We start from the raw sequence: 172772 nt of genomic DNA, 5'->3' as shown, positions 1-172772 counted from the left end.
CGCGGAGCGGTAGTTCAGCTGGTTAGAATGCTGGCCTGTCACGCCGGAGGTCGCGGGTTCGAGTCCCGTCCGCTCCGCCAACTTTAAAAGCCCTCGGCGCAAGCCGGGGGCTTTTTCTTTGTGCCCTGCGGCAGGCCTGCCGAGGTGCTGACGGCACAGGTCCGCGGAGATCGGCGCAGGCCGCGCCGGCGCTGCTTTTGGTCCCTGCGACGAAGCGGGTTACACTGCCGGGCTCGCCAATCAGGCCTTGTGATTCCTCACCATGCTGCAGAAACTCCGCGACAAGACCTCAGGCTGGATCGTCACCGTGATCCTGGGGCTGCTGATGATTCCGTTCCTGTTCGTGATCGACAACAGCTACCTGGGTGGCGTTGGCGCACAGAACGTGGCCAAGGTTTCCGCGCCTCCGACCTGGTGGCGTTCGGCACCGTCGTGGTGGCCGGTGCGCATGCTGTGGCAGCACCACGAGATCAGCGCGCAGGATTTCCGCACCCGCTTCGAGCAGGAGCGCATGCGTGAGCGCCAGCAGCAGGGCGAGAACTTCGACCCGCGCGCGTTCGAAAGCACTGAAAACAAGATGGCCGTGCTCGATCAGCTGATCGACGAGCAGGTCGTGCGCCTGGTGGGCGAGCAGGCCGGTGTTGTGATCGGCGATGGCGCGGTGCGCGAGTACATCGCCACCATCCCGGCCTTCCTCGATTCGAACGGCAAGTTCAACGAGAACAACTACCGCCTGGCTCTGGCCGGTGGCAATCCGCCGCGTACCCCCACGCAGTTCCAGGAGCTGGTGCGCGAGAGCCTGCAGCAGTCGGTGATCCCGTCGGGCCTGCAGAATTCGGGCTTCGTCACCCAGGCCGAGACCGAGCGCCTGCTGAAGCTGCTGGGTGAGACCCGCGACGTCGAACTGGCCGCGCTGCCGGAGGTTCCGGCCGATACCGCGCCGGTCACCGATGAGCAGATCAAGCAGTGGTACGACAGCCACGGCAAGGATTTCCGCCAGGCCGAAAGCGTGTCGCTGGAATACGTCGAGATCAATGGCGCCAACCTGCCGGCACCGACCGCGGCCGACGAAGCGACCCTGCGCAAGCGCTATGAGGACGAGAAGGCGAAGTTCACTTCGCCGGAACAGCGCCAGGCCGCGCACATCCTGATCACCGGTGACGGTGCCGAAGCCAAGGCGAACAAGATCGCCACCGAAGCCAAGGCGGCGGGTGCCGACTTCGCTGCACTGGCCAAGGCCAATTCGGAAGACCCGGGTTCGAAGGACCAGGGCGGTGATCTGGGCTGGGTCGAGCGTGGCGCGATGGTCAAGCCGTTCGAAGACGCCCTGTTCGCCGCCAAGGCGGGTGACGTGATCGGCCCGGTCAAGACCGACTTCGGCTACCACGTCATCAAGGTCGCCGCGGTGCGTGGCGGCGAAGGCAAGTCGTTCGAGGAAGTGCGTGACACGCTGGCCGCCGAGCAGCTGAAGGCCGACGGCGAGCGCGGCTTCAACGAGCTGGCCGGCCACCTGGTCGATGCCATCAACAAGAGCCCGAGTGATCTGGCTGCTGCGGCCAAGGAAGTGAACCTGCCGCTGCAGACCCTGGGCCCGATCACCCGTGCCACCGCCAGCGGTATTGCCACTGATCCGGCCGTGCTGCGCGCCGCCTTCTCCGAAGTGCTGGTGCAGGATGGTACTGCCAGCGACCCGATCGCCCTGGGCGGTGCCACCAACCACAGCGTGGTCATCCGCGTTGCCGCGCATACCCCGGAACAGGCAACGCCGCTGGACAAGGCGCGTGAACAGGTGATCGCCGCGATCCGCGCCGACCGCCAGCGCCAGGCCAGCGACAAGGCCGCCGACGCCGTGCTGGCCAAGCTGAAGGCGGGCGCCACCCTGCAGTCGCTGGCCGCCAGCGAGAAGCTGCAGCTGAGCCCGATGCCGGGCCTGCCGCGCAGCCAGCCGGTGCCGACCCCGGAAATCAACCGCGCGATCTTCAGTGCGCCGGTGCCGGCGGAAGGCAAGCCGAGCTACGGCAAGGTCGACGTCAACGGCCACGCGCTGCTGTTCGCCGTGAACAAGGTCAACCCGGGCGACATCAAGGAAGTGACCGCCGAGCAGCAGAAGCAGCTCAAGGATCAGCTGAGCCAGATCGACGGCATGGCCGCAGCCAAGGCCTACGTCGAGGCGATGCGCAGGAAGTTCGTGATCCAGACCACCGAAGAGAACCTGTAAGCCTCGCGGCGGGGCAGGATCGAAGAAGGCCCGGCAATGCCGGGCCTTTTTTTATGCCTTCGCGTCGTCTGTGGCGCGCTTGAGCTTTGGTAGTGGTCGAGCTTGCTCGACCGCCTTTTGTAGAGTCGTGCAGATGCAGTCGAGCATCGCTCGACTCTACAAAGAGCAGATACAGCGGGGTTGGAGCGCGTCAGTCCTCGACGCGCAGCACTGCGCCGGGCTTCAGCACGCTGCTGCCACTCAGGCCGTTCAGCGACAGCAGGGCCTTTACCGGCATGCCGTAGCGGCGGGCGATGGTCCAGGCCGACTCGCCATCACGCACGGTGTGGCGGCGGCTGCGCGGGCGGTCGGCGATCGCGGCCACGGTCTTGGCCACCTGCGGCGTCGGCGTGGTCGTGGCAACCGGTGCGGTGCTGGCCACCAGCGTGGTCGCGGCTTCCGTCACCGTCGCATTGGCGGCCGAGACCGGGGCCAGGACCCGAGTGGTTCCGGAGGCGCGGTTGCCGGCGGCCAGGGCCGGGTTGAGGCGGGCGATCCTGGCGGGGTCCAGGGCGCGCTGTGCGGCCCACTGCTGGACGCTGGTGCCGGCCGGCAGGGTGTGGTCCTTCAACACCGGCACGGTGCGGTCCAGCGAGGCCATCACGCGAGGCTGGTCCTCCACGTCTTCCAGCACGCAGGCCAGGGCATGCAGCTTCTCGACATAGGCATGGGTAACCGGCGACAGCCCCGGCAGGGCTGCCGGCTTGGCATTCTGCGCGTTCATGCCGGCCTTGCGCATGGACTGCAGCACCCGGTACTCGCCGGCGTTGTAGGCCATGGTGGCCAGTCGCCAGTCGCCGCCGAACATGCCGTGCAGGGTTTTCAGGTAGCGCACCGCGGCCTGGGTGGAATCAACCGCCGACAGGCGGCCGTCGTAGCCGTTGGCCATGGGTACGCGGTGGTTGCGCGCCGTGGTGGCGATGAACTGCCACAGGCCGGTCGGGCCGCTGCCGTTGCGGGCATTGGGCCGATAGCCGCTTTCCACGAATGGGATCAGCGCGAATTCGGTGGGCAGGTTCGCCTTGCGCAGCTCTTCGACCACATAGCCGAACAGCACCAGCGCATCGTCATCCTGGTTGGCCAGGCGCGAGGGGGCGTGGGCGAACTGCTTCTGCCAGCGCGGGCTGGTAGCCTCGGCATCGCAGCTGGGCTCGGCCAGGCCGTCGCGGAAGCTGGTGAAGATCTCCTGGCCATTGCGCACCGAGGGCGCAGGCAGCGCGGACGGATCCAGCGGCAGCGCCGCAGCGGCGGTCAGGTTCTGGCTGATGCCGGCGCCCAGCGACTGTGCGCCCGCGGTTCCGGCCAGCCCCAGGGCAAGGCCCAGGGCCAGCGGCAGACTTCGGCGCATCATGCGCGGAAGCCGTCTTTCCAGTGCCGGAGACCGGCCATCACGTCGACGTCGTCCACGACGTCACGGCCCAGGTGTGCCGACACCGACGCACGGATCGGTGCAGCGTGCACACGCAGGAAGGGATTGCAGTCGAATTCGTTGGCCAGGGTTACCGGCAGGGTGGAACGGTCATCGCGGCGCATGGCCAAAGCCTCCTCTTGGCGCTGCCACAAGGCAGCGTTGGCGGGGTCGACATGCCGCGCGAAGACGGCATTTGACACGGTGTACTCATGAGCGCAACAAAGCAGCAGTTGCGCGGGCAGGGCACCCAGCTTGCGCATCGACGCCAGCAGCTGGGACGGCGTACCTTCGAACAGGCGTCCACAGCCCAGGCTGAACAACGAATCTCCGCTGAAAAGATGTTCAGCAGTGTGAAACGCGATGTGGCTGCGGGTATGCCCGGGCACGGATAGTACGTGGAACGTCCGGCCCAGTGCCTGAACGCGTTCACCTTCGCCGACCCGCTCGGTGGCCGTGGGAATGCGTTCCTCGACCGGCGCGATGACCCGTACGCCGGGGAAACGCGCCTGCAATGCCGGCACGCCACCGATGTGGTCGTCGTGGTGATGGGTGAGCAGGATCGTGTCCACGCGCAGGCCCTGATCGGCCAGCGCGAGCACTGGCGCGGCATCGCCGGGGTCAACGACCACGGCAGCGCCCTCGTTGTCGATCAGCGTCCAGATGTAGTTATCCGCAAATGCGGGCAGGGCAGTCAGTCGCATAGAATTGGACCATGCCCGCGCTGCAGAGCACCCGTCAAGCGAGCCAGACCCCGTGGTTCAACAGCGAACCGGCGGAGGCCTTGCGTGTGCTGGAGCGGCAATTGCTGCTGCCGCAGCTGTCGGTGCTGCCGGCGCAGCCCTGGCTGTGGATCGCACCAAGTGCGGCCTGGCTGGACGATGCACAGCTGGGCGGACGCGGTCTGCGCCTGTTCCGGCAGGGGCAGGGCTATGCCGGCGACACCCGTTGTGCGCTGCCGCTGCCGCTGGCCAATGAAAGCGTCAATGCGATCGTGCTGCAGCATGTCACCGCGGCCGACGCTGATCGGCTGCTCGACGAGTGCGAGCGCGTACTGATGCCGGGCGGCCATCTGTGGCTGAGCAGCCTCAATCCGTTCAGTCCGTATCGCACGCGATGGCGCCAGCATGGACTGGTGGTGCGCACGCCGCAGCGGATCCGCCTGCTGCTCGGCCGTCATGGGCTGGAATGCGACGATATGCGTTACCTGGGCCCGCTCTGGCGCGGTGCGGGCAGCCGTCGTCCCGGAGGTTGGGCACCGCTGCGCGCGGCCTGCCTGTTCCATGCGGAAAAACGTACGCTGGCCCTGCCTGGGCCGAAACCGCTGCCGGTGCGCTGGCACGGCACCGTAGCTACCTGATTCTGGAGTTGTATTGAAAACCATCGAAATCCACACCGACGGTTCCTGCCTTGGCAATCCCGGCCCCGGCGGCTGGGCTGCGCTGCTGCGCTACAAGGGCCACGAGCGCGAACTGAGCGGTGGCGAGGCGCACACCACCAACAACCGGATGGAGCTGATGGCGGCCATTTCCGGGCTGGAGTCGCTGACCGAGCCGTGCAACATCGTGCTCTATACCGATTCGCAGTATGTGCGGCAGGGTCTGACCCAGTGGATGCCGGGCTGGATCCGCAAGAACTGGAAGACGGCTGGCGGCGATCCGGTAAAGAACCGCGAGCTGTGGGAGCGCCTGCAGGCGGCCACGCTGCGGCATCAGATCGACTGGCGCTGGGTGAAGGGTCACTCCGGCGACCCGGACAATGAGCGGGTGGATACGCTGGCCCGCAACGCGGCGATCCAGATCCGCGACGCCAGCCCGGTAAACTGAGCCCATGCGTCAGATCATCCTCGATACCGAAACCACCGGCCTGGAGTGGAAGAAGGGCAACCGCATCGTCGAAATCGGCTGCGTGGAGCTGTTCAAGCGCCGCCCGACCGGCAACAACTATCACCAGTACATCAAGCCGGACTGCGAGTTCGAACAGGGCGCGCAGGAAGTCACCGGCCTGACCCTGGAGTTCCTCGATGACAAGCCGGACTTCGCGCAGATCGCCGACGAGTTCCTGGCCTTCATCGATGGCGCCGAGCTGATCATCCACAACGCGGCGTTCGACCTCGGCTTCCTCGACAACGAGTTGTCGCTGCTGGGGCCGCAGTACGGGAAGATCACCGACCGCTGCACCGTGATCGATACCCTGGTGATGGCGCGCGAGCGCTTCCCGGGCCAGCGCAATTCGCTGGATGCGCTGTGCAAGCGGCTGGGCGTGGACAACTCGCACCGTGCGCTGCATGGCGGCCTGCTCGATGCGCAGATCCTGGGCGACGTCTATATAGCGCTGACCTCGGGCCAGGAAGAAATCGGCTTCGGTCTGGGCGATGACGATGGCGGTGGTGCCGGTGCGGCGCTGCAGGCCTTCGATACCAGCAAGCTGCTGCCGCGCCCGCGCGTGGTGGCCACGCCGTCGGAGCTGGAAGCGCATGCGGCGCGACTGGAGCGGCTGCGCAAGAAGGCTGGCCACGCGCTGTGGGATGGCCCGAAGGTGGAAGAGCCCGCCAGCGCGTAATGCCTGGTGGGGTAGTGCCGGCCGCTGGCCGGCAGCGCCGCATCCACGCATGGCGTGGATCTACCGGTTAGTGGCAGCGCACCAGGATCACGCTGATGTTGTCGCGGCCGCCGCCATCGAGCGCGGCGGCGACCAGCGTGTCCACGCATTCCTGTGCGCTGGCATCCTCGAAGGCGAGGGTGCGCGCGATGCTGCGGTCGTCCACTTCCTCGGTCAGGCCGTCACTGCACAGCAACAGCTGCATGCCCGGGCGCAGTTCGCCGCTGGTGGTGGCCACGTTCAGATGCGCCGGATCGGTCACGCCCAGCGCCTGGGTGACCACGTTGCGGTGCGGATGCGCACGCGCCTGTTCGGCGGTCAGGTTGCCCTGCGCGACCAGCTCCTGCACCACGCTGTGGTCCTGGCTGAGCTGGGCCAGCTGTCCGTCGCGCCACAGGTAGGCACGGCTGTCGCCGACCCACGCCACTTCATAGCGGTTGCCCTGTACCCGTGCGGCGACCACGGTAGTGCCCATCGGCAACGTGTCGTTGCGCCGGCGCGAGGCGCGGATGATCTCTTCGTCGGCTGTGCGGATGGCCTGCGCCAGCGGTGCGCCGCGGCGGATCTCGCGCACGATGGTCTCGCGCGCCAGCGCGCTGGCCACTTCACCGCAGGCGTGCCCGCCCATGCCATCGGCCACCAGCCACAGGGCCAGCTCACTGTCACCGTAGTAGGTGTCCTCGTTGAGCTCGCGGCGCATGCCGGGGTGGGTGAGGTGTCCGAATTCGATCATGGGCGCTGGGGCGGGGTGTTGCTGGGGAGACAGGCATCATCGGGTGGCTGCGCGCATCCGGCAAGGCATGCGCTCAGGAAATTTTCACTTCGTTGGCCGGAATGACTTGTCGTCGGCCTCACTTCCTCGTATGATGCGCGTCCCCGGTCCGCCGGGGACCACCCGGAGAGGTGGCAGAGTGGTTGAATGTACCTGACTCGAAATCAGGCAGGCGTTTATAGCGCCTCGGGGGTTCGAATCCCCCCCTCTCCGCCAGATTAAAGAAAAAGGGCTGCCTTTCGGCAGCCCTTTTTCTTTAATCTGGCGCGGGACGCGCCGCGCTCAGCGCGTCGCCCCACATGTTGCTGCGCAACCTGTGGGCCCCTCCCTTTGCCTGCCTCTCCCCGCCCCTGTCGGGGCAGGTGCATCAGTAGATCCACGCCATGCGTGGATGCTGTTCCTGCTGGCAGGCTCATCCACGCATGGCGTGGATCTGCCCATTCCATCGCGAGCTGCGGGTTAAACTGCCTGCATCACCTGTTGGAGCTTTCCCCATGACCGCTGAAATCCTCGTCCCCGTTTCTTTCGGCGAGCTGCTGGACAAGATCTCGATCCTGCAGATCAAGTCCGAGCGCATCAGTGACGAGGGCAAGCTGGCCAATGTGCGCAAAGAACTGTCGGCGCTGGAGCAGACCTGGATGGCACACCCGGCGGCGGTGAAGGACATCGCCAAGCTGCGTGCCGAGCTGAAGGCGGTCAACGAGCAGCTGTGGGACATCGAGGACGACATCCGCCTGAAAGAGAAGGCGCAGGCGTTCGACCAGGGTTTCATCGACCTGGCGCGCAGCGTCTACCTGCGCAATGACGAACGCGCGCGCATCAAGAAGGCGATCAACCTGGCGCTGGGTTCGGCGTACGTGGAAGAGAAGTCCTACCAGGATTACGCGCAGCGCGCGTAATCCGGGGCAGCCTGCTGCTCACCCCAGGTGGTCGGCGACGTAGCGTTCGAACGCAGCGATACCGTCTTCCACGGTGATCAGTTCCATCACATCGTCGAACTCGATCTTGGTGCCCCACTTCAGATCCGAGGCCTGCTTGGCCAGGTACTTGCGCGCGGCATCGTCGTAGCGGTCCACGCAGTAGCGGCGGTCGGAATAGGGACCGCTGCGGTTCGGGTTGCTGGCTGCATGCAGGCCCAGTACCTTGGCGCCCATCGCGTTGGCGATGTGCATCGGGCCCGAGTCCGGGGTCATCACCAGATTGGCGCGGGCAAGCAGCGCCGGCAGCTGCTTCAAGGTGTCCTTGCCGACCAGGTCAAGCGCCGGTGTGTGCAGCTGCGCCTGGATGGCATCGGCCATGCTGCGCTCCAGTTCGCTGCGGCCTCCGCACAGCACCACCTGCCAACCGCGCTGTGCGGCGTGGTTGGCCACGGCGGCGTAGCGGTCTGCATACCAGTTGCGGCGCACGTGGCTGGAACAGGGCGAGATCATCAACACCGGGCGGCCATCGTCCTGCCATTGCGCGGCAGCCCACTCATACGCGGACTGTGGCACCGCCAGGTCCCAGCTGACCTCGGTCTGGCGCAGGCCAAGGGGTTCACAGAAACTGCCGATGGCATCCAGCACATGGATGCCGGGGCGGTCGGGGATGCGTTCGTTGATGAAGAGACCATGCAGGTCCTTCGAGCGGCTGCGGTCATAGCCGATGCGACGCTCTGCGGGAATGAAGGCCGACAGCAGGTTGGCGCGGAACGCCACCTGCATCTGCAACAGCGCTTCGAAGCGCCCCGGCGGCAGCTGCCTGCGCAGTTCCTTGACCCCGGCCATGCCGCTCTTCTTGTCGTAGGCGTGGAAGGTGACACCGGGCAGGCCGTCGAGCAACTTGTGGCCGGCCTTGTCGATGATCCAGTGGATCGGCGTATCCGGGCGCGCAGCCTGCAGGGTGCGCACCAGGGGCACCACGTGGGTGACATCGCCAAGTGCGGACAGGCGCAGGAGGCACAAGGAGGAGGACGCTGATGCCATGTGTTGTTAGACTCAATGAAATGGTCGCATTCGACGCCAATGAAGCGCTGACGCCATGCCGCGAGGGTCGCGGCATCGGGGCCATTCTGTTCGACCGCGAGCGGCTGCGGCAAGCCGAGATCGGCCTGTTCTCGCCCCAGCACTGGGGCAGCAGGGCTCGGCCGGTGGGCGAGGGCGGTCGTGGCAGCGCCTGGTTCGTCGATGCGCCGTTCGGCGCCAGCGTGCTGCGCCACTACCTGCGCGGTGGCCTGGCGGCGAAGATCAGCCATGACCAGTACCTCTGGCGCGGCGCGGACCGGACGCGCAGCTTCGCCGAATTCCGGCTGATGCGCGCGCTGCGCGAGAAAAAGCTGCCGGTGCCCCGGCCACTGGCGGCGTTCTACATGCGCGAGGGCCTGCGCTACCGGGCTGCGATCCTGATGGAGCGGATCGAGGGTGTCCGTTCGCTGGCCGACCGCGCGCTGGTCGCGGGGCGGGGCGCACCGTGGGAGGAGACCGGGCGGCTGATCGCCCGCTTCCATCGTGCCGGCCTGGACCATGCCGACCTCAATGCGCACAACATCCTGTTCGACGGCAACGGCCACGGCTGGTTGATCGACTTCGACCGCGGGGTGATCCGCATCCCGGCGACCGCCTGGCGCGAACGCAATCTCAAGCGCCTGCTGCGCTCGCTGATCAAGCTGCGCGGCGAGCGCAGCATGGAAGACGTGCAGAAGGATTACGCGCGGCTGCGCCGCGCCTATGACATGGCCTGGAACCGGGGCACCTGATGGACTGGTCGTTGCGTTTCCTCGGCGTCGGCAATGCGTCGGCGGTCGAGCTGGGGTCGCCGATGTCGGTGATCGAACGGGACGGTCGGCCGTGGCTGACCATCGACTGTGGCGGCGAAGGCCTGACCGCGTTCAAGGCGCACTACGGCCACATGCCGCAGGCGCTGTTCGTCACCCATGTGCACCTGGACCACGTGGCCGGCTTCGAGCGCCTGTTCGTGGACACCTTCTTCAATGCGCACCGGCGCGGCAAGGTGCGCCTGTACGTGCCCGCCACGGTGGTGCCGCTGCTGCACAAGCGCATCGGTGATTATCCGAACGTGCTGGCCGAGGGCGGTGCCAACTTCTGGGATGCGTTCCAGCTGATCGTGGTGGGCGATGCGTTCTGGCACGAGGGCGTGCGCCTGGAAGTGTTCCCGGTGCGCCACCACTGGCCGGAGACGGCCTATGGCCTGCGCCTGCAGGGCGCGCTGACCTGGAGCGGCGATACCCGGCCGATTCCGGAGATGCTGGCCCGCTTCGCCAACGACAATGAACTGATCGCGCACGACTGCGGCCTGCACGGCAACCCGTCGCATACTGGCGTGGACGACCTGGAGCGCGAGTACAGCGCCGAACTGCAGGCGCGGATGATGCTCTACCACTATGCGAGCGCGGCCGACGGCCAAGCGCTGGCCGCGCGGGGGCACCGTGTGGCGCAGCCGGGGCAGTGCGTGCCGCTGGCCAACCCCACTGCAGCGCACGTGCTGGTGCAGGATCCGCCGTGAGCGGTGCTGGCCAGCCCGCCGACGCGGCGCTGGCTGCCGAGCTGGAGGCGCTGGAACGCGCGCTGCATGCGCCGCAGGTGCGGGCCGATCGCGAGCAACTGGCGGCACTTCTGGACGAGGATTTCAGCGAGATCGGCAGTTCCGGGCAATGCTACGGCCGTGTTGCGGCGTTGCAGGAGATCCCGCTGGAGCACGCGCAGGTGCTGATCGAATCGGAACAGTACGCGGTGTGGCTGTTGGCCGAGGATCTGGCCCAGGTGCGCTACCGCAGCCGCTATCACGTTGATGGCCAGGCCCAGGGCTGGGTGTTGCGCAGTTCGCTGTGGCGACGGCATGCGCAGGAATGGAGGGTGGTGTTTCACCAGGGCACGCCCGCGGCGGGGTAGTGGTGGGCGATGCCCGGTGAAGGGCGCCAGCCAAGGCTGGCAGCTACCAGAAGTGGGGCCACGCCCGAAAAGGCGATGGCCCCGCCGGCTGACCTCGGCGCCCGCGTCGATCGATACCGTTGCTGCCTTCCGGCCCTGGCGGGATTTTCGACCTAGCGTCGCGAGGGGCCGACGGGGCCACCATAGAGACGTTGGCCGCCCAGTGGGCGGCCGGTTCACGGATCAGGGGAAGCAGCGCGCGATGCGCCGGAGACCACAGCCGGACTGCACATCGGCTGGCCGATGGCAGACGGCAACTATAGCGCAGGCAGGTACATCGACGCCAGCTTCGTGCACTGAATCGGCTGTAACCCGCGTCTGCCGGCAACGCCCCGCGCCGACCGGCGTTGCTAGAATGCCGGCCAGGAGGAACGACCTCCCCCACATCGGGAATCAATGACCAGGACGGCCTGGCCCTACCAAGAGGAGGGCTGTCATGGCCTGGATCTATCTGTTGTTCGCCGGCCTGCTGGAAATCGTCTGGGCCGTGTCCATGAAGCAGTCCGAAGGCTTCACCAAGCTCACCCCAACCGTGGTCACCATCATCGGCATGATCGCCAGCTTCTGGCTGCTGGCGGTGGCCATGCGCAGCCTGCCGCTGGGCACCGCCTACACGATCTGGACCGGCATCGGCGCGGTCGGTGCGTTCGTGGTCGGCATCGTCTTCCTCGGTGAGCAGGTCAGCCCGATGCGGATCGGTGCGGCGGTGCTGATCGTTTCCGGCCTGGTGCTGATGAAACTCTCGAGCAGCTGAATGCATTTAGTTGGGCGGAGAAAGGAATCTCCGCCTGCTGCAGGTATATGCATTTTCGGCAAAACCATTTTGTCCGCCCGTTTTATTTGACGTGCGTCATGAAAATAACGAGCGTGATTCACATGCCGCTGGCGCCATCGGCCGCACAGTGCCGCCATTCGTCATGCGAAATCGGGGAGTTTTCGCCTTGACGGACACGTTGACCTGCCTTTTTCAGGTGCGGTCGCGTGAAGATGTGAAGATTTTCAGAAGTTAATGAAGCCAGGCCTTGTTCCCGTGTCGGGAGCCGGGGTGGGCCGCATTGTCTTCAAAAAACCTGCCTGCAGTGCCATCCGGTCTTTTCATGGAGATTTACCGATGAACCGCATTTACCGTCTGGTTTTCAATCGTGCCCTCGGCGTAATGCAGGTTGCTTCGGAGGTCGCCCAGAATCCCGGCGGAAGCGCGGTCTGCGCAGGGCGGGTGCCGCGATTGAGGGCGCACCAGTTGGCGGTGGCATTGGCTGCCACGCTGGCCAGTGGTTCGGTATTCGCGGCGTGCACTGGCACCACGACCGTCAACTGCGACAGCTCCACCAACATCAACAACTACGTCAACCCGACCAGCGGCCTGACGTTGAACATCGCCAATGGCGCGGTGTTCAGCGTGCCTCTGCTGTTGGGCGGCAATGCGGTGACGTTGAGCGGCAGCAACACCACGGTCAACAACGCCGGCACGATCGATCCGTTCCTGACCGGTGGTCTCAGCCTGGCCGCGGCCGGCCTGGTGGTCGGCAACAACACCGCCGGTGGCAGCGCGATCACGGTCAACAACCAGACTGGCGGCCAGATCAAGGGCATCTTCAACATCGGCACTTTGCTGGGTTTCGGCGGCCAGGCGGTCACCGCGCAGAATGCCGCAGGTGGGACCACCACGCTGGTCAATGATGGTTCGATTGGAATGTCGCTGCTGGGGATAGGGCAGCTTGCGGATGCGACGTCGGTGGTGACCTATGGCGGAGCACAGGCCAACGTGACCAACCGTGGCAGCATCACCGGTCGTGTCGGCCTGGGTGCTTCGACAGGCAATACGTTCACCAATTCGGGCACGATCTCGGGCAGTGTGCATCTGGGTGATTCCACCGGCGGCAATACTTTCACTGCCGTGGCAGGGTCCACCGTGGTTACCGGTGGCGGTAGCGCACCTGCAGGCCTGCTCGCCGGCGTAACCGGGGTCAAGGTCGCAGCGGCGGGCTCGGTTGATGCAGGCATCGGCACCGGTGCCGCCAACAACACCCTGGTGCTGCAGGACAACGCGGGTAACAACGGGCCTGCGTCGAGCATCGGCTGGACCAACTACATCGGCTTCCAGAAGCTCACCGTCAACAGCGGCACCTGGAACCTGCAGGGGCCGTGGTCGGGCACGGGCGCGATCACCCTCGGTGGCGGCGTGGTGAACTTCAACAACAACGCCGCATTCGGTTCCGGCCTGTTTACCGTCACTGGCGGCTCGATCGCGGCCAGTGGTGCAGGCCTGTCGCTGGGCAACAATTTCACCCTCAATGGCGGGTTGAACCTGGGCGGTGCCCAAGGCTTCGGTTTGAGTGGCGTGCTATCCGGTACCGGTGGGCTGACGGTCAACAACACCGGCATCGTCACCCTGGGCGGTGCGAACCTGTTCAGCGGTGGCGTCAACCTCAATGCTGGCGGCCTGGTGCTCGGCAATGCCGGTGCGCTCGGCAGCGGCAGTCTGACCGTCGGTGGCAACGCTTCGCTGGATACCTCGGCCAACTTCAATCTGGGCAACAACCTCGTCATCAACGGTGGCGGCACGCTCAACCTGCTGGGCAGCAACGCGCTGGGCCTGAATGGTTCGATCTCCGGCGCTGGCAACCTGATCAAGGCGGGTCCGGGTACCCTCACCTTGAATGGTGCCAACCTGCTTACGGGCTCCTTCGCGGTCACCGGTGGTGCGCTGGCATTGGGCGCCGGTGGCAGCCTGTCGCCGACAAGTGCGATGTCGCTGAGCGCAGGTACCAACCTCGATCTCTCGGTTGCGGCCAGCCAGACCATCGGCTCACTCGCCGGATCCGGTGCGCTCAACCTTGGCGCGCGCAGCCTCACGTTGGGTGGCCTGAACACCAGCACGAGCTTCTCCGGCGTCATCGGCGGTGTCGGCGGCGCGCTGGTCAAGGTCGGTACGGGTACCCAGACCCTGTCGGGCGCCAATACCTTCACAGGTGGCGTCACGCTCAACGGCGGTGGCCTGCTGCTGGGCAATGCAGGCGCGCTGGGTACTGGAACACTTAGTGTTGGCGGCAACGTGTCTCTCGATGGCACCGGGGCGCTCGCTCTCGCCAACGCGGTCAATCTGGGCGCGGGCAGCATTCTCAATCTGTCCGGCAACCAGGCATTGACCTTCAATGGCGTGATCGGTGGCTCCGGCAGCCTGGTCAAGAACGGCGCGGCCACCCTGACCCTCAACAACGCCAACACGTTTGGTGGAGGGCTGTCGCTCATGGCTGGAGGACTGGTGCTCGGCAACGGCGGTGCGCTGGGAACTGGCGCATTGAATGTCGGTGGCGCGGTGACGCTTGATGCCAGCTCGGCACTGACCGTGGGCAACGGCATCAACCTGGGGGTGGGTGGTTCGCTCAACGTGCTGGGCTCCAACGCGCTGACGCTGGGCGGCGTGATCGGTGGTACCGGCAGCCTGGTCAAGAACGGCGCCTCCACGCTCACGCTGGGTGGGGCCAACGCATTCACCGGCGGTCTGAACGTAAACGCAGGAAAGGTGGCACTGGCCAGTGGCGGCAGTCTGGCGGCCACCGGGGCGGTGAGCCTGGCGGGGGCCGGCGCCGAACTGGACATCTCGCTCGGCGGCAACCAGACCATCGGTGCGCTGTCCGGTGCGGCAGGCAGCATCCTCTCGCTGGGCGGCAGCACGCTCACCTTCGGTGATGCCACCAACCAGGCATTCGGCGGCGTGATCGGCGGTACCGGTGGCCTGGTCAAGCAGGGAACGGGCACGCAGACGTTCAGCGGCGCCAATACCTTCAGTGGTGGCCTGAACCTGGCGGCCGGTGGCCTGTTGCTGGGCAACGGCAGTGCACTCGGTACCGGCGCGTTGACGGTCAGCGGCAATGGCTCGCTCGACGCAACCGCAGCACTGAATCTGGGCAATGCCATCAACCTTGGCGCGGTGCTGACGCTGCCGGGCAGCCAGAACCTCACCCTGGGCGGCAACATCACCGGCACCGGCAGCCTGACCAAGAACGGTGCCTCGCTGCTGACCTTGAACGGCACCAATGCATTCAGCGGCGGCCTGAACCTCAATGCCGGCAGCCTGCTGCTGGGCAACAGCGGTGCACTCGGGACGGGCGCATTGAGCGTGGGTGGCAATGCATCGCTCGATGGCAGCACGGCGTTGAACCTGGTCAACAATGTCACTCTGGGCAGTGGGGCCGTGTTGTCGCTGCCGGGTTCGCAGGCGATCACGCTTGGCGGGGTGGTTTCCGGAGCCGGTGGCCTGGTCAAGAACGGCGCCAGCACGCTCACGCTCAACGGCGCCAACAACTTCGCCGGTGGGCTGACGCTCAACGGCGGTGGCCTGATGCTGGGCAACGCTGGCGCACTGGGAACCGGGCTGCTTGCCGTGGGCGCGAACGCGACCCTGGGCAGTACGGTGGCATTGAACCTGGGCAATGCCATCGATCTCGATGCCGGTGCGCAGCTGAGCCTGACCAGCAATGAGAATGTTGCTCTGGGCGGACTGATCACCGGCACCGGTGGCCTGATCAAGACCGGCACTGGCGTGCTGTCGTTGAACAACAGCAACACCTTCAGTGGTGGTCTGACGCTGAATGCGGGCGGTCTGTCGGTCGGCGCCAACGGTGCGTTGGGTACCGGTGCACTGAACATCGGCGGCAATGTTTCTCTGGATGCGAGTGCCCCGGTTTCGCTGGTCAATGCAGTGAACCTGGGCGCCAATACGCTGACCCTGCCGGGCAGCAGCAATCTCACTCTGAGCGGTGTGGTGAGTGGTACCGGTGGCCTGATCAAGGACGGCGCCTCGACGCTGACCTTGTCCGGTGCCAATACCTTCCTCGGTGGCGCCACGGTCAACGCAGGTACGCTGGCACTCGGCGCGGGTGGCAGTCTTGCCGCCATCGGTGCGGTGGACCTCGCCGGTGCCGGCGCGACGCTGGACATCTCCGCAGCGGGTGCCGGGCAGACCATTGGCGCGTTGAACGGCGTGGCAGGCGGCCATGTGGCATTGGGCACGCAGACCCTTACTTTCGGTGGCGCCAGCAATGGCAGCTTTGCCGGCGTCATCGATGGCAGCGGTGGGCTGATCAAGGTCGGTGCTGGCGTGCAGACGCTGTCCGGTGCCAATACCTTCAGTGGCGGTGTCGCGCTTGATGCCGGTGGCCTGATCCTCGGGAATTCGGGGGCGCTGGGCACGGGCACGCTGGGCATCGGCGGCAACGTCAGCCTGGACGGAACGACGGCACTGAACCTGGCCAACGCCGTGAACTTCGGTGGGGGTACGCAGCTGACGCTGGGCGGCAGCAGCGATCTCACCCTTGCAGGCGTGGTGGCCGGCAGCGGCAGCCTGATCAAGAACGGTGCAGGCCTGCTGACGCTCAACAACACCAATACCTTCGGTGGCGGCCTGACCTTGAACGGTGGTGGCCTGGTGGTCGGCGCGAACGGCGCACTCGGTTCCGGCACGCTGGCGGTGAATGCCAGCACCACGCTGGATGCGGGTGCTGCAGCGACGCTCGGCAATGCGGTCACGCTGGGCTCGGGTGTCGCACTGACATTGCCGGGTAGCAATGCGCTGACGCTGTCGGGTGTGATCGATGGCAACGGCAGCCTGATCAAGAACGGTGCCACCACGCTGACGCTGTCCGGTGCCAACACCTATACCGGCGGTACCACCATCAACGCCGGTACGCTGGCACTGGGAACCGGTGGCAGCCTTGCCGCGGCGGGTGATGTCATGCTGGGCGCAGGCGCTGGCTTCGATATCTCCGGTGCCGGCAGCAGCCAGACCATCGGCGCGCTCAACGGTGCGGGCGGAAGCACGCTGGCGCTGGGCGGAAACTCATTGACGTTCGGAACCGCCAGCAACGCTGCGTTCGATGGCGTGATCAGTGGCGGCGGCGGCCTGGTGAAAGTGGGTGCAGGCGTGCAGACGTTGTCCGGTGCCAACACGTTTGGCGGCGGCGTGACGCTCAACGCAGGCGGGCTGGTGCTCGGCAATGACGTGGCGCTGGGCTCTGGCGCGCTCACCGTCGGCGGGGCCGCCACGCTGGACACCACCGGCCTGGCAGCACTGACCAACAACATCGCGCTTAACGCAGGCCTGACCGTACTGGGCACCAATGCGCTGACGCTCAACGGGGTGATTTCCGGTACCGGCAGCCTGACCAAGGATGGTGGCGCAACGCTGACCTTGAACGGTATCAACTCCTATACCGGTGGTACCAACATCAACGCCGGCACACTGGCGCTGGGTGCCGGTGCCAGCCTGGCGGCGAGCGGTACCGTGAACCTCGCCACCGGCGCGACGCTGGATCTGTCGGCCGGCAGTGGCACGCAGGTGTTCGGCACCCTGGTCGGCAACGGTACGGTCAACCTGGGCGCCAATTCGATCGAAGTCGGCGGGGCGACCAATGGCACCTTCAGTGGCTCGATCGCAGGTACGGGTAGCCTGACCAAGGTCGGTGCGGGCATCGAGACGTTGACCGGTGCCAACACCTACACCGGCGGCACCTTCATCAATGCCGGCACACTGGCGATCGGTCCGGGCGGCAGCCTGGCGGCCACCGGTGCAGTGACACTTACCGCAGCGGGAACCGGCTTCGACATCTCGACGTCCGGTGCCAGCCAGACCATTGGTTCGTTGGCCGGGGTGACCGGCTCCACGGTCACTCTGGGCGCGCAGTCGCTGATCCTCGGCGGCAACGGCAACAGCGTGTTCGACGGCGCGATTTCCGGCACCGGTGGCCTGGTCAAGAACGGCACCGGCATCCTCACGCTGGGCGGCGCCAACCTGTTCAACGGCGGCCTGGCGCTCAACGGCGGTGGCCTGGTGGTCGGCAACAGCGCCGCGCTTGGCAGCGGTGCGCTGACGGTGGGGGCCAGCGCTACGCTGGATGCTTCGACCGCGGCCAACCTGGCCAACAACATCACGCTGGCATCAGGTGCCAACCTCAACCTGCTGGGCAGCAATGCACTGACCCTGGGCGGCATGGTTTCCGGTACCGGTGGGCTGATCAAGAATGGTGCGGCCACCGTGACCCTGACCGGTGCGAACACCTACACCGGAGGCACCACCATCAACAGCGGCACGCTGGCGATCGGCGCCGGCGGCAGCCTGGCGTCGACCGGCGCGGTGAACCTGGCAGGTACCGGTACCCTCGATATCTCTGCGGGCAACCAGAGCATCGGTTCGCTGGCCGGCGTGGCCGGCAGCACGGTGGCACTCGGTGGCAGCGCGCTGACCCTGGGTGGCACGGTAGACAGCACGTTCAACGGTGCGATCACCGGCAATGGTGGCCTCGTCAAGAACGGCGCAGGCGTGCAGACCCTCAACGGCGCCAGCACCTTCAGTGGCGGTGTAACGCTCAATGCCGGTGGCCTGGTGGTCGGCAACAATGCTGCGCTGGGCACCGGGGCGGTAACGGTGGGTGGCAACGGTACGCTCGATTCGAACACTGCGGTGACGTTGGCCAACAATTTCGTCCTCAACGCCGGGCTGACCGTGCTCGGCAGCAACAACCTCACCCTCAACGGCAGCCTGAGTGGCACCGGCTCGCTGACCAAGGAGGGCGCCGCAACGCTGACCTTGAACGGTGCCAATACCTATACCGGTGGCACCTTCATCAATGCCGGTACGTTGGCCTTGGGTGCCGGCGCGAGCCTGCATGCCAGTGGCATCGTCAACCTGGCCAGTGGTGCGACCTTCGATCTGTCGGCGGGCAGCGGCACGCAGCAGTTCGGTACCCTGATCGGCAACGGCACGGTGAACCTGGGCGGCAACACCTTGACCATTGGTGGTCCCGTCAATGGCACGTTCAGTGGTTCGGTGGGGGGTACCGGTGGGCTGATCAAGGAAGGCACCGGCACCCAGACCCTGACCGGTGCCAATACCTTCACTGGTGGCACCACCATCAATGCGGGCACGCTGGCGATTGGCGCCGGAGGAAGTCTGGCAGCGAATGGCGCGGTGACACTGGCCAACGCCGGAACAGCGTTCGATATTTCTGCCGGTGGTGCGCAGAGCATCGGATCACTGGCGGGTGTTACCGGCAGTACGGTTGCGCTCGGCGGCAGCACACTGACCCTCAATGGCGTAGGAAACACGACCTTCGCTGGTGACATTACCGGTACCGGTGGCCTGGTGAAGAATGGTGCAGGCATCCAGGGCCTGACCGGCAGCAATACCTTCAGCGGTGGCGTGGCACTCAACGCCGGTGGCCTTGCCTTGGGTAACAACAATGCACTGGGAACCGGCACGCTGACCGTGGGCGGCAATGCCAGCCTGGACGGCACCAGCGCGCTGACGCTGGCCAATACCGTGCAGCTGGCCAGCGGCACGCTGACCCTTGCCGGCAGCAACGCGCTGACCTTGAACGGCCCGATCAGCGGCGCTGGCGGCCTGCTCAAGGATGGCGCAGCAACGGTCACCCTGGGCGGTGCCAGCACCTACACCGGTAACACCACCATCAACAGCGGCACGCTGGCGGTGGCGGCCGGTGGCAGCCTGTCGGGTGCGAGCACGGTGAACCTGGCCGGTGCCGGTACGCTGGACATCAGTGCCGGTGGCAACCAGAGCATCGGAGGCCTGGCCGGCGTAACCGGATCCAGCGTGGTGCTGGGCGGTGCGACCCTGACCACCGGCGGCAACAACGGCAGCACCACCTTCGGCGGTGTGCTCAGTGGCACCGGTGGCCTGGTGCAGAGCGGCACCGGCACGCTGACCCTGAGCGGCGACAACGTCTATACCGGTGGCACCACCATCAACGGTGGCAGCACGCTGCAGCTCGGCAACGGTGGCAGCTCCGGTTCGGTGCTGGGCGACATCACCAACAACGGCAGCCTGGTCTACAACCTGGGCAGCACCGCAACCGTGGGCGGTGTGGTCAGCGGTAGCGGTGGCCTGACCCAGGCTGGCAGCGGAACGCTGGTGCTGACCGGCAACAACACCTATACCGGCGGTACCACCATCAATGCCGGCGGCACGTTGCAGGTGGGCAACGGTGGTGCGACCGGCGCGATCGTCGGCGACATCACCAACAACGGCGCGCTGGTGTCCAACGTGGCGGGCAACACCACGCTGGGCGGCACCATCAGCGGCAGCGGTGGCCTGACCCAGGCCGGCGCTGGCACGCTGACTCTGACCGGCAACAACACCTATACCGGCGGCACCACCATCAATGCCGGTGGCACGCTGCAGGTCGGCAATGGCGGTGCGACCGGTGCGATCACCGGTAATGTCGCCAACAACGGCAGCCTGGTGTTCGACGTGGCGGGCAACACCACGGTCGGCGGCGCGATCAGTGGCAGTGGTGGCCTGACCCAGGCCGGTGCCGGCGTGCTGACGCTGGTCGGCAACAACACCTACACCGGCGGCACCATCATCACTGCCGGTGGCACGCTGCAGGTGGGCAATGGTGGAGCGACCGGTTCGATCGCTGGCGACATCACCAACAATGGTTCGCTGATCTCCAACGTCGCGGGCAACACCCTGCTGGGCGGCACCATCAGTGGTACGGGTGGCCTGACCCAGGCGGGCAGTGGCTCGCTGGTGCTGACCGGCACCAACACCTACACCGGCGGTACCACCATCAATGCCGGCGGCACGCTGCAGCTGGGCAATGGTGGTGCGACCGGCTCGATCGTCGGCGACATCACCAACAACGGCACGCTTGTGTCCAACGTCGCGGGCAACACCACGCTGGGCGGCACCATCAGCGGCAGCGGTGGCCTGACCCAGGCCGGCAGTGGCACGCTGACCGTGACCGGCAACAACACCTACACCGGCCCGACCACCATCACTGCCGGTGGCACCCTGCAGGTGGGCAATGGCGGCGCGACCGGTGCGATTGGCGGCAGCGTCACCAACAACGGCAGCCTGATCTTCAACGTGGGTGGCAACACCACCGTCGGCGGCGCCATCAGCGGCAGCGGTGGCCTGACCCAGGCCGGCAGCGGCACGCTGATCCTGGGCGGCAACAACACCTACACCGGCGGCACCACCATCAACACCGGCGGCACGCTGCAGGTCGGCAACGGCGGCGCGAGCGGATCGATTGCCGGCAACGTCAGCAACAACGGCAGCCTGGTGTTCAACGTCGGTGGCAATACCACCGTTGGCGGCACCATCAGCGGCAGCGGTGGCCTGACCCAGGCCGGCGCTGGCACCATCACCCTGACCGGCAACAACACCTACACCGGCGGCACCACCATCAACGCCGGTGGCACGGTGCAGGTTGGCAATGGCGGCGCCAGTGGCTCGATCACCGGCAACATCACCAACAACGGTGGGCTGATCATCAACACCGGTGGCAGCACCACGCTGGGCGGCAGCATCAGCGGTGACGGCAGCATCGTGCAGGCCGGTCCGGGGGGCCTGAACCTTGGCGGCAACAGCGGTGGTTTCAGCGGCACCGGCCAGGTCACCGGCGGTGGCCTGAATGTCACCGGCAACATCGGCGGCCAGTGGACCATCGGCAGCGGTACCACGCTGTCCGGCACCGGCACCATCGGGGGTACCGGTGGTGGCGTGACGGTATCCAGTGGCGGCGTGCTGTCGCCGGGTAATGGCCCAGGCAATGGCAGCGGTGCGGGCAATGGCACCGGCACGATCACGGTGGGTGGCAACCTGACCTTGTCGCCGGGCAGCACGCTGGGCATCGATCTGGGTGCCACCGGCAGCGACACGGTGCAGGTGGGTGGCAGTGCCAACGTGGGTGGCAGCAGCGTGCAGGTGAATACCATCTCGCCGAGCACCAGCTACCAGCAGGGCCAGCAGTACACCGTGGTCAATGCGGGCGGTGGCGTGAGCGGGCAGTTCGCTTCGGCGAAGACGCCGTCGGCCTTCCTGACCATCACCCCGGTCTACACGGCGAACACGGCCAATCTGCAGATCGATGTGGCGCAGACCGCAGCCTTCACCACGGCGGCGAAGACGCGCAACCAGTACAACACCGCCGCAGCGCTGGACAGCCTGCCGCAGAGTGGTCCGGCGCTGGGCCTGTACAACACGCTGCTGATGTATGACGCGGGTACCGCGCGCGCGGCCTTCGACCAGCTGTCCGGTGAAGTGCATGCGGCCAGCCGTGCGGTGCTGTTGTACGACAATTACCTGGAAGAGGGTATCCGCCAGCGTCTGGGCAGTGAGCTGCCGACCGTGCGCGGTGAGCGTGCCTCGGCCTGGCTGGCCGGCAGCGGCAAGGTGTTCAGGCAGGATGGTGATGGCAACGGCGACGACATCCGCTCCAACCGCAATGCGCTGATGGCCGGCGTGGACTGGCAGCTGGGCGAGCACGTGGTGCTGGGTGCAGCGGCCGGCAACGAACGGCTGGATACGCGCCTGTACGATCGCAGCTCGCGCGCCCGCCTGCGTGGCAACACCTTCGGCCTGTATGCGCAGGGTCAATGGAACAACGGCTTTGCGGTCGGTGGCAGCGTGTCGCGCGGCGACTACCGCACGCGCACCACGCGTGAGGTGCCGCTGCTGGGCCAGACCCTGTACAGCCGCCAGGACTCGGATGTGACCATCGCCCAGGTGGAAGGCAGCTGGACCTGGACCCACGGCAGGACCCAGCTGCAGCCGTATGTGCAGTTCACCAAGCACTGGGTCGACAGTGATCGCGCGGTGGAGCAGGGCGGCACTGCTGCGCTGGAGCTGGAAGGCGGCAAGGACACGCTCAATGTCAGCACCGTGGGTGTGCGGGGCCGCTGGGACGTGGGCAGCGGCGAGCGCTTCCCGGCACAGCTGACGGTCGGCCTCGGCTGGCAGCATGCTTCGGGTGACACCGACGTGGCCAGCCGCAACCGCTTCGCGGTCGGCGGCAATGCGTTCGATGTGTACAGCGCGGTGATGGCACGCAACGCGCTGGTCAGCCAGCTGGGCGTGGCGGTTGGGCTCGGCCGCAACAGCCAGCTGTCGATGTTCGTGCAGGGCCAGCACGGCGACGGTCGCCGCGACGTCGGCGGGCAGATCAACCTGCGAGTGGGCTTCTGAGGGGAGCGGGCCAGCGGTAGAACCACGGCGGGCGTGGATGGGACCGGGGCGGGAGCGCTAGAGCTCCCGCTCCATTTCCACGGCGTCGATCCCGGCACCGTGGCCATCGCGCACCACACGTGTCACCTGGAAGCCGAGACCGGAATAGAAGCCTTGGGTGTGTTGGCTGGTACTGAGCGTGACGCGATTGATCGAGGGATCCACTTCGGCCTGGCGCAGGCGCGCCAGCGCCAGTTCGCGGCCCAGTCCATGCCGGTGCAGCGCGCGCTGCACCATGCCCCAGCAGAAACCGGCACTACCATCGCCGCGTCGCGACAGGCCGCCACAGGCCACGATGCGGTGGTCGCGCTCGATCACCTGGAAGGCGCAGTCCATGGCCTGCTCACGCAGGAAGCGTTCAAAGTCGCTGCGCTCTTCGGGCGCGAAGTAGGTTGGCACGTTGCTGTCGAAAATCGACAGGCAGGCGCTGGCATCTGCGGGTCGGTAGAGGCGGAGGTTCATGGGCCCACGATAGACGATCGTCAGTAGATCCACGCTACACGTGGATTCATGGGCCGGATGCCGTGCGTGTATCCCTCAGGCCGAGATTCCCGCCAGCACCGCATACATCACCACGAAGCTCACCAGGAACAGGTAGACGCCGCCGATGGCAAGGTAGCGCAACACGGTCAGCGCCTTGTTGCCGCCATACACGCGTTGCTGCATCCACAGCAGATAGACCGGGACCGCCAGCCACAGCAGGGCATACAGCCATTGGCTGGCGGCGGCGAAGGCGGGGGATGCGAGCGCGCTGCTGATGCCGGCGATGAGGAAGGTTGCCAGCAGCACCATCATCAGCCAGCAGTGGCTGTACAGCGCCACCACCAGATGTTCCAGATACCCCATCTGCCGTGGCACGTAGGCGATGCGCAGTACCAGCGCGAACACCGGCATCAGGAAGAACAGGGCACCGGGCAATGCGGTCAGGATCGCCTGCATGTACAGATCGGTCTTGCCCCCCATGCGCTGGATGTTGGCGTTGCCGTTGTGCAGGCGCTTGTTGAGCCAGTTGTTGGCGAACCGGGGCCAGCCGGCCACCACGATGGGGTTGGTGTCAGCGTCCCACGGTTTGCCGTTGACGGTGTGGTTGAAGAAGGTGCCGGGCTCGGTCGTGGCGACCTCCTTGCTGGTGCCGGTGAGCTCGGCTTTGCGCTGTGCGGCTGCCGCATTCACCGCCGCTCTGGCCATGGCGAAGCCGGCGTTGCCGGTAGCGGGTGAGTTGGCCTGCTGGCGATCGATCGTCGCGAGCTGTTTCGCGCGTGCGGCCTCGACCTGTTCAACGGTGTTGGACTTGGCATACAGCGAATCGCCTCCGCCCATGCGGATGTCGTCGACGTGCACGAACAGTTTGCCGATGAAGAACGTAAACAGGGTGAGGATGACGAACAGCCGCAAAGGCTGCACGTATCCGACCCGGCGGCCCTTGAGGTAGTTCTGCGTGATGCGGCCGGGAACCCAAAGATCGCGCAGCGTGCGGAAGATGCGCCCGTCCAGGTGCCAGAAGGATTCGAACACTTCTTCGATGGCATGGCCCACGTGCTTGAGCGGGTTGTGCGCCGATTGCCCGCAGCGATGGCAGTAGTGGCCCTGCAGGGCGGTGTTGCAGTTCTCGCAGTCGGCGTGAGCGCTGTCGGTCGAACTCATGGGCAATGGGCCAAGCGTCGGATGAAGGCGCCTACGATAGCGAATTTTCAGGTTTCGTTCAGCTTTGTTTTGGAGTGCCAACGAGCGTGCGTAAGGCGATCAAAAGCATCCACGCGTGGCGTGGATCTACTGATGGATCTGGAGGAACACGCCCCTCTGTTGAGGGGCTGCCCCGACAGGAGTGGGGAGAGGCAGGCAAAGGGGAGGGGCCCAAAGGTTGCGCAGCAACGTTTGGGGCGAAGCGCGCGCAGCGCACTTCGCGTCCCGCGCCAGATAACTGAAAAAGGCCGCCCCTGGGGGCAGCCTTTTTCAGTTATCTGGCGGAGAGAGGGGGATTGTCGTGTGCATCCATGCACCCGATCCCGATGCGCGTTGCGCCTCGGGACCCGCCTGCGGCGGTCCGGTTCTGCTCCTGCAGAACCGTCGAACCCCGGCGTGGCTTCTCACCACCCATCCCATCCGCCAGACAAACGCAAAAGGGCCACCCTGTGGGCGGCCCTTTTGCGTTTGTCTGGCGGAGAGAGGGGGAAACAGTACCTTGACCGTTCCGCCTAGCTCCGGAGGCGTCCACAAACCGGATTTGTGTCCTGTGGTGTGTCCCGGATGCTAGCCGACTCGTGCTTTCAGCACCACAGTGACGGGGCTCAGGTGTCCATGGCGGCGGCACTCCAGCTTGCCAGCTAGGGGCGGCTAGCAAAAAGCTAGCCAATTGTCCACAATGTCTCATCGTACGAGACCGGAATTTGATATGAGTAGCTCATGGAAGAGGGACCCCAATCTCCGACTCAAGGGCTTGGGCCTCATTTCATTGATAGTCGTGTGTTTCCTCCTCTTCTTCGCCCAGGTCTGGAGGGTTCATGCATTCGATCTCCAAAAGCAATTCGAGTCGCAGATCCCAGTCGCAGAAAAGATAAAAAAGCCGGTGCGAGTCATCGACAAGGCGCCTGAGAGTTCCTCGGCAGCTTCCATTCCGGAAAGGAAGCCGGACCGATGGAGTGACGGCGAAGTTGTTTCTGCACTTAGCAGCTTCTATCAGACGATTATTACGATGATGGGGTTATTGCTGGGCGTCATAGGAATACTGGCAGTAGTGACCTTGAGGTTCTTGTCGAAGTTGGCAGCTGAAGATATGGCTCACGGCGCTGCGAAAGAGGCAGTGGCTCATTACATCGAGACGCGCCAGTTTGGCGATAGCGTAAAATATGCAATCGAGGAAACCGGCTTGGCGTATCAGTTGGAAAGATTGGAAAAAGATCTCGATAGCATCAAAGAGAGCTTGAAGAAGCGACGCAAGAGTAGACTCCTGAGTAGTGATGACGAAGATCTTGATGGGGATGTGGTTTCAGACTGGACTGAGGATAGGTGATGGCGGTCGTAAGAAAAAAAGTTTCCTCTGTGAGCACCTCTGCAATGAGTGCTCAACGCGAGGTTGACCTGCGCCAACGCCTATCCGATGCGGGTCTTTTGCGCGTGCCCGTAAACGTCGTGGCAATAGCGGAATTCCTGGGCTTGGAGGTGGTTGAGGAGCCAATGGCAGATGATCTCTCCGGCTATCTCGAAGTGCGCTCTGGCTCTTGGGTTGTTGGCGTGAATTCGCTCCATCACCGCAATCGGAAGAGATTTACAATTGCTCACGAGATTGCGCATTTCGTGCTCCATTCTGGGCAAAAAAAGAGCTTCCATGATCAAACGTTTGCCCGCAGGAACGATGATCCAAATCCTATGGAGCGCGAAGCGGATCGTTTCGCTGCTGAGCTACTGATGCCTGAGGCTGATGTCAGGCAGATGATTTCTTCGGGAAATACGACCCTTTCAGGGCTCGCCGCAGAGTTCGGTGTGTCTGCTCTGGCAATGAAATATAGGGTTCAGAATTTGGGCTACAGGGTTAACCAATGACAAGATACTTGCCTATTGTCCGATCCCGTGCGGCCGAATTGCGCGGCCTAAAGGAACTGTCGCAGGATGCGAGGCTTAAGTTGCTGCCTATCATCGAATTGACGAAATCACGTAGAACGTCAAAGAATCCAGCGGGCAATGTCGCGAAAAGCGTTGAAGCTGTCCTCGAAATATTGGGCGAGCAGCCTTTTATCGTAGATCTCACATCCCTTGAAAGTCAGCAAAATACAGAATTCGATAATTTGCTTGATGACGAGAATGCGTTCTCAAACTGGACTGAATTTGCGGTAGAGAATCTTCCCGCACACTGCGTTCCTGTAGTCCATCTTTTGGAGCCATTTGATGCTGTTTCTTTTCAGCGTCAAGTAGCTTCATTGAGGGAAAAGTTCACGAAATTCGCCGTCCGGGTCCCGACTAACTATTCTGATTTTGATGAGTTGGTCGGAAATCTCCCGAATATGTTTGGGCGAACCGAGGATGTTGTCTTAATTTTGGATGCGGCTTACGTCTCCCTAAGGGGGCTTTCGGGGGCTAACGCCCGCCTTGCTGAGATGCTTGGCGCAGTTGAAGGTATCGATTTTTTCGCTAAATCAATTGCTGCCAGCTCCTTCCCTATCAGCGTCGTCTCTGCCGGAGGCGGGGATGAAGAGGGGGAATTCAATCTCACTGAAGTTGAACTTTGGAGTGATCTCTCCAAGAGGTTTTCAGGATTGGACTACAGCGACTACGCTGGAATCCATCCAATGGACTTCTCGGGTACGGTCACGAACTGGGTTCCCAGAATCGATGTCATGCTGGACAGGTCTTTCTTCTATCACCGCTATCGTAGAACCGAGGGTGGCTACGTGAAGTGCGCGCAGCGCGCAATCAAGGATCCGCGATTTGTGCCTCTCGGCTGTTGGGCGGTCGACAACATTCGCAAAACTGCCGATGGTGAAGCTATCGGACGAAGCCCGTCATTCTGGATCTCTAACCGGGTCAATTTCCATATCTCCAGGCAAGTGGTTAGAGTTTCCCGATAATTCTCTCACTTAGTGTCAGCATCCGCACGTCGTCCAGAGTGACTGTGCTACCTAGTTCTGATCTAAACGATTCGAACCTGGTCGCCAGTCGCTCGTGTATCGCTGCCAATGTGAACTCGGAAAGCGAATTTCTGGATAGCTTTAGGGCCTTTTCAGCTAACGCTTCATGTAGTCCCGTTTGGGGAAGATCGTGTATAAGCATTAACCGTTTGAGGTCATTAGAGCGCAGCCATTTGAGTGAGGCGTCAGTTGAAAGCGTGTTTCGCTGCTGGGGCTTGCGCACATACTGGGTGCCATCTTCGTCAAGGGTGATCAACCCTGTTGAGCGGGGTAAGCGCGACCGCAACAGTGGCAGCCAATTGGCGGTGGTGGCCACAGAAAAGTCGAGAAACATGGAGCCGTAACCCCGCGCTTGTTCATCAAGCTTGTCGAAGTTGTCACGTGGTCCTTTAATTTCGATTGCGCTCAGCCGAGTAGGCGAGGAAACAACCAAATCCGCCCTGTATTTCCCATCGCCGAATCGCACCTCAGATCCCAAGACTTCGTCGAAGTCGAGCGTAGGCAATAGCGCCGATACAATCATTACTTTTATGTCGTCGGCATACATTTATGTTTTTTTTCTTCGAAAAAGCTCATTTCATTGTGCCATTTTTTTGGCGCGATTCATAGCTGACTGCCTGCAATGAGCATATACACGGGCTTGTATGAGCTCCCGTAGTAGTAGGGACGGACTGCCTCTCGATTCAGTACCGAGCGTAGGCGGTCCATTGTGTCTATTGCTGCGCCGAAGGACATCGGTTCGCATCGCGGCAGTATTGCCTCTGGTAGCTCTCCAGTATTGATTGAGGCGACCTTTGAGTCATAGGTTGAAAGAGAGCCTCCTGGTGAGTCGGATTCATTCCAGCGAAGCAGATTCATTGACTCATCTGATTTCAACAACGGTATCCAGATGGAGTGAGCGGAAGTGATCTCCCCGAGGTTTCGCGCTGCACAGAAGCCGCCAAGTGTAGGTACCCCCATGTTTATAGCGTGCTCAGCAAAGATGAGTAGCTCATCGTTGATCGTGGCATACAGCGCATTGCTCTTGTCGTGGACCTTTGGCCTTCTTGCGAACATGGCAATGACTTTGAATGACTCTCCAGGAAAAGACGCTCTTGAACGAATGCCGCCTTCCCTGGTTTTCCAGAAGAACATTGGCATCGCTGCGTCGCAGTGGGGTTCCAGCGCTTTTTGGAGGTCTGGAACCAGCTTGTACTCAAGGGTCCTTTCATTGATGTAGCTCGTGATGTTCTTCTCAACCATGAGGAACTCCTAGCGTCAGGATCTGAGGTGGGACATTTTGGAGGCCACTGGTGTTCTCCGGCTTGGCTTGACTAATTAATTCCCTGGGCTAGTTTGTTTGAACTATTGGAAATTTAGAATAATCCTGTGTTTAAGCCAACAAGTTTTATATGTTATCTCGATGAGAATATTCCTGATAGTGAGCGAAAGGTCCTGGCACGGTTTGCGCTACATTTGCTGTACGATGCGGAAGCCTATCCATTCGATATCTCAGAAATGCTATCGCTCTCTGAGGATAGTCATCTCTATGCGCGAGGGCTGCTCAATTACTGCTTGGTCGATCCTGTTTGTTTTGTTTCCGAAAGCGAGCTTATTTTAAGAAAAGCGGTCGAGTATGCAGCTATGACATCTGATTCGAGGGTGGCATAAATTGAACGCGCTTACATTCTTCCACTTCGTGTCAAATCAGCCACGCAACAGAAAGCTTCTTGCACGTATAGCTCTCAATGCCTGTGGATATGCCTCTGAATTTCCAGTCGGCGTCATAGAGTTGCGTCACCTAAGTCCAATCCAATGCGGGGTTGTTAACGCCTTCCTGGATTGGTCGAAATTAGAGAAAAATTACGTGGTTACGGGAGTTCACAGAACTCAGCTGACTAGGTTCGCAGGAGGCGACTATGTTTCAATCATTCGAGCTTCCTATTCTTCTCCAAGCGACGTGCATTCCAGGCCTCTGCTTGCGTAATGTTCTTGACTCTTCCGCTTAGAAATTCTGAAAAAAGCAAGAAAACCTCGGACTCGCCTAGTCGTAGCTTCTGAAGAGCTTGCTCTAGAAGTGTCTGCCATGCTTCTTCGCTGTATGCGTAACTCAGCGCAATCGAACGAAATGACGACACTACGTCTGGGTTTGGACTGCTGCTTCTCAGTTCGTCCGCGATTGCATCGTGTAGAGCCTCTACGTCATGTGCCCTAAATCTGAAGTACTGGCGCAAAAGGAAATTTACTATATCAAGCTCGGAGACTCCGAGTTTACATAGACGTTCGATCTCTTGCTTTATGTGATTTGGTAAAGGGGAGGGAAAGTAAGATGCAACTAATTCGCAGCATTGAGTGACAGCCGGGATGGCGTTCAATTTCACTATCCTCATGGTTTTACTCACTTTGCCAGAATCACCGGCGGGGTCGCAAGGGATGGAAACCAGGTAGGCCTGGGCGAGGGGATAGCTGCTTCCCCCTGCCTCTGACTTCGGAGGCGATGTTTGGAGGTTTATGGTTAGGCTTGTCTCTTGTCCCTTAAGTGCAGCTTGAGCTGCCCTTTGACGTAGGCCGAAAGCAGCGTCGCAGGCTTGTGTTGTTTCAAGGTTTCCATCAGATTTATGCGCATGGCGGCGAGTTTCTTGTTTGAAGGATGCAGGGGTGGGGGGGTACGGGATAAACAAAGCCCGCGCATTTGGCTCAGGGAGCGAGAACCAATACGGGGAAACACCACTCGTCGGAATGTCTGCTTGGGATGCACTCTTCGCGGACCTAAGAGTGCGACAATCGTCACATATCTTGACTCTCCCGATTCAGGCCTCTTCGCCGAGCGGGGATGGCAGGGGGGGCTGCAGCCTATGTAGGGGGCACGAGGCTGTGGGGACTGATGCCCCATCCAAGGAGAAGGAAATGAAGAAGCTGTTGCTCACCCTAACCGCTGGTGTCGCTCTGGCGGCCTCTTTTGCCGTTTCGGCACAGAGCCATTCGGTGAAGGGTCACTATCGCTCGGACGGTACCTACGTCCAGCCTCACTACCGTAGCAATGCGAACTCCACCAAGCTGGACAACTACAGCACCCGAGGAAACTACAATCCTTACAACGGGAAGTCCGGGACTGTGGATCCTTACAAGCCGACGCAGAGCAATCCATACGGTAGCCCCTACAACCAGCCGAAGACGCAGCAGCGTCGATCCGGTTACGGCTACTGAATTTTAGGGCCCCGCAGATGCGGGGCTTTTTTCTGGCAATGTGCCAAACGGTAATGGTGGCTCGCGTCAGGCTGTCTCTGGCTTAGGCACCAGGCTTACAGACCACTGCCCATTGTCTTCCTGCTTGAGTGACAGGAGATCGTAGGTCTTCACCATGTTGAGAAGACCGGAATGCCCATAGATGCCAGGGGAGAACCCGGAATCCGCTCGCTTCAGATACGAGCCTAAGGAGTTGAGACTAACCTTGCCCTCTGGGGTGCTACCGGCAAGCAGTGAGACAGCCTCGATGACGAACCGAGGGCGACGCTTCGGGAGCGGGGCGCTTCCTGTGGTCTTGGCTTCATTAGTGTGGTCAGCAGGGTGCGGCGGGTCCTGAAGATCTGGCGGCTCTGGCGATGAGGCTTCTTGGGCGGACCACTCGAAGAACTGATCACAGGCATTGCGCAAAGCATCGGGGGTCTTTGCTTCGCCTACGATCAGAACCGTGGCGCCGCGCTCACGGAGCTTTCGGCAGAGGTAGGCAAAGTCCGAGTCGCTGGTGACTAAGCAGAAGATGTCTGCCCGCTGATCGAATAGCACTTCCAGGGCATCCAAGGCCAGGGCGATATCGGAGGTGTTCTTCTTCGCTGCGTATTGGAACTGAAGGCATGGAGTGAAGGCCTGGCGAACCAGGGCCTCTTGCCAAGAGTTGCCCAAGGTAGTGCGATTGCCGTATCCGCGCCGAAGCGTTACGCGCCCGGCCTGTGCAGCCATGAGGAGCGCGAAGTCCACGATTTCGGGAGCAACGTTGTCGCAGTCGATCATTACTGCGACGGTCGATTCTTGCGGTTGAGCCATGTTGATTTCCTTATCGCGCAGGGCATATGTGGTGCGACAGCTTGCTGCTGACTACGTCTTCCGCCGAATGATATGGTGCCCGGCTGCATCATGTTTCTTGTAGCTAACCCAAGCTTGCCCATTGCTACCTTTGACAATCTTGAGCTTCTTGGGGTCTGCGGTGTTTTCAAAGGCATAGCCAGTCATATGGATCTCGACTGGGAAGTGACCGAGCGCCTTCCCAGCCACATCCAGTTGCCAATGTGTCTGAATGAGAAATTCGCCAGGAACAGTTATGAACTTGCGCGCCTCGGGGCCCACTGAATCGACTTCCATAGTATTAAGGGTAACGGATCTCTGTACGCCCCTCAGAAGATCGAAGCCAAAGTCGATATCCTGGAAGTCCTCTTCGGAGAACACGTCTGAATTTTCGAGTATGACGGGGGAGTTGAGGGCGCGACAAATCATATGGAGTCTGCTCAGGCTTCTGATGCGCTGGAACACAGGAAGCATCTGACCGATGGGTGACACAGCAGGGTGCAGTGGCTGGCGGATCCCATTGAAGTCCAAAGTCAGCATCATTGCGTCTTCGGCAGCAATCTGGTCAGCCCACGTTGCTAGAGGGGCGAGCGTATCAATCTCCTTTAGCGCGACGCCGTATATTGCGGAGCCCCTGATGCTAAGGTTGATTTCTGCCTTCAATGATGTCTCTACAACCGTGCACCGAATGATGATCGTCAATGGTGATGGGAGAGACTCATTCGTAATGCCTGCTCCTGCGGTGCCGTTGAATAGCTCAGCAGCTAAGCTCACTTCCTGCGCCAAGACGGAATATTCCTGGCCTGGACATACGAGAACATGGCCTTGGGTGGCTGCTTTCGTCTTCATGGTGAGCTTGCCATGAGCAAGTAGCGGCTTCATTTGATCCTGGAAGCCGGGGAGAGGCGCAAGCTTGAAGTCTTTTACATCAAATGTGCGTGGGAGGCCATACAGATATGCGTCTCGGACCAGGGCTATGTTCTCGGCCGTTCCGACTGGTGTGAAGGATAGATCCAACCGAGAAAGCCCCTTCGAGAGCTCCTGCACTTTCTGAGTCTTGCTTTCGTCCGAACCCGGGGGCGCTCTTCGGGCGCTGCGCTTTGCTAGATCAATAGATGGCTGATTTCCGATGGATAGCGGATCTCGGGTTTGAAGAATAGGCTCTACGATGTCCCACAGATAGCGTTCAAAGCCTTCACGGTCACTGAGGACCTTTGAATGGTCGAACGTGACCACGCCTTTGCCATCGCCGATCAGCTTTTCTTGATTGCCCTTCGCCCACTCTTGAGCGTGAATCCAATAAATGGAACGGTCGGGGGTCACCCTCAAAATGAAGACCGGGAGCACATTGTTCGCATACTGCCGCAATCGGTTCTTGGAAACTTGAGCAGTGATTCGGCTTCCTCTGGACTCGACAGAGGTCGCTTTCACTTGTGCTAGAAAGTGAATGCCGTGGTAGACAGTGTGATCGGGGGTGATGCACAGGTCGTAACCAATGTCTATCTGATCGTGTCCAACATTCCAATCCCACTCTAAAAAGGCTTGTTCTACTGCAAGCTCTGCTTGTCGACCAGTCTTCTGAGATTTAGGGAAGTTCATCGGCTAGAACGAAAGGGGGTTACAAGGATGACAGCCTACCACTGACTTTCGGACACATCAGGGATAGAACCTCTTTTTGTCCTTCAAGCATCGCTTGAATTGCCCCTTGGCATAGACTGGAAGCACGGCCGCAGGCCGGTATTTCTCCAAGGTCTCTATCTGCTTCTTCCGCATTACGGCTGGCTTTTTGTGAAAGTAGGCCTCGTGAAGCACCGGCACGCGCTTGCTGACGGAGTGTCCAGTGATCAAAGCAATGTCTTCGTCAGCCACGTTCTGATGGTGGAGCTCTGTCGCGATGGTGTGGCGGAAGGCGTGGAACCCGACCCCTCTAGGGAAGCCGAGGTCCTTCATGTAGCGGCTGAACTGGCTAAGCGCTGCCAGACTGTAGCGAGCATTGGTCTCGCCGGTCTTACGGTTCACACCAGCGGATAGGTGTGGGAAGAGGCGAGGGTGGCCGCACTCTCTGATGTCATCCATGAAGTCCAGGAAGCCTGCGTCTAGTAGCGGCTTCGGGATAGGGATGGTCCGGATAGATGCCTTGCCTTTTAGGCTTTGCCGACTCCTGAGCCGGTTCCGGTGCGCTAGGTCAGGATCTACGGTCTTCTGGATGCGGATACACCAGACATCGCTCTCCTGGACGATGTCGGCGACCTTCAGCTGAGCGACCTCGTTGATGCGTGCGCCCGTATACAGGCCAATCATGGGAAGCCACCATCGGTGGGGGTATTTGCTCGCCCATGGAATGAAGGTCTTGGGATCGAAGATGCGCTTGAGATCGTCTTCATCAAAGAGGCGCTCAGGCTTGTTGGGATCCGTGACCAGGTCCTTCTTGATCTCTGCGAACGCAACCATGGGGGACGCATCAATGGCTTTGGTCTTGACCAGCTGATTGAAGAAGGAGACCAGGAAGCGCCGATGACGTTCAAGCGTTGCAGGGGCAAGCTGAGGAACATCTAGCTCCTTGCCGCAGGCAATGGCTTCGTCATAGCTGATTCCTCGATAGGCGGGGTCAGAGAAGAGGCCCGGGGGTGACCAGCGCATGAGGTCCCAGAGGCGATAGATGTGCGGGTGGTCAATGCGCGAGACGGGGATGTCGCCGCAGGTCATCTGGAGAAGCCGCAGGGTTCGGGCTGTGGAGTCGATGGTCTCTTGGGCGAGGCAGCGGCGTTCCCGGTCCCCCAAGTAGTCCTTGATCTCTACGGACAGAAGTCGGGCAGGGTGGCCTGCGGAGAGTGGCTCAAGGTAGCGCGTTCCTGCGGCATTGATGCGAGAGCGTCGGGAGCGCTCTATCGCAGCGTTGAGGATCTCTTGCGCATGGATGGCCGCTTCGCGTCCGGTGATGACCAGCTCATCAATCCGGAAGCGTCCGATCCTGATGCCCTTAAGGTGCAGCGTGTCATCGGCGTCGGGATTGAAAGGGAAGTCTTGAAGGAAGTTCTTTACTGTTTTTGGCATTGCGCTGTCTCCGTAGATGATGGGAGCAGTGCTAAGGCCTAGCGATGATTCGTCAAACGAGATCTAGAGGGGTGCCGCGTTGCTTAGGCATTCGCCGGAACGTTGGAATTAGCGCGAATACTTTTAGAGGAAATTAGTGGTGTGTGCGTTGCCAGGCGCTGTGGCGCAAGGGTTTTCCTTGGGTGACCGCTTCTATCTTGCAGTCATTTTTGTACTGTACGATTTTGAGTGTGCTTACGCCTAAGCGTGCTTTCTTACAGAATAGGCATGCAGGATCTTTTCGAGTTTGCGACGGGCATCACCATCCTCCATTCTCTTTGTTGGATCGCCTCGTCTAGGTTCTATGGCAAGTGGCAACCCCGGTTAGGTTGAGTGGAGGGGACTGCGCCCCTTTCGGGCCCGGACCGGTTGTCTAGGGGGAAAAGACCGTATAGCTTGTTTCCGGTGGAAGGGTGGTCGCGCTTAGCGTCCAGAGCTTCCTGGCTACCTTCTCTCCTTTTGCCATCAATTTCAGGTTCTTTAAGAATGACCAAGCCGTCACTCGATTCCATTGCCTCCGCCAAAGCCAAGCTTGCTGAAGAGCTGCGCAAGCTTGAGGAACAGGAAGTTCATCTTCTCCAGGAACAAGCCGCTGATGCCTTCGCAGAAATCGCCAACCTCGTGTCTCAATACGGCAAGAGCTTCTCTGCGAAGCAGCGCGCCGAGATCGTCAGCATGCTGGCGACGGATGTCCCTAAGAAGGCGGGAAGTGTGAAGAAGGAAGTCGCGCCCAAGTATTGGCTCCCACACACGGGCGAAACCTGGAGCGGCCGAGGCAGAACTCCTCGTGCGTTCGCTGCCTGGGAAGGGACTTCCGCTTACACAACTTGGAAGGCTTCCCATCCCAACGAAAAGTTCCCGGCGTTTCCGGGTTGAGAAGACAGAAGCCCCGCATAGCGGGGCTTCTGAGTTTGTTGCTAACTCACTTCGGCTTCTTAGTGCCGTAGGGAGCTTGGTTGGTAGGCTTCAGCGAGATCCCTGCCTTGCTCGCCTGGCCGTAGATTGCTTCGGGCGAGCGCCCCATTTTCAGGCCAATGACCCGGGTAGGGGTGTTCCCTGACGCAAGCTCTTTGAGTTGCTTGATCTGCGTAGGGGTCCAGGGCTGCCCGGAGTTGGAAGGCTTCTTGGTCATTGCTTTTTCCTCAGCCGATGTCGGCTAGTTGGCTGCTGCCCCAGTCATGTGTAAGGGGCGCGGCCGCGTTACAATTGAGCCCTGGGCAAGGGAAACCCTGCTCAGGGCACTTGAGGGTGCCCGCCATGACCTCCGATCAGTCTGGCCTGAGAAACGAGGCTGATCGGGGGTCTTCTCTTTCACGACATCCGCCGGGCGAGCTGGCGACGAATGCCGATCACTGTTGTCTTAAGCATGGTTCCTCCCTAGCGTGTGCTTGAGCATCATTTTTCTCCGCTTTTGGGTTTGCTCTTCCGTGCCTTCACCTTCGTAAGGGCTGATTCGTTGGGAGCATCCGTAGAGGGTGGCGGAGGCGGGAGAAGGGGAGGGGGCGGTGGCTCTTCCGCTTTTGCCTTAGCTTCTGCCCAGTGAGCGCGAATTGCATCGATTTCGCCGATTCCGCCAACCTCGGAAAGCCGATCCCAGAAGCGGCCGTAAAGTACGTCCTGAATCTTTCCCTCTGTCCTCAGGAATTCCACTGCTGCATTTGGATTTGTGAGCAGGACGTAGTGGAAGTCACCTGCGGGCCCCGGCTTTGCGACGATTAGGTGGAGTTCCTGCAGGCGTTTCATGCGACGGCGCCAAGTGTCTACCGCCCTCGGTCCGGTGAATCCCGCCTCTGCAGCGAACGTGACCGGATTATCGATGACCAAAACCGGGTGATCCGGCGCTCGCGCCCAGAGGCAAAAAAGGACGTGACCGGGTGGCTGGCCCTTAGACTGTTCGTCTGCCACCTGCATGACAATCGGAAGGGTTCTCGGCACAGTGGAGAAACCGTGGTTCTTCTTGCGATTCCAAATCCAAGCGTCATCCACTCCGGAGAAGTGAATTAACCGTTGATGCTCGGCGCGCTCCGACATCTTTGCGCGCCGTGCCACTGCTTGTTTCATCGTGGACATCGAGCGATTCCCTATCAACTGGTTGCTAATTTGCGGCTTTAGGCCCGGTAGAGCAAGGGAACTAGACGCGCGCAATGGAGCGTTTCAGATGGCTCAAATGCTACGTCATAGCTGCTGTATCCGCGAAAACTAGCGGTTCGCAATGGGTTGAGATGCGCGTTTACGCGCATAAATTTAAAAAAAAATACTTTAATATCAATGGCTTTTGATGTCGGGGTGTGCTCGCCGTCCTCGCGTACTTCCGTGCTCGCCGTGCTCGTCGTTCTCCCGGGGTTCTCCAAGGGGGAGCCCTGTCGTCAGTCCTCTCTCTTTTTCTCGGTTCGGACACGGTTCGCACCTGGCTCTTAAGTCGCCGCCGCCTGCTCTAGATGCGAGTGATAGACGGGTCTTCTGTTGGCATTGGCGGCCGGAGTCGCTGCGATATGAACATGGGGCGCCTCGTATGGCCTTGGCCAGGCTTCCTCTCACCTGAGATGGCCCGACAGGGTGCGGGCTACGGACTATCGCGGACATCGAGGTCAGCTTGACGGAGGCGTTAAGGAAATGCTGAAGGATGGGACCCTCCAGCTCTCCGGCTGGTCTGGCGACAACGCTTCTGATGCGTTCCTTGAGGGGCCAAACCTGCAACGCAAGCAAGAACTCGGTTTGCGCTTGAGTGGCGCCTACCTTAAACTTGACTATCTTGTCAATGGTGTGGTAACGTTAATCGTCCCTAGGAGGCTCTATGAGCAACCGTAACCGTCCCTTTGGCTTCATGATCAACTCGCCCGCCACGCGGATTGCTAACATCCGTGATACGGCTGCGCCTGCGCAGCCGATGGCGCCGACCTACGACCCCCTTAATGGGCCTCGTCGCTTTACTCCGTCCGATCTGACCTTTGGGCCCGACCTTCAGACCCTCGAAGAACTTCGGGGTGAGCTGGAAAGGAAGTTTCGATAAATGGTTCGGACAAGGACGTCTACGAGACCTTCTAATCCCACCGCAAATGTTCCACTTCTCAGATTTCTCAAGTCCAATCTATTCATTAAGCATTGTGAGCTCGCCTACTCATCCGGCCGCCATGCTGCAGCGCTGGCGGAGATGTGGACGCTTCTGGAAATTCTGAGGAAGCGCGAACAGATTCCTGCGCAGTATCGAAACCACGCCCTCAAAGGGGAATGGGTGGGCTGGAATGATTGCCATACCGAGGGCGATTTCGTCGTCGTTTGGAAGTATGGGGTGGTAGACGGCGTCGATGCAGTGATCCTGGCTGCGTGTGGTACGCACGCGCATCTGTTTGGCTAAACGTTTAGGCATAAAGGCAATCTGGTATCCTCCGCCAGGACGGATAGCGTGGCTGGGGGCGTTGTGGGGTGCCCTCTGCCTCGGGCGGAATCCTTGAGTCAACCGACACTTGGGAGCGTTGAGCGTAGCGGCGGTAGCATCTCGAACCAAGCCCACACGCTCGCGGTCCTGCAAGTAGTTACAGTCGCTTGGCTTTTTTACATCTTCTCGCGATGATCTGACTATCTATCGAGCGGCATGCGCAGATGATGTCGTTCTACAGCCCTTTTGCAGCGCCATTCGGATTTTAACGTTTGCCTGGTGAAATTCATTAGAGTAGCGGCCCGTTCCCTCGCTTCGGCGGGGACGGGTCTTTTTTCTTGCGAATGCTTGCCAGCCAAATAGCTAGGCTAATACGAGTTTTGGAAATGAAGCTTCGCAAGCGTTCCCGTTTCGTTCCCTGATGTAGCACCATAAACTCCTCTACTCTAAGGTTTCTCGCGGCTTACTTATTCGCTAGAGCCTTCAACAGTTGCAAGGCCTTTGCTTGTTTGGGACCGTCTAGTTGCGATAGCACTAGGATTGCCTCAGCCACAACATCCGATGCCGCCACGAAGTAGGCTGCAGGAAGGTCCAGAAGCTCCGCGAGCTTCTCGATGGTCTCCAAGTCGGGCTTGTGCATCCCGCGTTCATATCTACTGATACGAGGGGCCGTCGTGTTCGAGTCATCGACTCCCATCAACATCTCCCCTAGCTGTGCCTGCGTCCAGCCTTTGGCGACGCGTGCTGCGCGCAGGCGATGGCCAAGGGCTGTGGGCGTGGGCTGAGGGGCTGGCATCCGGTAGAAACAAACACGTTGACTCTCCAGAGTTTGACCGCATAAGCTTAGTCGGTCATTTGCGTTCAGCGCAAAATTGAACCTGGAGGCCGTCGTATGGATATGAGGTGCTGGGCAGTGGTGGGTCTACTGGCGTTCGCTGCTTCTGCCGGGGCAGCGCCCAGCCTGTCGTGCCAACTGCAGAGCGGCCAGTTTCGGTGGGATGGGGGAGGGAGTCCCAAGATCTCGGAGTTCATCTGGGCAACGGGTCATGGCTCAGCGATCCCCAGCGGTCCCGTGCGAACAAGCATTGGTCGGATCGACCCCGCCGAGGGTCGGGACTACAAGCGCGCTATCAAGCTCGATGGCAAGCCGGTGCTGCTGCCTGCCGAAGCGCATAGCGTCATTGGCTTCGGCAAGGTCTACGACTTCGGAAGCGCTGTTGCCTTGGCTTACCTCGGCGAGCGTGAGGAGGACCCCTCTGCGCGGCCCAGTCAGATCGTGATTGTCATCAATAAGGCCGGGTCAGTGATCGCAAGCGAAGTCCTGCCGGGCATTGCAACGAATCAGGGCAGTCACTGCCTACTTATCGACTGATCAAGGAACTGAGATGAAGAGGATCTGGATGCTTTCGGTTGCTGCGCTGTTGGCGGCTTGTTCTGGTGGGCCCGGCAATGGCGATGTTGAGAAGGCCTTGACCGTGTATTTCAAGGAAGCGACGGGAACGACAATGAGGTTTGAAGGCCTCAAGGTGGGAGAGTGCGTGCGTGGGGACAGTCCGGGCTATGCATGCAGTGTCACTGGAACTGCGCGGTACCAGCTCGGCACTCGCACTGAGCAACAGCAGCTCGTGGGCACGTTTGTGATCGATAAGGTTGGCGGCACTTGGACTGTCGTAGACCGTCGCTGAATTCAAGCCTGCCGCCAACCCTAGCTAGGAAGCTCGTATGTGGACCTTGTTCAAGGTAATCCGCTGGATCATCACCGGTCTCGCGCTTTGGTGGCTATGCGGTGTGGTGTTCGAGGAGGGCACGACGGCTGACGGGGCAGTCTTCGGGCTGATGCTGTTCGGGCAGCTGGTCTTCTGGCCCCTTGCGGTGTTGTGGGGTTTGCCGTGGCTGTTCCGTCGCCGAACGCCCAAACTGAAGAAGCATAGGCCTGAAGAGTTCGAACCCACGGTATCCCATGATCACATTGCCTTGGACCTGAGCAGGGACACCATCTGGGTTCGGGACCCTGGGAAGGGGGAGCGCTATCTGCGGCGATCTGAAGTGCTCGCAATCCGCACCGGGGAATACAACTACAAGGGGGTGGTCACGCATCGCCTGGAAGTCCAAGTCCGGGACGTTGTTCATCCGCTCTGGCTGGTTCCTTTCGTGCGTCACTCTGACCGCTGGCTCAGGAGCACAGCGATCAATGAGGCCGAGCGAGATGAGTGGTTTTCCCGCTTAGTGTTTTGGATAAAGAGTTCACCGCAGTGAGGCGGGGCTATCTGGATTTTTGATGGATCCGCTATCTGAACGGCTAGTTGTAGAAATCCGTGACAGCCTCGGGTGCATAATTATCGACGCACCAGATGCCATGATCGTACGATGAATTGAAGTGGTTGATAAATTCTGACCGTAGGCTATCAATGTTAAGGATCCGGACTCCACCGTAGACTGAATAGCCGCCGTGTCTGTTAAGCGGCCCCGAGTGCCATAGAGGACCACATATATGGTGAGCATAGCTAATCTGCCATGCAAGTGGTTGATATGGTCTATGTACAACCGTGCTACACCATTCATAAATCGTCTTTAATGAAGTGAAGTTAGTATTGTTGAACTCGTAGAGATGGATGTTCGATTTTACGAAGTCGTAGTGGAAATTGTGCTTAAGTCTCGGTGTATTACCTTTTCTATCCTGTAGGCTTACTGCGACAATTCTTTCAAACTTGGCTTCTAGGGCTTGTCGAAGTAGAAACACCGAAGCTATTTGAGATGTTTTGTGGTCAAGTCGAGGGTGATTTTCACTTAACTTGGAATTGGCAGATAAATCCACGCTTAGATTGAAGATCTGGAAGGATTCCACGCCATAAAACTTGCCCCCTCTAAGAAATTCATAATTCGGATCTTTTTTTTGCTCCAAATAGGTTGCAATGGGCATAAGGTCGAAAATGAAATCAGTTATGAGTTCGGAGTATTTCTTTAGATTGTTCGCTACTGGTTTGTTCTTATTTGAATTTATCTCATCATACATCGCCTGAAAGAAATCGACCGCCAGTTTGAGGTGAACCCGGCAGTAAGCCATCTCCTCGGCTGCGCTTTCCAACTTTCTTGATTTTCGGAAGGCTACTGAGATTATGTATTCATCGGACCACGATTTTTTCAGGTGTCGATCTCTAAGCCATTTCAAGTGTTCGTTGAAGGCTGTGAGGCAGTCAATGGCTGATCTTCTTATTGGTCGCTGACCATGGTGGGGCCTAATTTTCTGCAAGAGTTGTTGCGCGGGAGTCTTTTTTTTCATTGATTCTTCCTTGATTTGTTGGTTTGGGATTGTATCTATTGATTCTACGGCACTTTAGTTGTGATCTTTTGCGTAGAGGCTAATTTTCTGTTGAGTCCAGCTGTGTCCCTCGTCAAAGGCAAGAGCGCACTTAGGCATTGCCCTTCGGGCAATGCGTGCGCAAGAGGCTGTGCCCCTTGACCCCCTAAAAAGCGCTTGCCAAAGCCTAAATCGTAGGCATAAAGGCAAGTGCGGGGGCCGGAACAAGGAGCATCAATGGCCATCTATCACACAAGAGTAAAGACCTTCAGTCGTGCCCAGGGGCACGCATCTACCGCCGCCGCTGCCTACAGGGCGGGGCTGCTCATCATCGATGACCGCACCGGTCTCCGGCACGATTATCGGAGGCGCGGCGGGGTCGTTGAGACCCGTTGCCTCGCTCCCGACGACGCTCCCGATTGGGCTTTCGATCCTCGGCAGCTTTGGCCCGCAGCCGAGGCTTCAGAGCGGCGCAAAGACGCTACCGTTGCCCGTGAGTTCGAAGTGGCGCTGCCCCACGAACTGAGCAACGAGCAGCGTTCCGATCTGGCAGCCGAGATATCGCGCTGTCTGGTCCAGCGGTACAGGTTCGCTGTCCAATCCAGCATCCATGAGCCACAGACCGCTGACGGGCTCAACTACCACGTCCATATCTTGGCGACTACAAGGCGGGTGGATGCAGAGGGGCTGAAGGACAAGACCAGGGAGCTGGATGGTGGCCCCTCAGGTCGAGGGGAAGTGGAATGGATTCGCCAGATGGTAGGAGAGGCTATCAATGCTCATCTGGCCGCAGCCGGTGTCTCGGCCCGTGTCGATCACCGAAGTCTGAAAGAGCAGGCGGCTGAGGCTGCAGAGCAAGGAGATGAGCTTACAGCGGCGGAGCTTTCCCGTGCTCCAGGACTTCATATGGGCAAAGACGCGACGGCGCTGCATCGCCGAGGCGCCGATACAGTCCTTAAGCAGGGCAATGACGGGATCCACTTGGCCAACAGCGCCGCTTGGGATCGCGCCGTCGCTGACCTGGCAGAGCAGGGCAGGTTGATGGAACCCGCATCTGATCAAGCAATGCCGGTTGGCCCACGCGAGGTTCCTTCGCATGCTGCCATCCAATCAATGCTGTCTCCTCGTGGAGTGACTCCTCTGGGTAACGTGGCCAGGGAAGTCATGCCGGTTGAGGCGATTGCCGATGAAGGGGCGCGGCAACCGCAGGCCACAGCATCCAAGCAGGCGTTGAAGGCTGTGTTAGAAATTTGGGCCGAGGCGTGGATAGAGGCGCTGCGAGATAGGCTTAAATTCACGCGCAGATTGCTGCGCAACAGCACTGCTCTGATATGGGCTCATGGAACATTGCCCAGACTACGCGTTGATCTAGAGGAGCTGCTCGTAAGACTGAAGAAGCTGAAACGGGACGCTCTACGCTTCAAGCGTAGGCTGAAAGCTGAAGATCGTGCCCAGCACGTATTGGCTCAAGCAGAATTTGCCTTGGAGAACTTCGAAAGCCAGAACCCAAGGCCGGGCCTCTTGAATCGGTCGGATTGGTCGCGTCGCCGAGCGCGCCGTGTCAGAGCTTTCGAGTTGGGACGCGAGGAGTATCAACGCGCTCACGAAGCCACCGGACCTAAGGCCCAGGAAGACTACAATCGTCAGACAGATGAGTCCCTCTCGCATTTGGAGAATTGGAGTGAAGTGTTGCTGCGTAGATATCCGGTGGAGGATGCGCCTATTGACGCTCCTGAAGCCCCTGTTCCAGCGGAACCCTTGCTCGTAATAAATCCTGTCAGAAATCCTGGAGCACGGTTGCACTGATAGACAAGCGAATGCCCCGGCGAACCGGGGCTTTAGCCAACCTCGTTTCGAAAACTCAGTGGTAGGTAGGTCCGCGAGTGGGCTTTGACACCGCGCCACGGCGCTCTGAAATCATGTCGCTGAGCTGCACCTGATCGCGTTCTACCACGGCTTCTCTAACCCTAACGGCAGGTTTCAGAGTGTGGTCGTCAGCCGGGGGCTTTGGAGCCATGCATCGGTTGATCAATTCGTCCGCGATTTCGAGCGCGTGGATGATGTCTTCGATTCGCTCTTGAGTGTCCCGAGTTCGGTCTTGTGCGATCAATGGGCACAGCACTCGGCTAGCGATAGCCAGCTTTCTTTCTAACGGCATATGGAGCTCCTAACGTTTGGGAGCTCTCATAAAAACATTATTTGCGTTGATCGCAATAGTTGTGGCGTTTGTCAGTGCCAATGTTGGCCCGTTAGAGATACTCCTAGACGTTCCATGTAATTTTCCTGGCGCGGAGATCCGCTACCCCAGCAACTTCTTCAGTGCAGCGAGCTCAAGATTGAAGCTCAAGGATGACAGGCCCGCCGTTTTGAATTCAGGAGTGATCAGCCCATTGAGCTTTTCGGCAGGGGTGAATTCCCTGCTGTAGACGGGATGGTGCTCATCATCAAGCTCGTGGCCGACGATCTGGGCGCGCATTTCTGAGGCGACACCGAATCCCTGCATTTGCTGAATGACCGTCTTGCGGAGGGAATGGAAACCGCGCTTGGCCTTGGGCCAGGTCTTCCCATGCTCAGCAAGGTGGCGACTGAACGCTTTGCTGATCCAGTTGCCAGCACCATTGACGGCATTGGCTTTCGCTTGGGGGAAGAGACGGCTTGAAGTGGGCAGGCTTGCAACATAGTCGCCGAAGCCCAGGGCAATCAGGTCGGCGTGGATCGGGACAGTCCGGATGCTGGCCTCGCTCTTGAGGCGCTGGTGCTCGCCGTCGTCATTAATATGGATGTAAGCCCCCCCTCCCTCCGTTTGCACATCGCTCACCAGTAGCTGCCCAACTTCGGAGGCCCGGGCACCCGTATACAGGCCCAGCAAGGCTGCCCAACGGGCGGCAGGTGACAAGGTGGCAAAGGCCGAGGGAGCAAAGAGGAGGCTGATCTGCTTTAGGTCGAAGGCCTTGAAGCCCAGCTTGCGCCGCTTACGCTTGGCGCTATTGCCGTATGAGACATGGCTTCGGGCCGGATTGCTGTCTGTATAGTAGCCAGCGGCAATCAACCAGTCGAAGAATCCACCCAAATAGGACTGTTTGTTCACTCGGGTCGGGGTTGAGATGCCAGCATCGGCGAGCGACTGATAGAAGTTCGACAGGTCGATCCGGTTGATGCTCGGCAAGGGATAGTCAGGGCCGGTGACGCGCACGAACCCGTCAATGGCCGACTTCTTGATGCTGTAGGTCTTGGGGATGGTGTCTGGGGCAATGGCTTTGAGCCAAAGATCGCGCGCTTCCATCAGCGACAGGACCTTGCTGGGCTGCGGCTTGGAGGGAACTGTCGGGGCGGCTGCCGCGCCGAAGAACGCAGGATTGACCCGGCCGATACTCTCGATGGCGCGAGTCAGCGCCTCGGTGTCTTCGCCTGGTTCTGCCTGGATACGCAGGGTGCCATTGGCGTCTCGTTCCAGGGTGTAGTCCTGGAGCCGTTTTCCCCGAAGCTCCTGGAGCCATTGCTCTGCCGTTTTCTCGCCCATGCCGTTGTTCCTGATGGCGCTGAAGACCTCAGCATAGCGGGCGGCCAGGACCAGGGCGCAAGCCTGGGCGCTGCGCATTTCGCGCGTTCGAAGGCTTCGCTTGAGAATTCGGCAGCCCAGGAGGGGCTGGAGATCGACAGGCACGCGCTGACGGAACGAAAACCCCGCTGGCGTCTTGATCAAGTGATGGGGAACTCTCATCGGGATGTGTCCCGATTTGTGTCCTGCCCCTTGCTAGGCCCAGAAAAGCAAAACCCCTGATTTCTCAGGGGTTTGCAGAGTCTGGCGGAGAGAGGGGGATTCGAACCCCCGAAGCGCGGTTTAGACGCTTACACACTTTCCAGGCGTGCTCCTTCAACCACTCGGACACCTCTCCGGATCCCTGCCATCGGCAAACGCCTCAGCAGGGGCGCAGATTCTAGCGGGCTGCGCGGCACTTCACAAGCACCCCGGTCAGGAACCTGCGAAGGACGTGCCGGAGGCGAGGGGGCTGGACAGGCATGGCACAATGGAACATCCGATGGAAAACGGTGGCCTGATGTCCTATCTCGTCCTTGCCCGCAAGTGGCGTCCGAAGCGTTTTGCCGAGCTGGTGGGCCAGGAACACGTGGTCCGTGCGCTCAGCAACGCGCTGGACAGCGGCCGGGTCCACCATGCGTTCCTGTTCACCGGTACCCGCGGCGTGGGCAAGACCACCATCGCGCGCATCTTCGCCAAGTCGCTGAACTGCGAGCAGGGCACCAGCGCAGACCCATGCGGCCAGTGCGCGGCCTGCCTGGACATCGACGCTGGCCGCTACATCGACCTGCTGGAAATCGACGCCGCGTCCAACACCGGTGTGGATGACGTGCGCGAGGTGATCGAGAACGCGCAGTACATGCCCTCGCGTGGCAAGTACAAGGTCTACCTGATCGACGAAGTGCACATGCTGTCCAAGGCGGCGTTCAACGCGCTGCTGAAGACGCTGGAAGAGCCGCCGGAGCACGTGAAGTTCCTGCTGGCCACCACCGACCCGCAGAAGCTGCCGGTCACCGTGCTCAGCCGCTGCCTGCAGTTCAACCTCAAGCGCCTGGACGAGGATCAGATCCAGGGCCAGATGACCCGCATCCTGGCGGCTGAGGAAATCGAGGCCGACGGCAGCGCCATCGTGCAGCTGGCCAAGGCCGCCGACGGCAGCCTGCGTGACGGCCTGTCGCTGCTGGACCAGGCGATCGCCTACGCCGGCGGCGCGCTGCGCGAGGACGTGGTGCGCACCATGCTGGGCACGGTCGACCGCACCCAGGTGGCAGCGATGCTCGATGCGCTGGCCGAAGGCGATGGTCCGCGCCTATTGCAGGTGGTGGCTGCGCTGGCGGAGTTCTCGCCGGACTGGAGCGGCGTACTGGAAGCGCTGGCCGAAGGCCTGCATCGCATCCAGGTGCAGCAGCTGGTACCGGGTGCCGCAGCGGCTGCCGAAGGCCTGGATGCGACGGTGTTCGCCGAACGCCTGCGTCCGGAAGTGGTGCAGCTCTGGTATCAGATGGCCTTGAACGGCCGTCGCGACCTGCCGCTGGCACCTAGCCCGCGCGCGGGCTTTGAAATGGCTGTGCTGCGCATGCTGGCGTTCCGCCCGGCCGCGGCGGTCCCGCCGGTGCCGAAGTCGGTGGATGGTGCAGGCAATGCGCCGGGTGGCAATACTGCCGGTGGTGGCAGCGGTACGGGTACCCACGAAGCGACGCCGGCGACTGCCGCCGCTTCGGCAAGCCCGGCCGTGGTGGCGCAGGTGGCCGCTCCGGTGCAGGCCGCGCCGCGCGAACCTGAACCCGAACCTGAGCCGGCCCCACGACCCGAACCGGACCCGACCCCGGAGCCCGAGCCGGTTCCGGTGGAAGAGCCGGTGTCACCGCCGCCGGTGAAGGCCGAAGCAGCGGCACCGGCATCCGTTGAAGCCGAAGCGGGCGACGACCCGCCGCCGTGGGCCACCGACGAAGCCGAGGCGCGTGACGAGGCGCTGGCGGCCGAGATGGCTGGGCCGGACGCTGCCATGGTGGCGCCCTGGCATGAACCGCCAGCTCCCGTCGCGGCTCCCAGCGAGCCTGCGCCGCCCGAGCGCCCGTTCCGCACTGAAGGCATTGCCATCGCGCCGGCCGAGCCGGCCCCGGCACGTGATGCCGTGCCGCAGGAAGGTGTGAGCGACCTGGCCAGCGCCGAGGACTGGCTCGATCTGGTCGCCAACAGTGGCCTGAGCGGCCCGTCGCGGCAGCTGGCCGCCAACGCTGCCTTCATCAGTTGCCAGCACGGGACCTTGAAACTGGGCCTTTCGCCCGGATTTGAATACCTGCGCTCGGAGCGCGCGCTGGCCGCCCTGGGCGAGATGCTGGAGAAGGCCCTCGGCCAGGCGCCGAAGATCGTGGTCGAGACCGTGGAAACCGAACACGTTCCGGCCGAGACCCTGCACCAGCGCGCCGACCGCCAGCGTAGTGAGCGGCAGCAGGTGGCAGAGGCCGTTTTCATGGACGACCCGGAAGTGCAGGTGCTGATCCAACAGCACGGTGCCCGGGTTGTTTCCGATTCCATCCGTTCTTTTGACGAGTAAGACACCATGCGCGGAAACATCGCCCAACTGATGCAGCAGGCCCAGAAGATGCAGGAAAACCTGCAGAAGGCCCAGGAAGAAATCGCCAAGATCGAAGTGACCGGCAGCGCCGGCGGCGGCATGGTCAGCGTGACCCTGACCGGTGCCAAGGAATGCCGCAAGGTGCGCATCGACCCGTCGCTGACCAGCGACCCGGAGATGCTGGAAGACCTGATCGCCGCCGCCTTCAATGATGCGTCGAACAAGATCGATGCCGAGTCGAAGTCGAAGATGGGGTCGGCCACCGCCGGCATGCAGCTGCCGCCGGGCATGAAGCTGCCGTTCTGATTTTCAGCGTGGCGTGGCACCCGTGTAACCGGGTGCCACGGATCCCGTAGAGTCGAGCTTGCTCGACTGCTCCAACCTTCAGCCGAGCATGGCTCGACTCTACAGACAGCTGTCGAGCGTGCTCGACGCCATGAAAGCATGCCGCCGTGTCCGCACCCCTGCTTGAACAATTGATCGACGCATTGCGGGTGCTGCCTGGCGTCGGCCAGAAGACTGCGCAGCGCATGGCCTATCACCTGCTCGAGCGCGAGCGCGAAGGTGGCCAGCGTCTGGCCGAGACACTGGCATTGGCGGTGGAGCGAATCGGCCACTGCGTGCAGTGCCGCGATTTCAGCGAAACCGAGCTGTGCCCGACCTGTGCCAACGGCAGCCGCGAGCGCAGCCAGCTGTGCGTGGTCGAATCGCCGGCCGACCGCCTGGCCATCGAGAACGCCACCGGCTTCCGCGGTGTCTACTTCGTGCTGCAGGGGCGGCTGTCGCCGCTCGATGGCATCGGCCCGCGCGAGCTGGGCCTGGAGCAATTGGAGCGACGGTTGGCCGAAGGCGAGGTGCAGGAGCTGATCATCGCCACCAGCGCCACTGTGGAGGGGGAGGCCACCGCGCATTACCTGGCGCAGCTGGCGCGCGCGCGCAAGGTGCAGCCCAGCCGCCTGGCGCAGGGCCTGCCGCTGGGCGGCGAACTGGAATACGTTGATCGTGGCACGCTGTCGCACGCGTTCGGGACGCGCAGCGAATTCCGCGATTGAGCAACGGTCGGCATGGCCGGGCGCGGGCGGCCTACAATGCGGGAGACATCCCCGCCGAGGCCGATCATGAGCAACGAAACCCTCTTCAGCAAGATCATCCGTCGCGAGATCCCGGCCACCATCGTCTACGAGGATGACGAGGTGCTGGGCTTCAAGGACATCGCACCGCAGGCACCGGTGCACGTGCTGTTCATTCCGAAGAACGAGATCATTCCGACCCTGGATGACCTGCAGCCGTCGCAGGCGCACCTGATCGGCAAGCTGGCGCTGGCTGCCGCCGAGTACGCGCGCCGCGAGGGCTTTGCTCAGGACGGCTACCGCATCGTGATGAACTGCCGCGAGGACGCCGGGCAGACCGTGTTCCATATCCACATGCACCTGCTGGCCGGTGCGCCGCTGGGGCACTTCGGTACCCCGGGGCGTTGAAGCCCCTATCCACGCCTGGCGTGGATCTACCGTATCCCGACGAGGATGGAAAAAGCCGCCCGAGGGCGGCCTTTTCCGTCATGCCTGTGCGGTGACGATCACCACCAGCCCCAGCGACCATAGCCGCCCCAGTACGGGCCATACGGGCTCGGGCCCCACGGGCCATAGGGGTAGGGCACCACGTCGACCTGACGCTGTTCCGGCCACAGGTAGATCACATCGGCCGACAGCTTCGGCAGGCGGTAGTCGTATTCGCCGATGCGGGTGTTCTGGTAGCCGTCGATCTTGCCGATGAAGGTCACGTCACGACCGGCTTCGAACACCGCCGGGTCGTAGAAGCCGGCACGGCAGGCGATGAAACGACCGTCGCTGGCATCGGACGAAGTGGTGTTCGGGCGGCCACTGCCATTGAGCGGGCGCGAGATGATCTGGAAGCAGGTCTCGCCCTGGCCGGGCTTGGTTTCGATGATGCGACCGCCCCAACGGACCGGCGTGCCGACCTGCTGGGTAGCGACCGAATCGCGAGGGGAGACCAGGCTGAACTGTCCCTGCAGCGGCTTGGGGGCCGTGGCGCAGGCCGACAGGGCCAGCGTGGCCACGGCGGTGAGAAGGAACTTGGTGTTCATGGGGAGGCTCCGGAAGTCGGGCGATGCCTGCGCAGGTCCCGCAATAATGAAGCGAGGTCGGTGCAAGTTCCAGCGTAACGCGCATCAGCGAAACGCTGGCTGAGCGCGAGCAGGGCCGGGTCAGGACGCTGCCGGTGTACGCGCTGTGCCCAGTCCTGGGCGGTTTCGTGCGGTTCACGGGCCAGGCCGAGGCGGGCGTAGCGCCGTCCGAGCCGGTGCCAGGCGCGCAGCAGAGGGTCGCGTTCGCGCTCGCCACGGGCCAGCAGCCAGGCCATCCACGCCAGCGCCAGCAGTGCGGCCACCACGAAGCCAGCGACCAGCTGCCCGGGGCCCAGATCGTCCAGCCCGAACGGCTTGAGCAGCTGTTGCTGGCGGCGCGCATCGAACGACAGCACCAGGTCGTTCCAGCCGCGGCGCAGCCAGTCGCCCATCTGGCCCAGCTGCAGCCAACGCTGCTGCAGTGGCGTGTCCGTGCCGGCCTGCAGGCGGTCATCCAGTGTGTCCAGGATGCGTTCCGGTGCCACGGCTGCGGTCGGGTCGACCCGGACCCAGCCGCGCTGCGGCAGCCACACCTCGGCCCAGGCGTGGGCATCCATTCGCCGCACTACCCAGTAGTCGCCGATGCGGTTGCGGGTGCCGCCGGCGAAACCGGTCACCACCCGCGCCGGGACGCCGGCGTTGCGCATCAGCACCACGAAGGCCGAGCTGAAGTGTTCACAGAAGCCGGCCTTGTAGCCGAACAGGAACTCGTCGATCGGGTCGCGTCCCGCCGCAGGGGTGTCCAGCGTGTACGAGAAGTCGGTGGTGATCCACTGCAGCGCGCGGCGCACGATGGCCTCGTCATCGCTGCCAGCCTCCTGTCGCCATTGCTGCGCCAACGTGGCGGTGCGCGGGTTGAAGCCGGTCGGCAGCTGCAGCGTCGCGCGGCGCAGATAGGGCGACAGCGTGCTGTCGAAACGCAGGGGAGGGGCCGAATGCAACCGCCAGCGGCTGAGCGAGGCCAGCGGGCGTTCGCTGCTCAGGCTCATGTCCGCATCCAGCATGCTGCCTGCAGGCGCGCGGCTGGGCAGGTCCAGCGCCACCAGCTGGCGGCGGTCGGTCGGCTCGTAGTCGATCTGGTAATCCCAGCCCTGTGTACTTGCTTCAACCACCGCAGCAGGCCGCCGCGCGCTGGCGCGGTCGCGTGTCCAGCGCCGTCCATCGAAGGCTGTCAGTACAGGGCCGCGCCAGTAACGCTGCGCCGGCTCGGGTGGAGTGCCGAAGAACTGCACGCGCAGCGCCGGGCTGTCGTCGGCCATCAGGTCCAACCACTGGCCGGGCTCCATGCTGTCGGACAACCCCGGTGTACCCACGGCGCGCTCGGGAACACCCCACAGTGGTGTGGCCAGGCGCGGGAACAGCCAGAAGCAGGCCAATGCCAGCGGCAGGCCGATCGCCAACAGGCGGCCGACACCATGCAGCTGCCCGCGCAGTGGCAGGCGGCCGGCATGACCTTCATCCTGGGCCAGGCGTTGCAGCGCGATCAGTGCGCTGCCCCCGGCCAGCGCGGCCAGCGCGGTTGTCAGCGGCCCCTGGTCGAGCAGGAATGCTGCAAAGGGCGAGAACAGCGCGAAGCCGAGCAGGCTGCGGGCATCACGCAGGCTGCGCAGCTCGCTGGACTTGATCGCCAGCATCGCGGCCAGCAGTGCGCAACCGGTATCGCGCCCGGGGCGCACCATGCCCATCTGCCAGACGATGGCGCCGAGCATGCCCAGCACCAGCAGCAGGCGTACCGGCATCGGCAACACTGTCCGCCACGACAGGGCGGCGGTGATGATCGCCGCCAGCGCGATCACACCAGCCAGCAGTGGCGGCAGCTGCAGCAGCAACGGCAACAAGGCCAGCGCCGCGCTGGCCAGGGTCCAGTTGCGGGCATTGCGGTCGAGCAGGGCCGGGGTCTCAGTCATGCGGCATCAGCGCCAGCGCGCGCAGGCACAGGTGATGGTGGCTGGCGCCCTGACCGGGCCCGAACGGCGGGTGTGCAGGCAGCAGCAGGGTGTAGCGGCGGCCCTCGCGCTCTGCCACATCCACCCAGCGCGCCAATCGAGCGATGCGTGCTTCATGGCCCAACGGCGCCAATGCGCGCCAGTCGAGGATCACTTCGATGCCGACCGGCTTTTCGTACTCGCGCACCAGCAGGCTGTCGCGGCGAGCCGAGTGCTTCCAGGAAATGCTGCGCGGCGCATCGCCCGCCCGGTAGGGGCGCAGCTGATGCAGTTCCTCGCCGCTGGCATGGGCGCGGGTGTGCAGCGGATCGCTGCGGCTCTCCGGCAGTGCAGGCGCCACGGCTTCGGCCAGCGGGTAGACCAGCAGCGGCTGTTCCGGCCACACCCACGACCACGCCCGCACCAGGCCCAGCGGCTGGGTGGTGGACAGTCGGATGCGCGGCAGTTCCAGCCAGCCACGGCGTTCGCTGGGAACGTCCAGTTCCACTTCGCCACGGCCGTGCGCAGGCAGCGAGGTCCAGGCGTTGCTGTCACCCAGCTGCAGATGAAGGCCGTGCCGCGCACGCGGGTCACGCAGTGAGAGGTCCACGCGCAGACGCAACGGTTGCCTGGCCGCTACCGGCTCGGCGGAGATCGCATCGATCTGCACGCCGGACAACTGGAGATGCGCGGCAATGGCACTGGCGATTGCTGCTGCCGCGAGCAGCAGGGCCAGCAACAGCGCCGGGTTGTTGTTGTAGTTCAGTGCGCCCAGCAGCATGGCCGTCAGCAGGGTGGCAACGAACAGGCCGAAGCGGGTGGGCAGCACATAGATGCGATGGCGGTCCAGCCGCCTCGGCAAGGCTTCGGGCCTGCGTGGCCGAGCCAGCAGCTGCATGCGTGCCCAGCGTGTGGCCACGCTCAGTCCACCGCGACGGTCTGCAGGATCGCGCGCGCCAGTGCCGGACCCGAACTGGATTCGGCTTCCGCCACCAGTCGGTGACCGGCCACCGCCACGAACAGGGTCTGCACGTCTTCGGGCACCACATGGCCGCGGCCCAGCAGCAGGGCATGTGCTCTGGCCGCACGCAGCAGGGCCAGGCCCGCACGCGGTGACAGGCCCACGCGCACACCGGCATGCTGGCGGCTGCGGGTCAGCAGCGCCTGCACATAGTCGATCAGCGCGTCACTGGCATGCACCTGGTTCACCGCGTCGCGCAGCGCGCGCACCTGGGTGTCATCCAGTTTCGGTACGGCACGCGCGATCAGGTCGCGGCGATCGGTGCCGCGCAGCAGCTCGCGCTCGGCCTGCGCGCTGGGGTAACCCATCGCCAGTCGCAGCAGGAAGCGGTCCAGCTGCGAATCCGGCAGCGGGAACGTGCCGGACAGGTCCACCGGATTCTGCGTGGCGATCACGAAGAACGGGTCGGGCAGCGGATGCGTCTGTCCGTCCAGGGTGACCTGTTGCTCGGCCATCGCTTCCAGCAACGCGCTCTGCGTGCGCGGTGGTGCGCGGTTGATCTCGTCGGCCAGCAGTACGTGGGTGAACACCGGGCCGGGGTGGAACTGGAACTGACGGCTGCCGGCTTCATACACCGAGACGCCCAGCACATCGGCGGGCAACAGATCGGAGGTGAACTGCACGCGCTGGAAGCTGAGGCCGAGGCTGCTGGCCAGCGCATGCGCCAGCGTGGTCTTGCCCAGGCCGGGCAGATCTTCGATCAGCAGGTGACCGCCGGACAGCAATGCGACGAACGCCAGCCTGACTTCCGGCACCTTGCCCAGTACCAGTGCGTTCACCTGATCCTGTGCCTCCCGCAGGGCCTGACGCAATTGATCGGTTAGCATGCTGGGATTGGGGGACGAAGCTGGCATGATCGTCTCAGATCTGGAATCCACTCGATTATCCATAGAGCAATGCAAGGCGAACAGCGCGCACGGACGATATTTCTCTGGTTATGGACGCTGGTCACAGCGGCCAAGCTGATCGTTGCCGCGCGCTTGCCGCTGTTCGTCGACGAAGCGTTCTATTGGCAGGAAGGCCAGCATCTGGCCGCGGCCTATTCGGATCTGCCCGGGTTGACCGCCTGGCTGGCCCGCCTGGGCGTGGAGCTCGGCGGTCATCACGTGCTTGCGCTGCGCCTGCCGTTCCTGGCCATCGGTGCGCTGTTGCCGCTGCTGGTGGTGCGCACGGCCACGCGCTGGTTCGGCAATGTGGCGGGTTGGCAGGCGGGCAGCCTCACGCTGTTGATGCCGTTGTCGGCGACGCTGGGCCTGCTGGCGGTACCCGACGTGCCGATGGCGCTGGCGGCGGTGATCTGCCTGCACGCCGGTGCGCGCCTGCTGCACAACGTGGATGCCTCCTCGGCGATGAAGCTGGCGCTGGGCCTGCTGATCGGTGCGCTCAGCCACTACCGTTTCATCGGTGTCATCGGCGTCGGTTTCATCGCGCTGCTGGCATTGCCGCAGGGGCGGCGCATGCTGGCCGATCCGCGCGTGTGGGTCGCACTGGCGGTGGGCGTGCTGGCATGGCTGCCACTGCTGGCGTGGAATGCGGACAACCACGATGCCGGTCTGAAATTCCAGGTGGTCGAGCGTCATCCCTGGGCCTTTGAATGGGGCGGGCTGTGGTTCCTGGTGATCCAGCCGATGCTGGTGACGCCGATCCTGTGCATGGCGATGTGGAAGGTGGCGCTGGCAGGAACCCGGAGCGGTGGCGGTGCGCGCGTGCAGTGGCGCTATTTCGGCCTGGTGGGCGGCGTATCCACGTTGGGCATTTTCGTGCTTGGCTTCTTCACTGACGTCGAGCGGATCAGTTTCCATTGGCCGCTGCCGGGCTACCTCGCACTGCTGGTGGCGGTGCCGGTAGTGCTCAACGGCTGGCCGCGCTGGCTGCGCCGCACCGGCTGGTGGCTGGCAGGCGCGGGCATGGCGCTGGCGTTCGGCTACTACCTGATGGCATCCACGCCGGCACTGCGCGAGCAGATGGCCGGCAGCAAGTACTACCCGCGCAATTTCGCTGGCTGGCAACCACTGGCCGTAGCGGTCCATGAAGAGCTTCGGCAGATGCCGGAAGGGACGCGCGTGCTGGCCGGCAACTTCAAGGTCGGCGCCGAACTGGGCTTCCAGCTGGGCAATGGCAACATCGAGGTGCTGCCGCATCCGCTCAATGACAAGCATGGCCGCACCGCGCAGCTGGCACAGTGGGGCCTGCTGCATGAGGGCGAGCGCACGGCGCCGATGCTGCTGGTGCTGTCACCCAGCGACCAGCGCTATCGCGAACTGCTGGAGCGCTATCACGCCATCTGCGATCAGGTGGGGCCGATGCCGGCGCCACGCGTGGTCAGCAGTGATCACGGGTTCCAGCGCTTCCTGTTGTTCCGCCTGCCGGTGCAGCGCGCGGAAGGGCCGTGCGTGACGCCGGCGATGGCGTGGCTGGATGCGCCGTCCAATGGCGAGAAGGTGTCCGGCACGTTCGCGATCAAGGGCTGGGCGTTCAAGGATGGCGTCGGCCTGGCACGCGTCGAAGTGCTGGTCGATGGCCGTTCCATCGGTGACGCCCGCTATGGGCGTGTGTTCGACGTGCGCCCCGTGTGGCCGGACAGCACCGATCCGCAGCACCCAGCGGTGGGCTTCGACGCATCGCTGGATACCACCACGCTGGCGCCGGGCAGGCACTGGCTGGGCCTGCGCCTGTATGGCCGCGATGGCAGCGTGGAGCAATGGCAGGAGCAGCCGTTCGAGGTCCGTTGAGGCCTCTGCTTTTGTAGGGTCGAGCCATGCTCGACTGCTTTTTCCGGGCCGCCTGCCATCTACAGCAGAAGCAGTCGGGCAGGGCTCGACGCTACAGTTCAGGGGACCGCGAAACCGGCCCTGCGCAGCAATCCGCATACCGCAATCAGCGGCAGGCCGACCAGCGCGGTCGGGTCGCGGTTGTCGATGGCGTCGAACAGGCTGATGCCCAGGCCCTCGCATTTGAAGCTGCCGGCGCAGTCCAGTGGCTGCTCGGTGGTCACGTAGCGGGCGATCTCGTCCGGTTCCAGTGCGCGGAAGCAGACTTCGGTCAGATCGACGGCCGTGAATGATTCTCCATCACGGCTGAGACAGACGGCGGTGTGGAAGCGCACGGTCTGCCCGGACATCGCTGCCAGCTGCGCACAGGCGGCCTCGACCGTACCGGGTTTGCCCAGCGGCTGGCCGTTCAGGTCCGCGACCTGGTCCGAGCCGATTACCCAGGCGCCCGGATGGCGGGCAGCCACCTCGGCGGCCTTGGCCGCAGCCAGGCGCGTGGCCAGAGCCCGCGGCGCTTCGCCATTCAACGGGGTTTCATCCACCTCCGGGCGCGCGCAGTCGAAGGCAAGGCCCAATCGCTGCAGCAGCTCGCGGCGGTAGCGGGAGGTGGAGGCCAGGACCAGTGACATGCGAGAATACCGGGGCAGGGCGCGGCAGTCTGGCGTGTCCGCAGCGCCAGCGGCAAGTCCTGTATGGCGGGCATTTGACAGCCGCCGCCCCGATCCTTAGTATTCAGCGGCTTATGTCCGCGAACGTGCCCGAAACGCTGGATGCCTGGCGGATGGTTGTAGCGCGAAGGCGCTTCGACGGTCAGGTGTCCCTGGCTGAATTGACCCGCCTGCAGGGGTTGGTCGCAGATACCGACGGTGAGTGCAATTACTCGCTTGAATTCGGTCGCGACGACGTCTTGCGGGTATCCTATGTGGAATTGACCATCGACACCGCGTTGCCGCTGACCTGTCAGCGCAGCATGCAGCGATTCCTGTTGCCGGTGAAGGTGACCCAGAGGCTTGGCCTGATCCGCGACGAGGACGAGGAATCGTCCCTGCCGGAGGAGTACGAGGCGTTGCTGGTGCCGGAAGACGGCCAGCTGCGTCCGCTGGACCTGGTCGAGGACGAGTTGGTGCTGGCGGTGCCTGTGGTGCCGCTGTCGCCCGACGGTGAGGCAGTCGATCAGGACTGGGCACCGAGCGAAGAAGAAACAAAGCAGGCCAACCCGTTTGCGGCGTTGGCGGCATTGAAGAAACAATAGCAGCCGGTTGTCGTCGGCGGCTGCGGCGAAAGCGAAAAGTGTGCTGGGCGCTGGCGTCCTGTGCGACGAAACGACGAAGCAAAACGAACCGAGTTTGGAGCAATCCCATGGCTGTCCAGAAATCCCGTGTTACCCCGTCCCGCCGCGGCCAGCGCCGTTCGCATGACGCCCTGAGCGCCAAGCAGCTGTCGACCGACCCGACCACCGGCGAAGTGCATCTGCGTCACCACATCACTGCCGATGGTTTCTACCGCGGCAAGAAGGTCATCCAGACCAAGACCTCGGCCGTCGAAGAAGATTGATGTGCCGGGAAGGCCGCTGCCTCCGGGCAGCGGCCTTTGCCTTCTTTCCCGGGCGTGCCGGTGATCGGCGGCCCGCGCAACAGGAAACATGATGAGCAAGCGGATCTATTCGAGGATCGCGGGCACCGGTAGCTATTTGCCGGAGAAAGTCCTGACCAATGCCGACCTGGAAAAAATGGTCGAAACCTCGGATGAGTGGATCCAGTCGCGCACCGGAATTCGTGAACGGCACATCGCGGCCGAAGGCGAGACCACCAGCGACCTTGGCTACAACGCTGCCCTGCGCGCGCTTGAAGCCGCAGGCATCGATGCCTCGCAGCTCGACATGATCGTGGTCGGCACGACCACCCCTGACCTTATTTTCCCGTCCACCGCGTGCCTGATCCAGGCCAAGCTCGGTGTGGCCGGGTGCCCCGCCTTCGACGTCAATGCAGCCTGTTCCGGCTTCGTGTTCGCGCTGGGCGTGGCCGACAAATTCATCCGCTCCGGCGACTGCAGGCACGTGCTGGTGATCGGCACCGAAACGCTGACCCGCATGGTCGACTGGAACGATCGCACCACCTGCGTGCTATTCGGCGATGGCGCCGGTGCTGTCGTGCTCAAGGCCGATGAAGACACCGGCATCCTCAGCACCCACCTGCATGCCGATGGCAGCAAGAAGGAGCTGCTGTGGAACCCGGTTGGCGTTTCGACCGGCTTCAAGGACGGCGCCAATGGCGGCGGCACCATCAACATGAAGGGCAACGACGTGTTCAAGTACGCCGTCAAGGCGCTGGACTCGGTCGTGGACGAGACTCTGGCTGCCAACGACCTGGACAAGTCCGACCTGGATTGGCTGATTCCGCACCAGGCCAACCTGCGCATCATCGAAGCCACCGCCAAGCGCCTGGACATGTCGATGGACCAGGTCGTGGTCACCGTCGACAAGCACGGCAACACCTCGTCCGGCTCGGTGCCGCTGGCGCTGGATGCCGCCGTGCGCTCGGGCAAGGTCGAACGTGGCCAGCTGCTGCTGCTGGAAGCCTTCGGCGGCGGCTTCACGTGGGGTTCGGCTCTGCTGCGCTATTGATAGTGCAAGTTACGACAACGTGAAGCTTTGTCGTTGCGGCCCCTTTGGGGCCGTAACGCGTTTAAGGAGGACCTGTCATGGTTGAGCCCATCGTCATCGAAGGGCAACGTGCCTGGCTGAAGCAGTACGGCAAGGGAAGCCGCGCGCTGGCCCTTGGCCTGCTCAATTTTGTTGCCCGTCGTTTTCATCTGGATGCCCTGCGCCCGCCGCCGCACCGTGGCGGTGACGCCGCGCGCGAAACCGAAGCCCGTCGCCTTGCAGAACTGCAGGCGCAGGGCGTGAACGTGCCCGATGTGCTGGGCACCGGCCATGCTGCGCTGGTGATCGGCGACAACGGCAGTTCGTTCAATACCTGCCTGCGCGAAGCCGACGAGGCCGGTCGCGACCGCCTGGTGATGGCGGCCATGCTGGCCATTGCCGCAGCGCATGCGCGCGGCGCCTATTTCGGTCAGCCGTTGCCGCGCAATCTCACCTGGGATGGCGAGAAGGTCGGTTTCATCGACTTCGAGGAAGATCCGCTGGAAGTGATGGATCTGTCCGAAGCGCAGGCCCGCGACTGGCTGATGTTCGGCTATGGCGTGGCCAAGTACTACGCCGACCGCCCCGAGCACCTGCAGGCGATGATGGCCGAGGCGATGGGCGATGCGCAGGCGCCGGTGCGCGAGCACGTGCACGCGGTCACTGGCCGCCTGCGCAGCCTGGCCCGGGTCTGCATGAAGCTGGGCCGCTCGGCGCGCGCGCTGGCCCACTCCATCTTCATCGCCCATGGCGCCAGCACCGCTGGCGTGCTGATGCTGGTGGGCCTGTGCGTGGATTTCCTCGCCGACGGCGATCTGGACGTCCTGCAGCTGTTCTGCTGACTGTGCGTCCGCCGGGCCATGCCCGGCGGCGTTCCGCGGCTGGCCCACCATACGCGTGCATACGCGCACGTACAGACGACACGGCATGTTCCCCCTTATCATGGCCCGCTTCGATTGCAACAAGCGGATGACCGCGTGACCGTATCCACCCTCGCTTTTGTCTTCCCCGGCCAGGGCTCGCAGTCTGTGGGCATGGTGGCCGAGCTGGCTGAACTGCACCCGCAGGTGCGTGAAGCCTTCACCGAGGCATCCGATGGTGCCGGCGTCGACCTGTGGGCGCTGTCCCAGGGTGGCCCGGAGGAAATGCTCAACCGCACCGAATACACCCAGCCGGCCCTGCTGGCCGCAAGCATCGGCGTGTGGCGCGCCTGGAACGCCGTGGGCGGTCCGCGCCCGTCGGTGCTGGCCGGCCACAGCCTGGGCGAGTACACCGCCCTGGTCGCCGCTGGCGCGCTGAGCCTGCATGACGGTGCGCACCTGGTGCGCCTGCGCGGCCAGCTGATGCAGGAAGCCGCACCGGCCGGCGTCGGTGCCATGGCCGCCGTGCTCGGCGCCGAAGACCAGCTGGTGCTGGACGTCTGCGCCGAAGCCGCAGGCAGCCAGGTGGTGGTGCCGGCCAACTTCAATTCGCCGGGCCAGATCGTGATCGGTGGCGACGCCGACGCGGTCGACCGTGCGCTGGCGCTGCTGGCCGAGAAGGGCGTGCGCAAGGCGGTCAAGCTGGCCGTGAGCGTGCCCTCGCACACCCCGTTGATGCGCGAAGCCGCCAACCGCCTGGCCGAAGTGATGGCTGGCCTGGCCTGGCAGGCGCCGCAGCTGCCGGTGGTGCAGAACGTCGACGCCCAGATCCACAGCGGCATCGACGCGATCCGTACCGCGCTGGTCCAGCAGCTGTACCAGCCGGTGCAGTGGACCGGGTGCGTGCAGGCGCTGGCTGGCCGCGGCGTCACCCGGATCGCCGAGTGCGGCCCGGGCAAGGTGCTGACCGGCCTGGTCAAGCGCATCGACAAGGCCATCGACGGCCGTTCGCTGGCCACGCCGGGCGACTTCGAAGCCGCCCGCGAGGCATGGTCGGCCTGATCCCCCTGTTCCTGCCGACCGTGCCGGTGGCCGCTGCAAGCGGCACGGGTACGGCGGCCGTCCCAGCCTGAGGAAAACATCATGAGCAAGCCCCTGCAGGGTGAAATCGCACTGGTCACCGGCGCCAGCCGTGGCATTGGTGCCGCCATCGCCGATCTGCTGGCCGCCCAGGGCGCCACCGTCATTGGTACCGCTACCACCGAATCCGGCGCTGCCGCGATCGGTGAGCGCCTGGCCGCCCACGGTGGCCACGGCCGCGCGCTGAACGTCACCGACGCAGCTGCGCTGGACAGTGTGCTCGATGGCATCGCCAAGGAATTCGGCCCGATCTCGATCCTGGTGAACAATGCCGGCATCACCCGCGACAACCTGCTGATGCGCATGAAGGACGAGGACTGGGCGTCGATCATCGACACCAACCTGACCAGCGTGTTCCGCACCAGCAAGGCGGTGATGCGCGGCATGATGAAGGCGCGCAAGGGCCGCATCATCAACATCGCATCGGTGGTGGGCGTGACCGGCAATGCCGGCCAGGCCAACTACGCTGCCGCCAAGGCCGGCATCATCGGCTTCAGCAAGTCGCTGGCCAAGGAAATCGGTTCGCGCGGTGTCACCGTCAATGTTGTCGCACCCGGCTTCATCGACACCGACATGACCAAGGCGTTGCCGGAAGAAGCGCGTACCGCGCTGATCAACGACATCGCCCTCGAACGCCTGGGTTCGCCGGAAGACATCGCCCATGCGGTGGCCTTCCTGGCCGGCCCGGCTGCCGGTTACATCACCGGCGAAACCCTCCATGTGAACGGTGGCATGTACATGCCGTAAGCAAGGGGCGCAGGGATTGCGCCGCAAGTGGTTGATCTGCGGAGGTTTTTGCTGCGATGCAAGGCCGCGCCGGTTTCCACTACACTATCCCACGGCCATCGCCTTTGATGGCGACCACTTTTGAACCACAACTCCATCTGGAGCGAGATCCCATGAGCACCATCGAAGAACGCGTCAAGAAAATCGTCGTCGAACAGCTTGGCGTCAAGGAAGAAGAAGTCACCAACAGCGCATCGTTCGTCGATGACCTGGGCGCTGACTCGCTGGACACCGTCGAGCTGGTGATGGCCCTGGAAGAAGAATTCGAGTGCGAGATCCCGGACGAAGAAGCCGAGAAGATCAGCACCGTGCAGGCCGCCATCGACTACATCAAGGCCCACGTCAAGGCCTGATGTCAGACGGCAGTGCGCGCGCGGGCTCACGCTCGCCGCGCACCGCACCCCATGGGGCCGCTGTTGCGGCCCCGTGTGTTTGAGCATCACACCGAAGCAAACCGAGTTGCCCGTTGAAATCATCCGGGCCAGGAGAATCAGCAATGAAGCGTCGCGTCGTCGTAACCGGCCTGGGTATCGTCTCGCCGTTGGGCAATGATCTGGCCAGCAGCTGGGAAGGCATCACCCAGGGTCGTTCGGGCATCGGTCCGCTGACCAACGTTTCTGATGCCTATCTGGATCGGTTCACCACCAAGATTGCAGGTGAGGTCAAGGGATTCGACATCACCGCCGACAATGAACTGTTCGGCAAGTTCCGGGTCAGCGGCAAGGATGCCAAGAAGATGGACCCGTTCATCCATTACGGCCTCGGTGCCTCGTTCATGGCCCTGCATGACTCGGGCCTTGAGATCACTGACGCCAATGCCGAGCGCATCGGCGCCATCGTCGGCGCCGGCATCGGCGGCCTGCTCGGCATCGAAGAGCAGACCATCGAGTTCCATGAGGGCAAGAAGATCTCGCCCTTCTACGTGCCCAAGACCATCATCAACATGCTGCCGGGCCAGCTGAGCATCATCACCGGCCTGAAGGGCCCGTCGTTCTCGGCGGTGTCTGCGTGCGCAACCTCGAACCATTCGATCGGCACCGCCATGCGCATGATCCAGTACGGCGATGCCGAGGTGATGGTGGTCGGTGGTGCCGAGCGTGGCTCGTCGCCGACCGCACTGGGCGGCTTCTGCGCGATGAAGGCCATGAGCACCCGCAACGACGCCCCGGAACAGGCCTCGCGCCCGTGGGACAAGGACCGTGACGGCTTCGTGCTGGGCGACGGCGCCGGCATCCTGATCCTGGAAGAGTACGAGCACGCCAAGGCACGTGGCGCGAAGATCTACTGCGAACTGGCCGGCTTCGGCGCCAGCTCCGACGCGTACCACATGACCGCACCGAGCGAGAACGGCGAAGGCGCCGCGCGCTGCATGGTCATGGCCATGAAGGACGCCGGCGTGACCCCGGAACAGGTGGGCTACCTCAACGCGCACGGCACCTCCACGCCGCTGGGCGACCTGGGCGAGACCATGGCGATGAAGACCGCCTTCGGCGACCACGCCTACAAGATGATGGTCAGCTCCACCAAGTCGATGACCGGGCACCTGCTCGGCGCTGCCGGTGGCGTGGAAGCAATCTTCTCGGTGATGGCGCTGCAGGACAACGTCATCCCGCCGACCATCAACCTGCAGCAGCCGGGCGAAGGCTGCGACCTGGACTACGTGCCCAACGAAGCACGCCAGGCCAAGGTCGACGTGGTGATGTCCAATGGCTTCGGCTTCGGCGGCACCAACGGCACGCTGATCTTCAAGCGCGTCTGAGCGACGTTGTAGAGTCGAGCTTGCTCGACTCCGCCCTTGTGTAGAGTCGAGCAAGCTCGACTCTACGCACGAGGAGGCCGCCGCAAGGCGGCTTCCGTGCATCTGAATCCCCGAACTGGCCGCCATGACCCACGCACCGCTGATCCACCCGCTGCCGCAGCCGATCGATCTGCTGGCCCTGCAGCAGCACGACCCGTCGCGCTTCCCGCTGCTGATGGAATCCACCGCCTCGGGCACCGCCCAGGGCCGCTGGAGCCTGCTGCTGGCCGCGCAGGGCGATAGCCTGCGGCTGGATGCCGATGGCCAGGTGCGCGACCAGCACGACGCGGTACACGCCGGCAGCTTCCTGCAGGTGCTGGACCGCGCCTGGCAGCACGAACGCCTGCCGCATGACGGCAGCCACAGTCTGCCGTTCCGCGGCGGTTGGGCGTTGATGCTGGACTACGAAGTGGCCAGCCAGATAGAACCGGTGCTGCCGGCGCGCGCACGCGAGGACGGCCGCCCGACCGCGCTGGCGCTGCGCTGCCCGGCCGCGGTGCTGCACGACCACCACAACGAGGCCAGCTTCGTCATCGCCGAAGCCGGTGAGCAGGCGTTGCTGGATGCGCTGGTGGCACTGGCCTCGGCCGTGCTGCCCGAAGCCGGGCAGGGCTGGCAGCCGCCGCAGTCGGTGGGCGAGGATGCGCCGCAGCGCTTCACCGACGCCGTGCGCCGGGTGATCGAATACCTGCGTGCCGGCGATGTGTTCCAGGTGAACCTGTCGCGGCGCTGGAGCGCGCAGTTTGCCGCACCGGTCAGCCCGCAGGCGCTGTACGCGCAGCTGCGCCGTGCCAACCCGGCACCGTTCGCCGGCCTGTTCAGCGCGCACGGCCGCCATGTGGTCAGTTCCTCGCCGGAGCGGCTGGTGTCGGTGCATGCCGGCCACGCGCAGACCCGTCCGATTGCCGGCACGCGTCCGCGCTTCGAGGGGGACGATGATGCTGCGCGCATCCAGGAGCTGGTCGGTCACCCGAAGGAGCGTGCCGAGCACGTGATGCTGATCGACCTGGAGCGCAACGACCTGGGCCGCATCTGCCTGCCTGGTACCGTGGTGGTCGATGAGCTGATGACCGTGGAGAGCTACGCGCACGTGCATCACATCGTCAGCAACGTCAGCGGCCATCTGCGCCTGGAGGTCACCCCTGGCGAGGTGATCGCCGCCACCTTCCCCGGCGGCACCATCACCGGCTGCCCGAAGGTGCGCTGCATGCAGATCATCAGCGAGCTGGAGCAGGTGCCGCGTGGTGCCTACACCGGCGCGTTTGGCTGGCTGAACCGCGATGGCGATCTGGACCTGAACATCCTGATCCGCACCGCCGAAGTGGATGGCCACGAGGTGAGCTTCCGCACCGGCGCCGGCATCGTGGTCGACTCGGACCCGGACAAGGAACTGGACGAGACCCGCGCCAAGGCCCGCGGCCTGCTGCGCGCGCTCGGCCAGCAGGGATAGGCGTATTCCGGTAGTGCCGGCCGCTGGCCGGCAACCTCATGCACCCATGATCCGCGCGATTGCCGGCCAGCGGCCGGCACTACCGGTACCGGTGGGTGCCATTGTTCGGGTGGGTGCCGACCGTCGGTCGGCACAGGCGCATGCCCCCGGTCATGACCCCAATCCACCGGCACGGTATCCTGCACGACGGAATCGAGTTCAGAGGTAGTCCATGGCGGGAGCCAAGCGCGGGTGTCTGTTCGTGGTAACGCTGGTGGTGGTGCTGGCCGCCGTCGTGGCCGGCGCGGGCGCGTGGTTCTTCTACCAGCAGACCCGGTTCGCCGACGCCCCGATCACCCCGTCCGCCGAGAGCGTGGTCATCGCCAGTGGCGACGGCATGAACACGGTGCTGCGCAAGCTGCGCGACGCCGGCGTGGACGAGGGCCAGGACGCGCAGTGGCAGCTGCTGGCGCGCCAGCTCGATGCGGCCGGCAAGCTGAAGGTGGGTGAGTACGCGCTCAGCAGCGACCTGACCCCGCGTGATCTGCTGCTGCGCATGCGCGCCGGCAAGGTGCTGCAGCACCGCGTCACGATCATTGAAGGCTGGAACATCCGCCAGTTGCGTGCCGCGCTCAAGCGCGCTGAGCCGCTGCTGCACACCACCGACAACCTCGATGACGCCGCGTTGATGCAGCGCCTCGGCTTCGGTGGCCAGCATCCGGAAGGCCGCTTCCTGCCGGAGACCTACGTCTACCAGCGTGGCGACAGCGATCTGGATGTGCTCAAGCGTGCTCACGCTGCAATGCAGGACGCACTGGCTGAAGCCTGGGAAAGCCGTGCGCCGGACCTGCCGATCAACACGCCCTACGAACTGCTGACGATGGCCTCGATCATCGAGAAGGAAACCGCGCTGGCCAGCGAGCGCCCGCAGATCGCCGGCGTGTTCATGCGCCGCCTGAAGATCGGCATGCGCCTGCAGACCGACCCGACCGTGATCTACGGCATCGGTGCTGCGTATGACGGCAACATCCGCCGCCGCGACCTGACCACCGATACGCCCTACAACACCTATACCCGCGCCGGCCTGACCCCGACCCCGATCGCCATGCCCAGCCGCGATGCGCTGATGGCGGCCGCACAGCCGGCACCGGGCGACGCGCTGTACTTCGTCGCCGTGGGCGATGGCAGCGGCGCGCACGTGTTCTCGCCCAGCCTGGACCAGCACAACGCCGCAGTGGCCCGCTACCTGCAGCAGCTGCGCCAGCAACGTACCAAGGAGACCCCGGCGCAATGAGTCCCGCGCTGCTTCGCCACCCGCGTTTCGTCAGCCTGGAAGGCGGCGAGGGCGCAGGCAAGACCACCGCCATCAATGCCATCCGTGACTGCCTGCGCAGCCACGGCCACGAGGTGGTGCTGACCCGGGAGCCGGGCGGTACGCCGCTGGCCGAGCGCATCCGTGGCCTGGTGCTGAAGCCCGATGCCGAGATCGCCGCCGAACCGCTCAGCGCCGAAGCCGAGCTGCTGCTGGTGTTCGCTGCACGTGCGCAGCATGTGCGCCAGGTGATACAGCCGGCACTGCAGCGCGGCGCCTATGTGCTGAGCGATCGCTTCACCGATTCCAGCTATGCCTACCAGGGCGGTGGCCGTGGCCTCGACCCGCAGTGGATTGCCGATCTGGAACGACGCGCGGTGGGCCTGCTGCCGGGCCTGACCCTGCTGCTGGACGTGGACGTGGCAGTAGGCCGCGCACGCGCCAATGGCCGCGACCTGTGGCCGGACCGCATCGAGAGCGAACAGGATGATTTCTTCCAGCGCGTGCGCGAAGTGTTCCGCAGCCGCGCGCAGCAGGATCCGCAGCGCTTCGCGCTGATCGACGCCGGCCAGGTGCAGGCGCGTGTAGCGGCCGATGTGGTCGCGCAGGTCGAGCGCTGGCTGCAGGGCGGGGAGGGCGCATGAGTACGTTCTCACCCTGGCAGCAGCGCGCCTTCGATCAGACCGTGGCCGCACTCGATGCCGACCGCCTTGGTCATGGCCTGCTGATCTGCGGCCCGGCCGGGTTGGGCAAGCGCGAGGTGGCACTGGCGCTGGCCGACCACGTGCTGGCGCGCGGCGATGCCGCGCATGCCATGCGCACGCGCCAGCTGATCGCGGCGGGCACGCACCCGGACCTGCAGCTGGTCAGCTTCATTCCGAACAAGAGCGGCGACAAGCTGCGCACCGAGATCGTCATCGAGCAGGTGCGCGAGATCACCGACAAGTTGGCGCTGACCCCGCAGTACGGCGTGGCGCAGGTGGTGATCGTCGACCCGGCCGATGCGATCAACCGCTCGGCGGCCAACGCGCTGCTGAAGACGCTGGAAGAGCCGCAGCCCGGCCGCTATCTGTGGTTGATCAGCAGCGACCCGGCACGCCTGCCGCAGACCATCCGCAGCCGGTGCCAGCGCCTGGAATTCAAGTTGCCGCCGCAGCACGAAGCGCTGGCCTGGCTGCAGCAGCAGGGCCACAGCGAAGCATCGGCACGCGAAGCGCTGGACGCGGCGCGCGGCCACCCCGGCCAGGCCGACAACTGGCTGCGCGAAGATGGCCTGAGCCTGCGCCGCGAAGTGGGCCGCGAGCTGGAACAGCTGGCCGCCGGCAAGACCGGCGCGGTGGAGCTGGCGCAGAAGTGGTGCGGTGATGACAACGCGGCGCTGCGCCTGCGCTTCGCCGCCGACCTGGCGCTGGCCCAGGCCAGCACCGATGCCTTGACCACGCCGGAGCGATTGCACAAGCTTGCAGCCTGGTTCGATGCGGCCAACCGCACCCGCGACCTGCTGCGCACCACGGTGCGTGCAGACCTTGCGGTGGTCGAGTTGCTGCTGGCCTGGAACAAGGTGAACGAGCGGCCTGCCGCAAGGGGAAATCGATGAGTGCCAGCAACGCCCGCCAGGGCATCCTGTCCCTGGCCGTGAAGGACAAAGCCGCGCTGTACAGCGCGTACATGCCATTCGTGAAGAACGGCGGCATCTTCGTGCCCACGCCCAAGCGCTACTTCCTGGGTGACGAAGTGTTCCTGCTGCTGACCCTGCCCGATTCCAGCGAGCGCCTGCCGGTGGCCGGCAAGGTGATCTGGGTGACCCCGGCCGGCGCGCAGGGCAACCGCACCGCCGGCATCGGCGTGCAGCTGGCCGACGGTGCCGAAGGCGAGGGCGTGCGCCACAAGATCGAGACCCTGCTGGCCGGCCTGACCGGCTCGGACAAGCCGACGCACACGATGTAAGGCTGCGCCGGGCTGTTCTGTAGAGTCGAGCCATGCTCGACTGCCGCCCTCGAAAACACCCGTGAACACGAATGTGAAAAACGGTTGACGGCCTCTGAAAAGCCCCTATAATGAGCGGCTCAGCAACACACCGGGCGGTTAGCTCAGCGGTAGAGCATTGCCTTCACACGGCAAGGGTCACAGGTTCGATCCCTGTACCGCCCACCATGTTGCAGAACGAAAGAAGCCTCCAGCAATGGGGGCTTTTTTGTTGCCTGTGATTCCGTAGTGCCCGCCGAAGCGATCACCGTTTCAGCCGAGGTCCTCCAGCAGCTCGTGCGCGATCATCGCGGTTGCATCCAGCAGGTCGTGACCGCTGCCGGCCCGCACCACCACCGCCAGCAGGCTACGGCCCACATCGGCATTGCCGCCGCTCAGTTCCATCTCGCCTTCAAAGCACAGATCGGCCAACCATTCATGGGCCTGCTGCAGTCCGCGCTTGCGGACGCGGCGGAACTCCGCGAGCAGCTTCGCCTGGCCGGCCTCCTGCTCACCATCGGCAAGCAGGCCGATGGCACCGCCGTGCGCCGCGCGCCAGATGGCCGGTAGCGGGCGACCGTTCGCGTCCACCACGTCCGCCGAGAACTGCGCGCAGTACATTTCGTAGCGCTTGCCCGCTGTGCTGCAGGGCACGATGCCGGCCTCGGCCAGCAGGCGTTCGGCTTCATCCAGTTTGCTGAACTTCAAGCGCAGCAGTGCAGGACGGCTCAGGTGTTGTGCCAGCGCCTGCTGGTTGGCGGTGAACCAGACGTTCCAGCCCACGCTTGCGCGGCCTTCCAGTGCGGCCTTGAAGTACTCCAGGTGTTCGGCGTCCATTGCGGTCTCCTGCGCTCCCTGCTCGATTGTAGCGGGCGCATATCCGGGCCGGTCAGGCGTCGTCGCCGGAGAGGCAATGATGTGCCTCGCGTACCAGCTGTCGCGCGGCCACGATCAGCCCGTCGGTGTGGAAGGCGCCCAACTGTTCGTCCGGGTCGCCTTCGTTACGCACGTGGGCGGGCCCGTGCCACGAATGGAAGCAGAGGGTTCCATTCCTGCGCTGTCCCACCGCCCCGGGCAGGCGTAGTCTCGGCCCGTTGCCGTGCCCATCCACTCTGGAGTGCCACCATGCCGCTCGCCCGTATCGATCTTCGCAAAGGTAAATCCGCCGACTACCTGCAACGCGTCGGCGAAACCATCTACCAGGCCATGCGCGCGGTGGGCGTGCCGGAGAACGATCGCTTCCAGATCTTCCAGCAACACGAGCCGGGCACGTTGATCTACGACCCCGGTTACCTGGGCGTGGACCGCACCGACGATTTCATCTGCATCCAGATCACCTGGAACGAGGGACGCACGCTGGAGCAGAAAAAAGCGTTGTACCTGGGCATTGCCGATGGCCTGCATGCGGCGGTGGGTATCCGCCGAGAGGATGTGTTCATCAACCTGGTGGAAGTGAAGCGGGAAAATTGGTCGTTCGGTAATGGTGTGGCCCAGTACGTGAGTTGATGCGCGAAAAGCATCCACGCATGGCGTGGATCTACTGAATGGAGGGCGTGCGCGGGGGAGGGCAGCCCTGCGTCACCGTGTCGCAGGGGGCCAACCCTGAACGGGGTCCAAGGTTGGCCATGGCCCCGTAGAATGGCCGGGTGCGTCATTCTGTCCTCCACCGCCGGTTCCAGGCCCTGGCTTGGCTTGCCATGCTGCTGGTGCTGCTCGCCCCGCTGGTGAGCCGCTGGCTGGCGCATGGTCACGTGGCTGCCGCTGCGCCGGTGGCAGCCATGGAACATGCGATGCATGCAGAGCTTGCGCAGCACGCGATGGAAGGCCATCACGACCACCACGCGATGGCGATGCCGCACGGCGAGGCCGCAAAGAAGCCACCTGCCGATCCACACGCCGATCATGAGATGGGCGTGGACTGCGATTACTGCCTGATCGCTGCACGGCTGATCACGCTGCTGGTGGCGGCAGTGCTGCTGTTGGCGCCGATGGCACCGGTGTGCCGCGCGCTGCGCGGTGCGGTGCGGTCGTTGCCGCAACGGATCAGCGGCACATTGGGAGCGCGTGGGCCGCCGGCTCTGATGGCTGCCTGAGCCGCACGCGCGTTGCATTGAACATTTTTCCATGAGGTTGCCGGCCACGGCCGGTGCCCGCACGCGCGTGTTTGTCCCTTTCTGATTGCTGCCCTGCCATTGCGGGTGGCCTTGCATGCCGTGAACAAATGAAAACGAACCCCAACCCCGCGCACCTGCGCCGGGCGACGCTGCCTGTCCTGTGCGCATTGCTCCTGCACGCCGCGCCCCTGCTTGCCGCCGATGCGGCACCACCGACCACGCTGGATACCGTGCGGGTGGTCGATACCCGCAGCGGTGAGCTGTCGTCCACCGCCAACGCCGGTTCCGCGCTGGGCCTGAGCGTGCTGCAGACACCGGCCAGCCTGACGGTGATTTCGCGCGAACAACTGGAGCAGCGTGGCGACAGCAACCTCAACGATGCGATCAGCCGGGCAGGTGCGATCAGTGCGATGCCGCATCCGGGCAACGGCCTGAGTGCGCTGTCCAGCCGCGGCTTCACCGATGGCGCTTCGGTGATGCGCCTGTACGACGGGCTGCGCCAGTACGGCGGCGTGGGTATCACCTTCCCGTTCGATACCTGGTCGATCGAGCGCATCGAAGTGCTGCGCGGCCCGGCCTCGGTCATCCATGGCGACGGTGCGATCGGCGGCGTGATCAACATCGTGCCGAAGAAGCTCACGCGTGGTGCGATCGAGAACGAGATCAGCGTAACCGTGGGCAGCGAGGACACCGCGCGCCTGGGCTTCGGCAGCGGTGGCGCGCTGACGTCCGAGCTGGCCTACCGGCTGGACGTGAGTGGCAACTACAGCGGTGGTTGGGTCGATCGTGGGCGCAACAGTGACGCGACATTCTCCGGTGCGTTGCTGTGGCAGCCGCGCGCGGACCTGCAGCTGACCCTCACCCATGCGCAGGGCTACCAGCAGCCGATGCGTTACTTCGGCACGCCGCTGGTCGAGGGCCGCCAGCTGGAGGCGCTGCGCCACCGCAACTACAACGTGGACGACAGCCAGATCCGCTATCGCGACCGCTGGACCCAGCTCGATGCGCTGTGGACGCCGACCGCGAACGTGGAATGGCGCACGCGCCTCTACCAGATCGACAGCCAACGCGATTGGCGCAATGCCGAGGCCTATGTTTACAACCGCGCCACCGGCTTGATCGATCGATCGGGCAACACCGAGATCACCCACAACCAGGACCAGACCGGACTGACCTCGACGCTGCGCGTGCAGGGGACCGCAGGTGGCCTGCAGAACAGCTTCGCGGTGGGCCTGGACGCCAACCGCGCGCACTTCAAGCACACCAACAACACCTATGCCGGCAGCTCGGGCCCGATCGACCCGTTCGAACCGGTGCCGGGCCAGTTCGTCAGCGACGCGCCGAACCTGCCGCGCTACCGCAATCGTGCCGAGCAGTACGCGCTGTTCGCGGAAGACCGGTTGGCGCTGAGCGAGCGCTGGTCGGTGCTGGGTGGGCTGCGCCACGACCGCGCGCGCATCGACCGTACCGATCTGATCAGCGGCCAGAATGCGTTCTCGAAGACCTACAGCAGCACCGGCTGGCGTGCAGGCACGGTATTCGCGCTGCAGCCGACGCTGAGCCTGTATGCGCAGTACTCGCAGGCGGCGGACCCGGTCAGTGGCCTGCTGATGATCAGCCCGGCCAACGGTGCCTTCGACCTGGCCAAGGGCCGGCAGATCGAGGTGGGCCTGAAGCAGGCCTTCGATGGCGGCGAGTGGACGCTGGCGGCGTATCGCATCCGCAAGACCGGGCTGCTCAGCCGCGATCCGCTGGTGCCGGACCGCCGCGTGCAGATGGGCGCGCAGACCTCGCATGGTATCGAGGCGTCGTTGAACTGGAACGTCGCGCCGCACTGGACGTTGGATGCCAACGCCACGGTGCTGAAGGCCGAGTTCGAGGACTTCCTGGAGACCACAGGGTCGCCGCCGATGCTGGTCTCGCGCGATGGCAACGTGCCGCCGAACGTGGCCGAACGCCTGGCCAATGTGTGGTTGAGCTGGCAGTTCGCACCGGACTGGAGCGCGGCGGGTGGCGTTCGCTATGTCGGCAAGCGCTACGCAGACAATGCCAACACGCTGGAGTTGCCCAGCTACAGCACCACTGATCTGGCGCTGACCTGGCAGGCAGCACCGCGCACGCGATTGTCAGCGCGCCTGTTCAACGTGTTCGACAAGGCGTACTACGCCACCGCGTACTACACCAGCACGCAGTGGCTGCTGGGCGCGGATCGTCGCGTCGAGTTCACCGTCGACCATCGCTTCTGAGGACACGCACCATGTCGCTGCGATCCACTGCCAAGCGCTGGACCTACCTGGTGCACCGTTGGCTCGGCATCGGCGGATGCCTGCTGATGCTGTTGTGGTTCGTCAGCGGCATGGTGATGTTGTTCATTGGCTACCCGAAGCTGACGCCCGGTGAACGTCTGGCGGCATTGCCGGTGCTGCCGGAGGCCCGCGATCTGCGCGGGCTGTCGGTGCTGCCTGCAGCCGTGCAGGCCGAGCCGGAGGCCGTGGCGCTGACCACGCTGCGTGGCGAGCCTGCGTATGTGGTGCGCACGGGAAGCAACGTGGGGGCGTGGTCAGCCGTCACCGGCCAGGCCCTGCTGCCAGTGTCGGCACAGCGCGCCGAAGCGTCAGCGGCACAGTTTGCTGGCGGCCCGGCCTTTGTCGGTGCAATGCGCGTGGAAGAGGACCGTTGGACGCATTCGCGCGCGCTGGACGCGCACCGGCCGCTGTACCGGGTGGAGGTGGGGGGCGCACAGCCCGGTGACCTGTATGTGTCCTCGCGCACCGGTGAAGTGGTGCTGGACGCACCGCATGTGCAGCAGCGCTGGAACTATGTGGGGGCCTGGCTGCACTGGCTGTATTTCCTGCGCATGCAGTCGGTGGATCCGGTCTGGACGTGGGTGGTGATCGTGCTGTCCGCGCTGTGCACGGTGGCGGCAGTCAGCGGCATCGTGGTGGGTGTGTGGCGCTGGCGTTTCCGCGGGCGCTACCGCTCCGGTGCGAAGACGCCGTACGTCGAACCGTGGATGCGCTGGCACCATCTGATCGGACTGATGGCTGCGGCCTTCGTGTTCACCTGGATCTTCAGCGGGCTGATGTCGATGAATCCATTGGGGGTCTTCAGCAGCACGCGCGAGGCGATCGATGTTGAACGCTATCGTGGCAGCGCGGTAACGGTGGATGGCGCGTTGGGTGAGCCGGTGATGCTTCTGGCGGTGGCCGGTGCTGAGCGCTTCCAACCGGTCGAGATCCAGTGGCGCCGCATCGGAGGCGAGCTGTTCGCGGTGCTGCTGGATGGGAAAGGCGATACCCGCATCGTGTCCGGCAACGATGGGCATTTGCAGGTGGCGCGGTTGCTGCCGGCCCCGTGGCTGCAGCAGAAGGTGCGTGCGCTGTCCGCTGCGCCGATGCAGGGCTTCGAGGTGCAGCGTGCAGCAGACGCCTACTTCTATCCGCGTGCACCGGAAGCCATGAACGGGGCGGCGGTACGGCGCTTCCCGGTGGCGGTGGCGGATTTCGGCGATGCCGAGGCCACGCGCGTCTACCTCGACCTGGCCACCGGCGATCCGTTGCTGACAATGGGGCACCGTGAGCGCGTGGGGCGCTGGCTGTTCTACTTCCTGCACAGCTGGGACCTGCCGGCGATGCTGCGCCAGGAAGGTGCCCGGCTGGCTGTGTTGCTGCTGCTGAGTGCTGCTGGCACCGCGCTGTGTGCCACGGCGACGGTGATCGGCTATCGGCGATTGCGGATGAAGCTGCGGCACAGGCGGCGCTGAGGCCCTGGGCTACATCCGCAGCCAACGTGTGGACATGGCCACCAACAACAAGGCCGTGGCCACCCCGATGAACGCAGCGATCAGGCCGAAGTGGTTGGCGGCGAAGCCGATCAGCGCCGGCCCAGCAAGGATGCCGGCGAAGCCCAGCGTGGATACCGCGGTGATCGCCAGCGCACCCGGCATGCGGGTCTGGTGGCCAGCCAGTGAGAACAGCGCGGGTGCGATGTTGGCGCAGCCGAGGCCGACCAGCACATAGCCCACCAGCGACGCCTGCCACGGCGTGACCAAGGTCAGCACCAGCACTCCCGCGGCGGCGAGCAGCGCGCCGAACACGATCGCGCGCTCACGGCCTGCGCGCTCCACCAGTGCGTCACCGAACAAGCGCGCCACGGTCATGGTCAGCGTGAAGGTTACGTAGCCGATACCGGCGAGGCTGGCATCGACGCGACGCACATCGCTGAGGAAGACCGCGCTCCAGTCCAGCATCGCGCCTTCGCCGAGGAAGGCGACGAACGCCAGCACGCCGATGAACAGCACGATGCCGTGCGGCAGGGCCAACATCGGTGTGTCGTGCGGCATGCGTTCGCTGTGCCAGTACGCCGCAGACAGCAGCATCACCAGCAGTATGGCGCCGATGCCGATCAGCACCGATGCCAGTGGCGGCAGCTGTGCGGACAACAGCACGGTCATGGTGGCCGCGCCGAGGAAGCCGCCGATGCTGAAGAAGGCATGGAAGCCGGACATCATCACGCGCCGTGCTTCGCGCTCGACGATGACGGCCTGCACGTTCATCGTGCAGTCCATCGCGCCCACGGCGGCGCCGAACACGAACAGCACCAGCCCCAGCGTCCAGGCCGAACCGGCCAGCGCCAGGCCGGGCACGGTCAGGCAGATCAGCAGGCTGCTGGCCACCATCACCCGCCGGCAGCCCAGGCGTGCGGCCAGTACACCGGACAGCGGCATGGCCAGCAGCGAACCGGCACCGAGGCAGAGCAGCACCAGGCCCAGCGTGGCGTCGTTGATGTCGGTGCGCGCTTTGGCGAATGGCACCAGGGTGGCCCACAACGCAGTGGCGAAGCCGGGAATGAAGAACGCAGCGCGGGTCGCGTGCTGTTCGGCACGCGCGCGGTTGGCAAGGGACATGGGCGGTACGGTCAGGGCGGAGTGGGGTGTACCGCGATGCCGGCTGCGCGGAAGCGCGCGGCCAGCGCCGGCGGAGCCGAGGTGGTCAGCACCAGATCGTCGATTTCATCGAGGCTGGCGATCTGCCAGTTGCCGCGGGCACCGAGCTTTTCAGTGGTGGCGGCGACGATGACGCGGCTGCTGCAGGCCACCATCGCGCGTTTCAGCGTGGCTTCTTCCGAATCCATTGCCCAGACGCCGGTGTCGCCGTCCACCGCGCAGGGGCCGGGCAGGTATACGTCGGCGCGCAGGCGCTGCACCTGCGCCAACGCTTCAGCGCCGACCGCGCCGCCACCGCTGGCCAGGCGGCCGCCGATCAGCTGCACCGAGGTGCCTTCGAGCATGCTGGCGGCGGTGGCGATCTGCGGAGCATTGGTGATCACCGTCAGGCCGAGAGCGGTCGGCAGCTGCTGGGCGATCGCTAGGTTGGTCGACCCGGCGTCGAGCAGTACGACCTGGCCGGGCTGCAGCAGCGCGCAGACGCGGGCGGCCAGCTCGGCCTTGTCGCCGCGGTCGCGGGTCAGGCGCTCGCGCAGCGGCCGTTCCTTTGGCGGCGGCAGCACGGCGCCTCCGTAGACACGCTGGCACAGGCCTTGTGCGGCCAGCTCGCGCAGATCGCGGCGGATCGAATCCTCGGAAACTGCATAGCGACGCGCCAGTTCGGCGGCGACCACGCGGCCCTGCTGGCGCAGTTCGTCGAGGATCAGCTGGGTGCGCTGGGCGGGGAGGGGGCTGGGATCGGAGCTCATGACACAAGTCTGCATGTTCGTGCATTAACGTGCAACAACGTGCATTGGGCGGGCGTGGCCACAGATCGGCTGGACTGCCGGTGAACCCAACCGCGCCAGCGTCTATGGATCGCCCTCACGGCCCGGCATCATGGCGGGGCACCTGGCATGGAATCCACGATGTCCCCCACCGTTCACCGCAAGCTGCGCATCGGCGCGGACCAGTACACCGGCCAGAAAGTGGTCGACCAGCAGTTCCACGAATGCGATTTCTCCGGCGCGGACCTGACCGCCACCGAGTTCATCAACTGCAGCTTCTACGACGCTGAAAACCGCGCCGGTTGCCGCTTCAACGGCGCCACATTGAAGGAAGCCAGCTTCCGTAGTTGCGACATCAGCATGTGCCACTTCAGTTTCATCAAGGCGCTGGGCCTGGAGATCAGTGAGTGCCGTGCGCAGGGCGCGGACTTCAGCAACGCCAGCTTCATGAATCAGATCACCACGCGCAGCTGGTTCTGCAGCGCGTTCATCAAGAAGTCGAACCTGCGCTATGCCAATTTCTCGCGAGTGACGCTGGAAAAGTGCGAACTGTGGGAGAACCGCTGGGACGGCGCGAACGTGAGCGGTGCCAGCTTCGCGGGCTCAGACCTGTCCGGTGGCCAGTTCGAGGGGATCGACTGGAACAGTGCCAACTTCACCGACTGCAACCTGACCAACTCGGAGCTGGGCGAGCTGGATCTGCGCAGCACCAACTTGCGTGGCGCCACACTGGATGTGCAGCAGGTGGCGCTGTTGATGCAGCGTATCGGCATTACCGTGGTGCCGTAGGCATCATCCGGCGTACGCCACCCAGCCCTTGAAGCTGAAGCCGGCGTAGAACAGCTCCACGTTGTCGAAGCCGGCCTCCTGCAGTAGCGCAACCTCCTGCTCGGGCGACAGCAACGGCAATCGCTCGGCAATGGCGTCGATCGCGCGCTGCGCATCGGCGTGGGCAACCCCCGAGGCTTCGGCGAACGCCGCGTAGCGTTGCAACCAGCGCAGCTTGCCGGCCGGGTCCTGCGGCACGCTGTGGTGCGCCACCACCAGCGGCGCGCCGGGTTGCAGGCGCCGGTGCAGTTCGCGCAGCGTGTGCAGGCGCTGCCCGGCATCGAGGAAGTGCAGGGTCAGCAGGCAGCTGGCACCGTCGAAGCGCGCATCGGGTGCATCGTCGATATAGCCTTCCAGCAGCTGCACGCGCGACATCAGCGGACCCAGTGTCTGCTCGGCCAGGGCCAGCATCGGCGCGGCCGGGTCTACGCCCAGCAGCTGCCAGCCCGGCTGCGCCTCGGCGAAGGCCTTCAGTTCCAACCCGCCACCGGCACCCAGCACCAGCACGCGGCCCTGCGCAGGGACACGTTCGGCCAGCAGCAGCCGGCTCATCTGCTGCAGGGCGAGGAAGCCAGGCACCTGGCGCAGCGGTGCTTCGGCATAGCGGGCCACCGCCTGCGGATCGGAGAACGTGGACATGCGCGGATTCCTGCAGCGGGGGACATACCACTGTAGCGCGGCGCGCAAGAGGCATTGCGCGCCGCTGCCGCACGGGCAGGACAGGGCTCAGGCCGCTGCGGCCTCAAGCACGTCTTCCATCCGCACCTCGCCGAGGAATCCACCGCCGCTGGTTGCCGGCTGCTGCGCTTCGATGGCGTGGGCGAACTGCACGCCGGCGTCTTCCTGCAGGCGCTCGAACAGCTGCTGCACCCTTGGGAACTCGCGTCGATCGACCACCTGGTGATAGTCGTTCCAGCGCGCGATGCCTGCGAAGTAGGCGTCGGCAAAGCTGCGCTGTTCGCCCAGCAGCCACGGGCCCGTGCCGATCATCTGCTCCAGCGCCTGGTGGGCGTGGCGCACCTTGGTCGTGCCATAGGCACGCAGCGCCTCGCCTTCATCGCCTTCCGCATGCTCCAGTGCGTGCCAGAGCGGCGCGTAGGCACCGAAGAAACTGGTGTTGAGATAGGCCAGCCGATGGTTGAGGCGATCGAAGCTGGAGGTGCCCTGTGCGAAGCCCAGGCCCTGTGCGATGCCCTTCGCGGCCAGGTGGTTGAGGATGGCCAGGCTCTCGCTGAGCAGTTCGCCCTGTGTGGTTCGCAGGGTCGGGGTTTCGCCCAGTGGATTGAGGCGGCGGTAGTCTTCGCCCTGCACCTGGCCGGGCATCTCGATGCGGCATAGGTGATACGGCTGGCGCAGCCACTCCAGCGCGATGATGGAGCCGAACGAGCAGCCCGAGGGCACGCCGTAGAAGAGGATCGGGGTCATGGCAGGTTTCCGGTTCGAGCCGCGATGCGGCGGGTGAGGAAAGCGTGCCCGCGTGGACATTGCTCCGGAAGCCGTCCGAATGGCATCCTGAAGTCTACATATGTGGACGTTACGCATGCTCAACCTCAACGATCTGGCCCTGTTCGTGACTGCGGTGGAGCAGGGCGGTTTCGCCGCAGGCGGGCGCCATCTGGGCCTGCCGCGCTCGACGTTGAGCAAGCGCGTGGCGCTGCTGGAAGAACAGCTCCAGGTGCGGCTGCTGCAACGCAGTTCGCGCCGCTTCGCATTGACCGAGGTCGGCCAGGAGTTCTTCGAGCGCGCACGCGCAGCGTTGTCTGAGGTCGAGGCGGCCGAGGCCATCGTCCGCGACCGCCAGGCCGAACCCAGCGGCACCGTACGCATCAGCGCTTCGATTCCGGTGGTGCAGGGCGAGCTCGCCGCGTGCCTGCCTGCACTGGCCCGCCGCTATCCACGGTTGCGGATCGAAGTTGAAGTGAGTGATCGTTTCATCGATCTGGCTCAGGAGGGCATCGACATCGCCCTGCGCAGCCACTTCGGTCCGCTGCCGGATTCCGGGTTGGTGCAGCGCTCGCTGGGTAGCGAGCGCATCGTGCTGGTGGCGTCCCCTGGCTATCTGGCAGCCGCGCCGGCAGTGGATACGCCCGAGCAGCTACGTGCGCATGCCGGCCTGCTGACCGCGCGCCATGCAACGCGCTGGACGCTGCACGCTCCCGACGCTCGCACTGTGCAGGTGGAGCCGCAGGTGGCGTTGGTCGGCAATGAATCGCAGCTGCTGATCGCGGCGGCCGAAGCGGGTCTTGGCATCACCGTGTTGCCACACAGCCTGTGTACCGAGGCCCTTGCCGCTGGCCGCCTGCAGCAGGTGCTGCCGGCGTGGCATGCCGGCGAAGTGACCACCAGCGTGCTGCTGCCGCATCGTCGCGGCCAGTTGCCGGGCGTGCGTGTGGTGGTGGATGCGCTGGCCGCGCATTACCAGCTCAACGCAGCGCGCGCGCCAGTACCTGCCAGATCCTCGGGTCCTGGCACTGCGAAACGTTGAAACGTACATAGTCAGCCGCGCGCTGCGACTGGCTGAACGCGTTGCCCGGTGCCAGCACGATGCCCTCGCGCAGGCATTGCCGGGCCAGTGCGGCGGCATCGCGGCCATCGGGCAGCTGGCACCACAGGAACAGCCCGGCTTCCGGCTGCAGCCACGGCGTGATGCCCAGCGCCTGCAGCTTCCGCAGCGTGTGCCGGCGCGCATCGGCCAGGCGCGAACGTACCGACTGCATGTGGCGGCGGTAGCCGCTGTCGGTCAGCGCGATGTGCATCAACTGCATCGCCAGATGGCCGCCGCCGAAGCTGGTGGCCAGCTTCAGATCGGTCAGCGCCTCGATCCACTCAGGGCGAGCGGCGACGTAGCCACAGCGCGAAGCCGCCGACAGCGTCTTGGAGAAACTGCCGACGTGGATCACCCGCGACAGCCCATCGAGCGCGGCCAGCCGCGGTGCAGGCTGCAGTTCGAAGTCGGCGAAGATGTCGTCCTCGACGATGATCAGTTCATTGCGTTCGGCCAGGCCCAGCAGGCGGTGGGCGGTGCTGGCCGACAATACGGCGCCGGTCGGGTTGTGCAGGCCCGAGTTGGTGATGTACAGCCGCGGCGTATGCGCCTGAACTGACTGCGCGAACGCCTCCAGGTCCGGGCCGCTGTGCGTGTATGGCACGCCGATGGCCTGCACCTGGTGCGCCTTCAGCAACGCGTGGTAGTTGAAGTAACTGGGGTCATCGACCAGCACGCAGTCGCCGGGCTTGAGCAGGAAACGGCAGAGCAGATCGACCGCGTGCGTACCGGATTCGGTCAGCAGGATCTGCTCCATCGGCGCATCGATGCCCAGCGCCGCGCTGCGCCGTTGCAGCAGCTGGCGCAATGGGGGCAGCCCGAGCGGGCCGGCGTAGTCGACCAGCTGTGATGCATCGGCACGCGCCAGCCGACGCAGGCCGCGGCGCACGCCATCGTGATACAGCCAATCACTGGGCATCCAGCCGCAGCCCGGCTTGAGGTGGCCCGGCGGGGTTTCCAGCGACTGCCGCGACACCCACAGCGGGTCCACCGCGCGGTCCAGCCGCGGCTCCATTTCAGCCAGCGCCAGCGGTGCGGTCGGCCCACTGACGTAGAAGCCGGATCCTGCGCGCGCACTGATCAGGCCTTCGGCCGCCAGGCGCTCGTAGGCCTCGACCACGGTCGAGACCGACACCCCCATCGCCGCCGCCTGCGCACGTACCGAGGGCAGGCGCGAGCCGGGGCCATCCACCCGCGCACCGATGCGGGTGCGGACGGTCTGGATGACCGATTCGATGCGGGTGAGCGAACGTGGCATGGCGGAACCGTAGTGGAAGTGTGGGCAGTACAGTTACTTGCGACTGTACTGGATTGTAGCTGGGGTCGTTCCGCGCTGGATGCTTCCATACAGGTCCAGCCGGGCATCGTCCGGCACCTTCAGGAGTACAGGCGTGGAACGGTCGGCGAGTGGTTGGATCAATGGCTTCATCGGTGTAGTGATCTTCGCGGGCTCCCTGCCGGCCACCCGCTTGGCGGTGCTGCAGCTGGACGCCGGATTCGTCACTGCTGCACGCGCGACCATTGCCGCTGTGCTCGGCCTTGGCCTGCTCCTTCTGCTGCGCCAGCCGTGGCCGCGGCGCAATGACCTGCCAGGCCTGGTGGTGGTCAGTCTGGGGGTGGTGGTCGGCTTTCCGCTGTTGACCGCGCTCGCGCTGCGGCATGCGTCATCGGCACACACCATCGTGTTCCTCGGCCTGCTGCCACTGAGCACTGCGGTGTTCGGCGTGCTGCGCGGCGGCGATCGACCGCGCCCGGCGTTCTGGTTGTTCTCGCTGCTGGGCAGTGCCTGCGTGGTCGGCTATGCGGTGCGTAACGGCATCGAGGCCTCGCTGCAGGCTGACCTGCTGATGCTGGCGGCGATCGTGGTGTGTGGGCTCGGCTATGCCGAAGGTGGTCGACTTGCCCGCCACCTTGGCGGTTGGCAGGTGATCAGCTGGGCGCTGCTGCTGGCGTTGCCGGTGATGCTGCCGCTGACAGTGCTGATGCGCCCGGCCTCGTTCACTGCGGTCGGTGCCTCGGCGTGGTGGGCACTGGGCTACGTGGCGGTGTTCAGCATGCTGATCGGCTTCCTGTTCTGGTATCGCGGTCTGGCGCAGGGCGGTATCGCCGCCGTCGGCCAACTGCAGCTGCTGCAGCCCTTCTTCGGCCTGGCCCTGGCCGCGCTGCTGCTGCACGAAGCGGTCAGCCTCAGCATGGTGCTGGTGACCGTGGTCGCGGTGATCTGCGTGGCAGGCGCGCGCCGCTTCAGCCGCTGAGCGAAAAAGGGGACGGAGGGGATTAAGTCGTAATCGGCCCTACTGTGCCTGAAACGACTTAATCCCCTCCGTCCCCTTTCCGACGATAGCGTGCGCGTATCGTGGAGGGCGGTGAACAGTATTGGCTGCGGCCTGCGTGCTTGGTTGAAGCTGGGCGCATGAAGCCGATCTCGCGTATTTCCTTCGAAGGCCAGGTGGGTCTGGTGACCGGCGCCGCCGGTGGACTGGGCCTGGCCTACAGCCGCCTGCTGGCCGAGCGTGGCGCGCATGTGGTGATGCATGACGTCGGTGCCGGCACCGATGGCCGTGGTACCGATCCGCTTCGCATCCAGCACAGTGCCGAAGCGTTGCAGGCGCGGGGGCTATCGGTGCAGGCCGTCAGTGATCCCATCGACCATCGCACGGGCTGCCACGGGCTGGTGCAGGATCTGCTGCAGCAGCACGGCCGCATCGATTTCCTGATCCACAACGCCGGCTGGGTCGAGTACCAGACGCTGGAAGCGATCGAGGACGATGCGCTGGAGCAGATGCTGTGCCTGGCCGCGAAGACGCCGTTGTGGCTGGCGCAGGCGGCGTGGCCGGCAATGCGCGCGGCGGGCGGTGGGCGCATCGTCATCACCACGTCCGATCGCGCGCTGTATCCGCAGTACGCACAGCGCGGGCTGTCTGCGTACGCGATGGCCAAACTGGCCGCGCTCGGTCTGGTCAATGTGCTGGCACTGGAAGGTGCCGAGCATGGCATCGTGGTCAATGCGGTTTCGCCGGTGGCAAAGACGCGCATGTGGGGCATCGAGGGTGAGCCCGATGAGCTGCATCCGGAAGCTGTTGCGCAAGGTGTGGCCTATCTGGCATCCACGCGCTGCCAGGACGGCGGCTGGGTGCTGCGCGCAAGCAATGGCCAGTTCCACGCACTGCGCCTGCAGGAGGCCGAGCATGTGGCGTACCCAAGGGATCTGCGCGCGGTCAGTGCCGACAGCATCGAGTCGGTGGCGCTGCAATGGCCAGCCATTGCCCGCGCCAGCGTGGACGCGCGCTGCTGAGGGCGTACCCTAGGCGGGTTCCCACTGCCTGCATCGAGATGATCGACCTGCGCCTGCTTCGCCAGTTCGTGGCCGTGGCCGAAGAGCTTCATTTCCACCGCGCCGCAGCCCGCCTGCACATGTCGCAGCCGCCGCTGACCGCGGCAATACGACGCTTGGAAGACGAACTCGGAAGTGAACTGATCGTGCGCGGCAACCGTACCCTGGGCCTGACCGTGGCCGGGCAGACGCTGTTGGTGGAGGCGCGGGCAACGCTGCAGCAGGCCGAGCAGGCATTGCAGCGCACGCGCGAAGCCGCCGCCGGACAGTCCGGCAGTCTGCGCGTGGGCTATGTGGGCAGTGCGCTGTATGGCCGGTTGCCGGGCCTGATCCGCCGCTTCCGCCAACAGTACCCGCAGGTGCAGCTGCATCTGCAGGAAGCGACCTCGCGTCAGCAGCAGCTGTGGCTGCGTGAGCAGCGCATCGATGTCGGCGTGCTGATTCCACCGATTCCCGCCGCCGAGCTGGTGCTGTACGACTTCGACCACGACCGCCTGGCGATTGCGCTGCCGCGTGCACATGCGCTGGCCAACGCGCCGGAGGTCAGCGTGGCGATGCTCGCCGATGAGCCGTTCGTTTCATGGCCGGCTGGAGAGGGCATCGGCTTCCACGCGCAGGTGTTGGGTCTGTGCACCGCGGCGGGCTTCACCCCGCGCGTGATGCAGGAAGCGCAGGGCATGCACGCGGTGCTGTCGCTGGTGGCGGTGGAGGCGGGCGTGGCGATCGTTCCGGCCAGCATGGCCAGCTTCCGCCCGCAGGAGATCGTCTATCGCGTGCTGGAGGACGAAGCAGCGCGTTTCGACCTGCCGTTCTGCATGCGGCCGGAACAGCCGTCGCCGGTGCTGCGCAATTTCCTGCAGACGGCGGGCACCAACTGATTCTGTGGACCTGCTACGCCTTGTCGCCTTGGAACAGATGCGCAACGGCATAGTCGATGAACACCCGCAGGCGTGCACTGGGATGGCGCCCACCGGGCCATAGCAATGAGAACTGCCCCTGGTGCGTGGGCAGTGCAGGCAGTACCCGTTGCAGGCGGCCATCGGCCAGCGCGTCGGCTGCGAGGAAGTCAGGCATCCAGGCCAGGCCCATGCAACCGATCGCAGCGGCCAGCACGGCCTCCATGTTGTTGCAGGTCATCGCCGTGGGAAGGCGCGCTCCAGCATCGCCTTCGATGCCCGGCAGCTGCCACGGGTGCAGCTTTCCGGTGGTGGGGTAACGGAAGCGCAGCGCGGTATGCAGGCGCAGCTCGCTCACATCACCGGGCGTGCCATGGGCCTGCAGATAGCCCGGCGCCGCACAGAGGATGAAACGGAAGCCGCCCAGCCGCCGTGCGGTCAGGCTGGAATCGGCCAGTTCACCGCTGCGTATCACCGCGTCGAGGCCTTCGCTGACCACGTCGACGATGCGGTCGTTGAAGTCCAGCTCCAGCTGCACCTGCGGGTAGCGCTGCTGGAACCCCGGCAGTACCGGCAACAGGAAGCGGTAGCCGATGGTGGGCAGGCCGATGCGCAGCAGTCCACTCGGGGCGTGCTGTCGCTGCGCCAGATCCGCCTGCGCTTCGGAAAGTTCATCCAGTGCCCGCCGGCAGCGCTGCAGCAGCAGTTCGCCTTCGTCGGTGAGGTGCACGCGGCGGGTGGTGCGCTGGAACAGGCGCGTGCCGAGTTCCTGTTCAAGGCGGGCGATGCGCTTGCCCACGGCCGACGCGGACAGGCCGAGGACGCGAGCGGCGCCGACGATGCTGCCTGCTTCGGCGGTACGGACGAAGGCCAGCAGGGCAGAGATGGAATCCATGCGGGGCATGATTACGGAACAATGGGCCGTAATCAACGTCCATCGAGCCTGTTTTTCAGGAATAGCGGCCTGTCCATCATCAATGCCCCTGATGGATGGAGGCCCGCATGGCCCCGGTTTCGATGCTTCCCGTACCTTCCCACACGCAGCAGCGGTGGGCGCTGCTTGCCGTCTGCCTGGCCGCGCTGGCGCTGCCGTTGTCCTTCTCGGCCGGTGCCGTCGCGGTGCCGGCGCTGGCCCGTTCCACGGCGTCGTCGCCCACCGCGCTGGCCTGGGTGACCAATGCGTTCACGCTCACCTTCGGCAGCCTGTTGCTCGCTGCCGGTGGCCTGGCCGATCGTTATGGTCGGCGGCGGTTGTTCCTGCTGGGTACGGCAGGCTTCACCGTAGCCACGGTCGTCGTCTGCCTCGCGCCCACGCTGCTGTGGCTGGATCTGGCGCGCGGGCTGCAGGGCGTTGCCGCTGCAGCGGCGTTGGCGTCCGGCACCGCTGCGCTGGCGCATGCCTGGCAGGGCCCGGTGCGTGCCCGTGTGTTCGCCCTGCTGGGCACCACATTCGGTGCGGGGCTGGCGCTGGGGCCGCTGCTCGCGGGTCTGCTGTTGCAGGCATTGGGATGGCGCAGTGTGTTCGCCGCGGGCGGTGTACTGACGCTGGCGGCGGTCGCCGTGGGCGCGCGCGCGTTGTCCGAAAGCCATGGCGAACGCGGGCGGCTGGATGTCGGCGGCATGCTGGGTTTCAGCCTGATGCTGGCGGCGTTGACCCTGGCCCTGCTGTGGCTGGGTGAATTCGGCCTGCATGCCATGCGCGTGCAACTGGCGCTGTTGGCGACGCTGATGCTGGGCGGGGTATTCGTCTGCATCGAACGGGTGCACCGCTCACCGTTGCTGGACCTCTCGCTGTTCTCGCAACCGGCGTTCCTCGGTGTCCAGCTGCTGCCGGTCGCAACCTGCTTCGGCTACGTGGTGCTGCTGGTGGTGCTGCCTCTGCAGCTGCTGGGCGTGCATGCACAGAGCACGACATTGGTCGGGCTGCAGATGCTGGCCTTGTCTGCGCCGATGCTGGTGCTGCCGATGCTGGCCGCGCGCTGGGCGGAACGCGTTGGAAGTACGCGGCTGTGTACGCTGGGCCTGCTGGTCTGTGCCTCTGGGTTGTACCTTTTGTCGCGCCACGCATCGCATCCGTCGCCGTCGCAGTGGGTGCCGTTGCTGATGCTGATCGGCGCTGGAACGGCCTTGCCGTGGGGCCTGATGGATGGGCTGTCGGTCAGCGTGGTGCCGGTGCAGCGTGCGGGCATGGCCGCCGGCATCTTCGGAACCGTGCGGGTGGCCGGTGAAGGCATCGCATTGGCCGCAGTCACGGCCTTGCTTGCGCTGCTGATCGGCCACCAGCTGCAGGGAGCATCGCCCGCATCGCTGGCGCGCGCCGGTGCCTATCTGGCAACGGGTGCGCATGCACAGGCGCAGGCACTGCTTCCGGCGATGAGCGGCGCACAGCTGCAGCAGGCCAGTGCCGAGGCGCTGGCGATACTGCTGCGTGTCCTGGCGCTGCTGACCGCCGCATGCGCGGTGCTGTTGCACCTGCTGCTGCGGCGGCCAGCGTTGGCCGTGATCAGAACCGATAGCTGATGGTGCCGGTCACCACGCGCGGGTAGCCGGCGAAGCAGTCGCCAAAGGTGCGGCACGGCGCGTAGTAGCGCTTGCCGGTGAGGTTGGTGATGTTCAACGCCATCGTCCAGTCGGTCACCTGCACTTCCAGCAATGCATCGGCCAGCGTGTAGCTGGGCGTGACGATGCGCCCGCCATTGCCCAGCGACACCGTGTTGCCGACATGGCGCACGCCCAGGCCCAGGCGCAGGCGTGCGGCATCGTCCAGTTGGAAGCCCTTCGAAACCCAGGCCGAGGCCAGGTCCTGCGGGGTGTCGTTGAGGCGCTGGCCCACTTCCAGTGCGAAGTTGCTGCGGCTGACCTCAGCCTCGTTGCGCGCAACGGCAGCGGTGATTGTGAGGTCGTTGGCGAACTGGAACTGCCCTTCCAGCTCCACGCCCTTGGAGCGGATCTGCCCGGTCTGCACCACGTTCAATACGTTGTCCGGGTCGTTGGTCTGCCGGTTGGTTTCGGTGATGCGGTACGCCGCCAGCGTCAGCAGCAGGCTGCGCGCCGGTTGCCACTTGATGCCGGCCTCGGACTGGCGGCCGCGCATCGGCTTGAAGGCGCTGCCGAACAGATCCTGGCCGGATACCGGCAGGAACGATTCGCTGTAGCTCAGGTAGGGCGAAACGCCCGCACCCAGTTCGCCGATCAGCCCGGCGCGGTAGGTGGTGGCATTGTCGGTCTGGCTGGGCTGGCCTTCGGTCTTCGAGCGTGCATGGTCGCGGCGCGCGCCCAGCACCAGCGAGATGCGGTCGGCCCAGCGGATCTGGTCCTGCACATAGACACCCAGCTGGGTGGAGGTCTGGTCCGGCTGACGATCCCAGCCACGCACGATCGGCGCGACCGATACCGGGGTGTAGATGTCGATCGGCGTGCCGGTGGCGTCCAGCCGCTGCAGCTGCTCCTTGTATTGGCTGTAGTCCACGCCGGCCAGCAGCAGATGCTGGAAGGCACCGGTGGCGAAGTCGAACTGCAGCGCATTGTCGGCGCTGAAGATCTGCACGTCGGGGCGGGTGCCATAGGCCGTGCGGTTGACCACGCGCCGCTCGGCGTCGATGAAGGGATCTTCCGGACTGCTGTAGCTGTCCACGTACATCTGCTGCAGGGTGGTCCTGCCATCGATGTAACGCACTGCCGAGCGCAGGCTGAGCGTGTCGTTGAAGCTGTGGTCGAACAGCGCGGTCAGGCTGTAGACGCGCGAGTCGATGCGGTCGAAACCGGGATCGCCGATGAAGGTGGACGGGTCGAGGCGGCGTCCGGGCGGTGCAAGCAGGGTCGCGGCCAGCGGCAGGAACTGCTGGCTGGAGCCGGTCTTGTCATGCTGATAGCTGGCCAGCAGGGTCAAGGTGCTGCGTTCACCGCGCCAGCTGATCGACGGTGCCAGATAGACGCGGTCATCCTTCAATACATCGGTCTGCATGTTCGATTCACGCACCAGCCCGACGAAGCGGCCGGCAAGCGTACCGGCATCGTTCAATGCGCCGCCGATGTCACCCTGCAGCTGCCTGCGGTCGAAACTGCCGAGCTGCACGCCGACCTCGCCGTTGAGGGCGCCGAAGGTCGGGCGCTTGCTCATTGCATTGATGATGCCGCCGGTGGCGCCGGCACCATACAGCACCGAGGACGGGCCGCGCAGCACTTCCACCCGCTCCAGGCCATAGATTTCCGGGCGGGCGAGGGGGCTGAAACCGTAGCTGCGGCGCAGGCCATCCTGGTACTGCACCGGGTCCAGCCCGCGCACCGAGGTCGCATCGTTGCGGGTATCCAGCCCCCACGCATCGGCGGTGACGCCGGCGCTGTAGCGCAGCACTTCCTGCAGGTTGTGCGCGCCGCGATCGGTGAACAGCTGCTGGGTGACCACGCTGATCGCCTGCGGCGTCTCGGTCAGGGCGGTGTCGGTCTTGGTCGCGGTGCTGGCCCGCTCGGCCACCACCGTTACCTTGTCCAGGGTGCGCGCCGCCGGGGTGTCCTGGGCCTGGGCGATGGCCGAGGCCAGCAGGGTGGGCAGGGCGAGCGTGTACAGCAGCGGACGCGACGGCAGAGCGGGCATCGGGAGTGATCCGGGAAGGGCGGTGACGGCGGATTATCCGGATGCCCGCCCCCAAATACAAATGATTCCCAAGTGCGATTGGGGCGCCCTGGCCCGGCGTCAGGGCAGGCCGTCCGTCGCGCCGCGGATGCTCATCCAGGCGCCGCCACCGGGGGCGCTGCCGGCGCGGACACGGAAGCCGTGCAGGCCGGCAATGGCGGCCACGATCGACAGGCCCAGGCCGAATCCAGGCCCCTGGCCGGCGCTGCTGCCACGGAAGAAGCGCTGGTAGATCAGCGTGCGGTCCTGTGGCGGAATGCCCGGCCCGTTGTCGATCACATCGATCCTCGGGGCGCCGTGATCATCGACCGCACGCAGCAGGATACGGCCGTGTGCAGGGGTGAACTGCAGGGCATTGGACAACAGGTTGGCCAGCGCTTCGAACAGCAGCTCGCGGTCGCCACGCAGCGGGCTCACCTTCGGGTCCACCTGCAGCTCCAGCAACTGCTGCTTCTCTTCGGCCAGCGGCAGGTAGAACTGGTGCAGTTCCTGCAGCAGCTCGGTGACGTCGACCGCGTCGAAGGCCGAGCGCCGCTGGTGGCTCTCCAGCTCCGACACCCGCAGCAGCGCGGCGAAGCGCGCCATCAGCATGTCAGTCTCGGCCAGCGCCTTGTCCAATGGATCGGCATGCGGGTCCCGTTCGTCCAGGCCCACGCGCATGCGGTACAGGTGGGCACGCAGGCGGGTCAGGGGCGTGCGCAGGTCGTGGGCAATGCTGTCGCACACGCCCTTGACCTCGGTCATCAGCTGTTCGATGCGTTCCAGCATTGCATTGACGATGCTCGACAGCCGATCGATCTCGTCGCGACGGCTGGACACCGGCAGGCGCTGGCCGAGGTCGCCGGCAACAATGCGGTTGGTGGCCGCTTCGATCTGCTGGATCCGTTTCAACGGGCGCCGGCGCAGCAGATGCCAGCCCACCAGGCCGGGAATGACGGTCAGCGACACGCCCCACAGCAGTGCATCAAGGATGATGCTGTTGACCGCCATGAGCTTGCCATTCTGGCGCACGAATACCAGCGTGCGGCCATCGCGGGTCACCACGCCGAGCGCACTGCCGCCGTTGTCGTGGCGGCCATCGGCCAGCGTCCAACCGTCCACCGCATGCGAGTTGCCATCCAGCGGCAGTCCCTCGGGGATCGCTGTCAGCGGGCCCGCCATCGGCATGCCGGCTTTGTCGAACAACCCATAGGTATAGACCTGGTGCAGATCGAAGCGCTGGCTGTCGCGCAATGCTTCATCCAGTGCCGGGCCGTCGAAGCTCATGAAAAGGTGCGCGCGCTGCTGCAGGCCCGATTCGGTCAGGTCACTCAGGTAATCCGAGATGCGCCAGTACATCACGCCCAGCAGCAGGCTCGACCACGCCACGAACAGGATGCAGTACAGGCCCAGCAGTCTGCTGCTGGAAGAGCGCCAGTGGTCAGGATTGCGCGTCGAAGACATAGCCGGTTCCCCGTACGGTCATGATCGGCTGCGGTCGGCCGGGTTGTTCGATGCGCTTGCGCACGCGGCCGATATGCACGTCGATCAGGTTGGTACCCGGATCGAAGTGGTAGCCCCAGACTTCCTGGAACAGCATGCTGCGGGTGACCACCTGGCCGGCGTTGCGGACCAGGAATTCGAGCAGCTTGAACTCGGTCGGCAGCAGCGCGATTTCATGCCCGCCGCGTCGCGCCGAACGGGTCATCAGGTCCAGTTCCAGGTCACCGGCGCGCAGCACGTTGTCGATGGCAGCGGCCTGGCCCTGGCGCCGGATCAGCACTTCCACGCGTGCGGCCATTTCGTCGGAAGCGAAGGGCTTGGTCAGGTAGTCGTCGCCACCGGCGCGCAGGCCACGCACGCGTTCATCCACGTCCGACAGTGCGCTGATCATCAGCACCGGCGTGGTGATGCCTTCGCGGCGCAAGGTAGTGACCAGGGCCAGCCCGTCGATGCCGGGCAGCATGCGGTCCAGGGTGATTACCGCGTAGTCGCCTGCACGTGCCAGCGCCAGGCCGTTGCTGCCGTCGCTGGCCAGGTCCACGTCGAAGCCGTGGCTGCGCAGTTCGGTGGCGATTTCCTCTGCGGTGACAAGATCGTCCTCGATGGTGAGTACGCGCGGCATGGGCCAGTGTGCAGAGTGGGACAGGGGCATCCTCGCAATCGTGGGCAGCGACTGCAAATGAAAAATGTTTCATGCGCCATTTAGCAGGATCGTGCCGCCACGTCTTCTATATTCGGCGCCGAACGCTCCCCCACGCGTGGAACCTGCAGCCGATGATCCTTCCGAACCCCTCCCGTCCGTACCGTGCCTGGCGGCTGCCGCGAACCGCGGGCCTGCCGCTGCTGGCGCTCGCCCTGGCCGGCCTGCTCAGCGCCTGCGGCAAGGACGCGCCCAAGCCCGGCGCGACGACGCCTGAGGTGACGGTGCTGACCCTGCGCAGCCAGCCGCTGGCACTGCAGCAGGAACTGCCTGGGCGCAGCGTTGCCTCGCAGGAATCGGACGTGCGCCCGCAGGTCGATGGCGTGCTGGTGAAGCGGTTGTTCGAGCAGGGCCAGTGGGTGAAGGCCGGGCAGCCGTTGTTCCAGATCGAACCGGCGCTGTACCAGGCGGCGCTGAACGAGGCGCAGGCCAACCTGAAAACGGCCGAGGCCGCTGCGGTGACCGCGCGCCTGCGGGCGCAGCGCATGCAGGCGTTGGGCAAGGACCAGCTGGCCGCGCGCCAGGACGTGGACGATGCGATCGCCAGCGACCAGCAGGCTGCCGCCGCGGCGCAGGCCGCACAGGCCGCGCGTGACACGGCCAGCACACGGCTGGGGTTCGCCACGGTGACCTCGCCGATTGCCGGGCGCATCGGCCGCGCGCTGTTCACGCCGGGGGCGCTGGTCACCTCGGGCCAGGCCGATCCACTGGCACGGGTGCAGCAGATGGACCCGATGAACGTGGACATCACCCAGTCCAGCAATGAGTACCTGGCACTGCGCCGCGCCATCGCCGACGGTGGCGTGCAGGCCGACACAGCACCGGTGCGGCTGCGCCTGTCCGATGGCACCGACTACCCGCTGCCCGGCACGCTGGAATTTGCCGACGTGGACGTGCAGCAGGAAACCGGCAGCATCACCCTTCGGGCGCGTTTCCCCAACCCGGATGGGCAGCTGCTGCCGGGCATGTACGTGCGCGCATTGGTGGGGCAGGGGACCCGCCAGCAGGCGCTGCTGGTGCCACAGGCGGCGGTCGATCGCAGCCCCAAGGGCGAGGCGCAGGCGTGGCTGGTGGACAAGGACGGCAAGGCGCGGCTGCGCCTGTTCCGCACCGCGCGTGCGGTGGGCGATCAGTGGCTGGTGCTCGATGGCTTGGCCGCCGGTGAGCAGGTGGTGGTGGCCGGCGCGCAGGGCCTGGCCGATGGCATGACGGTACGGGTGAAGCCTGCACCGGCACCGGCCGGGAAGGACTGAGCAGATGCTGCCGCGCTTCTTCATCCATCGCCCGGTATTCGCCTGGGTCCTGGCGATCTGCATCATGGCCTTCGGCACCATCGCGGTGACCCAGCTGCCGGTGGAGCAGTACCCGGACATCGCGCCGCCGCAGGTCAACATCACCGCGAACTACACCGGTGCCTCGGCACAGACGGTGGAAGACAGCGTCACCCAGGTGATCGAACAGCAGATCAAAGGCATCGATCACCTGTTGTATTTCTCCTCCACCAGTTCGTCATCGGGGCAGGCGCGCATCACGGTCACCTTCGACCAGAGCGCCAACCCGGATATCGCTCAGGTGCAGGTGCAGAACAGCGTCAACCAGGCCATCAACCGTCTGCCGCAGGAAGTGCAGCAGCAGGGCGTGACGGTCGCCAAGTCGCAGGGCGATTCGCTGATGGTGGTCTCGCTGTACGACACCAGCCGGCGCATGGAGCGCGTGGACGTCTCCGATTTCCTTGTCAGCAATGTGCAGGATCCGATCAGCCGCATTCCCGGTGTCGGCGAGATCAACGTGTTCGGCTCGGCTTACGCAATGCGCGTGTGGCTGGACCCGCACAAGCTGCGCGCCTATGACCTGATGCCCTCGGACGTTCGCGCTGCGATCCAGGCGCAGAACACCCAGGTGACGGCGGGTGAGCTGGGCGCGATGCCGTCCAGCCCGACGCAGAGCCTCAACGCCACGGTCACCGCGCAGTCGCGCCTGCAGACCCCCGAACAGTTCCGCGCGATCATCCTGCGCACGCTGCCCAATGGCGCGGCGGTGTTGCTGGGCGACGTCGCACGGGTCGAGATCGGCGCAGAGAACTACCAGACCAGCAGCTATCTCAATGGCTATCCGGCGGCTGGCTTTTCGGTCACCCTGGCCTCCGGCGCCAATGCGTTGGCCACGGCCGATGCGGTGCGCGCGGAGATCGAGCGGCTGCGGCCGACTTTCCCGCCCGGCCTGCAGGTGGCCTACCCGCGTGACAGCACACCGTTCGTGCGGGTCTCGATCGAGGGGGTCATCCATACCCTCATCGAAGCCATCGTTCTGGTGGTGGTGGTGATGTTCCTGTTCCTGCAGAACCTGCGCGCCACGCTGATTCCGGCGATCACGGTGCCTGTGGTGCTGCTGGGCACGTTCGGCGTGCTGGCCGTTGCCGGATTCACCATCAACACACTGACCCTGTTCGCGATGGTGCTGGCGATCGGGCTGCTGGTCGACGATGCGATCGTGGTGGTGGAGAACGTGGAGCGCATCATCCACGACGAGCATCTGCCGCCGCGCGAAGCGACCGAAAAATCGATGGGCGAGATCACCGGCGCGTTGATCGGCATCACCGTGGTGCTGGGCGCGGTGTTCCTGCCGATGGCGCTGTTCGGTGGTTCCACCGGCATCATCTACCGGCAGTTCTCGATCACGATTGCATCCGCCATGGCATTGTCGGCGCTGGTGGCGCTGACGCTGACCCCAGCGCTGTGCGCGACCCTGCTCAAGCCGTCTTCGGCGCAGAAACCGCAGGGCCGCTTCTTCCGGGCGTTCAACCGGGGCGTCGAGCGCAGCCAGTTGGCCTACCAGGGCAGACTCGGCGGCGTCGTCTCCCGGCCGCGGCGTTGGATGGCGTTCTACCTGCTGCTGGTGGTCGCCATGGTCGCGCTGTACGCGCGGATGCCGACCGGCTTCCTGCCGGTGGAAGACCAGGGTCAGGTGACCTTCCAGTTCTCCACGCCGGAAGGTACGCCGATGGCGCGTACCGAAGCATTGGGCGAGCAGATCAGCCGCTACTTCATGGAGCACGAGAAGCAGAACCTGGATGTGGTGTTCGTGGTGGTCGGCCGCAACAATGCCGGCACCGGCCAGAACGCCGGGCAGGGCTTCCTAGCCCTGAAACCCTGGGATGAGCGCACGGGCGACAACACCGCTGCGGCGATCATCACGCGTGCCAATGCCTACTTCCGCAGCTTGCCGGATGCCAAGGTCAATGTACTGGCACCGCCGGCGGTGCGTGGACTGGGCCAATCCAGTGGTTTCGAACTGTGGCTGCAGGACACCAGTGCGGCCGGGCGCGTGGCCCTGCAGGCGGCGCAGGAACAGGTGGTGCGTGCGGCCGGCGAAGACGACGGGCTCACCTCGGTGCGCCTGAACGGTCTGGGCGACAAGGCCGAGCTGCGGCTGGACATCGACCATGCCCAGGCCAGCGCACTGGGCCTGGCCCAGGCCGACATCAATTCCACGCTGTCGGCGGCCTGGGGCGGCAGTTACATCAACGATTTCCTCGACCGTGGCCGGGTCAAGCGGGTCTATATGCAGGGCGACCAGCCCTACCGCAGCGTGCCCGACGACATCGGCCAGTGGTATGTGCGCGGTGGCAACGGCCAGATGGCGTCGTTCGCCAGTTTCGCCAGCAGCCACTGGGCACGCGGGCCGCAGCTGCAGCAGCGCTTCAATGGCCTGCCGGCGATGCAGATCCAGGGCAGCGCCGCCGAAGGCCGCAGCTCGGGCGAGGCGATGCAGCGCATGCAGGCGCTGGTTGCCGATCAACCCGGGTTCGACCTGCAGTGGAGTGGCCTGTCCTACCAGGAACAACTGGCCAGCAACCAGACGTTGTGGCTGTACATCGCCTCCATTGCCTTCATCTTCCTGTGTCTGGCAGCGCTCTATGAGAGCTGGACGGTGCCGGTGGCAGTGGTGCTGGTGATCCCATTGGGCGTGATTGGTACCGTGCTGGCGACCACCGCGGCCGGGTTCGTCAACGACATCTACTTCCAGGTGGGTCTGCTGACGACCATCGGCCTGTCGGCCAAGAACGCGATCCTGATCGTGGAGTTTGCCGAGGCACGCTATCGCGCTGGTAGTTCAGCGGTGGAAGCGGCCCTGCAGGGCGCACGCCTGCGACTGCGCCCGATCGTGATGACGTCGTTGGCCTTCGTGGCTGGTGTGATCCCGTTGGCGTTGGCGACCGGTGCAGGCGCGGTCAGCCGCCGTGAAATCGGCATGAGCGTGATCGGCGGCATGGTCTCCGGCACGGTGCTGGCAGTGGTGCTGGTGCCGTTGTTCTTCGTGCTGGTGCGCCGCCTGGGCCGGTCACGGCCGCAGGACTGAGGGGGGCGCGGCTGTCATCTGGCTGCCGCAGCGCCCTCACCCGTTCTTTGCCCAGGTGCCGCTAGCGTAGGTCGTCCCCGTCCCCCACGGAGACCTGCCATGTGGCTGCTCGATCATCTCTGGCCCGGCCGCAGACCTGTTCCTTCCCCGGTCGCCACCGAACCGCAGGCGACGCCCCGCCGGCCCTGGCTGAAGCGCCCGGTGCGGGCAGGCCGCAGCGGCATGGCCCCCTGGCAGAAGGTTGCCGCACCGCCACGGCGCACGCGCCACTAACCGGTGCGGTCTGCGGGATGGTTGACCCCATCATTGACCGGGATCACACCCAGCGCGAACGGGTCGATGCCTTCCAGGCAGGCCACGTTGTAGCCGTACTGTTCCGGGTTGGAGCGGCGCCGGTGATGGGTGTAGATGCCGCACACGCCACAGAAATAGTGCTCGGCCACATGGGTGTTGAACTGGTACAGCTGCAGGTGGTTCTGCCCGCGCACCACCTGCAGGCCCGCGCGGCTGACGCTGGCGGCAATGGCCCCCCGGCGCCGGCACATCGAGCAGTCGCAGCGGCGGGGTTCGACAATACCGTCCGGCAGGTCCAGCAGCAGTTCGACCGTGCCGCAGTGGCAGGTGGCTCGGTGCCGGGGTTGGACCGGAACGCCGGCCACGGAAGTGATGCCCATCGTTGCTCCTGTGAAGTGAACCTGGCCGCAGAGGCCGCCGCCGACGGTGCGCCGCCCAGCCTGAACGGTCCGTAGATGCCACGGTGAACCCGCTTGTGGCTAACTATGCGGCTTCGAGACCGCGACAGGATGCCAGTGAACGCCGCAGGACGTTGGACGACAGGGAGTGCCATGGCGCTGGCGGCGCTGTGGGTGAGCGGGCTGCTGGCCTACCAGCTGCCGGGGCCGGGTTGGCTGGCCACCGGCGTGGCCGTGCTGTGGCTGCTGGTGGCGCTGTGGGCGTCGTGGCGGGTCGCGCGGGGACGTGCCTCCCGCCGCCTCGGCACGGCCTTCGGTGTGGCGCTGGCGTTGGCCGGCCTGTGGTGGCTGCTGCTGACCCCGCGCCAGGACCGCGTATGGGCCGACGACGTGGCCCAGCGCCTGCATGTGGTGTCCTTCGACGGGCGCCATGTGGTGCTGGACAACGTGCGCGACTTCACCTGGCGCAGCGAAACCGACTACGACGCGCACTGGGTGCGCCGCGAATACGACCTGGACCAGCTGCGCTCGGCCGACCTGGTGCTGTCGTACTGGATGGGCCCGGCGATCGCCCACACGCTGATCTCGTTCGGTTTCGAGGATGGTCGCCACGTGGTGTTCTCGCTGGAGATCCGCAAGGAGCGCGGTGAGTCGTTCTCCGCGCTGGGCGGCTTCTTCCGCAAGTTCGAGATGACCCTGGTGGCTTCGGAGGAGACCGACATCATCCGCACCCGCACCAACGCGCGTGGCGAAGATGTCTACCTGTACCGCCTGCATGGCATGGACCGCGCGCAGCTGAAGGAACTGTTCGCCGCGTACATCGAACAGGCGCGTGAACTGGATGCCAAGCCGGGCTTCTACAACACGCTGACCAGCAACTGCACGACCATCGTCTTCGACCTGGCCCGCCACATCGCACCGCGCCTGCCGTTGGACTATCGGCTGCTGCTGTCCGGCTATCTGGCCGAGTACGCGCAGGAGGTCGGTGCACTCACGCCGGGCGTGCCGTACGCCGAGCTGCACGACAAGGGCCGCATCACCCAGCGCGCATTGGACCTGGGTGATGGCGAGCATTTCTCCACCGTGATCCGCCAGGGCGTGCCCGGCACCGAGCAGGACCCGCAGTAATGACCCAACTCTTTCTGACCCGCTGGCAGCGCCTGCTGCCGGTGTTGTTCGCCGCCTTCCTGCTGCTGGGCAGCAGCGGCTGCGCGATGGTCACCGTCAAGCAGGTCAAATCCAGTGATTCACTGGTCAACAAGCGCGCGGATGTGCTCAACACTGGCAAGCTCAGCCCCGCCGCGCGTGAAACGCTCAGCGCAGCGGGCCTGGACGAATCGCAGTGCGAGAAGGACTTCCTGGTCTGCCGCAGCACGTTGCTGATGACCGACGACCTCAATGTCGAGCAGCGGCTGTCGGCGCTGTCCGAGCTGTGGGTGAAGGCTGCATTGGCGATGACGCCGAAGAAGACCGCCGCAGGCGACCCGCCGATGAGCGATGCGGCATTGGATGCCTGGCTGGAAGCCGCGCGCTATGCCTATGCCTACCTGTTCTACAGTGGCCGCTCACCGTCCGACCGGGCCTTCGAGGACCGGCAGACGCAGGTGCGCGACTACTACAACTACGCGGCCGAGAAGGCGGCGGTGGTGCTGTTCGTGCGCGCACGTGCCGCTGCGCTGGCCGGCGAGGACTACACGAAGCCGCTCACGGTCGGTAGCTGGTCGCTGGCCTCCAACTACCAGCAGCTGGGTCTGAAGAGCATTCCGGCGCAGCTGGTGCCAGCGGGAACGGTCAGCTTCGTTGGCCTGCGCAGCACCTATCGCCGCGATGGCTTCGGTGCCGAACTGGTGATGGTGATGGACCCGCCGAAACTGGTCGCGCCAGTGATCGCGCCCGACGGCCCGAAGGCTGAAACCGCGCAGGACGACGAGGACGACGAGCGTCGTGGCCGCCGCCACCGCCATGACGATTCGGTGCCCGAGTTCAGTGAGATGTCCTCGATCAACGTCACCGCACTGCTGCGGTTCGAGGGCAGTAGCCTGGAAGACGTGATGCGCACGCGCCGGGTCGAGCTGGATGCCTATTCGCCGGAAGCGACCGAGCGCATCACTCTGCACGGTGAGCAGGTACCGCTGGCCGGCAACTTCACTGCCGCCTACGGCCTGTGGCTGGCGCAGAGTGGCTTCGCCCGGCAGTCGCTGCGTACCCTGTTCGGTATGAGCGAGGGCATCGGCGAGCCGCACATCTACCTGATGCAGCCGTGGGACCCGAACCGCCGCATCATCTTCATGCTGCACGGCCTGGCCAGCAGCCCGGAAGCGTGGGTGAACCTGGCCAACGAGATCATGGGTGACCCCGAGCTGCGCCAGCAGTTCCAGGTGTGGCAGGTCTATTACCCGACCAATGCGCCGATCGCGCTGAACCGCTACGAGATCGCCAATGCATTCAACGACACGCTGAAGCATTTCGATCCCAATGGCAGCACGCGTGCGTCGAAGGACATGGTCTACATCGGTCACAGCATGGGCGGCGTGCTGGCGCGCCTGCTGGTGAGCGATTCCGGCGATGTACTGTGGAACGACCTGCTGGCCAACTACGACCTGAAGGGGGAACGGCTGAAGCGGGTGCAGAACAAGCTGGGTCCGCTGCTGCATTTCAAGGCGCAGCCGAACGTGGAGCGTGCGATCTTCATCGCCGCGCCGCACCAGGGCACCGACATTGCCGGCAACAAGGTCGGTCGCCTGATCGGTCGCTTGGTACGCCTGCCGCTGACAATCCTCGGCAAGTTCGAGGACGTGTTCATGGCGCTGGCGCAGGCCGAGCAGCAGGTCGATGGCACCGCCAAGCCGAAGATCCCGAACAGCATCGACAACCTCAAGGCCAGCGATCCGTTCGTGAAGGCCGCCGCACAGCTGCCGATTGAGGCGGGCCTGAAGTACCACTCGATCATCGCCCAGCGCAAACCCGAGCTGCCGGTGGAGAAATCCGATGATGGGCTGGTGCCGTACTGGAGCGCACATCTGCCGGGCGCGCTGTCGGAGAAGGTGATCATCTCCGGCCACAGCGTGCAGGAAACCCCGCAGGCGGTGCTGGAGGTGAGGCGCATCCTGCACCGGGATATCGATGACATGGGGACGGGTACCCGGTAGCGCCGGCCGCTGGCCGGCAATCCCGCAATGCGCCGGTGCTACACCCGCCGCGCGATTACCGTGGCCAGCAGCGCCAGGCCGAAGGTGATCGCCAGGCACAGCAGGTAGCCGGTGTGTGGCGCGGCTTCCACGAACAGCGCGAACAGTGCACCGGAAACCGCCAGTGCGGTGGTCACCGACAGCGCCTCGCTCAGCTGCAGTGCCGAGGTGTTGGCACCCTGCTCGTGCGGTGCGGACAACGACAGCGTCAGCACCGACAGGCTGGCGTAGATCATGCCCATGCCGAAGCCGGTCATGGCCCAGCCGACCAGGGCCACCGGCAGCGGCACTGCGTTGAACAGCACGGCCAGTGTGGCGGCGATACCGATCGTCATCAGCGGTGTGCCAACGCGCAGCAGCTGCTGGCGTGACCAGCCGCGCTGCTGGTGGCCCTGCAGCCAGGAGCCGGCGAACCAGCCCAGTGCACCGAGGCTGAGCACCGCGCCGGCCCAGCTGGGCGAGAGCCCGCGTTCGCGCTGCAACAGCAGTGGCAGGTAGGCCTCACAGGCGAAGAATGCGGCCGCCGCGACGCCGCGCAGCGCGATCACGCTGGGCAATCCGCGGCGCAGGATCAATGTGCCGGCGGGCAGCAGGTGATGCACGCAGAACAGCAGCGCCAGCAGCGCTGTGCCAATGCAGAGCAGGGCGGGCAGGCCGCGCTGCTGGCCACCGAAGTACAGCAGCAGCGCCGCCAGCGAGGCGCCGCTGGCCCAGCGCACCACGTTGCCGCGACCATCGTCGCTGTTTCCTGCATCGCTCGGTTGCATGCGTGCCAGCGCCGGGCGCAGCAGCAGCGCGGCCGGGACCGCCAGCAGTGGTACGGCCAGGAACACCCAGCGCCAGCCGAGATGCTGCACGATCAGCCCGCTCAGCGCGGGACCGATCATCGACGGCACCACCCAGCCGGCGGAGAACGCGGCGAATACCTTCGGGCGCAGGTGTTCGGGATAGCTGCGGCCAACCATCACGTACAGCGAGACCGAGATCGCGCCTGCGCCCAGGCCCTGTAGCAGGCGCCCGGCCACCAGCATGCCCATGCGCATGGCGAAGCCGGCCAGCAGCAGGCCCAGCACGAAGCAGCCCAGGCCATACCACAGCGGCCGAGCTGGTCCCTGGCGGTCGGCCCAGCGTCCGGCCAGGGTCATGCCGATGACACTGGTGGCCAGGGTGCCGCCAAAGGCCAGCGCATACAGGCGCAGGCCATCCAGCGCCTCGGCCACGGTCGGCATGGCGGCCGCCACCGCCAGGGCCTCGAAGGCATGCAGCGCCACCAGTGCCACCATGCCGATGGTGGTGGCGCGATAGCGGGGAGACAGGATCGACGTATCAGCCGGCGCACGGGCGTCGGCGGGCGAAAGAGTGGGGGACATACGAGTCAGATGCGGGCCGCGCTTGTCAACTGGCGGCGAAGATAGCAGCATGCCACCTCAACTGCAGTTTAGGTCAAGCAATGGTTTCCCAGGAACTCAGCGTTGGCGAAGTCTCCCAGCGCAGTGGCGTGGCGGTTTCCGCGCTGCATTTCTACGAGCGCAAGGGGCTGATCAGTAGCCTGCGCACCTCGGGCAACCAGCGGCGCTACAGCCGTGACGTGCTGCGACGGTTGGCCGTGATCCGCGTCGCGCAACGGGTGGGCATGCCACTGGAAGCTGTCGGCCGTGCCTTCGAAAGCCTGCCCGAGGGCCGCGCGCCGACCAAGGCCGACTGGGCCAAGCTGTCCGCGCGCTGGCGCACCGAGCTGGAGGAGCGCATCCACATGCTGGAACTGCTGCGCGATGAACTGACCGGCTGCATCGGCTGCGGCTGCCTGTCGCTGCAGCGCTGCCGCCTGGCCAACCCCGAAGACGTCCTCGGCGAACGCGGCGACGGCCCGATGCGCTGGGAGTGACCCGCGAAAAGGGGACGGAGGGGATTATGTCGTTTGTGCATTAACGACTTAATCCCCTCCGTCCCCTTTTTTCTTACCAGACCGTGATCGTCTCGCCGCTCTGGATGCCTTCCACCGCGCGCTGGAAGGCCAGCGCCGCGCGCTGCGCGCTCACCGCTTCGAAGCCTGGGAAATAGGGGCCGTAAGCCGCCATCGATTCGATCAGCACGTTCGGGCTGACCACGTTGATGCGCAGGCCACGCGGCAGCAGCTCCAACGCGGCGGCACGCACGAAGCCTTCCAGTGCGGCATTCACCGAGGTGGCGTTGACGCCATCGCGGATCGGCTGTGCGCTGACGATGCCGCTGGTCAGGGTGATCGAGCCGCCGGCGTTGAGGTGGTGCTGGGCGACCAGTGCCAGCCGCACCTGGCCCAGCAGCTTGTCCTGCAGGCCGAGGTTGAACTGCTCGGGTGTCATGTCCTTCAGCGGACCGAAGTGCAGCTTGCCAGCGGTGGAGATCACTGCATCGACCGGACCGGTGCGCGAGAACAGTTCGGCGACGCTGGCGTCGTCGGTCAGGTCGACGCGCAGCTCACCGCTGTTGCGGCCGGCGGCGAGGATCTGATGCTGCTGGCCGAGCTGGTGGGCGACTGCCTGGCCGAGGGTGCCGCTGGCACCGACGAGGAGGATCTTCATGGCTGTTCCTTGCGAGAGGGGGAATGAGCGCAGTCTGCGCCCTCACAGTGGGGTTAGGTAAGCGGCGTATGCTTCGCAGATTCCTAACTCTGGATTAGCAATGGATACCCTTCGCTGCATGCAGGCCTTCGTCGCCGTGGCCGAGTGCGGAAGCTTTGCAGGCGCCGCCGAACAGCTGCAGGTGTCGGCGGTGATGGTCGGCAAGTACATCCAGCAACTGGAGGCGCACCTGGGTACCGCGCTGCTGCAACGGAACACCCGCCGCCAGCGCCTGACCGAAGCCGGCAGCGCCTACCTGGCCGGGTGCCGGCAGGTGCTGGAGCAGGTGCAGCAGGCGGAGGCGGACGTGGCCGGACTGCAGGTACAACCCCGCGGGCTGCTGCGGGTCAGCGCGCCAACCACCTGGGGCAGCTGCGTGCTGGCGCCACAACTGGCCGGCCTGCTGCGCGCGCAGCCGCAGTTGAACATCGAGCTGGACCTGAGCAACCGCCGCGTGGACCTGATCGAGGATGGCTTCGACGTGGCAATCCGCGTTGGGCCGCTGCCATCGCAGGAGGTGGTGGCGCGGCCGCTGCCGCCGTATGCAATGAGCCTGTGTGCGGCACCGTCCTACCTGCGCCGGCGCGGCACGCCGCGCACGCCCGCGGATCTGCAGGGGCATGATTGCCTGAGCCACCTGGCCTGGCGCGGCGGCCATGGCTGGCAGTTGGCCAACGGCGAACAGGTGGACTGGGAGGCGCGGCTGACCTGCAACGACGGTGTTGCACTGCGCGAGGCCGCCGTGGCCGGCGCAGGGCTGGTGCTGCAGCCGGCCGCGCTGCTGGCCGGCGAAATCGCGGCCGGGCGGTTGAAGCCGCTGCTGCGCGACTACCTGCCCGAACCGCGGCCCATGCATCTGATCTACCTGCCGGATCGACGGCCGCGCCCGCGGTTGCAGTGCTTCGTCGATTTCGTCATGGCCACATTGGGGCAGTGAACATCCACGCCATGCGTGGATGATGGTAGGTGCCGACCGTTGGTCGGCACACATCGGGATCAATCATTCGCCGCAGACAATTCCTGCCCACGCACCTGCGCGGCGCGCAGCGCCGTATCCACCAGCGCCTCGAAACCACCGGCCTGGAAGCTCTCGATCGCGGCCTGGGTGGTGCCGTTCGGCGAGGTCACGCGACGGCGCAGCTCGGCCGGGCTTTCACCGGCCTCATCAAGCATGCGCGAGGCGCCCAGCAGGGTCTGCACCACCAGCGCACGCGCAGCGTCGGCCGGCAGGCCCTGGGCGATACCTGCCGCTTCCATCGCTTCGGCCAGCAGGAACACATAGGCCGGCCCGCTGCCGGATACGGCAGTCACCGAATCCATCAGCGACTCGCTGTCGATCCACACCGTGCGCCCGGCACTGGCCAGCACCTGTTCGGCGCGTGCGTGCTGCTGCGCGTCCACCGACGCGGTGGCGTACAGGCCGGTCACGCCGGCGCCGAGCAGGGCCGGCGTGTTCGGCATCGCGCGCACCACAGGCAGGTTCCCGCCCAGCCAGCGTTCAAGCTGCGTGCTGGTGATGCCGGCGGCAATGGACACCACCAGCGGCTGGTTCGCCTGTGCCAGCGCCTGCAGCGACTGGCACACATCGCGCAGCACCTGCGGCTTCACCGCCAGCAGCCAGGTGCGGCCGTGCGCGGCGGCATCGGCGGCGTTGTCGTGCACCTGCACGCCGAAGTCGGCAGCCAGTGACTCGCGCAGTGCGGCCACCGGTTCGGCCACGTGGATGTGCGCGGCAGGCACGCCCTGGCGGATCAGGCCGGCGATCAGGCTGCGGGCCATGTTGCCGCCGCCGATGAAGGTGATGGAATCAGCTGCCATGGAAGTCTCCTTGGAAAATCAGGCCGGGCCCGGGCGGGCGCCGAACAGGGCGGTGCCGATGCGCACCAGGGTGGCACCCTCGGCGATGGCTTCGGCGTAGTCGCTGCTCATGCCCATCGACAGCGTGTCGATCCGCGCGTGCTGGGCAGCCAGCGACTGGAAAAGTGTGCGCATGCGCACGAATGCATCCCGACGGCGCTCCGCTTCCGGCCACGGTGCGGGAATCGCCATCAGGCCACGCAGGCGCAGGCTGGGTTCGGCGGCAATCGCGGCGGCCAGTGCATCCACTTCTTCCGGTGCACAGCCATGCTTGCTGGATTCATCGTCGATGTTGACCTGGATCAGTACGTTCAGCGGGCCACGCGCGGTCGGGCGATGGCGTGCCAGCGCGGTCACCAGCTTGGAACGGTCCACGCTCTGCACCCAGTCGAAATGGCTGGCCACGGCATCGGCCTTGTTCGACTGCAGGTGGCCGATCAGGTGCCATTCCAGCGCCAGGTGCTGCAGCGCCTGCATCTTGGCCAGTGCTTCCTGCACGTAGTTCTCGCCGAAGGCGTGCTGGCCCTGTGCGGCCAGCGCGGCCACGGCCTCGGCCGGCTGGGTCTTGGACACCGCCAGCAGGCGTGGGTCGGGCCTGCCAGCGGCCTCGGCGGCGGCGTGCAGGTTGCTCAGGATCTGGGGCAGGGGAGTGGCCACGTAACGCGTTCCGTTGAATCAGGAGGCTATACTGCCGCCCGGGGAAAGATCCTTCCAGTCGAAGCCGTTATTGGGGAGTAGCCGCTCATGGATATCGCCGAGCTGTTGGCGTTTTCCGTAAAGAACAAAGCGTCCGACCTGCACCTGTCCGCAGGCCTGCCGCCGATGATCCGCGTGGACGGCGACGTGCGCCGGATCAACATCCCAGCCTTGGACCACAAGCAGGTCCACGCGCTGGTGTACGACATCATGTCCGACAAGCAGCGCCGCGATTACGAGGAATTCCTCGAAGTGGACTTCTCCTTCGAGATCCCGTCGCTGGCGCGCTTCCGTGTCAACGCGTTCAACCAGAACCGCGGCGCCGGTGCGGTGTTCCGTACCATTCCGTCCGAGGTGCTCACCCTCGAGGACCTGGCCTGCCCGCCGCTGTTCCGCGAAGTGATCCAGCAGCCGCAGGGCCTGATCCTGGTGACCGGCCCGACCGGCTCGGGCAAGTCGACCACGCTGGCGGCGATGATCGACTACATCAACAAAAACGAATACGGCCACATCCTCACCGTCGAGGATCCGATCGAATTCGTGCACACCTCGCAGAAGTGCCTGATCAACCAGCGCGAAGTGCACCGCGATACGCATGGCTTCAACGAAGCGCTGCGCTCGGCACTGCGTGAGGACCCGGACATCATCCTGGTCGGCGAACTTCGTGACCTGGAAACCATCCGCCTGGCACTGACCGCCGCGGAAACCGGCCACCTGGTGTTCGGCACTCTGCACACCAGCTCGGCGGCCAAGACCATCGACCGTATCATCGACGTGTTCCCGGCCGGCGAAAAGCCGATGGTGCGTTCGATGCTGTCCGAATCGCTGCGTGCGGTGATCTCGCAGGCGCTGCTGAAGAAGGTCGGTGGCGGGCGTACCGCTGCGTGGGAAATCATGGTCGGCACCCCGGCCATCCGCAACCTGATCCGCGAGGACAAGGTGGCGCAGATGTACTCGGCGATCCAGACCGGCCAGCAGTACGGCATGATGACCCTGGACCAGCACCTGCAGGACCTGGTCAAGCGCAGCCTGATCACCCGCAACCAGGCCCGCGACTACGCCAAGGACAAGCGCCTGTTCGAGTAAGGCGGGGCCGCAACGGGACGGCGTGCGCCAGTGCGCCGCCGTTTCCGCGCCGTTTCCGCCTCCGACCGTTTCCTGGTACATGCCCCATTGGGAGCCCGCCGTGAACACCACCGCGACCACCATCGATTTCACTTCGTTCCTCAAGCTGATGGCGCACCAGCGCGCCTCGGACCTGTTCATCACCGCGGGCATGCCGCCGGCGATGAAGGTCAACGGCAAGATTTCGCCGATCACGCAGACACCACTGACCCCGCAGCAGAGCCGCGACCTGGTCCTGAACGTGATGACCCCGGCGCAGCGCGAGGAATTCGAGAAGACCCACGAGTGCAACTTCGCCATCGGCCTGTCCGGCGTCGGCCGCTTCCGCGTGAGCTGCTTCTACCAGCGCAACCAGGTCGGCATGGTGCTGCGTCGCATCGAGACGCGCATTCCGACCGTGGAAGAGCTGAGCCTGCCGCCGATCATCAAGACGCTGGCGATGACCAAGCGCGGCATCATCCTGTTCGTCGGTGCCACCGGTACCGGTAAATCGACCTCGCTGGCGGCGATGATCGGTTACCGCAACCAGAACTCGACTGGCCACATCATCACCATCGAAGACCCGATCGAATTCGTGCACAAGCACGAGGGCTGCATCATCACCCAGCGCGAAGTCGGCATCGATACCGACAGCTGGGAAGCCGCGTTGAAGAACACCCTGCGCCAGGCGCCGGACGTGATCATGATCGGCGAGGTGCGTACCCGCGAAGGCATGGACCACGCCATCGCGTTCGCGGAAACCGGCCACCTGGTGCTGTGCACCCTGCATGCCAACAACGCCAACCAGGCGATGGACCGCATCGTCAACTTCTTCCCGGAAGACCGCCGCAACCAGCTGCTGATGGACCTGTCGCTGAACCTCAAGGGCGTGGTCGCGCAGCAGCTGGTGCCGTCGCCCGATGGCCGCTCGCGCAAGGTGGCGATGGAGATCCTGCTGGGCACGCCGCTGGTGCAGGACTACATCCGCGACGGCGAGATCCACAAGCTGAAGGAAGTGATGAAGGACTCGGTCCAGCTGGGCATGAAGACCTTCGACCAGAGCCTGTTCGAGCTGTACCAGGCGGGCGAGATCAGCTACGAGGACGCACTGCGCTACGCCGATTCGCAGAACGAAGTGCGCCTGCGCATCAAGCTCAGCCAGGGCGGCGACGCCCGCACCCTGTCGCAGGGGCTGGATGGCGTGGAGATCTCCGAGATCCGGTGACCTGGGTATTCCGTAGCGTCGAGCCTGCTCGACTGTTCTTGTCGAGTCGAGCAAGCTCGACGCTACGGGCGGGCGGCTCCGCGCATTGATGAATTCCAGTCATGACCAACTGCAATGCTGCCCATTCAATCCGTGGGCTCTGCAGGCGTATCGTCAGCGCTCCCCCTCTGGAGCACGACGATGCAGACACGTGAACTCGGCCGCAGTGGCCTGAAGGTTTCCGCCCTCGGCCTGGGCTGCATGGGCCTGAGCCATGGCTACGGCCAACCGGTGGAGCGGGGCCAGGGCATCGCCCTGCTGCAGGCCGCCGTCGAGCGTTGCGTGACCTTCTTCGACACCGCCGAAGTGTACGGCCCTTACACCAACGAAGACCTGCTCGGCGAGGCGCTGGCGCCGTACCGCGACAGGCTGGTGATCGCCACCAAGTTCGGCTTCAAGGATGCGCGCGTCGATACCGGGCTGGACAGCCGTCCCGAGAACATCCGCGCGGTGGCCGAGGCCAGCCTCAAGCGCCTGCGCACCGACCATATCGACCTGTTCTACCAGCACCGCGTCGACCCCAACGTGCCGATCGAAGATGTCGCTGGCACCGTTCGCGACCTGATCGCCGAGGGCAAGGTAGGCCACTTCGGCCTGTCCGAGGCCAGCGCCGCGACCGTTCGCCGTGCGCATGCGGTGCAGCCAGTGGCCGCCGTGCAGAGCGAGTACTCGCTGTGGTGGCGTGAGCCGGAGCGCGAACTGTTGCCGACGTTGCAGGAACTGGGCATTGGTTTCGTGCCCTTCAGCCCGCTCGGCCGTGGCTTCCTGACCGGCGCGATCAACGCCGATACCACCTTCGACGCCAACGACTTCCGCAACACCGTACCGCGTTTTGAAGTGGAGGCGCGTCGTGCCAACCAGGCGCTGGTTGACCGCATCAGCACGATCGCTGCCGCACGTGGCGCGACGCCGGCGCAGGTAGCGCTGGCTTGGCTGCTGGCGCAGGCACCGTGGATCGTGCCGATTCCGGGCACGACCAAAGTCCATCGCCTGGAAGAGAACCTGGGCGCGGCCGACCTGCAGCTGGCACCGGAGGACCTGCAGCGCATCGCGCAGGCACTGGACGAAGTGTCGATTGTCGGTGAGCGCTACAACGCGCAGCGCGCGGCGCAGGCCAAGGGCTGACCGCCAGGTGGGTGCGGACCGTTGGTGGTGGGTGCGGACCGTTGGTCCGCACTCCTCAACTCCCCATCGGCCCGCGCAGCGCATCAAGCACCGTCCGCATCGCCACGGTGACGTGGCGGCGTGACGGGTAATACGCGTAGTAGCCATCGAAGTGCGGGCACCAATCGTCCAGCACGGATTGCAGGCGGCCATCGTCCAGCATCGGCTGCACCTGGTCTTCCGGCAGCCAGGCCAGCCCGCTGCCGGCCAGTGCAGCCGCGCGGGTCATGCCCATGGTGTTGAAGGTCCACTGACCGGTCACGCGCACGCTCAGTTCGTTGCCGTCCTGGCCGAAATCCCACGGCATCAGTCCGCCATGCGTAGGCAGGCGCAGGGTGATGCAGTTGTGGTTGGCCAGGTCGTGCGGATGCCGTGGCACCACATGCTGGCGGAAGTAGCTGGGCGCACCGACCACGCGCATGCGCAGCGGTGGGCTGACCGGTACCGCGATCATGTCGCGCGCCAACCGTTCGCCGAGGCGGATGCCGATGTCGTAGCGCTCGGCGACGATGTCGGCCAGCCCGTAGTCTGCAGCCAGTTCCACCTTCAGGTCCGGGTACTGCTGCAGCAATGGCGCCAACCGCGGCCAGGCGATGTATTCGGCGGCATGGCCGGTGGCATTGATGCGGATGGTGCCGGCCGGGCGTTCGCGGTACTCGGCCAGTGCGGCCAGTTCGTCCTCGATCTCGGCCAGGCGCGGGGCGAGGGTCTCGAGCAGGCGCGCACCGGCTTCGGTGGTGGACACGCTGCGGGTGGTGCGGGTCAGCAGGCGCACGCCGAGGCGCTCTTCCAGGCCGCGCATGGCATGGCTGAGCGCGGACTGGGAGACACCCAGCTGGGCGGCGGCCCGGGTGAAGCTGCCTTCGCGGGCAACGTGGACGAAGGCCTGCAGGTCGTTGAGATTTTCACGGGGCATGACGGGATGATACGGCCGGGCTGCGCCCGGCACCCGCCGAAACAACGTCAATGGCAACGTCAAAAGCTGGCTTCCTGAGGGGAGGCGGGGTGGCTCAGGTTGCGGGGGACGGCGCAAGTACGTCCATGTAGCCTCGGTCGCGCCATCCATGGCGCTCACGCCCCCGCACCCTGAGCCGCCCCGCCTTCGACATTTTCCCGCGAGCTGTTGGAACGGCTCCGACCCCATTCTGTGTAGGCGTGTGGGGATGTCGATTTCAGGGACTGTGGTTCGTCGAATGAATGACTTCAACGGGAGCTGCACATGAGCGCTGACACCAAGCCGAAAGGCCCGGCCTCGTACTTCCCCTCCATCGAGAAGACCTACGGTCAGCCGGTGGCGCACTGGTTCGGCCTGCTGGCCGGCAAGAAGGGCCTGAAACACATGGAGCTGGTCAGTTTCCTGAAAGGCGAGCATGGGCTGGGCCATGGCCACGCCAACGCGTTGGTGGCGCACCATCTGGCCGGAAAGGGCTGAGCAGGCAACCCGGCGCTGAACGGTCGTGTGGGGGTCAGGCTACACGGCCTCCGGGGTCAGGCAGACTGGGCGTTCATCCCGAGGCAGGACGCCCTCATGCAGGTCACGCTGGACGCGATCACCGTCGACAACTACGAAGCCGTGTGCGACCTCGACGTCAGTGAGGCGCAGCAGGATTTCGTCGCCGGCAATACCTGGTCGCTGGTGCAGGCCGCATTCCATCCCGGCTACCAGACCCGCGCCATCCAGGCCGATGGCGAGCTGGTCGGGTTCTTCATGTGGGTGCCGGAGACGCCGCAGCGCATCTCGATCTGGCGCTTCATGGTCGATCAGCGCTGGCAGGGGCGTGGCATCGGGCGGCGCGCGCTGGAACTGGCGCTGGCGCAGATCCGGGACACGCCCGGCCTGGCCGAGATCGAGATCTGCTACAACCCGCGCAATCCGGTGGCGGGCGCCTTCTATGGCAGCTTCGGTTTCGTCGAGACCGGCATGGACGATGATGGCGAGGACATGCTGGCCGTGCTGCCGGTGACGCCTCCGGAATAACCTGAATGGGCGATCGCAGCTGAACGATTTCATCTGCAACTGTCATGCAGATCGTGTCTAATATCGCTCCCCACCTGCTGTTCCCCCACCCGTATGTCCCTTCCCGCCCATGGCCCCGCGCCGTGCGACGACGCTGACGGCCACCTGGTCACCGCTGGTCCGCTGACCCCGCCGCCCGACAGTGCCGGCACCACCGCCGACGAAAAAGCGCTGCGCCACTCGATCGCCGAGGACGTGCAGGGCATGGTGCTGGCCACGATGGTGGCCTCGCTGGGCCTGGCCATCTTCGCCAAGGGTGGGCTGATGATCGGCGGCATGGCCGGCATGGCCTTCCTGCTGCACTACTCAATGGGTTGGAACTTCGGCCTGGTGTTCGTGCTGGTCAACCTGCCGTTCTACTGGGTGGCGCTGCGGCGCATGGGCTGGGAATTCACCCTGAAGACCTTCGCCGCGGTCACCGCCTGTGGCGTGCTGACCGACCTGCTGCCGCGCTGGATCGATTTCTCGCACATCAACCCGCTGTATTCGGCGATCGTCGGTGGTGCGTTGTCCGGCCTGGGCATCCTGTTCTTCATCCGGCACCGTGCCAGCCTCGGTGGTATCGGCATCCTGGCGGTGTACCTGCAGCGCACCCGTGGCTGGAGCGCGGGCAAGGTGCAGATGTCCTACGACGCCTGCCTGATGGTGGCCGCGTTCTTCGTGTTGTCGCCGTCGAAGGTGCTGTACTCGGCGATCGGCGCGGTGGTGCTCAGCCTGGTGCTGATGTTCAACCACCGCCCGGGCCGTTACATGGGCGTGTGACGATTCGACGGTAGTGCCGGCCGCTGGCCGGCAACACCTGCAGCATTCCGAGGCTGCCGGCCAGCGGCCGGCACTACCGGGAGGCCTGCAACCACGGCGGCGACAGCGTCAGCAGCCGCGCATGCACCGGGCAGTCCTCGGCGTGCGCACCGGGCAGGTAGCCCAGGCTCATCAGGAATTCGCCGGTGATCTCGCCGCCGGTGAAGCGGAACGTCTTCTTGAACAGCTTCACCCAGTCGGCCTTGCTGCGCGGATGGTGCGCGTCCAGCCACGCCGCGAAGCTGCCGTGGCTGGCCCGCAGCTGCTGGATCACCTGTGCGTTGTGGATCGCCGCCAGCACCTTCAGCCGGTTGCGGATGATGCCCGCGTCCGACAGCAGCCGTTCGATGTCCTGCTCGGCGTAGGCTGCAACCCGATCCACATCGAAGCCGTCATAGGCCGCGCGGAAGCCCTCGCGCTTCTTCAGGATGGTCTCCCAGCTCAGCCCGGCCTGGTTGATCTCCAGCACCAGCCGCTCGAACAGCTCGCGCTCGTCACGCTGCGGGAAGCCGTATTCGTTTGCGTGGTAGTAGTCGTGCACCGGATGGCCCGGGGCGATGAGGCAGTAACCGCTCATGGAGAAGACTCGTTGGATTCGGGTTCGGGATCGATGGCCACCGCGGGGCGCCCGCCGATGGACAGCATCGGCCAGCGCGGTGGCACAAGCGTGAGTTTGCCGTCACGCAGGGCCTGGTTGATCGCCTCGGCCTGGCCGCTGGCGGCACCGAACAGCGAACCGGCGCGGCGCCACTGGGCATCCCTGCCACGTGCGTACAGCACGCAGTCCGGCCCGCGGTGGGTGTACAGCTCGCACAGCAGTACCTCGGCGTTGCCGTCGCCATCCAGGTCGCGATGCACGATCAGGCAGTCGCGCTCGCTCTGGGCGCAGGATTCGCCATTGATCGCGCGGGTGGCCAGTGCCTGCCACCAATCGTCCGGTGGCGAGCTGGATCCCTTGGCCAGCTTCAGCGCGCGCTGCAGGGCGGCGACGTCCTGCAGACCCTTGTCCAGGCGCTGTCCATCGTCCCAGCGCGAGGTACGTGCCAGCGCGGCAGCGATCACCTGTGGCGCGTTGGCATCGGCGGTGATGGCCGGATCACGCTGCAGCTCGCGCAGCGCCTGCACGCCACGGCGCCCAAGATCGAAGCGCAGCACGTTGACGTCACTGCTGGTGATCGCTGGCGGGTCCGCACGCAGGCGCGCCAACTGGCTGGACAGGGTCAGCCGCACCGGGTCCAGCAGCGGCGAGTTGCCCAGCAATGCCAGTGCCAGCACCGCCCAACACATCCAGCGGTTGACCGGCTCCAGCGTCTGCAGCCAGCGGCCCTGCCGGCGCACTACCGCCAGCGCGTAGCCCAGTGCATAGCCGGCCACGGCCAACGCGATCAGCACCGCCCAGAAGCGGTCCAGGGTCCAGCCGTACTGCACCACGCGCAGGCCCAGTGCATACAGCGCCAGCACCGCATAGACCGGCAGCGCCAGCAGGCTGGCCTCGACCAGCCGGCGCAGCACGACGGGGTAGGGCGCGGTGTCGTCGCCTTGCTGGTAGACCGCATTGGTGAATGACACCAGCAGCAGCGACAGCACCAGCAGCAGGCTGGCGGCCGAGCGGGTCTTCCACAGCGGCTCCAGCCCGGTCAGCGGCAGGCTCAGCACGAACAGCACGGCGATGAACGAGAGCAGCGGCAGCAGCCCGCGGCAGATCGCGAACAGCACCTGGCGGGTGATCTGGATCGCGCGGTGCTGGGTGCGCCCGATCAGCACGCCGAACCCGGCCAGGCTGCCGGTGGCCAGCGCGATGAACGCGTCCTGCCGGAACAGGTCGCGGAAGATGGTCACGTCGAGCAGCTGGAACAGCGCCGCCCACAGCCACAGCAGCAGCCAGGTCAGCCCGGTGAACAGCGCCGCCAGGGCCAGGGTCAGGCCGTTCTGCCAGGCGCGCTCGAACAGCTCCGGATAGCTGGCGCGCCAATGCCCGTGTTGCAGCTGGAACTGCCACCAGGGCAGGGCCACGAACACTGCTACGGCCATGCCCACGGTCAGCGGGAACTGCAGCGCGCCCGATTCCAGTGCGGTCTCGCCGTTGAGGTTCCAGCCGATCCAGGCGGCCAGCGCCAGCACCACCGCCGAGCCGAGCGCGGCCTGCAGCCACAGGCGGCGCTGGCCCAGCTCGACCAGGCTCAGCGCCACCGCGCTGGGAATGGCCAGCACCCAGGCATACCAGCAGTAGCGCCAGCCGATATCGCGGAACGGCCACGCATCGGACAGCTCCTGTGCGGCATACAGCATCAGGCCCTGCAGCAGCGCGATCAGGACGATGGCGCTGCGTGCCGGCAGGGTCAGGGGCGATGAAGACTGCATCGATGACCTTCCATGGCAAAGCACCATCCTAGCCCATCGCGGTTCGGCACCATCGCGCGACCATCCCGCCCCCAGCAGGTAGAATGGGGCCATGCCTGTTACGCCGACTTCCCTTGCCGATCACCTGCTCGTCGCGCTGCCGTCGCTGCTCGACGCGACCTTTGCCCGCAGCGTCGCGCTGATCTGCCAGCACGACGAGAACGGGGCGATGGGCGTGCTGGTCAACCAGCCTTCCGAGTACACGCTGGGCGAAGTGCTTGCGCAGATGGACATCACCACCGGTGATGGCGACCTCCAGGCGCGCATGGTGCTCAACGGCGGCCCGGTGCATCCCGAGCGCGGCTTCGTCATCCATGACGACGCGCGGGCGTGGGATTCCAGCCTGACCGTGGGCGACGGCCTGTACCTGACCACCTCGCGCGACATCCTCGAAGCGATGGCGCGCGGCGAAGGCCCGGCCAATGCCGTGGTCACCCTCGGCTGTGCCGGTTGGGGTGCAGGGCAGCTGGAAAGCGAGCTGTCCGAGAACAGCTGGCTGACCGTACCGGCCGACGCCGAGCTGGTGTTCCAGCTGCCGCTGGAGCAGCGCTGGCAGGGTGCAGCCTCGCGTATCGGTGTGGACCTGTTCCGGCTGACCGACTACAGCGGCCATGTCTGAGCCCATCGCGCCCGCGCCGGATTCTGCTGCCCCGGCCATCCGCCGTGATGGCACCGTTCTGGGTTTCGATGTTGGCTCGCGGCGTATCGGCGTGGCCATCGGCAGTGCCTTCGCTGCGCATGCGCGCGCGGTGGCGGTGGTCGATGTGCACGGCAACGGCCCGGACTGGACCGCGATCGAACGCCTGCTCAAGGAATGGAAGCCCGACGGCCTGGTGGTCGGCGACCCGCTGACCCTGGACGGCCAGGACCAGCCCAACCGCAAGCGCGCGCAGGGCTTTGCCCGCCAGCTGCGGGAACGTTTCAAGCTGCCGGTGGTGATGATCGACGAGCGTTCCAGCTCGGTCGAGGCCGCCCGCCGCTTCGCTGTCGAGCGCGCCGAAGGGCGCAAGCGCCGCCGTGATGCGGCCGCCCTCGATGCCGTTGCCGCGGCGGTGATCATCGACCGTTGGCTGTCGTCGCCGGACGACGCCACCCCCATTCCCTGACTGCCCGACACCGCCATGACCGCCCAGCAACTCGATGCCTCCGGCCGCCTGCGCCACCTGCTGACCCTCGAAGGCCTTCCGCGCGACACCCTGCTGCAGCTGCTTGACCGGGCAGGGCAGATCCGCGACGCCGCGGTCGGTCGTGTCGGCAACAAGCGCCACGTGCTGGCCGGTTCGGCGGTGTGCACGCTGTTCTTCGAACCGTCCACGCGCACCCGCAGCTCGTTCCAGCTGGCCGCGCAGCGCCTGGGCGCCGACGTACTGAACTTCGATGCATCGACCTCGTCCACGCGCAAGGGCGAAACCGCCTGCGACACGCTGCGCAACCTGGAGGCGATGGGCGTGCGCGGCTTCGTGGTGCGCCACCCCGATGATGGCGCCGTGGCCGCACTGGCCGAGGCAGCGGGTGAGGGCACTGCACTGATCAACGCCGGTGACGGGCGCAGCGCGCACCCGACCCAGGGCCTGCTGGACATGCTGACCCTGCGCCAGGCCAAGGGCCCGGATTTCTCGAAGATGAAAGTGGTGATCGTCGGCGACGTGAAGCACTCGCGCGTGGCCCGCACCGACCTGCATGCGCTGCGCACGCTGGGCGTGGGCGAGATCCGCGTGTGCGGCCCGAAGTCGCTGCTGCCGGACGACGAGACCCTGAAGGGCTGCGTGGTCGGTGATGATTTCGACGCGATGCTGGAAGGCGTCGACGCGCTGATGATGCTGCGCCTGCAGCGCGAGCGCATGGAAGAAGGCCTGGTGCCGTCGCTGGAGCAGTACCACGCGCAGTACGGCCTGACCAACGAACGCCTGGCCCGCGCCGGCAAGGATGCCGCGGTGCTGCATCCAGGCCCGATCAACCGCGGCGTGGAAGTGACCGACGAGGTGGCCGACGGCCCGCAGTCGTGGGTGCTGCGCCAGGTCGCCAACGGCGTCGCCGTGCGCATGGCCGTGCTGGAAACGCTGCTGGGCTGATCGCCGCTCTGGTGGGTGTCAACCTTGGTTGACACACTCACCGCTCGGCTTGTCCGCGCACCGCTTTGGTAGATGCCAACCTTGGTTGGCACTATCCACCGGAGCTCATGTCATCGGGCAGATCACATGATGCCCCAAGCTCCCATTCGCACCATGCATGGGGATATTGCCCCAACCGCGACGTCAGCCCGGCCCTGATCGGATTTCCCATCAGGTACATCGCATGTCGGTGCAACGATTCGTCCGAGCGGATCGCATGATCGAGATAGCAGGCCTGCCAGAAGCGCCCGACTCGCCCCAGCAGCCGGTTTGCCTGCTGGGCTGTGCGCGACTTGAAACGCTTCATGACGGTTTCCAGTGACCCGGCGCGCAGTTCGACCAGCCAGTGAATGTGGTCGGGCATGACCACGTAGGCAATCGAGCGGGTGAAGCCTTCCTGATCAAGTCGCTGGAATTCGCGCACTGCCAAGGCGGCCACTGCGGCGTTGGTGAAGAGCGGTGCGCGGTCATGGACGACTGTGGTGAGGATATAGCTGAGGCCGACGCTGGAGCGACGACCGAGCAGGAGACGTGTGTTCTGCATGGAGCAAGCATGGATGGGCCTGCTTCCAGTGAACATCGGGGAATGGCTTGGTTTCAGGTAGGCCAGTGCCAACCAAGGTTGGCAACTACCAGAGCAGTCAATGCCAACCAAGGTTGGCAACTACCGGAGCAGTCAATGCCAACCAAGGTTGGCAACTACCGGAGCAGTCAATGCCAACCAAGGTTGGCAACTACCAGAGCAGTCAGTGCCAACCAAGGTTGGCAGCTACGAGAAACTGCGGTTCAGCGCTTCTGCGCGAACAGCCACGCCCACATTGCCGGGTCGGCGTAGGTAGCGTCCCAGGCATTGTGATTGCCTTCCGGGTACTCGGTGTAGCGCACGTCGCGTGCAGCGGCGCTCTGGAATGCGCTGTGCAGCCTGCGGTCGTCATCCGGAGGCACCACGTCGTCCAGCGCGCCGTGGAAGATCCAGACCGGCGTGTGCTGCAGGCGCTGCGCGATCACGGCATACGGATCGGTTTCCTGGACGACCTGCTCGACGAACAGGGTCGGACGCTTTGCGCGTGGTGCAAGTACTGCGCCGCACACGGGGACGATCGCGGCAAAGCGGCGCGGGTCGTCCAGGGCGATGTTCCAGCTGCCGTAGCCGCCCATCGACATGCCGGTCAGGTACTGCCGTGCCGGGTCGGCGCCGAATTCGGCGATCGTCGCGTCCAGCGCGGCAACGGCCGCACGGTTGTTGCGGCCGCTCCATTCCTCATGGCCCGGTACCTGTGGAAACACCACCAGGGCAGGGAAGTCGGGATGCTCGCGCAGATAAGGCCCCAGCCCGGCGTGGGTCTGCTTGATACCATCGGCGCCGCGCTCGCCCGAACCGTGCAGGAACAGGATGACCGGGACGTTGGAGGTTGCGGGCGTCTGCCCACCAGGGCTGCGGGCCTGCAGGCCCGCGGGAATGAACACCTGGTAGTAAGCCGTGTGCCCGTCCACCTTCACCGCACGTGCTTCGAAGCGGCCACGCGCGCTGTCCGGCAGCGAAGTGCAACCGCTCATCATCAGAAGGGCCAGCAATGGCAGCCAGCGCGACAGCAAACGGACCATGGGGTTTTCCGAAGCGGCGAGAACGCCTGCATCGTAGTCCGCCAACGTCGGCCCGGCATCATGCGCCGCGTCACTGCGGGCGCGGGAAGCTGGCGATGATGTCCAGCTGCTCCTGTGCCTCGGCATTGCCTTCGGCGGCCGCAGCCTGCACCTGCGCCATATCCGGATGCAGCACCACCAGCAGTGGGTTCTCGCAGACCGGGCAGTCGTACTCGGTGGCGTCCTCGTCCAGCTCCATCTCCATGGCACGCGAGCTGCCCTTCCATTCGCAGGCCGGGCAGGTGTGCTGCTGGTCGCGCCAGCCGGGCTGGAAGTAGTTTTCTATCGTTGTTGCCATGGGTGTTCCCGTTGAGTGGGGTCCGAGCCCCGCTTGGCGGGGCCCGATCCTTGATGCGGTCAGTGCAGCAGCACCAGGGTGGCCAGGCCGAGGAAGGTGAAGAAGCCCATCGAGTCGGTCACGGCGGTCAGGAAGATGCCGCTGGCCAGCGCCGGGTCGAAGCCGAAGCGTTTCAGGGTCAGTGGCACCAGCACGCCGGCCAACGCGGCGAACAGCAGGTTGCAGGTCAGCGCGATGGCGATCACCGCCGACAGTCCGGGTGAATGGAACCAGGCCAATACGATCAGGCCCAGTACCGAGCCCAGCATCACGCCGTTCAACAAGGCGACCCGCACTTCCTTCCACAGCAGCGTGCGCGCGTTGGAGGCGCCCACCTGGCCCAGCGCCAGGCCGCGCACCATCAGCGCCAGCACCTGGGTGCCGGCATTGCCGCCGAGGCCGGCGACGATCGGCATCAGCACCGCCAGCGCCACCAGCTTGTCGATGGTGCCCTCGAAGTGGCCGACCACGCTGGACGCCAGGAATGCCGTGCACAGATTGACCGACAGCCACATCAGGCGGCGGCGCATGGCGCGCCAGACCGGGCTGAACAGATCCTCGTCCTCGTCCAGGCCGGCGGCGCCAAGCGCCTGGTGCTCGGCCTGTCCACGGATGATGTCGACCACGTCATCGATGGTGATGCGGCCGACCAGGATGTTGTTGTCGTCCACCACCGGCGCGGAGATCCAGTCATGGTCGGAGAACTGGCGGGCGACCTCCTGGTCGCTTTCGCCGACATCGATCGCCGGTTGCTCGTCGTCGATCAGGCGGTTGATCGGGGTGGTGTCCTCGTGGGTCACCAGTGCCGCCAGCGACACCCGGCCGAGGTATTGATGGCGACGGCTGACCACGAACAGATGATCGGTGTGGTCGGGCAGTTCGCCACGCAGGCGCAGGTAGCGCAGCACCACGTCAACGTTGACGTCGGCGCGCACGGTCACCACGTCCGGGTTCATCAGGCGGCCGGCGCTGTCCTCGGGGTAGGACAGCACCTGCTCCAGGCGCTCGCGGTTCTCGCGGTCCATCGACTTGAGGACTTCGTCGATGACCGTGTCCGGCAGGTCTTCGACCAGGTCGGCCAGATCGTCGATGTCCAGGTCTTCGACCGCGGCGATGATCTCGTCCGGGTCCATGTCGGCGAGCAGGCTCTCGCGCACGTCGTCGCCGACGTGGACCAGCACCTCACCGTCATCTTCCGGATCGACCAGGCCCCAGACCACCTCGCGCTTGCCCGGCGGCAGCGATTCGAGCAGGTTGCCGATCTCGGCCGGGGCCAGGGTGTTGACCAGGCGGCGCACCGGGCCCAGCCGACCGCTGTCCAGTGCGTCGGACAGCATCCGCAGTTGGCGCGCAGTCTTGTCGTGGCGTACAGCTTCAGCCATCGCAGCTCCCGCGGGATAAGAAAAGCCGCGATCCCGGCAAGGATGCGGCAACAGGGGTGTTCAGCGCGTCATTATCGCAAGGGGATGTTTCAACGCATAGCCGCCGGGCGGTGGTAGTGCCGGCCGCTGGCCGGCAAGCGGCCCCATCGAAGGCCATGAGGTTGCCGGCCAGCGGCCGGCACTACCCTTGGCGCTCAGGGCGTATCCGCCACCAGCGCCAGCCAGCGCTCGATCGCGCGACGGTCGCGTGCGGCCAGCAGCTTCGGTGCGCGCGCGCGCAGCGCGGCCAGGTCGGCCTCGCGGATCGCGCGGCGCACCTCCAGCAGTGTGCCGGGGTGCAGGCTGAATTCGCTCAGGCCCAGCGCCAGCAGCAGCGGAGTCATCCGTGCATCACCGGCCATCTCACCGCAGACCGCCACCGGAATGCGATGCCGCGCGCCGGTCTCGATCACCATCTGCAGCAACCGCAGCACGGCCGGATGCAGCGGCGAATACAGCTCGCCCAGTGCCTCGTTGTTGCGGTCAGCGGCCAGCAGGTACTGCACCAGGTCGTTGGTGCCGATCGACAGGAAGTCGACCAGGTCGATGAAGCTCTCCAGCGCCAACGCCGCAGCGGGCACCTCGATCATCGCCCCCAGCGGCACATGGTCGGACACCATGTGGCCTTCGCTGCGCAGCTGCTCGGTCAGCTTGAGCATGCGTCGGCGCACCGCCAGCAGTTCCTCGCGGGTGCTGACCATCGGCACCAGTACGCGCAGCTTGCCGTAGGCCGAGGCGCGCAGGATCGCGCGCAGCTGGGTGTCGGCCACCTTGGGCCGTGCCAGCGACAGGCGTACGCCGCGCAGTCCCAGGGCCGGGTTTTCTTCGTTGCTCAGGGTCAGGCCGGTGCGGTCGGCCTTGTCCGCGCCCAGATCGAGCGTGCGGATGGTGACCGGTCGCCCGCTCATGCCCAACGCGGCATCGCGGTAGGTCTGGAACTGTTCTTCTTCGTCCGGCAGCTCGTTGCGCTGCAGGAACAGGAATTCGGTGCGGTACAGGCCCAGCCCCTGCGCGCCCAGCGCATGCGCCTGGGTGACGTCCTCCAGCGATTCGGCATTGGCCAGCAGGGCGATGTCGACCTGGTCGCGGGTACGGCTGGGTTTGCTGCGCAGGCGGCCGAGCTCGCGCTGCTCGCGCGCATGTTCTTTCAGGCGCGCGCGGTAGTCGCGCAGGTTGTCGGCCTGCGGGTTGGCGGTGATGCTGCCGTCGGCGCCATCGATGATCAGCACGTCGCCATCGGCGATGCGGCTGAGCAGCTGCGGCACGTTGACGATCAAGGGCAGGTGCAGGCTGCGCGCCAGGATCGCACTGTGCGACAGCGCGCTGCCGGCGGCGGTGACGATGCCGACCACGCCCTGCGCCTGCAACTGGGCAAGCTCGGAGGGCGCGATGTTGTCGCAGACCAGGATTTCACCGGCCAGGCCTTTCATCACCTCCGGGCGTTCGGGCTGCAGGAAGGCGTGGATGCGGCCGATCACATGGTCGAGGTCGTCCATGCGGCTCTTCAGATAGGCATCGTCCATGCCATCGAAGACCTTGGCCAGGCGGTCACGCTGCAGGCGCAACGCATAGCCGGCGCTGTAGGGGCCGCTGCGGATCAGTTCGTCCAGCCCGAACAACAGCTCGGGGTCGTCCAGCAGCAGGGCATGCAGGTCGAGGAACTCGCCCACTTCCTGGTTCAGGGCGCCATGCAGGCGCTGTCGCAGTTCGTGCATTTCGGTGCGCGCGGCATCCACCGCGCGGTGCAGGCGGGCCAGCTCGGCCTCGACCTGATGGGCGGCGACGCGCTGCTCGGCCACTTCCAGCGCATGTGGCAGGCGCACCCGCGCCCGGCCCATCGCCGCGCCACGGGCAGCACCGTGCCCGGCCAGCAGCTGTACCGGCCGCTGGCCGGAAGGGACCTGGCCGGCGCGCGCGCGCGGCACGCTCAGCTGTCCTCGTCGAAGCGGCGTTCGAACAAGCCGACCACCGCTTCCATCGCGGCGGCTTCGTCCTCGCCGTTGATGCGCACCGTGACCGGGGTGCCCTGGCCGGCGGCCAGCAGCATCACGCCCATGATGCTCTTGGCGTTGATCTCACGGCCCTTGGCGGCCATGGTCACGTTGCAGCGGAACGGCGCCAGGGTCTGCACCAGCTTGGCGGTGGCCCGGGCGTGCAGGCCCAGGCGGTTGCTCACGGTGAGTTCTCGTTCAAGCATCGTCGACTATCGCTCCATTACGGGTACCCGCCGCGGCTGTGGCGGGCAGTTGATCCAGTCCCTGTTCCGGATAATTCATCACCCGCAGCAACATCGGCAGGCTCAGCGCCGACACCCGGCGAACCGGGGTCCCCAGCCGGGCCAGCTGCCCGGCAAGGTTGGCGGGGCTGGCGCCGTACAGGTCGGTCAGGATCAGCACGCCTTCACCATTGTCGACCCGCCGCAGAGCGGCTGAGGCGAGCGGGAGCAGGGCGTCCAGGTCTGCGTCGAACGGTACTTCGAAAGCTTCGGTTTTCAGCGGCAATTGCCGCAGGAGCCGGGTCGCCACGTCTAGCAGGGCGGTCCCGACCCCGGGATGTGTTACGAGGAGAATGCCACAGGTCATTACTGCACGTTAACAGGTCAAGGTGAATTGGCGATAGCAGCAGATGAGGGGCACTGTGTCCCGTATTCAGTGTTGCTCGGGCCGGAGCCCATTTCCGTTGGAAAAGGATCCGACCCCATCCGTTTTTCGGTGCCTGACCGGGATTCATCCACGCATGGCGTGGATCTACCGTGTCGACCAAGGTCGACACCTACCAACAGCACACGGAATCTGTCAGAGGCGGGGCGGTGAGGGTAGGCAGGACCGTTGGCGCCATGGATGGCGCCATCGAGCCCCCAGGGGTGAGGGCGCTTTGCTTGCGAAGCACTGCTTCGCAAGCGCCCGAGCGCACAGCCGCCAGCGGCTGGGCCGGACCGCGGAGCGGGGTTTACGGCGTGTCCTGCCTACCCTCACCGCCTCGCCATCCCTCGGAATGCCGCTTTTGCTGTTGCTGTTGCCGGCCAGCGGCCGGCACTACCAGCGGGTGCCGGCCGCTGGCCGGCCCCCCTCAATCCTGTTCGCGGTGGTAGGTCGCCACGTCTTCCCAGCCCATCTCGCGGGCATGCCGGGCCAGGCGCTCGGCCAGGAACACCGAACGGTGCTTGCCGCCGGTGCAGCCGAAGGCCACGGTCACATAGCTGCGGGTGCCATCCCCCAGCTTCGGCAGCCAGGTATCGAGGAAATCCATCAGCTGGGTCAGGTAGCGCTGCACGTCCGGCTGCGCTTCCAGGTAGTCGCGCACACCCGGTTCGCGGCCACTCAGCGCACGCAGATCCGGGTCCCAGTGTGGATTGGGCAGCACCCGCGCATCGAACACGAAGTCAGCCTCGGCCGGCACGCCGCGCTTGTAGGCGAACGATTCGAACAGCAGCGACAGGCCGGTGGCATGGTCCATCGTGAACTCGGTGATGATCCGCCGCCGCAGCTGATGCACGTTGAGATTGCTGGTATCGATCACCGCATCGGCCTCGCGGCGCAGCGGTGCGGTCAATTCACGCTCACGCGCGATCGCTTCGGGCAGCGACAGGCCCAGCTGGCTCAGTGGATGGCGGCGGCGGGTGTCGGCGTAGCGTTTGAGCACGGCCTCGTCGCTGGCCTCGAAGAACAGCACCTTCACTTCCACGCCGGCATCGGTGGCCAGCTGCCGCCAGTCGCCCAGCTGGCTCAGGTCGGCCTGGCCGCGCACGTCGATGCCTACGGCCAGGCGGCGTGGTGCGCTGCCGTCGTGGTTGGCCAGCAGGCTGCGCACGAAGTCGGGCAGCAGATTGATCGGCAGGTTGTCCGAGCAGTAGTAGTCCTGGTCCTCGAAGGTCTTCAGGGCGACGGATTTACCCGAGCCGGACAGGCCGCTGACGATGATCAGGGTCGGGGCGGAGGGGGTGACGGTGCTCATGGACAGGCTCTTCGAAGGACAGGGGAATCAGGGTGTTCGCCGTTCCAGCAGGTTGCTGTGGCGGGCGATGAACATGGCCGCCGGGTCGATGCCCTTGGTGCGCAGGATGTGCAGGCGGGTCGCGGCCTCGGTCAGCACGGCCAGGTTGCGGCCGGGCATCACCGGCAGGGTGATCAGCGGTACATCCAGGTCCAGCACATGGCGGGTGCCCGAGTCGCCGGTCAGGCGCTCGTAGCCATGCGGGGTGGGTTCGGTCATCGGCTTGGTCAGGTGGACGATCAGCCGAAGGTACTTGTTCTTCTTTACAGCCGTGTCGCCGAACATCTCGCGCACGTTCAGCACGCCCAAGCCGCGCACTTCCAGCAGGTCCTGCAGCAGTTCGGGGCAGGTGCCATCGAGCACGTCGGGCGCGATCTGGGTGAATTCGGGGGCATCGTCGGCAACCAGGCGGTGGCCGCGGCTGAGCAGCTCCAGCGCCAGCTCGCTCTTGCCCGATCCGGCCTCACCCGTGATCAGCACGCCGATGGAGTAGATCTCCATGAACACGCCATGCAGGATCACCCGCGGCGCCAGCGTGCGCGCCAGGTGGTAGGACAGGTGGTTGAGCAGTTCGTGGCCGCGCTTGGGCGACAGCCACAGCGGCGTGCCGGATTCATCAGCGGCGGCACGCAGGTCTTCCGGGCAAGCCTGGTTGCGGGTCAGCACCAGCGCCAGCGGGTGCGACTGCATGATCTTTTCGATGGTCTCCCAGCGCTGGCGCGGTTCCAGCGCATCCAGCCAGGACAGTTCCTCGGTGCCCAGGATCTGCACCTTGTTGGGGTAGATCGCATTGAGATAACCAGCCAGCGATGGACGCCGCGAGACCGTGTTGCCGGCCTCCAGCTCGCGCTTCTCGCCGGACTTGCCGGCAGCCCAGCGCAGCCCCAGCCGCTCGCGCTGCTGTTCGAACAGTTCACGGGCGGTGATGCTGGTATTCATGCGGCACTCGCAGGTGGGGTCATGTCCAGCGCCTCGCGCAGCGCCCGGGCATCGCCCGCTTCGCGCAGGGCCTGGCGGATGTCGGGCGCCGAAAACAGCTCGGCCAGCTCGGACAGCAGCATCAGGTGCTGGTGGGTGTAGTGGGCGGGGACGGCCATGGCGAACACCAGGTCCACCGGCTCGTCGCCACCGAAGTCGACCGGGGTGGCCAACCGCAGCAGGGCGCCGCGGGGGCGGTCCAGGGTTGGCGCGCGGCCGTGGGGAATGGCGATGCCGTGACCGATCGCGGTGCTGCCCAGCGCTTCGCGCTGGCACAGGTTCAGATAGATCTGTTCGGCGTTGGCCTGGCGGCAGGCCAGCAACCCGGCGGCGGCCTGCAGGACGCTGTCGCGGTCGGTGGCCGTGCAGAGCTGGGTCTGCACGGCCGCCAGGAGGTCAGTCAGGGGCATGTCTGCGGGGAACGGTGGCGATCAGCCACCATTGTCGCCCACCGGCAGCGGTGCGTGCTGCTGTTTTTTCTCCTTGTGCTTGATCACCAGACGGTCAAGCTTGTCCGCAAGCAGGTCGATCGCGGCATACATGGTCTGGGCATTGGCCTCGGCGTGCAGGGTCTGGCCGGGAATGTTGAGGCTGGCGTCGACGTGGTGTTCGGTCTTCTGCAGCTTGAGGGTCACCCGCGCTTCGCAGTGCTGGTCGAAGTGTTTGCCGATCCGGGCCAGCTTCTCCTCTACATAGGACTGCAGGGCCGGGGTGACTTCGACATCTTTGCCAAACGTTTCGATGCGCATCGGGTTTCTCCTGTGTTCGGATGTGCCAATGAACCTCTCCGCCGGGCGCGGCGGCGCGTCAAGCGATTCTGACCCTTTCGTGCGAGGCGGAAATGTTCATGGCTTCACGATACTTCGCCACGGTGCGTCGCGCTACTGGAATTCCCGACGATTTGAGCAGGTCAGCCAGCTTGGCGTCAGAAAGCGGCTTGCGCGGGTTCTCGTCGTCGATCAGGCGCCGGATCATCGCCTGGATGGCCGTGCTGGACGCCTCGCCACCGCCCTCGGTATCGATGCCCGAGGCGAAGAAGGCGCGCAGCGGCAGGGTGCCGCGCGGGGTACGCACGTGCTTGCGGGCGATCGCACGCGAGACCGTGGATTCGTGCAGGCCGAGCTCGGTGGCGATCTCGCGCAGGGTCAGTGGACGCAGCGCCTGCTCGCCGAATTCGAGGAAGCTGGCCTGCTGCAGGATCAGGCTGCGTACCACCCGCAGCAGGGTTTCGCCACGCTGCTGCAGCCCTTTCAGCAGCCAGCGCGCTTCCTGCAGCTGGGCACGCAGGTAGCCGGCATCGGCGTCGCCACAACGTCGGATCAGCTGTTCGTAGCCGCGGTGGATCACCACCTTCGGCCCGGCATGCGCGGCCAGCGCTGCGCGCCATACGCCGTTCTGCCGCCACACCACCACATCCGGCACCACGTAGGTGTCCTGCGACAGCGGTGCGATCTGCGTGCCCGGGCGCGGGTCCAGCGAGCGCAGCAGGGTGACTGCGGTCTCGACCTCGTCCAAGGGCTGTTTCAGTTCATGGGCCAGCCCGCCGACGCCGCTGCGCGGCAGCCGTTCCAGCGGGCCTGCGGCAATCTGTCGCGCCAGCACCAGGCCGGGCGTGTCACCGGCCAGCACATCCAGCTGCAGCAGCAGGCATTCGCCCAGCGTGCGTGCAGCCACACCGACCGGATCGAAACGCTGGATGCGATGCAGCACGGCGAGGATCTCGTCCTCGTCGGCGTGGATCGCCGGCAACAGGGTTTCGGCGATGGTGGCCAGCGGCTCGCGCAGGTAACCGTCGTCGTCCAGCGCATCGATCAGTGCGGCACCGATACTGCGATCACGCGAGGACAAATGCGACAGATGCAGCTGCCACAGCAGATGGTCGGCCAGTGTTTCGGTTTCGGCTACGCGCTCGGCGGCGCTGCCGGTGTCGTCGTCATCGTCGAAGCTGCCGCCGCTGCCGGCCGCGCTCCAGTCCAGTTCGGCCGGTGCCCAGTCGTCACCGGCATCGGTACGTTCTGCCGGGGCGTCACCGTCGTTGCCATCGCTGCCTTCGTTGCTGGCGCTGCTGCTGTCACTGCTGTCGACCCAGTCCAGCAGCGGATTGCTTTCCACCGCCTGGGCGATCTCCAGCTCCAGCTCGGTGGTGGACATCTGCAGCAGCTTGATCGCCTGCTGCAACTGGGGCGTGAGCACCAGTTGCTGTCCCAACGATGTCTGCAGCCGAGTCTTCATGCCTGTGCCGAAAGGAAGGAGAGGGACCCGGCGCTTGCCGTCACAGCTTGAAGGAATCCCCGAGGTAGACGCGACGCACGTCGGCATTGTCCAGGATCGCTTCCGGCGAGCCCTGGGCCAGCACGGTGCCCTCAGCGAGAATATACGCGCGGTCGCAGATACCCAAGGTCTCGCGCACGTTGTGGTCGGTGATCAGCACGCCGATGCCACGCTGCTTGAGATGGGTGACGATGCGCTGGATCTCGCCGACGGAAATCGGGTCGACGCCGGCGAACGGTTCGTCGAGCAGGATCAGGCGCGGCTGCGCGGCCAAGGCACGGGCGATCTCGCAGCGGCGACGTTCGCCACCGGACAGGCTGGCGCCGAGCTGGTCGGCGACGTGGCCCAGCTGCAGTTCGTCGAGCAGGCTGTTCAATTCACGCTCGCGGCCAGCCGAATCCAGGCCCTCACGCAGCTCCAGCACCAGGCGGATGTTGTCGGCCACGGTCAGCTTGCGGAACACCGACGGCTCCTGCGGCAGGTAACCCACGCCCTGCTTGGCCCGGGTATACATCGGGTCGCCGGTGATGTCCTTGCCGTCGAGCACGATGCTGCCAGCATCGGCGGCAACCAGGCCGACGATCATGTAGAAGCAGGTGGTCTTGCCGGCGCCGTTGGGGCCCAGCAGGCCGACCACTTCACCGGCGTCGAGGGTCAGCCCGAAGTCCTTGACGACTTCGCGCTGCTTGTACTTCTTGCGCAGGCCCTTGGCGACGAGCATTACTTCCTGCTCCCGGCCGGCTGTGCCGGCGTGGTGGCCTTGGGCTGTGCCGCAGGTGCGGCCGGGGTCTTGTTCTTCGGCGGGATGACGGTGCGCACGCGGCTGCCGTCGCCACCGGAGTTCATTTCGCCGGTGCGGGTGTTGTAGACCATGCGCTGGCCGGCATTGGTGCCGCGCGCGCTGGTGACCTTGTAGTTGCCGGTCAGGGTGATGATCTCGGTCTTGATGTCGTAGTCGATGCGATCGGCCAGCGCGTCCATCCAGGTGCCATCATCGAGCTGCTGCTTCATCTTGGCCTGCTTGCCGGTGAACACCACACGCACCGCTTCGCCGTCCTTGAGGTAGATCTCGGCCTCGGACGAGCGCAGGTCCAGCGTGCCCTGGGTGATGATCACGCCCTGCGACAGCACGGTCTTGCCGTCGCCGGTGAGCGTGCCCGACTGGGCGCCGGAATCGATGTGCATGTCTTCGTTGCGGTCGGTGGACTTGGCGAAGGCGGCGCTGGGGACAAGAAGACCGAGCGCGAGTACGGCGGCAAAGGGAATCTTCATCGGGGTCCGTTCTACCGGTGGGGGCCTCCCGGGTGGACCGGGGGCGGGCGGGTGGGGCTGCCGGCCTTGCGCCTGTCCGGAGACGTCGCAGGCTGGCGGCGGAATCAGCGTTTGGGCGTGTAGCGGCCCTTGGACTGGCTGAGGAAATGATACGTGTTGTTCTTCGAATCCACTTCGAAGCCGACACCGGACTGTTCCATGCCCGGGCGGGTCATGGTCACCAGGGCGTCGGTGCGGGCGCGGTTTTCCTTCGGGAACACGTCCAGATGGTCGGTGCGGAAGGTGGTCGGCACCGTGCCCGGGCCGACCGGGCTGTCGCCGGCGACGTTGCCGCGCAGCTTCATCTCGTCGCCCTTGGCGCTGAGCCAGCCGGTCTCGGCACGCAGCGTCCAGTGCCTGCCATCCTTGTCCGGCATCTCGAACAGCGGGGTGGCGATGTTGATGGTCTGGTCGCCGCGCTGGCGCTCCAGCAACGGTGCGCGGAGAGTGGTCGATTCCTTGCCTTGCTCATCCAGGGCGACGATCTGGAAGTCGTGCAGGATGTAATCCACGCCCACTTCCTGGCCGCCACTGGCTGGCCCCTTGTCGCGGTTGCGCAGCGCCGCCCAGCTGCTCAGCAGGGCGGCCAGCAGCAGGCCGATGCCGAGCAGGGTGCGCCAGTTCACGGTCGGCAGGTTCATGCGCCGAACCTCGCCAGCACCGCATCCACATGCCCCTGCGCGGCCAGCAGGATGTCGCACAGCTCGCGCGCGGCGCCACGCCCGCCATTGGCACGGGTCTGCCAGTGCACGCGCTCGGCGATCCACGGATGGGCGTTGGCCGGTGCCACCGCCAGGCCGACCGCGCCCAGCGGCGCCAGGTCCGGCAGGTCATCGCCCATGAAGGCCACCTGTTCCAGGCCGATGCCATGCTGCGCGCACAGCGCCTGCACGCTGGCCAGCTTGTCGCCTACGGCGATCTGGGTGTCGATGCCGAGGTCGGCGCCGCGCTTGAGCGCGGACTGGCTGTTGCGCGCGGTGATCAGCACGGGATGGATGCCGTGCTGCTGCAGCAGTTTCAGGCCCAGGCCATCCTGCACGAAGTACGCCTTGCTCTCGTTGCCGTCCTTGTCGTAGTACAGCCGACCGTCGGTGAGGGTGCCGTCCACGTCGAAGCAGGCCAGGCGGATACGGGCCGCGGCGGCATGCAGGTGGGCAGGGAAGGCGGGCAAGGGGGACCAGGGCATCAGGGCGGCAGGCTCGGTGGGTTCGGGTGGGGCAGTACAGACTGAATGGGGTCTACGGACTGTCGGTTAAACCACCCGGGCCCGCAACAGGTCATGAATGTTCAGGGCGCCGACCGCACGGCCCTGGCCATCGACCACGATCAGGCCGGTGATCTTGTGGGTCTCCATCAGCCGGGCCGCCTCCACCGCCAGCTGGTCGGCGCCGATGGTGCGTGGGTTGCGCGTCATCACATCGGCGATCTTCGCGGTGCGCACGTCCAGCGCGCTGTCCAGCGCGCGGCGCAGGTCGCCGTCGGTGAACAGGCCGATCAGCACGCCGCCGGCATCGACCACGGCGGTCATGCCCAGCCGTTTGCGGCTCATCTCCATCAGCGCTTCACTGAGACTGGCGTCGGCGCCCACGCTGGGCAGGTCGTCGCCGGTGTGCATCACGTCGGTGATGTGCAGCAGCAGGCGGCGGCCGAGGCTGCCGGCCGGGTGTGAACGGGCGAAATCGTCGGCGGTGAAGCCGCGCGCATCGAGCAGGGCCACCGCCAGCGCGTCGCCCATCGCCAGCGAGGCGGTGGTGCTGGAGGTCGGCGCCAGCGCCAGCGGACAGGCCTCGGCCGGCACGCTCACGTCCAGGTGGATGTCGGCGGCGGTGGCCAGGCTGGACTGTGGGCGCCCGGTCATGGAAATCAGCACGTTGCCCTGGCGCTTGAGCACCGGCAGCAGCATCAGCACCTCGTCTGACTCGCCCGAATAGGACAGGGCCAGCACCACGTCGTCCTCGGTGATCATGCCGAGGTCGCCGTGGCCGGCTTCACCCGGGTGCACGTAGAACGCCGGCGTACCGGTGGACGCCAGGGTGGCGGCGATCTTGCGGGCGATGTGCCCGGACTTGCCCATGCCGGTGGCGACCACCCGGCCGCGGCTGGCCAGGATCGCCTGGCAGGCCTGCTGGAACGCCTCGCCAAGGCGGTCGGCCACGGCGTCCAGCGCCTGCCGCTCGATCTCGAAGACGCGGCGGCCGCTGGCGACCAGGCCGGCAGGGTCGACGGAACGGGGGGGCAACAGGGATTCGGCCATGCGGACGCCACGCAGCGGAAGTAGAATGGAGGCACATTTTATTAGGAAAGCCCGTTGGACGCCGACACCATCCGCAATCTGATCGAAACCGGCCTGCCCGGCGCCCGCGCCGACGTGCAGGGCGACGATGGCGTGCATTTCGAAGCGACCGTGGTCTGCGAGGCCTTCGCCGGCAAGATGCCGCTGGCTCGCCACCGCATGGTGTATGCCACGCTGGGCGACCTGATGGGCGGCGCGATCCACGCGCTGGCGCTGAAAACCGTGACCCCGGCCGAAGCCGGCTGAACCGCAGAAGATCCCGAATACATGGCCAAGATCGTTGTGACCGGCGGCGCTGCGCTGCACGGTGAAGTGAGCATCTCCGGCGCCAAGAACGCCGTCCTCCCCATTCTCTGCGCGACCCTGCTGGCCGATGCGCCGGTGGAGATCACCAACGTGCCGCACCTGCACGACGTGGTCACCACGGTGAAGCTGCTGGGCGAGCTGGGCGCCAAGGTCACCATCGACCAGGGCACGCTGTCGCGCGGCAGTGCGATCGTGGTCGACCCGCGTTCGGTCAACCAGCACGTGGCACCGTACGAGCTGGTCAAGACCATGCGCGCCTCGATCCTGGTGCTGGGCCCGCTGCTGGCCCGCTTCGGCGCGGCCGAAGTATCGCTGCCGGGCGGCTGCGCGATCGGTTCGCGTCCGGTCGACCAGCACATCAAGGGCCTGCAGGCGCTGGGTGCCGAGATCGTGGTCGAGAACGGCTTCATCAAGGCCACCGCCAAGCGGCTGAAGGGGGGGCACTTCACCTTCGACATGGTCAGCGTCACCGGCACCGAGAATGTGCTGATGGGCGCGGTGCTGGCCGAAGGCACCACCATCCTCGACAACTGCGCGATGGAACCGGAAGTGACCGATCTGGCGCACTGCCTGATCGCGCTGGGCGCGAAGATCGAAGGCCTGGGCACTGCCCGCCTGGTGATCGAAGGCGTCGAGCGCCTGTCCGGCGGCCGCCATGAAGTGCTGCCCGACCGCATCGAGACCGGCACCTTCCTGGTGGCCGCAGCGATGACCGGTGGCAAGGTCACGGTCAACCGTGCGCGCCCGAACACCATGGACGCGGTGCTGTCCAAGCTGGTCGAAGCCGGTGCGAAGATCGAGACCACCGAAGACACCATCACCCTGGACATGCAGGGCAAGCGGCCGAAGGCGGTCAACCTGACCACCGCGCCGTACCCGGCATTCCCGACCGACATGCAGGCGCAGTTCATGGCGCTCAACTGCGTGGCCGACGGCGTGGGCGTGATCAACGAAACGATCTTCGAGAACCGTTTCATGCACGTCAACGAACTGCTGCGCCTGGGCGCGGACATCCAGGTCGAAGGGCATACCGCCATCGTGCGTGGCAACGAGCACCTGAGCGGCGCGCCGGTGATGGCCACCGACCTGCGCGCCTCGGCCTCGCTGATCCTGGCCGGCCTGATGGCCAGCGGCGATACCACCATCGACCGCATCTACCACCTTGATCGTGGCTACGAGAACATCGAAGAGAAGCTGTCTTCGCTCGGTGCCACCATCCGGCGCGTGCCATGATCCTGCGCGGCAAGTTCAGCCCGCGTCGCAAGGCGCTGCTGGCCCTGGTGCTGATCGTGCTGGCGTGGCTGGGCTATGCCTGGTACGCCAACATCGCCATCACCCAGGGCATCGAGCAGAAGGACATGGACTGGAACGGCGATGGCACGGTCTCGCGTGATGAAATCATCGAGTCGTTCTATGCGGTCGCAGTGAACGACAGCCAGGACGGCAACCGTCATTGCCGCACCTTCGTCTGGCGCAGCACCGGTGAGCAGATCCGCGTGGACTGCCGGACCGAGTTCAAGCCGGCCGAGGAACAGAAACCGGCTGAAGCGAAGAAATAAGAAAACGCCCGCGAAAGCGGGCGTTTCTTTGGGATACACCCATCCACGCATGGCGTGGATCTACTGGAACGTGAAGTAGATCCACGCCATGCGTGGATGACGTGGATCTCCGGTCAGTTCATCGCCTTGATGGTCAGGTCCAGCGCATCGCGGCCGCTCTCACGCTGCAGCATGCGCGCCGGCACCGGGAATTCCGGCACGATCCAGGCGATCAGCTCCTTGTTGCCGTCGGCGCGCGAGACCTTGGTGGCCTCGTAGCTCTTGCCGCCCACGGTGATCGATTCCTTGCCGATCACACGGTACGTCATGTTCTTGATGCGGCCTTCGTCGACCATGCGATAGGTCAGCGGCTTGCCCGCCGCCAGGTCACGGGCGATCGCCAGGTTGATCAGCAGCGCGTCCATGTCACCGGCTTTCAGCGCAATCGGGCCAGCGCGATCCGGCTTGATGTCACCGGTCCAGGTGGCCTGGTTGCTGGTCCAGTTGTAGTTGGCCTGCACGTTGCGCTTCTTCACCAGCAGCGCCGAACGGTCCTGGCTGCTGAGCGGGCGCAGCTGGCCACGCACTTCCTCGAACACCGTGCTCTGGCTGAGGTCGGCCAGCTGGTTCTTCACCTGCAGGCTGTAGCGCCACTTGTTGCTGCCTTCGCTGGCCAGGGTCATGGTGCCGTTGGCCTGCATGCCCATGTAGCTGGCCAGGTAATCGGCCTTGAACGGTTCCAGCGCCATGGCCGGCAGGCTGGCCACGGTCAGGGCAGCGGCTGCGATCCAGGTGAGGGGGCGGGTCAGGGTATTCATGCTCAGACTCCTTGGTATTCGATCAGGCGCAGATCGACGCGGTCTTCGCCGTCTTCGCGTTGCAGGATGCGCACCGGGGTGGGGACACCGTTGGCGATCCAGAGAATGGTTTCGTTTCTGCCACCGTTGGTCCGGTAGACCCGCAGTGCGTTGTAGGACAGGTCGCCGACCTCGACGTTCTCGGTCTGCGGCGCGGCCTGGTAGTCGTGTTCGCGGACCTTGCCCATGTCCACGTAGCGGTAATGCATGGAGGCGCCTGGACGCGCATCGCGCATGATCGCCAGGTTGATCAGCAGCGCGCTCTGGTCGCCTGCCTGCAGCGGGATCGGTTGCGCGCGTTCCTTCTTGACGTCACCGGTCCATTGCGCGGTGCCGGCCTGCCAGTTGTAGGTGCCGACCGCCTTCTTGCCCAGGAACAGGCCCTTGCGCACCGTGCTCTGGCTGAGCGGCGCATACACGCCGCTGCGCTCCTCGAACACTGTGCTCTGTTCGATGTTCAGGCCCAGCACGCTGGCAAAGCCGCGGCGGCCGACCACCTGCATGTCCACCCGCCACTGGCTGCCGCCGGTGTGGGTGACCTGCATGCTGGCATCGCCCGCTTCCTTGCCCTTGTAGAAGGCCTGGTAGGTGGCGCTGAACGGTTGCAGCGGCGGTGGCTCCCAGGCCAGTGCCGGTGGCATCGGTACGGCCGGCGCATCGGCTGGCGGCTGCGCTGCGGGCACGGGTGCCGGCGGGGGGGCGGGCGCCTGTGCCTGGCCCCAGCCCACGCCGGGGAACACGGCAAGCGACAACAGCAATGGAGTGGACAGCAGGGTCGTGGTCTTCATGGAGGACAGGGACCGCAGGAGGGGGCAGGATGCCAGCCCCGCAGTCAGCGGGGCGTGTGCATGGGGACTACCGGTTCAGGTTCCCGGCGGAATCTAGGGCCAACGGGCTAAACAGGGGGTGACCGTCCAGTTGCGGCTGGCCCTCCCGTTCAGCCAGGCGGCCGGCGCACAACAGCTGCAGGGTGGCGATCAGCAGCGGATGCTCCACCGCCAGCACGCGCGCGGCCAGGCTGTCGGCGTCATCGCCGGGCAGCACCGGCACCCGCACCTGCGCCAGCACGGCGCCCGCATCCAGCTCGGGCACGACCAGATGCACGCTGGCACCGTGCTCGGCGTCGCCCGCCTGCAGCGCCCGTGCGTGGGTGTCCAGGCCCTTGTGCAGCGGCAGCAGCGATGGATGGATGTTGACCAGCCGGCCATTGAAGCGCTGTACGAAGGCCGCGCCGAGGATGCGCATGTAGCCGGCGCAGACGATCCAGTCCGGTTGTACTGCGGCCAGCGCATCGCCGAGCGCCTGCTCGTAGCTGGCGCGGTCGCTGAAGGACTTCGGTGCATGCGCCCAGCGCAGGTTCGGTGCGACGCGCTGCAGGGCCTCTGCGGCGGGGCGGTCGGAAAACACGCCGACCACCTCGGCGGGCAGTCGGCCGTCGGCAATGGCATCGAGGATGGCCTGCAGGTTGCTGCCGCGGCCGGAGGCGAGCACGGCAATGCGGGTGGTCGCGGTCACTGCTGGGCGCTCCGGCGGATCAGCGGCCAGATCAGCAGGCTGCCGAGGGTGGCCATCAGCATGTCGGCGTGCGCGTCCCACATGTCGCCCTGCTGCCCGTTGTAGGCCTCGGCAGCATCCGGTGACAGCGCCAGCGCGATGGCCCACTCGAACCATTCGTAGACCAGGCTGGCACACATCACCGTCATCACCGCCAGGGTGAAGGCCTGGCCCAGGCGCAGCGCCGGCCACGCATGACGGGCAAGCTGCAGCAGCGCAGGAGTGAAGCAGACGCCGAACAGGAAGTGGATGAGGCGATCGAAATGGTTGCGCTGCCAGCCGAAGGCCGCATTCGGCGACCAGCCGCTCAGCGTCTGCGCCCAGGCGTCGTAGGGCACGTTGGAATACAGCCAGCGCGCGGCCACGCAGTGCAGGGCGATGAAGCCGCAGATCGCGATGAAGGCACCATTGCCCAGCCAGCCACCGCGACGGTCGACCCACAGCAGCGCGGCCAGCCCGATCACGGTCAGGGTGCTGTGCAGGGCCTGTTCGGTAGGCCACAGCGGGTGGACCCAGCTGATTGCGAACACCGCCAGCACGGCGGCAAAGGCCAGCTTCTTGGGGCCCGAGAAACGGTGGGTGGTGGGCGAAGCGGACGTGGGGAGGGCAGGCGCGGACATGGGAAATCGATCAGGAAAGGACGGGGCGTCTGCCGGCAGGTTCAGACACTGAGGTGGTCGCCGCGGTCGAACAGCGCGGCCATGTCAGGTTTGGACAGGAACACCCAGGCATAGGCGGCCAAGGCCATGCCCAGCGGGCCGGCCAGTACGCCCAGCCACGCCGCGCGCCGGCACCAGGCCAGCCCGGTGCGATGTGACAGCTGGCGCGCGGTATACAACTGCACGAACCCCAGCACGGCCGCCAGCACGGCGATGGACGCATAGACCGTGGTCAGCATCCAGGCATCGTCCAGTCCGCGCGAGTGGGCCACCCATCCGCTGAGGCCAAGGAACGCCACTGTGGCGAACCAATGGAAGCCGGCCAACGCGTAGAACAGCACTTTCAGCGTCTGCAGATGGCTGGTCAGCTGCAGCTGCGCCAGGGTCTGATGCGGCAGCGGCGGCGGATTGCCGGAGGCGGTCATGCGGGCGTGGCGGGAAGGTCGAAGGCGGCCTTCACCTGCGGGCGCAGCAGGGTGATCAGGCTGAACACCCCCAGCACCGTGCCGATGGGGGTGAACAGGCAGGCCAGGCCGGCCGCGATCAGGCACAGCAGGTAGCGGCGTCTCTGGGCCAGGCAGCGGCCGGCATAGGCGACGAACGCGCCCAGGCTGACGCCACCGAATACGGCGACGCAACCGATGAGGGTGAACATCCAGCCGAACAGGCGCTGTTCGGCCGGCGACGACGGCTGGCCGCCGGAATTCATCGGCAGGTTGCCGGTGAGCGCGGTGATGCCCAGCACGATGTGGATGATGAAGATCAGCGAGAACAGCACGATCAGGCCGCCGACCACGTAGTGCGCGATGGCCAGCATGCGCAGGTGGTCGGCATCCTGCGCGTTGAACACCGGTACCGTCGCCAGCGGCGGCGGCACGGGGGCGGGCGACAAGGGGGGCGTTGCGTCCATGCGGGCTCCTGGGTTGTCGGGATCAGGCGATGTGGACGCGCTCGGCGCCTTCGGCGGTGACCACCTGGCCGATGGTCCAGTGCTCCAGGCCCTGCGCCTTGACCGCATCGGATACCGCGGCCACCTGGTCCGGCGCCACGATCAGCACGAAGCCGATACCGCAGTTGAAGGTGCGCCACATCTCGCTGTCGGCGACCGCGCCTTCCTTCTGCAGCCACTGGAACACCGGCGGCAGGGTCCAGGACGAGGCCTGGATGTCCAGGCCGAGGCCGTCGGGCACCACGCGGATGATGTTCTCGGTCAGGCCACCACCGGTGATGTGGGCCATGCCGTGGATGGCCGCGCCGTGCGACTTCAGCAGCGACAGGATCGGCTTCACGTACAGGCGGGTCGGCGCCATCAGCGCATCGACCAGCTTCACGCCGCCTTCCAGCTCCAGCTCGGCCGGGCGGCCGGCGCGGTCGTAGATGCGGCGCACCAGCGAGTAGCCGTTGGAATGCGGGCCGGACGAAGCGATGCCGATCAGCACGTCGCCGGCAGCCACGCTGGCGCCATCCTTCAGCTCGCTCTTCTCGACCGCGGCGACGGTGAAGCCGGCCAGGTCGTACTCGCCCGGGGCATACATGTCGGGCATTTCAGCGGTTTCGCCGCCGATCAGCGCGCAGCCGGCCTCGGTGCAGCCGTTGGCGATGCCGCCCACGACCGCTGCGGCGGTGTCGATGTCCAGCTTGCCGGTGGCGAAGTAGTCCAGGAAGAACAGCGGCTCGGCACCCTGCACCAGCACGTCGTTCACGCACATCGCGACCAGGTCGATGCCGATCGTATCGTGGCGGTCCAGCTGGTGGGCCAGCTTCAGCTTGGTGCCCACGCCGTCGGTACCCGACACCAGCACCGGCTCGCGGTACTTGTTGGACAGGTCGAACAGGGCGCCGAAGCCGCCCAGGCCGCCCATCACTTCCGGGCGGAAGCTGCGCTTGACCAGGGGCTTGATCCGCTCGACCAGTTCGTTGCCGGCGTCGATGTCGACACCCGCGTCACGGTAGGTGAGGGGGGAGGGGGCGGAAGACGGGGTGTTGGTCACGGGCGTCGGCGCTGGCAGGGGTTGAACGGGCGATTTTAACAGGCCGCATTGGCGCAAAGGCCGTATTCGGGCAACAATTCCCCCGGATACGTCGAGCCAATGGATGTCCTGATGCGCCGCAGCCTGATTCTGACCCTGCTCCTTGCGCTGAGCCTGCCGGTGGCCACGATGGCCCAGAGCGGCCTGCGCACCGAGGGTGATGTTGCCACCGCCACTGGCGCGTACGAGGCCGAAGTGCCCGTCAACAGCCAGGCCGAAGCCGACCGCAACGGCGCCCTGGCCCGCGCCTTGAGCGTTGTACTGGGCAAGTTGTCCGGCGATCGCAGCGTGATGTCGCGCCCTGGCGTGGCGCAGGCGCTGCGCAATGCCAAGGATTACGTGGCCAGCTACGACTACAAGCAGGACCAGAGCGTGAGCGCCAGTGGCGCCCCCAGCTTCCGCACCCTGCTGGTGGCCCGCTTCCGCGAGGACGATGTCGATTCGCTGGTGTCGGCGCTGGGCCTGCCGCTGTGGCCGCAGCCGCGGCCGAAGCCGGTGCTGTGGCTGGCCGTCGATGACGGCAGCGGTCCGCGCCTGGTCAGCGTGCAGCAGGCCAACGCCGCCCGCCCGTTGCTGAACCGCGCCATTGAACGCGGCTACAAGCTGGGCCTGCCCAGCGGTGGTGCCGCCGAACAGGCGCTGGCCGGTGCCATCTGGCGCCAGGACAGTGCCGCCGTGGCCCGTGCCTCTTCGCGCTACTCGCCGCCGATGCAGCTGATCGGCAAGCTGTACCGCGCCAATGGCGGCTGGCAGGCGGACTGGGTGTTCGTTGACAACGGCCGTGAGCTGAACAAGTGGACCAGCAAGGACGCCAACGCCATGCGCGCGATGGCCGCCGGTGCCGATGGTGCCGCCGATGCGCTGGTCAAGCGCTATGCCAAGGCCGGCGCGGCCGTCGGCCAGGCCGGCACCTATCGGGTGGTGGTCACCGGCATCAACAGTGCCGACGACTACCTGCGCCTGGCTGCGGGCCTGCGTGAGGTGCCGGTGGTGCGCAACGTCACCCCGCTGCACGCTTCGGCCGGCCAGCTGGAGCTGAGCCTGGAGATGACCACCGGCCTGGCCGGCTTCAACCGCATGCTGGGCGACAACGGCGTGCTGGTGCCGAGCGCACCGCTGCCGGCCCTGCCGACGCCGATCGACGACACCACCGGTGCCCCGGTCGCTGCGCCGGTCAGCAACGAGTACCGCCTGCGATGAACCTGACCCCGGAAGCGGAAATCGCGCAGTTCCTGCGCCGTCTGAAGTACATCCTGTTCGCAGGCCTGATCGGCTGGGTGGTGTGGTTGCTGGCGCCGATCCTGACCCCGTTCGTGCTGGCGCTGGCGCTGGCCTGGCTGGGCGATCCGCTGGTGGACCGCATCGAGGCCACCGGCCGTTCGCGCATGACCGGCGTGGTGCTGGTGTTCGCGGCGATGGTGCTGGTGATCGTGGCGCTGCTGCTGGTGCTGGTGCCGATGATCGAGCGCCAGATCACCACCCTGATTGCGGTCGCGCCGCAGGCACAGGCGTGGCTGATGGAAAAGGGCATTCCCTGGTTCGAGCAGAAGACCGGCCTGGAAGTGATGCAGTGGCTGGACCCGGACCGCCTGATCGAATGGGTGCGCAGCCACTGGCAGCAGGCCGGCGGCTTCGCCACCACGTTCATGGGCTACGTCTCGCGTTCGGGCTTTGCGATGGTGACCTGGGTGGTCAACATCCTGCTGCTGCCGATCCTGGCGTTCTACTTCCTGCGTGACTGGGACAAGCTGGTCGAGCGCGTGGCGTCGGTGATTCCGCGCAACCAGATCGGCACCATCAGCGCATTGGCGCGTGAGTCCAACGAGGTGCTCGGCGCCTTCATCCGCGGTCAGTTCCTGGTGATGCTGGCGCTGGGCGTGATCTATGCCGGCGGCCTGTCGCTGGTCGGTCTCAAGCTGGGTCTGCTGATCGGCCTGATTGCAGGCCTGATCAGCTTCATTCCCTACCTGGGCGCGACCACCGGCATCCTGATGGCGGTGGTCGCCGCACTGGTGCAGGCACAGGGCTTCGACCTGAAGCTGCTGATCCTGGTCGGCGTGGTGTTCACCGTGGGCCAGCTGCTGGAAAGCTACGTACTGACCCCGCGCATCGTCGGCGACAAGATCGGCCTGCACCCGGTGGCAGTGATCTTCGCGGTGATGGCCGGCGGCCAGCTGTTCGGCTTCCTCGGCATGCTGCTGGCGCTGCCGGTGGCAGCGGTGACCAACGTGCTGCTGCGCTACGCGCACCAGCGTTATCGCCAGAGCGAGCTGTACGTGGGTGAGAAGCCGGCGATCGTGCTTGATGGCGTGGTCGATGCCCCCCATATCATCATTCCGAACGACAAGGGCCCCGACCTGAAGTGATGGGTGTGCCGCAACTGCCGCTGGCCCTGCATTACCCGCGGGACCAGCGCCTGGAGACCTTCATCGGCGCGCCGGACGGCGCGCTGGCGCAGCTGCGCGCGATCGCGGTGGGTGCCAGCCACGATTGGGTTTATCTGGAAGGTGCGGCGGGCACGGGCAAGACCCACCAGGCACTGGCGATGTGCTCCAGCGCCGAGCAGGCCGGGCGACTGCCGACCTACGTACCGCTGGCCAGCGCCGCCGGCCGCGTACGCGCGGCGTTGGATGGGCTGGAGGCGCGCGAGCTGGTGGCGCTGGACGGCCTGGACGAGGTGGCCGGCAACCGCGAGGACGAGATCGCGCTGTTCGATTTCCACAACCGCGCGCGCGCTGCGGGCGTGACCGTGCTGTACACGGCGCAGAAGGCGCCGGAAGAACTGGGCCTGGTACTGCCCGATCTGCGTTCGCGGCTGGGCCAGTGCGTGCGTGTGCTGCTGCAGCCGCTGGATGAGGAAGGGCGGGCAGCGGTGCTGCGTGAGCGCGCGCTGCGGCGTGGGCTGGCGATCGACGAGGCCTCGATCGAGTGGCTGCTGTCGCATACCGGGCGCGAGCTGGGTGGGTTGATCACGCTGCTGGACTGGCTGGACCGCGAGTCGCTGGCGGCGAAGCGGCGGATCACCGTGCCGTTCCTGCGCCAGGTGCTGGAAGAAGGGCGGCCTCGTTACTGAGGGTGGGGTTTGCTTTGCAGGGCTGCGCCCTGCACCCGCCGTAGTGCCGGCCGCTGGCCGGCAACAGCAAGAGCCGAAGCAACAGCAGAAGCTGGCTTCCTGAGGGGAGGCGGGGTGGCTCAGGTTGCGGGGGACGGCGCAAGTACGTCCATGTAGCCTCGGTCGCGCCATCCATGGCGCTCACGCCCCCGCAACCTGAGCCACCCCGCCTTCGACAGGTTCCCGCGATCTGCCGGGACTGCGTACTGCACTGCTGTTGGTGGGTGTCGACCTTGGTCGACACGTGTCTTGCTTGTGGTGGGCGACTCTTGCTTGTGGTGGGTGACGACCGTTGGTCGTCATCGGAGCAAGCGTAGCGACGCGACCCGCTTTTGCTTTTCTTTTTTCTTTTCCGTGGCTGGTCGCCCACGGAAACTGTCAGAGGCCGGGCGGGATGGGTACGCGGGGGTGTCTGCGGCATGGATGCCGCGGACAAGCTTCCATGGATGGATTCACGGTGTCCCCCGCGTACCCATCCCGCCCGGCCAAGCACGGCTTTGCAGTCGAGCAAGCTCGACTCTACTGATTAGGCATCCAGCCACGAGGGGCTCAGCCGTTCGCGGCCAACTCAACATCCAGCGCGCGCAGGCGATCCACGGTCCCGACATCGGTCCAGCGCCCGCGATGGTGCTGCCCCGTCATCAATCCCTGTGCCATGAAGTGCTTCTGCAGCGGCACCACCGAGAACTTCGGTGGGAGCCGCTCGCTGCCCGGTGCATCACCGATCACCGTGCGCCAGTCGGCCACGATGGAAGGGCGATACACGCCGATGCCGGCATAGGTCAGGCACGGTCCTTCGCGGTCGTGGTGCAGCAACCCCTGCGCATCGATGCGGTAGTCACCGTTCGGGTGCTGAAGCGGATTGTCGACCAGCACCAGATGCGCCTGGCCCTGCGGCTCGCGCGGCAGCGTGGCGAAATCGAAATCGGTCCAGATGTCGCCGTTCACCACCAGGAACGGGGCGTCGCCCAGCACCGGTAGTGCATTGAGGATGCCGCCGCCGGTTTCCAGCGGGGTCTGCCCTTCGTACATGAAATGCAGGCGCAGGCCCCATTGGCTGCCATCGCCCAGTGTCGCCGGAAACTGCTCGGCCAGCCATGCGGTGTTGACCACCACCTCGCGCACGCCGAGTGCGGCCAGGCGTTCCAGGTGCCAGACGATCAGCGGTTTGCCGGCCACGTCCAGCAGCGGCTTGGGCGTGTGCAGTGTCAGCGGGCGCATGCGCTCGCCGAGGCCGGCAGCAAAGACCAGCGCCTTCATCGGGCCACGCGCATCGGTGCGGCCAGGTCGGTCAGCGCCGGCTTGATGCGGTGTTCCAGCAGCTGCTGCAGCGGTGCCAGCTCGCGGTAGCGCGGCAGCACTTCGTCCAGATAGGCGATGAAGCGCGGCGCGTCGTCGAGGTAGTGACCCTTGTTGTCGCGGTAGCGCAGGCGGCAGAACAGGCCAAGGATCTTCACGTGGCGCTGGATGCCCATCCAGTCGGCATCGCGCAGGAAGGTGGCGCGGTCGGGCACCGGCAGGCCGGCGTTGCGGGCGCGCTCGTGATACTGCGCCAGCCACTCGTCCACACGCTGCAGCGGCCAGCTCAGGAAGGCGTCCTTGAACAAGCTCATCGCATCGTAGGCGATCGGGCCGCGCACCAGGTCCTGGAAATCCAGCACTGCCGGACCATTCTCGACCGGCATCAGATTGCGCGGCATGTAGTCGCGATGGGTCATCAGCTGGGCCTGGCCCAGCGCGTTGTCCATCAAGCGGCGGTGCACCAGCTGCAGCCCTTCAATCTCGCCGCAGTCCAGTTCCAGGTTCAGGTGGCGCTGCAGGAACCATTCGTCGAACAGGCCGGCATCGCGCTGCAGCAGTGCTTCGCCGAACTGGCCGAAGTCGGCCGGCACCGGGATCGCCTGCAGGCGCAGCAGCTGTTCGATCGAGCGGCCGAACCATTCATCGGCGTTGCGCTCGTCGAGGATCTTCGCCAGGGTCGGGCCGCCGAGATCTTCCAGCAGCAGGAAGCCGGCATCCAGATCCTGCGCCAGCAGCGCGGGCACACGCAGGCCGTTGTCATCCAGCAGGCCGCGCATGCGCAGCCATGGGCGCGGATCTTCCAGCCCCGGCGGGGCATCCATCACGATGTGGCTGCCGCGCGTGCTGGTGGTGCGCCAGTAGCTGCGCATGCCGGCATCGACCGAGGCGCGTTCGACCACCGCACTGGAATCATCGAGCTGGGTACGGGCCCACTGCAGGCGCTGCGCGCTGCGCTGGGGATCGGAGGCGGGTTCGGTCATGCAGGCATATCCGGGCGCGCCGGGCGCGCCTACGTCGGGAACAGGAAGGGAAGAGGGTGCGGGATCAGCGGCGACCGCTGAACAGACGCAGGACGGCCAGCACGGCCACCGCGCCCAGCACCGCACCGAGGAAGCCGGCCGGCTCACCGGGGGCGTACCAGCCCATGTACTGGCCGAACCACCCGGCCAGCAGCGCGCCGATGATGCCCAGCACGATGGTCAGCAGGCAGCCCATGCGGTTGTTGCCGGGCATGAAGAATCGCCCGAGCAGGCCGACGAAGAAGCCGACCAGGATGATGTAGAGCCAGCTGCTGCTGCCGAACAGACCATTCATGCGCGCGATTTCCACCAAGAGTGGACGCAGCCTAGCAAGGCCAGGCTGCGTCCGTCACGGTGTGCCGGATTCAGCAGCAGCCGTGGTCGCCGTGGCGGGTGCCACTGTCGGCAGCCACCGGCGAACCGCTGGTCTCGCCGCGCAGGCTGGCGGCGTAGTGCTCGCTGATCACCTTGGACACGCAGGCGGTGACCTTCTTGCCCATCGGAATGTGCAGGAACTCGTTCGGGCCGTGTGCATTGGAGTGCGGACCGAGCACGCCGGTGATCATGAACTGGGCGCCCGGGAACTTCTCACCCAGCATGCCCATGAACGGAATCGAGCCACCTTCGCCCATGTACATCGCCGGCTTGCCGAAGAAGGCCTGGCTGGCGTCGTCGATGGCCTGGGTCAGCCATGGCGCCATGGCCGGGGCGTTCCAGCCGGTGGAAGCCTTTTCCAGATCCAGAGTGACCTGCGCGCCGTTCGGCGGATCGCGCAGCAGCGCTTCCTTCAGCAGCTCGCCACAGGTCTTGCCATCGGCGGTCGGCGGCAGGCGCAGCGACAGCTTCACCGAGGTCTGCGGGCGCAGCACGTTGCCGGCCGATTCCAGCGCCGGCATGCCACCGACGCCGGTGACCGACAGTGCCGGGCGCCAAGTGCGGTTGAGCACCAGCTCGGTCAGGTCCTCGTTCATCGGACGCAGACCGTCGACCATCGGGAACTTCTCGAAGATCTCGGTATCGACCACTTCGGCGGCGCGCTTGGCCTGTTCCTGGCGCTCGGCCGGGATCTCAACGTTCATGCCGTCGATCAGGATGCGGCCGGTGTCCTGGTCCTCGATGCGCGACAGCAGCTGGCGCAGCAGGCGGAAGCTGGACGGCACCACGCCGGAGGCATCGCCGGAGTGCACGCCTTCGTTGAGCACCTTCACGGTGAAGTTGCCGCCGGTCAGGCCGCGCAGCGAGGTGGTGCACCACAGCTGGTCGTAGTTGGCGCAGCCCGAATCCAGGCAGACCACCAGCGACGGCTTGCCGATGCGGTCGGCGAGGTGGTCGACGTAGGCCGGCAGGTCATAGCTGCCCGACTCTTCACAGGCTTCGATCAGCACCACGCAGCGGGCGTGCGGCAGGCCCTGGGCCTGTAGTGCCAGCACCGCGGCCAGCGAGCCGAAGATGGCGTAGCCGTCGTCCGCACCGCCGCGGCCATACAGCTTGTCGCCGCGCAGGACCGGGGTCCACGGGCCGAGGTCGTCGTCCCAGCCGGTCATTTCCGGCTGCTTGTCGAGGTGGCCGTAGAGCAGGATGGTGTCGTCGCCGGTTTCGGCGCCGGTAGCCGGAATTTCCAGGAAGATCAGCGGGGTACGGCCTTCCAGGCGCACCACTTCAACCTTCAGGCCGGGCAGCTGCTGGGCCTTGGCCCAGTTCTCCATCAGGGTGACCGCCTGTTCCATGTAGCCGTTCTGCACCCAATTGGCGTCGAACATCGGCGACTTGTTGGGAATGCGGATGTAGTCGACCAACTGCGGGACGATCTCGCTGTCCCACTTGTCATTGACGAATTGGCCGAGCTTGGCGCTGTCCATCTGAAACTCCGGTTGCATGGGCTGATCCGGCCATTCTACGCCTGTGCCGCGGGTAGGGTTTTTCCTACATCACGTCGGGTATTTGGCTGGCTTTTAGAAATCCAGGAAACCGATAGGCTGTGTGCATGTGGTGACGGACACTGTTCCTACCGACGGGATTGCCGGTCGGGACGGCCAGAATCACAAGGAGATACACGTCGTGCCTTGGAGTGTCGTGTTGAGGGCACTGGTGCTGGTCGTGTGGATCGCTGGGGCGCATGCCGCCGAACCGATCGACATCAACCGCGCCGATGCCCAGGCGCTGCAGCAGGGATTGACGATGGTCGGAGCCGCCAAGGCCGAGGCGATCGTCGAGCACCGGCGCAGACACGGCCCGTTTCATCGCGTCGAGGACCTGACGCAGGTGAAGGGGATAGGGAAAGCAATCGTCGAACGGAATCGACAGCGGATCACCGTAGGCAACAGGTTGTTGCCGGCGGATCCGGTACCCGGATCGGTACCGGTGCGAACCGTACCCAGGCGCTGACAGCAGGAATCGTCGGAACCGGCAGGAGGCTGGTTCACCGGACACGGACAGGAAGGCCGTGACCACCGACCGCCGCAGGACGCGGCACCAATCACCAGGATGGTGGCATCACAGACCTGTGGAAGGGGCTGAGATACAAACAGGACAGACGCGGCCGCGTGCAGGATGCAACGCTACCCCCACAGCGCAGGATGCGAGGGGGCGGCAGCAGGCCGACAAGGACGTAACGATTGCCCGGTACGACACATGGCTGTGTCGCCGGGCAGTTTCATTTCCGGCGCCTGGTTTTGCCGCGGCCACCACGGGTCGATGGTGTACGGTGGCCGCACCGCATGGAAAGGACCCCCGCTGGATGCTTCTGCACCGCCCCACTACCCTGATGCTCGCCCTTGCACTGGCCCTGCCGCTGCTGGGCCATGCCGCTGCGCCGACGCCGGCCGCCAAGCCTGCCGCTGCCGCAGCCAGCACCGCCGAAGTGCGCGGACCGACCGACCTCAAGCCGGGCGAATACCTGTGGCATCCGGAAATTTCACCGACCGGCCCGATCGTGCTGGTGGTCAGCCTCGATGAGCAGCGCGCGTACGTGTACCGCAACGGCATTGCCATCGGCCTGACCACGATCAGCTCGGGCAAGGCTGGGCATGAGACGCCGACCGGCGTGTTCACCATCCTGCAGAAGGACAAGGACCACAAGTCCAACCTCTACAACAGCGCGCCGATGCCCTACATGCAGCGGCTGACCTGGGACGGCATCGCCCTGCATGGCGGCAGCCTGCCTGGTCATCCGGCCTCGCATGGCTGCGTGCGGCTGCCGCAGGCCTTCGCGCAGAAGCTGTTCAGTGAAACCCAGCGTGGCGACACCGTGGTCGTGGCCGATGCCAAGAGCTCGCCGATGACCCTGGCCTATCCGTCGGTGCTGGCGCCGGTCAACGCGCGCGGCCAGGCCCTTCCGGAAACCGAGGGTGGGGCCCCGGCGCAGGCCTGGTGGGATGACGCCGCGGCGCCGGCCGGGCAGGTCGGCATCCTGGTCAGCTTGCACGACCAGCGCCTGTACGTGCTGCGCGATGGCGTGATGATCGGCGAGTCGCCGCTGAAGGCCGACGCCCTGCCGGCGTTCCAGGGCACCACCCTGTTCGTGATGGGGCAGGGCTACAGCGATACGCCCAGCCCGTTGGACGCGAACCAGCGCCTGCACCGGTGGACGGCCTATCCGCTGCTGGGCCAGGACCGTGCCCAGGCCACGCCGGACCTGCTGGCCACGCCCTCGCTGCCGATGGCGTTGCCGGCCGATTTCGCCCGTCAGCTGTACCAGGTGCTGGTACCGGGCACGACCCTGCTGGTGACCTCGCTGCCGGCGGTCCGCCCAAGCCCGGCTGAATCCGGAATGCAGCCGGTCTTGGAATCCGAGCCGCCAGGGTCCACCCTCAAGAGCAACTGAGTCCCTTCGTTGTGCCCATGACTGCATCCCGCCTGTGCCGGCTGGCCGCGTTCGGCCTGCTGGCGACCTCGGCCAGTGCTCCGGCGCTGGCACAGACGCCCGCCCTTGCCACCAGTGCCGATGATCTGGCCGCCTTGCTGTCGCGCAGTGCGCCCAAGGCCGACCGCCACGTATTGCAGCTGGCGGCGCACGCCATGCGCTGCGCGCTGCAGCGGCCGGAGCTGGGCATCAATGGTGATCGCCTGAGCGTGATCGACTATTCTCGGCCGTCCACCGAGCCGCGCCTGTGGGTGTTCGACCTGGCCCACCAGCGCCTGCTGTTCGAGGAATGGGTGGCGCATGGCCGCAACAGCGGCGAGAACCGCACCGAGCACTTCTCCAACCGCGATGGCAGTTTCATGTCCAGTCTCGGCGCGTTTACCGCGCAGGAGACCTACATGGGTGGCAACGGGTATTCGCTGCGCCTGGCCGGCCTGGAACCGGGCTTCAACGACCGCGCGCGCGAACGCGCGATCGTCATCCACGGCGCACCCTACGTGAATCCGGCCACCGCACAGCTGCAGGGGCGGCTCGGCCGCAGCCTGGGCTGCCCGGCGGTGCGGCTGTCGGTGGCCAAGCCGCTGATCGACGCCTTGCGCGGTGGCACGATGGTGTTTGCCTACTACCCCGACCAGGACTGGCTGAAGCACTCGCAGCTGCTGGGTGGCGAGTGCGGTGGCCAGGGCACGCTCGCCACGCGGTGATGCACGACGGCGCGCGGCGTGATGCAATGCGCCGATGAACATCGACTCCCTGCTGCACACTCCGAGCCAGGTGATTTCCCGCCTGGACTATCGCCGCGAACGCTGGCGCAACGGCCTGGGCTGGACCCGCGAGATCCTGCGCCTGCCCGCGCAGGGGGATGACTGGGCGCTGCGCCTGTCGGTGGCCGAAATCGGACAGGATGCCGCGTTCTCCGCCTTCCCCGGCGTGGAGCGCGAACTGGTGTTGCTGCAGGGCAATGGCGTGCGCCTGCGCTTCGACGATGGACGCGTGGCGGAAGTGCTGCCGCCACACGGACGAGTGCGGTTTGCTGGTGAGGAGACACTGCACGGGGAACTGGTCGATGGCACCACCCACGACTTCAACCTGATGTGGAAGCGCGAGCTGCTGCAGGCCGAACTGCTGCACCGGCCGCTGGTGGGCGCGATGTTCTTCTTCTGCGAACCGGGCGTGGCCTGGGCGCTGCATCTGCTGGCCGGTCAGGCGGAGTTTGGTGCCGACAGCGGGCTGCCGGCGTTGCAGGCGGGCGATACCGCATGGTTGGCGGCCGGTGAACGGCAGCGTCATGCATTGCAGGGCGGTGGCGAGTTGCTGGCGATCCGGATCAGTGCGGCGGCGGGATGATTCCTGGGCGCCGGTTGGCACTATCCACGCATGGCGTGGATCTACTGCAAATGCGGTTGCCACCATGTCTGGACACACCGTTCAGTAGATCCACGCCATGCGTGGATGGGGCCACCGATACCGCGTCACGGTGCGAACCAAGGTTCGCACCCACCAGAATGCGGTTCGCACCCACCAGGAATCGGTTCGCACCCACCAGGATGCGGTGGCCTCAATACACATCGCGCCGGTAACGACCGGCCAGCAACAGCGCTTCCTTGCCCGCGGTACCCAGCACCTGCTCGATCACTGCATCCACCGCCGGGGCCATGCCCTGCAGGCTGCCGCAGACCAGGATCGTGGCGCCTTCATCCACCCACTGGCGCAGCGTTGCCGCTTCGGTCAGCAGCCGGTCCTGCACATAGCGGTGCGCACCGCCATCGCGGCTGAACACTGCATCCAACCGCGCCAGCGTGCCGTCGGCCAGCATCGCCTGCAGTTCTTCACCGAAGTGGAAGTCATGCGCGGCGGTGCGCTCACCGAACAGCAGCCAGGTGCGCCGTGCGCCACTGCGTACGCGTTCGTGCAGATGTGCGCGCAGGCCGGCGATGCCGGTGCCGTTGCCGATCAGCAGCAGCGGCACATCGGCGGGCGCGCCATGGAAATTGTCGTTGCAGCGCAGACGCAGCTGTACCGGTTCGCCGATGGCGGCGTGGTCGCACAGCCAGCCGCTGCCGATCCCTGGCGTACCGTCAGCGCGCAGCTGGCGGCGCAGCAGCAACTCCACCGCGCCGTCGGCCATCACCGAGGCGATGGAATACTCGCGATGGGGCAGTGGTTGCAGGGTCGCCAGCAGCGCGGGCAGATCACCCGGGGGAACCAATGAGGGCAGGTGCGAGCGCGCGACGCGTGCCAGCAACGTCTGCCCATCATCCAGCACGGTGTCCGCGTCGAAGCGTTGTGCATCCAGCCAGGCACGCACGGTGTGCGATGCGTGCTGCGGGCCGATCTCGGCGATGTCACCGGCCTGCCACTGCGCATTTGCATCGGCCGGGGGCTGCAGGCGCAACCAGTACACCGGACCACCGGGGCTGCCCGGGTTCAGATGCTCGCGTCGCAGCAGCGTCCACGGCTGGTACTCGGCCGGGCTCCAGTCGGGCAGTTCGCTGGCGTTACCGCCGAGTTGTCCCAGCAACTGTTGCCAATGACGCAGTGCTGCCGGATCGGCGTTGTCGACCTCGATGGCGTCGAACAGCGGATGCGCGCCGTGCTGGCGCAGCCAAGTGTCCAGCTGGTGGCCGAATCCGCAGAAGTGGCCATAGCTGCGGTCGCCCAGCGCGAGCACGCCGTAGTGCAGGTGCTGCAGCGGGGGCGGGGTGGCCATCACCCCGCGCAGGAACGGCAGGGCGTGGTCGGGTGGATCGCCTTCGCCGGTGGTGCTGGCAATAAACAACGCGCGCTGGCTGGAAGCCAGCAGTGCTGCATCCACCTCATGCAGCCCGCGCACGCGCACTGGCACGCCGGCACCGCGCAGGGCCTCGGCGCTGCGTTCGGCCAGTTCGCGGGCGAAGCCGGTCTGGCTGGACCAGACCAGCAGGATGGGCGCGGTGTCTCCGGTTGCGGCGTCGTCGCGCGGGCGCCCACGCCACCACAGTGCCGCGCAGGCCAGCGCATACAGCACCGTGGCGAGCACCGCGATCTGCGACTGCCGCGCCGGTGGTGCGCCCCGCCACCACGCTTCGCCGAGATGCAGGCGAAGCAGTGCCCAGCCGATCGCTGCCAGCAGGAGCAGAACCAGTGCGTTGCCGAGCCAGGCGCGCGATGGACGTGCGCTCATGCGTCCTGCTCGTCGAGCAGGCGCTGGAAGGCGCTGCTGAGAAATTCCTGCGGGCCGTCTGCGGTGCGTTGCAGGTAGCGTGCAGCCAGTCCTTCGCGTTCGGCCAGCGCCATGCCCTGTTCGCGACCCAGCACGGTCAGTGCGGTGGCCCAGGCATCGGCGCGCATGGCGTCGTCGGCCACCACGGTTACTGCCGCGGCAACCTGCCGCACCGGTCTGCCGGAGCGCGGGTCCAGGCTGTGACTGTAGGCCTCGCCATCGGCCTGGTACTGGTGCCAGCGATCACCGGAGGTGGCCACCGCCTTGCCGTCCAGCGCCAGTACCCGTGGCGGGGTATCGGTGTGCGCGTCTTCTTCCGGTGCGGATTCCACCAGTACGCGCCACGGCTGGCCGTCCGGTTTGCGGCCGTAGCCGGCCAGTTCGCCGCCGACTTCGATCAGCGCGCCAGTGATGCCTTGTCCAGGCAACCAGGCGGCCACGTGATCGACGCCGAAGCCCTTGGCGATCGCAGAGAGATCCAGTTCCAGTCCACCCGGTTGCAGCAGCGCATCGTCCTGCCACTGCAGGCGCTGCCAACCGCAGCGATCACGCGTGGCCTGCAGGGTAGCGTCGTCGGGCTGGCGGCGTTCACCGGCATGTGCCCCGAAGCCCCACAGTGCAACCAGCGGACCGATGGTGGGATCGAAGGCGCCGCCACTGGCGGAAGCGATGGCCTGTGCGCAGACCAGAACGTGACGGGTTTCGGCCGGCAGCACGCACCATTGGCCGGCGTCGGCGCGGTTGTAGCGACTCAGATCCGAACCACGCTCCCAGGTGCTCATCTGCGCGACCACCTCGTCCAGCCGCGCCTGGATGCCAGCATGCAGCGGGTGCAGGTCGCGCTGGCGCGACGCGACCAGCGACACGCTCCAGGTGGTGCCCATGGTGGTGCCACCGAGGCGGGCGATGTCGAGCAGGGGATCGGTCATGGTGGTGTGCTGCAGGCGCGATGCCGGGGCGTGCCCGGCATCGCGGTCCACGTCATTACTGCGGCAGTACTTCCAGCGTGGCGACGTAGCTCAGGCGGCGCTTGGCGGCCTGCTTCACCGAGGTCTTGTTGTCTTCGGTGCCGGTCTCCAGCCAGTACATGCCGGCTTCCGGCCAGGTCACCTTGATCTCACCCTTGGCATCGCTGGTGACCTTCAGCTCGTCCTGCGCGTTGCGGTAGCGGGTGGCGCCACGCACGATCTCGAACTTCAGGCCGGCGGTCGGCTTGCCGTCGACCAGCACGCGGAAGGTGGCTTCCTCGCCGGCGAACAGATCGTTCGGGTGGCCGACGGCGACCAGCTCGATGCCACGGTTGGTCGGCTTCAGCGCGGTGTCGTTCGGGGCGCCGTTGGTGACGAAGGTCTCCACGCGGCCGACCGACTGGCTCACTTCCAGCTTCTTCGCGTCCTTGGGCAGTTCGCCGAAGGTGGCGACGCTGCCGCGCCAGCGCTTGCGCTCGCCGTTCTGCTCATAGGTGGCGAACAGGCCGTCATTGACCGACGCGATGCGGTAGGTGCCCGGCTGCTTCAGCTCGACATCGAACACGCTGCGGTACTTGCCGGTGGACGCGTTCTGCGGCTGCACGGTGCTGCCGTCCGGCGCGGTGATCACCACCGACTCCAAGCGCAGCGGCACGTGGTTGAAATAGAACAGGTCGTTGGAGACCGCACCGTCGACGGTGATCCACGGCGCATTGCCGGCGATCACGGTCTGCGAGGGCAGCAGCCAGGCCTTGTGGGCCAGGGCGGAGAAGGGAAGGGCAGCGGCCAGAGCGGCGGCGAGGACAAGCGTGCGCTTCATGCGGAAGACTCCAGGTGGATGCAGGGTGGTGCGGCGAGAGGAGGGGAATTACGACTTAATCCCCTCCGTCCCCTTTTCAGGGTTTGACGGCGAGGGTGACCTGGCCCAGTTCGGTGGCGCCCTGCGCCTTGCCGTTCTGTGCGGCGGTGGCCGGCCAGGTGAAGGGGATCTTCAGCAGCTCGCGGCCGCCGACTTCGCGCACCGCTTCCACCACCAGGGTGTAGTTGCCCGGAGCCAGCTGCTTCAGCGCCGGCTGCTTGTCGTTGAACGACAGCGCGTGCTTGCCGGCCGGGCGGGTCGGGCCGGTCACGCCGTCCACCGGCACCTGCAGGGTGCGGCCGCTCTTGCGCCACCACTGGCGCAGGTCCGGCAGCCACTTTGTGCCGTGGCCTTCGCTGTTGCTGGTCTGCTGGTACCAGACCGACAGGTTGGCCGCGACCTTCTGGTCGGCGCCTTCCAGCCACACCGCTACATACGGGCGGTGGTACTCGGCCACGTTGAGCTTGGGCACTTCGACGTTGATGTCGAGGGTGGTGGCATAGGCCGGCGAGGTGGCCAGCAGGCCGCTGAGGGCGATGGTCAGGGTGACGCGCATGGGGCGGCTCCGGAAACGAAGGAAAGTCAGTGGATCAGCAGCAGGGCGATCAGCAGCGGGATCATCAGGCCGAGGCCGACCAGCGGCCAGGTCATGCGCCGCTGCCGTGCATGCAGGTGAAGCAGGAACAGGCCGGTGATGCAGAACACCAGGCAGGCCACGGCGAACAGGTCCAGGAACCAGCCCCACGCTGGGCCCGCGTTGCGGCCCTTGTGCAGGTCGTTGAGGTAGGACACCGCGCCGCGCGAGGTTGATTCGTACTCCACCGCGCCGGTCGCGCGATCGATGCTCAGCCAGGCGTCGCCACCCGGGCGTGGCAGTGACAGGTAGATCTCTTCAGCCGACCACTCGGCCGGGCGCCCGCCGATGGCGATGCCCAGCTGCGTGTCCAGCCATTGCCGGGCCGGGCGCGGGATCGGCGCGTTGCCGTCCTCGCGCGTGCCCAGCTGGCCCAGCAGCGCGGCCGGCAGTTCCAGATGCCGGTTCTGCACCTCGGGCTTGGCCTCGATCTTCGCGGCATGGTTGAGGGTCAGGCCGGTCACCGCAAACAGCAGCATGCCGATCAGGCAGACCGCCGAGCTGATCCAGTGCCACTGGTGCAGCGTCCGCAGCCAGAAGCCACGGTTCTGTTGCTGCTGCACGGTGGAAGAGGCAGGACGGCTCACGGCACGGTTCGAGGCGGACGGGGACTGCCCATTACATCATTGATGAGAATAGCTCGCAATTGCGTGTCGTTCTGTATCCCTGGGGGAATTGCCGGCCAGCGGCCGGCACTACGGACTGGCCGGCAATCCCACGGATCAGTAGATCCACGCCATGCGTGGATGGAGCGGTGCCGACCAAGGTCGGCACCCGCCAGGGCAGGGCGCAGAGATCAGAACTTCGCGTTCAACGAAATCCAGTAGCTGCGGCGCTGGTCCTTGGTCGCGTAGTCGTCCACGCAGCTGAACTCGCTGGGATTGAGCAGCAGGCACGACTGCGAAACGAAGTCCTTGTCGAACAGGTTGTTGACCCGTGCGTTGACCGTCAGCCACGGCGTGGCCTTCCAGCTGCCACCGAGATGGAAGATCGTGTAGTCCTCGTAATAGCGCACGTGGCGGGCGCCGGCACTGTCGATGAGGGTGTCGCGATAGCGGTCGTAGCGGCCTTCGCCGATCAGCGACAGGCTGATCGCTTCGTTGATCTGCCAGTTGAGGCTGGCGTTGGCCATGTGCTTTGCCGGCGTGGTGCCAGAGATCGGGCGTCCCTTGTCGGGGCCGCTGGTCTGCTCGCTCTTGGTCCACGTGTAGTTGCCGCGCAACTGCAGGTTGTCGAGCAGGTCGACGTGGCCGGCCAGTTCTGCGCCGCGGGTCTCGGCCTTGTCGATGTTCACGCTCTGGGTGAAGGTGCTGTAGCCCAGTGCTGCCCAGCCCGGGCCGATGTCCACGCAGTAACCGCTGCCGGCGCGGGCCACTTCGCAGTTCGGGAACGTGCCGCCGCTGGCGATCTTGTCTTCGAACTTGTTGAAGAAGCCGGTGACATTGAAGCCCCAGCGCTGGCCTTCGTAGTACGCGGCCAGCTCGTAGTTGGTGCTGGTTTCAGGCTTCAGGTTCGGCGAACCCACCAGCGGCAGCACGCCCTGGCCACCGAAGCCGGTGATGCCCGGGAACAGCTGATCCGGTCGCGGGGTCTTGTAGCCGGTGCTGACGCCACCCTTGAAGGTCCAGGCGTCAGTGGCGTTCCACACCAGGTAGCCGCGCGGGCTGACATGGCTGCCGAACACGTTGTGGTCGTCGTAGCGCAGGCCGAAGGTGGCGGTGAGGGTGTCGGTCAGCGACCAGTTGTCCTCGGCGAACAGCGCCCACATGCGGTGCTTCTGCTTGGTGTTGCTGCGGTAGCCGGCGCCGTCCATGCCGAACACGCCGTCGATCATGTCAGTGTTGTTGTACTGGCCGCCGACGGTCAGCTTGTGCGCGCCGAAGTCGAGGTCGAGCATGGTGTCGAGCACGTAGCCTTCCAGCTCCATGGTGCGCAGCGGACGCGGCAGGAATGCCTGCAGGCGTGCCATTTCACTTGGGTTGAGGGCGGCCAGTGCATTGCCGCGGCCGGCCGCACAGTTGTTGGCGCCGCCAGTGCGGCGGCAGACGTCGTTCCACAGGGTCTGCAGGTTGGCGCGTTCGTCCAGGGTCAGCGGCAGCGAGCGGCCCAGGTTGCTGCTCTTGCTGTGGGTCAGCGAGGTCTGCCAGGTACCGAAGCTGTAACGGCCCTGGTGGGTCAGCGACAACTGGTCGCGCTCGTATCGCTGGTAGGCGGTGTAGCCCACGCGCGGCTGCACCACGCGGCGGGTGACGGTGCCGCTGCCGTTCGGGTTGGGGATGACGGCATTGCCGACGCGCCACAGGCTGGCCAGGCTGTCGAGGGTGCCGGTCTGGCCCTCGCTGTTGTCGTACTTCTGCCGCGACACGTCGTAGTCGAGCCACAGTTCGTGGTCATCGTTGACGTGGAAGTTCAGCCGCACACCGGTGTTCCAGTTGGTGTTGGCCACCGACTTGCCGCCGCCACCGAAGCCGATGCTGCGTTCCCACAGACTGCCGTCGGGCAGGGTCAGTGCATCCCACTCCGGATTGGAGGCCTTGGCGTCGTAGTAGCTGCCGCGTACTGCCAGGCCGATACGGTCCTTGACCAGCGGGCCGCTGAGGTAGACGTCGGTGGTACGCGCATCGCCGAACTGATCGTCCTGCTGCACGGTGAAGCCCTGGGTGAGTGCGCCGTGCCAGCTGTCCTGGTTGCGACGGGTGATGATGTTGATCACGCCGCCCATTGCATCCGAGCCGTACAACGTGGACATCGGGCCGCGCACCACTTCAATGCGCTCGATGGCATCCAGCGGCGGCAGGTAGGCGAACTGGCCACCGCCGAAGTTGTTCGGATACAGCTGGCCGACATTGCTCTGGCGGCGGCCGTCGATCAGCACCAGGGTGTACTCGGAGGGCAGGCCGCGCATCGAGATGGTGGCACGGCCGTTCTTGTCGCTGGCTTCCAGACCGACGTCGATGCCTTCAACGTCGCGCAGCGCGTCGACCAGATTGGTGTACGGGCGCTTGCTGAGTTCTTCGCGGCTGACCACGCTGATGCTGGCGGGTGCATCGACCACCTTCTGCTCAAAGCCGGAGGCGGTGACCACCACCTTGTCCAGCGTCTGTGGCGCGCCGGAAGCGTCACCGTGGGCGAAGGCGGGAGCGGTCATGGCCGCCAGCACGGCGCTGGTCAGCAGGGTACGGGACAGGGACGAACGGACACGATGGCGCTGGGCCATGGCAGTAACCTCGAAGGATGCAGGGTGGTGCAATGCCAGGCGCGAACGGCGCGGCATGCACGGGGAGGCCCGGTCAGGGGCGGCAGGGATGAAGCAGGCAGCGGCGTGCGGGCACGACCGCGCAGGCGGTCACGCGGGGCCGTGAATCAGGCGAGCGGCGGCGCCTGGCCGCGTTGCTGGCGACGCCCGGGCGCGTCGGCCCAGGGCGTGTCCGGAGCGGCCAGCGGCCAGTCCGGGCGCACGCCGGGCATGGCCGGCGTGGCGGGTACGAGTTCAAGCTCGGTGCGCAGCCATTGGCTGGCCAGCAGCAACGGCGGGCGCGCCTTCTCGGCCGATTTCACCGGGGCGGCAGCACAGCGGCGCAGTTTGGCCGGTGCTTCTTCCTGCGGGGACGCTTCGCCACCGCGCTCTTCCAGCGGCATCTGCACGGCCATTCCGGCCTGGCCGTGTGGCAGCAGCGGCAGGGTGCCCAGCAGCAAAGCCAGCATCGCAACCCACGCCAGCAGACTGGCCAGCGCAGGACGCTGACCGCGCATGGCGGTGCCCATCTTGCGATGGATGAGTGGGCGAGGGCGAAGCGGGCGCAGCAAGCAGGGGTCCCCAAGGGTCTGCCGGCAGCGGCCGGCATCAACGGGGCGTGATTGTAATGAGAGCTGTTAGCTGTTGCAAATGAGAATGATTGCCAAAATGTCGCAGGCCGGCCGGATCCGGCTCAGACCTCGCTCCAGCGTCGCAGCAAGTTGTGGTACACGCCGGTCAGCTGCAGCACCGCCTCGGCATCGCCGCCGGTCTGCCGCAGGCGCCCGATCGAGCCGTCCATTTCCCACAGCAGGCGGCGCTGCACATCGTCGCGGATCATGCTCTGTACCCAGAAGAACGAGGCCACGCGCGCACCGCGGGTGACCGGCCGCACCTGGTGCAGGCTGCTGGACGGATACACGATCAGGTCGCCGGCCGGCAGCTTTACCTCGTGCTCGCCGTAGGTATCGCTGATGATCAGCTCGCCGCCCTCGTACTCCTCGGGCGCGGACAAGAACAGGGTGCAGGAGATGTCCGAGCGCAGTTGCTCGCCGTTGGCCAGGTTCATCACCGCACCATCGACGTGGAAGCCATAGGTGCCGCCACCGCTGTAGCGGTTGAAGCGCGGCGGCAGGTACTTCAGCGGCAGCGCTGCGCTGAAGAACAGCGGGTGCCGGGCCAGCGCGACGAGGATGATCTCGCCCAGTTCGCGGCGCAGCGGCGAGGCCTCGGGCAGCTGCTGGTTGTGCTTGGCCTGCGCGCCCAGATGGCCGACGGTCTCGCGGCCATCGGTCCAGTCGGCGGCATCCAGTCGGCGGCGAAAGTCGGCCACCTGGTCTGCGCTGAGAATGTCGGGGATGTGCAACAGCATGCGGGACTCCTCAGAGGGACGGCGGTGCGACCAGGGCGCGCACCTGCGGATGCGGCGACGCGGCCAGTTCCGGCACGATGTGCGCCATGAACGCCGGGCTGCCGTGGGCCAGTGCAAGCCGCAGCCAATGCACGGCCTGCTCGACCTGGCCGGCCTGCAGCAGGATCGAGGCGTAGTTGGCCTGGCCGCGGAAATCACCGGCTTCGGCCGCGCGCTTGTACCAGGCGAGCGCCGCCTGCGGATCGGGCGTGGTGTCCAGCCCGTCTTCGAGGTGGCGGGCCAGCAGGTTCATCGATTTGGCGTGGCCCAGGTGCGCGGCGCGGGTGTACAGGGCCAGCGCCTGCGCGCGGTCCTGCGGTACACCGCGGCCGGTGGCCAGCAGGTTGGCCAGGTTGTACAGGCCCCAGTCCAGCCCGGTGTCGGCCGCGCGCCGGTACCAGACCGCGGCCAGCGTCGGGTCGGCGACGGTGCCCTGGCCCAGCTCATGGCAGCGGCCGAGCATGTTCATCGCCATCGGCGCGCCGTTGTTGGCGGCGGTTTCGTACCAGAGCAGCGCGGCCGAGGCGTCCTGCGCGGTGCCTTTGCCTTCCATGTGCATCTGCGCGAGCAGCAGTTGTGCATCGACCTGTCCAGCCTGCGCGGCGTCGCGCACGCGTGCGAACGCGGCCTGCGGATCGTGCTGCAGCAGCTCGGCCAGGGCGTCACTGTCGATGGGGGTACGGGTTGCCATGAGGTGAGTATCGCCGGAAACAAAAACGGCGGCAGGAGAGCCTGCCGCCGTGGTGGAGCGGAGTTACATCAGAACTTCACGTTCAGTGCCAGGGTGGCCGAGCGACCCGGGGCGATGCTCGCGTAGTGCGAGGCATAGGCCTTGGTGAAGTAGGTCTTGTCGGTCAGGTTCTGCACGTTGAGCTGCAGGCTGATGTTGTCCTGGATCGCGTAGCTGGCCATCGCGTCGAAGCGGGTGTAGCTGGCAATCCACTTGGTGTTGGCGACGTCACCGTACTGCTTGTCCGAGTAGAACGCACCGGCGCCGATGGTCAGGCCGATCGGGAAGCGGTAGGTGGTCCACAGGTTGGCGCTGTGCTTGGCGGTGTTCGGGAACTCGTTGCCGTTGTTCGGCGACGGCACGTAGACGTTGGACGGGCAGGTCCGGCCCGACACGGCGCAGACGAAGCCGTTGTCCTTCAGTTCCGAGTCCAGGTAGGTGTAGCCGCCGTACAGGCTCCAGGCGTCGGTCAGCTGCCCGGTGAAGCCCAGTTCGAAGCCGTTGATTTCCTTCTTGCCTGCGTTCTGGCTGGTGCCGTTGTCGATCGTCACACGTGCGTTGTTCATCACGGTATGGAAGATCGCCGCGGTCAGGTTCAGGCGGTTGTCGAGCAGGTCCCACTTGGTGCCCAGTTCGAGGTTCCTGGTGTCCTGCGGCTTGAGGTCGGCCACAGCCGCGCTCAGACCGTCGGAGCCGTCACCTCCGTCCATGCCCGGCGGGGTCGAAGAGGTGCCCCAGGACAGGTAGATGCTGCCGTTGGCCGCCGGCTTGAACACCACGCCGGCCTGGTAGTTCAGGAAGTCGTTGTCATTGCGCACGCGGGTCGGCGCCGCACCGGCCACCGGCGTGGTCAGGGTGGTGCGGAAGTCGTCGTAGCGCAGGCCGAGATTGAAGCTCCACTGTGCGTTGAGTTCGATGGTGTCGAACAGGTACGCCGAGGTGGTCTTGGTGCGCTGTTCGACGTCCAGCGCCTTGTCGCTGCGATACACCGCGTGGGTCGCCGCCCACGGATCGTTCGGGTTCGGATTGGCGAAGCTGGTGCAGTTGTAGCCGGTGGCCGCGCCGGTGGTCGGGCACTTGCTGTTGCCGGTCAGCGGGTTACTGGTGCCCGGGGTCATCAGGTAGCTGCCGCGGGTCATCTTCTCGTCGCTGTACTCCACACCGGCGCTGTAGCTGTGCTTGAGCGCGCCGGTCTGGAACGCGCCGGTCAGGCCCAGCTGGTCGGCGAAGCTCTTGACGTCGACGGCGCGGCTGTTGGTACGGCGCCACAAGGTGCCGTAGTTGTTCGGGTTGCCCTGGCTGTCGTCCGGCTGGGTCCACAGGTAGTCGTTGCTGGTGTTGCCCAGGCGCGCGATGTTGCGCAGCTTGTGGCCACCGAAGTCGTAGCTGGCGTCCAGGGTGCTGATGTCGGCGCGGGTGCGCTGGAAGTCACGGTCGACCAGGCCGTAGTAGTTGTTGCGGTCCGGCACCATCGGGCGGCCATCGACCCACTTCGAGGCCGGCGCACCGTTCGGATTACCGTACGGGAAACCACCTGCATCCGGCAGGTCATCGCTCTGCATGTGGTAGTGGCTGGCGATCAGCTGTGCCGGACCGTTCAGGCCGAACGCGATCGACGGTGCGATGCCCCAGCGGCTGACATTGGCGGCGTCGCGGCCGGCGATGTCCGACTCGTGCTTCATCAGGTTCAGGCGGGCGGCGATGCCGTCGCCCAGCACGTAGTTGGCGTCCACGGTGCCGCGTGCGTAGCTGTCGGTGCCGATGCCCATGCTGGCGCTGGTCTCGTTCTTCAGCTTCGGCGTCTTGCTCACTAGGTTCAGGCTGCCACCACCGGAGTCACGGCCGCCGTAGGCCGAGCTCGGGCCCTTGACCACTTCCACCTGCTCCAGGTCGAAGATCTCGCGGGTCTGCGAGCCGACGTCGCGCAGGCCGTCGACGAACACGTTGCTCTGCGAATCGAAGCCACGGATGAAGGGGCGGTCACCGGTCGGGTTGCCGCCTTCGCCGGCACCGAAGGTGATACCCGGGACCATGCGCAATGCATCCTGCAGGTTGGTTGCACCGGTTTCGGCGATCAGCTTCTCCGAGACGATCGACACCGACTTCGGGGTGTCCAGCAGCTCGGCGGTGAACTTCGGCGAGGACGGATTGAACCAGCTGCCGCGCACCTGCACCTTGTCCAGGTCGGTGGCCTTGCGGGAGCCGGCATCGGCGCTGTCGGCAGCCTGTGCGGCCAGCGGTGCGAAGCCGGCGGCCAGGGTGGCGGTAGCGAGCAGGGAAACGCGCGGAGCGTGCTTGCGGGACGTGATGTGGGTCATGGTCTGGGTGGCGGTGGCTTGGATCGGGAAAGGGCGAGCGCGAGCCGGCGCAGATGGACGTGCGGCGACAGGCGGGAGGTGGGTTCTATAGAGCCGAGCCATGCTCGGCTGGCGGGAAACGCAATCAGGCGCACGGCAACGGCCGCAGGGCGCCTCAGCTGGCGTGCGGTGCGGGCGGAGCGTGGCCGGGGTTCAACCGCAGTGCGGGATCGCGCAGCTGCCAGCGCAGGGCGTCGGAACGCCACAGCGGAACATGCGCGACCAGGGCGGCGCGCGGGGGAGCCAGTCCGGTACAGGGCGTGGCGCCCTCGCCATCCAGCGGCGGCTCGGGTGCTGGCGCGGCATGGTGCGGGCACTCGTCGGCCGGCGGGGCCGGCACCGGCATGACCTGCTGCAGATCTTCAGCGTGTGCCTGCCAGCCGTGGGTAGCCGGGTTGTTGCCGCGTCCTTCGTGCAGTGCCGACCAGCCCAACACCAGCGTCAGCAGCACGGCCACGAGCAGCGGCCACCCTTGGCGGGCGAGCTGGCACAGCGTGGCGGTGGGCGCGGGCGAAGCCATGGCGCGGGGGCGGAGTCGTTACGAAGATGTTACGTAGAATAACATCAACGATAATGATTCGCATGTACGGGCCGTGCCGGGCCCTCGAGGCGACCCGGGGGCGCCCTGGGGAGGCCCTCATGGCCTTCCGGTAGATCCACCCCATGGGTGGATTCTCTCCCGCGGGGCGCCCTCTGCGGGGCTCTCTGGGCCGAGCGCCGCCTCAATCCCGGTCGTCGCGGGTCCAGACAGCGTCGTGCTCGCGCTTCACCGGAAACTTGGGCACAGGGCTGTAGGCCGGGGCACACAGGGCGCGGCCGTCACGCACGTCGAAGCGCGCGCCGTGCAGCACGCACTCCACGCTGCCCTCGGTGGTGTTGAACTCGCCCGAGGACAGCTCGAACTCCTCATGCGTGCACTGGTCTTCCAGGGCGTACAGCTCGCCGTCGAGGTTGAACACCACGATCGGCGTGCCGGTCACTTCGTCGAACACGCTCTTCATTTCACCCGGCAGCAGCTCGGTGCCGGCACAGACGAAGGTCCAGGTATCGCTCACGCGGCGGCTCCGGCCAGCGGCTTTTCCAGGACCTCGAAGCGCAGGTCGTCGCGCTTGGGAATGCCGAAACGCTCGTCGCCGTATGGGAACGGCTTCTTGATGCCGGTGCGCTGGTAGCCGCGGCGTTCATAGAAGGCGATCAGCTCGTCGCGCACGTCGATCACCGTCATCTGCATCACCGGCACCTTCCATTCGCGTGCGGCATGCGCTTCGGCGGCGTCCATCAGCTGCTTGCCGACGCCGCCACCCTGCTGGGCCGGGTCGACCGAGAACATGCCGAAGTAGCCCTTGCCGTCGACATCGGCGACGTGGGCGCAGGCCACCAGCTGGCCGTCGCGTTCGGCCAGCAGGATGGTGGAGCGCGGGCGGTCCAGGTCGGCCTGGATGCCTTCGGCATCGATCCGGGCGCCGTCCAGCAGGTCGGCTTCGGTGGTCCAGCCGACGCGGCTGGCGTCGCCGCGGTAGGCCGAGGTGACGAGGGCAATGAGGGCGGGGATGTCGGCCGACGTGGCGGCGCGGAAGGTCAGGGTGCTCATGGGCACATTCTAGGTGGAGCGGGGAAGGGCGCGGGAGGCTGCCGCTTGGGCCAACTTTGCCGAATGTGGCCAATACGCGGGGTTGACGCCATCTTCATTATTCGTTCATATCCATGGTCAGCACCCGCCCACCGTGAAGCAACGCGTGGCTGTCTGCCGGAGTGGGTGCCGCCTGGTCGAAGGCCAACTGCCGTTCGGCGCAGGTGGGGCACACAGGGAAGTCGATCCAGGGAGGATCTTCATGCAGTCTGGCCTCATTTCTCATCCGCGCGCCGCAACGGCTGCCAAGGGTCTGTTTCTCGGTTTCATTGCCCTGTGTGTGTTGGCACCGGTCGGCGTTTCAGCCCAGATCGTTCCCACGTGGCGCCAGGAGTACGACAAGCGACTGAAGTACGGGGACCTTGTCGAACCGCTGAAGGGCGAGATCTTCGGCGAGCAGGTCAACCTCTATGACGGCTCGATCAGCTTCAAGGCCACGGATATTTCGATTCCAGGCAATGGCGGGCTCGCGGTTTCACTCAGCCGCAGCTACGGGGATGTCAGCGGCGGTGCAAATGACAAGGAATATGGAAACTGGGATCTCGACATTCCGTCGCTTTCAGGCACATACGGAGACCAGCCCGAAACCGCGATCGGCGGGCATTGGATGCCAAGCGCCCGTTGCTCGACAGTTACCGCACCCCCGTCGCTGGATGTCTGGAATTACAAGCATACCCAGACCATCAATTTTTCTCCCCACACCTATTGGGATGGGGTGAGGCTTTCATTGCCGGGCGGAGGCGGTGAAACCGTCCTGGCGGGCAGCGGGGACGCACGCCAGCCAACGCCCCAGATTGGCACGCCAACGCCTTGGAACACAAAAGGGGGATGGTTCTTCTCATGCCTCAGTGCGCTCAAGAGCGGCCAGCCGGGCGAAGGTTTCCTGGGCCACGCGCCAGACGGAACCAAGTACTACTTCGACTGGATGGTGGCGCGCGAGAACGAGTCTGCCGTTCTCCAGCCCTACGACACCATCACCCATGCCACGCTGAAACGGAAAAAGGTCTTCCTCTATCCATCCCAGGTTGTCGATCGTTTCGGCAACTGGGTCCGCTACGAATGGAGTGGCGGGCGGCTGGATCGAATCGTTGCCAACGATGGGCGCAGCATCAGCCTTGCCTATGACTCCCTGGGCCGCATCGCAACCGCAACAGCAGCGGGCCGCACCTGGACCTATGGCTACACTCCGGCCGGTGTGTTGCAGTCGGTGACGCTGCCGGATGGCACCGCCTGGCGTTACGACCTGCCTCCGGTCCACGTGACGAAGAAGTACCCCGAATACACCGGGCAGGATCCTTCAGCCTACATGGACTTCGCTGGGCTGTGCGCGAAGACGAACAAGATTGTGCAGACCGAGGTCACGGCTACTGTCACACATCCCTCTGGCGCACTCGGTACTTTTGTGTTTCGACCGTTCCGACACGGGCGCAAGAATGTTCCGTTCAACTGCCAGACCTCCGGCGACGATCAGTTGCTGGCCGACGGATGGAATCTCACGCCCCTCTATCGGGACGCGATGTCTTTGGTGGCAAAGCGGATAAGCGGCCCGGGGATGCCCACCGCGCAGTGGAGCTATCAGTACACCAATCTGGGGTGGCAGTACGACAGGAGAGTCGACCAGGCCGGGTGGCCGATGATTCCGGTGGGGCAGGCAGAGCCCAAGATAACGATTGAAACCCTACCCGATGGGGTTATTCGGACCTACGAATTCGGTAAGGAAGTCGGCTACAACGACGGTCTATTGCTGTCCACGACTACCAGCTCTGGTGGCGCGGTGGTTCGCATCGAGCGCAGCAACTACTACCCGGACGCGCAACTTGCCAGCGCGCCGTTCCCGCGCGAGGCGGGCCGGAATCTCAAGTACGGGGCCAGGGAACTGGGAGAGCATCTGAATCGCCCAGTGCAGAGCACGGTTGTGAATCAGGATGGCGTGCAGTTCACGCGTACTGTGCAGGCCTTTGATGCCTTCGTCCGCGAAGTCACCGTCGCAGAAGCGAATTCCGCCGGCCAGAGTCGCACCACCAGCACCAGCTACTACGACAATCCCGCGCTATGGGTGAACGGCCAGACGGCGCGCAGTGTGCTCAATGGCATCGAACAGTCCCGCACCGAATTCGATACGGCCAAAGCACTGCCGCTGCGCGCCTACGCATTTGGCCGCCTGGCGCAGCAGGTGACCTATGCAGCCGACGGCACGGTTGCCTCGGTGGCCGATGGCCGTGGAAATACCAGCCATCTGTCGGGATGGAAGCGTGGTGTTCCGCAGCAGCTCCGCATGCCGGCCACGCCCGAAGCGCCCAATGGTGCGGTGCGCACGGTTGCCGTCGACGACAACGGTTGGATCACCTCGCTGACCGACGAAACCGGCGCAACCACCAGCTTCAGCTACGACAGCATGGGCAGGCTGCGCAGCCAGCAGTTCCCTGGCGGCGACAGCGTGAACTGGAATGGCGTAACCATGGACCTGCAGCGACTGGGTGGCGCGCAGCTGGGGGTGCCCGCCGGCGCATGGAAGCACTCGCGCACGCAGGGCGGGCGGCGTACGGATACCTACCTGGATGCGATGTTCCGCCCGGTGCTGGTGACCGAGAACGCCAACAACGTGCTGGACAGCGCCGTGGTGACCCGCTACGACACCAGCGGCAAGACCGTGTTTGCCTCGTATCCCACGCGGCAGCTCTCCGATATCAATGCCGCCCTGACCGGCACCACGACGCAGTACGACGCGTTGGGCCGCCCCACCGTGGTCAGTCAATCGTCCGAGCTGGGGGCACTGGTTACCCGCACCGAGTACGTGGGCAACCTGTCGGTGAAGGTGACCAACCCCCGCGGCCAGGCCACGACGACCCGTCACCTTGCCTACGACCAGCCCAGCTACGAGATGCCGCTGACGCTGCAGCACCCGGAAGGCGTGGTGACCGAGATCCAGCGCGACACGCTGGGCAAGCCGCTGGCGATCACCCGCCGCAGTGCAGACGGCAGCCAGTCGCTCACCCGCCGCTACGTCTATGACGGCTACCAGCAGCTGTGCAAGACCATCGAGCCGGAAACCGGTGCGACCGTGCAGGACTACGACGCGGCAGGCAACGTGCTGTGGTCGGCGGCCGGCACGGGTTTGACCAGCACGACCGACTGCAACCGCAGTGAAGCCCTGGCCAGCGGCCGCGTGGTGAAGCGTAGTTATGACGCCGCCAACCGCCTGTCGACCCTGATCTTCCCGGATGGGCGCGGAAATCAGAACTGGTCCTACGCGCCTGATGGTCTGCCGGCCGAGATCAGCACGCAGAACGATCCGGCCCGGCCGATGGTCGTCAACCGCTACCAGTACAACCGCCGCCGCCTGCTCAGCGGCGAAACCCTGCAGCATCCGGATCTGGGAAGCCTGAGCCTGGCCTATGGCTACGATGCCAACGGCACGCTGGCCAGCAATACCTATCCGGGTGGGCGTGTCGTCAGCTATGCGCCGGACGCACTGGGTCGGGCGACGACGGTCGGCGGCTATGCGAAGGAGGCCAGTTACTTTGCCAACGGCGCGTTGGCCCGCTTCGTATATGGCAACGGAATCGTGCACACGTTGACCCAGAATGCCCGCGGGCTGCCCGACCGCAGCCGCGATGCCACTGCAGCGGCCGCAGTGCTGGATGACAGCTATGACTACGATGCTGGTGGCAACGTGATGGCCATTTCCGATGGTCTGCCCGGGGCGCCCGGCAACCGGGACATGACCTATGACGGCCTGGACCGGTTGCGGACGGTCACTGCGCCGGGCTTCGGCAACGCCTTGTATGAGTATGACGCGTTGGACAACCTGCGCCGTGCCAAGGTCGGCAGCCGCGATCGTACGCACTACTTCGATCCGACCAATCGACTGGTCAACGTGATTGAAACCGGAACCGGCGCAACCGTGACCGGTCTTGGCTATGACGTGCAGGGCAATCTTTCGGTGCGCAATGGTCAGGCTTTCGCGTTTGACTACGGCAACCGGCTGCGCGCGGCCGGAACAGCAGAGAGCTACGAGTACGACGCCCACGGTCGTCGGGTGAAGGCCAGCGCCAGTGGCAAGGGGGCAATCTACTCGTTCTACGACAACGGCGGCGTGCTGCGATTCCAGCGCAACGAACGTACCGGCAAGCAGACCGACTATCTCTACCTGTCAGGCAGTTTGGTTTCCCAGGTGCATGGCGAAGCGGCACCCAGCGTTCCCGCGCTGAGTGCGCCGGGCTACATCACCCAGGGCAGCGTGAACCTGACCTGGAGCCCGGCCGGCGGTGCCAACCGCTATGAGTTGCAGCGTGCCCTTGCGGGCACCTGGAGCACGGTCTTCGATGGCGCGGCGCAATCGTTCACCAGCACAGGCCTGGTCACGGGGACCTATCAGTTCCGCGTGCGCGGCTGTCGTGCGGTGTGTGGCGGATGGAGCAATGTCGCGTCAGTGGCCGTGGCATTGGCGCCATCCACCGTGCCGACCCTGAACGTGCCTGCCACAGCCTTCAACGGCAGCTACAACGTAGCTTGGTCTGCGGCTTCCGGTGCCGAGCGCTATGAGCTGGAGGAAAGCGCCAATGGTGGCGCTTGGGCCCAGGTGCACAACGCCATCGGTCAGTCCAAGGCCTTCAGTGGCAAGGCAGCGGGAAGCTACAACTACCGGGTTCGCGCATGTAACCCGGTAGGGTGCACGGGATACAGCGCCACGGCTGCAGTGACGGTCGTATATCCGCCTGCCACTGCGCCCGGACTCTCTGCGCCGGCACGCGCTGCGCCGGGCAGTATTGGTATTGGCTGGAACGGGGTGGCTGGTGCCACGCGTTACACCTTGCAGGAGAGTAGCAATGGTGGCGGATGGGTCACGCTGTTCGACGGCAACGCGGGTTCCTATGCCACCGCTGTGCGTGGTGTGGGCAGCTATGGTTATCGGGTTGCCGCCTGCAATGGCGCAGGCTGCGGGCCGTGGTCGGCCACGTCGACGGTAGCGGTGATCGGGCCGCCGACGATCGAGCCGGTGATCAGCGCGCCGGGCCTGGTGAACGTGCCGCAGTACAGCCTGAGCTGGTCGGTGCCGGCCAACAGCGAGAGCTTCGTGCTGGAGGAGAGTGCCAACGGTGGTGGCTGGACGGTGGTGCATAACGGCGGCGGGAACAGCTTTGGTGCCAGCCGTGGCAATGGCAGCTATGCCTACCGCGTGAGGGCGTGCAATTTCGCGGGGTGCAGTCCCTATTCGGGCATCGCCAGTGTCTCCGTCGTGCTTCCTCCCGCGGCCACTCAGATCTACGTGGCGGAGTGGCTAAGCACGCGCAAGGCGCCCTATCAGGTGCAGTGCAGCGTCGGCTGGCGTGCGGTTCCGGGGGCAACGGAATATCAGCTGGAGCCTTCCGGAGCTGGACGGCGCCTGTACACCGGCCCCAAAACCTACGTGCAGTCAAACGGCGGGACGTACTGCGCCAGTCTCTACATTGTCAGGGCCTGCAACGCCGGCGGCTGTTCGGCATGGTCCGCAGACTTCCCCGTCACCCGCGGCGTATTGAATTGGGACTAAGCCATGAATGGACTCTGTTCACTGTTGATTCGGGCGGTACTCGCGGTGGTGCTGCTGGCGGCCTGTGTGGCGCCGGCAGTTGCCCAGGAAGTGGTCGAGTACATCCACACTGATGCACTGGGTTCACCGGTGGCGATCACCGATGCCAGCGGAAACGTCATCGAGCGTACTGTGTATGAGCCGTATGGGGCGGTGGTGAATCGGCCGTTGAAGGATGGGCCGGGATATACGGGGCATGTGACGGACTCGGGGACCGGGTTGATCTACATGCAGCAGAGGTATTTCGACCCAAGTACTGGCGTATTCCTTTCAGTTGATCCCGTCGCGGCGGATACGGTGACGGGAGGAAATTTTGCGAGATATCTCTATGCGAATGGGAATCCTTACAAGTATGCCGATCCAGATGGGCGGATCGGTAAGCTAATCGCGGAATTGATAAAGAAAATTCTTCCTAAGATTTTGCCAAAGGCATCGCCAAAGCCCGCTCCCAAGGCTGCTCCCAAAGGTTCTCCTCGCACGGAGAAAAAGCCTGATAGTTCTAAGCCGGAATCAGCAGGTGGCGAAGGTTCTGGAAATCGATTTCCTGATCGAGATCTACCGCGAGATCAACACGGAAATCCCACCCCGGATCCTGGTGCAAAAGGACCACATACTCAGCTTGGTCAGAAGGACGGAAGGAAGTCACGATATGATCAGGCTCGAGAGTTCGATGGGGATGGAAAGCCGGTGAAAGACATTGATTTCACTGACCACGGTCGCCCAAGTCAGCATGTGAATCCACATGAACACCCGTATGTTCCGAATAAGACGGGCGGAACACCAATGCGTGGCGATGAAAGACCATTGAATGGAGGGTAGGTCATGAGTGAAGGGTTTGCCCAATTTCCTATTACAGGGAGAGCAGTTGCTGATGCACTCGAGTCGCTCGCGGGACCTGGAGATATCTGGGAGGTTTCAGCCATTGAAACATTAACTTCAGCGGATGACGTGCTGCTGGGTGACCTGTGGCGACGCGTGGTCGCGGGGGACAGGGTCTTCGCTACTCGAGAGATTTGCTCCGCACTGGTAAGAGCAGATCAGGTGGTTACCCTGTATGCGCGTCTGATTGGCAAAGACAATGTTCACCTCTACATTGATGATGGCATTGCTGCCTCTGATGACGGAATTAAGGAAGGCCGCTAGATGAGGAGGGTTTGCTGGCGCAGCTGAGGACGTTGATGGCCCCGCGGAATACATCAGAGGTCATATTGCGCCCTTGAACGCATCGACTCCATAGCTGATTGCTGCGTAGAAGATTGGGTGTGCAGGTGCTATGTGATGGAGTAGCCTCAAAAGGAGGAGCTGAGTGCCAGGGTTTGTTGAAAGCTTCCCCATTTGGGCTTCCATCATTCTAGGTGCCATGTGGATAAACGCATTTGCGGCTCACAGGATGTTGCTTAAAATCGAGCGTGAACGGCCGGAAGTACTCGCTGCAGTCGGAATCATCAAGGTTGATTGGTGGCTTAGGTGCTTGCGCGGTATTGCAGTGCTTGCCCTTACTTCCAAAGGGCAGACGCTCCATCAGGGGGCACGGTGGGTGTTGAGGGGAGTCGTGATGATGTACGTCTTCTTGATTGCCTCCGGGGTATCCATGCTTGTTGGCATGTAGGGGACGGTGCCTCAAGGTCGTTGATGGTGGATGGATCGGCATTACGGTGAGATTGCCCGTTCCTGGCATCACTCGGTGTTTCCCGGTCACGCCTCTGCTTGCTTGCGTCCAGCGCGCAATAAAAAACGCCGCAGTTTCCTGCGGCGTTCTTGTACTTTCCTGGTTCTGGCGAATCCTCAGCCCAGCAGCTTCCGTACCTTGGTCAGCGCGGTCATGAACCGCTCGATCTCGGCGTGCGTGTTGTAGAACGCCAGCGAGGCACGGCATGTGGCGGCGACGCCGAAGTACTGCAGCAGCGGATGCGCGCAGTGCTGGCCCGAGCGCACGGCCACGCCTTCCAGGTCGAGCAGGGTCGCCAGGTCGTGCGCATGCGCGCCATCGATCAGGAAAGAGACCACCGCAGCCTTCTCCGGCGCTTCGCCGATGATACGCAGGCCGTCAACGCGGCGCAGCTCTTCGGTGAAGTGCGCCAGCAGTTCGGCTTCGCGGGCTTCCACGTTCTCCTGGCCAAGCTGCTGCAGGTAGTCGGCAGCCACACCCAGGCCGATGAAACCGGCGATGTTCGGGGTGCCGGCTTCGAACTTGTGCGGGGCATCGTTGAACACGGTGCCGTCGAAGCTGACTTCCTTGATCATCTCGCCGCCGCCGAGGAACGGCGGCATCGCGTCCAAGTGCTCGCGACGGGCCCACAGCGCACCGGTGCCGGTCGGGCCGCACATCTTGTGGCCGGTAATGGCGTAGAAATCGCAGCCGATCGCGGCGACATCGACCTTGCGGTGCGGTACCGCCTGCGAGCCATCGACCACGGTGATGATGTCGCGCTTGCGCGCTTCACGGCAGATCTCGCGCACCGGATTGACCGTACCCAGCACGTTGGAGACATGGGTGACCGCCAGCAGCTTGACTTCCGGGGTCATCGCCGCGCGCAGCGCATCCAGGTCCAGCGCGCCATCAGGGGTGATCTCGGCTACGCGGATGGTGGCGCCGGTACGCTGCGCGACCAGCTGCCACGGCACGATGTTGGCGTGGTGCTCCATGCGCGTGATCAGGATCACGTCACCAGCCTTCAGTCGCGGCAGCGCCCACGAGTAGGCCACCAGGTTGATGGCGAAGGTGGTGCCACTGCACAGCACCAGGTCGCTGGGACGCACGTTGAGGAAGCGCGCCAGCTTGTTGCGTGCGCCTTCGTAGGCATCGGTGGCCTCGCTGCCCAGTGCATGCACCGCACGGCTGACGTTGGCGTTGTAGCGGCGGTAGAACTCGTCCACAGCGCCGATCACCTGCACCGGCTTCTGGCCGGTGTTGGCATTGTCGAAATAGACCAGCGGCTTGCCATGCACTTCACGCATCAGCAGCGGGAAGTCGAGGCGGACGCGGTCCCAGTCGGGGGCGCCGGCGCGTTCTTCGATCGGTCGCGGCGTGGACAGGTTCATGCCACACCCGCCTCGGCGAGGGCCTTGTCCAGGCGACGTGCCAGCTGCGCACGCAGCGCGTCCGGCAGGACCTTCAGCGGCTCGTGGCAGAACGCGGCGCTCAGCAGAGCCTGCGCCTGTGCCTGCGGCAGGCCGCGCGAGCGCAGGTAGAACAGCGCATTGGCGTCGAGCTGGCCGACCGTCGCACCGTGTGCGGCCTTCACTTCATCGGCGTCGATCACCAGCGTCGGCTGGGTGTCGATCTCGGCATCGGCCGACAGCAGCAGGTTCTTGTTGGACAGGTTCGCGTCGGTGCCATCGGCGCCTTCGCGGATCTGGATGCCACCATGGAACACCACGCGGCTGCGGTTGGCGGCGACGCCGCGCCACAGCAGTTCGCAGGCGGTATCGCATGCGATGTGGTCGATGCCCAGGCGGGTTTCGACGTGGCGGCGGCCATTGCCAAGCAGCACGCCGTTGGCGGTCAGCTGGGCATTGTCGCCTTCCAGGCGCACGTTCAGTTCATGGCGGCTGAGCGCGGCGCCCAGTTCCAGGTCGACGCGGTGGTACTGCGCGTCGCGCGCCAGCACGGCGTCGGTGCGCAGGAAGCTGGTCTGGCGCGCGCTGCCGGCCTGCACGCGGGCGTGCTTGAGCACGGCATCACGGGCGACGTGGGCATGTAGCACGGTGTTGTCCAGGTGGGCGGAGTCACCCACGCTGAAGCGATGCTCGACCACGCCCAGGCTGGCGCCGGCACGCAGTTCGATCAGGTGACGGTGGTGCCAGGCCAGGTCGGTGTCGCCGGCGACGCTGGCGAATACCAGCTGCAGCGGCGTTTCGACCTGCACGCCTTCATCCACGCGCAACACCACACCTTCATCGGCCAGCGCGGCATTCAGGCGGGCGAAGATCTCCTCGCTGCGTTCGTAGCGGCGGCCAAGGAAACGCACGGGGTCTTCGCCGGAGGCCAGTGCGGCCGACAGCGGCTGCAGCTGCACGCCGGACGGCAGGGCCTGCACGTCACTCAGCGCGGCATCCAGGCGGCCGTTGACGAACACCAGGCGCGGCGCCGGGATGTCGTCCAGCAGCGTGGCGTCCAGCGCCGGGCCCTGCAGCGGTGCCGCAGCGAACGCACGGCGTTCCAGCTGGCGCAGCGAGGTGTACTTCCAGGCTTCGTTGCGGGCGGCCGGCAGGCCGTCGCGCAGGGCCGCATCCAGCACTTCGCGGCGCGCATCGCTGCCGCAGAAGGCCTGGGCCATCGAATCAAGCAGGGCGCTCATCAGACCGCCGCCTCGGGCACGACCCGGTCCTTCAGGAAGTCATAGCCGTGCGCTTCCAGTTCCAGTGCCAGCTCCGGGCCGCCACTCTTGACGATGCGGCCATCGGCCAGCACGTGCACCACGTCCGGCTTGATGTAGTCCAGCAGGCGCTGGTAGTGGGTGATGACCAGGAACGAGCGATCGGCGGCGCGCAGTGCGTTGACACCATCGGCCACGCTCTTCAGCGCATCGATGTCCAGGCCCGAGTCGGTCTCGTCCAGGATCGCCAGCTTCGGTTCCAGCACGGCCAGCTGGAAGATCTCGTTGCGCTTCTTCTCGCCACCGGAGAAGCCTTCGTTGACGCCACGGTGCAGCAGTTCGTCCTTCAGGTGCAGCACGGCCAGCTTCTGGCGCACCAGCTTGAGGAACTGCATGGAATCGAGTTCTTCCTCACCGCGCGCCTTGCGCTGGGCGTTCAGTGCCGCGCGCAGGAAGTAGGTGTTGTTCACGCCCGGGATTTCCACCGGGTACTGGAACGCCAGGAACAGGCCGGCAGCGGCGCGCGCTTCCGGGTCCTGCTCCAGCAGGTCGACGCCGTCGAACTGCACGCTGCCTTCGGTCACTTCGTAGCCGTCGCGGCCGGCCAGGACATTGCCCAGGGTGGACTTGCCGGCGCCGTTGGGGCCCATGATGGCGTGCACCTGGCCGGGCTGGACGTCCAGCGACAGGCCCTTGAGGATTTCCTTGTCGCCGATGCGGGCGTGGAGGTTTTCGATCTTCAGCATGGTGGGGGTTTCCGTGGGGCGGGCCGCGGCCCGCCGGTAAAGAGAATGCGTTTGCGAGGGGCAGGGGCGGGCGGTCAGCCCACCGAACCTTCCAGCGAGACTTCCAGCAGCTTCTTGGCTTCCACCGCGAACTCCATCGGCAGTTCGCGGAACACCTGCTTGCAGAAGCCGTCGACGATCATCGACACCGCGTCTTCCTGGCTGATGCCACGGGCGCGGCAGTAGAACAGCTGGTCGTCGGAAATCTTCGAGGTGGTGGCCTCGTGCTCGACGGTGGCGCCCGGGTTCTTCACCTCGATGTAGGGGAAGGTGTGCGCGCCGCACTGCTTGCCGATCAGCAGCGAATCACACTGGGTGTAGTTGCGCGCGCCATCGGCATTGCGGTCCACACGCACCAGGCCGCGGTAGGTGTTCTGGCCGCGGCCGGCGCTGATGCCCTTGCTGACGATCTTGCTCTTGGTGCGCTTGCCGACGTGGATCATCTTGGTGCCGGTGTCGGCCTGCTGGCGGTGATGGGTCAGCGCCACGGAGTGGAACTCACCGACCGAGTCGTCGCCCAGCAGCACGCAGGACGGGTACTTCCAGGTGATCGCCGAGCCGGTCTCGACCTGGGTCCAGGTGACCTTGCTGCGCGCACCACGGCATTCGGCACGCTTGGTGACGAAGTTGTAGATGCCGCCGACGCCGTTCTCGTCGCCCGGGTACCAGTTCTGCACGGTGGAGTACTTGATCTCCGCGTCTTCCAGCGCGACCAGCTCGACCACCGCAGCGTGCAGCTGGTTCTCGTCGCGCATCGGCGCGGTGCAGCCTTCCAGGTAGGACACGTAGGCCTTGTCCTCGCACACGATCAGGGTGCGCTCGAACTGGCCGGTGTGGCCGGCATTGATGCGGAAGTAGGTGCTCAGTTCCATCGGGCAGCGAACGCCTTTGGGAATGAACACGAAGCTGCCATCGGAGAACACCGCCGAGTTGAGCGCGGCGAAGTAGTTGTCGCCCACCGGCACCACGGTGCCCAGGTACTGGCGGACCAGTTCCGGGTGTTCCTTGATGGCCTCGGACATCGAGCAGAAGATGATGCCCTTCTCGGCCAGTTCCTTGCGGAACGTGGTGCCGACGGACACCGAGTCGAACACCGCGTCCACCGCCACGCCGGCCAGCTTGGCACGCTCGTGCAGCGGCACGCCCAGCTTGTCGTAGGTGTCCAGAAGTTCCTTCGGCACGTCATCCAGCGAGGCGTACTTCGGGCCCTTCGGCGCGGAGTAGTAGCTGAGCGCCTGCAGGTCGATCGGCGCGATCTCCAGCTTGGCCCAGTCCGGCATCGGCATGGTCAGGAAGTGGCGGTAGGCGTCCAGGCGCCACTGCGTCATCCACTCCGGCTCTTCCTTCTTGGCCGACAGGGCGCGGATGGTGTCCTCGTCCAGGCCCGGCGGCAGGGAGTCCGATTCGATCTCGGTGATGAAGCCGGCCGAATACTTGCGGCCGAGCTGCTCGTGGATCTCGCGGTTGGGGGTGTCGTCGTGGGCGACGTTTTCGATGGTTTCGGTGGCCATGGGGGGCTGCCTACGGATCAGGAGACGACGTCGACAGCGATGGTGCGGCGCTGTTCGTCATCGGCAAGGGGGAGAGGGGGCAGGATCTGCGCAAGGGTGACATCGCGCAGGGCCTCGGAAACCACGTCGTTGATCAGCCGCCAGCTGCTGCGCGCGCCGCACTTGGGCGCCATGCCGCACTGGTGGTGGTCGTGGCTGCATTCGGTCAGGGCCAGTGGCCCTTCCATCGCTTCGACCACTTCGAACAGCGAGATCTCGATGGCCGGGCGGGTCAGGCGGTAGCCGCCACGCACGCCGCGCAGGCCTTCAACCAGGCCGGCCTGGGCCAGCGGCTTGAGCACCTTGCTGACGGTGGGCGGCTCCAGACCGGTGAATTCGGCCAGCTCGGTGGCACTGAGCACCTCGCCCGGACGGGCGGCGAGCACGGTCAGCACGACGGTGGCGTAATCGGTGAGTTTGGTGACGCGCAACATGGGGATGCGAGTGGTTCTTAAAGCGGACTGAAATTGTACGCTTTTATTCGCCGCCATCCAACCCGGGCATTCAGCCGGCGCTGGGGCCGGGTCGGGAGGACACACCGGGGCCGTTGCCAAGGCGCAATGCTGCGCCAACGGGGTGATTTTCGCAATCACCCGGAATGCGCGAGAATCCCTGTTCCATTCGCTGCAAACAGCCCGTGCCGATGCCGAAGAAGATCCAAGCCCGCAAGTCCGCCATCCATGGCAACGGCGTGTTCGCCGTGGCCCCGATCAAGCAGGGCGAGCGCGTGATCCAGTACAAGGGCCTGCTGCGCAGCCACGGCGACGTTGATGCCGATGACAGCGGCGACGTCGAAAGTGGTCATACCTTCCTGTTCACCCTCAACGACGACTGGGTGATCGATGCCAACTACAAGGGCAATGACGCGCGCTGGATCAACCACAGCTGCGACCCGAACTGCGAGGCGGTGATCGAGGAAGACGAGGACGGCGACAGCCGCGGCGACAAGGTGTTCATCGAGGCGCTGCGTGACATCAAGGCCGGCGAAGAGTTGACCTACAACTACGGCATCACCCTGGCTGAGCGCCACACCGCCAAGCTGAAGAAGATCTGGGAGTGCCGCTGCGGCTCGCCCAAGTGCACCGGCACCATGCTGCAGCCCAAGCGCTGACCCGCAGCGGGTAGTGCCGGCCGCTGGCCGGCACACATGTGAAAAGCGTGCCGGCCAGCGGCCGGCACTACCTTACTTACCCAGCACGCCCGC

General features: G+C 65.4%; 164 protein-coding genes, 4 tRNA genes and 1 other RNA gene (1 of these 169 cut by a window edge). 81 read left to right on the top strand and 88 right to left on the bottom strand.

The window, feature by feature from the left end; genetic code table 11:
• Window positions 1-3: 3 nt before the first annotated feature.
• Both ACX9OT_RS15135 and ACX9OT_RS15130 read left to right on the top strand, forming a co-directional pair.
• A tRNA-Asp gene (locus tag ACX9OT_RS15135) sits at window positions 4-80 on the top strand.
• A 182-nt stretch (window positions 81-262) separates the two neighbouring features.
• Window positions 263-2218: a peptidyl-prolyl cis-trans isomerase gene (locus tag ACX9OT_RS15130; protein ID WP_100437402.1), complete on the top strand. Its 1956-nt coding sequence runs from the start codon at window positions 263-265 to the stop codon at window positions 2216-2218.
• A 190-nt stretch (window positions 2219-2408) separates the two neighbouring features.
• On the opposite strand, the gene ACX9OT_RS15125 is transcribed toward ACX9OT_RS15130, so the two are convergent.
• Together ACX9OT_RS15125 and gloB are read right to left on the bottom strand one after the other, a co-directional pair.
• Window positions 2409-3608 (bottom strand): lytic transglycosylase domain-containing protein, encoded by a 1200-nt coding sequence (locus ACX9OT_RS15125; protein WP_032129323.1) that lies wholly within the window; start codon window positions 3606-3608, stop codon window positions 2409-2411.
• Window positions 3605-4369 (bottom strand): hydroxyacylglutathione hydrolase, encoded by a 765-nt coding sequence (gene gloB, locus ACX9OT_RS15120; protein ID WP_032129324.1) that lies wholly within the window; start codon window positions 4367-4369, stop codon window positions 3605-3607. Before gloB ends, ACX9OT_RS15125 begins: the two co-directional genes overlap by 4 nt.
• A gap of 11 nt (window positions 4370-4380) precedes the next feature.
• Here gloB and ACX9OT_RS15115 point away from each other — a divergent pair, with 11 nt between their 5' ends.
• The 3 genes from ACX9OT_RS15115 to dnaQ are packed head-to-tail and all read left to right on the top strand — an operon-like array spanning window position 4381 to window position 6227.
• Complete coding sequence (locus ACX9OT_RS15115; protein ID WP_459002771.1) at window positions 4381-5025, top strand: methyltransferase domain-containing protein; 645 nt, start codon at window positions 4381-4383, stop codon at window positions 5023-5025.
• A gap of 13 nt (window positions 5026-5038) precedes the next feature.
• The gene (rnhA, locus tag ACX9OT_RS15110; protein WP_032129326.1) at window positions 5039-5491 is read left to right on the top strand and encodes a ribonuclease HI; all 453 of its coding nucleotides are present in this window, start codon (window positions 5039-5041) and stop codon (window positions 5489-5491) included.
• A 4-nt stretch (window positions 5492-5495) separates the two neighbouring features.
• Window positions 5496-6227 carry a DNA polymerase III subunit epsilon gene (gene dnaQ / locus ACX9OT_RS15105; RefSeq protein ID WP_010483873.1) on the top strand — a complete coding sequence of 244 codons (732 nt, stop codon included), beginning with the start codon at window positions 5496-5498 and terminating at the stop codon, window positions 6225-6227.
• A gap of 67 nt (window positions 6228-6294) precedes the next feature.
• Here the strand turns inward: dnaQ and ACX9OT_RS15100 are convergent, their stop codons facing one another.
• Complete coding sequence (locus tag ACX9OT_RS15100) at window positions 6295-6999, bottom strand: PP2C family protein-serine/threonine phosphatase (RefSeq protein WP_032129328.1); 705 nt, start codon at window positions 6997-6999, stop codon at window positions 6295-6297.
• A gap of 164 nt (window positions 7000-7163) precedes the next feature.
• On the opposite strand from ACX9OT_RS15100, the gene ACX9OT_RS15095 reads away from it, so the two are divergent.
• Window positions 7164-7254: transfer RNA gene (locus ACX9OT_RS15095), tRNA-Ser, on the top strand.
• A 278-nt stretch (window positions 7255-7532) separates the two neighbouring features.
• A complete protein-coding gene (locus tag ACX9OT_RS15090; protein ID WP_046982834.1) occupies window positions 7533-7937 on the top strand; it encodes a DUF6165 family protein in 405 nt (134 codons plus the stop codon).
• Window positions 7938-7955: 18 nt separating this feature from the next.
• Here the strand turns inward: ACX9OT_RS15090 and ACX9OT_RS15085 are convergent, their stop codons facing one another.
• Window positions 7956-9002, bottom strand: coding sequence for a glycosyltransferase family 9 protein (locus ACX9OT_RS15085; RefSeq protein ID WP_049400633.1), 1047 nt, complete (start codon window positions 9000-9002; stop codon window positions 7956-7958).
• 20 nt (window positions 9003-9022) lie between these two features.
• Between ACX9OT_RS15085 and ACX9OT_RS15080 the strand changes: the two genes are divergently transcribed.
• From ACX9OT_RS15080 to ACX9OT_RS15070, 3 genes are read left to right on the top strand one after another with little or no spacing between them, the layout of a single operon-like run.
• Window positions 9023-9772: a 3-deoxy-D-manno-octulosonic acid kinase gene (locus ACX9OT_RS15080; protein ID WP_049400634.1), complete on the top strand. Its 750-nt coding sequence runs from the start codon at window positions 9023-9025 to the stop codon at window positions 9770-9772.
• The gene (locus ACX9OT_RS15075) at window positions 9772-10539 is read left to right on the top strand and encodes an MBL fold metallo-hydrolase (protein ID WP_049400635.1); all 768 of its coding nucleotides are present in this window, start codon (window positions 9772-9774) and stop codon (window positions 10537-10539) included. Before ACX9OT_RS15080 ends, ACX9OT_RS15075 begins: the two co-directional genes overlap by 1 nt.
• Window positions 10536-10925 carry a nuclear transport factor 2 family protein gene (locus ACX9OT_RS15070; protein ID WP_459002766.1) on the top strand — a complete coding sequence of 130 codons (390 nt, stop codon included), beginning with the start codon at window positions 10536-10538 and terminating at the stop codon, window positions 10923-10925. Before ACX9OT_RS15075 ends, ACX9OT_RS15070 begins: the two co-directional genes overlap by 4 nt.
• A gap of 78 nt (window positions 10926-11003) precedes the next feature.
• On the opposite strand, the gene ffs is transcribed toward ACX9OT_RS15070, so the two are convergent.
• Window positions 11004-11100, bottom strand: an RNA gene (gene ffs, locus ACX9OT_RS15065) — signal recognition particle sRNA small type.
• 300 nt (window positions 11101-11400) lie between these two features.
• Between ffs and ACX9OT_RS15060 the strand changes: the two genes are divergently transcribed.
• Window positions 11401-11718, top strand: a complete 318-nt coding sequence (locus ACX9OT_RS15060) for a DMT family transporter (protein WP_010483859.1) — start codon at window positions 11401-11403, stop codon at window positions 11716-11718.
• A gap of 357 nt (window positions 11719-12075) precedes the next feature.
• On the top strand, window positions 12076-22956 hold the full coding sequence (locus tag ACX9OT_RS15055) for an autotransporter-associated beta strand repeat-containing protein (protein ID WP_459002764.1): 10881 nt from the start codon (window positions 12076-12078) through the stop codon (window positions 22954-22956).
• A 57-nt stretch (window positions 22957-23013) separates the two neighbouring features.
• Here ACX9OT_RS15055 and ACX9OT_RS15050 read toward each other — a convergent pair whose 3' ends face one another.
• Entirely contained in the window at window positions 23014-23457 is a 444-nt protein-coding gene (locus ACX9OT_RS15050; protein WP_049462946.1) for a GNAT family N-acetyltransferase, read from the bottom strand.
• Between the two features lie 75 nt (window positions 23458-23532).
• On the bottom strand, window positions 23533-24639 hold the full coding sequence (locus ACX9OT_RS15045) for a DUF3667 domain-containing protein (protein ID WP_197655727.1): 1107 nt from the start codon (window positions 24637-24639) through the stop codon (window positions 23533-23535).
• Between the two features lie 748 nt (window positions 24640-25387).
• Here ACX9OT_RS15045 and ACX9OT_RS15040 point away from each other — a divergent pair.
• From ACX9OT_RS15040 to ACX9OT_RS15030, 3 genes are read left to right on the top strand one after another with little or no spacing between them, the layout of a single operon-like run.
• Window positions 25388-26005 (top strand): hypothetical protein, encoded by a 618-nt coding sequence (locus ACX9OT_RS15040; RefSeq protein WP_459002761.1) that lies wholly within the window; start codon window positions 25388-25390, stop codon window positions 26003-26005.
• Window positions 26005-26535, top strand: a complete 531-nt coding sequence (locus ACX9OT_RS15035) for an ImmA/IrrE family metallo-endopeptidase (protein WP_197622447.1) — start codon at window positions 26005-26007, stop codon at window positions 26533-26535. The genes ACX9OT_RS15040 and ACX9OT_RS15035 overlap by 1 nt, the downstream gene beginning before the upstream one ends.
• Complete coding sequence (locus tag ACX9OT_RS15030) at window positions 26532-27557, top strand: beta family protein (RefSeq protein WP_459002759.1); 1026 nt, start codon at window positions 26532-26534, stop codon at window positions 27555-27557. The genes ACX9OT_RS15035 and ACX9OT_RS15030 overlap by 4 nt, the downstream gene beginning before the upstream one ends.
• Here ACX9OT_RS15030 and ACX9OT_RS15025 read toward each other — a convergent pair.
• Both ACX9OT_RS15025 and ACX9OT_RS15020 read right to left on the bottom strand, forming a co-directional pair.
• Window positions 27541-28164 carry a sce7726 family protein gene (locus ACX9OT_RS15025; protein WP_459002757.1) on the bottom strand — a complete coding sequence of 208 codons (624 nt, stop codon included), beginning with the start codon at window positions 28162-28164 and terminating at the stop codon, window positions 27541-27543. The genes ACX9OT_RS15030 and ACX9OT_RS15025 overlap by 17 nt on opposite strands.
• Before the next feature lie 56 nt (window positions 28165-28220).
• Window positions 28221-28859 carry a hypothetical protein gene (locus tag ACX9OT_RS15020; protein WP_459002755.1) on the bottom strand — a complete coding sequence of 213 codons (639 nt, stop codon included), beginning with the start codon at window positions 28857-28859 and terminating at the stop codon, window positions 28221-28223.
• A gap of 1644 nt (window positions 28860-30503) precedes the next feature.
• Here ACX9OT_RS15020 and ACX9OT_RS15015 point away from each other — a divergent pair.
• Window positions 30504-30803, top strand: coding sequence for a hypothetical protein (locus ACX9OT_RS15015; RefSeq protein WP_459002753.1), 300 nt, complete (start codon window positions 30504-30506; stop codon window positions 30801-30803).
• 66 nt (window positions 30804-30869) lie between these two features.
• On the opposite strand, the gene ACX9OT_RS15010 is transcribed toward ACX9OT_RS15015, so the two are convergent.
• The 3 genes from ACX9OT_RS15010 to ACX9OT_RS15000 are packed head-to-tail and all read right to left on the bottom strand — an operon-like array spanning window position 30870 to window position 34712.
• Window positions 30870-31640: an NYN domain-containing protein gene (locus ACX9OT_RS15010; protein ID WP_459002751.1), complete on the bottom strand. Its 771-nt coding sequence runs from the start codon at window positions 31638-31640 to the stop codon at window positions 30870-30872.
• A gap of 51 nt (window positions 31641-31691) precedes the next feature.
• Complete coding sequence (locus ACX9OT_RS15005; RefSeq protein WP_459002749.1) at window positions 31692-33257, bottom strand: DUF4365 domain-containing protein; 1566 nt, start codon at window positions 33255-33257, stop codon at window positions 31692-31694.
• 57 nt (window positions 33258-33314) lie between these two features.
• Window positions 33315-34712, bottom strand: coding sequence for a site-specific integrase (locus ACX9OT_RS15000; RefSeq protein WP_459002747.1), 1398 nt, complete (start codon window positions 34710-34712; stop codon window positions 33315-33317).
• A 525-nt stretch (window positions 34713-35237) separates the two neighbouring features.
• Here ACX9OT_RS15000 and ACX9OT_RS14995 point away from each other — a divergent pair.
• Window positions 35238-35627, top strand: coding sequence for an H-NS histone family protein (locus tag ACX9OT_RS14995; RefSeq protein ID WP_459002745.1), 390 nt, complete (start codon window positions 35238-35240; stop codon window positions 35625-35627).
• A gap of 46 nt (window positions 35628-35673) precedes the next feature.
• Here ACX9OT_RS14995 and ACX9OT_RS14990 read toward each other — a convergent pair whose 3' ends face one another.
• Complete coding sequence (locus tag ACX9OT_RS14990) at window positions 35674-35883, bottom strand: hypothetical protein (RefSeq protein WP_459002743.1); 210 nt, start codon at window positions 35881-35883, stop codon at window positions 35674-35676.
• 263 nt (window positions 35884-36146) lie between these two features.
• Window positions 36147-36821 carry a hypothetical protein gene (locus ACX9OT_RS14985; RefSeq protein WP_334271336.1) on the bottom strand — a complete coding sequence of 225 codons (675 nt, stop codon included), beginning with the start codon at window positions 36819-36821 and terminating at the stop codon, window positions 36147-36149.
• A gap of 724 nt (window positions 36822-37545) precedes the next feature.
• On the opposite strand from ACX9OT_RS14985, the gene ACX9OT_RS14980 reads away from it, so the two are divergent.
• A complete protein-coding gene (locus ACX9OT_RS14980) occupies window positions 37546-37761 on the top strand; it encodes a hypothetical protein (protein ID WP_459002741.1) in 216 nt (71 codons plus the stop codon).
• Window positions 37762-38106: a type II toxin-antitoxin system YafQ family toxin gene (locus ACX9OT_RS14975; RefSeq protein WP_459002739.1), complete on the top strand. Its 345-nt coding sequence runs from the start codon at window positions 37762-37764 to the stop codon at window positions 38104-38106.
• A 484-nt stretch (window positions 38107-38590) separates the two neighbouring features.
• Here the strand turns inward: ACX9OT_RS14975 and ACX9OT_RS14970 are convergent, their stop codons facing one another.
• Window positions 38591-38923 carry a helix-turn-helix domain-containing protein gene (locus tag ACX9OT_RS14970; RefSeq protein ID WP_164222068.1) on the bottom strand — a complete coding sequence of 111 codons (333 nt, stop codon included), beginning with the start codon at window positions 38921-38923 and terminating at the stop codon, window positions 38591-38593.
• A 276-nt stretch (window positions 38924-39199) separates the two neighbouring features.
• Between ACX9OT_RS14970 and ACX9OT_RS14965 the strand changes: the two genes are divergently transcribed.
• Genes ACX9OT_RS14965 through ACX9OT_RS14955 form a run of 3 tightly spaced genes read left to right on the top strand, consistent with a single transcriptional unit; the run spans window position 39200 to window position 40383 of the window.
• Window positions 39200-39499 (top strand): hypothetical protein, encoded by a 300-nt coding sequence (locus ACX9OT_RS14965; RefSeq protein ID WP_459002737.1) that lies wholly within the window; start codon window positions 39200-39202, stop codon window positions 39497-39499.
• Window positions 39500-39512: 13 nt separating this feature from the next.
• Window positions 39513-39812 carry a hypothetical protein gene (locus ACX9OT_RS14960; RefSeq protein ID WP_459002735.1) on the top strand — a complete coding sequence of 100 codons (300 nt, stop codon included), beginning with the start codon at window positions 39513-39515 and terminating at the stop codon, window positions 39810-39812.
• A 37-nt stretch (window positions 39813-39849) separates the two neighbouring features.
• A complete protein-coding gene (locus ACX9OT_RS14955; protein WP_459002733.1) occupies window positions 39850-40383 on the top strand; it encodes a hypothetical protein in 534 nt (177 codons plus the stop codon).
• Between the two features lie 43 nt (window positions 40384-40426).
• Here the strand turns inward: ACX9OT_RS14955 and ACX9OT_RS14950 are convergent, their stop codons facing one another.
• Window positions 40427-41407 (bottom strand): hypothetical protein, encoded by a 981-nt coding sequence (locus tag ACX9OT_RS14950; protein ID WP_459002731.1) that lies wholly within the window; start codon window positions 41405-41407, stop codon window positions 40427-40429.
• A gap of 255 nt (window positions 41408-41662) precedes the next feature.
• On the opposite strand from ACX9OT_RS14950, the gene ACX9OT_RS14945 reads away from it, so the two are divergent.
• Window positions 41663-43231, top strand: a complete 1569-nt coding sequence (locus tag ACX9OT_RS14945; RefSeq protein ID WP_459002729.1) for a MobA/MobL family protein — start codon at window positions 41663-41665, stop codon at window positions 43229-43231.
• A gap of 493 nt (window positions 43232-43724) precedes the next feature.
• Here the strand turns inward: ACX9OT_RS14945 and ACX9OT_RS14940 are convergent, their stop codons facing one another.
• A complete protein-coding gene (locus ACX9OT_RS14940; RefSeq protein ID WP_459002727.1) occupies window positions 43725-45146 on the bottom strand; it encodes a DUF6538 domain-containing protein in 1422 nt (473 codons plus the stop codon).
• Between the two features lie 82 nt (window positions 45147-45228).
• Window positions 45229-45321, bottom strand: a tRNA-Ser gene (locus ACX9OT_RS14935).
• 162 nt (window positions 45322-45483) lie between these two features.
• Between ACX9OT_RS14935 and dnaX the strand changes: the two genes are divergently transcribed.
• From dnaX to ACX9OT_RS14915, 4 genes are all read left to right on the top strand, one after another.
• Entirely contained in the window at window positions 45484-47520 is a 2037-nt protein-coding gene (gene dnaX, locus ACX9OT_RS14930; protein WP_459002725.1) for a DNA polymerase III subunit gamma/tau, read from the top strand.
• A gap of 6 nt (window positions 47521-47526) precedes the next feature.
• Complete coding sequence (locus tag ACX9OT_RS14925; protein ID WP_005408298.1) at window positions 47527-47847, top strand: YbaB/EbfC family nucleoid-associated protein; 321 nt, start codon at window positions 47527-47529, stop codon at window positions 47845-47847.
• A 146-nt stretch (window positions 47848-47993) separates the two neighbouring features.
• Window positions 47994-48593 (top strand): recombination mediator RecR, encoded by a 600-nt coding sequence (recR, locus tag ACX9OT_RS14920; RefSeq protein WP_005408299.1) that lies wholly within the window; start codon window positions 47994-47996, stop codon window positions 48591-48593.
• Between the two features lie 66 nt (window positions 48594-48659).
• The gene (locus tag ACX9OT_RS14915) at window positions 48660-49019 is read left to right on the top strand and encodes a histidine triad nucleotide-binding protein (RefSeq protein WP_014646179.1); all 360 of its coding nucleotides are present in this window, start codon (window positions 48660-48662) and stop codon (window positions 49017-49019) included.
• A gap of 98 nt (window positions 49020-49117) precedes the next feature.
• On the opposite strand, the gene ACX9OT_RS14910 is transcribed toward ACX9OT_RS14915, so the two are convergent.
• The 4 genes from ACX9OT_RS14910 to ACX9OT_RS14895 are packed head-to-tail and all read right to left on the bottom strand — an operon-like array spanning window position 49118 to window position 53484.
• The gene (locus ACX9OT_RS14910) at window positions 49118-49645 is read right to left on the bottom strand and encodes a Slp family lipoprotein (protein ID WP_032127773.1); all 528 of its coding nucleotides are present in this window, start codon (window positions 49643-49645) and stop codon (window positions 49118-49120) included.
• The gene (locus ACX9OT_RS14905; protein WP_071228018.1) at window positions 49642-51591 is read right to left on the bottom strand and encodes a transglutaminase TgpA family protein; all 1950 of its coding nucleotides are present in this window, start codon (window positions 51589-51591) and stop codon (window positions 49642-49644) included. Before ACX9OT_RS14905 ends, ACX9OT_RS14910 begins: the two co-directional genes overlap by 4 nt.
• The gene (locus tag ACX9OT_RS14900; RefSeq protein ID WP_459002720.1) at window positions 51584-52507 is read right to left on the bottom strand and encodes a DUF58 domain-containing protein; all 924 of its coding nucleotides are present in this window, start codon (window positions 52505-52507) and stop codon (window positions 51584-51586) included. Before ACX9OT_RS14900 ends, ACX9OT_RS14905 begins: the two co-directional genes overlap by 8 nt.
• Window positions 52508-52530: 23 nt before the next feature.
• Window positions 52531-53484, bottom strand: a complete 954-nt coding sequence (locus ACX9OT_RS14895; RefSeq protein WP_107431408.1) for an AAA family ATPase — start codon at window positions 53482-53484, stop codon at window positions 52531-52533.
• 42 nt (window positions 53485-53526) lie between these two features.
• Here ACX9OT_RS14895 and ACX9OT_RS14890 point away from each other — a divergent pair, with 42 nt between their 5' ends.
• A complete protein-coding gene (locus ACX9OT_RS14890; protein WP_071228020.1) occupies window positions 53527-55362 on the top strand; it encodes a glycosyltransferase family 39 protein in 1836 nt (611 codons plus the stop codon).
• Between the two features lie 98 nt (window positions 55363-55460).
• Here the strand turns inward: ACX9OT_RS14890 and ACX9OT_RS14885 are convergent, their stop codons facing one another.
• Window positions 55461-56030 (bottom strand): Maf family protein, encoded by a 570-nt coding sequence (locus tag ACX9OT_RS14885; RefSeq protein ID WP_049400644.1) that lies wholly within the window; start codon window positions 56028-56030, stop codon window positions 55461-55463.
• Between the two features lie 113 nt (window positions 56031-56143).
• Between ACX9OT_RS14885 and ACX9OT_RS14880 the strand changes: the two genes are divergently transcribed.
• The 14 genes from ACX9OT_RS14880 (at window position 56144) to ACX9OT_RS14815 (ending at window position 67521) form a co-directional block, all read left to right on the top strand.
• On the top strand, window positions 56144-56653 hold the full coding sequence (locus tag ACX9OT_RS14880; protein WP_071228022.1) for a YceD family protein: 510 nt from the start codon (window positions 56144-56146) through the stop codon (window positions 56651-56653).
• A gap of 107 nt (window positions 56654-56760) precedes the next feature.
• On the top strand, window positions 56761-56955 hold the full coding sequence (gene rpmF / locus ACX9OT_RS14875; RefSeq protein WP_005408308.1) for a 50S ribosomal protein L32: 195 nt from the start codon (window positions 56761-56763) through the stop codon (window positions 56953-56955).
• A gap of 91 nt (window positions 56956-57046) precedes the next feature.
• A complete protein-coding gene (locus ACX9OT_RS14870; RefSeq protein WP_459002717.1) occupies window positions 57047-58024 on the top strand; it encodes a beta-ketoacyl-ACP synthase III in 978 nt (325 codons plus the stop codon).
• A gap of 77 nt (window positions 58025-58101) precedes the next feature.
• A complete protein-coding gene (locus ACX9OT_RS14865; protein ID WP_032127765.1) occupies window positions 58102-58884 on the top strand; it encodes a BUD32 family EKC/KEOPS complex subunit in 783 nt (260 codons plus the stop codon).
• A gap of 135 nt (window positions 58885-59019) precedes the next feature.
• A complete protein-coding gene (gene fabD, locus ACX9OT_RS14860; protein ID WP_459002715.1) occupies window positions 59020-59964 on the top strand; it encodes an ACP S-malonyltransferase in 945 nt (314 codons plus the stop codon).
• Window positions 59965-60045: 81 nt separating this feature from the next.
• Window positions 60046-60789 (top strand): 3-oxoacyl-ACP reductase FabG, encoded by a 744-nt coding sequence (gene fabG, locus ACX9OT_RS14855; RefSeq protein ID WP_004146899.1) that lies wholly within the window; start codon window positions 60046-60048, stop codon window positions 60787-60789.
• A gap of 152 nt (window positions 60790-60941) precedes the next feature.
• The gene (gene acpP / locus ACX9OT_RS14850) at window positions 60942-61181 is read left to right on the top strand and encodes an acyl carrier protein (protein ID WP_005415509.1); all 240 of its coding nucleotides are present in this window, start codon (window positions 60942-60944) and stop codon (window positions 61179-61181) included.
• 143 nt (window positions 61182-61324) lie between these two features.
• Window positions 61325-62587 carry a beta-ketoacyl-ACP synthase II gene (fabF, locus tag ACX9OT_RS14845; protein ID WP_459002712.1) on the top strand — a complete coding sequence of 421 codons (1263 nt, stop codon included), beginning with the start codon at window positions 61325-61327 and terminating at the stop codon, window positions 62585-62587.
• Window positions 62588-62711: 124 nt separating this feature from the next.
• Complete coding sequence (locus tag ACX9OT_RS14840) at window positions 62712-64076, top strand: aminodeoxychorismate synthase component I (protein WP_459002710.1); 1365 nt, start codon at window positions 62712-62714, stop codon at window positions 64074-64076.
• A gap of 211 nt (window positions 64077-64287) precedes the next feature.
• Window positions 64288-65349: an endolytic transglycosylase MltG gene (gene mltG, locus ACX9OT_RS14835; protein WP_459002708.1), complete on the top strand. Its 1062-nt coding sequence runs from the start codon at window positions 64288-64290 to the stop codon at window positions 65347-65349.
• Window positions 65346-66011, top strand: a complete 666-nt coding sequence (gene tmk / locus ACX9OT_RS14830; RefSeq protein ID WP_032127760.1) for a dTMP kinase — start codon at window positions 65346-65348, stop codon at window positions 66009-66011. The genes mltG and tmk overlap by 4 nt, the downstream gene beginning before the upstream one ends.
• On the top strand, window positions 66008-66964 hold the full coding sequence (locus tag ACX9OT_RS14825) for a DNA polymerase III subunit delta' (protein ID WP_164079917.1): 957 nt from the start codon (window positions 66008-66010) through the stop codon (window positions 66962-66964). The genes tmk and ACX9OT_RS14825 overlap by 4 nt, the downstream gene beginning before the upstream one ends.
• Window positions 66961-67314, top strand: coding sequence for a PilZ domain-containing protein (locus ACX9OT_RS14820; RefSeq protein WP_005412452.1), 354 nt, complete (start codon window positions 66961-66963; stop codon window positions 67312-67314). Before ACX9OT_RS14825 ends, ACX9OT_RS14820 begins: the two co-directional genes overlap by 4 nt.
• A gap of 132 nt (window positions 67315-67446) precedes the next feature.
• Window positions 67447-67521, top strand: a tRNA-Val gene (locus tag ACX9OT_RS14815).
• 84 nt (window positions 67522-67605) lie between these two features.
• Here ACX9OT_RS14815 and ACX9OT_RS14810 read toward each other — a convergent pair.
• A complete protein-coding gene (locus tag ACX9OT_RS14810; protein WP_423163213.1) occupies window positions 67606-68169 on the bottom strand; it encodes a hypothetical protein in 564 nt (187 codons plus the stop codon).
• 288 nt (window positions 68170-68457) lie between these two features.
• Here ACX9OT_RS14810 and ACX9OT_RS14805 point away from each other — a divergent pair, with 288 nt between their 5' ends.
• The 4 genes from ACX9OT_RS14805 (at window position 68458) to ACX9OT_RS14790 (ending at window position 73209) form a co-directional block, all read left to right on the top strand.
• Window positions 68458-68838: a tautomerase family protein gene (locus ACX9OT_RS14805; protein WP_049463481.1), complete on the top strand. Its 381-nt coding sequence runs from the start codon at window positions 68458-68460 to the stop codon at window positions 68836-68838.
• 191 nt (window positions 68839-69029) lie between these two features.
• The gene (locus ACX9OT_RS14800) at window positions 69030-69425 is read left to right on the top strand and encodes a DUF2946 family protein (RefSeq protein ID WP_049463484.1); all 396 of its coding nucleotides are present in this window, start codon (window positions 69030-69032) and stop codon (window positions 69423-69425) included.
• 128 nt (window positions 69426-69553) lie between these two features.
• A complete protein-coding gene (locus tag ACX9OT_RS14795) occupies window positions 69554-71692 on the top strand; it encodes a TonB-dependent receptor (protein ID WP_459002703.1) in 2139 nt (712 codons plus the stop codon).
• An 11-nt stretch (window positions 71693-71703) separates the two neighbouring features.
• Complete coding sequence (locus ACX9OT_RS14790; RefSeq protein WP_459002701.1) at window positions 71704-73209, top strand: PepSY domain-containing protein; 1506 nt, start codon at window positions 71704-71706, stop codon at window positions 73207-73209.
• A gap of 9 nt (window positions 73210-73218) precedes the next feature.
• Here the strand turns inward: ACX9OT_RS14790 and ACX9OT_RS14785 are convergent, their stop codons facing one another.
• Together ACX9OT_RS14785 and ACX9OT_RS14780 are read right to left on the bottom strand one after the other, a co-directional pair.
• On the bottom strand, window positions 73219-74352 hold the full coding sequence (locus ACX9OT_RS14785) for an MFS transporter (protein ID WP_459002699.1): 1134 nt from the start codon (window positions 74350-74352) through the stop codon (window positions 73219-73221).
• Between the two features lie 11 nt (window positions 74353-74363).
• Window positions 74364-75140, bottom strand: coding sequence for a DeoR/GlpR family DNA-binding transcription regulator (locus ACX9OT_RS14780; RefSeq protein WP_107431416.1), 777 nt, complete (start codon window positions 75138-75140; stop codon window positions 74364-74366).
• Between the two features lie 159 nt (window positions 75141-75299).
• Here ACX9OT_RS14780 and smqnr point away from each other — a divergent pair, with 159 nt between their 5' ends.
• Complete coding sequence (gene smqnr / locus ACX9OT_RS14775) at window positions 75300-75947, top strand: SmQnr family pentapeptide repeat protein (RefSeq protein ID WP_121504026.1); 648 nt, start codon at window positions 75300-75302, stop codon at window positions 75945-75947.
• Window positions 75948-75950: 3 nt separating this feature from the next.
• Here smqnr and ACX9OT_RS14770 read toward each other — a convergent pair whose 3' ends face one another.
• Entirely contained in the window at window positions 75951-76625 is a 675-nt protein-coding gene (locus ACX9OT_RS14770; protein ID WP_132809373.1) for a class I SAM-dependent methyltransferase, read from the bottom strand.
• An 87-nt stretch (window positions 76626-76712) separates the two neighbouring features.
• Entirely contained in the window at window positions 76713-77411 is a 699-nt protein-coding gene (locus ACX9OT_RS14765; protein ID WP_459002696.1) for a glutathione S-transferase family protein, read from the bottom strand.
• 115 nt (window positions 77412-77526) lie between these two features.
• Between ACX9OT_RS14765 and ACX9OT_RS14760 the strand changes: the two genes are divergently transcribed.
• Complete coding sequence (locus ACX9OT_RS14760; RefSeq protein ID WP_459002694.1) at window positions 77527-78471, top strand: LysR substrate-binding domain-containing protein; 945 nt, start codon at window positions 77527-77529, stop codon at window positions 78469-78471.
• Here ACX9OT_RS14760 and ACX9OT_RS14755 read toward each other — a convergent pair.
• On the bottom strand, window positions 78410-79789 hold the full coding sequence (locus tag ACX9OT_RS14755) for an aminotransferase-like domain-containing protein (protein WP_459002692.1): 1380 nt from the start codon (window positions 79787-79789) through the stop codon (window positions 78410-78412). The genes ACX9OT_RS14760 and ACX9OT_RS14755 overlap by 62 nt on opposite strands.
• A gap of 133 nt (window positions 79790-79922) precedes the next feature.
• Here ACX9OT_RS14755 and ACX9OT_RS14750 point away from each other — a divergent pair, with 133 nt between their 5' ends.
• From ACX9OT_RS14750 to ACX9OT_RS14740, 3 genes are all read left to right on the top strand, one after another.
• The gene (locus tag ACX9OT_RS14750; RefSeq protein ID WP_049421562.1) at window positions 79923-80786 is read left to right on the top strand and encodes a DMT family transporter; all 864 of its coding nucleotides are present in this window, start codon (window positions 79923-79925) and stop codon (window positions 80784-80786) included.
• A 158-nt stretch (window positions 80787-80944) separates the two neighbouring features.
• Entirely contained in the window at window positions 80945-81826 is an 882-nt protein-coding gene (locus ACX9OT_RS14745) for an SDR family NAD(P)-dependent oxidoreductase (protein WP_459002690.1), read from the top strand.
• A 38-nt stretch (window positions 81827-81864) separates the two neighbouring features.
• Window positions 81865-82743, top strand: a complete 879-nt coding sequence (locus ACX9OT_RS14740) for a LysR family transcriptional regulator (RefSeq protein ID WP_459002688.1) — start codon at window positions 81865-81867, stop codon at window positions 82741-82743.
• 13 nt (window positions 82744-82756) lie between these two features.
• Here ACX9OT_RS14740 and ACX9OT_RS14735 read toward each other — a convergent pair whose 3' ends face one another.
• A complete protein-coding gene (locus tag ACX9OT_RS14735) occupies window positions 82757-83656 on the bottom strand; it encodes a LysR family transcriptional regulator (RefSeq protein WP_107431420.1) in 900 nt (299 codons plus the stop codon).
• Window positions 83657-83763: 107 nt separating this feature from the next.
• On the opposite strand from ACX9OT_RS14735, the gene ACX9OT_RS14730 reads away from it, so the two are divergent.
• Window positions 83764-85281: an MFS transporter gene (locus ACX9OT_RS14730; RefSeq protein ID WP_459002686.1), complete on the top strand. Its 1518-nt coding sequence runs from the start codon at window positions 83764-83766 to the stop codon at window positions 85279-85281.
• Here the strand turns inward: ACX9OT_RS14730 and ACX9OT_RS14725 are convergent.
• The 3 genes from ACX9OT_RS14725 to ACX9OT_RS14715 all read right to left on the bottom strand — a co-directional run bounded on the left by ACX9OT_RS14725 (window position 85265) and on the right by ACX9OT_RS14715 (window position 89498).
• The gene (locus tag ACX9OT_RS14725; protein WP_459002684.1) at window positions 85265-87355 is read right to left on the bottom strand and encodes a TonB-dependent siderophore receptor; all 2091 of its coding nucleotides are present in this window, start codon (window positions 87353-87355) and stop codon (window positions 85265-85267) included. The genes ACX9OT_RS14730 and ACX9OT_RS14725 overlap by 17 nt on opposite strands.
• Window positions 87356-87454: 99 nt before the next feature.
• A complete protein-coding gene (locus ACX9OT_RS14720) occupies window positions 87455-88837 on the bottom strand; it encodes a sensor histidine kinase (RefSeq protein ID WP_032127742.1) in 1383 nt (460 codons plus the stop codon).
• Window positions 88815-89498 carry a response regulator transcription factor gene (locus ACX9OT_RS14715; protein ID WP_032127741.1) on the bottom strand — a complete coding sequence of 228 codons (684 nt, stop codon included), beginning with the start codon at window positions 89496-89498 and terminating at the stop codon, window positions 88815-88817. Before ACX9OT_RS14715 ends, ACX9OT_RS14720 begins: the two co-directional genes overlap by 23 nt.
• Window positions 89499-89650: 152 nt before the next feature.
• On the opposite strand from ACX9OT_RS14715, the gene ACX9OT_RS14710 reads away from it, so the two are divergent.
• Together ACX9OT_RS14710 and ACX9OT_RS14705 are read left to right on the top strand one after the other, a co-directional pair.
• A complete protein-coding gene (locus ACX9OT_RS14710; protein ID WP_049400666.1) occupies window positions 89651-90829 on the top strand; it encodes an efflux RND transporter periplasmic adaptor subunit in 1179 nt (392 codons plus the stop codon).
• Window positions 90830-90833: 4 nt separating this feature from the next.
• Window positions 90834-93935, top strand: a complete 3102-nt coding sequence (locus tag ACX9OT_RS14705) for an efflux RND transporter permease subunit (protein WP_329810407.1) — start codon at window positions 90834-90836, stop codon at window positions 93933-93935.
• A 269-nt stretch (window positions 93936-94204) separates the two neighbouring features.
• Here ACX9OT_RS14705 and ACX9OT_RS14700 read toward each other — a convergent pair whose 3' ends face one another.
• Window positions 94205-94609 (bottom strand): GFA family protein, encoded by a 405-nt coding sequence (locus tag ACX9OT_RS14700; protein ID WP_012510263.1) that lies wholly within the window; start codon window positions 94607-94609, stop codon window positions 94205-94207.
• A 171-nt stretch (window positions 94610-94780) separates the two neighbouring features.
• On the opposite strand from ACX9OT_RS14700, the gene ACX9OT_RS14695 reads away from it, so the two are divergent.
• Both ACX9OT_RS14695 and ACX9OT_RS14690 read left to right on the top strand, forming a co-directional pair.
• Window positions 94781-95755 (top strand): Lnb N-terminal periplasmic domain-containing protein, encoded by a 975-nt coding sequence (locus ACX9OT_RS14695; protein WP_132811111.1) that lies wholly within the window; start codon window positions 94781-94783, stop codon window positions 95753-95755.
• Entirely contained in the window at window positions 95755-97776 is a 2022-nt protein-coding gene (locus ACX9OT_RS14690; RefSeq protein ID WP_049463618.1) for an esterase/lipase family protein, read from the top strand. Before ACX9OT_RS14695 ends, ACX9OT_RS14690 begins: the two co-directional genes overlap by 1 nt.
• Before the next feature lie 38 nt (window positions 97777-97814).
• Here ACX9OT_RS14690 and ACX9OT_RS14685 read toward each other — a convergent pair whose 3' ends face one another.
• Entirely contained in the window at window positions 97815-99236 is a 1422-nt protein-coding gene (locus tag ACX9OT_RS14685) for an MFS transporter (protein ID WP_189720654.1), read from the bottom strand.
• A gap of 29 nt (window positions 99237-99265) precedes the next feature.
• On the opposite strand from ACX9OT_RS14685, the gene soxR reads away from it, so the two are divergent.
• Window positions 99266-99700: a redox-sensitive transcriptional activator SoxR gene (gene soxR / locus ACX9OT_RS14680; protein WP_032127734.1), complete on the top strand. Its 435-nt coding sequence runs from the start codon at window positions 99266-99268 to the stop codon at window positions 99698-99700.
• Between the two features lie 73 nt (window positions 99701-99773).
• Here soxR and ACX9OT_RS14675 read toward each other — a convergent pair whose 3' ends face one another.
• On the bottom strand, window positions 99774-100376 hold the full coding sequence (locus tag ACX9OT_RS14675) for a short chain dehydrogenase (RefSeq protein ID WP_071228049.1): 603 nt from the start codon (window positions 100374-100376) through the stop codon (window positions 99774-99776).
• Window positions 100377-100476: 100 nt separating this feature from the next.
• On the opposite strand from ACX9OT_RS14675, the gene ACX9OT_RS14670 reads away from it, so the two are divergent.
• Window positions 100477-101352, top strand: a complete 876-nt coding sequence (locus ACX9OT_RS14670) for a LysR family transcriptional regulator (RefSeq protein ID WP_459002678.1) — start codon at window positions 100477-100479, stop codon at window positions 101350-101352.
• 59 nt (window positions 101353-101411) lie between these two features.
• On the opposite strand, the gene proC is transcribed toward ACX9OT_RS14670, so the two are convergent.
• Both proC and ACX9OT_RS14660 read right to left on the bottom strand, forming a co-directional pair.
• Window positions 101412-102233, bottom strand: coding sequence for a pyrroline-5-carboxylate reductase (proC, locus tag ACX9OT_RS14665; protein ID WP_459002676.1), 822 nt, complete (start codon window positions 102231-102233; stop codon window positions 101412-101414).
• 18 nt (window positions 102234-102251) lie between these two features.
• Entirely contained in the window at window positions 102252-102929 is a 678-nt protein-coding gene (locus ACX9OT_RS14660; protein WP_071228052.1) for a YggS family pyridoxal phosphate-dependent enzyme, read from the bottom strand.
• 87 nt (window positions 102930-103016) lie between these two features.
• Here ACX9OT_RS14660 and ACX9OT_RS14655 point away from each other — a divergent pair, with 87 nt between their 5' ends.
• From ACX9OT_RS14655 to ACX9OT_RS14645, 3 genes are all read left to right on the top strand, one after another.
• On the top strand, window positions 103017-104054 hold the full coding sequence (locus ACX9OT_RS14655; RefSeq protein WP_006422551.1) for a type IV pilus twitching motility protein PilT: 1038 nt from the start codon (window positions 103017-103019) through the stop codon (window positions 104052-104054).
• Window positions 104055-104154: 100 nt separating this feature from the next.
• Entirely contained in the window at window positions 104155-105297 is a 1143-nt protein-coding gene (locus ACX9OT_RS14650; protein WP_005408369.1) for a PilT/PilU family type 4a pilus ATPase, read from the top strand.
• Between the two features lie 180 nt (window positions 105298-105477).
• The gene (locus ACX9OT_RS14645) at window positions 105478-106461 is read left to right on the top strand and encodes an aldo/keto reductase (RefSeq protein WP_459002672.1); all 984 of its coding nucleotides are present in this window, start codon (window positions 105478-105480) and stop codon (window positions 106459-106461) included.
• A 55-nt stretch (window positions 106462-106516) separates the two neighbouring features.
• Here ACX9OT_RS14645 and ACX9OT_RS14640 read toward each other — a convergent pair whose 3' ends face one another.
• Window positions 106517-107416: a LysR family transcriptional regulator gene (locus ACX9OT_RS14640; RefSeq protein ID WP_049463612.1), complete on the bottom strand. Its 900-nt coding sequence runs from the start codon at window positions 107414-107416 to the stop codon at window positions 106517-106519.
• A gap of 303 nt (window positions 107417-107719) precedes the next feature.
• Between ACX9OT_RS14640 and ACX9OT_RS14635 the strand changes: the two genes are divergently transcribed.
• The 3 genes from ACX9OT_RS14635 to ACX9OT_RS14625 all read left to right on the top strand — a co-directional run bounded on the left by ACX9OT_RS14635 (window position 107720) and on the right by ACX9OT_RS14625 (window position 109279).
• Complete coding sequence (locus ACX9OT_RS14635) at window positions 107720-107932, top strand: DUF4287 domain-containing protein (protein ID WP_414577778.1); 213 nt, start codon at window positions 107720-107722, stop codon at window positions 107930-107932.
• Between the two features lie 96 nt (window positions 107933-108028).
• Window positions 108029-108478, top strand: a complete 450-nt coding sequence (locus ACX9OT_RS14630; RefSeq protein ID WP_049421544.1) for a GNAT family N-acetyltransferase — start codon at window positions 108029-108031, stop codon at window positions 108476-108478.
• 93 nt (window positions 108479-108571) lie between these two features.
• Complete coding sequence (locus ACX9OT_RS14625; protein ID WP_032130182.1) at window positions 108572-109279, top strand: YitT family protein; 708 nt, start codon at window positions 108572-108574, stop codon at window positions 109277-109279.
• A gap of 73 nt (window positions 109280-109352) precedes the next feature.
• On the opposite strand, the gene ACX9OT_RS14620 is transcribed toward ACX9OT_RS14625, so the two are convergent.
• Both ACX9OT_RS14620 and ACX9OT_RS14615 read right to left on the bottom strand, forming a co-directional pair.
• On the bottom strand, window positions 109353-109895 hold the full coding sequence (locus tag ACX9OT_RS14620; protein WP_049400680.1) for a DNA-3-methyladenine glycosylase I: 543 nt from the start codon (window positions 109893-109895) through the stop codon (window positions 109353-109355).
• On the bottom strand, window positions 109892-111679 hold the full coding sequence (locus tag ACX9OT_RS14615) for a DUF4153 domain-containing protein (RefSeq protein ID WP_459002668.1): 1788 nt from the start codon (window positions 111677-111679) through the stop codon (window positions 109892-109894). Before ACX9OT_RS14615 ends, ACX9OT_RS14620 begins: the two co-directional genes overlap by 4 nt.
• Window positions 111680-111770: 91 nt before the next feature.
• On the opposite strand from ACX9OT_RS14615, the gene ACX9OT_RS14610 reads away from it, so the two are divergent.
• The 3 genes from ACX9OT_RS14610 to ACX9OT_RS14600 are packed head-to-tail and all read left to right on the top strand — an operon-like array spanning window position 111771 to window position 113790.
• Window positions 111771-112337 (top strand): YqgE/AlgH family protein, encoded by a 567-nt coding sequence (locus ACX9OT_RS14610; protein ID WP_005408377.1) that lies wholly within the window; start codon window positions 111771-111773, stop codon window positions 112335-112337.
• The gene (gene ruvX, locus ACX9OT_RS14605; protein ID WP_049400682.1) at window positions 112330-112824 is read left to right on the top strand and encodes a Holliday junction resolvase RuvX; all 495 of its coding nucleotides are present in this window, start codon (window positions 112330-112332) and stop codon (window positions 112822-112824) included. The genes ACX9OT_RS14610 and ruvX overlap by 8 nt, the downstream gene beginning before the upstream one ends.
• A 15-nt stretch (window positions 112825-112839) precedes the next feature.
• Window positions 112840-113790, top strand: a complete 951-nt coding sequence (locus tag ACX9OT_RS14600) for an aspartate carbamoyltransferase catalytic subunit (RefSeq protein WP_459002665.1) — start codon at window positions 112840-112842, stop codon at window positions 113788-113790.
• Between the two features lie 91 nt (window positions 113791-113881).
• Here the strand turns inward: ACX9OT_RS14600 and ACX9OT_RS14595 are convergent, their stop codons facing one another.
• The 17 genes from ACX9OT_RS14595 to ACX9OT_RS14515 form a co-directional block, all read right to left on the bottom strand.
• Window positions 113882-114373 carry an REP-associated tyrosine transposase gene (locus ACX9OT_RS14595; RefSeq protein ID WP_459002663.1) on the bottom strand — a complete coding sequence of 164 codons (492 nt, stop codon included), beginning with the start codon at window positions 114371-114373 and terminating at the stop codon, window positions 113882-113884.
• A 242-nt stretch (window positions 114374-114615) separates the two neighbouring features.
• A complete protein-coding gene (locus ACX9OT_RS14590) occupies window positions 114616-115434 on the bottom strand; it encodes a carboxylesterase family protein (RefSeq protein ID WP_107431674.1) in 819 nt (272 codons plus the stop codon).
• Window positions 115435-115504: 70 nt separating this feature from the next.
• Window positions 115505-115771: a hypothetical protein gene (locus ACX9OT_RS14585; RefSeq protein ID WP_010483664.1), complete on the bottom strand. Its 267-nt coding sequence runs from the start codon at window positions 115769-115771 to the stop codon at window positions 115505-115507.
• Between the two features lie 59 nt (window positions 115772-115830).
• Entirely contained in the window at window positions 115831-117192 is a 1362-nt protein-coding gene (gene mgtE / locus ACX9OT_RS14580; protein ID WP_010483662.1) for a magnesium transporter, read from the bottom strand.
• 194 nt (window positions 117193-117386) lie between these two features.
• Window positions 117387-119156, bottom strand: a complete 1770-nt coding sequence (gene ptsP, locus ACX9OT_RS14575) for a phosphoenolpyruvate--protein phosphotransferase (RefSeq protein WP_049462132.1) — start codon at window positions 119154-119156, stop codon at window positions 117387-117389.
• A gap of 2 nt (window positions 119157-119158) precedes the next feature.
• Window positions 119159-119428, bottom strand: a complete 270-nt coding sequence (locus ACX9OT_RS14570; RefSeq protein WP_005408385.1) for an HPr family phosphocarrier protein — start codon at window positions 119426-119428, stop codon at window positions 119159-119161.
• Window positions 119421-119813 (bottom strand): PTS sugar transporter subunit IIA, encoded by a 393-nt coding sequence (locus ACX9OT_RS14565; protein ID WP_049462131.1) that lies wholly within the window; start codon window positions 119811-119813, stop codon window positions 119421-119423. Before ACX9OT_RS14565 ends, ACX9OT_RS14570 begins: the two co-directional genes overlap by 8 nt.
• A 487-nt stretch (window positions 119814-120300) precedes the next feature.
• Window positions 120301-121185 (bottom strand): RNase adapter RapZ, encoded by an 885-nt coding sequence (gene rapZ / locus ACX9OT_RS14560; RefSeq protein ID WP_032130190.1) that lies wholly within the window; start codon window positions 121183-121185, stop codon window positions 120301-120303.
• Between the two features lie 27 nt (window positions 121186-121212).
• Window positions 121213-122163, bottom strand: coding sequence for an HPr(Ser) kinase/phosphatase (gene hprK / locus ACX9OT_RS14555; protein WP_005408388.1), 951 nt, complete (start codon window positions 122161-122163; stop codon window positions 121213-121215).
• Window positions 122160-122612, bottom strand: a complete 453-nt coding sequence (locus tag ACX9OT_RS14550) for a PTS sugar transporter subunit IIA (RefSeq protein WP_032130191.1) — start codon at window positions 122610-122612, stop codon at window positions 122160-122162. The genes hprK and ACX9OT_RS14550 overlap by 4 nt, the downstream gene beginning before the upstream one ends.
• Before the next feature lie 21 nt (window positions 122613-122633).
• Entirely contained in the window at window positions 122634-122951 is a 318-nt protein-coding gene (gene hpf, locus ACX9OT_RS14545; protein WP_004147311.1) for a ribosome hibernation-promoting factor, HPF/YfiA family, read from the bottom strand.
• Between the two features lie 58 nt (window positions 122952-123009).
• Window positions 123010-124434, bottom strand: a complete 1425-nt coding sequence (locus ACX9OT_RS14540; RefSeq protein WP_459002656.1) for an RNA polymerase factor sigma-54 — start codon at window positions 124432-124434, stop codon at window positions 123010-123012.
• 40 nt (window positions 124435-124474) lie between these two features.
• Window positions 124475-125194 carry an LPS export ABC transporter ATP-binding protein gene (lptB, locus tag ACX9OT_RS14535; protein WP_049462881.1) on the bottom strand — a complete coding sequence of 240 codons (720 nt, stop codon included), beginning with the start codon at window positions 125192-125194 and terminating at the stop codon, window positions 124475-124477.
• Window positions 125194-125745 carry a lipopolysaccharide transport periplasmic protein LptA gene (lptA, locus tag ACX9OT_RS14530; RefSeq protein ID WP_121504002.1) on the bottom strand — a complete coding sequence of 184 codons (552 nt, stop codon included), beginning with the start codon at window positions 125743-125745 and terminating at the stop codon, window positions 125194-125196. The genes lptB and lptA overlap by 1 nt, the downstream gene beginning before the upstream one ends.
• A gap of 104 nt (window positions 125746-125849) precedes the next feature.
• Window positions 125850-126425, bottom strand: a complete 576-nt coding sequence (gene lptC / locus ACX9OT_RS14525) for an LPS export ABC transporter periplasmic protein LptC (protein ID WP_071228064.1) — start codon at window positions 126423-126425, stop codon at window positions 125850-125852.
• Window positions 126422-126970, bottom strand: a complete 549-nt coding sequence (locus ACX9OT_RS14520) for a KdsC family phosphatase (RefSeq protein WP_459002653.1) — start codon at window positions 126968-126970, stop codon at window positions 126422-126424. Before ACX9OT_RS14520 ends, lptC begins: the two co-directional genes overlap by 4 nt.
• 66 nt (window positions 126971-127036) lie before the next feature.
• Window positions 127037-128038: a KpsF/GutQ family sugar-phosphate isomerase gene (locus ACX9OT_RS14515; protein WP_049421533.1), complete on the bottom strand. Its 1002-nt coding sequence runs from the start codon at window positions 128036-128038 to the stop codon at window positions 127037-127039.
• Between the two features lie 54 nt (window positions 128039-128092).
• Between ACX9OT_RS14515 and ACX9OT_RS14510 the strand changes: the two genes are divergently transcribed.
• From ACX9OT_RS14510 to ACX9OT_RS14500, 3 genes are read left to right on the top strand one after another with little or no spacing between them, the layout of a single operon-like run.
• Window positions 128093-128323: a BolA family protein gene (locus ACX9OT_RS14510; RefSeq protein ID WP_005408396.1), complete on the top strand. Its 231-nt coding sequence runs from the start codon at window positions 128093-128095 to the stop codon at window positions 128321-128323.
• 21 nt (window positions 128324-128344) lie between these two features.
• The gene (gene murA, locus ACX9OT_RS14505) at window positions 128345-129616 is read left to right on the top strand and encodes a UDP-N-acetylglucosamine 1-carboxyvinyltransferase (protein ID WP_071228066.1); all 1272 of its coding nucleotides are present in this window, start codon (window positions 128345-128347) and stop codon (window positions 129614-129616) included.
• Window positions 129613-129942, top strand: coding sequence for a hypothetical protein (locus tag ACX9OT_RS14500; protein ID WP_032130368.1), 330 nt, complete (start codon window positions 129613-129615; stop codon window positions 129940-129942). The genes murA and ACX9OT_RS14500 overlap by 4 nt, the downstream gene beginning before the upstream one ends.
• Before the next feature lie 113 nt (window positions 129943-130055).
• On the opposite strand, the gene ACX9OT_RS14495 is transcribed toward ACX9OT_RS14500, so the two are convergent.
• The 7 genes from ACX9OT_RS14495 to purM form a co-directional block, all read right to left on the bottom strand.
• Window positions 130056-130739 (bottom strand): DUF3108 domain-containing protein, encoded by a 684-nt coding sequence (locus ACX9OT_RS14495; RefSeq protein WP_010483632.1) that lies wholly within the window; start codon window positions 130737-130739, stop codon window positions 130056-130058.
• A 2-nt stretch (window positions 130740-130741) separates the two neighbouring features.
• Window positions 130742-131566, bottom strand: a complete 825-nt coding sequence (locus ACX9OT_RS14490; RefSeq protein ID WP_049398164.1) for a DUF3108 domain-containing protein — start codon at window positions 131564-131566, stop codon at window positions 130742-130744.
• A gap of 67 nt (window positions 131567-131633) precedes the next feature.
• Entirely contained in the window at window positions 131634-132293 is a 660-nt protein-coding gene (gene purN / locus ACX9OT_RS14485) for a phosphoribosylglycinamide formyltransferase (RefSeq protein ID WP_049398165.1), read from the bottom strand.
• On the bottom strand, window positions 132290-132952 hold the full coding sequence (locus ACX9OT_RS14480; RefSeq protein WP_049398166.1) for a DUF2238 domain-containing protein: 663 nt from the start codon (window positions 132950-132952) through the stop codon (window positions 132290-132292). Before ACX9OT_RS14480 ends, purN begins: the two co-directional genes overlap by 4 nt.
• A gap of 41 nt (window positions 132953-132993) precedes the next feature.
• Window positions 132994-133416: a hypothetical protein gene (locus ACX9OT_RS14475; RefSeq protein ID WP_032130364.1), complete on the bottom strand. Its 423-nt coding sequence runs from the start codon at window positions 133414-133416 to the stop codon at window positions 132994-132996.
• Window positions 133413-133901, bottom strand: coding sequence for a hypothetical protein (locus ACX9OT_RS14470; protein WP_071228068.1), 489 nt, complete (start codon window positions 133899-133901; stop codon window positions 133413-133415). Before ACX9OT_RS14470 ends, ACX9OT_RS14475 begins: the two co-directional genes overlap by 4 nt.
• Window positions 133902-133923: 22 nt before the next feature.
• Window positions 133924-134982 (bottom strand): phosphoribosylformylglycinamidine cyclo-ligase, encoded by a 1059-nt coding sequence (gene purM, locus ACX9OT_RS14465; protein WP_071228069.1) that lies wholly within the window; start codon window positions 134980-134982, stop codon window positions 133924-133926.
• A 99-nt stretch (window positions 134983-135081) separates the two neighbouring features.
• Between purM and ACX9OT_RS14460 the strand changes: the two genes are divergently transcribed.
• The 3 genes from ACX9OT_RS14460 to hda are packed head-to-tail and all read left to right on the top strand — an operon-like array spanning window position 135082 to window position 138094.
• Window positions 135082-136221 (top strand): DUF2066 domain-containing protein, encoded by a 1140-nt coding sequence (locus tag ACX9OT_RS14460; RefSeq protein WP_032130361.1) that lies wholly within the window; start codon window positions 135082-135084, stop codon window positions 136219-136221.
• On the top strand, window positions 136218-137387 hold the full coding sequence (locus ACX9OT_RS14455; RefSeq protein WP_032130360.1) for an AI-2E family transporter: 1170 nt from the start codon (window positions 136218-136220) through the stop codon (window positions 137385-137387). Before ACX9OT_RS14460 ends, ACX9OT_RS14455 begins: the two co-directional genes overlap by 4 nt.
• On the top strand, window positions 137387-138094 hold the full coding sequence (gene hda, locus ACX9OT_RS14450) for a DnaA regulatory inactivator Hda (RefSeq protein ID WP_032130359.1): 708 nt from the start codon (window positions 137387-137389) through the stop codon (window positions 138092-138094). The genes ACX9OT_RS14455 and hda overlap by 1 nt, the downstream gene beginning before the upstream one ends.
• Before the next feature lie 588 nt (window positions 138095-138682).
• Here the strand turns inward: hda and murU are convergent.
• The 4 genes from murU to ACX9OT_RS14430 form a co-directional block, all read right to left on the bottom strand.
• Entirely contained in the window at window positions 138683-139393 is a 711-nt protein-coding gene (gene murU / locus ACX9OT_RS14445) for an N-acetylmuramate alpha-1-phosphate uridylyltransferase MurU (RefSeq protein ID WP_049463133.1), read from the bottom strand.
• On the bottom strand, window positions 139390-140415 hold the full coding sequence (locus ACX9OT_RS14440; protein ID WP_049463134.1) for an aminoglycoside phosphotransferase family protein: 1026 nt from the start codon (window positions 140413-140415) through the stop codon (window positions 139390-139392). Before ACX9OT_RS14440 ends, murU begins: the two co-directional genes overlap by 4 nt.
• A gap of 64 nt (window positions 140416-140479) precedes the next feature.
• Entirely contained in the window at window positions 140480-140749 is a 270-nt protein-coding gene (locus ACX9OT_RS14435; RefSeq protein WP_049398791.1) for a GlsB/YeaQ/YmgE family stress response membrane protein, read from the bottom strand.
• 70 nt (window positions 140750-140819) lie between these two features.
• Window positions 140820-142313, bottom strand: a complete 1494-nt coding sequence (locus ACX9OT_RS14430) for a M20 family metallopeptidase (RefSeq protein WP_010483606.1) — start codon at window positions 142311-142313, stop codon at window positions 140820-140822.
• Between the two features lie 199 nt (window positions 142314-142512).
• Here ACX9OT_RS14430 and ACX9OT_RS14425 point away from each other — a divergent pair, with 199 nt between their 5' ends.
• The 4 genes from ACX9OT_RS14425 to ACX9OT_RS14410 all read left to right on the top strand — a co-directional run bounded on the left by ACX9OT_RS14425 (window position 142513) and on the right by ACX9OT_RS14410 (window position 145663).
• The gene (locus ACX9OT_RS14425; RefSeq protein ID WP_012510302.1) at window positions 142513-142839 is read left to right on the top strand and encodes a ComEA family DNA-binding protein; all 327 of its coding nucleotides are present in this window, start codon (window positions 142513-142515) and stop codon (window positions 142837-142839) included.
• A gap of 352 nt (window positions 142840-143191) precedes the next feature.
• Entirely contained in the window at window positions 143192-144277 is a 1086-nt protein-coding gene (locus tag ACX9OT_RS14420; RefSeq protein ID WP_459002644.1) for a L,D-transpeptidase, read from the top strand.
• Window positions 144278-144294: 17 nt separating this feature from the next.
• Complete coding sequence (locus ACX9OT_RS14415; protein ID WP_004147404.1) at window positions 144295-145020, top strand: murein L,D-transpeptidase catalytic domain family protein; 726 nt, start codon at window positions 144295-144297, stop codon at window positions 145018-145020.
• Window positions 145021-145054: 34 nt separating this feature from the next.
• A complete protein-coding gene (locus ACX9OT_RS14410) occupies window positions 145055-145663 on the top strand; it encodes a HutD/Ves family protein (RefSeq protein ID WP_459002641.1) in 609 nt (202 codons plus the stop codon).
• A 211-nt stretch (window positions 145664-145874) separates the two neighbouring features.
• Here ACX9OT_RS14410 and ACX9OT_RS14405 read toward each other — a convergent pair whose 3' ends face one another.
• The 13 genes from ACX9OT_RS14405 to ACX9OT_RS14345 all read right to left on the bottom strand — a co-directional run bounded on the left by ACX9OT_RS14405 (window position 145875) and on the right by ACX9OT_RS14345 (window position 159303).
• Window positions 145875-147479, bottom strand: coding sequence for a sulfite reductase subunit alpha (locus ACX9OT_RS14405; RefSeq protein ID WP_049398796.1), 1605 nt, complete (start codon window positions 147477-147479; stop codon window positions 145875-145877).
• A complete protein-coding gene (locus ACX9OT_RS14400) occupies window positions 147476-148447 on the bottom strand; it encodes an FAD:protein FMN transferase (protein WP_459002639.1) in 972 nt (323 codons plus the stop codon). Before ACX9OT_RS14400 ends, ACX9OT_RS14405 begins: the two co-directional genes overlap by 4 nt.
• 55 nt (window positions 148448-148502) lie before the next feature.
• The gene (locus ACX9OT_RS14395) at window positions 148503-149306 is read right to left on the bottom strand and encodes a DUF4198 domain-containing protein (RefSeq protein WP_107433675.1); all 804 of its coding nucleotides are present in this window, start codon (window positions 149304-149306) and stop codon (window positions 148503-148505) included.
• A 76-nt stretch (window positions 149307-149382) separates the two neighbouring features.
• Window positions 149383-149901 (bottom strand): DUF2271 domain-containing protein, encoded by a 519-nt coding sequence (locus tag ACX9OT_RS14390; protein WP_004147429.1) that lies wholly within the window; start codon window positions 149899-149901, stop codon window positions 149383-149385.
• A 26-nt stretch (window positions 149902-149927) separates the two neighbouring features.
• Window positions 149928-150566, bottom strand: coding sequence for a PepSY-associated TM helix domain-containing protein (locus tag ACX9OT_RS14385; protein WP_459002636.1), 639 nt, complete (start codon window positions 150564-150566; stop codon window positions 149928-149930).
• Window positions 150567-150775: 209 nt separating this feature from the next.
• Window positions 150776-153196, bottom strand: a complete 2421-nt coding sequence (locus tag ACX9OT_RS14380; RefSeq protein ID WP_317217207.1) for a TonB-dependent receptor domain-containing protein — start codon at window positions 153194-153196, stop codon at window positions 150776-150778.
• Between the two features lie 146 nt (window positions 153197-153342).
• Complete coding sequence (locus ACX9OT_RS14375) at window positions 153343-153744, bottom strand: hypothetical protein (protein ID WP_049463139.1); 402 nt, start codon at window positions 153742-153744, stop codon at window positions 153343-153345.
• 164 nt (window positions 153745-153908) lie between these two features.
• Window positions 153909-154586 carry a Fe2+-dependent dioxygenase gene (locus tag ACX9OT_RS14370; RefSeq protein ID WP_459002633.1) on the bottom strand — a complete coding sequence of 226 codons (678 nt, stop codon included), beginning with the start codon at window positions 154584-154586 and terminating at the stop codon, window positions 153909-153911.
• Between the two features lie 10 nt (window positions 154587-154596).
• Window positions 154597-155316: a tetratricopeptide repeat protein gene (locus ACX9OT_RS14365; protein WP_459002631.1), complete on the bottom strand. Its 720-nt coding sequence runs from the start codon at window positions 155314-155316 to the stop codon at window positions 154597-154599.
• 68 nt (window positions 155317-155384) lie between these two features.
• Entirely contained in the window at window positions 155385-157673 is a 2289-nt protein-coding gene (locus ACX9OT_RS14360; protein WP_459002629.1) for a TonB-dependent receptor, read from the bottom strand.
• Window positions 157674-157827: 154 nt separating this feature from the next.
• Window positions 157828-158232, bottom strand: a complete 405-nt coding sequence (locus ACX9OT_RS14355; protein ID WP_100437469.1) for a hypothetical protein — start codon at window positions 158230-158232, stop codon at window positions 157828-157830.
• A 202-nt stretch (window positions 158233-158434) separates the two neighbouring features.
• Window positions 158435-158767, bottom strand: coding sequence for a non-heme iron oxygenase ferredoxin subunit (locus ACX9OT_RS14350; protein ID WP_100437470.1), 333 nt, complete (start codon window positions 158765-158767; stop codon window positions 158435-158437).
• Window positions 158764-159303: a GNAT family N-acetyltransferase gene (locus ACX9OT_RS14345; RefSeq protein ID WP_132809453.1), complete on the bottom strand. Its 540-nt coding sequence runs from the start codon at window positions 159301-159303 to the stop codon at window positions 158764-158766. The genes ACX9OT_RS14350 and ACX9OT_RS14345 overlap by 4 nt, the downstream gene beginning before the upstream one ends.
• Window positions 159304-159544: 241 nt before the next feature.
• Between ACX9OT_RS14345 and ACX9OT_RS14340 the strand changes: the two genes are divergently transcribed.
• Genes ACX9OT_RS14340 through ACX9OT_RS14330 form a run of 3 tightly spaced genes read left to right on the top strand, consistent with a single transcriptional unit; the run spans window position 159545 to window position 166057 of the window.
• Window positions 159545-164875: a wall-associated protein gene (locus ACX9OT_RS14340; RefSeq protein ID WP_459002626.1), complete on the top strand. Its 5331-nt coding sequence runs from the start codon at window positions 159545-159547 to the stop codon at window positions 164873-164875.
• Window positions 164876-164878: 3 nt separating this feature from the next.
• A complete protein-coding gene (locus ACX9OT_RS14335; protein ID WP_459002624.1) occupies window positions 164879-165733 on the top strand; it encodes an RHS repeat-associated core domain-containing protein in 855 nt (284 codons plus the stop codon).
• Between the two features lie 3 nt (window positions 165734-165736).
• Complete coding sequence (locus ACX9OT_RS14330) at window positions 165737-166057, top strand: apurinic/apyrimidinic endonuclease family protein (protein WP_125894193.1); 321 nt, start codon at window positions 165737-165739, stop codon at window positions 166055-166057.
• Between the two features lie 642 nt (window positions 166058-166699).
• On the opposite strand, the gene ACX9OT_RS14325 is transcribed toward ACX9OT_RS14330, so the two are convergent.
• The 5 genes from ACX9OT_RS14325 to ACX9OT_RS14305 all read right to left on the bottom strand — a co-directional run bounded on the left by ACX9OT_RS14325 (window position 166700) and on the right by ACX9OT_RS14305 (window position 172002).
• Window positions 166700-167956: a cysteine desulfurase gene (locus ACX9OT_RS14325; RefSeq protein WP_459002621.1), complete on the bottom strand. Its 1257-nt coding sequence runs from the start codon at window positions 167954-167956 to the stop codon at window positions 166700-166702.
• Complete coding sequence (sufD, locus tag ACX9OT_RS14320; RefSeq protein ID WP_459002620.1) at window positions 167953-169215, bottom strand: Fe-S cluster assembly protein SufD; 1263 nt, start codon at window positions 169213-169215, stop codon at window positions 167953-167955. Before sufD ends, ACX9OT_RS14325 begins: the two co-directional genes overlap by 4 nt.
• A complete protein-coding gene (gene sufC / locus ACX9OT_RS14315) occupies window positions 169215-169979 on the bottom strand; it encodes a Fe-S cluster assembly ATPase SufC (RefSeq protein WP_019337095.1) in 765 nt (254 codons plus the stop codon). Before sufC ends, sufD begins: the two co-directional genes overlap by 1 nt.
• Window positions 169980-170053: 74 nt before the next feature.
• Complete coding sequence (sufB, locus tag ACX9OT_RS14310; protein WP_043396952.1) at window positions 170054-171529, bottom strand: Fe-S cluster assembly protein SufB; 1476 nt, start codon at window positions 171527-171529, stop codon at window positions 170054-170056.
• Window positions 171530-171546: 17 nt separating this feature from the next.
• Window positions 171547-172002, bottom strand: a complete 456-nt coding sequence (locus ACX9OT_RS14305; RefSeq protein WP_005408436.1) for an SUF system Fe-S cluster assembly regulator — start codon at window positions 172000-172002, stop codon at window positions 171547-171549.
• A gap of 209 nt (window positions 172003-172211) precedes the next feature.
• Here ACX9OT_RS14305 and ACX9OT_RS14300 point away from each other — a divergent pair, with 209 nt between their 5' ends.
• Window positions 172212-172679 carry an SET domain-containing protein gene (locus ACX9OT_RS14300; RefSeq protein WP_012479369.1) on the top strand — a complete coding sequence of 156 codons (468 nt, stop codon included), beginning with the start codon at window positions 172212-172214 and terminating at the stop codon, window positions 172677-172679.
• A 72-nt stretch (window positions 172680-172751) separates the two neighbouring features.
• Here ACX9OT_RS14300 and ACX9OT_RS14295 read toward each other — a convergent pair whose 3' ends face one another.
• Window positions 172752-172772 carry the 3' portion of a YceB family lipoprotein gene (locus tag ACX9OT_RS14295; RefSeq protein WP_012510326.1) on the bottom strand. Its footprint extends 576 nt past the window's final position, so the window shows 21 of its 597 coding nt (coding positions 577-597); the start codon falls outside the window, past its right edge — the gene reads right to left on this strand; it ends in the stop codon at window positions 172752-172754.

The organism is Stenotrophomonas genospecies 3, assembly GCF_054473855.1.
The sequence above is the reverse complement of the archived record's forward strand: the minus strand, read 5'-3'. Positions and strand labels throughout refer to the sequence as shown.

Coding starts and splice junctions, on each gene's coding strand:
- ACX9OT_RS14590 (WP_107431674.1), bottom strand. CDS start 115,434: ATGGTCCGTTTGCTGTCGCGCTGGCTGCCATTGCTGGCCCTTCTGATG.
- ACX9OT_RS14690 (WP_049463618.1), top strand. CDS start 95,755: ATGACCCAACTCTTTCTGACCCGCTGGCAGCGCCTGCTGCCGGTGTTG.
- fabG (WP_004146899.1), top strand. CDS start 60,046: ATGAGCAAGCCCCTGCAGGGTGAAATCGCACTGGTCACCGGCGCCAGC.
- murA (WP_071228066.1), top strand. CDS start 128,345: ATGGCCAAGATCGTTGTGACCGGCGGCGCTGCGCTGCACGGTGAAGTG.
- ACX9OT_RS14400 (WP_459002639.1), bottom strand. CDS start 148,447: ATGACCGATCCCCTGCTCGACATCGCCCGCCTCGGTGGCACCACCATG.
- ACX9OT_RS14985 (WP_334271336.1), bottom strand. CDS start 36,821: ATGTCCACGATGAAACAAGCAGTGGCACGGCGCGCAAAGATGTCGGAG.
- ACX9OT_RS14335 (WP_459002624.1), top strand. CDS start 164,879: ATGAATGGACTCTGTTCACTGTTGATTCGGGCGGTACTCGCGGTGGTG.
- ACX9OT_RS14610 (WP_005408377.1), top strand. CDS start 111,771: ATGCCTGTTACGCCGACTTCCCTTGCCGATCACCTGCTCGTCGCGCTG.
- ACX9OT_RS14355 (WP_100437469.1), bottom strand. CDS start 158,232: ATGGCTTCGCCCGCGCCCACCGCCACGCTGTGCCAGCTCGCCCGCCAA.
- ACX9OT_RS14600 (WP_459002665.1), top strand. CDS start 112,840: ATGACCGCCCAGCAACTCGATGCCTCCGGCCGCCTGCGCCACCTGCTG.
- ACX9OT_RS15060 (WP_010483859.1), top strand. CDS start 11,401: ATGGCCTGGATCTATCTGTTGTTCGCCGGCCTGCTGGAAATCGTCTGG.
- ACX9OT_RS14710 (WP_049400666.1), top strand. CDS start 89,651: ATGATCCTTCCGAACCCCTCCCGTCCGTACCGTGCCTGGCGGCTGCCG.
- ACX9OT_RS14745 (WP_459002690.1), top strand. CDS start 80,945: ATGAAGCCGATCTCGCGTATTTCCTTCGAAGGCCAGGTGGGTCTGGTG.
- mltG (WP_459002708.1), top strand. CDS start 64,288: ATGGCGGGAGCCAAGCGCGGGTGTCTGTTCGTGGTAACGCTGGTGGTG.
- ACX9OT_RS14765 (WP_459002696.1), bottom strand. CDS start 77,411: ATGACCCCGATCCTCTTCTACGGCGTGCCCTCGGGCTGCTCGTTCGGC.
- ACX9OT_RS14435 (WP_049398791.1), bottom strand. CDS start 140,749: ATGAATGGTCTGTTCGGCAGCAGCAGCTGGCTCTACATCATCCTGGTC.
- ACX9OT_RS14405 (WP_049398796.1), bottom strand. CDS start 147,479: ATGAGCGCACGTCCATCGCGCGCCTGGCTCGGCAACGCACTGGTTCTG.
- ACX9OT_RS14410 (WP_459002641.1), top strand. CDS start 145,055: ATGAACATCGACTCCCTGCTGCACACTCCGAGCCAGGTGATTTCCCGC.
- ACX9OT_RS15015 (WP_459002753.1), top strand. CDS start 30,504: ATGAAGAAGCTGTTGCTCACCCTAACCGCTGGTGTCGCTCTGGCGGCC.
- ACX9OT_RS15010 (WP_459002751.1), bottom strand. CDS start 31,640: ATGGCTCAACCGCAAGAATCGACCGTCGCAGTAATGATCGACTGCGAC.
- ACX9OT_RS14890 (WP_071228020.1), top strand. CDS start 53,527: ATGCAAGGCGAACAGCGCGCACGGACGATATTTCTCTGGTTATGGACG.
- ACX9OT_RS14415 (WP_004147404.1), top strand. CDS start 144,295: ATGACTGCATCCCGCCTGTGCCGGCTGGCCGCGTTCGGCCTGCTGGCG.
- ACX9OT_RS15055 (WP_459002764.1), top strand. CDS start 12,076: ATGAACCGCATTTACCGTCTGGTTTTCAATCGTGCCCTCGGCGTAATG.
- ACX9OT_RS14735 (WP_107431420.1), bottom strand. CDS start 83,656: ATGGATTCCATCTCTGCCCTGCTGGCCTTCGTCCGTACCGCCGAAGCA.
- ACX9OT_RS15080 (WP_049400634.1), top strand. CDS start 9,023: ATGGTCGCATTCGACGCCAATGAAGCGCTGACGCCATGCCGCGAGGGT.
- ACX9OT_RS14695 (WP_132811111.1), top strand. CDS start 94,781: ATGGCGCTGGCGGCGCTGTGGGTGAGCGGGCTGCTGGCCTACCAGCTG.
- hda (WP_032130359.1), top strand. CDS start 137,387: ATGGGTGTGCCGCAACTGCCGCTGGCCCTGCATTACCCGCGGGACCAG.
- ACX9OT_RS14885 (WP_049400644.1), bottom strand. CDS start 56,030: ATGTCACTGGTCCTGGCCTCCACCTCCCGCTACCGCCGCGAGCTGCTG.
- hprK (WP_005408388.1), bottom strand. CDS start 122,163: ATGAATACCAGCATCACCGCCCGTGAACTGTTCGAACAGCAGCGCGAG.
- ACX9OT_RS14895 (WP_107431408.1), bottom strand. CDS start 53,484: ATGCCAGCTTCGTCCCCCAATCCCAGCATGCTAACCGATCAATTGCGT.
- ACX9OT_RS14825 (WP_164079917.1), top strand. CDS start 66,008: ATGAGTACGTTCTCACCCTGGCAGCAGCGCGCCTTCGATCAGACCGTG.
- ACX9OT_RS14675 (WP_071228049.1), bottom strand. CDS start 100,376: ATGAAGATCCTCCTCGTCGGTGCCAGCGGCACCCTCGGCCAGGCAGTC.
- murU (WP_049463133.1), bottom strand. CDS start 139,393: ATGAAGGCGCTGGTCTTTGCTGCCGGCCTCGGCGAGCGCATGCGCCCG.
- ACX9OT_RS14795 (WP_459002703.1), top strand. CDS start 69,554: ATGAAAACGAACCCCAACCCCGCGCACCTGCGCCGGGCGACGCTGCCT.
- proC (WP_459002676.1), bottom strand. CDS start 102,233: ATGGCAGCTGATTCCATCACCTTCATCGGCGGCGGCAACATGGCCCGC.
- ACX9OT_RS15005 (WP_459002749.1), bottom strand. CDS start 33,257: ATGAACTTCCCTAAATCTCAGAAGACTGGTCGACAAGCAGAGCTTGCA.
- ACX9OT_RS14595 (WP_459002663.1), bottom strand. CDS start 114,373: ATGCAGAACACACGTCTCCTGCTCGGTCGTCGCTCCAGCGTCGGCCTC.
- ACX9OT_RS14370 (WP_459002633.1), bottom strand. CDS start 154,586: ATGCTGTTGCACATCCCCGACATTCTCAGCGCAGACCAGGTGGCCGAC.
- dnaX (WP_459002725.1), top strand. CDS start 45,484: ATGTCCTATCTCGTCCTTGCCCGCAAGTGGCGTCCGAAGCGTTTTGCC.
- lptA (WP_121504002.1), bottom strand. CDS start 125,745: ATGAAGATTCCCTTTGCCGCCGTACTCGCGCTCGGTCTTCTTGTCCCC.
- ACX9OT_RS14635 (WP_414577778.1), top strand. CDS start 107,720: ATGAGCGCTGACACCAAGCCGAAAGGCCCGGCCTCGTACTTCCCCTCC.
- ACX9OT_RS14515 (WP_049421533.1), bottom strand. CDS start 128,038: ATGGCCGAATCCCTGTTGCCCCCCCGTTCCGTCGACCCTGCCGGCCTG.
- ACX9OT_RS14325 (WP_459002621.1), bottom strand. CDS start 167,956: ATGAACCTGTCCACGCCGCGACCGATCGAAGAACGCGCCGGCGCCCCC.
- ACX9OT_RS15035 (WP_197622447.1), top strand. CDS start 26,005: ATGGCGGTCGTAAGAAAAAAAGTTTCCTCTGTGAGCACCTCTGCAATG.
- ACX9OT_RS14550 (WP_032130191.1), bottom strand. CDS start 122,612: ATGCCCCTGACTGACCTCCTGGCGGCCGTGCAGACCCAGCTCTGCACG.
- ACX9OT_RS14685 (WP_189720654.1), bottom strand. CDS start 99,236: ATGCTGCTATCTTCGCCGCCAGTTGACAAGCGCGGCCCGCATCTGACT.
- ACX9OT_RS15125 (WP_032129323.1), bottom strand. CDS start 3,608: ATGATGCGCCGAAGTCTGCCGCTGGCCCTGGGCCTTGCCCTGGGGCTG.
- ACX9OT_RS14705 (WP_329810407.1), top strand. CDS start 90,834: ATGCTGCCGCGCTTCTTCATCCATCGCCCGGTATTCGCCTGGGTCCTG.
- ACX9OT_RS14300 (WP_012479369.1), top strand. CDS start 172,212: ATGCCGAAGAAGATCCAAGCCCGCAAGTCCGCCATCCATGGCAACGGC.
- ACX9OT_RS15075 (WP_049400635.1), top strand. CDS start 9,772: ATGGACTGGTCGTTGCGTTTCCTCGGCGTCGGCAATGCGTCGGCGGTC.
- ACX9OT_RS14865 (WP_032127765.1), top strand. CDS start 58,102: ATGGTTGAGCCCATCGTCATCGAAGGGCAACGTGCCTGGCTGAAGCAG.
- soxR (WP_032127734.1), top strand. CDS start 99,266: ATGGTTTCCCAGGAACTCAGCGTTGGCGAAGTCTCCCAGCGCAGTGGC.
- ACX9OT_RS14820 (WP_005412452.1), top strand. CDS start 66,961: ATGAGTGCCAGCAACGCCCGCCAGGGCATCCTGTCCCTGGCCGTGAAG.
- ACX9OT_RS14495 (WP_010483632.1), bottom strand. CDS start 130,739: ATGAATACCCTGACCCGCCCCCTCACCTGGATCGCAGCCGCTGCCCTG.
- ACX9OT_RS15090 (WP_046982834.1), top strand. CDS start 7,533: ATGACCGCTGAAATCCTCGTCCCCGTTTCTTTCGGCGAGCTGCTGGAC.
- ACX9OT_RS14475 (WP_032130364.1), bottom strand. CDS start 133,416: ATGACCGCCTCCGGCAATCCGCCGCCGCTGCCGCATCAGACCCTGGCG.
- ACX9OT_RS14770 (WP_132809373.1), bottom strand. CDS start 76,625: ATGTCCACGTTCTCCGATCCGCAGGCGGTGGCCCGCTATGCCGAAGCA.
- ACX9OT_RS14570 (WP_005408385.1), bottom strand. CDS start 119,428: ATGCTTGAACGAGAACTCACCGTGAGCAACCGCCTGGGCCTGCACGCC.
- ACX9OT_RS14470 (WP_071228068.1), bottom strand. CDS start 133,901: ATGGACGCAACGCCCCCCTTGTCGCCCGCCCCCGTGCCGCCGCCGCTG.
- ACX9OT_RS14780 (WP_107431416.1), bottom strand. CDS start 75,140: ATGAGCTCCGATCCCAGCCCCCTCCCCGCCCAGCGCACCCAGCTGATC.
- ACX9OT_RS15025 (WP_459002757.1), bottom strand. CDS start 28,164: ATGTATGCCGACGACATAAAAGTAATGATTGTATCGGCGCTATTGCCT.
- ACX9OT_RS14645 (WP_459002672.1), top strand. CDS start 105,478: ATGCAGACACGTGAACTCGGCCGCAGTGGCCTGAAGGTTTCCGCCCTC.
- ACX9OT_RS15085 (WP_049400633.1), bottom strand. CDS start 9,002: ATGGCATCAGCGTCCTCCTCCTTGTGCCTCCTGCGCCTGTCCGCACTT.
- ACX9OT_RS14615 (WP_459002668.1), bottom strand. CDS start 111,679: ATGCAGTCTTCATCGCCCCTGACCCTGCCGGCACGCAGCGCCATCGTC.
- ACX9OT_RS14440 (WP_049463134.1), bottom strand. CDS start 140,415: ATGACCGAACCCGCCTCCGATCCCCAGCGCAGCGCGCAGCGCCTGCAG.
- ACX9OT_RS14585 (WP_010483664.1), bottom strand. CDS start 115,771: ATGGCAACAACGATAGAAAACTACTTCCAGCCCGGCTGGCGCGACCAG.
- ACX9OT_RS14345 (WP_132809453.1), bottom strand. CDS start 159,303: ATGAGCACCCTGACCTTCCGCGCCGCCACGTCGGCCGACATCCCCGCC.
- smqnr (WP_121504026.1), top strand. CDS start 75,300: ATGTCCCCCACCGTTCACCGCAAGCTGCGCATCGGCGCGGACCAGTAC.
- ACX9OT_RS14520 (WP_459002653.1), bottom strand. CDS start 126,970: ATGCCCTGGTCCCCCTTGCCCGCCTTCCCTGCCCACCTGCATGCCGCC.
- lptC (WP_071228064.1), bottom strand. CDS start 126,425: ATGAACCTGCCGACCGTGAACTGGCGCACCCTGCTCGGCATCGGCCTG.
- ACX9OT_RS14625 (WP_032130182.1), top strand. CDS start 108,572: ATGTCCCTTCCCGCCCATGGCCCCGCGCCGTGCGACGACGCTGACGGC.
- gloB (WP_032129324.1), bottom strand. CDS start 4,369: ATGCGACTGACTGCCCTGCCCGCATTTGCGGATAACTACATCTGGACG.
- ACX9OT_RS14970 (WP_164222068.1), bottom strand. CDS start 38,923: ATGCCAGCCCCTCAGCCCACGCCCACAGCCCTTGGCCATCGCCTGCGC.
- ACX9OT_RS14740 (WP_459002688.1), top strand. CDS start 81,865: ATGATCGACCTGCGCCTGCTTCGCCAGTTCGTGGCCGTGGCCGAAGAG.
- ruvX (WP_049400682.1), top strand. CDS start 112,330: ATGTCTGAGCCCATCGCGCCCGCGCCGGATTCTGCTGCCCCGGCCATC.
- ACX9OT_RS14925 (WP_005408298.1), top strand. CDS start 47,527: ATGCGCGGAAACATCGCCCAACTGATGCAGCAGGCCCAGAAGATGCAG.
- ACX9OT_RS14700 (WP_012510263.1), bottom strand. CDS start 94,609: ATGGGCATCACTTCCGTGGCCGGCGTTCCGGTCCAACCCCGGCACCGA.
- ACX9OT_RS14755 (WP_459002692.1), bottom strand. CDS start 79,789: ATGCCACGTTCGCTCACCCGCATCGAATCGGTCATCCAGACCGTCCGC.
- ACX9OT_RS15020 (WP_459002755.1), bottom strand. CDS start 28,859: ATGGTTGAGAAGAACATCACGAGCTACATCAATGAAAGGACCCTTGAG.
- tmk (WP_032127760.1), top strand. CDS start 65,346: ATGAGTCCCGCGCTGCTTCGCCACCCGCGTTTCGTCAGCCTGGAAGGC.
- ACX9OT_RS14950 (WP_459002731.1), bottom strand. CDS start 41,407: ATGAAAAAAAAGACTCCCGCGCAACAACTCTTGCAGAAAATTAGGCCC.
- ACX9OT_RS14565 (WP_049462131.1), bottom strand. CDS start 119,813: ATGACCTGTGGCATTCTCCTCGTAACACATCCCGGGGTCGGGACCGCC.
- ACX9OT_RS14730 (WP_459002686.1), top strand. CDS start 83,764: ATGGCCCCGGTTTCGATGCTTCCCGTACCTTCCCACACGCAGCAGCGG.
- ACX9OT_RS14910 (WP_032127773.1), bottom strand. CDS start 49,645: ATGAACACCAAGTTCCTTCTCACCGCCGTGGCCACGCTGGCCCTGTCG.
- ACX9OT_RS14490 (WP_049398164.1), bottom strand. CDS start 131,566: ATGAAGACCACGACCCTGCTGTCCACTCCATTGCTGTTGTCGCTTGCC.
- ACX9OT_RS14640 (WP_049463612.1), bottom strand. CDS start 107,416: ATGCCCCGTGAAAATCTCAACGACCTGCAGGCCTTCGTCCACGTTGCC.
- ACX9OT_RS14630 (WP_049421544.1), top strand. CDS start 108,029: ATGCAGGTCACGCTGGACGCGATCACCGTCGACAACTACGAAGCCGTG.
- fabF (WP_459002712.1), top strand. CDS start 61,325: ATGAAGCGTCGCGTCGTCGTAACCGGCCTGGGTATCGTCTCGCCGTTG.
- sufD (WP_459002620.1), bottom strand. CDS start 169,215: ATGAGCGCCCTGCTTGATTCGATGGCCCAGGCCTTCTGCGGCAGCGAT.
- ACX9OT_RS14365 (WP_459002631.1), bottom strand. CDS start 155,316: ATGGCAACCCGTACCCCCATCGACAGTGACGCCCTGGCCGAGCTGCTG.
- ACX9OT_RS14620 (WP_049400680.1), bottom strand. CDS start 109,895: ATGAGCGGTTACTGCCTCATCGCCCCGGGCCATCCGGTGCACGACTAC.
- ACX9OT_RS14995 (WP_459002745.1), top strand. CDS start 35,238: ATGACCAAGCCGTCACTCGATTCCATTGCCTCCGCCAAAGCCAAGCTT.
- ACX9OT_RS14420 (WP_459002644.1), top strand. CDS start 143,192: ATGCTTCTGCACCGCCCCACTACCCTGATGCTCGCCCTTGCACTGGCC.
- hpf (WP_004147311.1), bottom strand. CDS start 122,951: ATGCGCATCGAAACGTTTGGCAAAGATGTCGAAGTCACCCCGGCCCTG.
- ACX9OT_RS14790 (WP_459002701.1), top strand. CDS start 71,704: ATGTCGCTGCGATCCACTGCCAAGCGCTGGACCTACCTGGTGCACCGT.
- ACX9OT_RS14340 (WP_459002626.1), top strand. CDS start 159,545: ATGCAGTCTGGCCTCATTTCTCATCCGCGCGCCGCAACGGCTGCCAAG.
- ACX9OT_RS14800 (WP_049463484.1), top strand. CDS start 69,030: ATGCTGCTGGTGCTGCTCGCCCCGCTGGTGAGCCGCTGGCTGGCGCAT.
- ACX9OT_RS14305 (WP_005408436.1), bottom strand. CDS start 172,002: ATGTTGCGCGTCACCAAACTCACCGATTACGCCACCGTCGTGCTGACC.
- mgtE (WP_010483662.1), bottom strand. CDS start 117,192: ATGGCTGAAGCTGTACGCCACGACAAGACTGCGCGCCAACTGCGGATG.
- ACX9OT_RS14810 (WP_423163213.1), bottom strand. CDS start 68,169: ATGGACGCCGAACACCTGGAGTACTTCAAGGCCGCACTGGAAGGCCGC.
- ACX9OT_RS14480 (WP_049398166.1), bottom strand. CDS start 132,952: ATGTCCGCGCCTGCCCTCCCCACGTCCGCTTCGCCCACCACCCACCGT.
- ACX9OT_RS14380 (WP_317217207.1), bottom strand. CDS start 153,196: ATGGCCCAGCGCCATCGTGTCCGTTCGTCCCTGTCCCGTACCCTGCTG.
- ACX9OT_RS14905 (WP_071228018.1), bottom strand. CDS start 51,591: ATGACTGAGACCCCGGCCCTGCTCGACCGCAATGCCCGCAACTGGACC.
- ACX9OT_RS14725 (WP_459002684.1), bottom strand. CDS start 87,355: ATGCCCGCTCTGCCGTCGCGTCCGCTGCTGTACACGCTCGCCCTGCCC.
- acpP (WP_005415509.1), top strand. CDS start 60,942: ATGAGCACCATCGAAGAACGCGTCAAGAAAATCGTCGTCGAACAGCTT.
- ACX9OT_RS15030 (WP_459002759.1), top strand. CDS start 26,532: ATGACAAGATACTTGCCTATTGTCCGATCCCGTGCGGCCGAATTGCGC.
- ACX9OT_RS14655 (WP_006422551.1), top strand. CDS start 103,017: ATGGATATCGCCGAGCTGTTGGCGTTTTCCGTAAAGAACAAAGCGTCC.
- ACX9OT_RS15130 (WP_100437402.1), top strand. CDS start 263: ATGCTGCAGAAACTCCGCGACAAGACCTCAGGCTGGATCGTCACCGTG.
- ACX9OT_RS14330 (WP_125894193.1), top strand. CDS start 165,737: ATGAGTGAAGGGTTTGCCCAATTTCCTATTACAGGGAGAGCAGTTGCT.
- ACX9OT_RS14940 (WP_459002727.1), bottom strand. CDS start 45,146: ATGAGAGTTCCCCATCACTTGATCAAGACGCCAGCGGGGTTTTCGTTC.
- ACX9OT_RS15040 (WP_459002761.1), top strand. CDS start 25,388: ATGAGTAGCTCATGGAAGAGGGACCCCAATCTCCGACTCAAGGGCTTG.
- ACX9OT_RS14460 (WP_032130361.1), top strand. CDS start 135,082: ATGGATGTCCTGATGCGCCGCAGCCTGATTCTGACCCTGCTCCTTGCG.
- ACX9OT_RS14670 (WP_459002678.1), top strand. CDS start 100,477: ATGGATACCCTTCGCTGCATGCAGGCCTTCGTCGCCGTGGCCGAGTGC.
- ACX9OT_RS14980 (WP_459002741.1), top strand. CDS start 37,546: ATGAGCAACCGTAACCGTCCCTTTGGCTTCATGATCAACTCGCCCGCC.
- ACX9OT_RS14540 (WP_459002656.1), bottom strand. CDS start 124,434: ATGAAGACTCGGCTGCAGACATCGTTGGGACAGCAACTGGTGCTCACG.
- ACX9OT_RS14455 (WP_032130360.1), top strand. CDS start 136,218: ATGAACCTGACCCCGGAAGCGGAAATCGCGCAGTTCCTGCGCCGTCTG.
- ACX9OT_RS15100 (WP_032129328.1), bottom strand. CDS start 6,999: ATGATCGAATTCGGACACCTCACCCACCCCGGCATGCGCCGCGAGCTC.
- ACX9OT_RS15050 (WP_049462946.1), bottom strand. CDS start 23,457: ATGAACCTCCGCCTCTACCGACCCGCAGATGCCAGCGCCTGCCTGTCG.
- ACX9OT_RS14975 (WP_459002739.1), top strand. CDS start 37,762: ATGGTTCGGACAAGGACGTCTACGAGACCTTCTAATCCCACCGCAAAT.
- rpmF (WP_005408308.1), top strand. CDS start 56,761: ATGGCTGTCCAGAAATCCCGTGTTACCCCGTCCCGCCGCGGCCAGCGC.
- sufC (WP_019337095.1), bottom strand. CDS start 169,979: ATGCTGAAGATCGAAAACCTCCACGCCCGCATCGGCGACAAGGAAATC.
- ACX9OT_RS14785 (WP_459002699.1), bottom strand. CDS start 74,352: ATGTCCCTTGCCAACCGCGCGCGTGCCGAACAGCACGCGACCCGCGCT.
- ACX9OT_RS14760 (WP_459002694.1), top strand. CDS start 77,527: ATGCTCAACCTCAACGATCTGGCCCTGTTCGTGACTGCGGTGGAGCAG.
- ACX9OT_RS14990 (WP_459002743.1), bottom strand. CDS start 35,883: ATGACCAAGAAGCCTTCCAACTCCGGGCAGCCCTGGACCCCTACGCAG.
- ACX9OT_RS14715 (WP_032127741.1), bottom strand. CDS start 89,498: ATGCCGCGCGTACTCACCATCGAGGACGATCTTGTCACCGCAGAGGAA.
- ACX9OT_RS14840 (WP_459002710.1), top strand. CDS start 62,712: ATGACCCACGCACCGCTGATCCACCCGCTGCCGCAGCCGATCGATCTG.
- ACX9OT_RS14805 (WP_049463481.1), top strand. CDS start 68,458: ATGCCGCTCGCCCGTATCGATCTTCGCAAAGGTAAATCCGCCGACTAC.
- ACX9OT_RS14900 (WP_459002720.1), bottom strand. CDS start 52,507: ATGCAGCTGCTGGCTCGGCCACGCAGGCCCGAAGCCTTGCCGAGGCGG.
- ACX9OT_RS14720 (WP_032127742.1), bottom strand. CDS start 88,837: ATGTCTTCGACGCGCAATCCTGACCACTGGCGCTCTTCCAGCAGCAGA.
- ACX9OT_RS14375 (WP_049463139.1), bottom strand. CDS start 153,744: ATGGGCACCGCCATGCGCGGTCAGCGTCCTGCGCTGGCCAGTCTGCTG.
- ACX9OT_RS14915 (WP_014646179.1), top strand. CDS start 48,660: ATGAGCAACGAAACCCTCTTCAGCAAGATCATCCGTCGCGAGATCCCG.
- ACX9OT_RS15115 (WP_459002771.1), top strand. CDS start 4,381: ATGCCCGCGCTGCAGAGCACCCGTCAAGCGAGCCAGACCCCGTGGTTC.
- ACX9OT_RS14870 (WP_459002717.1), top strand. CDS start 57,047: ATGAGCAAGCGGATCTATTCGAGGATCGCGGGCACCGGTAGCTATTTG.
- ACX9OT_RS15045 (WP_197655727.1), bottom strand. CDS start 24,639: ATGAGTTCGACCGACAGCGCTCACGCCGACTGCGAGAACTGCAACACC.
- ACX9OT_RS14430 (WP_010483606.1), bottom strand. CDS start 142,313: ATGGACAGCGCCAAGCTCGGCCAATTCGTCAATGACAAGTGGGACAGC.
- ACX9OT_RS14360 (WP_459002629.1), bottom strand. CDS start 157,673: ATGACCCACATCACGTCCCGCAAGCACGCTCCGCGCGTTTCCCTGCTC.
- ACX9OT_RS14880 (WP_071228022.1), top strand. CDS start 56,144: ATGTCCGCGAACGTGCCCGAAACGCTGGATGCCTGGCGGATGGTTGTA.
- ACX9OT_RS14390 (WP_004147429.1), bottom strand. CDS start 149,901: ATGCGCGTCACCCTGACCATCGCCCTCAGCGGCCTGCTGGCCACCTCG.
- ACX9OT_RS14945 (WP_459002729.1), top strand. CDS start 41,663: ATGGCCATCTATCACACAAGAGTAAAGACCTTCAGTCGTGCCCAGGGG.
- ACX9OT_RS14960 (WP_459002735.1), top strand. CDS start 39,513: ATGAAGAGGATCTGGATGCTTTCGGTTGCTGCGCTGTTGGCGGCTTGT.
- ACX9OT_RS14500 (WP_032130368.1), top strand. CDS start 129,613: ATGATCCTGCGCGGCAAGTTCAGCCCGCGTCGCAAGGCGCTGCTGGCC.
- ACX9OT_RS14955 (WP_459002733.1), top strand. CDS start 39,850: ATGTGGACCTTGTTCAAGGTAATCCGCTGGATCATCACCGGTCTCGCG.
- lptB (WP_049462881.1), bottom strand. CDS start 125,194: ATGCTCGTCGCCAAGGGCCTGCGCAAGAAGTACAAGCAGCGCGAAGTC.
- sufB (WP_043396952.1), bottom strand. CDS start 171,529: ATGGCCACCGAAACCATCGAAAACGTCGCCCACGACGACACCCCCAAC.
- rapZ (WP_032130190.1), bottom strand. CDS start 121,185: ATGAGCACCGTCACCCCCTCCGCCCCGACCCTGATCATCGTCAGCGGC.
- ACX9OT_RS14395 (WP_107433675.1), bottom strand. CDS start 149,306: ATGAAGCGCACGCTTGTCCTCGCCGCCGCTCTGGCCGCTGCCCTTCCC.
- ACX9OT_RS15000 (WP_459002747.1), bottom strand. CDS start 34,712: ATGCCAAAAACAGTAAAGAACTTCCTTCAAGACTTCCCTTTCAATCCC.
- dnaQ (WP_010483873.1), top strand. CDS start 5,496: ATGCGTCAGATCATCCTCGATACCGAAACCACCGGCCTGGAGTGGAAG.